The following is a 230,686-nucleotide window of genomic DNA, read 5'->3' as shown; positions in this document are numbered from 1 at the left end:
TTGTATTTCAAAAGCTTCATTTGTAGCCAATGATTTTCCCTTTGTGAAATACTCAACCGTGACTGTAAGGTCATCTGCACAATGATATATTTTTGTATAAACACTTTCTATTTCAATCAATTTAGTCAGTGGATTTTGCTGTACATTGTCAAAGTGCTTTTTTATATTTTCTTTTCCCTTTATTACAGCTCCTCCATTAACTGTAAACGGTATTTCAAAAATTGCATTCTCTGTAAAATAGCTAACAAACCTGTCATAGCTTCTTGTCTGTAAGGAATTTGACAGGTCCTGAATAATTGCATTTATTTTTAATTCGTTCATTTTATTGATTAAATGTGGTCTTACTTATTTTAAGTCAGATGACGTTAATGCAGCCAATCTTTTTTCAATAGATCCAAGTTAAACAAAAATATGGAATTGTAAAATATTGACAACTAAAGAAATAAAGCTGTTAACATCGGATTCAAACCCTGATTTCATCATTATCATGACCATCAACTGCTCCATTTCAATCTCAAGTACCACTGAGTACAACCCCCAATCTTAAATTTGACAATTTCACAATAAAATGGCATTTACAATACATTAAATTCTTAATCTGCGCACAAAAATATGGCCTTACTCCTATATTATTCACTTAGATCTTAAAAGCAATTTTCTATAAAATGCAGTATTTATACGTAATGATAAAACTGAAAATTGAAATAAGTTTGTGCATCTGATTTACCATATCTAATTGATTTTTTTATTTATCACAATCTAATGAAATATATTGATTATTTATTAAAATCACATCCATGAAAACGAAAACCAATAACCGAAACCATGAAAGGTAAGCAATTCTACTCCCTGATCGCTTTGTGTGCAACTGTAATATTAAATGCACAGGTAGGGATAAATACAGACACGCCCAATGCAACTTTAGATGTTGCAGGAACTACAAACCCTAATATGAAGGATGGCCTTTTACCACCAAGGGTTTCTAAGCAACAATTAGCCGCAAAAGACTCCGGAACTTACGGAAGTGACCAGATTGGAGCCATTGTTTATATTACAGACATTATTTCACCAACCGGATTAATCCCAAGTATAGCACAGGTGGGCAGTATTCATAATACCGGATATCACTATTTTACGGGATTGCAATGGGTAGCAATTTCAACAAATATTTACAATTCGGATGGAAGTCTCACGGGCAATAGAGTGGTAACTCAAGATGCCAATACTTTAGCATTTACCTCTACCTCTGTGAATGCTTTTTCTATTGACGGGACTACCCTTTCGGTAGATGCGGCTAATCACAGAACCGGATTGGGAACAGCTTCTCCTGAAACACGATTTCATGTAGTTTCTGCCATTCCATCTTCAAACCGATATAATTTGATTGATGCGACCGCCGGAACCAACTCATACGGAATTCTGGCTTTAAGAAATACTTCCGCTCTGGCCACAGGAAATTATTCATTACTTGGTTTTACCAATAGCGGACCTTCGTCAGGCGGGGCTAACTGGGCGTTGGGATCTGTTCGTACAGGATCCACATTAATCAACGGATCAGAAGAAGATTTCTATATTGGAAACTCTGTTGGTGGAGGTTTGATTGAAAGAATGAGAATCAATTCAATAACAGGAAATGTAGGCATTGGAACATCTACGGCAACAAATAAACTTCACATCAATGCGACCAACCCTATAAGGCTGGAAGGATTGCAGGGGGCATCAAGTCCGGTAGGAAGTTTAGCGGTAAACAGTACAGGCGTTGTACAATTGCGTAACTCATCCAATGTAAGTGCCGCAAGAGGAACCGGTGTAGTGGTAATCACATTAAACAATACATTTACAAATGCTACAACTTCCGCAAAGACTTTTGATAATCTGAATGAAATGACAGGAAATACTTTTACAGCAAATGCCACCGGATTATATAAGGTTGATTTTATGGTTAATTACCCTCAAAGAGATGCCACTGAAGACGATGGAGATGGATATACGGGATATGCTCAAATCAGTTTAAACGGAGTTCAGCAATCTTTTACAAGTAATAAAGTTACGCTCCCAGAAAAAAACGGAGCCCCTTCATTTGTTACATGCACAAACTCAACTCTCTTAAAAATGAATGCTGGTCAGATCCTTTCATTTCAGGCACTTTCTTTTGGATCAACTCCGGGTTCAACGAATATTGCAGCTCCTTTCATCATAAGTGTAGTTCGACTCGAATAGTCACTGAAATTAGATACAACAGGTCAAATTTCCCACTTACCTTTATCAGGCAAAATTCTATTAACACAAAAGACCACCACTTATTTAAAGTGGTGATTTTTTTGTTTCAACTGATAATTAGAAAATTCATACCCTTGCGAATATTTTTTTTTCACAACTCTTTCAAAATAATAGAATACATTTTATATGCCTGTAAGGAATGCTCTGGATAAATCTACTTCGTATTTTTTTGAAATTAAAACCCACGATGGAGCTATTTTTTATTTTCTGAATAAAGATACGGACTGGAAAGGTGAATCACCTATCATGAAGTTAGTAAGCAAACATCCTTTATTCTCTTTAAAGACAAAGGAAAGAGTGATTGTAGCAGGTAAAGCGAGAACCTATTCTATGGGATGTCTATGAATACAATAATCTTATTGTAAGCAAGCTATACGCATTATTCTTTCAAAAAAGAGTAAATATGAATAGCTGGTATAAATTATTATATGAATGGATTTTCACTGTTTGCCCATTTTTCAGTTGATGATAACTACTGTAATGATTGAAAGAAAATTTCGGATATTTTTTTTACTGCTATGCATTTCCGTAAATTTGACCTGTAAAAATAAAATAAATCTTAAATAAGATAAGAATGGAAAAGTATAATTACGGGGTCATCGGTCTCGGAGTAATGGGAAGAAACCTGCTTTATAATATTGCTGATAACGGTTTTTCAACAGCAGGATTCGATTTGGATGAGGAAAAAGTAAGAGAACTTCATCAAGGAGCAACTCCGGGAACTTCAGTTAAAGGAACAGCTTCTTTGGAAGAGTTTGTATCAGTTTTGGATAGTCCGAGAAAAATTATTTTAATGGTTCCCGCTGGAAAGCCTGTAGATGCTGTCCTGGAAAGCATTACACCCCTTCTCAGCCCAAAAGATATTGTAATTGATGCGGGAAATTCTTATTTCAAAGATACTGAAAGACGCATTGCTGATCTCGCTTCAAAAAACCTTCATTTTATGGGAATGGGCGTCTCAGGAGGAGAGCAAGGCGCAAGAAGAGGACCAAGTATTATGCCTGGTGGAGATTTGGAAGCTTTCAACCTGTTAAAACCTATGTTGGAATTAATTGCAGCAAAAGTTAATGGTGAACCTTGTACCGCTTACATGGGCAAAGGTTCTGCAGGAAACTACGTAAAGATGGTTCATAACGGTATCGAATATGCCATCATGCAGTTGATCAGCGAAGCTTACGATTTGTTGAGAAAAGGAGCCAATCTAAACAACAATCAGCTTTATGAGGTTTTCAAAACATGGAATGAAGGTGAAATGAATTCTTTCCTTATTGAAATCACAAGAGATATTTTCCAGCAAAAAGATGATTTAACAGATGGTTTTCTTGTTGACCAGATTCTGGATAAAGCCGGAGCAAAAGGAACAGGGAAATGGACTTCTGAGCAGGCTATGGAAATTGGTGTTTCTATTCCGACTATTGATATCGCGGTAACTTCAAGAATTTTATCCGCTTATAAAGATGAGCGAGTGAAAGCTTCTCAATTATATCCTAAAGGAGAAATAACAACTCCGGAAAATACAGATGTGTTCATCAAAGAAGTGGGTGAAGCCTTGTATTTGGCTACTTTAATCAGCTATGCTCAAGGGTTAGCATTATTGGTAAAAGCTTCTGAAGAATATCAGTTTGAAATTCCGTTAAAAGATGTTGTTAAAATATGGAGAGGTGGATGTATTATCCGTTCTGTTTTATTAGAAAAATTCTATTCGGCTTATTCTAAAGATCAGAATTTATCTAATATCCTATTGGATCAAGGGATTTCAGAAATCGTAAAAGATAAAATTTCTTCATTAAGAAAAGTCGCTTCCTTTGCTGCATCAAATGGAATTCCAAGCATAGGAATTCAGACAGCTTTAGGATATTTCGAAGCCTATACAACAGAATCTTTACCGATCAATCTGCTTCAGGCTCAGCGTGATTATTTTGGGGCGCACACTTACCAAAGAATTGACAGAGAAGGAGTTTTTCACACTTCATGGCAAAACGTAAATAACTAAATTCGGAAAATGAGCGACAACACAATCCTGCATCCAACAACCATTGTTATTTTTGGTGCAACAGGAGATTTGGCAAAAAGAAAGCTTTTTCCTGCATTTTATAATTTATATATCGATGGCAGAATGCCCAAAGGCTTTAATATTCTAGCCTTAGGAAGAGCCGAAAATACGGATGAAAAATTCAGAGCTTATATTAAAGAAAATCTGGAGAGTTTTTCCAGAAAAACTGTAACCAAGGAAGATTGGGCTGGTTTTCAGGCACACATCAGCTATTTTCAGCATCAGTTGGATGAAGAAGATTCTTACCAAAAACTGTATCATAAATTAGAAAATTTCGACAAAGTATACGGAACGAGAGGGAACAGGCTATTTTACCTTTCCATCGCTCCAAATTTCGTGTCGGTTATTTCAAATCATATTAAAAATACCTCTATCGCTTCAGATCCTGCAAAAGATCGAATTATTATAGAAAAACCTTTTGGTCACAATAAAGAGTCTGCTATAGAATTGAATAATCTTCTTTCCCAAACCTTTCAGGAAGAACAGATTTACCGTATCGACCATTATTTAGGGAAAGAAACCGTTCAGAATATTTTAGCCTTCAGATTCGGAAACTCAATTTTCGAGCCTTTATGGAATCACAGGCATATAGAATCGGTCCAGATTACTGTTGCAGAAGAAGTAGGAGTAGAGACAAGAGCCAGTTTTTATGAGCAGACGGGTGCTTTACGTGATATGATTCAGAATCATCTTTTACAAATTCTATGTATGGTTGCTATGGAGCCACCGGTTTCATTGGAGTCTGGTGAAATCAGGGATCGTAAAGTGGATGTTTTAAAATCAATTCGCAGAATTTCTTCAGATAAAGTAGATCATTATGCAGTTCGGGGTCAGTATGGAAGAGGAAAAGTAAATGGAGTCAAGGTAAACGGCTATCGTCAGGAAGAAGGAATTGCCGCTGATTCCAATACAGAAACATTTGCTGCCATTAAGTTTTATCTGGATAACGAAAGATGGGAAAACGTTCCTTTCTATGTTCGAACCGGAAAAAAAATGAAAGAAAAGCATTCTTATATTACCATTCAGTTTAAACCACTTCCCCATTCTACATTTTCAGAAAGCACATCACTTTTATCAGCTAATCGACTGATTATTAATATCCAGCCGCAAATGGATATCAGATTGCAGTTTATGTCAAAGAAACCGGGACTTTCATTAGAATTGAAACCGGTAGAAATGATTTTTGATAATTTTGCCTGCCAGACTGATACTCCTGAAGCCTATGAAACTCTTTTATTAGAAGCACTTGTAGGTGATCTTACATTATTTATGCGTTCTGATCAGGTAGAAGAAGCCTGGGATGTTGTAAAAACAATTCAGGAAACCTGGGAAACAACCAAGGATGCTTCTTTCCCAAATTACGATGCAGGAAGCTGGGGACCTGATGACAGCAATGCTTTGGTTGAAAGACAAGGGCATCAGTGGGTTTAACTATTTAATTAAGAAATAAAAATGGATATTACAATATTTAATACGCTCGATACTTTATATAAAAAAGCAGCAGATACTTTCGTTGACCTTTCCGAACAATCTATTCAAAAAAACGGAAAATTTGTAGTAGCGATAAGCGGTGGTTCTTCTCCGAAAGCCATTTTCAGCTTATTGGCGACTTCAGAATATGCAGATAAAATAGATTGGAACAAAGTTTATTTTTTCTGGGTAGATGAAAGATGGGTTGCTCTTGATGATGAAAAGAGTAATTTTAAAATGACTCTGGAAACACTTTTAAATAAAGTTCCTGTCAATAAAGATCAGATTTTCCCTATGTATAAGGGCGGAATTGATCCTGAAGATTATGCTAAAGAATATGAAGCGCAAATCAGAAATGTATTAGGTGAAGAAGGTGTTTTCGATTTTATCCTTTTAGGAATGGGTGATGATGGTCATACCGCTTCCTTATTTCCGGGAGAAGCAGTACTGGATGAAAAAGAAAAATGGGTTGCAGCTTATTATTTGAAACCTCAGGAAATGTTCAGGATTACTCTGACAGAACCTATTATCAATAAAGCCAACAACATTTTGATTGTTACATTCGGTACCTCTAAAAAGCATGCTCTGAACGAAGTTTTAAATGGAGAATACAATCCGAAATTATACCCGCTTCAGTTAATTAAAAAGAAAGACGGGGTTCAGATTTTTACCGACGAAGAGGCAGGAGCCTAATATTGTATTTTTTTCATTAAACGGATTAAGGCAATACTGTCTTCGTTAAAAAAATAAGATATCGCCACTTTAAACAAGTGGCGATATTTTGTGTATAAACCGATCATTAGAAAGAATTCATACCCTTTCAAAGCAGTTTCCCATCATTCTTTCAAAATAATATACAAAAGAGCTTAAACGATTTACAATACTGAAAAGCATCGGTATAAATATTAATATAAACTTTTGTATTTTTATACAACAAAATACATTTTCTGCCTGTATGGCAGGGAAAACCAAACACTATTATTCGTGAAAAAATTAAACCCCAGTTATTTCGAGTTCTTCTTTTACAGGTATGGAACAATTATTATTCTTGTTCATGTCGTAACAATAGTATGTTATTTTTTAAGTACACAAGAAGAAGATCCCATTACCTTAATTTTTCCTACCATTCTCTGTTTCACTTTTTTCCCACTTGTCTGTTTATCAGAATATCGGATGCTCGAAAAAAATCTTCCTCCAGCGAATGTCTTTCTTACTGATAGCAGCTTTATCATCAATGAACATCATTATTCTGCTGAGCAAATAGAAGAAATCACCTATATGCCTGTAAGAAATACTTTGAATAAATTTCCAAATTATTTTTTTGAAATTAAAATCAATGATGGTCGTATTTTTTATTTTCTGGATAAAAGTATGAACTGGAAATTTGAATCGCCTACCCTAAAATTACTGAATAAACACCCTCTTTTCTCTTTAAAAACAACAGAAAAAGAAGAATCTTCAGATGGCTTCACTGTGTTTAAAAAGCAAAAACAATAGTAAAGCTCAACATCCAACAAATATTATTATAAGACTCCATATTACAAACCTAAATTTTCTCAATCATGAAGTTAGAATTATATCAAATAGATGCGTTTACAGAAGAAATTTTCCATGGAAATCCTGCGTGTGTTGTCCCATTGAAAAATTGGCTGCCTAATGAAGTTCTTTTAAAAATAGCCCGTGAAAATGCTGTAGCAGAAACTGCTTTCTTCATTGATAATGGTGACACCATTCACCTAAGATGGTTTACTCCTGAAATAGAAATGGATTTATGTGGACATGCTACCCTTGCCACTGCTCATTGCTTAGCTTCCATTTTAAATTATCCAAACAACAGAATCGTTTTTGAAACTAAAAGTGGTGAATTAACAGTAGATGTAAAAGATGGATTCTATTATATGGATTTCCCGTCAAGAATGCCTGAACCCTCTACTCTTCCGGATACTATAGTAAAGTCTCTCAATATACAACCTACAGAAGTTTTCAAATCAAGAGACTATGTTTTGGTATATGAATCTGAGGAAGATATCAAAAAAATTATCGTTGAAAGATCTATTTTGGATCTTATTAATCTCGATCCGGGAGGCGTTGTTGTGACTGCTGCGGGTACAGACAGTGATTTTGTTTCAAGATATTTTACGCCACAGTCGTCTATTCTTGAAGATCCTGTTACCGGTTCTGCACACTGTTCACTGATCCCATTTTGGTCATCAAGGTTAGGAAAAGATCAACTTTTCGCCCGTCAACTTTCAGAAAGAGGAGGCCAGCTCTATTGCGAAAACAAAGGCGAAAGAGTGATTGTGGCAGGTAAAGCCAGAACCTATTCTATGGGAAATCTGTGGATAGAATAATGCTATTTTAATAGAGATAAAGCCCTCATCAGCAAAAAAGCACTAATGAATTTAAATTGGTGCTTTTATTTTCTAAATCATTTTTAATATCTTTAAAGAAAGGTGTAATGTTTCCATTAATGAGATCACAAAGGAAAAGCTAATCATAAAATTAAGTGAAATATGAGAATTGCGATATTCGGGGCTCACAATGTTGGCAAAACCACTTTGGCGGAAGAGCTTCTGGAACATCTGTCAGGTTATACCCTTGAGACAGAGCCTTATTACCAAATGGAATTATGTGGTTATGAATTCTCAGAAATTCCTGATGCCGAAGACTTCGTTGAACAATTTAATTATTCAGTAAAACTGATTCTGCAAAGTGGAGACAATGTGATATTTGACAGATGTGTTATTGATCTCTTAGCCTATCTTCATGTTCTTGATCCTCGTAGAAATATTCAATCTCTCTTTGAAAAGGCTCAGGCAATAATTGATGAAATTGACCTTTTTGTATTGGTTCCCATTGAAGAACCGGATGTGATCCCTGTACACCAGATTGAGCTTCCAAAACTCAGAAACCAGGTCAATGATTTACTCTATGATTGGATTAATGATTTTAGAATAAAAGTAATTAGAGTCAATGGTCCATTATCTGATCGCAGAGATCAGGTACTCAATGGAATTTTATCCACTCCTGACACATAGCTGTCAATGATACTGCTAATTTTGTTGTATTCAATCAACAACTTCATTCTATGTGAAATTTCTCTGTCATACAGGATTATAGGCCATAGATAACTGAATCAATCAAAAACAAAAGCAAAATAAAAATACAATGGAAACAGGGTTAGAAAAAAAGAGTATCGCTATCAACACCAAACAGGAATGGCGTGACTGGCTTATGCAAAACCATCGTTCAAGCCAAAGGATATGGATTATTTGCAACAATAAAAAATCCGGACTTCCCACAGTTAGCTGGAGCGAATTAGTGGATGAAGCCATTTGTTTTGGCTGGATCGACAGTACTAGAAAGACTGTAGATTCCAATTCATTTATGCAATTGTACACCCAACGCAAAACCAAAAGTAACTGGTCCAAAATCAATAAAGAAAAGGTTCAGAGGCTTATAGATACAGGTGTAATGCAGCCAGCCGGGCTTGAAAGTATTAAAGTGGCTAAAGAAAACGGCTCGTGGACTATTCTGGACAGTGTTGAAGAGCTTATCATCCCCAATGATCTGGAAAACGCCTTTACAGCACATGCCGGTTCAAAAGATTATTTTTTAGCGATGAGTAAAACCTTAAAAAAAATGATATTGCACTGGGTTACATTTGCCAAAAGGCCGGAAACCCGTCAAAAACGTATTAAGGAACTGGTAGAACAGGCAGCAAAACAACAAAGACCTGCGCAGTTCAGATAATCCGGTATGCTTTAGTGAAATTGGAGAAAGTCAAACCTCGATCCAATGAAGTCATTTTGTAAGATATCGTTTTCAAATACTCTTTTAAAAAATCATATTCGAAGAAATATTACCAATCTGCTGTATTTCTTTTAAAATAAGAGGATCAATATCCATTTTTGAAGTCTTTAAATGATTAAATTAGCACTGAATTAAAATGCGCTAAGATTTCTATGAAAAATATATTCGGTGTATTGCTTCTTTCTATGGTACAGCCCATAGTGGCCCAAACCAAATTGGAAAAAGCAATTACAAATCTTGAGAATAATTACGAACAGGAAAAAGTATATGTCCTTACAGATAAATCACAATATGCAGCTGGGGATAAAATCTGGTTTAAGAGCTTTGTATTTGATGGGTATAACCGCTCTGCACTCTCTACGACCCTCTTTGTAGAACTGTACAGTTCTGATAAAAAATTAATAGCCTGGAAGACCGTATTGCTTACCAATGGAGAAGGCAGCGGAGATTTTCAACTGAAAGAAGATCTTCCTGAGCAGGTTTATTTTGTGAGAGCTTATACGCCTTACATGACCAACTTTAACGAAGACTTTCAGATTGTGAAAACCATTCCGGTTTACAATCCAAACTCCCCAGAATCACTGATCATTTCTAAAAGTTCTGATTGGTCTGCAAAAGCTTTTCCGGAAGGCGGAACCTTCGTTAATGGTACTTCTACAAAATTTGCTGTAAGATTATCAAGCGGTACTTCTTTACCAGAAAACTGGACCGGAAAAGTAATTGATGCACAAAATCCCAATGTTCCTCTAACTACTTTTAAGTCTTTTGATAAAAATGTAGCCTCTTTTACCATAACGCCTGCTTCAGGAAAAAAATACCAGGCGATCATTCAGGATAATACAGGAAAAAGCAAAACAATAGACCTGCCACAAGTAGCAGATAGTGGTCTCCATTTAGAAGTTAACAGTGCTAAAGATGGAATTAAATACACGTTAAAAGGGGTTAACTTAAAACAACAGCTCCAAAATTATAAAATTGTAGGAACCATTAATAACCATCTTGCTTACAGGGCCAATATTAAACAGTTAACCAATGAAGCTTCCAGTCTTATTCCTATCAAAATAAGCAATGGAGCGAATGGAGTTTTACAGTTAGCCATCTTTGATGACCAAGACAATCTGGTAGCACAAAGACTTTGCTTTATAAGGCCCAATGATCTAAAACTTGAGAAAGCTGAAATTATAGGTCAGAGTATAAAACAAACGCCAAGATCTTTCAACAGCATTGACCTTTCCCCGGAGTCCTATTTTAAACATTATACGGTTTTGGTAAGTGAAAATGATGGCAGCAATAAGCCCGAAGAAGAAAACTTGCTGAGCAGCCTCTGGCTAACGGGAGATTTTACTACAAAAATAGACAGCCCGGCCCAATATTTTTCTAAAACGGCCAATAGTGAAGCATTGGATGCGCTGCTTATTTCTGAAAACTGGAAAAGGTTTGACTGGAATTCTGTACTTAGCGGATCTGTACCCACTATAAAGACCAAATCTCCAAAATTTCTTTCTTACAGGGTGAAACCTGTTAAAAATAACGCTTTGATAATCAATTCCAGTGTGGTTTTATTATTGAAAGCCGGCAAAAGTGAACCTGTTATCAGCCCGTTTCAGACCGATCAAAGCGGATATGTTTATTTAAATAATCTGAGCAATGATGAGCCTGTGAATGTTTCGTTATTTGCCAATTCAGGAAATGAGAAAGAATCCAATGCTGAGAATTTATTCGTAACAGTAGAGCCATTGGTAAACCCTACAGAATTTACGGGCAACTTTCCTCCAACACAATATAAACTAGTAAAAAATACCGGAAATAAAACCCTTCCTCCCACCATTTCCAGAGCTATTATTACTCAAAAAAACACTAAAAAAATAGAGGGTGTCGAGGTACAGGAAATTAAAGAAGTAGAATTAACAGGAAAGAAGAAAGATCCGAAAGAAGAATTAGACAAACAACTGTCCACAGGAATGTTCAGTTCTCAGAACTCTACCATATTCGATTTTGTGAATGAAGATCAGCATACCGACGGAATGCCCAATATATTAGACTGGTTACAAGGAAGAGCAGCCGGTTTAACCTTTCAAAGAAATAGCTCAGGAGCCAATGTACCTTATATTCGGGGGCAGCAAGCTAAGCTATACTTAGATGAAATCCTTACAGATCCTACGATGATTGCTACTATGCCTGTCAACAATATTGCAATGGTAAAAATTATTAAGGGCGGTGGATTAGTAGGTGATGCAGTAGCTGTCTATACAATGAGAGGCAATATGAAAACTAAGAATACCGGAAAAGAAGCCCCAAAGAATAACTCATCTGTTATCAAAGGATATGATAAGCCAGCGGAGTTCCTTGTTGAAATGCTGGATGAGGATGCAAAAATTGAAAATGACACGAGAGAAACCCTTTACTGGAATCCTAATTTATTCGACAGCGATTATGTTCCGCCAAGAATTAAATTTTTCAATAATGACAGCGCCAAACAGTATAAAGTTTTGATCATAAGTTTTGATGATGATGATAATCTTCTTTATCAGAACGAGATCTTTAAATAATATATTTCTCCAGATTACAAAGCCTTTCAGTTTTCCTGAGAGGCTTTTTTAGTTTTGAAATCGGAACCTGGAAGACATGCAATACCATAAGACTTTGAAAATAATTTAAAATTATCATACAAACAGACTCAGATATTAGCAGATGTAATATATTTGAGACTTCAATTTTTATATCAGCAACTAATAAACCTATTAATCATGAAAACCTCAATGGCATTCTTAGTTCTTCTTGTTTCAAATTACTTTTTTTCACAAACGATTCATTCTGAAAAATTAGATAATTATTTCAATTATATTGAGAATAATAATTTAGGAGTGGGACGTTTGTCAGTTTTTAAAAATGGGAAAGAAGTATATGCTAAAAGTTTTGGACAAAAAAATATATCTGAATTAATTGATGATAAAAATACCCGATATCAGGTGGGTTCTGTGACCAAAATGATGACCGCTGTTTTAATTTTTAAATTAATTGAAGAAAAAAAATTAGATTTAAATGATAAACTTTCAGCGTTTTATCCGGAAGTTCCAAATTCAGAGCTCATAACCCTTAAAAATTTATTAGAACATACCAGCGGATTGGGAAGTTATGTGGTAAAAGACGGAGAGGTTTGGGTAACGGAAAAGACCACTGACCGGGAAATCATGGAACTCATTGTCAAACAAGGGAAAAGCTTTGAACCTGGCGAAAAAACAGCATATTCAAACTCCGCTTATTACCTCCTGACTAAAATTCTTGAAAAAAAGCATAATAAACCGTTTTACCAAATACTCTATTCAGAAATTATACAGCCTCTGAGGCTCAAAAATCTGGCTTCTTTCAAACCTGATCAAAAAAATGTATTTCTGCCTTATCGATATGAAAACAATTCATGGACGATTCTGAAAAAGGAAATAAATTTACTCAATGTAATTGGCGTAGGCGATGTCTCAGCGACCCCTTATGATCTGAATATTTTCATCAATAGTTTATTCCATAATAAGATCCTAAAGAAAGAATCCATGGAGCTGATGGAGCCTAAACCAGGAAAAGAAAATTGGGGAAGAGGGATGGCAATCTGGGATTTTAACGATCTTATATTTTATGGACATGGTGGAGATACATTAGGATCACATGCCATTCTTATTTATAATAAAGAAGATGACCTCTCCATCGCTTATGTTACGAATGGAGAGCGAATTAAAAAAGAAAACTTCATGCAAAATGTTGTTGATCTGCTTTATAACAAAGAAATTAAGCTTCCGGAAATACAAGACAAACCATAACAGGTGGTAAGCAAAACAATAAACGGAAATCGAAACACTACAATTTTTTAACAGGTTTCTTCAAAAGAAAATACTAAATATTCCGTTTAATTCTTAAATTTAACCAATGCAAAAGAATCTTTATCTCATCATCATATTATTTTCTCTTACCAGTTGCTATACTTACCAGGTTAAAAAGCAAGTGACTACAGCACCAGACAATAAACAAGCATTTAAAAAGAATGCTATTCGTACGACTCCTGATGCTCCTCAAATGCAAAGTGCAGCTGCTGAATTCCAAAGCCCTACCACACAACAAGCACCTGTCCCAATCAATATTCAGGAGAAACTTACCCCCAATAAAAATGTTAAAATTGACGTTGACGGCAAGAGCTATAAAGTAATCGTTGACCGATGGGAAAGCGACAGCCTGGTAGCCCATCCGGTTAATAGTCCTAAAAAAATTCTGAAATTCCATAAGAACCAGATCAATGGTGATAAGATTGCGGAAAAACGTTTTTCAAAACCCATAGCTGATATTATTACAGTTCTGGCTTATGCCGGAATTGCTGTTGGAATATATTTTCTTGTCCGCTAATTTTTTTCACAAATCCTTTCGTATAAACTAAACCTTCTGACAACAGTATAATATTAATGAGTTTTGATGAAGATAGTCATCTTCTTTACCAGAATGAAATTTTTAAATAATAGATTTTCTAATTAAAAAGCCTTTCAATTCTCCTGAAAGGCTTTTTAGAAATACATTCAGCACTATCGATGCTTTAAGATTCTGTCTTATAACTCTGGACATGCCATTTGATTGTCATCAGGAATACACATATTCCCTCCAAATGGTAAAATACAGTCATTGGTTCCAGGAGGGCATTTTGAATCACCATTATTACCTTCACCACCCTTTACTTGCTTCATTTCTTTTCTTGAAACTTTTTTTAAATTTTTCATGTTTTTCGTTATTAACTTGTTAAGTATCAAATATAATAATAATTCCCAATATTAAGATTTATATTAAAATAAAAGTATCTCAACTTTCCTGAAAGGATTTTTTTAAGAATAAGAAAACTATAATGTTATTGACGAAACTGTATGGTTATTTATTATCAGAAGAAAAATCCCCACTACCGCACGAATCTTTCGTGGTTTTAATATAATATTACAAATCAGACATTCTAAAAAAAAAACAATATCATCTAAAAGCCCTTTTTCATCAGAATAATCTATTGCACTGCTGTATCTATAATCTTCTGCACGGAAAACCAAACCTGCTTTTACAGGATTTTGATGTACATAATTAATCTTCTGATTAATCACTCTATTGCTCCACAACTCAATGGGTTTATTATCATGTCTCCAAAATTGGTATTGGTTTACATTTGAAGCCTTTGAACCTTCTTTGAGAAAGAAATTTAATAAAAACTCCTTTCTGCTTTCTGTAGGATTTTCTTTGATAGCGGTCACAAGTGCTTTGCTTATAAATCTTTTTAAATCTCCTATCAGAGCTTCTGGTTTTTGCCCATTTATACTTCTGAACACTAAATGCACATGATTTGACATGATGCACCATGCATGTATTTCCATTCCTTTATTCTTTTGGCAAAATCTTAAACTTTCTACAAAAATTTCTTTGTATTCATTTCTAATAAAGACATCCAGCCAACCTACAACAGCAAAACTTATGAAATATAATCCTTCAGGATTATGGAATTTGTAATTACGACTCATCAATTATGTTTTTATAAAGATAAAAACTTTATGAGAATGGGATTGAGATAAAAAACCATAAACCACACGAAAGGATTCGTGCGGTAACTAAGGAGAAGAGGATTGAGGTAAAAAACCACACGCTACAATCGTGCGGTAACTAAGAGTAAAAATCAAAAAACCATTATAATATAAAAGACTGCCTCAAAAGACAGTCTCTTATTATTAATGGGATTTTATTTGTTTATGGCCAAACTGTTCCTTTTTGGCTAGGGCTTGTCCATGGTTTTCCGGAGCAGCTTGTTCCCGGATGGGCAGCAAGACATTTACTGACCCAAGCACTGCCCACATCGTGAGATTTCACTTTGCTTCCTGAACAATAGGTAGTTCCGGTGTTATCTTTATAGAGCTGATAATTGGGATAGGCACCTTTCTCAAGCATTTCCCTTTCACTATTTACCTGTGCAGGATAATCGACGATAGCACCAAGAACCCAGGCTATGGAATCTCTATTGTTACCAGCGATCAGACTTTGAGGAGGGGTTAAAGTGATCTTGATAGTTGATTTTGAACTGTCTACCTGAATAGACGAAGAATACGTAGACTCTGTAACACTGGCCAAAGGAATTCCTAAGAAGGAAAGTGTTGCAGAAGAAGATTGTTCAAAGGTTTTTTGAATACTTTTATAATCTTCACCAGTTACCGTAATCTCAACACTAGGGTAATTAGAAATTGCAACCCCGTTCAGCAGACCGAAAGGTCCGTCAGGTCCGAATTTTGTAGCAGGATTCGGAGAAAATTTATATCCGGAAATATGTTTTTCTTTCTCTTTGTCTGCACTGTTTACTTCCGCTTTACGGATAGGATCAAACCATGCCCAGTACATATTGCTTGCAATATTAAAATCTGTAGGACCAAAATTGACAAGCGTAACTCCGGTAAAAGACATCGATATTTTGATCGAGTTTTTGCTGATGGCGATATCTTCACTGAAATAATTAGCATTGCCCCCAATTCCTAAGGTAAAGAAGTCGAAGATAGGAATAGAAAAACCAGTCTTCCCTTGTACGGAAACCTGGAACCGGCTTTCGGATTCACGTTTAACTTCCATGTCTATCTGAGCCGCCTGAGAGGTATTTTTAAGTCCGTTTAAAATATCGCTAAGGGGTGTTGTCACCTGGAAGGCAGGTAAAACACTGTCGTCATTCAACTGCAGACCTCCGTTATCTTTTTTAGGCTGTTGTACATTCTTTAACACTCTGGATAAATAACCATTATTCATCGTCACATTGTTCTGTAAAGATATTGTGGCTCCCAGAGCATTCAGATAATTCGCTAAAACAGGAAGAATAGGTTGGCCACTTGCCGGAGTCTTATTCAGTAAAGCATCCAGGTTATCACTTTTCTGAATTTGGGATAAGGTAGTTGCCGGATTAGCCCATTCTGTAGCGATTTTATTCATAATGATATCAATAGGCTGCATTGTTTCTGTTGCAGGAGGAAGCGAACCATAAGCTCCTACCCATGCATTAAGTAAAGCCATCTGCTGATCTGTAGCATTTTTATGAGCATCATTTAATATCACTGTATCTTCTTCAGATAAAGAATAATTGACTTTTGAGAAAACATCAATAAAATAATTGGTAAATACCTGATCAAGCTGAACCGGCTCAGTATTGGCTTTAAGATTTGATGAGATCCAGTCGTACGTTTTTTTATTAAACTTAAGATTTGACGGATCCTGCCAGTAATAAGGGAAATTTCCTTTGCCGTTAATGGTTATAGAGGATAGCTCTGTGCTTAAAACACTTGATAGTATATCATTAGCCTTGTCTTTTAATTCTGTAATGAGTTCTGATGCTTCTACAAAAGGAGCAACATTTTCTGGATTTTTCATGATTAATAATTTTTGGTTTTTTTCCTACTCTTTTATCGGCTTTTCGGAGACTGCCATTTTTTGTTCAGGGTTTCGAAACATCTTTTGAACATGTCAAAGTAACGGCGAAAAATGAAGTGATGTTAGCGTATAAATCTCTAATTTTCATGTCAGGTATTTATACCGTAGTCAATAGGCGTTTATACTACCATATTTTAGTAAGTATTTATACCTGTATCAATTACAACGCCCATTTTTAGAAATTCTATTTCAGGAAAACCATAAAAAATAAAAGCATCATGTTGTAATGATGCTTTTATTTTCAATCTATGCTAGATATTTTCCCTTATTCATACTTAGAAAAATCTACCGCAAAAATACAACGGTTGACCTGGTTGCCATTCTGCGCTCCGGCATTGGGTTCATATTCCGTAAGGCTCCATAGATAGTTGTATTGAGATTCATAATAAAGAGACTCTGCTCCGTAGGGCCATCTATAACGTACCGTATCATCTGCTCCGTCGGTATATCTTGCCAGTCTGGCATTGGAACCGTAGGAATTGCTTGGAGATCCGGTACAGGAAAGCCATGTTTTGTTTCCTTTTCGGAATACGCCCTGGATACCATGGGCATGGTTATCTGTAAAAAGACTGTTTTTAGGAGCGACACTCACAATCCCTGAGTTTTGGATGGTTCCATTGGCATCAACAGGAAAACCAAAGACTTTAGGAACAATAGAAGCATCCGCACTGCCTGCATAATATTGTCCTGTCCAAAGCTGAGTTCCTTCATCATTCACCTGTATGGTGGAGAAAGGACTGGCATTATTAATCTTCTGATACCCGGTCTGAGGTAATATATACCGATAGTTGAAAGCGAATAAATTTCCGTTGGCATCTTTACCACATTTCTCATTGGTCGTATCTCCGGTACTTACTTCAATAATTTTATTCAGATCAAATATCCGAACCCCCAGATTGGTACTGCTGAGATATATTTTCCCTTTGAAATAGGCTATGCCACCAGCATGTACTTTCAATGGGGCGTAAGAGCCGTATTGGGTATAGGTAGTGGTATTGGTTGGGATATCAGGCTGTACCAGAAGGATATGCCGGTAGGTGAGATAGGTGCTTGAACTTGGGCTGATGTCGATCAGCGTAATGCGGGACCCTTTATATTCGGCGTCATCTTTTGCATACCAGCTCACCAACAGATAGCGAACACCATCTTTGGTAAATCCGGCAATTCCCTGTGGTCTCCAAATAGAAGTAGTTTCATCATCAGTGTTCCAGCGGATTCCCCTTACCCTGTTTTCTTCCGGGATATTGAATCCATAGACTTCGGTGTATGCATTTCCACCAATAGCCTGACGATTTTTATTAACCTGGGCCGGATTTAAAAAGCTAAAGCCTGAATTGATATAAGTACTGGTATCTACATAAGGATTAACACTCACCTCTGCATCTACTCTGCTGGTACTGGCTTTCGATGGAAGCTCCTCCTCCATTGCTGCTGAAGTTAATTGATTATTCTGACATCCGATGCCTGTTACAGCAAGCATAAACATCCATCCAAAGAATTGTTTTTGAATCATAATTATAGGTAATAAAGGGTAATACGTATTTATAATTTGTAAATCGCTCACGAAACTACCGGAATCTGTTTTCATGGAAATTACCTCTGCATTAAATGTGTATTACATTTATGTTTTCTACATTTCCGGTAAACACTACGTGCAATCATAGCTTTCTATGATGATGGAAGTCTATGGCTCGTATCTCAATGTGGCTCTTAAGCTCAATCATACATTTCATTTCAAACAACCCAATAAAAAATACATGAAAATATCGAAAAGAACAAAATCTTAATCTATTTATTAATATTGAACCGGGTTATGTATATTTGAGTATTAGTGAAAACTCCAGAACGCTGTAATCCTACCTTATGAAAACAACCCTTAGTTACCTGTTTATTGTACTGTATACTTTTGTAAGCTGCCAGGAGAAATCAGTCATTAATGATCTGCAATTTTCTAACTATTCAGGACATCCCAAAAAGGTCACAGAGTTCATCACGTTTTCAACTCAGAATACAAATAAAAGTATTTCTTATTTTGACAAAGAAGGTTTTCTGACAAAGATAGAATACTATAATGCAACCCAGAGTGAATCTCCCAATGAAAGATTCATAGATCAAATTATTACCTATAATTCAAAAGATAAGACCAAACGTTATTTCGAAACCGTTAATTCTAAAAATAAAAAGGTAGAAAGCAATGGCTATTTTGAAAAAATATCCGATTCTGTGTATCGGAGAATTTCAAATACTGTTGATCATAAGATGTCGCTTAATAAGTTGCTTTATTTTGACAAGAATAACCGCCTTATAAAAACGGGAGAAACGGGAACTTTTTATGGTACTCCAATTAATAACATCATTTTTTATACGTATATCAATGGTGAAGAGCATGAAATGCTTATTGAAGATGTAACCAATCATAAAAAATCTAAGCTTACTTCTAAAAATGTAAAACTGGACGCGAAATCTAATCCTGTTTATATAGAGCTAACAGATGAATATGGAACAGTTCAACAAAAAATAGAAAGAGAATTTGAATATTATTAATCTGAATAAAATGCTGTGTAAACAAGCATTATATTTGAATACCCACTAACTAATCACTCAAAATGAAAGATCGTAACTATAAAATAGAACTCAGACCTACAACAGTCGATGATTTAGGCACTCTTTTTCAATTTCAGCTTGATGCTGAAGCCAATCATCTGGCAGCATTTACTTCAAAAGATTTTGCCAATAAGGATGCATATTTGGTTAAATACACCAGATTACTGAATGACCCGACTGTCAATAACCAGACCATTATAGTAGGTACTGTTATCGCAGGAAGTATTGCAAAGTTTATTATGGAAGGCAATACAGAAATCACTTATTGGATTGATAAAGAGTTCTGGGGGAAAGGTGTTGCCACAAAAGCGTTAAAAGAGTTTCTTACCCTTGAACCGGCCAGACCTATTTTTGGACGGGTTGCCTTTGACAATTTTGGTTCACAGAAGGTACTGGAAAATTGTGGCTTTCTTAGAATCGGTACAGATAAAGGTTTTGCCAATGCAAGACAGATGGAGATTGAAGAGTTTATTTATAGGCTTGATGCTTAATTCAAAAAGCTCAAAACGGGAACCTTATAATTTTATAGCTGAAAATCACTTCCAGCCTGCTTCTTCTCTTTTCCTCTTTGTTTTATAAAATTCTCCTGAACTCTATTGGCTGGATATTTCAGGGGTAATCTTTTTTGCTTATTTTTACATAAAATAAATAAAAATAACATATGAAAAGAATCGTATTAGCAGGGCTAATAACTATGGGAGGGCTTCTAACGGTAAAAGCACAATGTAAAACAGAATCTGCCATCAACGAAAACTTTGATACATGGAAAGATATTGATAAATGCTGGACTGCCCAGCCGGGAGGAAAGGCAATGCTGTATGCGAGTGACAAAAAAATTATATTTTACTCAATGAACAGTCCTGGAGAAAATATGTTTTTAGTAACTCCGAAAATTAAAGCAGGAAACTATACTCTTAGCCTTGATATTTCAGATAACGGAGGGGAAACTACATTGGAGATTTTCTCAGTGAACAATACTTCCGATGCAAAATCATATGTTTCAATAGCTAAACCTTCCAAAATCACAGGAGATAAAAAGACCTATACTATTTCTATAAAAAAAGATACCCATTTAGGACTGAAGGTTTTACTGAACGGCATTCATCAGGCAGTTTATATGGATAACTTTTCATTGAAACAAAAATAAAATAGTTAATCTGCTGTAGATTAATTAAGGCTGAAGAAATAAGAATTCCGTAAAACGAAATCGTCTTCATCAAGTAAGCCTATACAGATAAATCTTTTAAAAGATATGTAAAGATAATCATATCAAGTTAGTTCATTTATTCTCCAAAGTTTCCTGGCTTTGGAGATTTTATTTTAATCAAATGAAAGAAATGTAGGCTAAGAGCATCCTAAAATTTCATATTCCAATGTAATACTATCTTTCTCTCAGGTGTTTTACTAATAGCCTAAGCAATACAATAACCATACAATAAAAGCTTTTGACAATTAATCAGCCTTTGCCTGCAAAAAATGAAAACAAAATGAAAAACAAATTGCTATTCTTATGGACAACTGTCTTCTTTATCAACAATTTTTCCGGACAAGAATTGAAAGAATTATTTTCAACACTTTATGAGAAAAAAATTTTCAATGGAAGTGTTGTAGCCTCCAAATCCGGAGAGTCGGTTTTTTCTAATCAGTATGGGTTTTCCAATATAGAACAGAAAGAAAAGATGGATGAGATGTCTCAATTTCCTATTGCTTCAATCACAAAAACGTTTACCTCAACAGCTGTTTTACAGCTTCAACAGAAAGGAAAACTTAAGATGGAAGACCCTGTTCAAAAATATCTGCCGGATTTTCCCTATTCTAATGTCAGCATCAGACATCTGCTCAATAATACATCAGGACTAGCACAAGAGTATCATTTATTTGATACGGTTATCGAAGAAAACCCGGAAAAATTAATTTCTAATCAGGATATTATTCCAACATTTCTTCGCTTCAAAACTCCCCTTTCATTTCTACCGGGAAGCAAATGGGAATACAACAATATTAACTTTTGTATAGCAGCAATGATTATAGAGAAGGTTTCCGGAATGAGCTATACCCGGTATCTGAATGAAAATATTTTTAAACCTGCCAAAATGAAAAATTCATTGGTACCCGTTAACAGGAAAATTAAAAGTCAAAATCAGGTAGAACGATACACTTATCCTAATTTATATTCAACCCGTCTTGTGAATATCAATACCCTTAAAGATCCTTTTCTAATACAGGAAAAAAGCAATTTTTACGGAAACGGAGGGATTGTAAGTACCGCATCAGATCTTAAAAAATATGAAAATGCACTGTTTACTCATCAAATAATAGGAAAGAAAGAACTGCAGGAAGCTTTAACTCCAACTACACTGAATGACGGAAAAAAAGTAACGTTTATGATAGACGGAAAAGAAGTCAGCTATGGCTTAGGATGGGCAATGTACACGGATGAAACTGATGGAAAAATAGTTTTTCATGACGGATCGATCAATGGACTCACCAGTATCTTACTTCATAATATCACTAAAAACCAAACCGTTATTCTTCTTTCCAATACAGGCAACGCTCCTGTTTTTGCAATATCGAAAGCCGTTTTAAATATAATGAATCACAAGCCTTCTGCCATTCCTATGCAAAATCTTTCAAGAATCTATGGAAGTTTACTTGACAATGAAAACAAAGAAAAAGCAGATCAGCTGATTCAGGAATATTTGAAAAATCCACACATTTATGAAGCATCTGAAAGTGATTTTAACAGATTGGGATACCAGTTTCTCAGACTTCAACACTGTGATCATGCCTTGAAGACCTTTCATTCAGCCACTTTATTATTTCCGATGAGTTGGAATGTGTATGACAGTTATGGAGAAGCATTGCTACAATGTGGTAAAAAGGAAGAAGGTGTTACAATGTATCAGAAATCCATTGAATTAAACCCTGATAATAACAATGCCAAAGAAATGCTTCTGAAAATCGGAAACTTATCAATCAAAAAATAAAACCCTCTACACCTCAATCGAAAATGAAGAAAGATAGCATTTAATTCTTCTGCTGTATTTTTCCTGCTTCTTCCATATTGTATACGATTCTATTATCCTGGCTTAGTAAAGAGCCAAAAATATCCACATATTTATTAAATGCATTTTTGTCATAATGAACCATAACCGGAAACAACTGACTAGCCTGATAGTACCTTTTATATTGTAAGGCACTTTGTATGGCCTGTTCTATTTCTTTTAAAAGAAAGCTGCAGTTTTTCTTTAACAGAAAATCCTTTAGATTGGACTCAAAGAACTTATCTCCATAGCTATTTAAAAACTGTCTGATGTAAGGATATAATTCCTGGTCGCTTTTTCCATTGAATGTTGCAATATACAATGCATTGGTAATTACATCGTATACATTGTCTTCATTATAGAGTCTATGGGGTTCAAAATTTTCTTTTTCATCCCATTTTTCATGGATGAACCGGTCAAGTATTTCAAACCCTTCCGGTATGGACCATGCGAGTAAAATAAGCATGGCCTGATATACAATATACTGATTGTCATCGTGAAGAAGCAATTTCAATTTTTCTATCCTGTCAACATCCTTTTTTTCAAGAAGCTGTACTTCACTTAAGTCATATCCTTCGTATCCTTCCTCGTTGTAATAATAAAGGAGTTCATGGAGTTCGTTATTCATTTCTATGAATCATTTGATTATGTTTTATGGTGCATTCTGGATAAGTCTCAGAATATATACATCCTCACCATCTGTTCGTTCTCCTGTAAATTCGAAACCTACCGAAGTATAAAGAGATACTGCACGGATGTTGTCGGGATCAAGCCCGATGTGAATCTGCTCTATATTTCCACTTCTTTTTATCTGTTCTATAAAAGTGTGGAATGCTTTTTTTCCGTACCCCTTACCTTGATATTGATGATCGATCATATATCTCAGCACCCAAAAGTTTCCATTATCCTTACAATAAGGCCCAGACATGATAAAACCGATCAGTAATTTATCATATAGCCTGTGGATTCAATAACGGATAATATTTGGATTCAGCAATAGATACTGAATTGCTGCATAAAAATTCCTCATCAAACGTAGGGATTCCACTTTTATTGGTGGTCAGCAGGCAGACATCATAAAAATTGTCTACAGTTATTTCTTGTAAGGTTATTTCCATATTGATCGTTCTTATCTTTATATCCTCAACATTTAAGTCAACTCTTTGGCAAATGTAAAAACAGCAGGCAGTCCTCCGGTATGCCAGAATAAGACATTAGAATGTGCCGGCATTTTTTTATTTTTCAAAAAATCCAGCATACCGTAGAACGCTCTTCCTGTATAAACGGGGTCTAAAAGAATGCCTTCATTTTTGGCCAGTTCATCAATAGCATATCTTTCATTAGCTGTTAAGACACCATATCCTGCACTGTCATAATCTCTATTGAGCATAATTTCTGAAAGTTCAATCTTTTTGTTAATGTTAAGCTTTGGTGTTAATTCCTGAACAATTCCAAAAACAACTTCTTCCAGGGAAACGCCATTGGTTTCGTCTTTATCTATACTAATGGGGATGAGCTCTGCTTTCAGATCATACAGCGCTTTACCGGCAGTTAATCCGGCCTGCATTCCCCCCGAACTTGAGGCAAAAAATATATAATCTATGGTGATCTCTTTTTCAGCAAGCTGCTCTTTCAACTCTTTCACAGCGTTTACAAATCCTAATGCTCCCGTAGAATTTGAACCACCATAGGGAATGATAAAACATTTATTTCCCTGATGTTCCAGTTTTTCTTTTAAGAGTTGTATGTCTTCTCCTTTCCTGTTTTCACCTGTAAAATGTATGGATGCTCCAAGTAATGAAGACAACAGCAGATTTCCATCATAGGTATCAGGTTTCTCACCCCCCAGAAGCAGATGACATTGCAGGCACATTTTAGCACATGCCGCCGCTGTCTGCCTGCAATGATTAGATTGTTGTGCTCCCGCAGTAATTACAGTATCACAGCCTTCGTCCAATGCCTGTTGGATTAAAAACTCTAATTTCCTGGTTTTATTTCCCCCTGATGCCAATCCGGTATTGTCGTCTCTTTTTATGTAGATATTGTAATCAGAATATATCTTTGACAAGTTTTCCAGCTTTTGTAATGGCGTTGGAAAAAAGCCCAAGTCTATCTTTTTGGTGTTCATATCTTTATTTTTTGGTGTTTTTATTTTTAGTTAAGCATAACAGAAAAAGTATCTGAAAAAGTATTTCCTCAATTAAAGATTCTTTTTTATAAGCGCTGGTCATTAATTTAGTTTAAAAAAGAAATACACTACTGCCACCCATTCTTTTTTTATACCCTTAGCATAGCCAATAGTACTACGGCTACTGTTTTCCACTGTTCCATCATCTTTAATATAACCAATCGTTGAACGACTGCTGTTTTCAACAGTACCGTCTTGTTTAACATAACCTACTGTAGAACGGCTGCTGTTTTCTATAGTCCCATCACTTTTAATGTAACCGATTGTTGAGCGGCTTTTATTTTCAATTGTTCCGTCAGACTTGATATATCCTACCGTGGATCGGTTACTATTTTCAATGGTGCCATCTGATTTTATATAGCCTGCCGTGCCACGACTTGCAGATTCTATAGTTTGTGCAATTGCCATGGAAACGCTGAACAGAAAAAAGCTAATAAATAGTGTTTTTTTCATGGTTTTAAAGTTTTAATTGGTTCTTATTTTTGGGCTCACTTAAGATATTCAAAAATATTGATTAGTAAAAAAAATATAGCGCCACTTATTTTTAAGTGACGCTATATTGAATGACTTCAAAAAGAAATCTTAATGATTACATTAAAATTTAATGTTTATCGTTTGATAACTTTTACTGTTTTTACAAAACCATTGGCTGCATTTACTTTCACCAGATAAAGCCCTGATACAAATCCGGAAACATCAATTGTTCCTTTAGTATCATCAATTGCTTTCGCAAGTATCAGCTGTCCTGCTGCATTGTAAATGGTTACAGAATGAATCTTTTGATCAAAAGAGATCGTCAGAATATCACTTACCGGATTGGGATACACTTTCAGCTGATCTGTCTTTGGTGTATTCTCTACAACAGCTAATACATCTTTAGGACAAGCAATAGGTGTAAAAATTGGCTTTGAAATATTGGTACCATCCCCTATTTCTCCGTCATCATTACGACCGGTTCCTGATAAGAATCCATTGGTATTGATTACAAGTGTGGTATAGTCTCCTGCGGCAACAATTTTTCTGTCAGTAGCTGTTCCTATTTGAGTTGGATTCAATCTGCGGACTGTAGTTCCATCCCCTAATTGCCCGTAAGTATTTCTACCCCATGCCCAAAGAGTACCATCTGTTTTAAGTCCTACTGAAGAACTATAATTGTTAGTGCTCACATTTTTCCAGTTTGTTCCAGTCCCGATTTGCGTTGGAGTACTTTTAGAAATGGTGGTTCCATCACCTAATTGCCCGTCTGAATTATTTCCCCAGCCCCATAACGTTCCATCTGTTTTCATCCCTAACGAATGAAGCCAACCAGCACTCACATTTTTCCAATCAGCAGCGGTTCCTATTTGAATAGGAGTTGATATGATTGTTGAAGTTGTAGTTCCTTCACCTACCCGTCCATTATTTGTATTTCCCCAACCCCATAGTGTTCCATTGGTTTTGATGGCAAGAGTATGCTCAGACCCTGCTGTGATCATTTTCCAATCATTTGCAGTCCCGATTTGCACAGGTACGTTTTTATTGATGGTAGTTCCATCACCTAATAATCCATAATCATTAAGTCCCCAACCCCATAATGTTCCATCTGACTTAATTCCGAATGTATGATTATACCCAACAGCAATGTTTACCCAGTCCGTAGCTGTCCCGATTTGCGTTGGATTATTATTTGAAGTTGTAGTTCCATCACCTAATTGCCCATGTTGATTACTTCCCCATGTCCATATTGTTCCATCTGCTTTGATGGCAACATTATGACTGTATCCAGCAGCAATTTTCAGCCAGGTACTAGTGCCTATTTGTACAGGAATGTTTTTTGAGGTGCTAGTGCCGTCACCTAGCTGGCCATTATTATTAGATCCCCATGCCCATAATGTACCGTCTGATCTGAGTGCTAATGAATGATAAGCGCCTGAGCTCACATTTTCCCAACAACCTGTTTCATTGGTAGGAAGTGTAGTAAAGGATCCTGCCGGTATCCAATTCGTCTGATTATATCCACAACTAGATGCTACCCACCAATAGTAAGTGGTGTTTGGCAATAAATTGGTCACATTATTACCCGCAGTAGAAGTAGTTTTCCCTTCTATTCCTCCAAACTCTGAATTTGTGCTATACATATATGAATATCCTCCACCAGGAGCCGGACTAGGTGTTGTCCAACCAAGAGTAGCCGAACTGGATGTAATATTAGAAGATATAAACTGTCCAGGAGGATTACAAGCCGGAGGACAAGCTACCGGTGTAAATATTCTCCTTTTAAGCCTTGTTCCGTCTCCTATTTCTCCCAACTGATTATCACCAGCTCCTGCTAAAAGCCCGTTGGTATTAATCACAAGTGTGTGGGAACTCCCAGCTGAAATGCTTTGCCAGTTAGCAGCAGTTCCGATAAGTATAGGGATATTTCTATTAGTTGCTGTTCCATCTCCTAACTGGCCATTGCTGTTACTTCCCCATGTCCAGAGAGTACCATCTGCTTTCAGAGCGATAGAAGAATTACCAAAACCAGCATCAACACTTCTCCAATTTGCTTCTGTTCCAATTTGTATTGGAGTATATGTATCCACTGTAGTTCCATCTCCCAGAGCTCCTCTGAAATTACTTCCCCAAGCCCATAGTGTTCCATCTGTTTTGATTCCTATCGACATGTCTCCTCCGCCATCAATACTTTTCCAATTTGTTGCGGTTCCTATTTTTATTGGAGTTAATTTATCTAACCTTGTACCGTCTCCTACTTGTCCACTATTATTATATCCCCAAGCCCATAGTGTTCCATCTGTTTTGAGAGCAAGGGTATGATTTTGTCCCGCGTTAATACTTGCCCAGTCTGTTGCGGTACCTATCTGTACAGGCACATTTTTCCTGATCTTTGTACCGTCTCCTAACTGTCCATAGTTATTTTCACCCCAAGCCCAAATTGTTCCATTTGATTTCAGAGCTACTGTATGCTCACTACCGGCTACAACACTTACCCAGTCTGTTGCAGTTCCTATTTGTGTTATAACATTTTTGTTAGTATTACTTCCGTCTCCTAATTGGCCTTCCTCATTACGTCCCCATGTCCATAGGGTACCATCTGTTTTGAGTGCCACAGAATGGTAATAACCTGCTGCTATTTTCAGCCAATTATTATCTGTTCCTACTGGGGTTGGTTTAGAATTGTTAGTATTGGTTCCATCTCCAAATTGCCCATAGGTATTATATCCCCAAGCCCATAGCGTTCCATCTGTTTTGATGGCTAATGAATGTAACCATCCGGCAGCGGCACTTTTCCAACAACTTGTATCCGTGGTAGAAGGTGTGGTAAAAGAACCTCCCGGCACCCAATTGCCCTGGCTTGATCCACAATACGATGCTACCCACCAGTAATATTTGGTACCTGGTAATAAGTTTGTCAGATCTGCAGTTGTAGAAGAAGTAGCTCCCTGTATTCCTCCAACTACTGTGTGGGTACTATAAAGATACAGATAACCTCCATTAGGTGCTGAATTTGATGCAGTCCACTTAATAGTAGCCGTTGTAGAAGTTACATTGGTTGATGAAAATTGTGTTGGCGGAAGACAATTTGAAGGGCAACTAATAGAAGTATAAGTAAATTTATGTTCATTCGTACCATCACCTAATCCTCCTCTGTTATTGAGTCCACATACTTTTAAAAAGCCATCGTTAGTTTTTACAAGAACAGAATTATCTCCGGCAAAAACCTGCATATTGTCTGAAGACGATCCTACTTTTACAGGTGATATAACATAGGTAGATCCTGATGTACCGTTCCCGAATGTTCCATAGTAATTGTTCCCCCATGCCCATAGCGTACCATCTGTTTTAGTGGCCATTGTAAACTGCATTCCTGCGGATGCATTTAACCAATTGTTTGCCGTTCCTACCTGTGTTGGGATTGATTTTGAAACTACTGTTCCATCTCCTAATTCTCCATAAGTATTTCTTCCCCATGACCATAGCGTACCATCGGTTTTGAGTGCTACAGAATGGCTATATCCGGCATCAACACGTTGCCAATTGTTCTCCGTTCCGATTTGAACCGGAAAATACTTATTGCCCGGAGTTCCATTTACTCGTCCATCAGAATTATTACCCCATCCCCATAGTGTTCCATTTGATTTTAAAGCCAATGTATGATAACTTCCCGCTGAGGTCATGGTCCAGTCTGTATCTGTTCCAATTTGTGTTGGGATTTTTTTGGCAATTGAAGTTCCGTCTCCTAATTCTCCTTCATTATTATATCCCCATCCCCAAAGTGTACCATCTGTTTTGACAGCTGATACATGATAAAGCCCGGCAGCTATACTTTGCCAGTTATTGGCTGTTCCAACCTGAGTAGGAATAAATCTGTCTATAGTAGTTCCGTCTCCCAATTGGCCATAGTTATTTTCACCCCACGCCCATAAGGTACCATCTGTTTTGATGGCAACAGTATAATCAGATCCGGCTTCTACTTTCAACCAATTATTGGCTGTGCCTATCTGGATAGCCATATTTCTATCGATCGTTGTTCCGTCTCCGAGCTGGCCATTGGAATTACTTCCCCACGTCCATAATGTTCCGTCTGTTTTTATACCTGCTGAATGGTCACCTTTTGTACTAAGAGTCTGCCAGCAACCTGAAGGTGTTGAAGCTTCGATATTAATAACATTTTTAAAAAGTGGCCCCCAAACCCCTGCATTGTCTCTGATACGAACATTAAATACGTGTAAACCAGCGGATGGCAAAGCAATTCCTGTTTTGGTCAGTTGCTCGTAAGTACTGTTAAAATTACCATCGGTAGCTAATACCGGAGTACCATTTCCTTTTCCCGGATCATTATCCCAGAAATATTCAGCCTGAGAAATGGCCAGGATGTTTGACACTGAATTTTGCTGAACATCAATGACATTGGTAAAAACAGGCCCCCAAACTCCCATATTGTCTTTGATACGAACAGAGAGTTTGTGTAAACCGATGCCTGGTGTTGCAATTCCTGTTTTGGTTAATTGCTCAAAAACACTGTTGAAACTTCCATCCGTAGCTAATACGGAAGTACCGTTTCCTTTTCCGGGATCGGTATCCCAGAAATACTCGGCCTGGCTCACGAACATCTGCGCCCAGCACAGCGTCGCCATAAACAAAGCGATTATACTATAGATATATTTATTCATATATTGTATGATTAAGATTATTTAGAAAAACCTGATCCGGTGATGGTTAACGTACCATTGTTGACTGTTCTTGGAGTTACCAAGTAATTCACCTGAGGTTTTCCTCCGTTATCTGCAGGCCAGTAATTTGCCCAGCTGTTAGAACCGCCATAATGCCCAACATCGTTTCTGGTAAGGTCTAAATCTGTGTATTTTACATCAGAATTTCCTGCATTAACATTCATACCGGTTACCGTATATGCCGTATTATCAAAATTCATATTAACTGACCCTGAATTGTTGCTTTGAGTCATATTCCCTTGTGTTATAAAAGGGTTCGTAGATAAATTATAACTAGCGGTCACATTTACATTACTACTTGCGTTTTGAATACAAACATTGGTTTGACCCACTACAAAAGAAACAGCATTATTCATAATGGCAATATTTCCAGCCGTTGTTCCATTGATGTTAATCGTAAACGGAGCCAAATCACCCGGATTAGGGTTGTAAACAGTATTGTTAACGATTTCGTTAGAGCTTCCTGATTTAAGGTTTGTAATATTAAACCCGGTACAGAAATTATTGTAGAATTTAAAGTTATAATTGATTTGTGAAGTCTGTATCCCTCCGTTTGATATATTACCATACACTTCAATATCAGATGAGGCAGGAATGGTATCCGGTGCCACAGAATAGATATTGATAAACCCTGTTTTATTGGCCGTACATATTCCGTGAGAAAATATCAGGTTTCCCTTCACCGTACTACCGGAAACGTTGGTAGTTGTATTGATCTGATATGAAAAAACATTATTCAGATCACAATTCAAAAGATTAACAGTAGTTCTTCCGCCTGATGTTCCTCCGTTTGTTTCTAAATTATAACTGCCAGAAGCCCCTGTACTCAGACTGCTGATGGTCACTACTCTTCCTGCTGCCGGATTGATAGTAATATTTCCCTGAATGATATATTTATTATAATTGGTTTCCGAAACAAAAGTAAGTGACTTGTTAATAGTCAGGTTTTCTATATACGCTGTCCCATTGGTTTTGGGCTGAATGATGATGCGGTCTCCGTCTGAAGCTGCTGTAATAGCCGCACTTACGGTAGAGTAAGCACCCCCTATTCCGCCATTTCTAACATACAGATCGGCTGCAAAAGCCATAGTCCCGGATAAGCCTGTGAAGGCCATGATGAGTAGTTTTTTTGTCATAATAGTATAAAAATTGGTTGGTTTAATATTAAATTTAGGTCCTTTGATTCCCAAAACCCTTCTGATAGCCAAACGTAAGAACTGTCACTTTCGGTTTTCTTTTTTAAAGCACAGAGCTTGCGGTATAGCAACTTCAATCAATGAATAAACATTGATTTTAAAGGTATTTTCGTTGATTAAATAAGGTAACATCATAACTCTTACCACATCAAACTTTTCAGACATTGCTTCAAGCTTTTGTGATTCTCAAACTGATATTACTGTTATGATTTTTAACAGTAAGGTATGATTTGAAAAAAGAATCATATCGATTCAATACAACTGCTTTAAAGAAATTTCAAAATTTTAATGCTGTTTTTAAATTGTTGGAAACAATTAGCTATGATGAATGGGCAAAATAAATATAGTGTAGTTCATGGTTTAATTAATTTTCACGCTTAGTTTATTAGTTTTTAGTTTTTTTTAATTAACAATATTATATATTATCATATATATTGTCAACTGCAAAAGTATATTTTTATTATGAATCATCAAATAGTAAATGAAGAATAATATTACTAAATATCAGGAATGTAGATTAAAAAATTAACAACAACATATTAAAATATAGCGCCACTTAAAGATAAGTGGCGCTATTTTGAAAGCTTTCAATTTTCAGAAAATCTTAGTTGTATTAAAATTTTAATATTTATCGTTTAATCACTTTCACTGTTTTTACAAAGTCATTAGCTGCATTTACTTTCACCATATACACTCCTGATGGTAAAGCAGAAAAATCAATCGTTCCTTTAGTATCATTGATTGCTTTTGTAAGGATCAACTGCCCTGCGGCATTGTAAACCGTTACCAAAAGAATCTTTTGATCAAGAGAGACTGTTAGAATATCCTGTACCGGATTCGGATAGACTTTCAGCTGATCTGCTTTTGTTGTAACTTCTGTAACGGATAAAGTACTTGTAGGACAAGCAAGAGGTGTAAATATTTTCTTGTGAGTATATGTACCATCACCTATCTGTCCCATCTGATTGGATCCACTGATTGTTAAAAATCCATCTGTACCTATAACAGCTATATTATTCATTCCTATTGCAATAACCTTTCTATTGGTAGGATTCCCCATAAGCATAGGTGTATATTGAGTGATTGTTGTTCCATCACCCAATTCCCCACTACTATTAGAACCCCATACCCAAAGTGTACCATCTGTTTTGAGAGCTACTGAAGATCCACCTTGACCGGCATTAATACTACTCCAATTGCTTGATACTCCTATCTGTGTTGGAACAAACTTATATATAGTGCTTCCATCTCCTAGCTGGCCACTGTTATTAGCACCCCAGCCCCAAATCGTTCCATCAGTTTTAATACCTAACGAATGACTTGATCCACCATCTACACTACTCCAATTCGTATCTGTTCCGATTTGCATTGGTGTACTTCTGTGATTGGTAGTTCCATCTCCCAGTTCTGCGCTGAAATTACTTCCCCAGGTCCAAAGCGTTCCATTTGTTTTTATGGCCAGAGTAGACCCTCGTCCTGATTCTACGCTTCGCCAGTCTGTTGCGCTTCCAACTTGGATTGGTATATTTTTATTTATGGTTGTACCATCACCTAACTGTCCATAAGAATTACTTCCCCAGGCCCAAAGTGTTCCATTAGATTTTAAAGCTAATGTATGACCATCACCAGCGGTCATACCTACCCAGTCTGTTGCGGTTCCTATTTGCGTTGGAGTGGTTTTGCTATTTGTAGTTCCATCACCAATTTGCCCATTAGTATTTTTTCCCCATGCCCAAAGTGTTCCATTAGATTTTAGAGCTAGTGAATAATTTTCTCCAGTGGTAATGCTTACCCAATCTGTTGCAGTTCCTATTTGTTTTGGAGTATTTCTGTTAGAAACAGTTCCGTCTCCTAATTGTCCATAAGAATTATATCCCCATGACCATAAAGTTCCGTCTGTTTTTATTCCTAACGAATGCAGGTTTCCAATAGCAACACTCTTCCAGCAATTTGTAACTGTTGTAGGAAGTGTTTTAAAAGAACCACCCAAAGTCCAGTTCCCCTGGCTGGATCCACAATTAGATGCCACCCACCAATAGTAAGTGGTATCAGGTAATAAGTTAGTTAAATCCACTGTTTTAGAAGAGGTAGCCCCTTGTACACCTCCAATAGGTGAATGCGTACTATAAAGATACAAATAGCCGCTATTTGGAGCCGGAGTAGATGCTGTCCAGTTAATAGTAGCCGATGAAGCAGTAATATTGGTTGTTGAAAACTGTACTGGCGGAGCACAATTTAAAGAACAACTAATAGAAGTATAAGTATTTTTATTGATATTAGTACCATCACCTAACTGCCCATCACCATTGAGACCACAGGCTTTCATAACACCGTCGGTATTTTTTACAAGAACATGATAGAATCCTGCGGAAACCGATACATTATCTGACGAGGAACCTACTTGTACAGGGGATGTAGCATCTGTAGATACATTTGTACCATTACCTAACACTCCAAAAAAATTGTTACCCCATGCCCAAAGTGTTCCATCTGTTCTGGTTGCAACAGTAAAATAAGAACCTAAAGATACATTAAGCCAGTTGGCAGCTGTTCCTATTTGTGTTGGAATAACTCTATTAGTCGTAGTTCCATCTCCTAGCTTACCATTATAATTACTGCCCCATGCCCATAGCGTTCCATCTGTTTTGACAGCTGCAGTGTGGGTATTTCCACCATCCACAGTTTTCCAATTTGTACCCGTTCCAATTTGTGTTGGAACATTTCTATTAGTTGTGGTTCCATCTCCTAATTGCCCATTGGCATTATAACCCCAGGCCCATAGCGTTCCATTTGATTTGATCGCAAATGTAAAAACATCTCCACTGCCAATAGTTACCCAGTTTGTGGCCGTGCCGATTTTTGTAGGAACATTTCTACCAATGGTCGTTCCATCTCCTAATTGCCCATATTGATTATTACCCCAAGCCCATAACGTTCCGTCTGTTTTGAGGGCTACCATATTAGCAGAACTAGAACCAGCACTAATACTTTTCCAATTCGTTGCCGTTCCGATTTGTATTGGACTCAATTTATCAATGGTAGTTCCATCGCCTAATTGCCCCCAAAAATTACTACCCCAAGCCCATAACGTTCCGTCTGTTTTGAGGGCAACAGTAAAACTATCTCCAGTTACTACTTTAGACCAATTATTTGCCGTTCCTATTTGCATAGGAGCAGTTCTGCCAATAGTAGTTCCATCTCCTAATTGCCCATATTGATTACTACCCCAAGTCCATAATGTTCCATCTGCTTTTATTCCTGCCGAAAAATAATACCCTACACTAAGTTCCTGCCAACATCCTGAAGGAGTTGTTGGAGTTTCTATATTAATCACATTTTTAAAAACAGGCCCCCAAACACCAGAATTGTCTTTAATACGGATATTAAATACGTGTAACCCATTAGCTGGTAAAGCAATTCCTGTTTTAACCAGTTGCTCATACGTACTATCAAAATTTCCATCAGCAGCTAATACCGATGTACCATTTCCGGCTCCCGGATCGGTATCCCAAAAATACTCAGCTTGAGAAAGTGCCAGAATGGTTGATGTTACGGGTTGTTCAACATTAATGACATTGGTAAAAACAGGTCCCCAAACCCCTGTATTGTCTTTGATACGGACAGAGAGTTTATGTAATCCATTACCGGGTGTAGTAATTCCTGTTCTGGTTAGTTGCTCGAAAGCACTGTCAAAACTCCCATCGGTAGCCAATACCGGAGTACCATTTCCGGCTCCAGGATCGGTATCCCAAAAATACTCAGCCTGAGAAAGTGCTAGTATTGTGGATGTTGTATTTTGCTGAACATTAATAACATTCGTAAAAACAGGACCCCAAACTCCGGTATTATCTTTGATACGGATAGAGAATTTATGTAAACCATTACCGGGTGTAGTAATTCCTGTTTTGGTCAGTTGTTCGAAAGCACTATTGAAGCTCCCGTCAGAAGCCAAAACAGCAATGCCGTTTCCGGTTCCCGGATCTGTGTCCCAAAAATATTCGGCTTGACTTACGAACACTTGTGCAGGACACAACATGACCATAAGCAAAGCGATTATACTATAGATATAATTCTTCATATTGTTATACCATTAGTCATTATTTAGAAAAACCAGATCCACTGATATTTAATGTACCATTACTGATTGTTCGCGGAGTTAGTAAATAGTTTACCTGAGGTTTAGCTCCGCTATCTGTTGGCCAATAATTAGTCCAACTGTTTGAACCACCGTAGTGACCTGCATCATTTCTTGTTAAATCTAAGTCAGTGTAGTTTATATCAGGATTTCCTGCATTTACATTCATTCCGGTTACCGTGTATGCTACATTGTCAAAGTTCATATTCACAGATCCTGAATTATTACTTTGGGTCATATTCCCTTGTGTCACAAATTGATTTGTAAATACATTGTAACTTGCAGTCACTGTAGCATTATTGTTGTTGCTAATGCAAACATTGGTTGCTCCTACCACAAAAGAAGCGGCATTATTCATAATAGATATATTCCCGGTGTTTCCATTATTTAAGTTGATGGAAAATGGCGCTATATCACCTCCATTAGGATCATAGATCGTATTATTAATAATTTCGTTAGTACTGCCTGTTTTAATACCATACACAAATACTCCACGGCAAAAATTATTATAGAGTTTAAAATTATAGTTTGATTGCATATGCGATATCCCAAAACTTGCAGCATTACCATAAATTTCAATATCTGAAGTGGCAAGACTGGTATCTACTGCCGTAGAATTAGCATAAATAGACTGTGCTTTATTGGCAGTAACTCTACCATGAGAAAAACTAATTTCGCCCAATACTGTAGAACCGGAAATATTGGTAGTCGTATTGGCTTGGTTGGTAATTACCTTATTTAAATAACAATTGTAAAGGTTTATCGTAGTTCTTCCACCAGTTGTAGGTCCGCTTGCCACTATATTGTAAATGGTAAAGTTTCCTGAACTTAAATTACTGATCGTTACCACTCTCCCAGCAGCGGGATTGATGGTAATCGTTCCCTGAATAAAATATTTGTTATAATTAGTTTCAGAAATAAAAGTTAATGATTTGTTGATGGTCAGGTTTTCTACATAGGCCGTTCCATTCGTTTTGGGTTGAATGATGATTCTATCCCCATCAGAAGCTGCAGTGATAGCCGCACTTACAGTAGAATAAGCTCCCCCTGTTCCTCCATTTCTCACATACAAATCAGCTGCATAAGCCATCGTACTGGATAAGCCCGCAAAGGCCATGATTAGTAGTTTTTTTGTCATAATAGTAAAAATTAATTGGTTTAATATTAAATTATATTTTTTTGATTTTTAAAATAATCCACTTGTCGCTCCCCGTCTTTCCTTCTGTTGGATAAAGGAGATATATGAATTTTAATCAATGTGTATTCATTGATTAAAAGGTATTTTCGTTGAATAAGGAGAAGTACATTATACCTGATACAACATAAACATCCCCAAACATTGATAGAACTTGAATTCTGAGGATTTACTGCTGATTTAAATTGTAGGAAATAAGTGTTGATGTATTTGTAAGGATAAATACAATATAGTCTTGTTCATTTTCATGATATAATTAGTTTTCAGGTTTTGTTTTTAGTTTTTATTGAAAGTAATAGAATGAGTTGCAATAACTTCATCTTATTGACTGCAAAAATATATTTTTATAATGATTCATCAAAATAGTCGGTAAAAAAATAATAGTAATTTAATCTATATGTGGATATAATAATGTTTTTATAAGCTTAATATGAATTTATTTTTGGAAACTAAATAATACCTTTCCCTATATTATTCAATGTTGATCACTTCATGAATACTCCCTCTATATCTATTACAAATTGCACGTTTAATATATAGGTAAGTTCTTGATTAATGATTAAATTTGTTGTAGACTCTAAACATTCTTTTTCAGATAAAAAAATTCAATGAAAAACGAAATCTTCATTTGCCACAACTGCCCCATGACCAGGACGATGGCCACCATTGGCACCAAATGGAAACCCATCATCATTTATACCATTGGTTTAAAGAAGAAAAGGTTTGGACAAATCTTTGCCCTGATGAGTATCATTTCTAAAAAAGTACTCACCGAGCAGCTTAAAGAACTTGTTGAAGATAAAATCGTCATTCGTGAAGAGTTTAATGAAATGCCACCAAGGGTCGAATATTCTTTAAGCGAAAAAGGAATAGAACTTCTCACCATACTTAATCAGTTAACGCTATGGAATCAGAAGCATCATGAACTGGAACAACAAAATGAACAGCTATAATAGCTGTTATAAACAAAAAACTCCTGTAGGTGCCTTTCATCTACAGGAGTTTTTTAAAGAGATTTGCCCCATACTGAAAGGACAAGAACAAACTCAGCACAAAATCTTACCCTCGTCATTATTGGTATCTTCCTGAAGTGCTATATGGAACGGGATACCAAATATATTTTTTCCCTTCTTTTTTCAGTCTTCCCAATCCGGGAAAGGAAATATGAGCCCCGGCAATCAGTAAATTTTTATCGGCTGCCTGTTTTAAAAAGGATTTTCTGGCTATATCAGAAGCATGATGATCTACATCAAAATGATCCAATATGTCAGGAGCAGATAACTGAATAGCAGCAACGTGTACTACATCCCCCCAAAAGAAGAGTTCTTCACCACCATCTTTCAATACATAAATCGTATGCCCCGGCGTATGTCCACCAACGGCATAACTATAAATATGAGGCAACACTTCAGTATTCACTCCTTCAAATGTTTTTACCTGATGATCATTAAGATAAGGGGTCAGCATATTCTTTGCATTATCAAATGTTTGTGGATTAGCTCCCATATGTTCTTTTGAAGCCTGTTGAGCATTAGTTTCATTCAGCCAAAAATCCAGTTCTTTTTTATTGACATGGATGGTGGCATCAGGGAAAACCTTTTTGTTATTTATCATAAGTCCTCCGGAATGATCTGCATGAATATGAGTTAGCAGGATATCCGTTATAGCTTCCGGTTTTATTCCTACAGAAGCAAGACTTTCCACGATATGTCCTCCGGTTGTTCCCAGCAATTCCCCGGAACCTGTATCTACCAGAATAAGTTTACGATCCGTTTTTACAAGAAAAACATTGATGCTGATCTCTACAGGATTATTAATAAACTGAGAGGCAAGTAAACGAGCAGGTTTTCCCGGCGTATGATCATTAAATAACTTTTCTGCATCCACTTCAATGGTGCCATCCAGCAGAGAGTAAACTTCTGTATTTCCTATTTTGATCCTGTAAGCATCATGAGTTTGCGAAAAGAGCAAATTATTGAATAAAAGACAGATTAACAGCAGAATGGTGGATTTAATGTTAGTATTCATTCTTGAAATATTTATTTAGTTACAAAAGTAAACTATAATAGTTACCAATAGAGACTAAAATAAAAATAGAGATTACAAAAAGGTAACCACTATTTCCCAATATTACATTTCTCCTCTCCTGTTGTCATCAGTTGTTACTTAAACAAACGGCAGGCATCTGAGATGCCTGCCGTTTGTTTATGGCTTACATTGTATTGATTATCAGAACTGATCTATGTATTTCTTAATTCACCCATTTCTTTTACCAATTGAGGGTACATCTTCTGAAGCTCAGCACCATTTTTCGGTTCACGGTTCATTTTACGATCCATACTGTCGTAATGATTCTCCGGATAAAGCTCATCAACTGTATCTCGTATTTCTGATTCATCTTCATTATCATGATTTTCAGAATAGGCTTCATCAGAGACATACAATAACCCTTCTGCCCAGCAATCCCCGATATTGAAACTATATTTTCCACTGACAAATACCTGAATATCTTTTTTAATATCTTCAAAAAACTCTTTACCTTTCAGCAATAGCCAGCAACGGAAATAAATGAATCCGTCATCAGAAAGGTAACCGTCAAAAATATAGCTCCCGTTCTCCGTTTTAAAATCATTCTCAAGGATGATGGAAAGTTCGGCAATTTCCGCAGTATAAAGTTCACTCAGCTTTTCCTGAAGGGTCTTTTCAAAAAGGACCAGTCTTTCTTTTCCAAACCGGGAAAGGTATAGGGTTAGATTCTCCAGATGTTCATCAATATCATATTCGCTCCAGTGGGCATTTTTATATTTATTTGATTTTTCTATAGCTTCCCAGAAATAAATATCTGCTTTTTCAGCTTCAGAAAGTTCCGCCTTCTGTGGGATTTCTTCATTTTCAAGAATTTCAGTGTATCCTTTCCTGATCTTTTGCCCGATTAGCTTTTCAGACTCTTTGGTACATTCTTCTTCATCTGTAAATTCTTTAATGGTTTCACGTCCTTGGGTTCCCGTTTTTCCAAATACTATTTTTTGTGTGTTTCCCCGATATTCAATATTCCAAAATTTGTCAGAGACTCCATTTTGATTGATTAAATTCCTTTTCATAAAGCTGGTAATATGTGATTGATCTATTTTCGGGGGTAAACTACGAAAAATAAAGAGATCCGGCTCCTTATACTGCTTTTATTTTCATCCTGTCTAAAGATTCATTTTATTACTCTTTAAAGTCTGTTGAAAAAGACAGATGTTCCCATTCTTTGAGCTGGGCTACCATGTGAGTCATTTTATTTTCTGCTCTTTGAAAAGCATCACTTCCCAGGAATAATAAAGCAGGAGGATTCCTGGCAGCAATTAATTCAATAAACGCATCTGCCAATTGATCAGGATCTCCTAATTGTTTTCCGTCCATTTCATCCATTTTTTGATAAGCTGTCCTCAAAAACTCATACTCTTTTATTTGATTCTGACTGAAAGCTATTGAATCCGGTTTGGCAAAATGAGTACGAAACCATCCGGGAAGAACCGCAGTTATATGGATTCCAAAGGGTTCTAAATCATTAGCTAATGCTTCAGACAAACCTGTTACGGCAAATTTAGCAGCAGAATAGATACTCCATCCTAATCCAGGAGCAAATCCAGCAATCGATGAAATATTAATGATATGTCCCGAACGTTGATTCCTTAAATAAGGTAATGCTTGCTGAATAACTCTTACTACGGCAAAGAAATTGATCTGAAAGTTCTCTTCAATCTCCTCAGCACTGAGTTCTTCAATTGCACCTCCTAATCCATACCCTGCATTATTGACCACCACATCCAGCTGACCAAACTTTTCTATTGTTCTCTCAATAGATCCGGCAATGGACTTTTCATCTTTTAAATCAACCTCTAACGGAAGAAAATTTTCCCCACCATTATTGAGCCCCTCAAAAGCAGCAAGTGTTCTTGAAGTAGCGGCAACCTTATAGCCTTTCTCTAAAAGTTTTTTTACTACCGAAAGCCCCATTCCTTTAGATGCTCCTGTGATGTACCATGTTTTTGTATGATTCATAAATTCTATTTTCATACAAAATTACCTTAAGCCTCAATCGATATTTTGTCATATAGAAACCAATACTTGTCAAATTCAAACCTATCTTAAATGGGTCGGGCTGGTCTTAGTTTGTTTCTTAAAAAAGTTATTGAAATGGGACTGGTCTTCAAAACCAAGGACATGACTGATCTCTGAAATGTTCCAATCTGTATATTTTAAAAGGATTTTGGCTTCTGAAATCAGCCGTTCAAAAATATGCTCAGAAGTCGTTCGACCTGTTTGTTTTTTTATGGCGCGATTAAGATAATTAACATGAATAGACAGTCGATCAGCAAATGCTTTGGGGGAGCGTAGTTCAAAACGTTGCGCAGTAGATTCAATGGGAAACTGCCGCTCTAAAAGTTCCATGAATACCGAAGTAATTCTGGCAGCAGCATTGGAAGATGCGGAGGAACAATTTACAGGCTGTAACTTCAATCCGCAATAAATTAATTCACTGACATAATTTTTAATAAGATCATATTTATAGCGAAAATCTGAATTCATTTCTTTGGACATCTTTTCAAATATTATCTTAATCTCCCTTGCTTCCTCCTCATTTAAAGTGAAAACAGGGTATGCATCTGCTGTAAATAGTGGAAGCTCAAATAGATTGAAACGAAAATTATCTTTCAGAAATTCGTCTTTAAAAACACAAAAATAGCCTTTAGAATCCGGAGTTAAAGGTTCGTAAGTATAAGGTACATAGGGATGAAAGAAAAGTAATGTATCTCCAGCTATAGGAATACTCCGGTCTCCATAATGAAATACATTATTCCCCTGAAACCACATGATCTTATGAAAATCTCTTCGGATAAAGGTAGGAGAAGTCATCCCTGAATGAATCCTGTCCTCAATCTTAAAGATATTAAATTGTCCTTCATTTTGAGAGAAATCTTCAGATAACATTCCGTATTTGTTCCGGTAGAATTGTTCAAGTGTTTCAGTAGCTTTTGCCATATTTTAATTTTTTAATAGGATACCATCTTTACGAATGCATATCAATAAAACACTGTAAAGCTTTAGATTGTGGTCCCTCCTTTCTGAAAACAAGAACTGTATTCATGGTTCCCAATTGTTTATTTAAACCATAAGTTTTAATGGCTCTTCCACCATAATATTTAGAAACAATTTCTTCCGGCAATATACTGATTCCTAAACCTGCTTCCACAAAATTAATAATGCCTTCAAAAGAATTCAAAACAGTACTTTTATACTTCATAACGCCTTTATGACTTAACCAGGATTCGAATCTTTCTCTAAAGATACAACCATCATCAAATACGACAATTTTTAAAGGTGATTTTTCAAGTAATGTCTGCAGTTGTGGACCTTTGGAAGAAGTTAAAATAACAAGCTGCTCTTCTTTAATATTAATTTTTTCCAACCCGTTGGCAATAATAGGAGCCGAAACAAATGCAGCATCCAAACTGTAATCCAAAACTCCTGCAATCAGAGAGTCTCTCGTATCTGATTTAAATTCCAGTTCAATACCAGGGTATTTTTCTTCAAAGATTTTGAGGATTTCCGGTGCTTTTAAAACCATCGTTGTTTCAATACAGCCAATTTTCAAACAGCCCCTTACATTTTCTCCACTTCGGATATTATATTTGGCTTCTTCCACCAAATGCTGAATCTGTTTACAATATTGCATCAGAATCATTCCCTCTGAGGTAAGTTCTACTTTTCGGGAAGTACGGGAGAACAGTTTTGTATCAAATTCCTCTTCAAGACTTTTAATTCTTGCGGTTACATTAGACTGAACCGTAAACATTAGGGAAGCCGCTTTTGTAAAACTGCCTGTCTCAGCAACGGCTTCAAATATCTTTAAATCATTTGTATTCATTCTTATTAATCATTAAAAGTGATTACAATTATTAAAATTAATCGTTTTTAATAATCAAATATCCGTATTAATTTTGGAATCACAAAAAGAATCCAATGGAAATAACATTCAGACAACTCATTAGAGGTCTGTCAATTGGTTTATTCACCAATACTCTAATGATGGCCCAATCTACTCAAAAATCAATTTTAAATCATCACATTATGGAAAACCATTCAATACACTATCGCAACACCCAGATCAACGGGTTAAACTTATTTTACAGAGAAGCAGGTCCTTCTGATGCACCTACCATTCTTCTGCTGCATGGATATCCGACATCATCCCATATGTTCAGAAACCTGATTCCCATATTGAGCACAAAATACCATGTCATAGCCCCTGATTTACCAGGATTTGGGTATTCAGATGCTCCGGATCACCAGCAGTTTAGTTATACATTTGATAACTTTGCCAATACAATGCAGGCATTCGTTGACAAGCTGGGGATGAAACGTTTTGCAGTCTATATTTTTGATTATGGCGCTCCGGTAGGTTTACGTCTGGCCATGAACAATCCGGAGAAAATAACCGGAATTATTTCTCAAAATGGAAATGCTTACGAAGAAGGCTTAAGCAAAGAATGGAATCCAATACAGAAATATTGGAAAGACCCATCAGAAAACAACCGACTTGCATTAAAAGACTTTGTGTCTAAAGAAGCTACCTACTTTCAATACCATCACGGAGTATCGGACGTTTCTTTAATTGCTCCTGAAGCATACACATTAGATCAAAAATTTTTGGACAGATCAGGCAATATAGAGATCCAGCTTGATCTGGTAAAAGATTACAGAACCAATGTAGCTTTATATCCCAAGTTTCATGAGTATTTCAGAAAGCATCAGCCTAAACTTTTATTGGTCTGGGGAAACAAAGATCCTTACTTTCTACCTGAAGGTGCGGAAGCTTATAAAAAAGATATTCCGAATGCCAGACTCAAGTTTTACGATACCGGGCATTTTGCATTGGAAACCCACTCCACAGAAATCGGTACCGAGATCCTTGAATTTATGAAAACACTCCCTCAATAAAAACTATTAAATAAATACCTTATTATGAAAGCTATTGTAATTAAAAATTATGGCGGGCCGGAAGTCCTTCAATTCGCAGAAGTCTCTACTCCATCTATAACAACTCCTTCGCAAGTGCTGGTAAAAGTAAAAGCCACATCTATGAATCCCTTGGATTATCAGATAAGACGAGGGGATTATGCTCCTTTATTTGATCTACCTATCATAACTGGCCATGATATTGCCGGTGATATTGTAGCAGTGGGTGATGCTGTTAAAAACTGGAAACCCGGTGATAAGGTTTATTATTCACCACGTTTTGGCGGTACCGGAAGCTATGCAGAGTATCATGTTACCAATGAATCCTTATTATCAAGAATGCCTGATAATATTACCTATGAGGAAGCGGCTTCTATTCCTCTTATTGGCGGAACGGTTTGGGAGATGCTTGTAGTACGGGCACAATTGAAAAAAGGAGAAACCATTCTTATTCTTGGTGGTGCCGGTGGAGTCGGAACATTAGCCATCCAGGTTGCTAAATCGCTTGGTGCTTTTGTCTATACAACCGGGCAAAGTATTTTACATGAAAAACTTCAGAATCTTGGAGCCGATGTTATCATTGACCATCATCAAAAGAACTATATTGAGGAAATACAAGCTCATACAAATGGAAAAGGGGTGGATGTGATTATTGATACTGTTGGAGGCAGTACATTATCAGACAGTCCGCTTGCTTTAGCTGATTATGGCAGAATTGTAACATTGGTTGATATTCCTCAGCCTCAAAATCTTATCCATGCCTGGGAAAAAAATGCTACCTATCATTTTGTTTTTACCAGACAAAGCAGGGATGAAGTTCATCATATTACGCAATTAATTGAAAGCGGCCATGTAAAACCGGTTATAGACAGTATCTTTCCTCTCGAAGACATTCAAAGTGCTCATGAAAGAATTGAAGATAAAAAACGGATCCAACCTTTGTTTGGTAAAATTATACTGTCATTATAACAATAGCAAAAGCATTCATTTATGAATTATTATTTCTAATTTCCTCAACATATGTAAACGTTTTGAAAAATGATTGAATCTACCTTTGCTTCATCAATTAAAATTTTACAAATCATGATTAACTTTAGAAATGTCATCTATAAAGAAACGCTTCTTCTCGCTTCACTCATTTTTATAGTAATGTTTTCAAGCTGTTCAGAAGTCAATAACGATAAAACCAACAAACAAAAAAATATGACAAGTATCGAGTCTAAAAATCCGGAAACTCTATTTGACCCGACTCCTTTTGCCTTTTCACATGCTACAAGCAGCGTGGGGAATGGAAAATATGTATTTATATCCGGGCAAAGTGGTGGTGAAGACTTACATCACAACCTTTCTGAAGATTTCAGACAACAAGTTCAATTCGCTTTGAAAAACCTGGAAACAGTGCTTAAAGAATATCATTTGAAGCCTGATGATGTCCTTAAAATCACAGTATTGATTGTGGATCACGATCAGGAGAAGCTCAAAATATGGACGGAAGAAATGCATAAAGTATGGAAAAACAATAAGTTTCCTGCCAGTACCTTAATTCCTGTTCCAAAATTAGCGCTGGATGGTATGATGATAGAAGTCGATGCAATAGCTTTTATGCCTTTATAAATAACAATCTCATAAAACGATTTAAAGCCTGTAAGTTGTTTGAATTTAAAACCATGTAATCACTTCTTTCATTGAGAAAACGACAATCCCTGCCCTCCTTAGTTTGGAGAGCAGGGATTGATTTATTAATTTATCTTATATGTTTTATACTTTAAAAGTGTAATTCAAAGCGAAATACAACATAAAAAGACAGATCAACGTATAAATTCCATTAACGATCATCAATACAGCTCCCAGTATCGTTTTTCTTGATGCAATGGCTAATATCAACGCTAAAATTACAACTCCGAAAATTAAAAGCATAACAGCATTTCCCCAATCATGAGTAAATAATACCTCATCATACTTCATGAATATTATGAGTAAAAGAATATGAGCTATGGTAGCAAAGAGGCTTAATTTAGATGTAGACATGTGTATATTTTATGGACAAAGAAATTTTCCTTCTTCATTATAAGAATATCAAATATAATACATTCTTCCGTAACTGTATTTTTAAAGAATATTACTTTCTTTACAGCAAACAAGCGTAATGATGGAAGAGATCATCAAAACAGTCAATACATAATGTGTCATTTTTATTCTAATATCATTTATATTCATTTTTAAACACCCTGAAGATCAATACATCAAATGATGAAGTTGTCCCTTAAAAGAAACTGCTCATAAAAAATTGAGCACTTAAAAAGTGCCCAATTGAAAATGTAATATATAGAGATCGTTATTAGTTCTGTTTTTTTAAACTCTGTTTAGCTTTTTTCTGAAAAAGATCAGGAGTGAGCCAAAGAATGTCAGATAAGCAATATTGAATATCGCTCCCCCAACCCATCCTGAGTAAGGCAGCGGTAAAAGACCCTTGATTGGAATGATAAATAAGGTCAAAACAAACGGTGTTAATAAAGCCATCCATCTCGGAAGCAATGTTTTATTCAAAAGAATACATACTGCAAATGAGATCCATCCAATGGCCAATACTCCAATAGCAGCTCCCCAGGCAATATTAAGCATCTTCATAAATCCACGTCCTGTTTCTAAAAGATAGGCATGAGCAACCGGATCAGTATGATAGACTGCTTTGTATATTTCTCCTACATAAAAGAATCCTGCATGACCTAAAGGAGACAAGACAGCTCCCGTTAATAAAATCCAGTACACCGCCACTGAATACCATGTTTTAGTATCTTTAAAAAACTGAAAAACCAACCAGGTTGCAGGAAGTAACAATGGTCCTGTGAGCGCTCCGATTAAAGCTCCAAACATCAATCGCGGAGTCGATCCCTCTAACATTAGGGTTGCAAATTCTACATCCACCTGGTTGGCATAAGTCTTTGAAAACAATGGATAGTCAGCAGGATTCGGGTCAAATCCGGCAACAAAAACATCTCCAATGATCCAGCATACAGATACGATGATAGCCGCTGCAAAAGACCAGTTTATTTTACTTGAATAATTCATATTTCGTTCTTTATTTTAATAATTTTTGATTCTAAAAAATCGGGGATTATAATATATTTTCAATTTTCAAATCAGAATTTATGAATTCTACAGTTTGTAACCCTTTTCCCTGTACAAGCTCTAAACCCTCCTGATTGATGAGCAATTGATTTAATACCTGAGTATTCAGAAGATCTGCTCCTACCTTAATACTTCTCACTCCCACAATTCCATTGGGATGACTAACTTCTTTAGGCCTGGGATCAGGAAGATAGGCGGACATTAAAAAAGGAAAATCAATATCATCCGGCATTAGAAGTTCCCACGTAAGCTTATTTCCATATACATCTTTTCTTTTAGCTTTATGAAACCTGAACCCGATATTTTCATTTTTGAAAAACTGTTTTTCTGAATTCAGGTTTTCTAATGTAGACTCCAAAGACCATTCACACCAGCCTTCCTTTACGTTTTCCCACTGCCTCATCCGTTCTAAAACGGACTGATAGCCAAAGATTTTCATCATCCATTTTATATAGCCAGGAAGTCCGGAATTATGGTAAATTTCTATAAAGACCCCTTTTTCAAACCAGATCAAAGCATTATAAGCCTTATCAGGATCTGTTCCATACTCTACAATAAAACCCACATCCTGAATCTTTTTTACAGCAGTATGTAAGTCCTGTACCCGGTACAATACATGACTTAATTGTACATTATTATTCATTTCTAACCTCATTTTCCTGATGTCTTTCCATTGCAGATTTATCTTCTGCAACTCCCGATTTCCAATAAGAATAAGCATATAATTCTCCCTGTTTCCATTGCTTTTCTTTACGGAGATAGTGACGAATTTCCTTTACTGAAGAAAACTCCGCTGCCACATATCCGGTTCTGGATGATTCCGGTAATATCTGCTGCTTTACAACTTCTGGAAGGCGGCTGCCTTTCTGAGGATATTCATTATGAATCCAAATAAAATTGATGTCTGCTAACGTCTGTAGCTCCTGTTCATCCACCTTACCATCTACTTCAAGGATACAGGTTCCTTTTGCAGAAGGGGGTAAATCTTCAAGAATAGCAGCAATCACCGGAATTCCTGTTGCATCGGCAACGAGTAAATAATTATCTGCCTCGGCATACAATTCTGTTTTCCCGTTCTTCATTAAAATTCCCAATAAATCTCCTTTTTTTGCATTAATCGCCCATGCTGAAGCCGGTCCTTCATCTCCATGAGCCACAAAATCAATCCAAATCTCATTTCGGACAAGATCAATGCCCCGATGCGTATACGTTCTGATAACGGGACGGGTCTCCTCAGGCTGAGGTTTCCATTCCGTTTTTTCATAATCAAATTCTGGGAAATAAATTCGATCAACTCCTTGAGGCGGAATAAGAATTTTATTATTCACTCCAATTGTCGTGTTGGCAATCAATGGGACGCTTTCCCCTGTAAGAAAGATCCGGATATAATGAGGTGTAATGTATTTTTTCCCGGTCACGGTGAATTCCCCTTGTATAGTCTCCGTTTTTTTCATGATATCTTCTTTTCTGTTATTTCCTATTTGATTTCAATTGATAAAACAAAACATATTATTAAGAATCATTCTAAATAATTATTATCTTTGTGCAAAACTAATAAGTAAAACGGAAGGATGAGGTATGCAAAAGGGAGTAAAAAGTCCGCAAAAAGGAAAATTTTAATCAAAACAAATAAGGATGGCATTAAGAGTCTACGATGATAAAATTGGAGGAACATTGGTGGAAAGAAAATATCCCAATGCCTATTTTATAAACGATGGTGATATCAGAGAGTATGTTACTCATTTGAAACCTCCTTATGGAGAAGGGTTTTATCATGAAATCTGCTTTGAAAATGTTCATATCGGTTTTGGAAATGTTTCTCTCAAAAACAAGGTATTATTATACTTTGAAGCTGACTTTGACAGTGTTGAGATGCACTTTTCACTGAAAGGCAGAAGCGCTGCTCTTTCAGATAATTTTGGTTATAAAGTATGTTTTGACAGCTACCAGCATAACATTATTTATGCTCATCAGATGTCCGGTCAGATGGAATTTGACGGTCATGAAATGCAGATCCTGGAAATCAATTTAGCCCCTGCTTTTTTTACAAAATTTCTTCCCGAAGACTCAGACGTATTCAATACATTCAGAAATGCCATTGAAAAACAGCATTCATGCCTTATCAATCCGCATCATAACCGGATCAGTCTGGAAATGTATCAGATTCTGAATGACATCATCCATTGTGAGCGTAAAGGTATTTTCAAAAGAATTTATCTTGAAGCAAAAGTGGCAGAACTTCTCCTTTTACAACTGGAACAGCTTTTTAAAAGTGAGTCCTCCTCCTCTCTTCTCAAAAAAGATGAAGAGAAAATATATGCAGTGAGAGATTTTATCATTAATAATCTTGACCAAAACTGTTCATTAGTAGATCTCGCTCATCAAGTAGGGACCAATGAATTTACATTAAAAAAAGGTTTTAAGGAACTGTTTGGAACTACCGTTTTCAATTTCTGGAATGATACAAAGATGGAACAGGCAAAAAAAATGCTTCTTGAAGGAGACTTAAACATCAATGAAATCTCTGATATTATCGGATATAAGAACCCAAGACATTTTTCAGCAGCATTTAAAAGAAAGTATAATTTAATTCCTAGTAAACTTAGGAATACCAATGGTATAACTCACTAAATTATTAAATGATTTCAACCGATATTTACCAATGATGACTTTCTCAAAATCTGTAGTTATTTTCTAATTTTCACCCTAGATTATTAGGCTTAATCGGTCTATTTTCAAATATAAAAATTACCCATAAAAACACATTCTTTATTTTATTTCATTTAACATTCAGGTGTATTTGTTAATGATTTGGTAATAAAAAAACACTACAAAAAGACTGATTTTTATCATACCACCAAAAAACAAAGATCCACAAAACAAACATTATCAATTCATTACCCAAAATTAATTATTGTTTACATAAAATATTTTGTCGTTCTTATAAAATGGCTATATTTACCACCAAGGAGTTCTTAACACCTTCTTTATCAACCGAAATTGGTTACACTTAGCTGTGTATTAAAAGGGAATCGTGTGCAAATCACGAACTGTCGCGCAACTGTAAGTAACAACTAAAGGTTTTTATCAAATCAATATCCACTGTATACTCCGGTCTATGGGAAGGATGATAAAAACTGTTACAAGTCAGGAGACCTGCCTATTTCGTAGTGACGATGCTTTCGCGATCTGAAGCTTATAGTCAGGTATGATACGGTATGGATAATTGTGTGATAAAATTGTTTATCAAGTTGTTTCATTTTTTGAGATAGATACTGGCAGAACAGCATGTGCTTATTTTGTGGGTCTGTACCTCATCCGTGTCCCCTTTCCATAATTTTTCTTTCTCACAAAACATCGTGAAGTTTATCTAGAACTTTTTATTGGGTTTAATCTATGTAAAAAGTTAAAAAATGTACCAAGCCAATCACGATTATGCATCTATGAATAACAGATCTATGACAGAGATCTTGTTCTATGGAGTTTCGAAAAAAATGCAGTCTCCATACCCATTAATAGCTCATCTGATTTCTTCAGATCATTTTCTTTTTACCGCACAACAGCAGCATAGCAACTCTTCTTTCTTATCGCACAAATTTCAACTAAACTATAAATATTAAATGACTAAAAATGAAAACTGGAAGTCGCCCGGTGCTCAGTTCCGGGAGGCCATGCACAAAGAAAGTCCTCTTCAGATTGTAGGAGCCATCAATGCCAATCATGCATTACTGGCCAAACAAGCTGGCTTCAATGCCATTTATCTTTCAGGAGGCGGGGTTGCTGCCGGATCTTTAGGAATTCCGGATCTGGGAATCACCACGCTGGAAGATGTATTAGTAGACATTCAGCGTATTACCAATGTTTGTGATTTGCCTTTATTGGTAGATGTAGATACAGGTTTTGGCCCATCAGCGTTTAATGTCGCCAGAACGGTAAAGTCATTGATCAAAGCAGGAGCTGCTGCTCTGCATATTGAAGATCAGGTAGGAGCAAAACGTTGTGGTCATCGTCCAGGAAAAGAAATTGTAAGCAAAGAAGAAATGGTAGACCGATTGAAGGCTGCTGCTGACGCGCGTACCGACGAAAACTTCGTAATCGGAGCCAGAACAGATGCCTTTGCCAATGAAGGATTGGAAAAAACCTTAGAAAGAGCAGCGGCTTATAAAGAAGCTGGTGCTGATTTCATTTTCGCAGAAGCAGTCCCCGATTTAAGCTTCTATCAAAAATTTGTAGATGCTACAGGAATCCCTGTATTGGCCAATATCACCGAGTTTGGAATGATCAATCTATACACGGTTGATGAATTGAAAAATGCAGGAGTAGGATTGATCCTCTACCCTCTTTCAGCCTTCCGTGCTGCCAATAAAGCCGCATTGAATGTCTATGAACACATTCGTAAAGATGGTACTCAGGCCCATGTATTAGACACGATGCAAACCAGAGAAGAACTCTACCAAAGCATTGGATACCATGACTATGAACAAAAATTAGATAACCTTTTTAAACAAAATATTAGTAATGTCAACGAATAGCGAACCAACATTCAAGCCTAAGAAAAGCGTAGCCCTTTCAGGAGTAGCAGCAGGTAATACCGCGCTTTGCAGCGTAGGGAAAAGTGGAAATGATCTTCATTACAGAGGATATGATATTCTGGATCTGGCAGAGAAAGCAGAATTTGAAGAAGTAGCTTATCTTTTGATCTATGGCCAGCTGCCTACAGGAGCTCAGTTGAAAAATTATAAAGCCAAATTAAAATCCCTTCGGGGACTTCCGCATTCTGTAAGAAATATTTTAAAGAGTATTCCGGCAGCGGCTCATCCTATGGATGTCATGCGTTCTATGGTATCCGCTATTGGAAGTATTCAGCCTGAAAAAGATGATCACAATGTAGCCGGAGCACGAGATATTGCGGATAAATTATTAGCTTCATTCAGTTCCGGACTTTTATACTGGTACCATTACACCCACAATGGTAAGGAAATCAATGTAGAAACAGACGATGATACGATTGGCGGGCATTTCCTTCACCTTTTACATGGTAAAAAAGCTCCGGATTCCTGGGTAAAAGCCATGGAAATATCGCTTAACCTTTATGCGGAACATGAATTTAATGCATCTACATTCACCGCTCGTGTTATTGCCGGAACTGCGTCAGATTTTTATTCATGTATCACAGGAGCCATCGGTGCGCTAAGAGGGCCAAAACACGGAGGTGCCAACGAAGTGGCCTTCGAAATCCAAAGCCGTTACAACTCACCGGACGAAGCTGAAGCAGATATCCGTCAGCGTATTGCTAACAAAGAGGTGATTATTGGATTTGGACATCCGGTTTACACGATTTCAGACCCTAGAAACGTGGTGATTAAAAAAGTAGCTAAAGAACTTTCAGAAGAAGCCGGAGATATGCTGTTGTATAATATAGCAGAAAGGTTAGAAACCGTAATGTGGGAAGAAAAGAAAATGTTTCCGAATCTGGATTGGTTCTCTGCGGTATCCTATCATTTAATGGGAGTACCAACCCTTATGTTTACTCCACTATTCGTTATTTCCAGAGTGACAGGATGGAGTGCTCACATTATTGAACAGAGACAGGATGGAAAAATCATCCGCCCAAGTGCCAATTATACAGGCCCGGAAAATAAAGAATACGTTTCTCTACAAGACAGAAAATAAACAAATTACCTAATAATAAAACTATAAAACAAAGATGTCATCACACATTTCAAATGAAAGACCACAACCGGATCAGGTATTAGTAGATATTGCAGATTATGTATTAAGCTACGAAATTAAAAACGATTTAGCCTGGAAGACTGCTCATTATTGTCTTCTGGATACGATCGGATGTGGTCTGGAAGCTTTAACCTATCCAGCCTGTACAAAACTTTTAGGCCCAATCGTGAAAGGAACCGTAGTTCCTCATGGTGCAAAGGTTCCGGGAACACAGTTTCAATTAGATCCTGTTCAGGCAGCATTTAATATCGGAGCTATTATCCGTTGGTTAGATTTTAATGATACATGGCTGGCTGCTGAATGGGGACATCCGTCAGATAACCTGGGTGGAATTTTAGCAACAGCAGACTGGTTATCAAGGACCAATATTGCGGAAGGAAAAGCGCCTTTAAAAATGAAGCAGGTATTGGAAGCGATGATCATGGCTCACGAGATTCAGGGCGTAATGGCACTGGAAAATTCTTTCAATAAAGTAGGTCTTGATCACGTATTATTGGTAAAACTGGCTTCTACAGCTGTTGTTGGAAAACTGATCGGTTTAACGCGTGATGAGATCATCAATGCAGTATCATTAGCGTTTGTAGACGGACAATCTTTAAGAACATACCGTCATGCTCCCAATACAGGTTCCCGTAAATCATGGGCTGCGGGTGATGCCACATCAAGAGCAGTACGTTTAGCATTAATCGCGAAAACAGGAGAAATGGGTTATCCATCTGTATTAACAGCTAAAACTTGGGGATTCTATGATGTTTCTTTCAAAGGAAATGAATTTAAATTCCAGAGAGAGTATGGTTCTTATGTCATGGAGAATGTATTATTCAAAATTTCATTCCCGGCTGAATTCCATTCTCAAACTGCTGTAGAAGCTGCAATGACACTGCATTCTACCTTGAAAAAGCTTGGAAAAACAACAGACGATATTAAAAAGGTTACGATCCGCACCCATGAAGCTGCCATTCGTATCATCGATAAAAAAGGGCCTTTGAACAACCCGGCAGACCGTGACCACTGTATCCAATACATGGTAGCGGTAACATTGATCCATGGAAGATTAACGGCTGCAGATTATGAAGATAATATTGCTTCAGATCCAAGAATTGATATTCTGCGTGATAAAATTGAATGCGTGGAAGACGTTCAGTTTACAGCAGATTATCATGATCCTGAAAAACGTTCTATTGCCAATGCGATGACCATAGAACTTAATGACGGAACTGTTTTGGATGAAATTGTGGTAGAATATCCTATCGGGCACAAGCGAAGAAGAGAGGAAGGAATTCCTGAACTTATCAAGAAATACAAAGTCAACTTAGCGCGTATTTTCCCTGAAAAACAGCAAAAAGTAGTCCTTGAAAACTCATTGGAATACGAAACATTGATCAATCTTAATGTCAATGAATTCGTTGACCTACTGGTAATATAACCCAATTAAAAGTTGAAAGTAAGCAACACCACTTACTTTCAACTTTCCTTCTCAACTTTTCAACTTATAAAACATGTCACAAAAAGTAAAAATATTAATCAATGGAGTGTTTACTGAGAGTAAAACTCAAGAACATCTTCCGGTAGAAAACCCTGCTTCCCAAGAAATTCTTGCTGAGGTGCCTTTAACATTAGTATCAGAAGTCGATCAAGCCATTGAAGCTGCTACAGAAGCTTTCAAAATCTGGAAAGAGGTTGCCACTCCGGAAAGGGCGAGGTTATTTTTAAAATACCAACACCTTTTAAAAGAACATCAAAAAGAAATCGCCGAAATCCTTTCCAAAGAAAACGGGAAAACCTTTGCAGATGCAATGGGAGATGTATGGCGCGGTATTGAAGTTGTGGAACATGCCTGCAATATTCCAACCCTGATGATGGGAGAAACGGTAGAAAATGTAGCCCGTGGCGTAGATACCTACAGTTATATTCAACCTCTTGGAGTTTGTGCAGGAATTACTCCTTTCAACTTCCCTGCGATGATTCCTTTATGGATGTTCCCAATGGCGATTGCCTGTGGAAATACCTTTATCTTAAAACCTTCTGAGCAAACGCCAATGACTTCCATGAAAATGGCAGAGCTATTCTTGGAAGCCGGCTTTCCAAAAGGAGTTTTAAATATTGTTCATGGCTCCAAAGATCAGGTGAATCATATCCTGAATCATCCTGAGATCAAAGCCATTTCATTTGTAGGTTCTGTTCCAGTAGCTGAACATGTTTACCGTACAGGAACAGATAATCTGAAAAGAGTTCAGGCTTTTGGTGGTGCAAAAAACCACATGGTCGTTATGCCTGATGCCAATAAAGGGCAGGTCATCAACAATCTGGTAGGTGCATCGTGTGGTGCAGCCGGGCAGCGTTGTATGGCTATCAGTGTTGCAGTTCTGGTAGGTGAAGCTCAAAATTGGGTAGAGGAGATCAAAACCGCTTTAAGCACGATCAAACCTGGAGTATGGTCTGATGAATCTGCTGCTTTTGGCCCATTAATCAATCAACAGTCTAAAGAAAAGGTACTGAGACTTATCAAGAGTGCTTATGACCAGGGCGCTGAAGTATTATTAGATGGAAGCAACTGTATCGTAGAAGGATATGAAAACGGATATTTTGTAGGTCCTACTCTGTTCAATAATGTATCTGTAGAAATGGATATTTACAAAGAGGAAATCTTTGGCCCTGCTTTACTTTTATTAAAAGCAGACACGCTGGATGAGGCTATTCAGATCATCAACAACAACCCTTATGGAAACGGAACTTCGATCTTTACCAATTCAGGAGCTGCTGCCAGAAAATTCCAGCACGAAATTGAAGTGGGACAAATTGGAGTCAACCTTCCGATTCCTGTTCCATTGCCATTTTTCTCATTTACAGGATGGAGAAAATCGTTCTTTGGCGACCTGCATTCTTACGGAAAACAGGGTGTAAAGTTCTATACAGAAACCAAAACCATTACTGCACGCTGGTTTGAAGAGGATGTTCCGGGAGGAAGTCTTAATATGACGATCAGTTTAAAATAGTACATGATGAAAGTGGGCAACTGAAAATAAGAGGCAAGTCCCCATTCACGATCTGAGCACTTTCAATTCAAATTTTAAACCCTAAAAATTATGGAATTTAACCTAAGTGATGAACAACTGGCATTTCAGGATGCCGCAAGAAAGTTTGCTGAAAAAGAGCTCACGCCTTATGCTTCAGAATGGGATGCCCAAAAGATATTTCCAAGAGATGCCATAACCAAAGCCGGTGAATTGGGATTTTGTGGAGTCTATACCAGTGAAGACGCAGGCGGTTTGGGACTATCACGGCTTGATGCTGCTATTATCTTTGAAGAATTAGCCGCAGCCTGTCCTTCCACCACCGCTTATATCACCATTCATAATATGGTTTCGTGGATGATTGACGAGTTTGGGAATGATGAAATCAGAAAAGAATTCTGTTCAAAACTGGCATCAGGAGCACTATTGGGTTCTTATTGCCTTACCGAACCAGGATCAGGATCTGATGCGGCAGGTCTGAAAACTACAGCTGTTAAAAAGGATAATAAATATCTCATTAATGGTACTAAAGCCTTTATTTCAGGAGCTGGCGAAAGCGATGTGCTCATTGTGATGGCTCGTACAGAGAACTCCGGTGCAAAAGGCATCAGTGCCTTTGTAGTACCTGCGAACAACCCGGGAATCAGCTTTGGAGAAAAGGAGAAAAAACTAGGTTGGAATACCCAGCCTACCCGTTTTGTATTTCTCGATCATGTAGAAGTAGATGAGAAATATCTTTTAGGTACCTTAGGGGAAGGCTTTAAAATTGCCCTGAAAGGATTGGACGGTGGCCGAATCAATATCGGAACCTGCTCTGTAGGAGCGGCTCAGGGAGCGATTAATCAGGCTCAGAAGTATATGCATGAAAGACAGCAATTTGGAAAATCACTGGCTCAGTTTCAATCTCTACAGTTTAAAATTGCAGATATGGCGACAGAATTAGTAGCTGCCCGACAAATGGTACAGCTGGCAGCTTTTAAGCTCGATTCTAAAGATCCGAATGCGACTACTTACTGTGCAATGGCCAAAAGACTGGCTACCGATATGTGTTTTAATATATGCAATGAAGCCCTTCAGATATTAGGTGGTTATGGATGTACACAGGATTTTCCTGTAGAACGTCTCATGCGTGATGCCAGAGTACATCAGGTCGTAGAAGGTACTAATGAGATTATGAAGCTCGTTATTTCAAGAAAGATCCTGGAAGAAGGAGCTACTTTACAGATTCGTTAATTTAAACTCTTAAAAAATGAATTTACTACTTACAGAAATAAAAAACAAAGTCGGAATCATTACCCTTAATTCTGAAAAAACACTGAATTCTCTTTCATTGCCTATGATTGAAGAATTAAAAACCGTGTTGGAAGACTGGAAAAATTCCGATGAAATAGCCTGCCTGTTTATTCAGGGGGCAGGTGAAAAAGCTTTGTGTGCAGGAGGTGATGTAAGACAATTGCATGATGCCATCGTTGCCCAGAGAGCTATTGACCCTACTCAGGTACCACAGGATTGCTTTGATTTCTTCTCAAAAGAATATCAGGTAGATTACACGATACATACTTATCCAAAACCTATCATCGTTTGGGGGCACGGAATTGTAATGGGCGGCGGCATCGGAATTATGGTCGGCGCATCCCACCGTATTGTAACGGAAAGAAGTAAACTCGCGATGCCTGAAATTACAATTGGATTATATCCTGATGTGGGTGCAACCTGGTTTTTAAATAAAATGCCACCCGCTTATGGATTGTATTTAGGATTAACAGGGGCCAGACTTGATGGAGCCGATTGCAAATTTTTAGGGCTGGCAGATTATTATGTAAAATCTTCTTCAAAAGAAATCATCCTCAACGAATTAGAACGTACAGAGTGGAATGACAATCATCACAAGACCGTTTCTGAAATATTAAAAAACGTTTCCAAGGAGGTTTCTGTTCCGGAATCACAGGCAGCCCTTCATCAAGACTTTGTAGAAAGGTTTGAAAAAGCTGAAACATTGGAACAATTCAGGGAAATACTAATCAATTCTCCCGAAAAAGACGAATGGATTAATGCCGGAATTAAAAGTTTTGAGGCAGGTTCTCCCAGTTCAGCTCACATTATTTTCAGACAATTGAAACAAGGTAAGGATTTAAGCCTGGAAGAAGTTTTCCAATCCGAACTGAATCTATCTTGTCAATGCTGCATTCATCCTGATTTTGCAGAAGGAGTACGGGCATTATTAATCGATAAAGATCAATCTCCAAAATGGCATCCTGCCACCTTAGATGAGGTCACTCAGGAATGGATAAACTCTTATTTTGAATGGATCATCGGAGAATGGAAAGTGAATAAAGAAGTAGTGATCAGATCTTAAACGCTCAGCATTCGCTTTCAATCCAAATTCAATCATTTTTTAACCCTCAAAGAAATAATTATGTCCAATATAGCATTCATAGGATTAGGAAATATGGGCGGACCTATGGCCGCAAACTTAGTAAAAAATGGTCATTCTGTAAAGGGATTTGACCTTTCAAAAACGGCCTTAGAAGCTTTGGTTTCAGCAGGCGGACAAGCTTCTGGTTCAGCGTTAGAAGCAATCAAAGATGCAGAGGTAGTCATCACGATGCTTCCTTCCGGGAAACACGTTGCCGAATTGTACTCTGAAGAATTTGTCAACAGTTTACAACCTAATACATTATTAATCGACAGCAGTACCATAGATGCTGTAACAGCCCGTTCTGTTGCTAAACTTGCTGTATCTAAAGGCTGTAAAATGATAGATGCTCCTGTTTCCGGAGGTACAGCCGGAGCAAAAGCCGGAACATTAACGTTTATCGTAGGTGGTAAAACCGAAGACTACGAAAAAGCAAGACCTATTTTAAAATGTATGGGACAGAATATATTCCATGCAGGAGATTCCGGAGCCGGTCAGGTGGCAAAAATCTGTAATAATATGTTATTGGCCATCCACATGATCGGAACTTCTGAAGCTATTAATTTAGGAATCCGACATGGATTAGATCCTAAAACATTAAGTGAAATAATGCAGAAAAGTTCCGGTAAAAACTGGTCTTTAGAAGTATACAATCCATATCCTGGCGTGATGGAAAATGCTCCTGCATCAAGGGAATATTCAGGAGGATTTGCTGTAGATCTGATGACCAAAGACCTGGGACTGGCAGCAGAAGCAGGATTGGAAACCAAAACCTCTACTCCACTGGGAAATGCCGCTTTAAATTTATATAGAATGTGGAGTGAATCCGGAAACGGAGCCATAGATTTTTCAAGCATTATCCAATTTTTAAATGGGAAATTAAACGTAGAAAACGGAAACTGATCTTTTTTCACCACAAAATTTCCATCCCCAAAAACTAGATACAATGAATTTTGAAACCTTATTATACAAACAACAGGGACATGTCGGAACACTGACTATTAATCGTCCACAAGCCTTAAATGCTTTGAATGAAGTTGTTTTAAAAGAACTTAAAATATTTGCCGATCAGATAAAAACAAACTCAGATATTCGGGTCCTGATCATTACAGGCTCCGGAGAAAAAGCTTTTGTTGCCGGTGCGGACATCAAAGCCATGCAGGGAATGACTCCTCAGGAAGCTGAAGCGTTTTCCATCATGGCGCAAACCGCTTTCAATGCTATCGAAGAATTGCCTTTTGCAGTCATTGCGGCAGTTAACGGTTTCGCATTAGGCGGTGGCTGTGAGCTGGCATTATCATGCGATATTATTCTGGCCAGTGAGAAAGCTAAATTCGGATTGCCGGAAGTTACCTTAGGCTTATTACCTTGTTTTGGCGGAACACAGCGTCTTCCAAGAGCGATTGGCTTATACAAAGCAAGAGAAATGGTTTTCTCAGGCGAATTTTATTCAGCAGCTGCCTGTAAAGAATTTGGTTTTGTCAACAGGGTCATTGCACCTGAAGAACTATTGAGGGAGGCTCAAAAACTGGCAGAAACCATTGCCTTAAGAGGACCAATAGCTGTAGCAAAAGCAAAACAATCATTAAATACAGGCTTTGAACTGCATATTGCAGACGGGCTGAAACAAGAAGCCGCCTTATTTGGTGAGTTGTTTACAACCCAAGACCATAACGAAGGCATAGGTGCATTTATAGAAAAAAGAAATCCTGATTTTACAGGGAAATAATAATGAAAATGAATTTTGAAAGAGAGAAATTAGTATTGCCGGAAGGAGGTAAAAAACTGTTGTTGCACTCTTGTTGCGCTCCATGTTCCGGAGAAGTAATGGAAGCAATTATTGCATCGGGGATAGATTTTACCATCTTTTTTCATAATCCCAATATTCATCCAAAGAAAGAATATGATTTAAGAAAAGAAGAAAATATCCGTTTTGCTGAGAAACACAATATTTCTTTCGTTGATGCTGATTATGATGTGGATGACTGGTTCGCCAGAGCAAAAGGCATGGAATGGGAACCCGAAAGAGGAATCCGTTGTACCATGTGTTTTGATATGCGCTTTGAGCGGACGGCATTGTACGCGTATGAAAACGGATTCGATATCATTTCCAGCTCACTGGGTATTTCCCGTTGGAAAAACATGGAACAGATCAATGATTGTGGAATTCGTGCAGCCGGTCATTATGAAGGAATTACTTACTGGACTTACAACTGGCGAAAGAAAGGCGGCTCAAAGCGTATGCTTGATATCAGTAAAGAAGAACAGTTTTATATGCAGGAATATTGCGGCTGTGCCTATTCTTTAAGAGACACCAATAAATGGCGGGTGGAAACAGGAAGAGAGAAAATAAAATTGGGCGAAAAATATTATGGTAAAGACTGAAAATATATTTTTCTTGATCTCATTTAGAGGAAATGATTTCATCTTATCACCATCAGTTTTCAATAAATAGGATGCCCATTTCCAATAAAATGGGCATATTTTATAATAATATAAGATTCTGAAAGCCTAAGATAAAAAAATGAATAATGTTTTCAAACAATACTCTTAAAAAGAATGCAAAATCGCTATTGGCATCAGATATATTCTTCATGGATAAAAGGATTTCATGGAAAATGCAATGATGCTAAGATTTTATCTACGGTAAAATTATATACTGTTAACAATATATTTTTATCATTACCTCCACTCATTTTATTTGTAAAAATCTATGGGTCTATGGGTTCAAAAAAAATTAACCACATAGGCACATAGAATATTGTCATGTAAAAGATGATTTGAAAATATTTCTGAAAATCTCTGATTTTCTTTCATCTTAAAAGCAGTATCATTCTTAGATTTCTTTACAATTTTCCAACAAGTATCTATTTAAAAAGGCTCATTAAAAATCATTTTTAATCATTTGATTAAATCAAAAGAATAAGTTTGTATATTTGTCCCTGAAAAGAACTTTGATGCAACATGGCAAAAACTAAAGAAGTCAATAATCTGGATAATTCAACAGAAGAAAAAATTAAGGAAGCAGCCCGTTCAGTATTCCATCAAAAGGGTTTTGCAGCTACCCGTACAAGGGATATTGCTGAAGAAGCAGGAATCAATCTCGCTTTACTCAACTATTACTTCCGAAGTAAACAGAAGTTATTTGATATTATCATGCTGGAAACCTTGTCCGGCTTTATCCATCATCTTACCACTATCTTGAATGACGGCAAAACCAGTTTGGAAAAGAAAATAGAACTTATTGCGTCCAATTACATTAATTTCCTTTCCGGCGAACCGGGTGTACCGCTTTTTATCATGAGTGAACTGAGAAACAACCCTACCGGCCTGATGGGTAAATTACCTATTAAAGATGTTGTGTTGAATTCTGAATTTATTAAGCAATATCAGACAGCAGTTGAGAACGAAGAAGTAACCGAACCTAATCCTCTGCAATTCTTAATGAATGTAATGGGATTAGTTATTTTTCCATTTATTGCTCAGCCGTTGATCACATCCATCAGCAAAATAGACAACCAACAATTCAGCCAGATGATGCAGGAGCGTAAAAAACTCATTCCGGTTTGGATAAAAGCAATGATGAAGGCGAAATAATTTTTTTTGCCACCAAATTAATCAAATGATTAAAACAAAATAATAAAATGATATACAAAACACTTTTGACTATTGGCTTGGGGTTATTAGCTGTTTCAGTCAATGCACAGTCACTCACGTTGGAGGAATGTTACCTTCTGGCAAGAGAAAACTACCCTGCTGTCAAAAAAATGAATCTGGTCGCTCAATCGGCAGACTATACCATTAAGAATGCCAACAAAAAGTTTTTGCCTCAGTTCAATATTTCGGGTCAGGCAACATATCAATCTCAGGTAGTTGATTATGGTGCCTTACTTGGTGGTGCCTCTCCTATGGGATTTTCTCCCCCCACATTCAGTAAAGACCAATACAGGATTTCCGGAGAAGTAGAGCAATTGTTATTTGATGGAGGCAGTACACAGTATCAAAACGAGATTACAAAAGCCAATGCCGGATTACAAAAGCAAAATGTAGAAATAGAATTATATACCATTAATGACCGTATCAACTCCATCTTCTTTTCTATTTTTTTGCTGGATGCTCAGTTGAAACTCAATGAACTTAAAGTTGCCAATCTGCAGACTCAATTGGATAAAGCGGAAGCAGCCTATAAATATGGTACTGCTTACGCAAGCGATGTCAATGAACTAAAAGCCGAGATTGAGAATACAAAATCAGTAAATATTGATTACGAGGGAAACCGCTCTGCTTTTTTAAAAATGCTTTCTATTTTTACCGGTAAGGAAATTACCTCATCCTCCGAGTTAGTAAAACCTGAACCTATTCTATCATCAGAGGAAATCAACAGGCCGGAGCTTAAAATGTTCGATTTACAGAAAGAGATCTATGAAGCACAGACAAAACAGTTGAAATCAAGTTACATGCCTACCTTCAAAGCCTTTTTTCAGGGAGCTTACGGACGACCTACTCTTAATCCTATTTCTAATGATTTTGGAGCGTGGTACATCACCGGTATTCGACTGAACTGGTCACTGGGAAGTCTTTATACCTTAAAAAATCAACGTTCAATCTATGATCTCAGCAGTCAGTCAGCAGATGCTGATAAAGAAACTTTCATCCGAAATGTAAAAATTGATATTGCTCAACAGGATGAAAATATAAAAAAATACGCAGAAATGATCGGCCAGGATCAAAAAACAATAGAACTGAGGGAAGCAGTCACAAGGTCTGCCTCAGCTCAGCTCACTAATGGGGTTATTACCACCCACGAATACATTCAGAAAATCAATAATGAAAACGCAGCAAAGCAAAACCTTATTCTTCATCAGATACAGCTGCTTCAGTCACAATATAATTTAAAATTCAAATCAGGCCATTAATCATAAATGTAACAACATGAAAAAATATATAGTAATTGTTTCAGCAGCATTATTTCTGAATGCCTGTACGCAAAAAAACGAATATGATGCTTCGGGGAATTTTGAAGCTGATGAAGTGATTGTATCCGCACAACAAAACGGTTTGCTCCTTTCGTACAATGTAAAAGAAGGAGCACAGTTGAAATCAGGTGATCCGGTAGGACAGATTGATGTAAAGGTTGCAGAACTTCAGAAGCAACAAACTGAAGCCAGTATTGCTGCCTTAAATGAAAAAACAATCGCTCCTGGTGACCAGACGGAACTGGTACGCAGGCAGCTCGAAGTACAGAAATCACAGTTAGTACAACAATTAAGAGAAAAAAGCCGTACTGAAAACCTGGTAAAAGCAGATGCTGCCACCCGTAAACAGCTGGATGATATCAATGCCTCCATAGATCAACTTAAAAAACAGATTGCTGTTACGGAACAACAGCTTAAACTGAATACTTACAACACCAATACACAGAACCGAAGTATATTGAGTGAAAAAGCACCTATGGAGAAAGCTGCCGCACAAATCCAGGAACAAATTAATAAAGGGCAGATCATTAACCCAATCAAAGGAACAGTATTAACAAATTATGCTTTGCAGGGCGAGCTTCAGGTCATTGGAAAGCCATTGTATAAAATTGCCAATACGGAAAATCTTGATTTAAAAGCGTATGTAACAGGTATACAACTATCACAAATTAAGATAGGGCAACAGGTAAAAGTTAGGATTGATAATGGTAAAGACAGTTACAAAGAATATCCGGGAACCATTACCTGGATTTCCTCTAAATCTGAATTTTCGCCGAAAACCATTCAAACCAAAGATGAAAGAGCCAATCTGGTGTATGCCATGAAAGTAAATGTGAAAAATGACGGTTATCTGAAGATCGGAATGTATGGAGAAGTAATCTTTTAATGGATCATTGATATGAGTTCAATAACAGTAAAAAATATCGTCAAAACCTATAATAAAGGGGAAGTAAAAGCAGTCAATGATGTTTCTTTCGAAGTACAGAAGGGAGAATTATTTGGTCTGATCGGCCCTGACGGAGCCGGCAAAACTTCTTTGTTCCGTATTCTCACGACCTTATTGCTTGCAGACAGTGGAACAGCGACTGTAGAAGGGTTTGATGTCATCAAAGACTACAGGAAAATCCGGAATATCGTTGGATATATGCCCGGAAAATTCTCTCTGTATCAGGATCTGACTATAGAGGAAAATCTGAACTTCTTTGCTACGGTTTTTGGAACTACCATTGAAGACAATTATGACCTTATCAAAGACATTTACGAACAGATTAAACCCTTTAATAAACGAAGAGCCGGGAAGCTTTCCGGTGGGATGAAGCAGAAACTGGCTTTATGCTGTGCTCTAATCCATAAACCTGAAGTTTTGTTTCTGGATGAACCTACAACAGGGGTAGATGTGGTTTCAAGAAAAGAATTTTGGGATATGCTTGGTCAACTGAAAGCACAAGGTATTACGATTGTTGTTTCAACGCCTTATATGGATGAAGCCACTCTTTGTGACCGGATTGCTTTGATGCAAAATGGCAATATTATGTCCATTGATACCCCGGAAAATATTATCAAAAGCTTTCCAAAAACCCTGTTTGCGGCCAAAGCTAATAATATTTATCAGCTTTTACAAGATGTACGTTCCACTGAAGAAGTAGAAAGCTGCTACACATTCGGGGAATATATGCACCTTACTCTGAAATCCGATGAAACAGATGTTATGGGTGTCATGCGGGTTATAGGTCAAAATCATCCTGACGGACTGGAGGTGAAAATTGTAGCCCCAACGATTGAAGACAGTTTTATCCGCCTCATGAATGAACACCATAATGAACCCGTGAAATAGCAAACTGATGGAAAATAAAGCAATTGTCTGTAAAAATTTAACCAAGAAATTTGGGGATTTCAATGCGGTTGACGAAATTACCTTTGATGTGAGTCAGGGGGAAATTTTCGGGTTTCTGGGAGCTAACGGAGCTGGAAAAACTACTGCTATGCGAATTCTTTGCGGACTTTCCTATCCTACTTCAGGAGAAGCTTCCGTGGCGGGCTATGATGTGTATAAACAACAGGAGCAGATTAAAAAAAACATAGGCTATATGAGCCAGAAGTTTTCCCTGTATGATAATCTTACCATATTGGAAAACATTGAGTTTTATGGCGGTGTATATGGTGTTTCAAGACCGGAAATAAAAACACGCAGTAACGAACTGATTACTACACTGGGGCTTGAAAAAGAAGCCAAAAAATTAGTCGGTGAACTGCCTTTGGGATGGAAGCAGAAACTGGCTTTCTCAGTTGCTATTTTCCATCGTCCTAAAATTGTTTTCTTAGATGAACCCACCGGAGGTGTTGATCCCGTAACCAGACGGCAGTTTTGGGATATGATCTATGAGGCTGCAGGAAATGGAATCACTGTTTTTGTAACGACACACTATATGGATGAAGCAGAATATTGTAACCGCATCAGTGTAATGGTGGATGGCCGTGTAGAAGCATTAGACAGTCCTTCTAGTCTGAAAAAACAGTTCAATACTGATACTATGGATGATGTTTTTTATCAACTGGCAAGAGGAGCAAAAAGAAAATCAGATTAAGATGAAACAACTATTAGCTTTCATACGCAAAGAATTTTATCATGTATTCCGGGACAGGCGTACCCTGCTGATCCTTTTTGGGTTACCCATTGCTCAGATCGTTCTTTTCGGTTTTGCATTGAGCAGTGAGGTGAAAAATATTGGTCTTGCCATACAGGATAATGCTCAGGATGTACAATCTGAGCAGATTATCTCTAAAATAGAATCCAGTTCTTATTTTAAAATTAAAGAACCTATACTCCATTATAAAGATATCGAAAAACGCTTCAGAGAAGGTAAAATAAAATGTGCTGTTATCTTTCCTGCCAATTTCGGTTCAGATCTGTATAAAGCAGAAGGAGCACAAATTCAGGTTATTGCTGATGCTTCAGATCCTAATAATGCCACCATTGTGACCAATTATCTGAATACCATTATTGGTAATTACCAGCAGGAACTCAATCCTACGGTAAAACCATCTTATCAGATCGTTCCTGAAATACGACAGTTGTATAATGAAGAACAAAATGGTTCTCTCAATTTTATTCCGGGTGTTATTGCCTTGATCTTTATGATTGTCAGTACTGCATTAACCTCTGTAGCAGTAGTACGTGAAAAGGAACTTGGAACCATGGAAATCCTGTTGGTTTCTCCTTTCAAGCCCATCATGGTGCTGATTGCAAAAGCAATTCCTTATTTGGTCTTATCACTCATCGATTTCATTATCATTTTACTGCTTTCTGTATTCTTTCTTCATATAGAAATAAGGGGCAGTCTGGTATTGATCTTCGCAGAAAGCATTCTGTTCATTATCACCTGTCTTTCACTGGGATTATTGATTTCAAATATCACGGCATCACAACAAACCGCTATGCTGATTTCAATGATGGGTATGATGATGCCCACCATGATATTGACAGGTTTTATGTTTCCTCTGGAAAATATGCCGAAGGTCTTTCAATGGATCTCCCATATTGTACCATCGAGATATTATTACAGTATCATTAAATCCGTCATGCTGAAAGGGCTTGGCTTTAAATACGTCTGGAAAGAAACACTTATTCTTGCCGTCATGGCAACAGGCCTGTTAACACTTGCATTAAGAAACTTTAAAATCCGGTTATAGTGAAGATATTACGTTTTATATTACAAAAAGAATTCCGTCAGATTCTGAGGGACAAAACGATCTTGTCTATGATGCTTTTTGCTCCCATTATGCAGCTTATTATTTTACCTATGGCAGCCAATTTTGAGGTAAAAAATGTAAATGTAGCCTTTGTTGACCAGGATCACAGCAGCTATTCTCAAAAGCTGGCTCATAAAATAGCTTCATCAGGATATTTCAAGATGGCAGGTCATCCCAATTCTTACAAAGAAGGCCTGGAATTGATTGAATATGGAGATGCAGATCTGGTGCTGGAAATTCCCTCTGGATTTGAAAGAAATCTTGTTCGGGAAGGAAGTCAGAAAGTCAATCTATCGGTAGATGCTATTAATGGAACAAAAGCATCTCTGGGAGCAGCTTATCTGCTACAGGTTCTGGCAGATTTCAATACGAATCTTGATATTAATATTAAATTACCCAACGGTCAAATTGCCCCCAACACAAAACTGTCTGTCATAAGTTCTAACTGGTACAATCCAAAAGCGGAATACAAATACTATATGGTTCCGGGAATTCTGGTATTATTACTTACATTGATCGGAGGCTTTATCACAGCTTTAAATATTGTAAAGGAAAAAGAGATCGGGACAATTGAACAAATCAACGTAACCCCTATTCAGAAATGGCAATTTATCCTTGGCAAACTCATTCCGTTCTGGGTAATGGGAATCACAGTCTTTACCCTCGGGCTCCTTGTGATGTATCTGTTTTATGGTATTTTCCCAAAAGACAGCTTATGGGTACTTTACCTCTTTGCGTCTGTTTACCTGGTGGCTTTACTTGGCTTCGGACTGTTGATTTCAACGTTTGCAGACACACAGCTTCAGGCGATGTTCATTGCCTTTTTCTTTATGATGGTATTTATGCTGATGAGTGGTTTTTTCACCAGTATAGACAGTATGCCGGACTGGGCAATCACAGTTTCCAATTTCACTCCGGTAACCCATTTTATCAAAGTTGTCCGGTTAATTGTCCTGAAAGGATCTGGATTGGCAGATGTAGGAACAGAACTCGGTTATCTGGCTTTATTTGCTGTAGTTTTAAATAGTTTTGCCATTTGGAATTATAGAAAAACGAGCTAATAGAAAAATAATCTACGAGAAGGCTATGTGCCTATGCGGTCTAATAAAATTTTAACCACATAGGCACATGGATTTTTTCATATGGATACCGCTTCTTTATAAATAAAAAGATATTATTACAAAGCTTTTGTTACTTTTGGGGTTCAAATAATTTAGTTAAACGAAGCTCTAAATTCCAAGGGTGAAAAAGAGGTACGATTTTTAAATAAACGGTGAAAAGACTGTGGATGCTCAAATCCTAATTGATAAGCAATTTCTGAAACCGACATTTCCGTTGTGGAAAGTAGTTCTTTAGCTTTTTCAATCAAACGATTTTGAATATGTTGTTGCGTAGTCTGCCCTGTCTGCACCCGAAGCATATCACTGAGATAATTGGCACTCAGATTCAGTTTTTCCGCAACAAAGTGAACCGTAGGAATTCCATCAATGATCAGCTTATCATTTTTAAAACATTCATCCAAAAGGGTTTCCAGCTTTGAAAGCAGATCATTATTCACTTTTTTACGGGTTAAAAACTGTCGGTTATAAAAGCGATCACAATATTTTAATAACAAATCCAGGTTCGATACCAGCAGATCCTGTGTAAAAGAATCCATATTAGCATGAATCTCCTGGCTTATATTATCAATAATATCCATAATAGATTTTTCTTCTTTCTCAGCAAGAAACAGAGCTTCATTGGCGGTATAGGAGAAAAATCCATAGTCCTTAATTTTTGAAGCCAGAGGATAGCTTTGAAGAAAATCAGGATGTACAACCAATACAAAACCTTCCACTTCATTCAGAAGAACATCTTCAAATTGTAAGACCTGTTGTGGAGCGGTAAAATACATAATCCCTTCATCAAAATCATAATACTGCTGTCCATATTTAAATTTTCCACCGGCACAATCCTTTTTCAGCGCTACAGCATAAAAATCTGTTATTACAGCATTGAGAATCGTCTCTGATTTTAATTTCACATCATTAAAACTAAATACACTGATCAATGGATTTGATGGTTTTTTCAATCCCAGGGCCTGATGCATTGCATTGATTGATGAAATTTTTATGGGTGTTTTCATAATTGTTTTATTTTTACTTCTTCTGTACATCGGCTACACTCTGTCATTCCGACGAAGGAGGAATCTCATCTTTACCTAAACACTTTAACTTTACTAAACCTTACCCTATTTAATACCAGATTCTTCATCTTGTTTATCTCCATTAAAAATTCCTTTTTTTTCTTACCTCTCGCTGATTGAGCAGATCCTGTAGATTTTCCCCACAGATAAGACAGATTTTCACAGATGATTATGCATAAAAATCTGCATTATCCGTGCATTCTAAGACATTATTTTTGAGATTCTTCATTACGCGTTGCTTCATTCAGAATGACATAACCACTATCAGGTATCATAAGATTAATGTATAACTCACACTAAGTTACTATTTTATTATTTTCCAGAAAACTGTTCACTTTTAATCTGGCTGATCCCTTGTTTATAAGTAGTCACCTGAAATTCAGGAAATCGTGTTCTAAACTTTGCATCATCAAAGATATTATCATGTTCATATCTTGGAAGCAGCTCCAATAATTCCTTTACTTGTTTATTGAATAAAGAACCAATCTTAAATATAAACTTAGGTACAGCTGAATACTTCAGATCTTTACCATAAATCCCAGATGCTATTCTGATAAATTCGTTATAGGTTGGATGGCTTTTATCCACTGGTAAATGCCAGGTTTGCCAAAATGCATCCGGTGTATTTCCAATTAAAGCTGTTGCGCGGCTCGCATCTGGTGTCCAGATCAGACTTCTTTTTTTACTTGTACTCAATGGAACTTTCAGCTTTTTTCCTTCTTTGATATTATTAAAAACCAATGTATTGGTAATACTCTGCGTTTTTCCAGGCCCATAAAATTCAGGAGCGCGGCAGATTACTGCTTCCAGCTCACCGGATTCTATTTCTCTTAATACCATTTCCGCCATTTTCCGTCTTACTCGTCCTTTTCTTCCCACTGGATCAAATACTGTATTTTCATTCAAAACGCGGCCATCTTGTGAATACATATAGGTATTATCAAAAAACACCAGCTTTGTTCCGTTAATCTTGCAGGCATCAATTACATTTTGAAGAATTAATGGAAATTGTTTTTCCCAAAGATCTGAACTTATCGGAAGACCTAGTGTAAAGTAAGCGATCTCACTTCCTTTTACTGCTTCAATAGCCTTCTCACGAATAGATAAGTCCGCCGAAAATACCTCATCGGTATCATTTACTTTTTTAGCATTTCTGCTGACAATGCGAATCTCTGAAGTAAAGTTTCTTTTTAATTCTCTTGCCAGCTCTTCACCAATCTGTCCATTGGCTCCTAATATTGTTTGCATATTGTTTCAATTTTCTGATTAATAATATACTCTGTTGTTTGGTAGGACAAAGTTCAGAAAAGCGTAACATATTAGAGTATCTGGATCAGGGAAAGTTGTAACAGAATCTCTGTTTTGAATAATTCTCTGGCTTTCAATTAATTTATACATTTTGACAAAATTTGTTTTTTTGTCAGAAATGTTTTAAATTTGTTATCGCAAAATCTAAACTTATGTTTTCATCCATACAAAATGAACAGGATCAACTTTCAGAACAGATACTTACAGCTGCCTCTGAACTTTACCTGAAGTATGGATTCAAAAAAGTAACGATGGATGATATTTCCAAGGCCATCGGAAAAAGCAGAACTTCTATTTATTATTATTTCAAAAACCGTGAAGAGGTCTTCCACGCTGTCTTGAATTCTTTAGTAAAAGAAGTCATTTTCGAAATCGGAAATGCAGTAGATCAACAGGAAACACTGGAAGAAAAAATAAGGGCATTTTGTCTGACAAAGATTAAAACATCTGAAAGCAAGACTCCTTTTTTTACAGCTGTAGAGGCTGGAATGAATGCTGAAGAAAAATCAAGACACTCTCAGGTCATGGAAGTTGTACACCAACATTTGATGGCTGGAGAAAAGATTATTCTTGAAAAAGCCATTTCCAAAAGTTTTCATACAAAAGAAATCCGTCCTTTACCATCAGAGGAACTGGATACTATTATTTTTATTTTACAGAGCAGCATTCGAGGAATTAAACGTGAAATGCTTTTAAAAAATAGTTTTGACGGATTAAATACAACCGTAGAGGTCTTGACTGCTATGACTTTTAAATGGCTCGTATAAAATTTTTTACCCCAATTTTGACATTTTTACAATTTATGTCAAATAGTTTATTTTAAATATGAAGAAATTAAGTAATATCAGTACGTTTAGAGCTTTTCAGAGTAATAATTATACTTTATATTTTTTTGGACGTTCTGTCTCTCAGTTTGGTACATGGATGCAGCGTACAGCGGTGGTTTGGGTGGTTTACAGTATGACCCATTCTGCATTTATGCTGGGGCTGACCATTTTTGCAGAACAGTTCCCTTCCTTTCTATTTTCTGCACTTGGAGGTGTAGCCGCAGACCGTTACAACCGATATAAAATCATTCAGATCACTCAGATTGCTTCCTTGATACAATCAGTTTTATTGGCTGTGTTGGTGATGACAGGCCATCAGAATGTATGGCCTATCTTAGGATTAAGTGTCTTACTTGGGATTATCAATGCTTATGATGTCCCTGCAAGACAATCTTTGATTAATGAAGTGGTACATGATCCGGCAGATCTGCAAAGTGCTCTTTCCTTAACGGCTGCTATGGCTAGTCTTGCAAAACTACTTGGACCAGCGTTATCAGGGATTATTTTACATCAGTTTGGAGCGGGAGTTTGTTTTATCTTAAATGCAGCAAGCTTTGCGGCCGTCATGATTTCTATTTCAATGATGAAAATTCCGAAGACAACACCTATTCCCAATAAAGCAAAACAAGGTGTGCTTAAAGAACTTGTGGAGGGTTTTACCTATATTAAAAGAGAATCTTCTATCGGCTGGATTATCGTCATGCTCAGCATTACAGGATTATTTATTCTTCCTTATGATACGCTTATTCCTGTCTATGCCAAAGAAATTTTCAATGGGGATGCCCAGACATTCGGTTATATATCCAGCTTCATTGGTGCAGGAGCGGTATTGGGAACCATTATTTTAGCTTCTTTAAAGGAAACCGTTTCAATGAGAAGAATATTAATTGGAAGTACTCTTGTGTTAAGTGTTGGACTTATTGGCTTCTCCTACACCACCAATTTCATGCTCTCCATGTTCTTTGCAGCGGTTACCGGTTTTGGCGGTGTTGCTCAGTTTACGACCTGTAATATCATTGTACAATCTGAGGCCGCACCGGAAATGCGTTCCCGAGTGATCAGTATTTTGCTGACTGCGATATTTGGAATGCTGCCGCTAGGAAGCCTGCTGATTGGAATTATTTCTGAAAAAATAGGAGCTCCCAAAACACTACTTTTCGAAGGAATTGCAGGAGTGATTATCGCATTTGCATTTCGAAATATTTTAATTAAAAAGAAGAAAAACAGCCCACCGGATCAACAACTTCTGGAGGAATCTGAAGAACTATTCATCAATAAAACATAATACTCTAAAAATGGAAAAAGTAAAAAAAGCATTACTGGTTATGGACATGCAGTCATCAATTCTAAGCTCATTACCTGACACAGCAGTATTGATTTCTAATATGGCACAGGCGATTAAAACTGCGCATGAAAACCAAATTCCTGTTATCTATATCGTTGTAGGATTCCGACAGGGAATGCCTGAAGTAAGTAAAAACAACAAAGTTTTCTCAGCAATAAAACAGCAGATGGCTAACGTTAATATGCAGAAGTGGATGACTATTCATCCTGACCTTTCTCCCCAGGAACTGGATGTTGTCATTACTAAAAAACGATTTAGTGCTTTTGCAGGAAGTGATCTGGAAGTTGTGCTCAGAAGTCATGATATAGAACATCTGGTACTGGCAGGAATATCAACCAGCGGCGTGGTCCTCTCCACTTTAAGAGAAGCTGCTGACAAAGATTATAAGCTAACGGTCATAGAAGATTGTTGTGCAGATGGCGATCTGGAGGTTCATCAGGTTTTGATGAATAAGGTATTTCCCAGACAGGCGGAGGTTGTTTCTTTACAGCAATGGACTTTGTAAAAAACAAAAAACCTTGCTTTTGCAAGGTTTTTTTATGTATGAGTATAAAAGTTGTTGATGATTTTTGCCATCTTACTATCTGAATACTTTTTAGATATTTAATTCAGAAAGAAACTGTTGAGCCTTTATTTATTATTTTATTCAGTCTAATGTCCAAAACCAAAATATACACTAAGACAAATGATTAATATGACAACTGTCGTGATACCTACATATAATTTATCCTTTTCCAACGCGAAACTAATTAAAGATAGTATTACTCTTAAAAACGGGGTACAAAACAGGACCAATATGCCAATATAGATAATACTTGATCCATCAAGATTAACAGCTCCTGAAAAAATATCGCCTATAACTTTAAATATATTTTCCTCTTTTTCGGTAAAATGAGAATAATCTACCTTTTCAGTCTCATGGTTGGAAAGAAAAATCCCACCCCCGATAATTCCGATACATAAAACGGATCTTACACCGTACTTCAAGACATTTCCGACAAGATTTCTAATTGTTTTATCTGTGACTTCCATACTTTTAAATTTTTCCTTTAATTCCACTATAGATCATATTTGCCGCTAAAAAGAAGATGATAACGGCAAAAAAGGTTCTTAATTTTTTAGGATCTGTTGACATTAATATTTTGGAGCCGATAATCGCCCCTAAAAGAACACCAATCATCACTGGCAAACAGATATCAGGAACTATATAGCCTTTTTGGATATAAATAACACAACTTGCCAAGGCAGTAACTCCCATCATAAAGTTGCTCGTAGTGGTTGAAACTTTAAAAGGAATCTTCATAATAGTATCCATAGCAATTACTTTGAATGCCCCTGATCCAATTCCGAGCATTCCTGATAACATTCCTGCAAGCCCCATCATTCCAAATCCACCTACAACATTCTTAGTACCATAATTAATTTTTTCTCCTCTATTATTGGGGTAATCAGAAGGCAATTTTAAAGAGATTGCTAGCGGGCTGGACTGTTCCACTACTTGCTCTTCTTTTTTTCTCAAAGAGTTTCCAGCTGAAAAAATAAGTGCAAGACCAAATAGTATGGCAATAAAAGAACTTGGCGCAGCACTGGAAATAAGTGCTCCGGCAACCGCTCCTGCAGTGGTTGCAATTTCCAGAAACATTCCTAAACGCATATTGGCAATTCCTTCTTTCACGTAGGCTGCAGCAGATCCTGATGAAGTAGCAATTACAGAAACCAATGCGGCACCAATGGCGTAATGGATATCAACACCTAATACTATCGATAATAAAGGAATAACTACAATTCCACCGCCTAAACCCGATAAGGAACCGATAATTCCTGCTGCTACCGAACCTAATAATACACAAATAGTAAATACTAGTACTGTCATAATTTTTTAAAATATATTTCAACTAACTTATAATCAATATACAAATTTTTAGCAACCTAGTCATCAAATAGCTATTGCTAAACTTAAATCAACTAATATGAATAATTATTTTTTCTTTCCTTAAAGCATAATGAAATATGATAGAAAGTATTGTAAATGATAGAACTATACAGATCATAAAACCGTCAGCAATCATTATTGAAAAAGGTACTGAGCCTTTTTGTGGATTCAACTGAGTAAAAATCAGTTTTTTCAAGGTTTTAATTTTAACATCACAAAGTTATGATCCCAATATTAGAGGGAGATTAGAGTTTGATTAGAATCAAATTACTGTTTTTTTTTGATTGCGATTTTTATTTGATTCCTAATCCCTGAAAATCAAACAGCTTAACAAAATATACTGTTTAAACATAAGAAAACAAATAGCACCATTCGAAAATGGTGCTATGCTATATTTACAAAACTGCTTATTAATTCAACTCCTGATTCGCTTTCTGAACAAAATCATTCCATTGGGTATTCAGGGCTTCTACCGCTTGCTCTTTCTCATTTTTATTCAAAGAAGAGTAATTAATAGAATTGAAAACCAGTTTTTTCAAAGCTTTTACATCCAATTCCCAATATACATAGGCCATCCAAAAATCATAACTTAATCCTTCATAGCCATATACGGCAGGGTCATCGCTATTAATAGAACATTGTACTCCATTGCTCAGTAAAACTCTTGCCGGATGATTTCTCATATCACTTACATATCCAAGGATTTGGTTACTGATCGGACTTACTTCCACTAATTTATTCTGTTTTTTAATTAGCTCCATAGATTTCGGGAAGTAGATCAGATTAAGACCATGCCCAATTCTCTGGTTGTTCAATAAAGTAATATCCAGTATATTTTTATTGAAAATGGAAGTGCTTTCCCCTGCATGAAGGAACAGAGGCATTTCTATTCCTATTTTTTTTGTGATTTCGTTTAATTTTGTCCAGTTTTTCTGGTAGAAATTAATGCTGTTGCCCGCTGCTTCATCAGCAACAAGGTCAAAGCCGGAAATCATGTCCGGAAATTGCTTCTTTAATTTAAATGCGATTTCAAGTTGTTTTTCAATACTGTCGGAATCTAAAAATTTAAAACTTGAATAGATCAACTTCAGACTGAACTGAGGGTTCGACTGATGCATTTGCTTTACAATATCCTGTAAATCTGTAATGGATTTTTCCAATGGATATTTTCCGTGCTCAAAATCATACAATTCATCAAATACATATCTTATTTCAACATGCTGCACTTTATCTTTTGCAAGGTCTTGGAAACCTTTCAGATAATATTCTTTAAAGAAGGGACGATAAGGCAATAACAAGTTGATGCGTTGGAAACGTTTTTCAAACTCAATCCAATAATCTGTATAAGAGCAAAGATTATCCCTCTTTAAAAGGAGAAGATCATACAATTCCTTTTCAAAACCTGGATTTGAATTTAGCTTTTGATCGAGGTTAACAAATCCATTGGGAACTTTTCCGTTTTCAAAGAACCCCAACTGACCGAAAATAAATTTATCATTGTCTTTTTGCTCATATACATAGCATTCTTTATATTTTCTCGCTGTTGCTATCAACCAATCAGCATTGGCCAAACCACCACTATGGGTGTGTAGCAATCCTCCTTTAGGCATTGTCTGAATAACTTTAAACAGCTCACTGGACTCTATTAATGGTTTTATTTCATTAAAAGAGCGGTTGTATAAAGGAATATGCTGTTTTTCTGTTTCGGCAAGGAACTGCTTCCTGATCTGGAATAATTTTTTATCCAAAGCGATCTCGGCATCAGATAATTTTACATCTGCATCAAAGGCCATTGCTGCATTTTCTGTATCCAGCAACGTCCATTTTTCCTGATAAGTGGATTTTTCAACCACTTTAGTTTGGGCTCCCAACAGAGGAAATCCCAACATTAATATATAGGTAAGGTATTTTCTCATAATAATAGTAACCTGTTACTGACAAAAATACTTTGCCAATACAGTATTCAAAAATATAATTATTTTTTTGGTAAAAGAATTTCAATCTGAAAAAAAACAAATGATAAACCTTTTAACGACACATTTTTCATTATCCTTTCCTAGCCCCGATAGAAACGGTTACCCCGCAACATGCTATGTCTTAGCCTCGGCGTGAGGAGTATGAGTGGATAGCGGGATAAAGCTCCCTAAAAAGAAATGGGACGCAAAGTACATAAAAAGTCTACAAAAACAATAGACTTATAGTATTAAATTTTATTCATCTCTTAAAATGATTTTTTTTTTAAAATCCTAAAACTCAACAACCAAAATAATAATACATTGTTTTACAGTCATTTACATTATAAAAACAATTATTCAAAGTTTATTTTTTCAATTACCCCACTAGATTAGTAGACTAATATGATTTTTCTCATATCACTTTTTAACAAAGTTTTATGAATTATTAAATAATTTTGACCCAGTTAAAAAAATAAAACTCTATTCTCATGAATAAGAATGACTTTAATTCTTACCTATACACAATCATGTCTGCCGTTACTGTTCAACATACAGGTTGTACAATGCAGAGCTTTTCACAGCATACTATCACTTCTAAGAATATGTGCTTTGAATCTATGATGTGTAAAATGATGATGCTATAGATCCCCAAAGAAATAGGCACATTATTGTAGGAATTAAAGCCCGATAAGCTCAAGGCCTATGTAATCCGGGTACTCCTCCTCTATTTTAACATTTTCTTTCTGACACCTCCTTACCAAAGGGAGGCAGGGATTTATTTTTTCCTAATCGGGAAGATAAAACGTACTACAAATATTCAATTTTTTAAAACCTAAGATTAATATAATGAGAAAAAAACAATGCAAACTTGGTGTATTGGCCGTGCTCTTATTCGCAGAATATGGCTTTGCCCAAAAAAAAGACAGCCTTTCACAGGAGACTGCCATCAAAGAAGTGGTGGTGGTAGCCTTCGGAAAGCAAAAAAAAGAAGAAATTACAGGATCTGTACAGTCATTAAAGGCTAAAGATCTTGGTAATCTTCAAAATGGAAATGTTCTTCAGGGAATTGGAGGTAAAGTAGCAGGGGTACAAGTAATCTCTTCCGGGCAACCCGGTTCCCAACCTACGATAAGAATGAGAGGAATTGGTTCTATTAATGCTTCCAGTGATCCTTTAATTGTATTGGACGGAATTCCTTACAGTGGCGACCTGAACAGTATTTCTTCAGCTGATATTGAGAGTATTTCTTTTCTGGAAGATGCGTCTTCCAACGCCTTATATGGTTCCAGAGGAGCCAATGGAGTTATTATCGTAAATACTAAAAGAGGTAAAAACAAGAAACTAAGTGTGGATCTTGATGTAAAGACCGGGGTTAACTTCAGATCTATTGAGGATTATTCGGTCTACACTTCACCGCAGGACTATTATACAGCGTACTATAACAGGGGAAGAATCGGAGAAATTGCAAGACAGAAGCAGCCGGGTGCTGTTCCCTCCACCACTACTCCCCATGCTGCAGGACTTTCAGGATTGAACGGGCTTGGATATAATGCTTACAATGTACCGTTTAGTCAACTGATTGCTCCGGACGGTTCTTTTAACCAAAATGCGAAGCTGCTATATCAGGATAACTGGAAAAAACTTCTTTTCAGACCTGCTTTAAGAAGGGAAGCTACAGTTGGAATCAATGCCAGCGGTGACCAGGTAAAATCATATACGTCTTTAAACTATCTGGACGATAAGGGATATCTTATTTCTTCTGGTTTTGAAAGGTTTGGGATAAGATCCAACGTAGACTACTCTATCACCCCAAAGTTAAGATTAACCACTGCGCTTTCTTATACTTACAGCAAGCAGAATTTCGGAGAAACGGGTGGATTTTCCAATCCGTTCCAGTTTGCGAGAAATATAGCTCCTTTCTACCCGGTTTTTCTTAGAAATGATAATTACCAGCAACTGTATGACAACCACGGAAATGCTTTGTATGATTATGGAGACGGACAGGGGCCAAACGGTGCTACAAGATCTTATGCTGTTTTTGAAAATCCGGTAGGAAATCTTCAGCAGGATAAATCTCAAAGAGTCAGCAATATCAGCAATATCAATCTGGGATTGAACTATGAAATCATCAAAGGCCTGGATTTCACTTACAGTTTTGGGGCTTATCTTGAAAATTTGAGAAACCTTCAGTTTGGAAATACATTTGGAGGAACTTCTTCCTCTGTAGGGGGTAATATTTCTCAGGAATCTATATTCAACTATACCCTCAATCATCAGCAATTGCTTACCTATCAAAAGAAATTCGATAAACATAACTTCAATATTCTTGTGGGTCATGAATTGAATAAAACAAAGAACGAAGGGTTTTCCGGAACGAAACAACAACTTTTATTACCTGAATCATGGGCTTTTGATAATGCCGTAAAAATCACAGATCTGTCTGGAAACGGTTATGAATATGCGGTAGAAGGTTATTTCTCCAGATTATTATATAACTATGATGGTAAATATTTTTTTAATGCAAATGTACGTAGAGACGGTTCTTCAGTCTTCGCTCCGGAAAGCAGATGGGGGACATTTTATGGATTAGGAGCCGCATGGAATGTGGCCAAAGAAGACTTCCTTAAAGACAACAAGGTGATTAATGCATTGAAACTAAAAGTCTCTTATGGACAACAGGGAAATGACAATATCCTTCTGAACAGCACTACCAGAGATTATTATGCTTATCAGGACATCTATGGAATTAATGATTTTGGAGATGGAAAACCTGTACTTACTTTAAAAAAACAAGGAAACAGGGACTTAAAATGGGAAACTTCCAAAAACCTGAATGCTGGTTTTGAGCTCTCTCTACTCGACAATAGAATAAATCTAAATGCTGATTACTTTGAGAGAAAGGTATCTGATATGATCTATACGCTTCCTTTAGCAATATCCAACTCAGGTTCGTATGTGAAGTATGGAAATATTGGAGACATGTACAACAAAGGGATACAGGCCAATATCAGTGTAGATATTCTCCGAACAGAAGATCTTCAGTGGAATTTTTATGCTAACGCCACTCATTATAAAAACAAGATCACCAAGTTACCGGAACAGCAAAGAGCTACAGGTCTGGTTTCAGGATTGTTTGTTCTTGCGGAGGGTGGTGACCGGTATACCTATTATTTAAAAGAATTTGCCGGAGTAAACCCTGAAAACGGAGATGCATTATGGTATAAAAACACCATAAACCCAACCACTCAGCAGGTAGAAAAAACGGTTACCAATAATTATAAGGAAGCCAGTGACTACAATACCGGAAAATCAGCAATTCCAAAGGTAAATGGTGGATTTGGAACGGATATTACCTATAAAAGGGTAAATCTTTCTGTTAATTTCGCTTATCAGTTTGGCGGATACGGATATGATGACATTTACAGATCTTTATTCCATTCTGACACTTACGGCTCTAACTACACTACTGATCTTGATAAAACATGGACTTCGGAAAACCCGACGGCAGCCCTGCCACGTGTAGACCTTACTTCTACCAACCAGAACGGACATTCTACGTTGTACCTGGTTAAGTCTGATTATATCAGTCTTCAGGATGTAACATTATCATACCAGTTATCTGATGATTTTACAAAGCAGATCGGGTTATCAGCATTAAAAATCTATGCTACCGGAAACAACCTGTATCTATGGTCCAAGAGAAAAGGATATGATCCGAGAGCCTCATTAACAGGAGTTTCCGATGCTTACAAATACTCTTTATTATCCAGTGTTTCACTAGGTTTTAAACTAACATTTTAAAAGAAATTATGAAAACAATAAAATACTTTATATCAGCTTTAGCCGTAACTTTCATTACGACGGGCTGTGCTAATGATCTCAATACTTTACCGGAGGGCGATATTTCCGGTGAGCAACTGAATGAGGATCAGTCAAAGCCTGAAAAGATCCTTGGCGGAATCTATCTTGACCTTCGCAGTAATGGTGCAGGAGGAAACATTGGATCTCACTCAGACTTCGGAATCATGGGAATAAAAGCCGGTGCAGATTTAATGTCAAATGATGTGATACAGGCAAAAAATCAGCATTTGGGAATGTTTTATAATTATGAAGCTACCAATGCCAGTAATTTGGCTTCAGAAATTGTATGGACCACTTTTTATGCAAGAATATTCATTATCAATAAACTTCTTAGTGATTTAAAAGCAGATACAAGTCCTAAAAATCAAGCGATTAAAGGACAACTGCTTGCTTTAAGAGCTTATTCTTACTTTCATCTGATCCGTTTTTATGCCAATGATTATAAAGGGCATCAGTCTGATCCGGGGCTTCCATTGGTACTTACTACGGATAATCCCAGCCAGGGACGTCCAAGATCAACGGTAGAACAAGTATATTCACAGATTGGTCAGGATATTGAAGAATCTATTGTTCTTTTGGAGAGCTTTGCCCGTCCATCCAGAGCCCAGATTGATCAGAGAACAGCTAAAGCTATTGCTGCCGATATATTCCTACAAATTGGAGATTACGCCAAAGCCGTAAAATATGCCGCAGATGGTAAACAAGGGATTGCCCTGATGACAGAAAACGATTATACTACTACCGGGTTTTCCAATATCAGCAATCCTGAGGTGATCTGGGGATTCCATAATACAATTTCTACCATGAGTATCGGAAATTATTATGCTTCTTTCTTCTCTATGTTTGATAATACCAATGAAGGATATGCAGGAGCTGCCCAGATTTATAAACTTATTGACAAACGTTTGTACGATGCTATTCCGGATACTGATTACCGTAAAAAAGTATTTAATGGAAGCCAGCCTGCCAAGTATACCTTTAACGGAAAGACTAAAAACTATCCTGCCTATGTAAGCTGGAAATTTAAAGATCCAAGCATGTTTGAAGGTGATTATATCTACATCAGAGCCTCTTCTTTATATTATATTGAGGCGGAAGCTCTTGCAAGGCAAGGAAGAGAAGCGGAAGCAAAGCAAGTATTATTTGAAATTGCATCCAAAAGAGACAAAGCCTATACGCTGTCTACCAAAACAGGAGCCGATCTGATTAATGAAATTATCCTTCAAAAAAGAATTGAACTTTGGGGTGAAGGCTACGCCTGGTTTGATATGAAGAGATTGAATACTCCTTTAGAAAGAATATACACAGGAACCAACCATACTTTTGGAAGGTTTAACCTCACACCGGATAAATTTAAATTCCAAATCCCGAATAAAGAGATTAATAATAACCCTCAAATCAAACAAAATGACTAGATAAGGAACAAAACAATTTTAATATATTTCAAGTAAGACACCATTTTCAGTCAATGGTGTCTTTTTATTATAAAGCTCTATAATACCCTATAAACAGATCTCTTAGACAAGAGATTAAAATTATAAGAGTGTTCGAAAATTTACACTGATTTAAAAACAAAAAAATAGCACCATTAATGTTAACGATGCTATTCATACAAGTTGATAATCAATAGAAATAAATCTTTTCTTCTTATTTATTTTTGCTAATTTCTTATACTTTTGGGTTCAATCACTCTATCTTTTTGCTGCTTATTTTCCATGACAAGATCTTTGACACCTCTGATCTCTGACTGTAATTATGATAAATCTTATATCATAAAAATATAAACATTTGTTTAATGGATTTATGGTTTCAATCATCATCCTTATCAAGGTAACGGCTAATATCTCTAAAAATTATGTAAACAGGAATGAATATTTTAATAAATTTAAAATAAAAACAATGAAACAACTTTTGACATCAATAGCCATTGCAATGGTATTTACTTCTTTTCATTCCTATACCATAAATGAATTGAGAAATATTTTACAAACAGATCCGCCTCCCAAAGATAAAGATCAATGGAGAACAAACACCCCAAATCAGTGCAGCAAAACAGATCCGCCTCCCAAAAATGGTGGTCAGTGGTAATTTTTTAATACAACAGGAGTATCAAAATAAAAAATCTCAGAATTACTATTCCGGAATTACTGTTACATTCATTTTAGGTTCCCCTTTTTAAAGGGATTTCTGATGAATAAAAATATTGATATCAAACGGAGAAAGAGATACAGGAAATACATATATTTGGGAATCAAAGACCCATTCAAATAAACACCATCTAATGAAATTAAAAAAAATTATTCCTACTCTGTTTATCGTATTGTTAAGTCTTCCGCTTTTTTCACAGAACCATACAAATTCTGAATTAAAAAAAGCAATTGAAACCATTCTTGCCCATAAAAAAGCGGACGTAGGAGTTTCTATTGTCACAGCAGGAACCCCAAAAAAGGAAGTAATCCAAATCAATGGCAATAAGCCACTTCCCATGCTAAGCACCTTCAAATTTCCTGTAGCTTTAGCTGTTCTTCATAAAGTGGAAAAAGGTGAACTTTCTTTACAACAGAAAATTTACATCAAAAAAGAAGAGCTTTTGGAGGATACTTATAGTCCATTTAAAGACAAATATCCGGACGGAAATATAGAGCTTAGTCTGGAAGACTGCATACAATGGATGGTGGTCTACAGCGATAATAATTTGACAGATATTCTGCTAAGACTAATCGGAGGTCCTGATTATGTTCAGCAATTCATTAACAGCAAGAATATTGTCATCAAAAATGATGAAGAAGGTATGCATAAGGACTGGGATTCCCAATTCATCAATACCATCACTCCTAACGAAGCTACCCAACTTCTGGAACAATTCTACACCGGGAAAATATTAAATAAAGAACATACAAAATGGCTGTATACAGCCATGCTGAATAATGCGACAGGAGCCAAAAGGCTTAAAGGGAAGTTACCCAAGGATGTTAAAGTAGCCCACCGCACCGGAACCTCATTCACCAATAAAGCAGGAATGACAGGTGCCGTTAATGATTATGGAATTATTGAACTCTCAGATAAAAAGAGAATATATATTGCTGTTCTTGTACATGATACTTATGAGACATTTGAAAACTCAGAGGCGATTATTGCCGATATTGCCAAAGCAGCCTATAATCACTACAAAAAATAAATCCATGACCAAGACAAAATTATTTATCACTCTTGCGGTTTCCGTACTGCTGTCTGTTAATGCAAAGGCACAGAAAACAACTTCCTATTCAAAAAAAATTGACAGTATCATGACGACTTCTGCTCCATTGAAATTCAATGGAGTGGCTTTGGTTTCTCAAAATGGTAAAACAAAATATTTGAAGGCCCATGGATATAAAGATTTCGAAAAAAAAATTGCTTTAAAGGTTGATGACCAGTTTGAAATCATGTCAAATTCAAAACAAGTCACTGCTGTTCTGATTTTGCAAGCTGCTGAACAGGGAAAGCTTGATCTTCAGACTCCCATAAAAAAATATCTTCCAACCCTTACACAATCCTGGGCAGATACCGTCACGATACACCATCTTTTGAATCATACTCATGGTATTATAGACAGGGAAAAACCAACTGCATTTAAAGCCGGATCACAGTTTAAATATGGGAATCTATCTTATATGCTTCTTGGAGAAATTCTTCAAAACACCACCGGAAAAAGCTTTACAGAACAAGCAAACTCTCTTTTCAAAAAGCTGAAGATGGACAAAACGTTTGTGTATAACAGTAAAAACAATCAGGCCTTGGTTCCTGGCTATAGAAGTGAAAATAATCAATTTGAAAAAGTAGAAAAATCATTTTTAAATGATGAAATTGCTCCCGCAGCAGGAATTGTTTCTACTGTAGAGGATCTTGCAAAATGGGATCAGGCATTATTTAAAGGAAAACTTCTTTCCCCAAAATTTCAAAAACTGATCCTCACTCCTTCTACTTCTTCTCAACATAATGTTTTTGGAAAAGAAAGTATGGGATTTGGCTATAATATCAGGTTCATCAAAGAGGCTGGGCTTAATTATTATGCAGTGACGGGACTTGGTGATGGCTTTACATGTCTGAATGTATACTTTCCGTCTACAGATACAAGTCTGGTTATTCTTGAAAACCAAATGCCTCAAAACAGTGAACATTGGAGTTTTAAGGAAGCCGCTATTAAAAATGCTGTACTAAAAAGCATTCCTTCAAAATAAGCATTTGAAAATAGCACAGACACATTATAAAAGGCAGCATCAAAAATAAAAGCTGCCTTTTATTTATCCTCTTAAATATTTTGGAGTCTGGATGAAGACTATCAATCTTGCTTTTTGTATTTTTTCAAAATATACCACTATAAATGGGAATATTTCGCCTTTATATCCAGGGATTTGAAAGCGGGAGCCTCCAAGCCTTTAATAGAAGAACTCCACCAATCAATAAGATAAGTGCACCGATTATTTCTCTTTGTTTAAAACCCTGTATTTAACACCTGCAAAAGGTTTTTCAATGAAGAATCTGTACACTAAACCACCCGAAAGACATCCCAATACACAAACCAATAGGCATACATTATCCGAAGTTTTGAGATCGAAATGTTCAAAAAGAACCTGAACCAAATGAATAATTCCCTTATGAGAAAGGTAAACTGCATATGACAAAGCTGCCAGTTCCGCAGTAATATAGGATTTCCTATTTGAAAAGAATGACGATGCTGAAACAGCTGATAAAACAATAAAACCATAGCTTATGGCCACCAGAGTAAACCCAAACACTGACGCTTCTTTTGAGGCCTGTTCATTACATATCCAAAATGAAATTCCCAACAACCCAATCCCAATAAGAAATAGCCTGTTCCCATTTTGGTGAACCATCCTTTTAAAACCGGAAAAATACTGCATACAATAGCCAATAAGAACTCCGGTTCCAAGACCATCTAACCTTGTATGGCTTGGGTAATATATTTTCATATACCAGGAACGCCAGAATTCCAGAGAATCAGGATCCGTATCGGCTATATATACATTCCAGGTTACCAGTCTCATGATGAGAGAAAACATGATAAAAAGAATAATTAAAACAGTAAAATATTTAAATAATTTTGAGGGCATTATAACCAAAAGAAACAAGGGAAGAATAAGGTAAAACTGTTCTTCAATACATAAAGACCATGCATGAGAAAATGTCCCCTGGCTGATTACATCCAATCTATAATTCTGGGTGAAGGTTACAAACTTCCATAAAGGAGGTAAAGCTTCCCGTTCCCTGAAAAAAGGGATGGTAAAATACAGAAAAAGAGTAAAAAAATAAGCCGGAACAATCCTAAAAAAACGTTTAATATAAAAGGTCTTTAAGCTTATTGTTCCTTTTTCATTCATTTCTTTAAACAATTGTCCTGAAATCAGGAAACCACTCAACACAAAGAAGAGATCAACTCCGGTCCAGCCAAATCTTCCTATAGTATCAATCCATTCCGGATGCTTAAATGCCCTATAGTGAAACAGTAAAACCATTACAATAGCTAATGCTCTCAGATGATCTAATCCGTAAAGCCTTTCTGATCGTTCTCTTGTCATATTTTTTGATGCAAATCTTGCTAAAAACAAGACTCATTTTAAACACAAGGTTCAGAAAACAGGAATTTCAATGCCAATAGCAAAATAAGTCGTCTGAATTTTAAATAATGCTGTTGATCTTTATTTTATGGGATTTGACATCAATTCGGCAAACCATGTCTTAAGATTTTTTATTTTTGATGATGATGAAAACCAGAGCAACCGTGTATAACCTACAAAATATATACTTCCAGTTATTTTTCTGGATTGCTTTGTTTTTGTTTGGGATAGCAAGAGCCTATGACGATTACAACGGAGAAATGTTTAAACAATTGGTGATTTATAATTTTTGTCATTGGATCTTTCAGATTCTGGCAGCCAATTTTATCTATTATATCCTGATCCGCCATTTCTTTGACCGAAAAAAATATATTGAATTCACATTCTGCCTGATCCTGAGTTTATACTTTATTTCAGTAGCCAACAGAATCTTTATTGTGGATATTGCTGAGCCTTTTTTCACCAATGAACCCAAAGACAGTCTGAGCAGCATTTTTACTGATATCCGGTATCTTTTGTTCCATTATACATTTCCTATCATCAGTGGAGCATTTATCTTTATTTCCATCATGTTTTTTATGCGGTATAAAGATGAAAAAGAAAATACCATCCAACTGGAAAAGGAAAAAACCGAACTGGAATTGAAATCCTTGAAATCCCAGCTTAACCCTCATTTTCTGTTTAACACACTGAATAATATTTATTCTCTTTCTATCAGTAATTCAGATAAAACATCCCAATCCATCAGCCAGCTCTCAGATATTCTGGATTATCTTCTGTACAAAGGACAGAAAAAATGGGTTTCTGTTGCTGATGAACTGAATATTATTGACAATTATATTGCACTGGAAAGCCTGCGCTATGCTGACGAAAGATTAAAAATAACTAAGAAAATAGCATTAACATCGGTCAATTTCATTCCACCATTACTCTATTTAACCTTAGTAGAAAATGCCTTTAAACACGGTGCCGGAAAAAGCTCTGAACAAACGGAAATCAAAATAGAATTGGAAACAAATACCCAACATTCTGTTTTCAGAATTGAAAATACCTATGATGGCATTTCAGATTCTAATGAAAAAGGAATCGGGATTCAGAATATTAAGCAACAGTTGGAGCTTCACTATCAGAAACATTTCACCTTCCGTATTTCCCGGGAAAACAATATTTTTAACGTTGAAATAATCACTCCTTCACGATATGATTAACTGTATCATTGTAGATGACGAACCTTTAGCTGCCAGGTTGCTGGAAAATCATATTTCCAAAATCGATCATTTGAAACTGGCAGGCAAGGCAGAGAATGCCCTTGAAGCTTATAAACTTCTTCAAAATCAGGCTATAGACCTGATGTTTCTTGATATTCAGATGCCTCACTTCAACGGAATTGATTTTTTAAAATCCCTTTCACAAAAGCCTAAAACAATTTTTACAACCGCATACCGGGACTTTGCCATTGAAGGATTTGAACTGGAAGCCGTAGACTATCTGTTGAAGCCTATCACTTTTGAACGTTTTTTCAAATCTGTAGAACGGGTGTTGAGGAATATCAATGATTCAAAAGACGATTTTATCATTCTTAAAACAGAAGGAATGCATCGAAAGTTATCCCTTGCAGACATTATTTATATTGAAAGCCAGGGAAATGACATCAAAATAACTTTATCTGCAAACGAATCCCTGATCTCAAAAAATAAAATAACGGATCTGGAACTTCTTTTAGCATCAAAAGGATTTATAAGAATTCACCGGTCATTTATTATCAATACTCACTTCGTCACTGCTTTTAACAATCATGAACTTCATCTTGGAACCTATCAGATTCCTATAGGAAGAAGCTACAGACAGGAATTTGATAATTTCATGTTAACATTCTCAAAAAACAGACTTTTATAACTGTTTATTAATAACTTATAGATTGATTCTTTATACATTCTTTTCATTTTCCTATGCCCCAATTAGCATTTTAACATTTATTTCAAATATTTTTTAAGACCACTCCTTTAGAACACCTATTTCCACGCTGTTTTTCAACCTATTACATGTTTCTGATTCTTCAAATTGAAGATAAGTATTTTGTGGATATATTTTTTATAATAAAGAAACAAAATACTGTATTACAAAAAGTTACACACAACCAAAAGCTCCCGTCCCTATCTGTCCATTTCTTATGGATATTAAAAAAAAGTATTACTTTTGCCTGAGCGAATAAAATTGCTTTTTAGCCGTTTTATTTGTAAATTTATGTGCACCAATTTATAAAACATTAAAATTCATTCCATGAGAAAAATAATTCTACTTATTACATGTATGTTCGGTATTTCAGTTTTCTCTCAGATTAAAGTGTTGAAAAATGAAAGTTTGGTGGAAATTGGCAAAGACAATTCTGTTGGTTTATATAAAAAAGAAGACAAGTATACTGTCAATTATCAGGACCTGAATACCAGCAACCTGAATACAATCCGAGCTTTTTCATTCCAGAATCTGAATGGAGACGTTTCTGGACTCTATAAACTCATTATAGACGGCTTTATCTCTTCCCCGGAAGAAAATATCGTCCTGGAACTTCCTAACGATATTATAGAACTTCATTATGAGAGAAACTATGGCCAACCCACTGTACAGTTTATCCAATACATCAATAAAAACAGGAAGTATGTGGGGAAATCTCAGTTTTTAACTCAAAAACAGGTTGATAAGGTTTTTGGAAGAACAAACGGCAAATACGCGATGTATGATAAGGTTTCTACCCTCAATCATGAAGGTGCTAAAAAAGGAGGTGCAAGTGCCGCTTCTACGGCAACTCCGGCTTCCGGAGCTAAGAAAAAAGCAAAAAAATAATTATAATTTATAAATATTGCGAAACTCATTCCATTGAATGAGTTTTTTTATTTTATTTTTGCAGAAAGACATTAAAAATTATGCCGCTTCAGATAAACAATTTAACCAAAAAATTTGGTGAACAGACTGCCTTAAATACTATCAACATTTCTATTGATAAAAATGAAATCATCGGTCTTCTCGGTCCTAACGGTGCTGGAAAATCCACCCTGATGAAATCTATTGTAGGGGCACTGAAAATTGATGAAGGGGAAATTATCTTTAATGGCCAGAACATTACCCAGCACGAGATTGAAAGCAAGAAGAAAATAGGCTTTCTCCCGGAAAACAATCCATTATATCTGGAAATGTATGTGAAAGAATATCTTCAATTCGTAGCCAACATCCACAAAATCCCTGAATCTAAGGTAGATGAAGTTATAGAACTGGTAGGAATTACCCCGGAAAAATCCAAAAGAATCGGGCAGCTTTCCAAAGGTTATAAGCAGCGTGTAGGATTAGCTCAGGCAATTATTCATCAACCGGATTTATTAATTTTGGATGAGCCTACCAATGGACTTGATCCTAATCAGATTCTGGAAATCAGAAATGTGATAAAAGAAATTGGGCAACAAAAAACGGTTTTACTTTCTACACACATCATGCAGGAGGTAGAAGCGCTTTGTTCAAGAGTGATTCTTATTCATAAAGGAAATATTCTTCAGGATTGCCCTATTGACGAATTTAAAGGGAAATTTGACAGCCTGGAAGAGGCTTTTGCGAGCTATACTGCGGTTCAGAAAAATTAAGATTTGCTTGATATGGATTAATTCAAATCTCAAATTAAAAATATATTGTTGAGATTCCTATGAAATGGCAAAGATGGTAAGTAAAAACCATGTTTGTCATTCCTTAGGAATCTTATTTTTTTAATAATATATTGGAAGATTTCTTTCTTCATTGAGGTGTATACCCTATTAAAAAGCATACACAATGGCTTCATATTTGATGATGTTTGAACAGTTAACCAATAACCATTATAATATGATTAAGTACTTCTTATTAGGAGCTTTTTCTTTAGCTCAGTTCTCTTTTGTTTCTGCTAAAGAAACTCCTGAATTTTCAAAAAGCAATACCCTTACCTATCATGCTTTCCAACAGGTTCCAAAAACCGTGATTATTAAAACTAAAAAATTTAAGATCAGAATTGATAAGCAGCCTAATGGTAAATACTTGTACCAATCCTGGAATGCCAGTGCAAAAATTACTGCTAAACCCAGCATGATTATTAGTGATGGTGAGCTGATTCCTGATGGTAGTGGAGGAAATTATTATTTCAATTTTAGTAATGATGGACACAGCTATCAGGTTTGGAGAAACTACCTGACCAACTCTGCCAAAAAAGCTCCTTATACCTTAGTAGTTTACGATTCCAATGACCAGGAAATTGTACGTCAGGATGCCCAGATAGTTAAGAATTAAATTCGATAATTATATATCATTTTAAGGAAGGACCTCTCGTATAACTAGATTCTTCCTTCACTTTGTTATATTCAGAATGACATCACCAATAAACAGATTATAAAATGGGTGTAAAATTGTATGTAATTACCAAGAATTAATATTAAGTTGAGTTCCGGCAGGAATCTGGAAGAGAGAAGTTAGAAATTTTTATAATAGTAACTTCCGAAATATTAAATCAACGAAATTTTGCACAAGGCCGAATTTACGTTGCTTCAAGTTTAAAACATCCCTCTTCCGGTACTCCTGCTTTTTTTATTATAGAATTTATGTTCCGGCTTGTCTTAATTCTGTAAGAAAACGGCTATCATCGTAGCTTTCTTTGGCTGCTTTATAGCCAATATTAAAAATCTGCTCCAAACGGTCTTTTCCGCGTTCAAAAGTTCCGTAAGTAGATAGCTTTTGAGAAGAAATAAACCAATCACAGTAGTCAAATTTCACTTTTTCGATTCTATAGGAAAGAAGATCATAAGAACGGGAAACAATGGCTTTAATTGAGTTCAGATCTTTAATTTTAGCATCATTGGGTGGTGAAACAAATACTCCAATCAGTTTATCACAATCATCTCTGATGATATCTGCCGGAAAATTGTTCAACACTCCCCCATCACAATACATTTCGTCACCAATAATATAAGGTGTAGTAATTCCGGGAATAGAACATGAGGCAATAATGGCATCCACTACTTCAAAATCCTTATCAAAAATCTTCTGGGTACCGGAAACCAATTCTGTGGCTACAATTTTCACTTCAATATCAAGATCCCCTAATTTCATATCATGAAAAATAGGCTTAAGATAGTTTCTGAAAATAATAGAGGAAACCAATCCTGGTTGATTGAATGCAAAGTGTTTCCAGTTAAAAAAATAAACGGAATTGAAAAATTCCAGAATTTCTTCAGGCGTCTTTCCTACCGCATGAAGGCATCCCACAATAGATCCTGCACTGCAACAGGAAAGAATATCTATGTCTACGTTTTTTTCCTTCAAGAATTTTAATACCCCCGCATGGGCGATGCCTTTGGTACCGCCTCCTGACAAAACAAGTCCTACTTTCTCAAAATTCATAGAATAAATGTAAGAAAACACCTTGATATAATATGATTAATTTTTATAAATATGCGATTTTAAAATTATTTTAACACATAATTCAGTCATTGATTCATTTTTTTCTTTTTTCTTTCAATTAAATAGATTCAGCTTGAAAATTATGACGGCTCATTCATTTAAGGCCCATTTCCAAATGACAATCATACATTTACAATTAAAAATAAAACAAAGTTATCTATTGATGGCATCTTAAAAGAGGTTGAGATGATGATGAAGTAAATACGAAATACCTTTATTCTAATGGGTAAATAAAAACCTCACAGGTTTCAGAAACCTGTGAGGTTTGATGTATGCTCAATGTAAGCTTACAAACCCAAGATGATCTTTACAGAACAAATTGAGCAATGTCTTTAGTATATTGGAAAATAAAAAACCACAGCAAAATTTCTGTAGTTTTTAGTAGCTAAATTAATTTCAACGTATTAGTATTCTATTGGTTGTTATATAACTCCAGCACTTTTATAATATCTTCTTCCTTCTTAGATTTATCAACTAACCTCACAAGATCCTGATGATCTTGTAATTTTTCTTTGAGATTATTTTTAATACCAGGGTTAAAAAAGCCTGATTCATTAATCACCTTTCCATCAGCCTTATTAATGAGAAAGTCTGTTTTATTCATTTTATAACCCGTTAATCCTATATAAAAGTAATCTCTATACCAACTTAGTTTCCCTTGAAATAATATTTCTATAAGACCAAAATCATATTTAGTAAGACGAAGTGACGTTGAAGAAGTGAACTTTCTCACTACATTCTGAGGGTCTGTAACTTCCATATAGTCGATATCAAATTCACTTATTACAGTCTTGTTCCCTAAAGAATCCAACATATTTACCTGTTTGATATAAGTAGCAGGAGAAAATTTTTTATTTGTAAAAATACCAATATTCTGAACTCTTGTTTTAATAGTATCAGTAGAGTTTTTCAACACATATTTTACGGGAAAATGATTTTCTTTATACTGAAACTGATTCTGAGAAAACACAGAAATAAAACAGAATAAAGAAAATAAAAATGTAATTTTTTTCATTTAGAATCCATTAAAAAAGCTCAGAAAAATCTGAGCTTTTATTATATAAATTTCTGTATTTCAGATTAGATATGGATCACTTCTCCATAAGCTGCTGCAGCTGCTTCCATAATTGCTTCAGAAACGGTTGGGTGTGGGTGGATCGATTTGATGATCTCGTGACCTGTAGTTTCTAATTTTCTAGCAACTACTGCTTCAGCAACCATATCAGTTACTCCTTCACCAATCATGTGACATCCTAACCACTCACCATATTTAGCATCAAAGATTACTTTGATAAATCCGTCTGTATTTCCGTTAGCTGTAGCTTTACCACTTGCGGAAAGAGGGAATTTACCAACTTTGATTTCATATCCTTTTTCTTTAGCCTGCTTTTCAGTAAGACCTACAGAAGCTACTTCAGGGTGACAGTAAGTACATCCAGGGATATTGCCATAGTCAATTTTCTCAACGTGCATCCCTTTGATTTTCTCTACACAAGTGATTCCTTCTGCAGAAGCAACGTGAGCCAATGCCTGAGTTGGGATGATATCACCGATTGCATAGTAGCCTGGTGCTGAAGTTTCATACCATTCGTTTACTAAAACTCTCCCTTTATCTGTCTGGATACCTACTTCTTCTAAACCGATGTTTTCGATATTAGCAGCAATACCTACAGCAGATAATAACACATCAGCTTCAAGGGTAATGTTTCCATTAGCCGTTTTAACATTCGCTTTTACGCCTTCTCCTGTTGTATCTACGCTCTCTACAGAAGCGTTGGTCATAATTTCGATTCCTGATTTTTTCAGAGATTTCTCTAAGTGTTTAGAGATTTCTTCATCTTCTACAGGAACAATGTTTGGCATAAATTCAACAACCGTTACTTTAGTTCCCATTGTATTATAGAAGTCAGCAAATTCTACCCCAATAGCTCCAGAACCTACAACGATCATAGATTTTGGCTGCTCAGGAAGAGATAATGCCTGTCTGTATCCAATTACTTTTTTACCATCTTGCGGTAAGTTTGGTAATTCTCTTGAACGAGCTCCTGTAGCAATGATAATGTGGTTACCAGTATATTCTACTACTTTACCGTCTTTATCTGTTACAGAAACTTTTTTACCTTTCTGTACTTTTGCAGTACCAAGAATTACGTCAATCTTATTCTTTTTCATTAAGAATTCGATTCCTTTGCTCATTTTGCTGGCAACACCACGGCTTCTCTGAATCACATTCGGGAATTCGAAGCTTGCTTCTACTTTATTTAATCCGTAATCTTCAGCATGGTTGATATAATGAAAAACCTGAGCAGATTTCAATAAAGCTTTGGTTGGAATACATCCCCAGTTAAGGCAAATTCCTCCTAAGTTTTCTTTCTCGATAATTGCGGTTTTGAAACCCAATTGCGCTGCTCTGATCGCAGTAACATATCCACCAGGACCACTTCCAATGACAATAATATCGTAATTCATTACTTTAAAAATTTTTATGCGAATTTAAGGAAAAATATTGGATGTTTCACGTTTCTTCAAATTGATCTTAAAATCCATCAATAAGCCATTTTCATTCAATTTTAAATAAAAAAAGAGAACACAAAAAGCATTCTCTTTCAACAAAAATTATTGTTACATGTAAACTTCGTAAAATTTCCTTTATAGAATTTTACTCATCAAATTTTAATAAGTGCAAGAAATTCGTATTATTTCGCTTGTCTAAGCAATCGTTTTTCAGCCTCGTATCTTTTATTTAAAGCCTTCATCTGATCTCTCTTCATCTGTTTGGTAGCCAATGGATGGTTCAGGATCAGTTTCTTTTCTGTATTATATTTTTTATCCAATTCCTGTCTCTTAAGATTGACTAATTCACTCTTTGAGGGATGTGGAGGAACGGGCGGATGTTTTTGTCCAAAAACATTCATAGATAAGCCTAATAAGAACAGGGTTGAGATCAATAACTTTTTCATGATGTTTATATTTTTAAATGAATTAATACATATTAAATTCATTCAGGTTTATACTATAAAACTGCATATATCGTACCAATATTTTATTTTAAATGCATTATACCTAAATACCAACCTGCTTCCAAGCAATTATATATATCACAAGCAAACCAATCATATTTTAACATTTCGTTAAAAAAAATAAAACCTCAACAAATACCACAAGATATATTATTTTCATAGCAAAAAACAATAACACACACTAATCATGCAAGTTGCCATTAAAAATAATCCATTATTTCACAATTTAAAAATATCACCTAAAAGAGATTTGTATTAAAATAATCTTAAAATTCATTAAAAAAGCACCCAATAATAATTATTTTTCTATATTTTTGCCAAAACATTTAAAAAAAGCAACATGAGAAAATATATTTTATTTTTTTTATTCTGTGCAGTAACCCTAAACGCACAGGTTGGTATTAACACCACAACTCCCAATAGTACTTTAGCGATTAACGGATCTTTAAGAGCCGGCTATAAGGAAGTATCAACAACTACTTACTCTGTTTTAGCTACTGACCATTATATTACTTACAATGGAACAGCCAATACTACATTTACCCTACCGGTTATTGGAACCGGAACGACAAGTTATACGGGAAGAATTTACAAGATCAAGAATATCTCCTCTTCTTCTATTACTTTACAGGCATCAAGTGGTAACACCCTAAGAATTGATAATACACCGGTTACTTCTTTTGTCATTCCTTTAGGAGCCTATGCTGAAGTGGTAAACAATGGCAATTCCACAGGTGGAACCTGGGATTTATCTTTCACCGTACTCCCTAAACCAAGTAATGTGGAAATTTATGGAGCACAGTTATCTATTCCTCCTCATGGAGGTGGAAGTGGGGCCATTGCTGACTGGACTAACCATACCGTTACGACGTATGATACAGGGACTGGAACTGACAGATGGTGGGTAATCAGTAAAACTTCAATAAACAATGCCCATACTGCTGCATATTCCAATGCAAGTAGAATGACCATTGTTTATGAATATCAGGGAACACCATTTAATGTAACAAATATGTATCCTACTTTAACAGCAGGAAATAATTCAAGTTTTCCCGATGTATTTACAGCATCATTTGTAAGTCTTGCCAATGATGGTACTGCTGGGAGAACAAGATTGACCGTATCTGTTGCCCGTATTGACTTTATTGGAACCAATGGAGCTAACAACAGTAACTGGACCGGTACTTTCCTACTGAACTTACTATTAGCAAGAAAATATTAAAAATACGGTAAAGACACTCTCGTAAAACCTGAGAGGTTGTCACCCGAAATCTATATATACTCTTTCAATGCTACTATTGAAGGAGTTTTTATTTTTGAAAATGGACAATGAAATTTTTAAATTAAAACGAAAGACATCATAGGAGAAAAATCAGGATTTTAATGTTTTTATGATGATTTCATCTATGCTACGATTCTGATTATGGAGTATTTTTTATACCTTTAAGTATCATTTAACCCTATTCAAAAACAATAATGAAAAAAAATACGCTAACCAAAGACAATCTCTGGATGAAAGAACCGGAAGACCACGATTTTCCTGCTGCACTTGATTATCTAGAGCTGCTCTTTACTCCTGATGAAGCACAGAAAATTGTTGAAAGTTTAAAAGAGGCAAAAACGATTACTAAAAAATCTAAGGATATTCTTCGTGCCAGTAAGCTAGCTTTGCTTCCAGATACCAATATTCATGTTAAAGAGAATCTGAAAAAGGTAGAAAAGAATAAAAAACTGTCTCCCATTCTGCTGGTAAGAGGCCAGCACGAACTTATTATTGCTGATGGTTATCATCGTTTGTGTTGCAGTTATTACCTTACAGAAGATCTGGAAGTTCCGTGCAGGTTGGTATAGCATATATTGTGATAGAGGTTAAGCTTTTAGTAATTTAAGAATAGCCTCATCAAAAGTTGGGTAAGAAAACTGAAAACCGCTTTCAATGAGTTTTTCAGGGTAAACATTACGGCTTTTCAACAAGAGTTCAGTTTCAGTTTTCAGAAATATGGAGGCGATCTCTAACTGCCATACCGGAGCATTTAACCCAAATGGAGCTCTGATCTCTTTTCTTAGTTTTTTCATCATGGCTTCATTAGATAATGGAGCGGGAGCTGTTATATTTATAGAACCTTCCACATTCTTATGTTGAATAACCCAGTCTATAGCCCTGCAGAAATCATCAATATGAATCCAGCTTACCATCTGATTTCCTCTTCCCTGTTTTCCACCCATTCCTAATTTTGTTATCATTTTCAGTTTTGGAAATGCTCCCCCGTTATTTCCCAATACAATGGAAGTACGAAGTGCAACTTTTCTTATACCTTCATTTTGGATTCTAAAAAATTCGCTTTCCCAGCTTTTACAGATATTCATTGAAAAGTCATCACCGATAATTCCGTTGTCCTCTGTATTCAAGTGTTTTTCTGAATGCACATAAATGGTGGCAGAACTTGCATTCAGCCAAATTTTTGGAGAAACAGAACAACGATTAACAGCTTCTTGTAATATTCTTGTACTGTCAATTCTTGATTCATAAATTTCTGCTTTATTCTTTTCATCATAACGGCAATCCACGGATTTCCCTGTAAGATTGATGAGTACATCTGCTTCTTCAAGAATATTCTTCCATTCTCCTATTGTTTTCGCATTCCAATAAATTTCATTTTTACGAGTAGGCTTGCGCGTCAGAATGTAGACTTGATCTCCTTTTCCTGTAAAATATTTTTCTAAGTTTTTACCAAGAAATCCGGTTCCGGCGGCGATAATTATTTTCATTTTTTTGAAGTTTAGGAAAGTGAGTTATTTGAAGTTTGAGTTTTGGGGTGTGGGTTGTGATCTGGAGTATTTTAGATGATGTATTTTTTTGTTTTCACTTCTATTTCTGAACCTTCAGCCAGCATTACCGAAATAGGCTCCTGATGATTAAGACATTGAAAGTCTTTTCCGTAAATCTTTTGAAAATCGATTTCCAATTGATAATCTTTTACCTGATAACAGTCCCATTTTGGGTGACAAACTTCATATTCTGAGGTTTTATCTTCTTTTTTGGTAAAACCATAATAATGTTCCGTAATGAACTCAAATTCTGAATTTGCTTCCATGGGTTGTGCCTTATTTTCTGCTGTAATCTGAATAGAATTCCACTTTTTGTCTTTCCATGAATACCGGATCAGCAGTTCATCTTCTTGTTGATGAATTTCGTTTTTCATTGGCATTGTATGGTAGTTTTCTTTATAAATAGAATTGGCTACAAAACTTAAAGCCGGCTTAGGAACAATTTCTTTGATAAAAACTACTCCTCTTTTCCATTCTCCATTTTCATATTTCCTGACATAAAATCTAAGGTTTACTTCTTCAAAATTACGATGAAAAGGAATAGGTAAACCCAATAATTTCGTATTTAAAAACATAAAGCCAACTAGGCTTACATAACATTTGCCTTTATAGAAATCGAGTTCTGTACCTTCCGGCAGGTATTTTAATAATACCTCTGGATTGATTTCGTAATTGATGATGGCTAATTTTCGCCATTCTGCTTTTAAAAAATTCATGATGTGGGTGGTTTATGGGTTGTTGTTTGTTGTATGGTTGATCGAATTTTATTCTATCCTGGGGTTAAATCTAAATCGCCACTTCGTGGTTGGATTGTTGTTGTTAATGTTCTGATTGTGGGTGTGAGTTTATTGATTCTGCAGTTATTTTTATTAATTGGTTTCTTTCCAGAAGGAATTTTTTGAGATAATTTTTAAGAAATAACTTATTGAACATTTTTCCTATTATTCCTAATGGAGATTCGAAATCAAAAATATCAGTCATCCGTGTTTTTCCATCTACTGTTTTAAAAATATGCTGGTGGTGCAATGATTTAAAGGCTCCCTTCTGCATTTTATCAGTAAACTGATTAGGCTTTTCCATGCTGATAATTTTTGTGGTGAGGGTTTGATATATCCCTAAATGTTTTGCTCTCCAGGTTACAGTTTCGTTTTCCTCAATCAAACCGGATGTACGTCCTGCGATAGCTTTTTCATAGGTTCGCGAAGTTGACTCTTGGTGCAGATCTATATTTCTTGCTAAATCAAAAACGGTTTCAATATCAGCGTCGATCAGAGTTTCTAAATAAATTCTAGACATATCAAAAGGGGTTATTTTATAATTTTTAAAGAGTAGTCAAAATGATGATGACGAGTGCTGTTACCCTAAACAGTATCCAGGAAATACTAGAAATGTAGTTTAGTTTTAAGATCCTGCATCTTCTCAAATGCTCCAAAAACATGATGATTACAACAATTCCGAAATAAATGAGGTGAAAAACCGGGGTAATGTTCACAAATAAAACTGGAATCAAGAGAAGTGTCCCTATTAAAGAAACGGTCATCATATTGCCTAGGTAATCCCAAATCTTATCTTTTAAATACCTCTTTAGAAATAGGGTTTGCCAAAGGACCTGTCCTAAACATACAGCTAATTCTCTTAAGAAATTGGGCGTTAAATTACCCCCAAACTTTCCTGAATATAAACTTAAAACATAAGCTGAAAAGAACATTACAAAAGCGATATAAATCAGTCTATATTTCAGATTAAAATCAGGTACACAAGATTGTTCTGTATTATCTTTTTTAGATGGAATAATCTGTTTTCGGTTATAAGAAACAAAGGAATATACTTTTTTAAAGAACCAATACAAAGGTTGTATTCTGGCTATTCTTTCTAATAATGGAAATGAGCTTCCAATGATTAGCAACAAACTATCTAAGCCATAAACTACTCTATTCTTATCATGATCTACCAAAGCAATTTCGTTTTTTGCCCGGTGAAAATCCACAAGATCTTTATTTCTGACTGATATTTCCGTAAAGGCTTCTCTTCCGTTTTCATCCAGCATACCATATTTTGTAAAGCCTTTGGAATACATTGCACACATAGGACATTCATTATCGTAAATCAGGGTGTGGTTTTTGAGCGTTTTCATGACATTTATTTTAAAGGTTGAGAAAATCTCCTCGGGTTCGTTTGTGTTTTGATCTGAAAGTAAGATACATCCAGATCTTAAATATCAATGTTTTCATTTTTGATATGGTTTTCTTTATTCAATGCATGTTTACGTCCTTTCAGGAATAATAATAGATTTAAAAGCATCATTATTCCAAGATAAATGGAAAAGCCGCCAATCTTTTTACTCAGCGCTACAACCAATCTTTCAATACTTTCAATTTGAAAAAACTCGATAATACACAACGCAAATCCGATATTCAGAAGGTAAAACCCGATCTTAAAAAGGGAGTTGGTTGCCATAGCGATGTCTTTTTTCTGGTGGAAAATATCAACCATAAATGCCTTAGAATTCTTGAACAGAAACTGAGATACCAAAACTGTAAGGGTAATTACAATAGGTAAATAGATCATGTAAGCGGAAAAATTATACGAGGTGGTTAAAACAGTAAGTATCATAATAATATTATTTAAAGGTTAGTTTTTTTCTCAAAAAATAAAGGGTAAAAATGTTCATATAGTGCAATCCACATAATATCAAGACAATACTTCCAATGCGTATCGCTGTTATTCTTATCATCTCATCTATATTCTCTATCTTTTCCCAACTGGTAAGGCTTACAGCGACGTATCCTAAATTCAATAAATAATAGCACCCAAGAAGAATTCTATTGATAGTCAGACAGAGAGCTTCATCATGAAGCAAATATTTCAGATAGGCTTTTCCTGCCTGATAACATCTTCTTCCTACGTCAATTGTAATGTAGAAACTGATGCTAAGGAAAACCAGATATGAAATAATATTGAACATTTTAAAAATATTATATTTTCAATAATTATTGAAAGTTTATCTGAAATAAAAAAGGACCTTCATCCCTTTCTATTTTATTTCAACAGGTTGGTAATTTTACCTACCAACCAGTGATCATCACTTTTAATTGCCAGATCCATGATATTGTTGATTTTCCCGGTTACAGAGCTGAAATCATCCATCAACTTAATGAATTCTTTTGCTTCCTCCGAATCATTATCTTCAATATTCCTTAACTCTTCAAGAAAGGAGATTACCGGCTCAATTTCTCTTTTCCTACGTTCTTTGGTAATTTGTTTAAAAAGATACCATACGTCTTTTTCTGCTACGAAGTATTCTTTACGATCTCCTTTAATAAATTCTTTCCTTACAATACCCCAATCAATTAAAGCACGAAGATTCATATTGGCATTTCCTCTCGAAATTTCCAGCTGTTCCATCACCTCATCTGTAGACAATGGTTTACCACTCGCCAAAAGCAATGCATGGACCTGTGCCATCGTACGGTTGATTCCCCAATTGGTAGCAAAAGTTCCCCAGGTCTGAATGTATTTTTCTTTAGCTTCTGAAAGTTGCATTTTGTTTGTACCTTAAGTTTCTGATACAAATGTAATTATATTTTTTGAATTTTCAATAATTTCTGAAAATTAATTTTAAAATAAAACAGATATCCGTTTGAATGCCTGTTTTACTGTAATTATTTAATTTTTAATAATTTTAAAAGTATCCCATTGTTCACCATATCTGCATCTCATTAAATAAGCACTTTGCGGATAAGGCGTAATATCAATTTTATTTGTCCCTTTAGGCAATTTTTCTTGTCTTATTAAAATTTTACCACTGAAGTCATATAAATACAACTCATCAATTTGTTTATTTGATTGTATATTAATCACTCCTTTTGTAGGATTCGGATAAATTTTAATCTTGGGGTTTTCTTCATTTTCTAATTCTATTTCAATCTTTTTATTGATATATTCGTTCTTAGAAGGTGCTTGGCAGGAAGGTATTGTTGAACGCTGTAAAATTAATCTTAATAACAGTTCATTTAATTTTTCTACTTCATAAGAGTCTGTTGTTGGTTCAATATGATTATTTCCAATCCCACTGTGATTGGTAAGAAATGTATAAGTCCCATTTGTAAGCAGGGCAAAAGTCCTCATCAGATATTCTGTCTGCTTATCTGTATCACTTGCAGCCAGTGGAATTATTGTAATCCCTTTCTGTGCTGCCAGCTTTATCTTATCGTACAATTTATTAATATTCTCTGCTGAATAGTGGGGCGGGGCATCCAGAATTAAAAACATAATTTTAGTAGAATTTCCTTTGCTCCAGCTCAATTTATCTATTGAAGAATCTAATGCTTCTACCACGGCTTCAGGAAAATCTCCACCACCTCCTGCTCTTTGTTTTTTTATAAAGTTAACCAGGTTTACAGCTTTATCAGAAAAATCAAATTCTCTTGTTACATATTCATCACCTTGATCCCTGTAAAAAACGGATCCGTATCGAACATCTGTAGTATTGGCTAATTTTTTCTCAACTTTTTTCAATACATCCAATAATTCAGATTGTAAATAAGTGATTTCATCTCCCATAGAACCTGTAGCATCCACTATAAAAGCTAAATCCAGATTTCTTTTTTCAAGGCAAGGGACATCAAGACTAATTACATTTTGTCCTTTCTTAAATAAAGTCACATTACTTGATAATATTTTCCCTTTATCATCTGTAATAAAATACTTTTTTGATGAAGATTTATCATCGATTCTCGGAGCAATCCACAGTTCAGCACTTCCTTTATTATCAGAAACAGCTTGCCATACTATTTCTTTCTTGTCATTCAACAATCTTAATTTCTTACCAATGACTGGTTTTTTATTTTTATTAACTAGCTGAACTGAAACTCTTCTATCTGGAAATAGTTTCCATTCTTCTTTATATTGAGATAAAGCAGGAACAGCCATATCTTGCCAATAATCCCATTTTGAAAAGTCATTCACCTCTCCTGCAGTTAATTTCCCTGCTTCAGGAAATTCATCCTTCTCTTTTTTTGAGCCTTTTGATTTTTTTACTACCGAAACTTTTGAAGAAGCTGCTCCACTTCTTACAGTACTTGAAATTTCTGAAGCGACCATCGCTTTCGGTTTTGGACAACCATTATATTCTGGTCCTCCCGGAACAGTAGGACAGGCATCATCTTTATCCAGAACTCCATCTCCATCGGTATCAGGCCATGGACAGCCATTATTCTCAGGAGGTCCAATTACAGTTGGGCATGCATCGTCTTTATCAATGACTCCATCCCCATCAGTATCAGGCCACGGACAGCCATTATTTTCTAACGGTCCTGCAACAGTTGGACAGGCATCATCTTTATCTGCCATACCATCTCCATCGGTATCAGGACAACCACTAAATTCAGGAAGTCCTGCTATTTCAGGGCAATGATCGTCTTTATTAGGAACACCGTCCTGATCTTTATCTTTTCTTATACTGTATGTTTTGTTTTCATTTGACGAATCTGAAGTATTTTGAGTTTTACAGCTCACTAATAAAGCAAGCCCTAATATGGTTATAATCGTTTTTTTCATGCGTTATAAATTTCTGTGGGAAATTATTAAAATTAATTTAAATGAAATTGATAAAATTTTCAACCATAAAAACCGCTCCATAACTGATGAGGCGGTTTTTAGGTTTGACTTATACTTAATAAATACTATGGAGTAATAGTAGTATTTATACCTTGGTTCCAATACTTTGACTCCGGCATATAATAAAGATAAACATTGCTTGATTTTCCTGTATAGGTTCCTGCAAATTCTACTTTCAGATCAAGGTTGATGGTTTTTGTTTCTTCAGCATCAAAATGTTCCCAGTACAAAACCAGATAATTGTCAAATATCTCATAATAAGAAATTTGTTTTTTATCTATTAGATTTTTTAGTAAAGACGTTTGCAGAGTCAGTCCTGCAGGAATACCAATTTTAGCAACTGTCATAGGCAACTGATTATTCACTTTGTTTTTAAGGGTGACTGTCATTCTGTTGGTTTCTCCTACTCTGGAATTTTCGGACATTAATTTCGTCTCCATGGTTAAAGGAATATTCGAACTTTCCGGCGCCTTCAGAGTATAATATTGATACTCTAACTTATAAAGAAGCCCTGTCTGTGAAGGGTAATCTATATTAATGGTATTGTTCCCGGTTTTGTAAGCAGATGCAATATTTAAACCAGATGATACTAAAGCGTTGTTTATTTTAATAACAGGTCTATCAGTTCTAAATAGCTTTTCATTTTTAAGAAAAAACTGAGACAACGCCTGTAAAGCCAAACTTGTTGCCTGAGTTGATCCAAATCCATAGCCTCCATTGTAACTTAAAAGCTGATCTGCTGCTTTTGCGATAGTTTGCTGATTGAGCTTTTCATCTTTCTGAAGTGCCATCATATACAATGAAAGTGCTTCTGCATTGGCTGAATATCCTCCGGAACCCGTAAAGGTAGTTGCAACGTTAAATTTTTGATTTTCAAACTGATTACTTAAAACAAACATTAAGTTATCATATTCCTGATGTTTTCCAAGATTCGCTGCTGCATTAGCCAATAAAGCCAGTTGATAAGAATCTTTTTTCAACAAGGCTCTTTTCAGCATTACTTGATAAGAATCTTCAATTTCAGTTTTAAAGCCTAACTGAGATAATGCATAGAGTACATACATATTTCTTGACCAATCGTATTCTGAGTATGATCCTGTTTGGGATTCATAATATCTTCGTACTCCAAAAAGTCCATTCCCTGATTTTTTTGACAAAATAAATGATGATAATCCTTGAATAATCTTTGGATCAATCACAATATGCCTTTTCAGATCTGTAAACTCGAGTAAAGCAAATGCAGAAAGAGAGACATCTGACTCAGTTGTATTAAAGTATCCAACACCGCCGTCTTTATTTTTATAGCTTAACATTTTCTGGAAGCCTTTTTTCAGATTTTTGATCACAAGGCTTTCTGTGGAACTATCAATTTTCTTGCTTAATTTTAAATAATCCAGAATAAAAATATTAGGATATACTGTTGATGACAGCTGCTCAAAACATCCATGCGGTTCTCTCTTCAACCTTTCAAGATCATCAAGCATTTTCAAAGCGGCATTTTCAAATACATAATAAGATGAAAACAGGCTTCCATTGATATATTCAGGAATTGTAAACTGAATTTTCTCCGCCTTGTTATCTATTAAAGAAAACTGATGTAAAAATCCTTTCTCTTCAACCTTAAAAGGAAGAATCATTGTTTCCCTGAAATCTCCAGATCTTATAATAAACTGAATATTAGAATTTACTACTTCATCTGTCTGTATTTTAACAAATAATCTTCCTGATTCCAAAGGTTTTAAAGTAATCAGGCTATCTGATGACATCAACTTTACATGATTGGGAACAATAACGTCCATTACCATTTTTCTGGTTTCTCTGGAATTATTTTTGATCACTACAGGAATAAGCATTTCGTCCGTTCTTGTCAAATACTGTGGAATCTTAGCATCAATAGATATAAGGCTTTGTGCTGCATAAGTGGTTTCTTCTCTGCCTATCAATCCGGACGCTGAAATTCCTTCTGTCATCGCTCTGAAGGTGGAATTGGCATCTGAATTATAGAATTCTACTTTTGCTTTACCTTCTTTATCAGTTTCCACTACAGGGTTCCAATAAATAGCTTCTCTGTAATCAAATCTATAAGAAGTATTAGTTGTTTTATATTCGGGATAGACAAATTCTTTATTTACCGAATATTTGATAAGTTCATCTGTAGGAATAGATAGAACTGCAAAATAAGATTTAGGGGTGATATCCAGCTTATTCTGAGCCAAACTATTAGAAAATGAATTAATAATGACAACTCCATTAACGGCTCTGCTCCCGTAAATGGCTGTTGCCGCCGCATCCTTCAAAACTGTAACACTGTTAATATCATTGGGATTGATGGCTGTATTAAAATTTTCTACCGGAGCTCCATCTACCACAAATAATGGACTTTTGTTTGATATTGATGAAGTCCCTCTGACCACAAAATTTCCTTTTTGCTGTTCTCCAGCCGGAGTTACAGTGACTCCTGCAACTTTTCCCTGTAATAATGACCCATAATTAGAATCTTTAATTTCAGAATTGCCAATAATGCTTACCGAAGAGGTACTTGTTTTTTTATTCATCAAAGTTCCGTATCCTACCACCACAACTTCCTCAATATTTTTTCCAGAAATAGTATCCTTCTTTGTATTATTTATTTTTGGTGGTATTTGTTTCAGTTTTTCTTTGATTTCAGCTTCTTTTATAATTTCTTCTACATTTATGTTATTTAGCTTTTGCTTAACAAGCGGATTTATCTCCAATTTATATGACAAAACTCTTATTTTTACTTTATGTTTAGGCTGAATGGATTTAGCAATCAATTTGTAAGAATTACTACCTTCCATCCCTGAGAAATAAAACTGACCATTTTCTGTTGTTGCTTGTTTAAGAATCTGGCCTCCATACGATTCTACAAGAAAAACATTGGCTTTTACCGGTTTCTTATTCTCATCTTCTACGACTCCATATACTGTCCCTCTTTTTTCCGGCAGAAATTTGTATTTACCTGTTTTAACAATCTCCGGAATCAGTTCAAAATACCTGTATCCATTGGTGAGCATCACAAGATCCAGACTTTTTTCTGCTTTTTCTTCTTTTTTATCAAAATAAAACTGAGGCTTTTCAATCTTTCCTTTCAGTTCAGAATCCATCAGGAACCATGAACTGATATGATTCTGTTTATCGTCAGCATAAGTCCAAAGCTTATCATCCACTACACTTATGGCAAGATTTGCTGGTATTGGTTGGTTATTTTTATCAGTAGTCTCAATATTCAGCACTACTTTTTCTCTTGGCTGATAATAATCTTTTACAGGCTTTACCTTGATATTCAGTTGCTGATCTTTATTGGTAAAGACAATACGTTCTGCAAGAGGAATATTATTTTCAAATAACGTAAAACGACAAATTCCAACCGGCAGATCTTTTTCTGGCAGCTCCAATGAGTTGATCCCGTTTTGTAAAGAAATCTCTTTGCTGTAAATTTCTTTATCACGGAAAAATCCTTTTAAAACGATATTCTTTTCCTGTGTAGTCACCGTTTTCAATAAAAGTATTCCATTTTCTTTTTTGATATTCAACATCAAGCCATTATTTTTAGACTCAGGAAGATGATAAATCTGTGTAATATTTTCAGGTTTTACAACTTTTGCATAATATGTTTCTCCTATTTTCGGAGTAAGAAAGAAGCTTCCCATCCCGAAATTATAAGTGGAAACTTCAGATATTTTTTCATGGTTCTGATTATAAATACCCAAAACTGCGTCTACCGGTTTTTCATATTCATCCAATATTTTGAATGCAATATTCTGTTCTGTTCCGTTGATAAAAGTTCCTCCTTCAGGTAAAAATTTCACATCCAGATTGTTCAGTACAATAGGAATATTTCTTGAAATAGATTCTGTAAATCCATCAAAATTAACTTTAATATTTAAAAGTGCATCTGAGGATTTTAAGGATTTGGGAAGTCTGAACTGCAATAGTTTTTTTCCTTCCTTGTCTGTAATAAGCTTGCCTTCAGTAACAATTTCCCCATTATAAGTTACCACATAATCCGCTTCGTAAAAAGGAATGGGTAGATTACCCAGACTTCGCATTGAAAAGTCTGCGGTGACTTCATCACCGGAGCTATATCCTTTCTTTGGAAAATCCAGCTTCATTAAAATCCTTGGAGATACTATTTTCTGCAAGGTAATTTCTTTTTCAAAAGCATTTTTTCCTTCCTCATTCTGCATCCAGTTGGTATAGGCTCTAATCTTGTAAACACCACCCTTCATATCATCAGCGAAAGAGAAGTATCCGTTGGCATAGCCATTGTTAATTTTATATTTGGACTTTGTTAAAACACTTCCGGAAGGGTCAATGATTTCAAAATTGACCACCCTGCTGTCACTTGCCGGAAGATTATTCTTTCCCTGCACTACATATATTTTAAAATACATGTCCTCTCCCGGTTTATAGAAAACATGATTGGTCTGAATATATGTTTTTTCTTTTTCAAAATCCTTAAATGAATCCTGTGCCTTTAGAAATACTGATGAAAACAATAGGCTCAGTGATATGATATATGATATAAATTTGAAATTCATGGGTTAAAATTTGAATGAAACAATGCAGCCAAATGTTTTAAAAGAGGGAAGATTAAAGAAATCCAGTCCTCTTCCATTGTCTGTATCATAGAAATTCTGGTTGGGATCTACTCCTTTATTCGCCTGCCAGAGCATGATATTATCTACATACAACGTAATTTTCATAGATCGCTGGCTATTATTCAGAGGAAAAAAAGTGGATAATGAAATATTATTAATCCTTATATGATCTGCCTTCTGAATATAGGTTTCTGCCACCCCAAGATATCCATATCTGGACCATCTGTTTTCATGAACGTTTTGATGAGGATCATAAAAATCCACCGGAGTCTGGTTATGATTACCATTAGCCAATACTCCCTGAAAAACATAATTTTTGATGTTTCTTTCTTCTCCGGAATCATAGGAACGTCCATAATAATCCATAACAGCCTGAGTTCCATCCCAGATCTGGCCTCCTTTTTTCCATTCCCAGTTGATATCTAAAATCCATCTTTTATAGACTAAATTATGATTGAATTTCATTACAAAATCAGGAGTTGGATCTGCAATAATCTTCATTCCGGCAGCCTTTTTCGGGAATCCGGAATCGTCAATAATGAGCTGTCCTTCAGAATTCCTTTCAAAATAACTTCCCTTGACAGCTCCCAACACCTCTCCTTCCGCAAGAGTTTTATAAATATCCTGAAATCCTGAAATAGAAGTATTGTTATAACCGGATATCACACGACCTACAATATCTTTATATTTGAAAAATGAAATTTTGTTTGTTGCAAAAAAATCATTTGCCAGAAAAAGTCTATCATAAGCAAAATTAAATTCATACCCGCTATACGTATGATCTGCCATATTTTTTAGCCTTAACTGATTGTTGTCAAATACCGGAAAAACATCGCCTTCAGTTTTTCTGTTAAAATATTCCCCTTCAAGGCTAATACTATATCCGAAATTGATCTTTCCGCCTATTTTCCATTCTTTTGTATTGATATTAGATAGCCCTTTGAAACTTTCCACTTCGTGTACGGGAAAATAACGGTAATAACTTTCTGCTTTCAGTAAAGTAGAAGCATAGGAGGCGTATGACCGAGTAATTTCAGGCTCTGAGCTGAGATGGCTATAGTTTCCTGAAATTTTAAATTCATAGTTATACCAGTCAAATATATCTTTAAACCGCAAATATCCAGCTGCCTTTGGAAGCCAGTAATTGTTTTTATCTGATGTATTGGAGACATAAAAGGAATTTCCAAGATTAAAATCAGCTTCAAAGTCACCGGACTTGATTTCCATATTATAATTAAAAATATAGTCCTGAGAGGTTCTTTGATAGTTATATTTTTTATTGGTCAGACTATTGTAAACGTCAGATTTGATACCATTCAGAATAAAATTAAGATTAAAAACATTCTTAAAATTATAATTACCCAATTCATATCTCCCTTGTATATTAGAGTGATATAACCTGTTATTTTGTTCTCTTTTACTGGTTATTCCATTATTGAATCCATAAGTAGATGGTTGATATTGATCCAGATTCCAAATGAAATTACTTTCGTAAGACTGAACGATATTTAATTTAAAATTTCCAAAGGTTTTATCTGCATTAAGGCTAAACTGCCGCTGCCGGTTTTGATAACAGTATTTTTGATCCTGTACAAAAAGGAATTCCGGATTATCGGCATTTTGGCTGTAGCTTCGTTGCTTTCCATTATCCAAAAAGGTCTGCTGAGCATTTGAGAACGAAACGGGAGTCAGTAAAGAATTTTGAAATGCTCTATTGAAAAGCCCTATCCTATTGGTATTTGTTGCTTTATTCTCTTCATAATTAAAGAAAAACTTCACCAAATACCCTCCTAAATCCATATTCAGTCTTGTTTTAATAGAATTGTTCAGATTAAACTGATCAATAAAGTATAATTGATTTTTCTGCTGCCTCAAGTCCAATGAAAACCGAAATACCTCCTTATATCCTTGTTTTATAATCGTATTGATATTAAGCTGGTTATTATATCCAACCATCGTTTTAAACAGGTTATTATTATAGAGTACAGCCTGCTTATTTCCGTCAGCTAAAGGAACCAATCTGCCGTTCTGATCGTATTGATAAGGGATTCCATCAAAAGCTAATGTAGAAATATCAGGTCCAAAGCTAAACACTTCATTGGTGCCAGGATCATTCCAGATAAGGGTTCCATTACCGGATCTTCCTTGTACATATTTATTCTGAGTTGCAGGAAGGGCATTATGGCTTTTGACATCCAGAGAAGAGGTAAACCCGCCATTCAATAATAACGTCCACTTCTTTTGCTCTTTCAGAACATACAGACTATCTCTTCTCTGCTTGAGCTTTCTTACACTGCTAAAATTTCTATCGGAATTATTATTTAGAATTGTTGAGGCATTCTCAGTACTGAACTTATCATGGTTCTTTTGTGAAACCAGACTGTCATATATTTTACTGTAAATCTCCTCTACATCTTTTTTCTCTACCTGACTTTCAAGAATGTTTTTCAATTCCCTTAACTGATAAGAAACAACAACCTGAGTACTTTTTCCTTGATTCCAGACTAAGGTATCATAAGGTTTGGCTGCAATGATTGCAAATCCTTCTTCATCAGTTAGTTCATATACACCACTGTTTTTATTATAGACTTTTAAAAAGTTTTGTGGTTTATCTTTATGATTTAAAAATTTTCCTGAATAATATAAGGTTGAATTTTGCGCCTGCAATACCGTAACAGTAAACGGCAGCAGTAACAGTAAATAGTTTTTTCTCATCTTCATGGTAATGTGTACTAAAATAAAGAAAAAGAAATTTCCGGGGAAATTTCTTTTTCTCAAATTTTTATTTTTGTGTTGTTTTATAAGACTCTATCAATCGTATAAACTCTGATCGATAACCTTGTTCATCTTTATTCTTGCCCTGCTTGGCCAGGTTTTCAATATCAGAAAGGTCTTTTTTTGTAATCAGCTCGGAGTTTCTTAGCACCAAACCAAACCATGCTACTGAGGAAGCGAATTTAAAGTCCAAACTGGCAGAAGCCATTCTTTTATCAATGTTTTTAACAATCTGAGTGATTTCACGACTGGTATCTCCATCAGGCTCTTTATATCTGAATTTTATAGTCGCCAGCTCATCTCCGAACTCTTTCGAGGAAGCATTCAGAGTATATTTCAGGTTGCTATCTTTGGGAATGAAGTCTGATTTTATATCTGTAGGAATGACTTCATACAAAGCAGTTACAGTATGTCCGCTTCCCAATTCTCCAGCATCTATTTTGTCATTGACAAAGTCTTCATTTCTCAGTTTTCTGTTTTCGTAGCCAATTAAACGATAAGATTTTACATATTCCGGGTTAAATTCAATCTGAATCTTTACATCTTTAGCAATAGCATACATATTTCCTGCAAATTCTTTCCCAAGGAACTTATTAGCTTCCTGCATATTATCAATATAGGCATAGTTTCCATTTCCTTTATTGGCCAATGTTTCCAAAGTATTATCCTTATAATTACCCATTCCAAAACCTAAACAGGTTAGAAATACTCCAGATTTTCTTTTATTCTCAATAAGAGTTTGAAGGTCTGATCCTGAAGATGCACCTACATTAAAATCTCCATCCGTAGCAATAATAACACGGTTATTCCCTTCCTTTACAAAGTTTTCCTGTGCCATTTTATAAGCCAACTCTATTCCTTCTCCTCCCGCAGTACTTCCTCCTGCCTGAAGACGATCTAAAGCCTGAATAATTTTATCCTTATCACCTGCAAATGTAGATGGCAGGACCATCCCTGCATTTCCAGCATAGACTACAATTCCCACTTTATCTTTAGGCCGGAGCTGGCTCAATAATACCTTGAAAGAAGACTTCAATAATGGCAGTTTATTTTGTTCATTCATGGAGCCAGATACATCAATAAGAAAAATAAGATTAGAGACTGGTAAAAGATTCATCGGAATATTTTTCCCCTGCAATCCTATCTTCAACAGTTTATGATTGGAATTCCAGGGAGCGTCATTGTACTCCGTGTTGATGGAAAACGGATCATTGTTTTTTGGCTGCGGATAATCATATTTAAAGTAATTAATCATTTCTTCAATCCTTACCGCATTCTTATTTATGGTTTCTCCATTGTTAATCATTCTTCTGATATTAGAATAAGATGAATTATCCACGTCTATAGAAAATGTTGACAAAGGTTGATTTTGTGTCAGTTCAAATGGGTTTTCAACAAATGCATCATAACTTTCCTCATTAGGTGTAGATAAAATCTGTTTATGTTTACTAATCTCTTCCTGAAGCTTCTCCATTCTTTTTCTTTCTCTTTTTGAAAGCTTTTTAGTGGTTGCTATGATTACCCCATGTGAGGCTTTACTTCCATATATTGCAGTAGCAGAAGCTCCTTTCAGAATATTCAAACTTCCAATTTTATCAGGATTTAAGCTTCTGAAGTAATCCGCTCCTTCTACTTTTCCATTGATAATATACAAAGGAGTATTTTCTGCACTGATAGAAACAGCACCTCTGATCATTACCGGTTTATTGTCAAGATAACCGGAATTGATATTGTTAAAAGTATTTTTAATCTCATTGTTTCTTTGGAGTCTGCTATCTGATGATGTTATTTGTATCCCTGCCACTCTCCCTTGTAATGTGTTAACAGCAGAATATTGAGGGGAAATATTTGTTGTAGTGACAACAGTTGAGCTTGATGTTGTTGATTCTACCTTTTTTTTAATACCATATCCAGTCATTACAACTTCATCAATACTCTTTACTGCATCAGAAGTTTCTATGTATGTTGGTGGGGAAGCTGTAGACACATGATTAGGCATTCTTAATGACTTCGGAACATAATTACTATATACTATTGCCTTTTCTACTTTAGGATACACTTTATTCTTCTCTTTCTGAAGATTCTCTTTTGTTGTATGGTCTATTTCCACAATATGCGTATCAGTTATAGGTTCCTGTAATATTTTGTGTTCTGCCATTTCCGGTTTTACAGGCTGCTCTTTTTCTTTTTTATTCAGGAAATATAAAGCACCTATTCCTATCATTAGGCTTGCTGCTATCCCGTAAGGGAACCAGACAGGAATGATTTTCTTTTTTTCTTTTTTTTGATCTAATTTTTCTTCCACTTTGTCCCAAACTTTATCAAAACCAGTAAAAACGGTTGGTTCTTCTGAAAGTTTAGAAGCTTCATTGAATTGTTGATCGATATGATTATTTTCCATTGTTGTAAAAGTTTAAATGTTTTGATTCACCAAAAGTTCCTGAAGTTTTTTTCGCGCAAAATTGAGCTGGGATTTTGAAGTTCCCTCACTAATGGAAAGCATGGAAGCTATTTCCTTATGTGGATATCCTTCAATGGCAAAAAGATTAAAAATGGCTCTGCATCCTTCAGGAAGAAAGTTGAGCAGACTCAGAATATCTTTTTCAAAGGAAATATGCTCTGAAGATCTTTCTGAAGGTTCATTCAGACTTTCTTCCAGGGAAATAAATAAGGTTTTATTATTTCTTAATTTCTGGAGACATTCATTTACTGCAATCTTTTTTGCCCAAGCTTCGAAAGTATCCGGATTCTGAAGCTGGCTTATTCTTGTAAAAATCTTATAGAAGGTATCGGCTAATACTTCTTCTATATCTTCATCGTTTTTCAAATAACGTTTGCAAACTGAATACAGCTTACCCGCCATTTTATCGTAGACTTTCCGCTGTGCTTTGCGATCGTTACGCTGGCATTCTATTAATAATTCTCTTTCCATTGTCAGAAGTTATACTATAATAGATGCAGGAACTTTAGCTGGGGTTGGAAACATGGTCAACTTTTTTAGAACAAAAGATTATTTTTAAAATTAGCTTATTTGTTTTTTTCAACAATATTTTAATTTCAAATTTAACTTTTCCCTTTGTAACAAATCTCTATTATCAACGACTATTAATACAAATAATCTTTTTATAGTAATGAAAAATGCGAAAATTGCATCATTACTTTTTGTTTTGTCTGCAGGAAGTATGATGTTTGCCCAAGATGACTTAATCAATAAGTTAAAAAACAACCACTCACAAAATGCTAATTTTCAGTTCACAACGTTAAAAGACGTTGGTGCTACTTCTGTAAAGAACCAGGGTTCATCCGGAACTTGCTGGAGCTACTCAGGAAACTCTTTCCTTGAATCTGAAATGCAGAGAATGGGCAAAAGACCTGTAGATCTTGCTGAAATATTTACCGCAAGAAATTCTTATCATGATAAAGCGAAGTTATATGTTTTAAATAACGGTGCTATCAGCTGGGGTGACGGTGGAGAACTTCACGATGTCATCAACATGTACAAAAAGTATGGGGCAGTTCCACAAGATGTGTATTCAGGATTAAAAGCTGGACAAACGACCAACAACTTCAAAGAAATGCAAGGGAAGTTAAAGCCGGTTCTTGACAGCCTTGTTCAGGCTTCTTCTAAAGGAAAACTTACTGACAACTGGATGGATTCTGTAGATGCTATTCTTGATGAATATTTAGGAAAAGTGCCTGCTAACTTCACGTATGAAGGGAAAAACTACACGCCAAAGACTTTTGCTAAAGAAGTAGTAGGAATCAACCCTGAAGATTATGTAGAATTATCTTCTTACAAAGATTATGCTTACTACCAGAAATTTGTAGTTCCAATTCCTGATAACTGGAGCCACGATTCTGACTGGAATGTTCCAATGAAAGACCTTACAGCCATCATTGACAATGCAGTAACTAAAGGATATTCTGTAGGTTGGGCTACTGACGTTTCTGAGCCTTATTTCTCTTATAAAAATGGTGTGGCGTATGTTCCGGATATGGATTTAGATCAGATCAATGCAGAGAACAAACAGACTTTGTTTACAGAGCCTAAAAAAGATAAGACGATCACTGAAGATATGCGTCAAAAAGGGCTAAACAACCTTTCTACAACGGATGACCACGGGATGCACATCGTAGGATTGGCAAAAGATCAGACTGGTAAGGAATATTATATGGTTAAAAACTCCTGGGGAGTAACCAATGACTTCGCAGGGTATCTTTATGTAACAAGACCGTATGTTGAATATAAGTCGACTGCTATTTTAGTTCACAAAAATGCGATTCCAAAGAATATCTTAAAGCAGTTGAAACCAACTAAAAACATTGGTTTATAAGAAAATCACTTCTGTCATTTTAACGTGGCAGTTTTAGATATTTAAATCTGTTAAAAAACGCGCTCCCATCATGATGGGAGCGCGTTTATATTGATCTATATAGAGATTATTTTTCGGTTATATGACGATAATAATCTACTAAAGAGTATATTGTAGGTTTTGAACCTGGTTTATAATCAATGACCAGCCATTTATTTTCGGAGCGGCTTTTATCAAAGACATAGTTTTCTTTTGGAAAGTCAATAATTCGATACCCTGTAAAAATAGTTGCAGGTACAATTTCAAATATTTCTGCTGAATAATAGTTAGCGTCATCAGCAATCGTATAGAAATTATCTTCTCCCTGTTTCTTTTTGATTTCCTCTACCTCTTTATCATCAGGACCTAACAGTAATATCGTTGATTTTGTGATGATGGTATCGGCTTTTATTTTTTGACTCTCAATATTATATTCTTCTTTTTTCTGTTCCGGAATATTTTTTTCTACAGCCTGAAACTCTGTTTTCTTTACCTCTTGTTGACAGGACATCAAGAGAAATAGTAATGTAAGTAATAAACATTTATCTGCCATTTTATTAAATTCTTCAATTTGAAAATTAACTGATAGGCAAATAAAGCAAAAAACGTTTCTATCCGCAAATTTTAAATCCTTCGCACTATTTCAAACAAAGTATTGCAAGATTAATAAAAAATATTACATTTGTAACCTCAAACAAATCACTACAATATGAAAAACAGTAAAAAATTAGCAAAATCAGAATTAAAGAAAATCAATGGTGGAAATGCTCCGGAATGCCCAACAGGAACTCAGGCATGCTACTACACCGGCAAAGACGGATCTCAACGATGGAGATGTATTTCTGAGACTGCAGAGTGTCCTTAATCCGTTAAAAGGATCAAATCAATACTTATAATACCAATCTACAAATTATTACACATGAAAAATTTAAAAAAAATTGCAAAATCAAATCTAAAGAAAATTTATGGAGGAAATGCTCCTGTATGTGAATATGGACAAATAGCATGTCGCTATCCTGCTGCAGACGGTTATCCTGCCTATTGGGACTGTGTGCCGGTAGAATACGGATGCAGACGTTAAAGACAGCTTTCAGATTCTCTAAATCAGTTTATTTATCCTTCAAGAAAACTGAAAACTTTTTTTATTGAGTAAATAGGCCAAATGATTTAGAAAATATAATATTTTCAACCTATACAAACCTTAAACATGAAAAATCTAAAAAAATTAGCAAAATCAGAACTAAAGAAAATCAATGGCGGAAATGCTCCTGTCTGTGAACCTGGAGCAAGACCTTGCCGTTATAAAGCAGAAAATGGGCAACCAGCCTACTGGAATTGTGTAGCAAACGAATACGCCTGCTAATAAAAACAAAAACCCGACTTCAGGAAATCTGAAAGCGGGTTTCTTTAATAAATAGGTGAAAATTAAATATAAAATAAAGTGAATTATGATAATTAATATGAATCGTGAATGATTAATTTGCTTCGCAAGAATAAAATATGCTGTAAAAAAATTGACAGCGAAACTCATTAACTATTCATCATTCCTATTAAAATAATACGCCCATACTTTCTGCTGTAAAGTCCAGAATTTCTCCTGTATTCCCTTCTTTGATCTTTTTTACCCACTGATAGTCCTGCAAAATAGCACGCCCTACCGCAACAAGATCAAATTCTTCATTGTCTAGTCTTCTTATCAATTCTGTAAGATCCGTTTTTTCCGTTCCTTGTCCCGCAAATGCATTCAGGAAATCTCCGTTTAATCCTACAGAACCTACTGTAATGGTTGGCTGTCCTGTAATCTTTTTTACCCAACCTGCAAAGTTTAAATCAGAACCATCAAATTCAGGTTCCCAGAAACGACGCTGTGAACAATGGAAAATATCAACGCCTGCTTCTTTTAAGGGTAACAGCCAATCTTCCATTTCATTGGGAGTAAAAGCGAGCTTCGTTTTATAATCTTGCTGTTTCCATTGAGAAAGACGGATAATAATAGTAAAGTCCTCTCCTACTGTTGCTCTGATGGCTTTCACTACATCAACAGCAAAACGGCTTCTTTCCTTTAATGTTTTACCTCCATACTCATCTGTTCTAGTATTGGTCACTTCCCAAAAAAACTGATCGATAAGATAACCATGTGCACCATGAATTTCAAGACAGTCGAAACCAAGATCTTTCGCTGCTTTTGCTGAAGCAGCAAACTGTGCAATTGTATCCTGAATATCTTCAATCGTCATTGTGAAAGCTTTTTCCATCGGTAATAACGGATAGTCTTCTGACATTCTGGTATCTCCAACATGCCAGATCTGAGGTCCCATTTTCCCACCATTCTGATGTACGGTATCAATTACGTTTTTCCAGCCGTTTAAAGCTTCATTTCCATAGAAATCCGGGATATTCTGCAGATTTTTTGAACCTGGTCTGTTGATAACAGTTCCTTCTGAAAGTATTAATCCTACTTCTGAAGCAGCTCTTCTTCCATAATAATCAGCTATGTTCTGTGTAGGAACTCCATTGTCAGATTGAGCTCTGGTCATAGGAGCCATTACGATTCTATTTTTAAGCTGTAGATTCTTATATTGAAACGGTTTAAATAATGATGATGTGTTCATATTTAAAATAACATTTTATAATTGTTACACAAAGTAACTAATAATAGTTCGTTTTTGTATCTTTTATTAAAAAAATAGTGGTAACTTCGCAGTAACTTACATTAGTAACATCAAAGTAACGTATGAAAAAGAACGAATTAATGCAATACAGCTGTCCTTTAGGCAAAGCAATGGCCGCCTTGGGAAGCAAATGGAAACCAATTATTGTATTGGTGATTAAAGACCGAAAGTTACGTTTTGGAGAACTTGCTGTGCGTATTAATGTGATCTCCAGAAAGGTATTGACTGATCAGCTGCGTGAAATGGAGGCTGATGGTTTAGTAATTCGTGAAGAATTTAAGGAACTTCCTCCAAGAGTAGAATATTCTCTTACAGAAAAAGGATTAGCCTTATTACCTATTTTATATCTTCTGGAGGAATGGGAAGCGAAATATCAGGTGAAAGGAACCTATTCGGAAGAGTGTATCGAATTGATAAAGAAAAAGGCCATTAAAATTTAAAATTATATACAAATTCATATATAATATTGTATATCCTTACCTTTTTTAATTATTATTAATAATCTCCTTTAGTCTTTCAATAGACATATCTTTAATATTCCTATGGAGCATCCTATGGCAATTTGAACATACCAAAGCCAAGTCTTCCAATGTGGTTTTCTGTTTAGATTCATAAGTCGACAATGGTCTTATATGATGACATTCAATAAATTTATATCCAAGTTCTCCATAGATATCATAGAAATTGAAACTGCAAACTTCACATTCTAGCTTACCCATCTCCTTTAGTACTTTTTGTTTTTTCTTATTTATCAGTCCACTATCTCGCTCTCTTAATTTGTGAAGCTTATATAAAACACCCCCCTCAGAGCCTTCCATAACATGATCAGATTCATTTTCTATACTGTAAAGTTGAATCAATACTTCTTTCTCCTGAATTGAATTCAAAATTAAGTTAGCAATCTGCTTTAATTCATTTATTCTCCCATAAAATTCATTGAAAATTTCTTCATCTTTTTTAGAGTAACTTGATAATCCTCTATTCGTATTATCTATATCAATAGCCATAAAATTACTTAATTTCATAGCCACACCATTGGCATTTCTGAAATTCAAATTTCTCTCTTCTTGTGAATATATGGGAAGGCTATTTAATTGTTTAGACAACTCAATAATCTTAGAATTAGTATTCGTAAATAACTTAGAATCAAGATTATAATACAAATTCAACGTTAAGATCAATTCATCTCTCTGCCACTTAGGGTTTCTCATAAAATATTTTAAAGTAAAATTAACACATATTACTTCAAAAATGTCATTTTGATTAAAATATTAAACACACATTCAAAAACTACATAAGTAATTTAAAATAAATCACTAAATATTAATTATATATTCCTTGATCAATTAAACCATCATAGATAACCTACTTTCAAAAAGGTTAGTATAACACGAAAAAGTAAGGATAGAGTTTCACAACTGTTTCTGGCGCAAATTTGTAGAAAAAATTGTCATTATGAATTACAAAGAAATTGCGAAAGAAACCATTGGTCATCTGTATAAAGCCCATTCCAGCATCAGAAAGTCTGGCATTGATGAAAAACTGATTGCATTGGCAGAACTTCGCGTATCACAAATCAACGGATGTGCTTACTGCTGCAGTTATCACGCCAAAGAACTTCTTAATTTTGGTATTGAACAGGATGTCATTAACAGATTACCCGGGTGGAAACACACCAATGCCTTTGATGTAAAACAGAAGCTTGTTTTGAGCTGGACAGAAGCTATAACTTACCACAATGATAATATACAGGAAATCAGGGAAAGGTTGTTACAGTATTTTACAGAACGGGAATTCGTGGAATTGAATGCAAGTATAACTTTGATGAGTACTTTAAATAAACTGCGGATTACTCTAGCTGAAGAGGATTAATATTAAATGGGCTGTTGCATCAGACAGCCCGTTATCCTAACCTGATATAAGTTATTCCAGTTCTATAGGGTTTAAATACTTTCTGTTCAGATCTAATTCTTTCTGCCTTTGATTGATCTTTTCCTGGCCCCCTAAGATAGTAGTTCCAGAACTAGCCAATACGGCTGCAATATTTTCATTATGGGCTTTTAGTGCCTGTTGAAATTTCGGTTGGGTAGTTTCAATAGCCTCAGTATATCGTGTTTTCTTTATATTAATGAATTTTCCTTCCAATTCAGAAGTAGGTACAGATTTTACGAGTTCAAAATCATATTCATTTTTTTCATCTGCTATTTTGATGATTAATCCTGGTAATCCACTGAATTTGTAAGGACCATAAGGAAGTGGAATTTCGGTCGAATACCATGCAATCCAGTTTCTTCCTTTATAGGTAACTGTTGCTTTTTTACAGGTAATTGTATTAATCGTTTTTGTTTCATCAATGAGTTTCCAATTCCCTATTATTGGCTCTTTATAAGTAAGTACTGCCATCCCCACCGGTTGAAAGTACTGTATTTTTTCATTAGATTGTATAATGGTATAAGGAAATTTTGTTTTTGGCAGTGATGTACCGTTTTTGAGACTCATGACTATACTTCCATCAGGGTTTTTGGTGGATACAATAGAGTTTGCCATCACTGTATCTTTTTTAAGAGATTGGGCACTCGCAAAAAAACTACGATTTTCACCTATGTATAATGAGAAAAGTTCTTCGTGTATATAATCAGGAGTCTGTATATTTATTTTAGCTTTTAACAGATAGGTAAAATTCCCATGCAAAACCTCTTTTTTGTCGGATTGAGAATAGAATAAAACACTTAAAAATAAGAGTGATAATTGAAATAATTTTTTATTGTAATCCATGGAAAGCGTTTTCACTATAAAAATGCATATATTTTTTATCATGACAAAAGCAAAACTGAATAACTACTGATAAAAAAACAATTTCTACCTGATAATCCCGGCATTATAATCAAAAAAACCGCTTCCTTTTGAAAGCGGTTCATATTTATCTTTAATCCTAATTAGAATATCGCTGGATATTTCTGAGGATTGGTTTCATTAAACATAGCGTAGATCTTTTCTACCATATCATCTGCAGACGGCTTACTGAAATAGTCACCATCACTTGCATACGCTGGCCTGTGATCGTTAGCAGAGATCGTTAACGGATCTGAATCCAGATATCTGAAAGCTTTCTGTTTTTCTAAGATCTGCTGTAAGATAAATCCAGTAGTTCCACCTTCTACATCTTCGTCAATCACTACTAATCTATTCGTTTTCTTAACGCTTTCAGCAATTTCGTGAGATAAATCGAAAGGAATTAATGACTGGATATCGATTACTTCTGCAGAAATTCCTAATTTTTCTAGTTCATTAGCAGCTTCTGTTACAATTCTCCAAGTAGAACCGTAAGTTACCAGAGTAACATCTTTTCCTTCTTTTGTCACTTCAATTTTACCTACAGGAACAGTGAATTCTCCTAGGTTATCAGGTTGCTTTTCTTTTAATCTGTATCCGTTCAGACATTCTACGATGATTGCAGGTTCGTCTGCCTGAAGCATTGTGTTATAGAATCCGGCAGCTTTCGTAAGATTTCTTGGTACCAATACTAAAATACCTTTTGAAAGGTTAAGAATTCCCGCCATTGGAGAACCTGAATGCCAGATTCCTTCCAATCTGTGGCCTCTTGTTCTGATAATTAATGGAGCTTTCTGTCCTCCTTTGGTTCTATAATGTACTGTTGCCAGATCATCACTCATTCCCTGTAGACAGTAAAGAACATAGTCTAAATACTGGATCTCAGCAATTGGTCTCAACCCTCTCATGGCCATACCAATTCCCTGTCCAAGAATTGTCGCTTCACGAATTCCGGTATCAGCAATACGCAATGCTCCGTATTTCTCCTGCATACCTTCTAATCCCTGGTTTACGTCACCGATGTTTCCGGTATCTTCTCCAAAGATTAATGTTTCAGGATATTTTTCAAAGATTTTATCAAAATTATTTCTGATCACGACTCTTCCATCTACATCTTCAGAGTTGTCTGAGTAAACAGGTTTAATTTCCTGAATGTTTTCAGCTTTCCACTCAGATTCAGAATATAAGTGAGATGAATAATTATCTTTTTCAACTTCAGAGGCTTCATTGTACTTCTGCATCAACTGATTTCTTTCTGCAGAATTGGTACCTCTTGTTGCCAATAAAGCTTTTCTCGCCAAATGGAATACATCTTTCTTCGCTTTTGAAACCAATTTGTTGAAGTGAGTAAGCGCTGTTTCTACTTCCGTATTCTGACCTTTAAGGTTTTCTACTAAAGGAACAATAGACTGAATTAATTCCTTGATAGCAGCCTGATAGTTATCCCAAGCTGTTTTTTGTCCAGCCTTAGCAACTTTTTTAGCTTCTTCATCAATAGCATCCAATTCTTCAGCCGTAGCAATTACCTCTTCTTTTCCATCAATTTCAATAGAATAGTTTAGAATCCACTCTTTGAATTTCACCAACCCGTCAAACTCAGCTTCCCAAGCTAAACGCGCTTCATTTTTATATCTTTCGTGAGATCCTGATGTAGAGTGCCCTTGAGGTTGAGTAACATCTACCACATGTACTACTACAGGAACACTTTCTGTTCTTGCAAAATGCTCTGCTTTCGCATAAGCATCCAATAATGCTGCATAATCCCAAGCTTTCACCTGAATGATCTCACATCCTTGGTTCTCTCCTTCTTTTCTTTGGAAACCGCTTAGCATTTCGCTGATATCAGCTTTTGCTCTCTGGTTTTTAGTAGGAACAGAAATTCCGTATCCGTCATCCCAGATTGAAACGATCATAGGAACCTGAAGCGCACATGCTGCGTTCAATGTTTCCCAAAAATGACCTTCTGCTGTAGAAGCATCACCAATTGTTCCGAAAGCAATTTCATTTCCTTCTCTTGAAAACTTCTCAGAACCGTCAAATTTTACATTTTTATATATAGTAGAAGCCTGAGCCAATCCCAATAATCTTGGCATTTGTCCTGCGGTAGGAGAAATATCGGAAGAAATATTTTTCTGTGCCGTTAAATCTTTCCAGCTTCCGTCTTCATTTAAGCTTCTTGTGGCAAAGTGCCCATTCATCTGTCTTCCTGCTGAAGCCGGTTCTCTTTCCACACTGGTATCAGCATACATCTGTGCAAAGAAACTTTCTGCCGTTAAAGCATTAATGGCCAATGCAAAAGTCTGATCTCTGTAATACCCTGAACGGAAGTCTCCATTTCTGAAAACCTTCGCCATTGCAAGCTGAGGAAGTTCTTTACCATCCCCAAAAATTCCAAATTTAGCTTTTCCAGTCAGTACTTCTCTCCTTCCGAGATAAGACATTTCACGAGAAACTCTTCCTAACCTGTAATCATCAAGTATCTGATTTTTAAAGTCCTGGAAGGATATTTGCTGTGTTTCAATATAGGTTGTTTGCATAGCTAAGTAAAAAAGTTTTTGTTCTTCAAGTATTCCGCTAATATACACTTTTTAAATTAATTTTAATTTTTAATAATCTTTTTTAAAAATTTGATAATAAAAAAAATTGTGCTTTATTTTGAAAAAATTTGTAAAAGATGGAAAAAAAATCACCTCATATCCTGAATGCATCAAGCAATCTTTTAGGGTTTTCATTGATAATCATTACCTCTCTGAAGATCGCTAAAATCAGCCAAAATACGTATTTAGATGAATTTGCAGGATTTGCCTGTATCCTTTTTGCATGCAGTTGTTTCTTTTCCTTTCTGGCAATCAGAACAGGGAATAAAAAGCGGGAATACTCGTTTGAGAGTATTGCGGATTATTTATTTTTAATTGCTTTATTTTGTATAGTTCTAGCCGTTATTATTGTAACCCTGAAAATTATTTAATTTAAAATTTTCGCTCAATTACATAATCCAGCATAATGTGTAAAGACGTTCTTGCTTCAGATTCCGGGAATTCATTCAGAATATCTTTTGCCTTCTGCTGGAAATCTTTCATTACGGTGATGGCGTACTCTAATCCACCCGAGTTTTTAACGAACTCAATCAGTTCTTTTACTCTTTTAGGATTGTTATTATAACGCTTGATGGTATCAAAATAGTATTTTCTGTCTTTTTCACCGGCTATTTTCAGCGTATGAATCAAAGGCAAAGTCATTTTCTTTTCTTTAATATCAATTCCAACCGGCTTACCAATGACATTAGAGCTTAAATAATCAAAAAGGTCATCTTTGATCTGGAAAGCCATTCCCGTGAAAGTTCCGAAGTTCTGCATCTTTTTGGCAAGCACTTCATCCGTACTGTTAGACAATACTCCAATTTCACAACAGGCAGCAATCAAAGTTGCTGTTTTCTGACGGATAATTTCATAATAAACATCTTCTGTAATATCCAGCTTTCTGGCTTTTTCCAATTGAAGAAGCTCGCCTTCAGACATTTCACGAATTGTTCTTGAAATAACCCCCAATAAATCGTAATCTTTATGATCTGTAGATAACAATACTGATTTTGATAATAGATAATCTCCTACCAAAACAGCAATTTTGTTCTTCCATAATGCATTAATAGAGAAAAAATTACGACGCTTAAAACTTTCATCCACCACATCATCATGTACCAGAGTAGCTGTGTGAATCAGCTCAATCATGGAGGCACCACGATACGTTTTTTCAGTAACACTTCCTACCAGCTTGGCACAAAGAAAGACAAACATAGGACGCATTTGCTTTCCTTTGGTAGTAACAATAAAACGGGTTACTTTATCCAATAAAGCTACTTTACTCTGCATTGACTCATAAAACTTCTGTTCAAAAAGTTTCATTTCATCGTTGATCGGTCGTTTAATTTCTTCTACTGTATTTGCCAAAATCTGCGAATGCTGGGTGAATAATCATTAATTCTCACAAAGATAATTTTTTTCGCTCAATTTTAAGAGAAAATTAATCTTTGAGTTGTTCTTTGGGGATAAAATAAAGTGAGGGCTTTGTCTTTCCTAATGGAGACTTAAACTTTTCTCCTGAAATAGAAATGCCTGTTTCATCTACCGCTATCCCCTCAATTTGCCCTATGGACAAAGCACTTCCTAAATAATAATGCTTTGGTTTTTCTTTAAAAAATATTCCCGGTTCAGTTTCAGAAAATACATCCATAAAAACCTCTGTTTTCTTGCTATATCCTACCAGATAAAGTTTCTTATCAAAATAAGCGGCATCAGTCACCATGAAGTTTGTCTTATAGGTTTCTGCCTTTAAAGCATCCTGCTTTTCATTCTTTTCAGGATCAATTATATAATGTACCGTTGATTTTGAAACCCATTCTTTGGTAAACAAATGAAGTTTTCCATGAGCATATACCATGGCTTCTGCATCATAATCGGTATTAAAATAGCTGGATTTATAGTCAGTCTGTTCCGGATAATGAAATTTTATCTCCTTTACCTGGCTGTTTTGCAGACTATCTCCCTGAAAAGGAACTTTATAAATGGTAAGATGCCTTCTACTGCCATCGTTATTTCCGAAATCCCCAATATAGAAATTGCTGCCATCATTTGTTAATGCTTCCCAGTCGGTATTTCTGGCATTTACTTTTAAGGTTTTCACCACTTCTCCTGAGGTTTTATTGATTTCAAACAATTCCGGAGCGTTTCCGCTATCATTGAAGGTATATAGCTTTCCATTAAAGAAATTGAGTCCAGATGTCTCCTGGATCTTATCATCCAAATGATTGATTCTGTATTTTTTTATTTTCAGGAAATCTGTTTGTTGAGAAAATGCTGTTTGAAAGGCAAGAAAAGCCAGTAGAAGAAATGTTCTTTTCATAGTGCAAAAATAGGACTTTTAGTTTAAATAGAGGATTTCGGGATAAGAGAGTTTTAGAGTTTGCAGGATGGGAATGAGTAAAATAATCCAAAAAATACGCAGAACTGTTTGGGTATTTTTTCGTTTTTTAATCAAATCCTTTGTGAACACTACGCTGAAATACTATGCAGGGTTTAGGTTATTTATTTAAATACTTTACTGTTTATCTATAGATTTTAAGCTTCAAAAAAATAAAAAGGTGAGCCAAAAGCCCACCTTTCTTTATAGATTCTTATTGATTTTCTTTTTGAAATTAAGCAGTTTTCTGTTGCTTCTGATTCTTTTCTTGCTCTTTTCTAGCCTGTTTTGCAAAATATTCTTTCTGATATTGTCTTACTGTTTTTCCGGTTCCGTCATGCCTCCATCCCGGTGAATTGAAAATATAATTAATTCTATCAGTAAATTTTAGACCTGGCTGTTTAAGATCTTTCCAGATTTTTCTCCATTCATAGAAGAGCACCGTATCAGGTCTGTTGTCTGGCATTTTTGGATAAATTCCATATTTCACGGGAATATTCGGATCTTCTTTCTGAAAGGTCCCAAATATTTTATCCCAGATAATAAGGCACATTCCCATATTTTTATCCAGATACTTGATGTTACAAGCATGATGTACACGGTGGTGAGAAGGGGTTACCAGAATATGTTCTAAAACGCCCATACTTTTTACCGTCTGTGTGTGTACCCATGTTCCATATACCTGTCCAATAGCATAGGCCACCATGATATGCCACGGATTAAATCCTAAAAATGCTAATGGGGAAAAGTATAAATATCTGTAAAGTGGCTGTAAAACCGGGCTTCTGAAGCCTGTTGTAAGGTTAAAGAACTCTGAACTATGATGCGTAATATGAACAGCCCAGAATGCTCTGGAACGGTGATCCACATAATGCAACACATAGTAGGCAAAATCCGTGATTACAAAACAAGCCAGTAAATACCAGATGCTAAGATCCCATGAAAAAAGTCTGTGGTGGTAAAAGAAAAACATGACCCCCATTGCAAACGCCTTCATAATCAGGTCAAGACCAAAGTTCATCAAAGCAAGATAAACATTTGTAGCAAGGTCTTTTCCACTGTATAACTTCGCCTCAGAAACGTGGCTGTAAATCATCTCAGCTAAAATAACCGTAGCATGCAATGGAATGGACCATGCATATACGTTTTCTAGCCCGTTCTCGCTCATAAAATACTCCATCATCACAAAATAATTTTGTGCAAAGGTAGGGTTTTAAGCGATGCTTTAAGAGAATTTTAAGGTTTTTTTAAGGAAATTTTAATCTGCATTTTTGTTGGCTAATTGCCCACAGGCAGCATCAATATCTCCTCCCCGGCTTCTCCTGACCATTACGGTAATACCTGCATTTTCAAGCTGACGGATATAGTTTTCTTCAGCCTGCTTGTTGCATTGGTCATATTTTCCGTCCCCGATCGGGTTGTATTGAATAAGGTTTACCTTTGAAGGAACCTGCTTACAGTATTTAATTAAAGCTTTAATATCTTCATCTCCATCATTAATTCCTTTCCATACACAGTATTCAAAAGTGATTACGGAACCTGTTTTCTGATACCAATACTGAAGTGCCTCCATAATATCTGTCAATGGGAATTTATCTGAGAAAGGCATAATTTCATTACGCTTTACTTCAATGGCTGAGTGAAGGGACAATGCCAGTTTCACACGCAATTCATCATCAGCAAGCATTTTGATCATTTTTGGAATTCCTGAAGTAGAAACAGTAATTCTTCTTGGAGACATTCCCAATCCTTCCGGCTGAGTAATTTTTCTGATGGCTTCCACTACATTTTTGTAGTTCATCATCGGTTCTCCCATTCCCATGAATACAATATTGCTAAGCGGTCTGTCAAAATACATTCTGCTTTGGCTGTCAATCAGGGCAACCTGGTCTACAATTTCCGCTACTTCAAGATTTCGCATTCTTTTCAGTTTTGCGGTAGCACAAAATTCGCAGTTCAATGAACAGCCTACCTGTGAAGATACACAGGCTGTAGTTCTTGTTTCTGTTGGAATAAGAACAGATTCTACCAATAATCCGTCGTGAAGTTTTACTCCGTTTTTGATAGTTCCGTCGGTACTTTTCTGAAGAAGATCTACGGAAACAGGATTAATGGTATATTCTTCGGAAATTTTTTCACGAAGAGATTTCGAAAGATTCGTCATTTCATCAATCGAATGGAGGTTTTTACTCCATAGCCAATCATAAACCTGCTTCGCACGAAACGGTTTTTCTCCTAAAGATACAAAGTAGTCTTTAAGCTGATTTAATGATAATATACGGATATCTTTCATTGTAAGGTTGTAGATTGTAGGCTTGAGGTTGCAGGTAATTACTTCCCTGCAACCTGTACCTAATATCTTTTTTTATAGAATTAACATTGCGTCACCGTAAGAATAAAACTTATATTTTTCTCTTACTGCTTCTTCATAAGCCTGCATTACAAAATCTCTTCCAGCAAATGCTGCAATCATCATCAATAATGTAGATTTCGGCGTATGGAAATTCGTGATCATTGAAGTCGCTACTCCAAAATCGTGAGGCGGATAAATAAATTTATTCGTCCAACCGTTGAAAGCAGAGATTTTTTTGTTTGAAGAAACAGAAGTTTCCAATGCTCTCATCGTTGTAGTTCCTACCGCACAAACTCTTCTGTGAGAATCTACAGCTCTGTTAATGATATCAGCGTTTTTCTCATCAATAATGATTTCTTCTGATTCCATTTTGTGCTTAGAAAGATCTTCTACCTCAATTGGGTTGAAAGTTCCTAATCCTACGTGAAGGGTAACTTCAGCAAAATTGATTCCTTTGATCTCTAATCTCTTTAGCAAATGTTTAGAGAAGTGAAGACCTGCTGTAGGGGCAGCTACTGCTCCTTCTACTTTAGCATAAATAGTCTGATATCTTTCTGCATCTTCCGGTTCTACTGCTCTTTTGATATATTTTGGAAGTGGAGTTTCTCCTAATTCCTTCAGTTTTGTTCTGAATTCATCATAAGAACCGTCGAATAAGAATCTTAATGTTCTTCCTCTTGATGTAGTGTTATCGATAACCTCAGCTACCAAAGACTCATCTTCAGTGAAGAATAATTTGTTACCAATTCTGATTTTTCTTGCAGGATCTACCAAAACATCCCAAACTCTTGTTTCCTTATCAAGCTCTCTTAAAAGGAAAACTTCGATTTTAGCACCCGTTTTTTCTTTATTTCCATAAAGACGTGCAGGGAAAACTTTAGTATTGTTGAAGATGAACAAATCGTCCTCGTCAAAATAATCCACTACATCTTTGAATAATTTGTGCTCGATAGTTTGTGTTTTTCTATCAAGAACCATTAATCTAGCCTCATCTCTATGCTCTGATGGGTGTTCTGCCAATAATTCCGCAGGAAGATCAAAATTAAAATCTGATGTTTTCATTTTTTAAATTACGGTTTAAAAATTATTGAAATTACAAGGTGTAATTTTCGGAGTGCAAATATACGACATTGAATACCCCTTTGTCAAGTATTATTTTCAATCAAATGTAAAACAGTGATTAGATGGGAGTTTTTATGTTAAAAAAGTTTATTTTAGTCAAAAAATAAAATAGATTGATGGAATCAGTTAGCAAAATTCACTTTCTAAACGGTTCGCATCTTATTTCTATAATAAAAAAAATAAACAAAGAGAGGTTTACAAGAGCTTCCCTTCCATTTAAAACATTATAACAACTCTAAAACTACGAATTAATATGAGCAAATATTCAATTGAAGCATTTATCAACGAAACGAAGGAGAACCCGCAACAAAGGGATTATTTTGAACTGGAAACCAAACATCTTTTAGAAATTAACCTGAATAATCAGGCAGTGTGGACTAAAAAAGGCAGTATGGTAAGCTATGTGGGAAATATCAACTTTGAACGACAGGGAATGCTGGCAGGGGGTATTGGGAATCTTCTAAAGAAAGCCATCAGCGGAGAAGGAAGTAAACTGATGAAAGCTGAAGGGACAGGAAAATTGTACGTTGCCGACTCTGGTAAGAAAGTTCGTATTCTTTACCTGAATAATGAATCTGTTTGTGTGAATGGGAATGACGTTCTAGCTCATGAACAAAGTGTAAAAAGTGATATTACCATGCTGAAAAGTATTGCAGGAATGATGTCTGGGGGGCTTTTCCAGGTAAAATTATCTGGAACCGGTCATATTGCGATTACCACCCATGGAGATCCTTTAACTTTACTTGTGACTCCGGACGCTCCGGTTTTCACTGATCCGAATGCTACTGTTGCCTGGTCCGGAAACCTCAGCCCGGAACTGAAAACCAATGTTTCCTTTAAAAGCCTTATCGGAAGAGGAAGCGGCGAAGAATTTCAAATGAAGTTCTCAGGACACGGCTGGGTATTGATTCAACCTTATGAAGAAGTGTACTTTATGGAAAAATAAATTCAACTCAACTTGGGCAATTTTTGTATTTTCGTACTAACTAAAACAAAGCGTATGAATACCCTGATCAAGTTAGTTTTCGTACTGATGATCTTTCCTACTACACTTATTGCCCAATCCCAATTATCAAAGAAAAATTACAATTACAATATAGACCTACTTCATATGTCTAATGATGAAGTCACGGTTTCTTTTGCTCCCCCTAAGAACAATCTTAAACAGGGGAAATTTATTATTCCCAAGCTGGTTCCCGGGTTTTATCAGGCTATGAATTTTGGACAGTATGTCTCTAATCTGGTTGCTACGGATAAAAATGGAAAAAAAATTTCTACCGAACGTTTGGATCAAAATAGCTGGATCGTACATGATCTTCAACATGTCAAGAAAATATCATATAAGGTAGCTGATGGGTGGGATTCTTTAGAAAAGGATACTCATGAAGCTAAATCTGCCGGCAGTATGTTTATTAAAGATAGTGTTTTTGTGATTAATTATAACTCTCTCGTAGGATATTTTGAAGAAATAAAAGATGTTCCTTATCAGATTAATGTTACAAAAAATAAAGATTTTTATGCTTCGTCTGCTTTGGATTATAAACAGAAAGATAAAAACACAGATATCGTTTGGGCAAAAAATTACCGACAATTGGTAGACTCTCCCGTTTTATATTGTGTTCCCGATACAACCTGGCTGAAAATAGGTCATACCGAGGTGCTTGTCTCTTTTTATAATAAAAAAGAACGACAGTATTCAAAAAAAATAGCACATGAGATAGAGAATATTTTGAAAAACCAGCAAGCCTACCTGGGAGGAACTTTACCCGTAAATAAATATGCTTTCTTAATTTATTATGAATCTTCAAATGAACAGGGATTCATGGGAGACGGGCTAGAACATTCTCAATCTACTGTATGCCTCTACCGTTCGGGAAGCATGAAGTTTCTTCCTAATGCTTTAAACAGAGTGGCTTCTCATGAGTTCTTCCACATAGTGACTCCACTTAACATCCATTCTGGAGAAATTCAACATTATGACTTTCTGAATCCTGTTATGTCTAAACATCTTTGGTTATACGAAGGAATGACGGAATATGCAACCATTCATATGCCTATAAAACAAAGAATGGTCAGTTTGGAAGATTTTGAAAAGACTCTGGAAGAGAAGATAAAAGGGATGAAAGAATTTGATGACCAACTATCTTTCACAGAAATCAGTAAAAATGCCATGGCCAGACAGGATCAATACATGAATTTTTACGAAAAGGGGCCATTATTAGGATTATGCCTGGATATAAGGTTACGGGAACTCTCAGGAGGAAAAATGGGCACTCAAGATCTGATGCTGCAGTTGATGAAAAAATATGGAGAAGGCAAATACTTTAATGATGATGATTTATTTGATGAAATTACAAAAATGACTTATCCTGAAATCCGTACATTTTTCAATAATTTTATAGAAGGCACTCAGCCTGTTCCTATTAAAGAATATCTGGCGAAAGTCGGTTTTACTTATGATGAAAATACCGGAAAAGTAAATCTTATTTCAAGCCCTGATTCAAAACAACTGGCTTTAAGAAAAGCTTGGATAAATCAGTAATCTTTAAATTCCTTCATCTATTTACTGTATTAAAAACTGCTATTATGAAAAAACAACTTTCAGGATTCTTATTGATTATAATTCATTTTGCTTATCCACAAATACAGAAAGTAGAGCAAGTAATCGATTCCTGTGTAAAAAAAGATAATTTCAATGGTTCTGTTTTATTAGCTCAGAATGGAAAGACTGAATTACTTAGTTATAAAGGTTTATCCAACAGACATTATAATATCCCTTTTTCTGATGAAACCAGATTTCATATTTTTTCACTTACTAAGACTTTTACGGCTGCATTAATAATGCAGCTTTATGAAAAAGGAAAAATTAATCTGGACGCTCCTATTTCCACTTATTATCCGGAATACAAAGGTGAGGCAGCAAAGAAAGCAACCATAAGAAACCTTCTTACCTACAGCAGTGGCCGGGAAAATAAGGATATCAGTTCACCGGACCTCATTCATCAGGCTTACGACAATACCCTTTGGAACCTTGACGATTTTATCACAACTTTCCTTTCTGAAAAATTAGCAGACCAACCCGGAACCAAGTTCAGTTATAACAATGGGGATTTTATCCTTCTAGGCAAAATTATTGAGAAAATCTACAACAAGCCTTTTGAAGAGGTGCTCAAAGAACAAATTTTAGTTCCTCTCAAAATGAAAAATACCGGTTTTCTTCATCACAATGACATCATCAAAAATATAGATGAAGGCTACTCAGCAGATCCATCAGATCCATTTGCTCTGCATACTCCTACCAATACTTATATTGATAATTTTTATTCTGCAGGAGCTATGTACTCCACTCCTAAAGATTTATTGATCTTTGACCAGGCAATATTTAACGCTGTGCTGTTTTCAAAAAAAACTTTAGAGATAATGCTTACGGCAGACAAGAAACTAGAGGATACAGCATTAGGTTTTTGGGTATATCCTAAAAAATTCGGCGCTGTCAACACCCTATTTGCAGAACGTCAGGGAGAAGGCTATGGTCATAGTGCGAATTGGGTACACTTAATTGATAAAAACCTCAGCATCATCATATTATCCAACACCAAAGATATCAAGTATCTGAATAAAATGAGAGAAAGGTTAATTAAAGCTTACTATGGACAATAATTTTTTCAATATTTCAACTTTTTTAATTATTTAAAAACATTCCTAATCACTCCGTCAAAAATCCTTCGAATTTTCGCTCCCCCTCCAAAGAATGGAAATGGATATCCTTTGGGATGATAGATTTTGTAGAATTAGCGAGATCTTATGCAATTTACAATCATCCTTTAAAACGGTCATACTCTCAAACCCTGAACTCCCACCCCATCGCCGTTTGCAAAAGTTTTAATATATTTAGGAAAAAAATAAATGGACAATAGCACTTCCCGCAGAAATTTTATCAAAACAGCAGCTTTGGCAGGTTTTGGTGCATTGGTTGTACCCAATTCTTTATTTGCCTATTCAAATGATTTTAAAACAGATAAAAAAGTCCGTGTGGGCTTTATTGGTGTAGGACTTCGTGGTCAGGAACATGTAAAGCTATTGGCGAAACGTAGTGATGTAGAGATTGTGGCTTTTGCTGATCCGGATAAAAGAATGCTGGCCGCTTCTCAAAAAATATTAAAAGACAACAATAAACCGGTTGCTCAGGAGTTTTCAAACGGTGAATATGACTATCGAAACCTTTTAAAATTGAAAACGATAGATGCTGTAGTCATTGCTACTCCATGGGAATGGCATCTTCCTCAGGGTGTAGAAGCTTTGCGTGCTAAAAAAATTGTCGGGATGGAAGTTTCCGGAGCCATAAAACTTCGGGATTGCTGGGAATTCGTAAAAGTATATGAAGAAACTAAGGTGCCCATTTTCATGATGGAAAATGTATGCTACCGAAGAGATGTTATGGCCATTCTGAATATGGTCCGTAAAGGAATGTTTGGAGAATTGGTTCATGGAAGAGGCGGTTATCAGCATGATCTGAGAGGTGTACTTTTCAATGATGGAGTTACCCCTTATAATTCAGGAGCTGAATTTGGAGAAAAAGGCTTCAGTGAGGCTAAATGGAGAACTGAACATTATGTAAAACGCAATGGAGAGCTTTATCCTACCCATGGACTAGGTCCTATTGCCATGATGATGGATATTAACCGTGGAAACCGTTTAACAAGACTTTCTTCATTCTCATCCAAATCTGTGGGATTGCATAAATATATTACAGAACATGCAAAAGGTGGGGAAAATCATCCTAATGCCAAAGTAAAATTTAATCAGGGAGATATTGTTACCACACAAATTGCCTGTGAAAATGGGGAAACTATTCTTTTAACTCATGATACCAGCTTACAGAGGCCTTACGATCTTGGATTCCGTGTACAGGGAACAGAGGGATTATGGCAGGACTTCGGGTGGGGAGACTTCAACCAGGGGCATATTTATTTTGAAAAAACAATGAATCACACGCACCGTTGGGACAATACGGAAAAATGGATGAAAGAACATGACCATCCGATGTGGAAGAAGTTCGAAAGCACCGCTGCAGGAGCAGGGCATGGTGGAATGGACTTCTTTGTAATGAATACCTTCATTGAATGCATCAAACGAAATATCGAATTCCCTATGGATGTTTATGATCTGGCTTTATGGTATTCGATCACGCCATTGAGTGAAGAGTCTATTGCCAAGGGAGGCCAGGTCGTTGAAATTCCTGACTTCACGAACGGTAAATGGAAAACCCGTAAACCTGTATTTGGAATGACTGATGAATTCTAAAAAAACATTACTCATTCTGGCAGGTGGATTAGGCAGCCGGTACAAAGGCCTTAAGCAAGTGGATGGAATACTCGATAATGGTTCACCTATTCTGGAGTATTCCATCTATGATGCTCTGCAAGCCGGTTTTTCTAAAGTGGTTATTATCGTTAATACATTGATTCCTCAAAGCTATATTGAACGCCTCGATGCTATTTCTAAAACTAAAGGTTTTGAGCTTCATTGGGTATACCAGGAGCTGAATAGTATTCCTCTACAGGGTTTTGATTATCCTGAACGTGAAAAACCGTGGGGAACCGCACATGCTGTTTTATGTGCAAAATATGCAATACAGGAGCCATTCATTATGATTAATGCAGATGATTTCTATGGAAAAGAAGCCTATTTACTCGCTGCTGATGAAATTAATCACCATCATATTTCCGACTCTCAATTGGGCATGATTGCTTATCCTGTAAGTACAACATTGAGTGGTCATGGGACTGTAGCCAGAGGAATATGTACTTTGGATTCTGAAAATAACCTGATCCGTGTAGAGGAACAAACCTCTATTCAAAAGCTTAATGGCTCAATCATTTATAGGGAAAACGGACAGAATATCAAACTGAATCCCGATACATTGGTATCCATGAATTTTTTTATCTTTCATCCTCATATTTTCTGCTCTCTGGAAGCCTATTTTTATGATTTCATAGAGTCTGATCCAACGTCAAAACAGGAATTCTACATTCCCAGCGCAGTGCAAAGAATGATAGATGAAAAGAAAGTAAAAGTAATGGTAAAGGCTTCTCCTTCTCAATGGATGGGCGTAACTTATGCTGATGATAAACAAAATATTAAGGATTTTCTGATATCAGAAATTCAGAATAACAGATACCCGACAGATCTATGGAAATAAATAATATTGTAACACAGTTTATCAATACTGGCAATTATACTCTTTCTCCTATCAATGACGGCCTAATTAATACGACTTATCTTTTAGAAGATCTGGATCAGCAGAAAAAATTTATTCTGCAAAAGATCAATCACTCTGTTTTTAAGCAGCCGGAAGTGATTGTCAGCAATCATTTAATGGTTAATGAACTTCTTAGATCGAATAATTATGAATTTCAAATCATAGAGCCTATCCCTTCTCTTACGGGCCAACTTCTGGTAAAAGATGCCAATGATGAACCATGGCGAATGTTAAGCTTTGTAGAAAACAGCATTACCTTTCTTACCGTTCCTTCTTTACAAACCGCTTTTGAGGCCGCTAAAGCCTTCAGCTATTTCCTGAATATCGTAAATACTGAAAAGCTGCCCGCTATTGAAGATACCCTTCCTAATTTCCTCAATTTCAAAAAAAGAATTGAAGACTACAAAAAGGCACTAGAAAACGCTGTTCCTCATTTAAAAGAGAGTGCAAAGGCTGAAATAGAAATCACCAACCAGCTTATTTCCTTACCTGAGGAATGGATAGAAATGGAGAAAAGCAATCTGATCCCTAAAAGAATCATCCATGCTGATGTAAAAATCAGTAATATCCTCTTCGATCAAAATCATCAGCCATTAGCGGTAATCGATCTGGACACCATGATGATTTCTACTCTTTTATATGATTTCGGAACAATGATTCAGTCTTACACCAATACCACTCATGAAGATGACGGAAGTGCTAAAAACAATTTCAATCCTGAAATGTATGAAGCTGTAAAAAAAGGATTTCTTTTCTATTTAAAGGAAAAACTGACTCCGGAAGAGTATGCCCACCTTGATTATGCTGCACAAGTCGCCATTTATATTCAAGAGGTTCGTTTTTTAACTGATTATCTGAATGGAAGCGTTTATTATTCTACAAAATATCCGGAACATAATCTGGACAGGACAAGAAATCAACTGGAATTATTGAAAGGACTGAGAGCCTATTTAAGCTACTAACTTTTTATTCTTATCAAAATACAATATTGGGATTCCTACAGAATGACAAACAGAGCGTTTAGACTATCCGCACACTTTGTCATTCTGTAGGAATCTATACTTTTATAATTCAGGATAGATATTAAAACTTAAAATCGCACTCTAATACTCTCAAACCTTCAAAAACCCCAACACCTTCTTCCATTCTTCAAATTTTCTTTCAAATGAAATGGTATGAAGCGGACTTGTTGATGGCATGAGGAAAATAGGAAGCTTATAGTTTTTCCCTAAAATCTTTTGTAAATTCTTATATGATTTTCCGCCGTTACAGAAGATTGCTTTTACATTTGGATGTCTCTCCAGCAGTTCTTCAATCTGATTGGCTTCTTCGTTTTTAATCTCGGAATCCAGACTTCCTTTTCTTTCGCAGGAATCAATGACATCCCAAAGAGCAATGTGATGTTTCTTTAAGGTTTCCATTCTTTTGGAATAATCTTCGGTAAATTCTTCATTCAGTAGTTCAAGAATAATTCTCCAGAATTTGTTTTGGGGATGGGCATAATATTGCTGCATTTCCAATGATTTTACTCCGGGAATAGAACCCAGAATTAAAATTTCAGACTGTTCATCGATGAGAGGGGGAAATGATGAAATACGGTTTTGCATAATCAAATATATAACTATTTTATTTCCTTGGGTGAAGGAAATTTAAATCATTGGTTTTTAGGTTTCGGCTAAAGCCATTGGAATTTATTGATGATAAACAGAGCGGGCTAAAGCCCGCTCCTATTGATTTTTTGATATTTCTCTACCTTATTAATTAAGAACTATTACATTCTAAAACCATTAGACTTTTCATCATAAAAAAAGCGGGCTAAAGCCCGCTTCTATTGATATCTATTATAAAGTTTCTTTTAACCAGTCAAAGAATTCTCTCTGCCATACCAATCCGTTTTGTGGATGAAGTACCCAGTGATTTTCATTCGGGAAATAAACCAATTTAGATTTTAATCCTCTTAGTTTTGCCGCCTGGAAAGCTTCCTGCCCCTGCTCGTAAGGTACACGGAAATCAATTCCTCCCTGAACGATCATAATTGGCTTGTTCCATTTTTCTACAAAATTGCTTGGGTTAAACTCTGTATAAGCTTTTGGTTGTGGTTTTTCCCATGGTGAACCAAGATCCCAGTTTGCAAACCAAAGTTCTTCAGTCGTCAGGTACCATGATTTCATATCGAATAATCCATCATGAGCGATGAATGTTTTGAATCTGTTTTCATGGATTCCAGCCAACATAAATACGCTGTATCCTCCATAACTTGCTCCAACAGCAGCTACTCTGTCACCATCTACATACGGTAATGTTTTAGCATAATCTGTGGCTGCAAGATAATCTCTCATTGGCTGTCCACCCCAGTCTCTTGAGATGTCTTCATTCCATTTTGTTCCCCAGCCCGGCATACCTCTTCTGTTTGGAGCCACTACGATATAATCGTTTGCTGTCATTAGGGCAAAATTCCATCTTACACTGAAATATTGTGTTAATGCAGACTGTGGTCCTCCCTGGCAATATACTAATGTTGGGTATTTTTTATTAGGATCAAAGTTCGGTGGATAGTGGAACCATACGCCCATTTCTTTACCATCCGAAGTTTTTACCATTTTAAGCTCAGATTTTCCTTGTGCTAACTTCGCATAAGTATCTTTATTCGCTTCAGTAACCTGCTTCATTTCTCCGTTTTTAAGGTTTACAGAGAATAATTCTGTAGCATGGTTTACATCTGTTCTTCCTACTATTACTGAAGTTTTGTTGTCTGTGAAAATTTCATTTACATCAAAATCTCCTTTGGTGATCTGCTGTACTTTTGCAGACTTTGAATCTAAAGAAAACAGTTGTTTTGTTCCTCTGTAAGCTGCCGTGAAATAGATCGTTTTTGAATCAGCACCCCAAAGTACATCTCCTGAAACACTATCATCCCAACCTGCTGTAAGATTGGTAGTTTTCCCTGTTTTCCAGTCTAAAATCTTTACATCATTCTTATCCGCTTCATACCCATCTCTGGCCATACTCTGCCAGATCAAAGATTTTCCATCCGGACTGAATTTTGGATTGACATCGTATCCTTTATTTGATTCTGTAAGGTTTTTAGTAGTTCCTGTAGCTAAGTCATAAGCAAAAATATCTGTATTTGTACTTGTAGCATATTCTTTACCGCTTTTTGGTTTGGTAACATATAAAAGCTGTGCAGAATCCGGGCTCCATACAAAGTCTTCAGCACCACCAAAAGGTCTTTGAGGAGAATCCCATGTTTTTCCTTCCAATAAATCTTTAGCTGCTTCTACTTTATCTGAGGTATTTACTACAAATACGTGATTATATTTTCCTTCATTGAAATAATCCCAGTGTCTGTGGTTAAGGTCTGTATATACCTGAGCGGTAGTTTTAGGGGTATCGCTATACTTGTCTTTCCCCATTAATTTTTCTACCAATACTTGCTTACTGAAAGCAATTCTTTTTCCATCCGGAGAAACAACAATATTGTCAGCCTCACCAATCGTATAAAATTCTGCCCATGTTTTTCCGGCATCTTTTGAAAGATAGATTTTATCTCCTTCCTGAGCATAGATCCCATTTCTATCCCACTGGATCAAAGCTTTTTTTCCAAAATCGATCTTAGAAGCCTGGTGATTAAGAACATTCAGAAAGTAGTTCTCATTTTTTGTTTTTTCTGTTTTCAGATCTACCTGTCCTACTTTATAAATAAGGGATGCCTGATCGGGAGAAACAGCCTGTACTCCTACTTTTTTCAAAGTCCAAAGAATTTCAGGTGTCATTAATTGTTGTGCATTCATTAAGAGCGGAGCTGCCAGAGCCAGCAGACTGTACTTAAGTTTCATATGTTCATTCATTTTTAGCGGATCTGTAAAACCCTACTGATTTCATCAAATCCTTTCATTAAATTCAAAGATTGCCAAAGTTAGTATTTAAAATAAAAATTACCGAAAGAATTAACAATAAAATTGATGGTCTGAAACAAATATTGAAAAATAAAGATAACCAATGAATAAAATAAAAGGGTGAATACTGAAGTTTACTTCCTCTATTCCTATTTATCCCTTATTTTCAGACACAAAAAAAGTCCGTTGGTAAAAACACCAACGGACTTTTCAATTTCTATTTTCATCTGTTAATCCCCATCTGAGAACATTGAATTCGCCAGAGAAGTCACGATTGATAATAATATACTGAAGACAAATGCCCACCAGAAACCATCTACCACCATACTGTCTATGAAATAGTCAGCAATCAGGATAATACCTGCATTAATAACCAATGCAAAGAATCCTAAGGTTAGAATGGTAAGCGGAAGCCCAAACAGGCTTAAAATAGGCTTTACAAATATGTTTAAAACCCCAAGTACAATGGCAAAAATAATTGCTGATGAAAAACCTTCAAAGTGTACTCCCGGTAAAATTTTAGTTAAAAGGTACGCCACGATTGCTGTGACGAACAAACGGATAATTAAGTTCATTTCGTAATTTTTTAATAGTTATGGGGTGTATGGAGCAAAAGCCATTCCATTTCAGTGAAAAAAATTTCTTTAAATCCTTTATTTAAGGAAGATTTTGTTCAAAACAATTCAAAAATCGGGTTATTTTATCTTCATCATGGTGACTAATGAAGTCGCTGCATGACTTTCTGATCCGGAGTCTTCATTCTGAACATAAATTTCCGTTCTGATGACACTGATTTTAGAACCACCTTTAATGACATAAGATTTTGAAACCAAAGCATCTCCAATAGCCGGACGCAGATAGTTTACCTTTAATTCTACTGTTACCACGTAGCAGTCTTCCGGATAATGGCTTACTGCGGCATATCCTGATGAAACGTCCACCAGGGAAGCAATCATCGCCCCATTAAACATGCCTGCTTTTCTGGTCATCATTTCCATTTTGGGTATTTTAATAGAAACGAAATCAGTTTCTACTTCCAATAGTTCAGCATTATAGAATTTCAGGGTTTCTGAACGGCCGAAGCTGTCTGTCATAAGTTTCTTTTTCTCTGGGGTCATTGTTTTTTTAAATTTTAATGTAAATGTAAAAAATTAATATTCATGCGGGTAACGATGAAATAGAAAAACTTCTACTATGCTTAACTGGCAGTCAAAGGTCACGGGTTCGAATCCCGTATTCACTTATTAATGTTTTCGAAAAATATATTTTGTTTATTGCCGATAGTTATTCTTGTACCTTGTCATTCTGACGAAGGAAGAATCTCATTAATCTTTGAAAATGAATAATGGTAATTGGAAGATATATTGTTTTTGAGGGACTGTAAACTCCTCCTATCTTAAAAACTTTTCATTTTTTTGAATTCATCCCTTCTAAGGAAGTGAGTTATTACGTCTCCAATTGTGATATTGGCAAAATAATTAGGTAAGCTGTACCTGGAAATCATCTGTTAAAGAAAGTACTCCTTCTGTCAACCCTTCCTGGTGAGCACTGAACCCTTTCAGTTTAGAAGTTTTTCCTTTTAAAACAAGATCTAAAAGCTGTTTATCAGATAACTTTTTCCCAAAGATTTCAAACGTGATTTTAAACCCGCAGTTTTTAAAATCTGAACATCCAACAGCAGCTTTACCTTTAATCAGATTATGTTCCTTGCATTTCGGGCATTTTGTTTCTTCCCAGGACTGAAGCTCTTTTTTCTGTGCAGGTTCTCTTTTTTTCTTTTCCTTCACTTCTTCTTTCTCTTCGTCCTGCAGGGTAATGACTTTACCTTTTCCGTATACTACTTTATCGGTAAGCTCTGTTACCATCTGAATCAGTTCTTCTTTGAAAAGGTTGGCTTCATACTCCCCTTTTTCAATCTTACGAAGTTTAGATTCCCATTCTCCAGTTAGTTCCGGGCTCTTTAAAAGTTCATCTTCAATGGTATCAATCAGCTGAATGCCTGTTTGAGTGGCAATCAGATTTTTTCGTTTCTTTTCAATATATTTTCTTTTGAATAACGTTTCGATAATGTTGGCACGGGTAGATGGTCTTCCGATCCCATTATTCTTCAACATCTCACGCAATTCTTCATCTTCAACCTGTTTTCCGGCGGTTTCCATTGCTCTCAGTAAGGTTGCTTCCGTGTAAGGTTTTGGTGGAGTCGTTTTTCCCTGGTGAATCATAGGGTCGTGAGGTCCGGTTTCTCCTACGATAAATTCAGGAATAGTTTGTTCTTCTTCTTTTTCTTTTTCTTTATCTGTAGACTCTTCTTTAGGTTCTTTCGCATAAACAGCTCTCCATCCCGGTTCCAGAATCTGTCTTCCACTGGTTTTGAAAGGAATAGTTCCTACTTTTCCTTCTACCAACGTATTTGAAATTTTACATTCGGGATAAAAAACCGCAATGAAACGTTTCGCGATCAGGTCATAAATCAGTTTTTCTTCTCTGCTCAGATTTTGGGAAGGAGGAACTTCCGTAGGAATGATCGCATGGTGATCGGTAACTTTGGTATCATCAAACACCGCTTTTGACTTTGGAATCGGAGCTTCCAATAAAGGCGCAATCAACTCCTGGTATGGATACATCTTTCGAAGAATTCCTTCTATTTTCGGATATAAACTATCTGATAAGTATGTAGTATCAACACGCGGATAGGTGACATGCTTCTTTTCGTAAAGACTCTGAACATAATTCAATGTATTCTCTGCTGAATATCCGTATTTTTTGTTGGCTTCAACCTGCAATCCGGTCAAATCAAAAAGCCGTGGATTTTTTTCTTTTCCTTCTTTAATTTCAAACGAAACGATTTCAAAAGGATTTACTTTAAGATATTCTAACCCTTTTTCTGCACGCTCTAACGTTTTAAGACGATCAATCGCAGCATTGAAAACCACCTCACGATATTTGGTTTTCAGTTCCCAATATTCTTCGGTAGTAAAAGCATCAATTTCTTTCTGACGCTGAACCAGCATAGCTAATGTAGGAGTCTGTACCCTTCCAATGGAAAGAACAGCTTTATTTCCCCCAAACTTTTTGGTAAAAAGCCTTGTTGCGTTGATCCCCAATAGCCAATCTCCTATTGCTCTGGCATTTCCAGCCAGATATAGGTTTTTATAATCTTCTGCCGGTTTCAGGCTGGCAAAACCTTCTTTGATAGCGTCTTCCGTCAATGAAGAAATCCATAAACGCTGAACAGGTTTGTTGCATTTTGCTTTCTGCAGTACCCAACGCTGGATCAATTCTCCCTCTTGCCCGGCATCCCCACAATTAATGACCTCATCACATTCTTCGACTAGCCTTTCAATCACTTTAAACTGATTTTCTACTCCTTTATTCTGAATTAGTTTTATTCCAAAACTGCTGGGAATAATAGGCAGTGAAAATAAATTCCAGGATTTGAATTGCGGACCGTAATCGTGAGGTTCCTTTAGGGTACAAAGATGTCCGAACGTCCATGTCACGCAATAGCCGTTTCCTTCCATATAGCCTTGTTTAGATGCGGTAGCACCTAATACTTTGGCAATATCTCTGGCAACACTTGGTTTTTCGGCAATACATAATTTCATGAACTCAGGTTTATTGAAGGAGGCAAAAATCGGGATTTTTTTTGACTTTAGCTAATTTAGATTCAGAGTCATTGAATGTCAAAGCTTTTGAAAATGTTCTTAGCTTCGGAAATGGATAAATGTATCAAAATCATCGGAAAGATTGTCTATTTTATTCGAAAACACAGATTTATTTCATGAGCATTGCAGAAGCCTATCCATTTCCAATCCTCCTTATTACACTTTTTTTCCCATATAACTTTCCATGTTATGAATTTTCTTTAAAACTCATTTTTTCATTGTTGATTACTCCTTTTCTCGACAGGTATTCCATACAGTTCCCTGAATTTTTTTGGAGTAATTCCTGTATGTTTTTTAACAAAACCTGAAAAATGCCCATAGTTTTGAAAGCTAAAGTCAAAGGCAATATCTTTCAAAGGATCAGCTGTCATCATCAGCTTATATTTTATCTTTTCTATGGTTTGATTGTGTATTATTTCGATGGCTGTTCGTCCCAAATATTTTTTGCAGAGAATATTCAGATAATTAGCATTGATCCTTAATTGGTCTGCATAATATTTTTTGGTTCTCTCCTGTCTGAAGTTTTTATTCAAAAGGTTCATAAAATCAAAAAGAACTGGATGGCTTTCATACACATTAAGGTATTCTGTATTTTTCTGTACTTCTTTAGCAATATTTCTGACGATAATTTTCATTTTGGAGTAAATAATTTCGCTCATCACCGGAGAGGGAATTTGAAGTTCATCCCGAATATCCTTGAACTCATGCATGAATCTGTTAAAATCCTCATCATCCAGATCAATAACCGGCTTTTTTTTGTACATAAAAATCGGAAACGGCATCAATCGTTCCATTCTTTCAAATATATTCTCGCTTATAAATAGCTGGCAGATCTCATGTTGGCTTTCACAATTCCAATAATGGATCTGACCTGGAAATACCAGATGAAGCAGCTTCCCTTGTATGAGATATGCTTTCCCCTCAATGATATGCTTTCCCTCTGCGCTTTCAAACAATATCAGTGAAAGAAAATCATGACGAATAGGGTTATACCAATAATAAGATCCCTTGGATTGGCAAAAAATAATATCATGATATATTTTCAATCTTTCCTGAACCTCCCGGATCCGCTGAATTGGAATGTTTCTCTCATTCATATTCATCAATACATTTAAATGTTGCTTATTTTTATAAGTATCATACCACTTTGAAATAAAGCGACAGGAATACTTTCTTATCTTAATCGGATAAGAATTCTTTTCTCATAATCGGAGATTTAATGGAAATTATAGTTTTTGAAAATTATAGATCTTCCGGTATTCTATTCAGTACGTTTATGCCTGTATATTGATTTTGAAACTCTTTGGGTGTCATTCCCGTGTACTTTTTAAAAAAAGCATAAAAACTGGTGATTGAACTGAAATTCATCAGAATAGCTAATTCTTTAATTGATACATTGGAAGCCGCCAGATATTGTTTGATTTCTGCTAATAATTCTCGGCTTATGATTCCGGTTGCTGTTTTTCCTAGGTGCTTATTGCACAGAATATTCAGATAATTGGTTGTAACAGACAATTTATCGGCATAAAAACTGACTGTTCTTTGTTCTCGAAAATGTTCAAATACCAATGTAATAAATTTAGAAAGAAGACAGGCAGAATCCATTCTTTTTTCATAATGAAGCCTGTAGATTTCTTTGCTCAGCATCAACATGATGACTTTAAGCCTGAATTCAGAAGTTAATTGTCCTTCCGGCCCACTTTTCACCTCAGCTCCAATATTGATAAATTCATATTGAAATTTTTCAAAACTTTCTGCTGATAAACTAATGTTTCCCAACTTCATATAATGAGTGAAAGGGTATTTTAGATAACTGCCGAAAGTTTCAAATATTTTCCCAGAGATCATTATACGATCTATTTCATAACCAAATCCCAGATCCCATTGGTTGATCTGCCCTGAAAATACAAAATGCAGCTGTCTGTTCTGAACTTCTTTTACTTCTCCGTCTACTGTGTGAGTTCCATGACCTTTTTTTATTAAAAATAATGAAAAGGCCTCTTCTGTTCCTGCAATACCATCCATAGCTTCATTCCGGAAGTTCTGATATGAAATCATATCAGGAACATCCGGAATGAAGTGGTATTTTTGATTTTGTTTATTTTCAAGAGGCTTGATATGTGTACTCATGTAGAAAAGAATCTTATGAAATTTAATAACCGAATATATTTTCCACTAAAAAACCGCAGCATCTATTTTTTCTACCTTCCTTTTAGTTTAATGAAAACAAAATTATTTTTTTCAAAACAAAAAAAACATCACAAATGATTTAAAAAATTATTCAATTCATTTCTTTTCAGATCCTGTATTTGAGATTAAATTTTTCTCATTTTTTCCAAAAGGCGGATCAGAGTTTCTGTTTCTTCATCTGTCAATGCATTGTACACATCATCTACCCCCGCTAGATGGTCAGTCACTTTTTTATATAAAGAATTTCCTTTTTTCGTAAGTGCAACATCTATCAGGCGTTTATCTTCTGTATTCACACTTTTTTCAACCAATTCTTTTAGAATCAATCGGTCTACCAGTCTGGATACTCCTGCGTTTTTCTCTAACATCTTTTTCAAAATGGCAGAAGTAGATAATGGCTGGCCCGCATCATGCAGGATCGAAAGCACATTATACTGCTGGGAAGTAAGCCCATAACCGGCAAAAAACTCTTGCGATTTTTCATATACATGATGATATGTTTCCACCATGGTAATTCCCAGCTGTCTTCGAAGTGGAAGATCTCCCGCTTTTATTTTTTTCATTTCTTTATTTTAATTATTGTATCAGATAACCTCCATCTACCGGAAGATAAGCTCCTGTACAGAAACTTGCGTCATCTGATGCCAAAAATAATACAGCTTTTGCAATTTCCTCGGGTTTTCCCAATCTTTTCATCGCATGTTTAGATTCCATATAAGATCTGTACTCTGTACTTTGTGCTGCATTGTCCATTAACAAAGGGGTTTCTATATATCCCGGACCAATCGCATTAACACGAATATTATGAGTTCCGTTTTCCAACGCAGCTACTTTGGTAAGGCCTACCAACCCATGTTTTGATGAAGCATACGAAGCAATTCCGAATTCAGCAACCTGGCTCATGATAGAGCCCATATTCACAACAGCCCCACCTGTTGACTGTTTTCTCATCTGGGCAATCTGATATTTCATTCCATAAAACACCCCGCTCAGATTGATATTAAGAACTTTCTGCCATTCTTCTATTGTCTTTTCATGAACAGGAGATGCGTCTACAATTCCTGCATTATTAACCGCTATATCCAAACTTCCGAACGCCTCTATCGTTTCATTAACTTTCCACTTCTTCATGATTCGATACATCACATGCAATAAATTTTGCGTCGGTTCCTTCTTTCAGAATTTCTTCCAGGGTTTCCCGGTTCTCTTTAAGGTCGGCAATAACAACCTTCGCTCCCTCTCTTGCCATTAAAACAGCCACAGCTTTCCCAATTCCTGAATTTCCTCCTGTAATAAAAGCAACTTTGTTTTCAAAACGTTTCATATTGATTCTTTTTAAAATTAATAAAATTGATATTTCAAATTTAATGACTAGTCATTAATGTCTAATCATAAATATTGTTAAAAATGAAAACTATTTTAAAATTTACAGGAATCATAGGAGTTGAGAGCCAACTCTTTTTATCATGAAGATAAAGTGTTATGCTGAAATCCCATTTTATACAATTCTTAAAAATTTTAATTTATTTTATTTTTCTTACAACGTAAAAAACCGGAAATCTCAATGGAAAATGAATTTAAAATGAAAAAGCCATATTCAAAACAGCTTAAAATAGAAAAAAACAAAAAGACTAAACAATTTAAAAACAGCAAGTTAAACAGTTAATAATAATTTAATATTCAAAAACCCTACATTTTTAGTAGACTAATAGAAATTATATTATATATTTGCAGACGTATTCAGGAAATAAAATAAAATGAGCACAATAACAAAGAATAATGCAACTCATAAATACATCATTAAAAACATGATGAAGGATATGTGTATGCCTGTGCATCAAGAATACTGTGGGTGACCTTACTTTTAATATGACATACTTTTGAAGGCCCTACCAAGTTGTAGGGCCTTTTTTATTTAAAACCAAAACATTAAAAAAAATAAAAATGAGCAATTCTAAAAACAAATGGCTGGTTCCATTGGCATTTACAAACATTTATGTAATATGGGGGATTACGTTTTTAGCTATTTCATTTGGCTTGAAAGGTTTTCCTCCGTTCATTCTTTCGGGATTGAGATTTCTGGTAGCAGGGGTTTTGATGATGGGGTATTTATTGTCTAAAGGGGAAAAAGCAAATTCTCTGGTCAACTGGAAGAAAAATGCCATTACCGGAGTTCTTATCCTTACCGGAGGAACAGGTCTTGTAGCCTGGGGCGAACAGTATGTAACAGCTTCAGAAGCTGCAATCTCTATTGCCACCGGACCCTTCTGGTTCATTGCCATCGATAGAAAAAACTGGAAATACTATTTTTCAGATAAGTTTATTCCGATAGGTCTGATGATTGGATTCGTAGGATTGATATTCTTCTTAAAAGGAAGTGTAAACTCTACTGCGGCACATGCTTCTGCTGATCCTCAATTACGGATTACTGCTTTTGTAGTATTGGGATTCAGTTCTATTGCATGGGTTTTAGGTTCTCTATATTCCAAGAAAAATCCAGCCTCACATTCTACCTTTATGAATATTGCCCAGCAGCTTATTGTAGCAGGAGTAGCGGCTTTTCTTATTGCCTTATTCAGAGGAGAATGGACTCATTTTTCCGCTTCAAACGTGCCTGTATCAGCATGGGCAGGTGTTCTGTTTTTGATCTTCTTTGGATCGATAGTCGCTTATTTGTCGTACATTTGGCTGTTGTCCGTGAAACCCGCTGCATTGGTAAGTACCCATACCTACATTAACCCTATTGTTACGGTTATTGCAGGATGGATTGTGGCTAATCAAAGTATCAATGGAGGCCAGTTATATGGTTTGACAATCATATTGCTGGGAGTATTGCTGACCAATGTCACCAAGTATTTCAAGCTTTCCAAACGGTCTAAGGTCAAAATCAGAAGAGTTAGAAGATTTTTTAACAGGGCAGGCAAAAGATATCAGCCTATTTAAATAGTATAAAACATCAGAATGATAGAAATCAGAAACATATCAAAAACATTCCATCAGAAGAAGCAGGCATTTAAGGCATTGGACCAGGTGAGCCTCAACATTGATAAAGGAGATATTGTAGGTATCATAGGCTTCTCCGGTGCCGGAAAAAGTACCCTGATCCGTACCGTTAATCTGTTGGAAAGACCGGATGAAGGGCAGATCATTATTAATGGAAAGGATTTCACCCAATTAAGTTCAAAGCAGCTTGCTGAAGAACGTAAAAAAATAGGAATGATCTTCCAGCACTTTAACCTTCTTTCTTCAAGAACTGTTTTTGATAATGTAGCACTTCCTCTGGAGCTGGACCACATCAGCAAAGATCAAATCAATAAAAAGGTCAACGAATTACTGAAGATTGTTGGCCTTGAAGATAAAGCCCATGATTACCCAAGAAACCTTTCCGGAGGACAGAAACAAAGAGTGGCCATCGCAAGGGCTTTAGCCAATGATCCTCACCTGTTGCTTTGTGATGAAGCCACCAGTGCACTGGATCCGGTTACCACCCAATCTATTTTACAGCTCCTAAAGGATATTAATGTGAGATTAGGAATTACTATTCTTCTGATTACCCATGAAATGGAAGTCATTAAAGCTGTTTGTAATCACGTTGCCGTGATAGACAAAGGAAAACTATTAGCTAAAGGAACATTAAGTGAGATCATTTCAAACCGGGAAAATCCGGTGATCCAACAATTTATAAATTCAGACATCATGACCCTGCCACAGGAACTCAATACCAGGCTACAGAAAGAACCTCAGGAAGGTCTATTTCCATTGGTCGAAATAGAACTTAACGAAAACATAAGTGTTGAACAGATTCTTTCAGCCTTATACAATGAACATAAAATCCCTTACAAACTTTTGAAAGCAGATGTAGAATATTTTGGGAATTCTAATTTTGGTAAACTACTTTTGCAACTTCAAGGAGAGGCTGAGGAAAACCAGAAGGCCATCTATTATTTTAATCAGAACAAAATTCAAAATACAGTAAAAGGATATGCTTAGTGATGCAGTACTTGCCCTTTTGGCAAAAGGAACCTGGGAAACAATTTATATGACATTCGTATCCGGATTTTTTGGATTTGTTTTAGGGCTCCCCGTTGGAATTCTCTTATTTTTAACAAGAAAAGGACAGTTGTTAGAAAATGTGATCTACTACAGAGCATTATCCATTATTGTCAATATTTTCAGAGCGATCCCGTTCATCATTTTAATTGTGTGGATGATCCCTTTTACAAGGGTTTTAGCGGGAACCTCCATTGGAGTCAATGCAGCATTGGTTCCATTAAGTGTGGGAGCAGCCCCTTTTATTGCAAGATTGGTTGAAAACAGCCTTATCGAAGTTCCTCACGGATTAATAGAAACAGCGAGAGCCTTAGGCGCTTCCCCTTTTCAGATCATCAGAAAGGTTTTACTTCCGGAAGCACTTCCTTCATTGATTAATAATGCAACCATTACATTAATCACATTAGTAGGGTATTCTGCGATGGGTGGTGCTGTAGGTGCCGGTGGATTAGGACAGGTTGGATACCAGTATGGATATATCGGTTATGATATTGTGATTATGAATACGGTATTGATCTTACTAGTACTTTTGGTTTTTATCATCCAGTTTATGGGAGATAGACTTTCTAAGAGGTTTGACCATAGATAAGTTGAAGTAATAGAGTTTTTGAGTAAAGGAGAATAAATAAACGAACGCTGCTTTTGTGATTTTACTATTTTAACTTCTTTACAAATTAAAAAGAATAGAATGAAAAAAATAAAAATTTTAGGTTTAATCGCTGCTGGAGTACTTCTTTTCAGTGCCTGTTCAGGAAGAAAAGATGATCCGAACTTTATCCGAGTGGGAATTACTTATGGACCAGAGCAGGAAGTGGCTGAAGTAGCTAAAAAAGTAGCAAAGGAAAAATACAACCTTGAAGTGGAGCTGATTCCTTTCAATGATTATGTTGTTCCCAATGAAGCTTTGATGAATGGAGATATTGATGTGAATGCTTTTCAGCATGCTCCTTATTTAACCGAACAATCAAAACAAAGAGGATATAATCTTGCTATTGTAGGAAATACGTTTGTCTACCCTATTATAGCTTATTCAAAGAAAATTAACAATCTTAACCAGTTACAAAATGGGAGCACTATTGTTATTCCCAATGACCCTACCAATGGTGGACGTTCCTTACTTCTATTGCAGAAAAACGGTTTACTGAAACTAAGAGCAGGGGTTGGATTGCTTCCAAAGGTTACCGATATTACTGAAAATCCAAAACAGCTGAAAATTATGGAAATTGAAGGAGCACAGATCCCAAGGGTTTTGGATGACAGAGATGTTGTAGTAGGAATCATCAACAATAATTTTGCTGCACAAGCCGGATTGGATTCAGAAAAGCAGGGTATATTTAAAGAAGATAAAGACTCTCCTTATGTTAACCTTGTCGTGGCAAGACAGGATAATAAGAACAGCCAGAAGGTAAAAAACTTTGTTAAAGCTTACCAATCTGATGAAGTGGAAAAGAAAGCCCTGGAAGTTTTCAAAGGAGGAGCTGTGAAAGGATGGTAATGAGCCTGAAGATTGAGAAGTAGAGTGCGAGGTTTAAAGTTCAAGATCGTTATCCCTTCACTCCTAATTAACGATTCACTTGCGAAGCAAAATTGACTATTGACATCAAATATTGCATCTCTCAGTCTATTATCTACAAATCTCTCCCAACAGATTTCTACCTTCCAATAAATAACAAGCTGCCAGCAATTTTGTAGGCAGTTTTTTTATGTTTCAAAATTTATTTTCTCAATTTGAGATAATATAAAAATTTTGTTTATTTTTGCTTCAATCCATTAAAAAGGCAATATGTTAAAGAAAACCGCCATTGTAAGTCTATTCACCTTTATTTCTGTTTCTTATATGGCCCAGAACACTACTCCCATTTATTTAGATGAATCAAAACCTGTAGAACAGCGTATTCAGGATGCCCTTTCCAGAATGACCCTGGAAGAAAAAGTAGCTATGCTGCATGCGCAGTCAAAATTCAGTTCTCCCGGTGTTCCAAGATTAGGAATTCCTGAATTCTGGACGACTGACGGCCCTCATGGGGTACGTCCTGAAGTCATGTGGGACGAATGGGATCAAGCCGGATGGACCAACGACTCCATTATCGCCTACCCTGCCCTTACCGCCTTATCAGCTACCTGGAATAAAAAAATGTCCTGGAACTACGGTAAAGCATTGGGAGAAGAAGCCCGTTACAGAAAGAAAGATATTCTATTGGGCCCAGGTGTCAATATTTACAGAACTCCTCTAAATGGCAGAAACTTTGAATATATGGGTGAAGATCCTTATCTGACCTCAAAAATGGTAGTTCCTTATATCAAAGGGGTACAATCTAATGGGGTAGCCACTTCTGTTAAACACTTTGCCCTGAACAATCAGGAAATGTTCCGCCATACCAGCAATGTAAATGTAGATGACAGAACATTATATGAAATTTACCTGCCTCCATTCAAAGCAGCAGTGACAGAAGGAGATTCGTGGACGATTATGGGCGCTTATGATATGTATAAAGGTCAGTATGCCAGCCAGAATCAATACCTTTTAAATGATATTCTGAAAAAAGAATGGAATTATAAAGGTGTAGTGGTTTCCGACTGGGGTGCTGTTAACAATACTGAGCAGGCTATCCATAACGGATTGGATCTTGAATTCGGATCATGGACGAATGGTCTTTCTGCCGGAACCAAAAATGCCTATGATAATTATTATCTGGCAAAACCATATCTTGACCTGATTAAAGCAGGAAAAGTAGGAACTAAAGAACTTGATGATAAGGTAACCCGACTGCTTCGTCTTGCCTACAAAACGACAATGAACCGAAATAAACCTTTCGGAAATATCGCTTCTGAAGAACATAAAGCTGTAGCTAAAGAAATCGGGGAAGAAGGAATTGTTCTGTTAAAAAATCAGGGAAATATACTTCCAATCGATGTTAATAAGGCTAAAAGAATTGCTGTTGTTGGTGAGAATGCCATCAAGATTATGACTGTGGGCGGTGGTTCTTCATCCTTAAAAGTAAAATATGAAACTCTTCCTTTAGACGGAATCAAAAATAGATTTGGAAAACAAGCTGATGTGCAATATGCCAGAGGGTATGTAGGTGACATTGGTGGAGAGTACAACGGGGTAAAATCCGGACAGGACCTGAAAGACACCCGTTCTGAAGCGGAACTAATCAATGAAGCTGTAGAATTAGCAAAAAAATCCGATTACGTAATTTTCGTTGGCGGATTAAACAAAGCAGACTTCCAGGACAGTGAAGGAAATGACAGAAAGAGCTATGGATTACCTTACAACCAGGATAATGTGATTACAGCATTAGCTAAAGCTAACAAAAATCTGGCTGTAGTTTTAGTTTCAGGAAATGCAGTAGCCATGCCTTGGATTAAAGAGGTACCAACAGTTTTACAGGCATGGTATCTGGGTTCTGAGGCTGGAAATTCTATTGCTTCTATTGTAGCAGGTGATGCCAACCCATCAGGAAAACTTCCGTTTACTTTCCCTGTAAAGCTTGAAGATAATTCAGCTCATCAACTTGGAGAATATCCTGGTCAGAAAGATGAATTGGCTGCAGGAAAAGGAAAAGATCAGAAAAACCCGATCAATATCACTTACAACGAAGGTGTATTTGTAGGATACCGCTGGCATGATACCAAAAACATTAAACCTCTTTTCAGCTTCGGACATGGATTAAGCTATACCACATTTGAATTTGGAAAAGCAAAAGCAGATAAAACAAGTTTATCACAGAACGATACTATTACTTTTACGGTAACCGTTAAAAATACAGGAAAAAAAGCCGGAGCCGAAGTTGCGCAGCTTTACATCAGCGATTTGAAATCATCTGTTCCACGCCCTGCCAAAGAATTAAAAGGCTTTGAAAAGGTTTATTTAAACCCTGGAGAACAAAAAGAAGTGACTTTCACCATCGATAAATCTGCATTAAGTTTCTTTGATGCTCAAAAACACGATTGGGTAGCAGAACCGGGAGACTTTGAAGCTTTAATGGGTAATTCTTCGGATGCCATCAAAACAAAAATAAAGTTTACGTTGAAATAGTAATGGATAGAAGATGGAAATTACTATTTGACGACTAACTTATCTATCTAATTAATTTTGTAGAATTTATGAAGCAGGTTTCAGTTTTGAAGCCTGCTTTTTTATTTCTCGCAGATTCCTGTGCCTAAGTAGACGTTCTCATCTATCTGTGAGATCCGCGGGAACTTAAATAATTTTTAACCATCAAGAAAAATAAAAACTTTAAAGAAGCCAGCTTCCCATCGTTGATGAATAAAAAAGGTTCCTTTATCAATAGCGCCGGCTATAATTTTAGTGATTCAAATCTTCAGAAAACTTCCCGCAGATCATACGGATTACACAGATTTTTTTAACTTATCTGCCTATAAAAAATACAGCATTGAAATAAAAAATAAAGGTTTCAATATGAAACCTTTATTTTTTATTGAACTAACTTTTTATTTTGCTCCTCCAGCATTTTTCTCAACATCCGTTTTGGTATTTTCTTTCACTTTCTGGTTCCCGAAACGCTTTACAAAAGTGACATTCACCCCATACCAATCCCATAATTCATATCTTCTGACTGTTCCTCCCTGATTGTAAGTAATATCATCAGAATAAGGTCGTTTAAAGATATTCATCAGCTGTATACTGGCCTCCATCTGTGTTTTAGGAAATATTTTTGTGATGGAAATATTGTGGAACACGTTGGTATTATTGGCTTGAGTATTTCCATTGTTCTGATTGGAGATTTCCATCCAGGCACTCAGGTTAATATTTTTATTGAAAAGGTTCGTATAAGAAAGATTGGCAGAACCACCCCAATAATTGATATATGCTCTCCCTCCGATATCATTCTTCAAATTGAAATCATGATTATCAATATAGTACCAGCCGAAGCCAACATTCAGATTCAGCTTATTTTTAAGAAAATTCTGATTGGTATTGGCAAAAATGTAATATTTCTCAACTTTCCCATTAAAGTTTCCGGGGAAAGATACATTTCTTCCTCCTTCACTGGAATAAGTAGTCCAGTAATCCTGATTGGTATACATATATCTTGCAGAAATAAAATACTTTTTCAGGATTCCAAACTTCAGATAAAGCCTGTCGTTAGGGTTTGGATTCAGATCCATATTTCCTCTGGAATACGTTCCGTCAATGGATGGAGTTAAAAAAGGATTGAATTCCGAATACCAGGGTCTCCAGATTCTACGGTCATAAGTAAGGCTCAAATCATATTTATCTGAAAAATTATATTTCAGCAATAAGTTAGGGAGAAAAGTACCATAGCCGTCTTTTCTTTCGGTTCCTGCAACGTCCTGTCTTACCTTGAAATCAATATATTCATATCGAAGACCTATCCTGGTTTCCAGTTTCTTGAAAAACGTTTTGCTATAGTTGGCATATACAGAAGTTATATTATCCTCATAATGGAATTTATCCCTTGTTGAAAGCCCTGCATATTCAGAAGTCCCCAAGCTGTATCCATAAAGATTATTAGGAATTACATGATTGTTGAGTTCTGTTTTTCCTCCTACTTCAATTGTTCCCCAGGATTTGCCTAATGGCTGGGTATAATCTACTTTCAGATAATAATTACGCATCTGCCCATTATTTACTGATCCTATTTCTTTAATATTTGGATCATTTAATATTGTTTTATTGATGAGCTCATTATTATCATTTCCGGAGTAATTGGTTCCTAGATTAATATCCAGGATCCTGTTTTTTTCTTTATCGTAATATTTATAAAAAGCATTCGTTCCCAGATTACGGTAAAAGGTATTCGCGTTTTGAGCCTGATGATAATCAATAAAATCTTTTTTCAGATAATCATATTCTCTCCCGTCTGTATCTGATGAAGATAAACCACGGCTTTGATAATACTCCAGGACAACTCCTATATTATTTTTATCATTAAGCTCAAATTCGGAAGTAGAGGAAAGTGATGGCGTTTCACTTCTGGATATGGTTTGATAGCTCAAATCCCTATTGAGGGTATTGTCAGCATAAAACACAATATTACTGGAACCTTTTTGTACATAATTATTATTAGAATAACTTCCTATAAAGGTTTGCGTAAATTTCTTTTTGTGGTAATTCAGGTTGAAGTTGGAATACTGTGTATTTTTTGTACTCTGCCTGTTACTGAGTGAAATACTTCCTTTTAATCCTTCATCATCGCGTTTTTTCAAAACAATATTGATTACAGAACCGGAAGCTTCATATCGTGAAGACGGGCTTGTAATCACCTCGATCTTCAGTAGATTATCTGCCGGAATCGTTTTAAGGTATTCTTTTAATTCTTTTCCTGTAAAAACTGATTTTCTATCATTGATATATACTGTGACCGATTGCCCTTCCGCTTTTATAGCGTCACTATTGTCAATACTTACCAGTGGGGTCATTCTCAGTACATCCCATGTAGTATTTCCAGCTACGATAGCACTGTTTGCCACATTAAAAACAGTTCGGTCTACTTTAGACTCTACTGTTGGTTTTCTCGCTACAATGGTAACCGCTTCTATCTCTTTTGCATTTCCCTTTACAGTATCCTTAGCAACTGGATCTGGAGCCTGAGTCTGGGCCAGAACCAAAGAACCCGTTAATGCTGCTATAGAAAATAATATTCTTTTCATGTGAAATCTTAGTTTTATCTATAAGACCACTATACGCTAACATTTGTTACATCAAAAAAATTAAAGAACGAAATAAACTTCTAGGTTTTAACAGTTTACTAAATTCATTTTTAAAAATAATTTAAAAAAATAACAATTATTAAGATAAAACAAACAATTAAAAACCCTTATTCCCAACATATATACAATAAATCCATCATGATAATAATTTCTATTAACCAAACTTTAACATTATTTATTTTCATTTTACCCATAAAAAAGCCCGGATCTCACCCCGGGCCGCTAGCAATAGCAAATTTACAAGGATTAAAAAATAAAAAATATGCTAGTTTACATTTTCAAAATAATGGATCATACCTACTTCTGGCAGATGATGCTGATCTTCATTAAAATCAGCTTCCTGATTACTCGTACTTTCTAAAAAAGAATTACTGAATAAAGCATATGAAGGTTGCTGTGCCCATCCGTTTTTCAATAACTGATGCGCCTCTACAATCGGTTTCCCGTACAATTTTCTGAAACTTCCAATATTATACTGTGAAAATGCCCCATAATGGACAATAAATTTCAAAGATAAATCTATGGTAGTACTTAAGCTTTTACTCAATTCTTTTATTTTTCTGTTGAATGCATTGCGCATTTTCCAAAGCATTCCTGAAATATTCTGATACGATGGATGTTCATCATACCGATAAAACAAAATAGCATCACCTTCAATTTCAGAAATTTCAAAATACTGATTATTCACATCAATCAGTGTAGAAAGTAGTTGTCTTACAATATATTCTCCTGTATAAAGTTTGGTATTGAACACAAATTCGGTAAATCCGCTAAAATCCGGAATTAAAATAATTCCCTCCTGTATATTTGTATCCTTCATAATAATTTTGGATTAAAAACCTGCTGCATCTAAAGACGAAGCAGGTTTAATTTTACTTTATTGCCATCCGCCACCTACGGAGCGATACAGTGCAGTGATTGCGTTCAATCGCTGAGCTTTCAGAGAAGCCAGTTCCAATTCAGCATTAAGCTTATTGGTCTGTGTCATAATGACCTCTACATAGGTTGCAGAGTTATATTTGAATAACAAATCCGCTTTCTTTACAGCTTCATTAGACTTCACAACCAATCCTTCAGCAATTTTCTGTTGTTCTTCCAGTTTCTGAATCTGTACCAGTGCATCAGAAACCTCTCCTACTGCCTTCAATACAGCTTGTTTAAAACCTATTTCAGCCTGATCTGCCAATACTTTAGACTGTTCATACTGCGTTTTCAGCTGTTTTCCATTCAAAATAGGCTGGGCAATGGCTCCGGCAGCCATTCCGAAAAGAGATCCCGGAATACTAAACCAATGACTGACCTGAAAGGCATTTACTCCGCCCTGAGCCGTAATATTCAATGACGGATACATGCTCATTTTGGCCACATGAATTGCTGCGGCACTCTTCCTCACTTCCAACTCAGCAGTTTTTATATCTGGCCTATAGCTTAATAATTCTAAGGGAACTCCCGCAGAAATATGGTCCGGAGACTGAATAGTATTCAGACTTGCACTTCTTTCGATTTTCTCAGGCATAGAACCCGTTAATAGACTCAAAGCATTTTCCTGTGTAGCCACAGAACTTTCAATCGCCGGAATTGTTTTCAGGATCTGATCTTTTACAATTTCCTGTTGTTGTACCGCTAAAGCTGTTGTTAATCCAAGCTCCTGCTGTTTTACCAAAAATTTCAGGGTAGTATCCGCATAGGTAAGATTGGATTTTGTAATTTCCAATTGAGTATCCAGCATCAAAAGATTGTAATAGCCCTGAACGACTGCTGCCACCACTTGTGTTTTTACCGCTTTCGCTGCTTCCTGGGTTTTTAGATAGTCTGCTAATGCCTGCTCCTTTCTTCCTTTAATTTTTCCCCAGATGTCAGCTTCCCACGAAAAATTGAGCCCTGTCGTATAATCTTCTGTATACCTCTTTCCCATAAACTGCCTCCCCATCATTCCGTTCATACTGTTATCTGAAGCACGGTTGATAGTGGCATTCGCAGTGGCATTGATTGTAGGAATATTTCCCCATTTGCTTTGCGTATACGCTAATGAAGCAAATTCTATTTGTTTTAAAGCTACCTGCAAATCATTATTCTGCACCATTGCTTTATCAATCAATTGTACCAAAACCGGATCTTTGAAAAAGTCTTTGTAACCGATCTTCGCAATATTGTCATTCTGCTCAACCACAACACTGTCACTTCTGAAAGCTTCAGGCATTTTCACTTCAGACTGTTCATACTTCTGGACTCCGCAAGAAACAGCCGTTCCCGAAATGAATGCGATATATGCTATATTTTTAATTTTCATTGTTAAAATCATTTGAATTAATATTCCCAATCTGCATCAGTTACTACTCTTCCGTTGATTTTCTCATGCAAAGCCTGGAACATCACAAAAAGTACCGGAACTACAAAAATCCCTAAGATGGTTCCAAAAAGCATCCCTGAAATTGCCGCATATCCAATAGAATGATTACCCATTGCTGACGGTCCTACTACAAAAATCAATGGAAGCAATCCTGTAATGAATGCCAAAGAGGTCATCAAAATCGGACGTAATCTTGCCTTTGCTCCTTCCACCGCTGAAGCAATAAGACTTTTTCCAGCTCTTCGTCTCTGGATAGCAAATTCCACGATCAAAATACCGTTCTTCGCCAAAAGCCCGATCAACATTACAAGAGCAATCTGAACGTAAATATTATTAGATAACTCTGCGAAAGTAATTCCCACAAAAACGCCTGATAATCCTACAGGAATAGCGATCAATACAGCGAATGGGAGAATATAACTTTCATATTGTGCTGATAAAAGGAAGAATACAAATACAATACACAACCCAAAAATCATTACTGACTGCGAACTGGAACCTGCCTCTTCACGGCTCATCCCTTTATAATCATAAGTATATCCAGGAGGAAGAACCTGCTTGCTTACTTCTTCTACAGCCGCCATAGCTTGTCCTGTACTGTAACCCGGCGCAGCCATTACTGTTAAATTGGATGAATTGAAAAGGTTGAAACGGTCTACCACCTCAGCTCCTGTTGTCTGCTTTAAACTCACCAAAGTATTAATAGGAACCATTTGTCCCAGGTTATTTTTAACAAAAAGTCCATTCAGAGATTCTTTATCCTGTCTCGTTTCTGGAGTAGACTGTACTAAAACTCTGTAATATTTCCCAAATCTATTGAAATCTGAAGCCTGAATACTTCCGTAGTATCCCTGCATCACTCCCAATACATCAGAAACATTCACTCCAAGCTGAGCGGATTTCACCTCATCTACAAGCACTTCAAACTGAGGATAGGTAACATCAAAAGTGGTAAATGCGACCGCCACTTCGGGTCTCTGCATCAAAGCACCCATCATTCCGTAGGAAATATTTCCAAGGTTCTGAAGTTCTCCATTGGTACGATCCTGAAGCACAAGCTCCATTCCACTCGTATTTCCGAAACCATCAACCGTTGGCGTATTGATTACAAGGAAATTCGCTCTTTTATCTTTGGAAAGCATTCCCTGCGTCTGCCCGATAATATCATTGATATTGCTGACAGCTCCTCTTTCTCCTGAATTTTTTAATTTAACGAAAATAGAAGCTGCTGAGGAAGACATTGATCCACTGAATAAGTTCAGCCCATCTACAGAAATCACTTTATCTACCGCAGGATTTTTCATCAAAAGATCTTCCGTATCAGATACTACTTTGGATGTTCTGTCTTTAGACGCTCCAGGTGCCAGGTTAGCCGTTACAATAATAAAACTCTGATCTTCGTCAGGAATAAATCCTTTTGGAGTGGTCATAGACATCCAGGCAAACAATCCTCCAAACGCTACAATCATGGCCACTGCAATCCACTTTTTCTTCAAAAGAAACAGTACCGCTTTTCCGTAACGGAATGTCAGCTTATTAAAACTCGCATTAAATCCAGCAAAGAAACGGTCTTTAAAGTTCATTTTTTCATGAGTTCCCCCATGATGCTGTTTAAGGAATAATGCACATAAAGCTGGGCTTAAAGTCAATGCATTGATAGCAGAAATTATAATAGCAATTGCTAATGTTAAAGCAAACTGTTGATAGAACAGCCCTGTGGACCCACTCATAAATGCTACCGGAACGAATACCGCAGACATAATTAAAGTAATGGAAACAATAGCTCCTGTAATCTCACTCATCGCAGACATGGTGGCTGCTCTTGGATTCAGTTTTTTATGCTCCATTTTAGCATGAACGGCTTCTACCACTACAATGGCATCATCCACCACGATACCAATCGCGAGCACCAGGGCAAACAATGTAAGAATGTTGATAGAGAATCCAAAAATCTTCATAAAGAAGAACGTTCCTACAATCGAAACCGGTACTGCAATGGCTGGAATTAAAGTAGATCGGAAATCCTGTAAGAAAATATACACTACAATGAATACAAGAATAAATGCTTCAATCAAGGTATGAATTACCTGTTCAATTGATTGGTCTAATGCCTCTTTAGTCGCATATGGAATTTCATAATCCATTCCTGCCGGGAAAGATTTTTCCAATTCCTTCATTCTTTCCTGTAGTGCAATCTGAACCTCGTTCGCATTGGAACCCGCCATCTGGAAGATCGCCATCGTTACAGAAGCCTTTTTATTAAAGTTAGAGGAAACCGTATAACTGTAAGCTCCAAACTCTACTCTGGCAACATCTTTTAATTTCAAAACAGACCCGTCGCTTAATGCTTTAATGGTAATATTTTCGTATTGTTCAGGCTCGGTAAATTTTCCTTTATACCGGAGAACATATTCCATTACTTCTTTACTTCTTTCCCCTAATCTTCCGGGTGCTGCTTCGAGATTTTGGGTCTGAATCGCACGGGAAACATCAGATGGAGTAAGATTATAGGAAGCCAGTTTATTCGGATCAAGCCATACTCGCATAGAATAATCTTTGTTACCGTACACCATAGCATCACCTACTCCTTTCACCCTTTTCAGTTCCGGAACAATATTGATTTTTGCATAGTTTTCAAGGAAAAGATCACTCATTGAACCATCTTTACTCGTTAAGGAAACCATCGCAATCATACTATTCTGTCTCTTTACCGTAGTAATTCCGGCCTGGATCACCTCAGCAGGAAGCTGGTTGGTTACCTGTGCTACCCTGTTCTGAACGTTAATCGCAGCCTGATCCGGATCTGTACCCAGTTTAAAGATCACAGTAATACTCAATGTTCCATCATTACTCGCTGTAGAAGTAATGTAATCCATATTTTCTACTCCATTGATGGCGTTTTCCAATGGTGGAGCCACAGATCTTGCAATTGTTTCAGCATTAGCTCCGGGATAGGCAGCCGTTACCATCACGGTAGGCGGTGCAATATCCGGGAATTTTGTAATCGGCAGGCTGACCATACCGACAATCCCGAGAATAACAAGCAACACGGAAATAACCGTGGCCAGTACGGGTCTTTTTATAATTTTCTTTAACATGATTTCTTCTTACGATTTTTTCTGTTGAGCATTTTTCTTTTGTGCCACTACAGGAGTTCCCGGCTGTAATCTGTCGAAACCGGAAACGATATACTGATCTCCAGCTTTCAACCCTTTGGAAACAATGAAATTATCACCCGTTTTTCCACTGACTTCTACAGGAAGCATTTCTGCTTTTCCATTCTTGATCGTAAACACAAAAACTTTATCCTGAATGGTTCTGGTAGATGCAATCGGAAGCAACACAACATTGCTATAGAACTGATCCAATAAGATCTTTCCTGTATTTCCGCTTCTCAGGATATTATTCGGGTTGTTGAATTTTGCTCTTAAAGTAATAGAACCCGTAGTTTTATTAAACTGCCCTTCAACAGCATCAATCCTTCCTGTCTCAGCATACTTTTCACCACCGGAAAGCAATAGAGATACTGCCGGAGTGTTTTTAATAACCTCATCAATACTGCTTCCTACATATTGTTTCCGGAAGTTATTAAAGTCATTTTCACTTAAGCTGAAATAGGCATACACCTGATGAATATCTGACAGTAGGGTAATCGCTTCCTGGTTTCCTGGTGTCATCAAGCTTCCTAAACGATAATTGAATCTTCCGATAAATCCACTTACCGGAGCTTTAATCGTAGAAAAATTAAGATTGATCTTTGCCGATTCAATGGAAGATGTTGATTGGCTTACTGCTCCTCTAGCTGCATTATAAGCCGCTTCAGCCTCCTTCACCTGTATTTCGGAAACCATTTTATTTTTTAAAAGTTCCTTTTTTCTGTCCAGATCAATTTTAGACGTCGAAAGATTAGCCTGCGCTGTAATCAATGCAGCCTGCGCACTTTTCATCTGTTCAGCAAATATTCTGTCTTCAATTTTAAAAAGTGGTTGCCCGGCTCTCACATAATCTCCTTCATCTACAAAAATTTTACTTAGGTATCCTGTTACCTGAGGTCTGATTTCTACATTAGAGATTCCTTCAACCGATGCTGCATATTCTCTGGAAACTGAAGCGTCTCCTTGTTGTACTATTTCTACAGGAAGTTCTGGTGCCTGTTGCTGATAAGCCTGGTTTTGATTCCCTTTCTTACATCCCGCCAATGCAATGAGTGCAAGAAAAAGTAGTGTTGATTTTTGAACAAAAAATCTTTGCATAACTCTAGTCATTTAAATTTTCGCCACAAAATTCGAACGAAAAAAATTCAATAGAATTATTCAAAAAACCCCTTGTTTTGTCAAAAAGACTCCTTATTTTAAAAAACATGAGAAATATCATTCATAGATAAATTGAATGATATATTTCTAAAATTTAAATCAAAAATAAGTCAATTTTTTATCAAAAAGACACCTTAAATACAACTCATTGATTATCAATACAAATCATCTTTCCTATACTCCAGAGGAGCTCTCCCTGTATGTTTTTTGAAAAATTTACTAAAGGACGCCTGATCTGAGAATTTAAGCTTTGAAGCTACTTCATTGACATTAAGATTCGGATTTCTGAGCAATAATCTTGCTTCTACTGCCAATACCTGATGAATAATATCCCTAGGTGTTTTGAACATTGTTTTATTGATCACTTTGGTAAGATATTTCCGGCTAATAAATAACTTGTCCGCATAGAATTGTACATTGTGTTCGTCTTTAAAATATTGCTGAACAAGTATAAAGAAACTGGTGGTCAGTTCGTCTTCCCTAGGGGTCACCGAATGCGGCTTTTCAATTTTTTTGAAATAATTATCGATTTCATAGATAACCAACGAGAAGTGGTGCCAGATCATTTCGTTAAAATAATAATTATCTTTCTCCTTGTTATTCAACATCTTCAATTCATCAAGGTAGAATTGTAACCTTTTATAAAGTTCCGGTTCATTCCTTACAATATGAGTAGGGTCTGATGACAAACTCTTCAGAACATTATTAGATTTATAATTAAAACCAGCCTGGGAAATAAAATCTACCGAAAAGAAAATATATTTGGCATTATAATCATCCGCAATATCATCTACCCAAAAAGTCTCTGCCATAGGACAAAAGACAATATCTCCTTTATAGACCATATATTTTTTATCATCCAATCTAAACCCCACACTCCCCTCCTGAACCAAAAAAATACAGAAATAATCTGAGCGATAGGGCATATTAGGTTTGATAATATAATTTGCTCTGTCAATTTCCATTACCACAAACTCTTTGATCCTGAGATCAAATTCTACTTGCTGTAACACTTCATCAAAAGCCAGCTGTGAAACAAAATCGGGTTCCTGGAGAGATTCTTTAGGGGACTTTTTAGCCATAGGAAATGGATTGTAGGGCACGAAGGTAGTGAAAAAGAGGAAACCGGGAAAAGACAAAAGAGGCACATAGTAAAGCAAAAACGACACATTAACCACTTCGTCAAAGGAAAGGAATAGCAGAAGTTACTTATCACCAATAATAGCAAACCTTTTAAGCCAAACTAATTCTTCCTATATTTCAACAATCAATTCGTTCTCATATCCATTATACTTTTCATCGATATATCCATGGGGATTACAAATGATTTCGGTCTTTCCAATATGATACCTGCACGGTGTATGAATATGCCCATGAATCCAGTATAATGGTTGATGCTCAAGAATCATATGCTCCAGATTGGATGCATAAGCAGAGGTCAATGGATCTTCCTTATAATGTTCCGGTACAGATTGAATGCTTGGTGCATGATGGGTAACGACTATATTTTTAAGTTCTTTTGAAACTTCAAGACTCTCCTGCAACCATACTTTTGAAAGCTGATGAATTTTGAACGTGTCTATGGTTCTCATTTTTGAGTAAGACGGATCACGCCTGATCTTTTTATAATCGTTCATCTTCGGTTGACAGATCATTCCGTATTTCACAGGATTTCCAAAGATTGAAAAATCGGTCCATAAAGTAGTTCCATGAAAACGAATATCTTCAATGTCTACAAAAGAGTTTTCAAGCACTAAAACATTGGAATCTTTGGCCACTTCTTTTATTTTATGAAGTGTTTTCGGATATGCTCCTTTATAATATTCATGATTCCCCAATACATATATTACCGGTTTATCAGGAATAATTTCCTTGATCCATTTAATTCCTTTAGTTCCCAGATTAATATCACCAGCCAGCACAATAACATCTGCATTATCAAAACATAATTCAGTTCTTCCAAATTCATGATGAAGGTCACTAATGATTTGTATTCTCATGCTACAAAGGTAGTAAAGAAGGGCGATACTGTGAAAAGCAAAAAAAAGGAACCGGTGCCTAAACACCAATTCCTTGCTCATATAGTTTGTGTAATTTTAAGGTCGCTTATCATGAAACAGCCACTTCTGTCTGCTTCATTTTTAAGCTTTTTAATATAAAATAGAATAACATTCCAAGGGCTAAAAGAGCATAACTAATCAGTACGATCAGATTCAGGCTTCCCACTGCAAATTCTGAAGGAAAGACCTGACTCATTAAAGTCATGAATGAAAGCCCGATTCCAGCTCCCAGGAAGTAACTTGTAGAACTCAAACTTGATGCCAATCCGTAATTGGAAGGTTCAACATCCTGAATTCCCATCACTGAAAGTGCAGTAAAGCAGAACGTCATCCCTATTCCCGAAATACAAGCAGATCCTAATAAAACCATAGTTAGCGGATGACCTGTATACACTGAAATCAACAACAACAATCCCCCAGCCAGCATAAATGACCATCCTAATACTCCCATTTGAGATGAACTCAATCGTTTTGAAACATGAGGCAGTATAAATTTAGCTGTTAAAGCTGAAAGAACACTAAATGGTACGAGCATCAATCCTGCTGAAGCTGCGCTATATCCCATATCCCTCTGAAGCATTAAAGAGATCAGGAATAAAAACCCGATGAAAAATGCTCCCAGCGTGAAAAAAGCCGCATTGGAAACCACCAGGGAACCATGTCTGAATAACTTCAAATCAAATAAAGGTTCTGCAACAGTTCTCAACCTGAAGAATACCATCACTAAAAACAGTACAGCAACCACTAATGAACCTATCACAAGAAAAGGCTGCTCTTTGATATGAACCAGCTCATGTGTCCCATAGGTAAGGCTTAAAAGTCCAACGACCATTAATATTCCGGAAATAATATCTGCTTTTTGTGCCTTTTCATTTTTCTCATCTTTTGGTAAGTAATAATAAGACAAAATCAATGTGATGAGAAGAATCGGAACATTAATAAGGAAAACCCAGTGCCAGCTTAGGTATGTACTGATAATCCCACCTACAGAAAGGCCACTTCCCGAACCAATAGCAGCAAAAGAACTGAAGATTCCAATCGCCCGGTTTCTTTCTTGTTCTTCCCTGAAAGTATTGGTTACAATAGACAAGGCTGCAGGCATCACCAATGCAGCCCCCAATCCCTGCAAAGCACGGAATATGGCTAATATATTAAAGCTTTCGGAAAGACCGGCTCCTAATGAAGTGAGCATAAAAATCAGAGCTCCCAATAAGAACATTTTCTTTCTTCCTATCTGATCGGAAAGTTTTCCGCCAATAATCAGAAAACCTCCAAAAAACAATACATACAGCGTTTGCAACCACTGAACAGTTCCTGCTCCGATGTGAAACTGCTCCTGAATAGAAGGAATGGTTAAATTAATAATGGCAATATCCAAAGCCTCCACAAAAGTTCCCACCGATGCTAAAATTAATATTACATTTTTCCTTGTATCCATATATTCAAATTTCCTGCAAAATTAAAATTAACAGAACGTAAGTAAAAATTTTACATTAAATTTGGAACAATAAAACTAAATAAGATCAATTAAAAGAACAAAACAACTAAAATCATAAAATTAATCCTATAAAACAGAACAAATGCCAACAGAAAATTACACTCCCGACGAAAAAGACCTTTCTATCCTGCGGCTCCTCCAAAAAGATGCAAAGATGAGCGTTCGTGATATTTCAGCAAGAATCAACCTAAGCCCTACTCCTACCCATGAACGCATTAAGCGTATGGAAAAACAGGGAATTATCAAAGAATATACTGCTGTAGTAGACCGAAAAAAAGTGAATAAAGGGATGATGGTTATCTGTATGATCGCCTTGAATGTTCATAATAAAAAAACGGCAGGAAAATTCATTGAAGAAGTCAGCAAATTGAAAGAAGTGGTTGAATTTTATAATATCAGCGGAGATTTTGACTTTATGCTAAAGATCCTGGCTCCTAACATGGATGAATTTCATGAATTTTTCATTAATAAGCTATCAGAGATTGAAGGAATTGGCCAGACTAAAAGTATTTTTGTGATGAGCAGCATTAAAGAAAGTGCCCAAATTGTATAAGTAAAAAATAACACTGTAAATCAATACATCAAACCCTAAAACTTACCATAAACCTACTCTTCAAGAGCAGGTTTTTTCACGCTGCTTAAGGCGATAAAAAAGCTGATTATATATTAAAATTCCCGCTCTTTTTAATCGTATCTATTCCATAATATAGGGTATAAAATTTACATCGTAAGGAGTATTTTCATTAAAAAAACAACTCATATTAAAGCTAAAAAATGATTCTTCTAAGAAGGGTTATCTATTTTCATTTTACAAAAAGCAATTTTGCCATTCTTACCAATAAAAACATAACAATATAAAAACCAATCAATTACAGGCAAAGTAGTATCTATAGTGTAGCTATGTCGTATGTTGTTTTTTGGAAAAATTTATCATTATTGAATATGTTTGTGATGTGAAAAATATAAACCATTACCATAATAAAAAAAACACTTCTAAAAGAATAAACATCAAATATAAAATTTACCCCGCTACAAACTACTCTCATTTTATTTAATCTAACAAAAGTATTACGAATACAAAAAAAAACAAACGGTAGAAATCAAAAGGGATGAGATTTATTTAATAATCTAAACAAATAATATCAATTAAAAACACAAATAAAAAAGAGGCCTATTTAACACGATATTCTATGATGAAATAATATCTCAGCATTATGATACACGTCCTTTCATAGAAAACTGAGAATATTATAATTTATATTATTTGTTTAACTGAGAGATTACAGCTTTTCAAGTGTAGTCTCTCTTTTTATCATAATAACCATAAAAAAAACAGTGATATATATTCATATACCACTGCTTCAATACACATTATAAACTTATACACTTCTGGTTTCCCCGGAAATTATTTCATTTCAGGTTTATTTCCAGTAATTCCATACTGATCCGTCAAATATTGCCAATGTTTTACTGGTTGTATCATAACACATCATTCCTGGATATGGGTTTTTCACATTAATATGAGGAGTTGCAATCTGCGGAAGGATCATTGCTTTATCCGGAGACTCCAATACCAATACTCCATCTGCAGTACTGGATGATGCCCCGATAACTACACCTTTCCCTACTTCTGCGGAATTGTTAGCAATAACAGCACTTGAATTCCCTGCATCAGATAAAGATTTCCATACATCATTTTCATAAACCTTTACTTTATTATCTGTTACATCAAAAACAAATGTTCCGTTCACTAAAGACCCTGTTGGTAGTCCAGAGGTTGCAGGAAGAATCAATCCATTTGTATTTCCGGATACATTATTGAAATCCAACACTGTACTGTTTCCATCTACCACTTGTTTCCCAATTGCTACCTGAGCAATAGAGGTATTAAAAATAAAAAAGGCAATTGCTATGCTTATATTTTTTATGCTTTTCATTCTTTTCCTAATTTTTAGATTAATTATTACAGCTTCGTTCTACACACTTCCATGCTGTTCCGTTGTACAATTTCACGCATTTATCCTGAAGATCATACAAAAGCATTCCTTCTTTCGGGTCGGCAATCGCATCTCCCGGCTGTGGAGTCTGGCTTACATGCTGAACTCTGGTAATCACGAAACCTTTATCTTTTGCTTCCATCGCAACAAATCCGTTGGGAACATTTTCTGGCCATGCATTGTTTTTCTGTTGTATTGTAATTCCAAACTTGGTAAATCCATCAGGAGTTCCCGTAGTACCTGCTTTTGTACAAAAGGCATCCATATCATCAATAATTGTAGGCGCATTACCACAACTAGTTTTATCATTAGATAATCCTGCCGGCCAAAGTGATGGACATGTAGCGGATGTAGCATTAGGACCACAGAAACTTGCATTTCCCATACCAAGGCCTGTCACACTTCCCATAGCAATAGCCACAATCTGGCTATCATCACTGATGATAGAAGCTCCGCCACCACCACTTACATCAGCTTTCGCAATACAATAGGCTTTACCGGTAGGAATCCCAACATATTCAACAGATGGATAAGTTGTTGACTGTTGGGTAAATGTTCCACATATCTCCACTACACTGCTGGTTCCCATTTCAATAACTGCGGTAGTTCCAGGATAAAGTCCACCAAAAGTTGGATCTCCTTGAGTAACCGACCCTGTAAGAGAAAGAAAAGATTTTGTCCCTAGCTTAACTTTTGAATTCTGTTGAGAACCAAATGTTCCAATCTGAATAGAACCGTTAGACTTAACGCTTGCTCCATCTCCAATTTCCAGATCGCCCATTACCTGAATACCGGAAACCTGAAACTGTCCGGATTTTACAATAAGCGTTGCTCCATTCGGAATCGTAACACCACTCACTGTAGTATAGTTACCATCAATACAATACGTATTTCCGCTTACCATTGCCTGCCCTGTATAAGGCGTACAGGTCTGGGCACTTACAACCCCATAGAAGGCAATCATTAATAAAAAAATCATTTTTTTATTAAAATCGAAAAAAAATAAGTTATTCATATATTTTTATGCTAAATTAACGGATTATTCATATTTTAATTATAAATATGTGCTTTTTTCACATCTTCGAATCCCTACCCAACAATTAATATACCAAACTTCATTACTATTTTAAATAACAATGCAACGCTACTCCAAAATTCATTTTCAACAAAAATATTTTTTTTACAGTGTTAGAATTTTAAACAAAAACAACTTATTGATAAACAATATTCTATATAAATCAAAACTACATATATTTCATATTTTTTTTCATATTATTTAAAAATTCAATATTATTATATGTTTATATTGATCTTTCATCCCAAAAAGAGCAAATCAATAAAAGCATAAAGCAATATGTATCAACATTCTACGATTTATAAAAAATTTACTCATTCAGTCCATAAATCCTTCTGAAATCCGGTATAATCCATAAATAATTCCACGTTTTCGTCCTTCAATGTCTTATTACTCATATAATAAAATTTATCTATTGGAATATGCTCATTTGCACAAAAAGAGGGCTTCTTTTTATCCGATATTATGAAAATATTAATATAATTTAACCTGTTTTTCTGTTTAAGAGATAATTTCAGCATCTAAATAATTCCGGAAACTTCTTCATGATAAGAAGTATAGACAATCCAAATTGTAACCTCTGTAAAATTTGCATTAAAAAGCGTAAATTTGCAGCATGAATAACGATACTATTTGTGCACTGGCTACCGCTAATGGAATAGGTGCTTTAGGCATTATCAGAGTTTCCGGAAATGATGTTTTACCTATAGTTCAGAAGAGTTTTCCTGCAAAAAAGCTGGAGAAACAGAAATCTCATACGATCCACTATGGGTATTTTATGGATGGCGAGGAAGCGATTGATGAAATTATGCTTTCCATTTTCCTGGCACCGAAAAGTTTCACTACAGAAAACTCTGTAGAAATTGCTTTTCACGGTTCACCACACATCGGAAAACGTATTCTTGAAACTCTTATTAAAAATGGGGCGAGAATGGCTAAAGCGGGAGAATTTACACTTCGCGCTTTTATCAATGGAAGAATTGACCTTTCTCAGGCAGAAGCGATTGCTGATGTGATTGCCTCTGAGAATGAAGCATCCAGAAAAGTAGCCATCAACCAATTAAAAGGTGGAATTACTAACGAAATATCATTATTAAGAACTGACCTTCTGAATTTTGTTTCCCTTATAGAATTGGAACTTGATTTTGCAGAAGAAGATGTGGAATTTGCTGACAGAACTGCTTTAAGCGGACTATTAGATAAAATTGACCTTAAATTAAATTCTCTTATTGAGAGCTTCCAGTATGGAAACGCTATTAAAAACGGTACTGCTGTTGCGATTATCGGGAAGCCTAATGCAGGGAAATCTACCTTACTCAATGCTTTACTGAAAGAAGAGAGAGCTATTGTAAGTAATATTGCCGGAACCACAAGAGACACTATTGAAGAGGTTCTTCACATTAAAGGTCATGCTTTCCGTTTGATTGATACTGCCGGACTGCGTGAAACTGTAGATGAAATTGAAGCCATTGGAGTAAAAAAAGCGAAGGAAAAGGTAGAAAATGCCAATATTTTAGTGTATCTGGCTGATGCTGCTACTGAAGATTTCTCAGAAGATATTGAAATGATCCAGTCATTATTAAGAGAGGATCTGAAATTAATCATCTGTGCCACAAAAATTGACGAAGTTATTCCTACCAAATATGAAACCGTAGAAGATGTCTTCAGAAATGCTATTTCTCATGAACTTGATTTCATTAAGATATCGGCTGTTGAGAATCAAAATATCCAGGATCTTAAAAATGAATTATCTTCTTACGTAGAACAATTAAAATCACAAGAGAATAATGTGGTTATTACTAACCAACGTCACTTCGAAGCTTTACAAAAATCTTTGGATGCTGTAAACAAAGTAAAAGAAGCTATTTCTTTTAAGATTTCTACGGAATTATTGGCTTATGAGCTGAGAAATGCATTGGAGCACCTAGGTGAGATTTCAGGTGAAGTTACCAATGATGAAGTGTTAGGGAATATTTTCTCTAAGTTTTGTATCGGGAAGTAGAATACATAACCAACTGATATACAGCCAATTGCTCTTTTTACCAACATTTCAATAACACCTTGATTTTGTGCAACTTATGTGATTTCGCAATTTTTAAGGTTAGAATTTTTGTCCCTTTTCTTGTCCCTTTGGCATAAAATCACAAAAATTCGAGCAAAAGAAAATAGAATGGTTATAGAATTCCTTGGTCTAAAATAGTCTAATGGTTATTAAATGATCTTTAAAGAGGGCTAATGGATTCTATATACCCTTAAATTGGAGAAATTATTGTTTTTATAAACTCCATCGCTTGACTATTTTTAAAAATTGTAATCAACCGAAAAACCTATTTAATTTGAATACCCCCTTAAAAAACTAAATTTTAGAATTATTTTTCAAAGATTAACCTAATCTTTGGGCTGAATTTTGTATCCATTTAATTGAGTTGCCCTGAATAAAGGAGTATAATGACATCCCTAATGCCATTATTGAAGCCTATGGCCTGAATTAGTATTTTTTTGGACTTAAAAAATCTGATTATGAGCTCAAATATCAGAATTGAAAGAGTCTGCCAATATTGCGGTACAAAATTCATTGCTAAAACTATAGTTACCAGATACTGTAGTCACACTTGCAATAGAAAAGCCTATAAACTCGAACAAAGAAATAAAAAAATAGATTACACAAGGTATGCGGTTCGAAATATTGAAGAACTAAAGTACCAATCTATAAGTCCGCCGATATACCTTACGGTCAAAGAAACTTCTGCAATATTAAAATGCAGTACAAAAATGGTGTATTTCTTAATTACTACAGGCCGCCTAAAAGCCATCAACCTATCTGTGAGAAAAACAAGAATTAATGTATTAGATCTGGCACTAATTTATTAGAATCAATAGCCTCCAAAATAGAGTAAAATTGACTTCCTGATATTTTAGAGGACTTCAATAGCGTTTGCTATGGGTCAGTTTGACTAACCCCAAATCTACCCTAATCCCTAATACCAAGATCATGGCAAAAGTAACCTTGCGCCATAAGCCGATAGGTAAAGGAAGAAAAAGCTTGTATTTAGACATTTATCCCCCTATCCAAAGTGAAACAACCGGCAAGCTGCTTAGAAAATTTTATCTCAAACTATACATTTACAATCGGCCGAAATCCGAATTTGAAAAACTTCATAATAAAAAAACCGCTTCATTGGCTCAGCATATACGTGCTCAGCGGCAAATTGACCTTGATAATGCTGACTATGGATTTCTGATTAAAACAAAATTGAATGCTGATTTTGTAGAGTTTTTTCAAAAAGAAGCAGATAAAAGACCAGGATCCATGCACTGGAGTATGGCAGTTACCTATTTTAAAAAATTTGTGGGCAAAGTATTTCTATTTAAACATCTTAATGAAACACTCTGTGAGGCGTATAAGAATTATCTACTATCTTCTCCTGCGCTTGGACGCTCAAAAAGAAAAATTCAAAAGAATACGGCTTCCACTTATTTTTCAAGGTTTAAATCCGTTCTTAAAAAAGCCTATAGAAACAGATACATTTCGGCAGATCTCGGAAATGCCATTTATAATATCAAAATAAATGATACCCATAGACCTTACCTTTTTAGGGATGAATTACAAAAAATGGCCAATTCCGAATGCAGCTCCCCTCTTGTTAAGAAAGCAGGCCTGTTTTCTGCACTAACCGGGCTTCGCTTCTGCGATATTGAAAATCTAAAGTGGGGCGATATACAGGGAACATCCGGAAATTATTATATACTATATAAGCAGAATAAAACGGGAAAGGCAGAATACTACCCTATTTCAGATGATACCCTTTCACTACTGAATCCTCATGGTGAATATGATGCAAAAATTTTCGAGGGTCTAACCTATTCTGACGTAATCAAATTCCTCCCTGAATGGCTTAAAAATGCTGGAATAAAAAAACATTTTACATTCCATGGTTTTCGTCACACATTCGCTACTTTACAGCTGACATCGGGTACGCATATCTACACGGTCTCAAAATTATTAGGGCATAAGGATGTTAAAACCACAGAGGTTTATCTGAGGATTGTAGATGAACTAACAAAAGTGGCCTCGGAAAAAATTAAATTGGATTTGAATAGTAAAAATTCATTAAATTAAAACACTAGCTTCTTTTTCACAAAATATTTTAGGAAGCTGCAAAATTTGAGTTACATAGAATATACTCTCTCTCCTATCATCCGGCTATCTTAATACAGTGGAGCTGTTTCAACAATGCTAAATTGACTTCAATGTTCCGCAGGAGAATGTTAGAGTCCTTTTTATTGGTTCTATTCAACTCCTTTGTTTATTGGTAATAGCAATTGAAATATAATTTATAATTATTTGGCAGAATCGTGGTAATAAATTGAGAATGATTAAAACAGTGATTCTACACTATTTGAAAAGGAATAGTTCGAATCTGTGTAGAGATCCGAACCTTAAAAAAGATTTCCAACGTTTATGCATAGCAATATTGTCATACCCCTTATAATCTGTAAAGATTCTATAAGGGGTATCTTTTAAACTTTATTCTTATGATACAAAAATCCGAAGCCAATGCTATTGGCCCCGGATTACGCTATCTGCTATATTTTTCTTGTTATAGTCTGCCAAACTATGAATTCTCTTAAAATTTTGCAGTAAATTTTAATAAAGTTCAATGTGATCATTTTGATAACTTATCATGACATCATCACTTGATATTTTGTTCAAAACTTGCCGCTCAAGAATCTCTATGATTTTTTTTAATAAAGCAATAACTTCACCATATTCATCTGGATTTGACGTAGTAATATGAAATTCGCTTTCTTTGTTGTGAACAATACTATTTCTTATTCTATAGATCAGATTAACAACATTCGTGGCATCGGTACAATTCAACCGGTTGGTAGCGTCAACATTGATCCCCCAGTAAGTTCTTAAGAAACTAGCTGCTTGCACTGTAAGCGGATTAATATCAAATCCATTGGCAGCGATTTCAGCGTCAAATATTTTCTTAAAATTTTTTTTGAGAACATTTAACTCGCTATCTGACTGAGATTTGCCTGTAAAGCTGTGGATTTCTCTGATGAAAGTGCGATTGGTACGTGCCTTTTGCTCAAGTTCGACCAACTCCCTTCTATAAACTAAGTACTCTATTATATGATAAAGTTTAAGAAATCTTGTTATTATATCCTTTGCTAAATTGAGTTCATTGATAATATCATATAACTCAAAATATTGCTCATATCTTGTAGTAGGTCTCAAAGTAGCTGTAGCACCATGAATACCTGAATACATTAAATCAGAATCCAATTCAATTTCTCCGCCTTGTAACAGTTCTTTGTAATATAAATACGAATAGGTACTTAAGTCACTATTAGTAGGAACGATTTTATGAACTAATAATCCGCTATTTACATCAGAATTTTCAATCAGGTCCAATAAGGACGTTACTTTAATATCTTCACCTTTTTCGATTGCTGTAGAAATGAAGTCTATTAATGTTCGGTATTCCGTGGAAGTTGAAGAAATACTTGATAACGGAGAAATCTTGGACAACTTTACCAACGACAGGTAACCAAACTCGGTATCCGAATAGCTAAATGCACGATTTCTTTTTTGAAATTCTGCTAAGGAAAAATCTATTATCTTAACATCTTCCAGGACATCAAACTCATCGTCTAAATAATCTGCACCAATTTTACTTTCCTTAAAAACATTCAGAAAATCATGGATTTTCGGCTTTGCCACTATTGTTGGAGTTGCCCTCATATTATCGACAATGACATCATTGGAATCAACTAATAACTGGTCGTCAAAATCAGGAATTGCCAATGTATAATGGTCGTGTACTAACTTATAAAATCTTAAAAGTATCTCTCTACCAGTCATACATTAGGCTTTTTTATAATTTGAACTAAATACCTCGCTCCACGTTGGATTATTACCTGATAAAAGCTTCACAGTATAGTCCTTTATCACATTTCTGATAAAATATCCAATATTAACAGATCGACTGGATAACATATTATACTCAGCGGTAAATTGTTCAAGATTCAATCCAAATGTATACACCTTATCAATTAGTCTTTTGATATTTTCTACATAAGAGTCAATAAGCATATTTGTTGAAAATTCGTCATGGATTTCAGCAAAACTCCCGATACCGGCCAACAATCCCGACAGCGTAGTATCTTTTACGAACCATTTGCTACCCTCTTCACCATACTTTTCAACTACTGCAGCATCCAGATCTTTAAGATATCTGAGGTAAATTGCTATAAAATCAGGATTAAAAATATTTTCGTTTAGTGGAAACTCACTCGACTCATTTAAAAGTTCCGTCACATCTAGATCGTCAACACTTACCCTTACAGGTTTTTTTTCAATGAAAGATCTTAAACCAACGATAATTGAACTAAATAAATAGTCACCAACCTCTCTCTTACCTCTTTTAATAGCAAATGCCTCTTTATCTTTTTCCCTGAAAAGCCGAATTTCACCCTTCAATTCTTTTTGAAGATCTTCCCACAGATATAAAAATAACAGTTCGAATTGATGTGTAATAGTTACGCTCTTTTGTCCTGCATTCAAAACAAGCATTTTATGAATTACTCTCTTCGGACTTAAATTCAACCAGACAATAAAATAAACTTCGAAGTTGCTATATGCATTTCTGATCGTTTCAAATTCATTATTCTCAAATAAATTCTTGATCTTACCGTAGGTCACAATTCCTGTATCAAAGAAAATCGGATATTTCTCTTTGATCACTTTTGCAAATGTACCAGGGTCATCAATTCCAGAATGGTAAAACTCTTTAACAAGCTGATTATGGGCCCAAAGCCTAAAAGTACGCTGTAAACCATCTAAAATTTCAACATGGTGCATATCTAACAATATGTCCCCTCCGATTTGAATATTTAATCTTGGAGAATTATGGGTTAATGTTATCATCGGTAATGGATCGCCATCTTTGACCGTGGAAACCAATGTATCCAAATATTGATTCTCAATGATTTTCCTTTGAATAGAAAAATTGTAAAATTCAGGTTTTAAACTATTCAAATAATCATTTAAATTCCCTTTACAGAGAACCCATTCCCTATCATTCAGGTCTTTATGATCCAATACTTTTAAACTATACATGTAATCGATTTTGAAATTATTGTCTAAGTGAACTTACACCTAAGGTTATGCTATTTCCAAATATACGAATAAATAAAATCAAGAATCTAAGTTCTTTAAAAAGCAGTTAGAATGCACATTAATTCAGATCAGCGTAAAAATTCCTATCCACATTATACGTATGGTTGATGTCGTCCTTTTCACATCTTCCAATAAAGGTGTTCACTTCCGTATTATACAGATAAACTTTCCCCGAACAGCCCTTTTTGATACAGTCTGCAGATCTATGCCGGATCGAAAAATTCCACCCCTGATCCCAGCTTACTGTCAAATGGAAGTTTTCGTTAAGAATAGTCTCCCCTCCTCTTCGAAGTCTGTCTGTTAGTATCAGGAAAACTATTTTGTGGGCATATTTAAAATTTTTTAGGCTCTTCTTACCTAATTTATAGTAAACAAACAACAGTGCTAATGAACCTACAAAAGCTAACAGCATGGCACTTTCAGTCATGTAATGGAGGGAGATTCCACAGAATAATCCACATACAACTGCCACAGCAATATATACAGGAACGGAATCTTTTGCCGACTCCCAAAGGGTAAAAGAAACTCTTTTTTCCCGTTCTTCGTGAAAATAGATTATGTTCGGATCTAAAAAAGGCAAGGGCTTTCCAAGAACCGCCAATACGTCCCTTTTTGAAAAGTGAACCATTTCCTTCGCAATATACCTGGCGTTCATCGTTTCAAACTTTATATCCGGGTGATTCAACTGCAACTGGTCAAGAACATCGCACTCCCTGGGACCTATTTTTTGATAGCTTACAAAAATGAATTTATTCACAAGGAGGTTCTTATTAACGCAGCTAATAAAATCCCGTCTTATTTTCCGCGGCAGGTCATCCTCTTGCGAGGATATTGCAAAATATTCCCTGGTACTCCGTATATACCCATCCTTCCCACCGTCCCCCAGCCTGCCTTTTGAATCCACCTGCTGAAACTCGCCGACATACTTTTTCCGAAGGAAATTTTCCACGTATTTCTGAAATTCAAGCCCTTTTTTATCTTTTAGCACCGTTTCTATATACTCGGTATCCATCCAGTCCATTTCCACAATAATAAATCTTTTTTGGGTTTAATATAGAAATTTTAAATTAGGTACTAAATTCCTAACAAAATGTGCGAGTTCTTTCTTTTTATAGTATGACTGTACAATGTATCAATATTTTTATCGGACCATTGCTAAAGGTTCGGGTATTTCAAAACTCTTGGCTTTCTACCACTATAGTTAAATTGACATAGCAAACCTTACGATATATGTATATGGTCTCCATAAACAATACTAAAAAACATGATTAAAATGCCTCTTTTATCCTCCAAGTCATCTCCATAGCTTCCTGCCAGCCTGAATTTGAAAAATAGTCCAATATTGAAATCAGATTGTTGAAATTCTCCTTTTGATCAAGCAATTCACGATAATCTGTTAAAATAGCTTCCGTCATTTTTATGATTTCCTTGAGCATTGAATAATCATTTGTAAATCCAGATATGGAAGACGAACAGACGATTGACTCTGTAAAAGACAGCATGTTCTGAGGATCCAGTTCAAAAAGGCTGTTTATCATTTGCATCAGATAAAAGCCCGCACGAGCAGTTGCATTGCCACTTTGCTCGAGAACCAATTGCTCTACAATATAGGTTATCACCGGTTTTATTTTATGGTAGAAAGCCAGCTTTTCAATTCTGCCAATAGAATTATTCTTATTTTCACCTTTGCCTCTATCAACGGTGAAATAAAGATGCATAATTAAGTGGTAGACTACTTCGTACGCATCAGATTTCTTTCCATTGGAAACTGCTGGATCTTGGATCATTTCAAACTGGTATTCGGCAATACTCATAACCAAACCCAACAGATCCTCATATTTCGCAGGTTCTTCAATATAATTGTTCTTTTCTGAGTGCGGATCAATTGTTTTCATTATCTCAAAGATCAATCCATTGACAAAGGGTTTCACTCCTAGGTTTTCTCTAATGATTTCACCCATACGTACGCTCTTTTGGAATACAACCATTTTTAGCATGATGACAACCAAAACACGCCAATATTCCTGAGCAGGATCGATCAATGAATCGCTCATTTTTTGTAAAACTGAAGCCACAAAATCTTCAACTTTTAGAGGATCTGCATCCATAATGTCATTATGGCAAACCGCAAGCATCAATTTGTTTAAACTCATACCATCACCTTCTATCCTAGATCGTTCTTCAACAATTTTCCAGAAAAGCCCTTTATCATGTCTCCAAAAGTAAGGTAACCCAGCAAGTGCAAAATATCTAGTAATCTTTTCATTGTCTGCCATTAAATCTGCTACCATTCCCTGGATCTCCTTGTCACCGAATGCATGCAGCAATTTTAACAGTATCCTTACTGAAATATTTCTTGCCGTTGGGCCATAAACTCCCCACTTATCTTTCAGATCCCCTTCCTCATATGCTTCCTTCTGATAGCAAGGATCATTAATATAATGCATAGCAATTCTCTTTGCTAACCCTTGTTTCTTGGCATTCAGCAATTTACCCTGCTCCGAAAAAATGGAAAGAAATCTTGCTATTTCCAGCTCAAAGCTAATTTTCTGCATTTCTGGCCACTGCTGGCATACCAGAAATAAAGACTCAAGATAAGACATAATATTTTGATAGTCTGACCTTACAGGCTTCACATGCTTATCAGCAAAACGGTTATTAAATGCTTCCAGCTCTTCAATTTTTTCGAAATTAAGCATATCCTTCATACTATCAAGTGAAAATCCAAGTCTAATTATTTTCTCCTCCCTGGTCGCAAAAGATACATCAGCAAGCAGATTACCGTGCTGTATTAAAGGCTGATTTGGAATTTTTTCTTGGTTATCCAGAATTTCCTTTGCTGCATCACTAATAACGTTTCCAAATGGAATACAATTCAGCAACTGGTTCACCCTGCTCTCTGCCATTCCCGGGTAAAGGTCGAATTCAGTGGCTTTCAACAGCGCAATAATTACATTTTCAACGTTTTGCTTTTTTGCTTTCGAAAAATATGGCCATACTTTATTGAGCAGCTCACCGCACTCAAATAAAGTTTCGTCAAAAATATAGAACTGCCTTTCAATAAGAACCTGATAAGCAATCCCTTCTATAGCCTCCGGGTATTTTACCATATTTTTGATTAATCGCCGCCATAGCATAGCCGAAACGATTTCAGGTATAACACTCTCAATATGTCCAACACCGGTATTAAAATTTTTCTTTTCATTGAAATTTTCAAACACAAATTGAAGAATTCTGTCTGCGTAAGAAGATGGGCCCTTATCCTCATCGAAGTCATATCTGGAATAATCCGACCTTATTTTGGATTTTAATTTTCCAACTTTCAGTTCCGCCGAGCGATAACGGTATCCTTCATAGCCATTATCGGCAAGCTCATAAATCGAAAATCCAAGCCTCATTGCTTCATCAAAGTCAATTTCCAGAAGCTCATTAAACTTTTCCTCCAATATATAATGGATCATACTAAAATCTTGTTTCCGATTGCTCCGAAGCACTAATGCACTGGTTCCAAAGTTTGTCACCCGATCGCTGTTCTCAACATGAAAATATAGAGTTTTATATATCTTGACCGCTAATCCCCTTTTAAATAAAAAAATAGTTGTGATATTTTCAGCAAGTTCATTGAAATAGGTGATCGGAAAGTCTTCTTCTTTTAACAGCAGTAGAATACGTTTAAAATACTTTTCGACTTTAGCTGAATTACAAGGCAGGGTCCTGCATAGGTTATGAATTATTCTCCATCCTCCATTGCGATCTACATAGTTTTTATATCGCAGCTCCTTTCTCTTTTCTAGGATAAAATCAAAGCAAAGAAAGCTGGCAGCCGAAAGCTTTGCAATCATTTTACTATTTTTAGTCCCCGAAAACTGCTCAATGCCGTTCTGAATCAAAATTCCTATTTCCCACAGGTGGCTGATGTGGAGATCTGATGAAACCCTTAAAAGAAGATCTACATCTTTTTCCCGCAAGTTACCTTTGGTTATAAATCTGATGACCTCCAAAACCTTTTTAATAATACTTGCTCTTTTCTGTGTGTCTTGCTCCAAATAGATAATATCGATATCCTCCGCTTTCCTGTACAAATTTACCAGGACGTAGATAAGGGAAGTTTGATGAAACAGACGAAATATAGGACTGTCCTGCTCAGCAATTTTGAAATAATGCTGCCAGAAAGTAGCATTTTCATCCCGGTATAACTTGCTGTAAAAGTAGATAAAAGCCTGCCTAAAGATAAAAGGCATCTTTTCGTTTTTCTGGACATAGTTTACCTGCTCCTTTATCTGCTCCTGCAAAAGAAATTTTGCGATGGCAAAATCAAGTAGGATATTGTGTGTGAACGCTATTTTTTGTTTGGTGATCGAAACTTCCTCCACAATCCCGGAACTGATTAACTCATGTAATACTGCGGTGTTCTGTTCATTGACAATTAGACTGAGATCACAGGATAAACTTTGCTTTTCAGCCATGTGAGCTGTCATCTTTTTTAGAAATATTATTTTTTCGAGACTATCATCAATTTTGTTAGTCCAGAATTTATTGAGAAGCTCCTCTTCGCTCTGCACGTCGATGAATGTTTTGACTTTGAATCTATCCCCATTCAGGATCAAATAGAAAATATTGAGAAAATAGGGTATCCTTAGTAGCTTACGTAACTCCTCGTTACATTTTTTTAGAATATTCTTAAATTCTGGGATAGCATCCAGCGCAGCTTCTACATCCGTATCCAAAAGCTGCGGAATGTCGAAATAACGGCAGGAAAACTGACGATTAATGTTGCCATTAGGAAACATTTCTAAAAGTTTTATTGACTTTGTAGCATCATAAGTCCTGACACTGACTAAAACCCGCCAATCATCACCCAGGTCCGACAGCGATTTTTTAATAGCTTTCATGATATTCGCCTTCAGAGTTCCATCCTTTGCCGTATCATAGGCGTCAAAAATAAGTATCGACCGATGCTCTGAATGTTTTAATTGACCAAGAACACCGAGCCAGTCTCTATTGACTTTAAGCTCTTCACCTATTTCTTCATATGTCCCGGTTGTAAGATCATTTATCCTGATCAGATAACAATTAACAGAGCGCTCAACACAATATCGCTGAAGCTCTTCAAGAATATAGCTCTTCCCATATCCGGGACCACCGATCAATAAACCATTATCATTCTGTACAAAGGAAAATAAATCCTCTACCAATCTGCTTCTATCTACATAAATCCCATTGGAAAGGGGCATAATTTTCTGCTCCGGTAATTTTATTGGAATGTGCTTTTTAGATCCAACCATCGTTGGCTGTAGCATTTCCTCCAGGATTTCATTGATCTCCTGAAACTTCCCCGGTGTCGAGCAATTCTCAAATATATAATCCAATAATTTAGGGACGTCAAATGCCTCATAAGTTATTCCATTTTCCTTCACTGATTCAAGCAGTTGTTTATTGAGCCCCATTCGGATAAAGAGAACAATAAATCGGTTCGCTCTTACATTCAACTTTTTAAAAGATTGAATACTGCTGTCATACTTCTGCTTATGCTTCTTATTGGAAGTAACCTGAACAAAAACGCCATTTTTTTCACACAGAAGATCATAGCTACTTTGATTTTTTTTGATAAAATTTGCATTGACAAGATTCCAGCCAAAAATCTTATTTAAAATATCTTTAAATGAATGTTCAGCAAATATCGTATAGTCACTCAATCCCAATGAGTTATTGTACTCAAGGTAAGCAACATAATTAATAAGGTATTTTGTAATATTCTGAAAATATTCAGGTTTACTCATAAATATATTTCGCTTGGTCTAACGGGAAAATATGGACATTACTACTAGCTTAGTAGGCGTAACCTAACAAAAATACACTTTATTTAGCAATAGTTTCTTCAGATTATTTGATATAACTATAGCTCATTAACCAAACATGGACGAGTGTTTCTTCGACACCTATAAAAGCCACTGTTCTCGTATGCTTACGTTAAAATGAAAGCCAATTAACATATCTTATATGCAAACCGTCTGGCGTAAATTCAGGCAATTTTACAATCTCATCAACAATTACCGAGTCCTTGATAATAGAGTGTTTATAGATTCGCTGAAAACTATATGCTTCACAGACTTTTCTGCCAACTTCCTTGCACTTTAGTAATTCCTCAGTATAAAATTTCAGATACTCTTCCTTTTCTAACTTGCAGACACTTTCAAGAATTACCCTGGAAAGAGTTGACAGATAACGGTAATGTATATTTATATCTTCTTCGTCGGTACTGTCAAAATCCGGAATCCATATCTTAAACTCATTTTCTCCTATCAATTCATGTTGAAAATGCCCTTCCGAAATATGTACAACAATAGATTCGCCTGTCTTGAAGTATGATGCATATGACTGCGCAATTTCACAAAGATGGATCTGTAGATTTGCAATGAATTCCTCCGAAATACCCGTCATCATTTCTGAATTTTCAAATATAAAATTCCATTCATTGCCAAGTGCTACAAATCTGATTTTTCGTGTCCTACCAATATCATTCCATGGCATATCAGACAGTTTGGATTGAAGAACAGTATTAAGTTTATCGGGATCTGCTAACTCCGTGGTGACAATATCGGATAAAGGGTCAATATGATCGGTCCAAAAACCATCAAATCTGGATTTAATATTTTCCAGAATACCATTTACGCAAGGATGTATTATTTTTCCTGTCGCCGCAATAAATGTAATTTCACTAATTGCATCAAGAAAATACTTACTACTGTAATCAATACCTTTTTCATCAAATTCTATCTTGGTTTTTAAAAAGATTTCAAACTCTGAAAGACAGGCAGCCCATGCCCCGTGAAGAAAATCAATATGCAAAATAAAAAATATTGCTCTAGGAAGGTATTTTCTCAGACTATCATCTTTTGCTTGCCAAATATTCCAGCTCGCAATCATAGCATAATATTTTGCAGCATATCTCATACCCATTGCTTCGTACACCTTCGATAGTTCCAGTAGTGACAATATATATCCTTTATTGGTGTATTCGAGGCGCCATTTTTCCTTTGCCTTATGCAGAAGTTCCAGGGCTTTGAGCATACTGGGAAGATCATGTTTATTTATGTATGCATCAGCTCTTTCAACGAGATTTTTCGCCGCGTAATGCCGGTGACCACTTTTTATTGCATGATCCTCTATTTCACCCATAAACTCATCAATTGCTTCCGCAATTTCATCGTTACCTCCTAACTCTGCTAAATTCTTGGTCATTTCCTGCATCTGTGCATAGAGCTGGGAAAGCGAATAAAAGTTAGCTTTCTCCAAAAGGGGAAGAATTTTGCGATAAAAGCTAAAAGCTTCCCGGCTTCCTTCAAGAAAATCAGGGTTTTTTACCTGTGCCAAGTGCCCCTGTAGTTCATAGATCTCGCAAAGCATGTCGGCATTAGATTCGTTTTCTTACTGCCTATTAAGAAAATGTAATATATCCAATTCCCACCGTTTAAGTACGTCCATTGGAAATTTCAGTCCAAATCCTTTAATTTGTGCTTTAACCAGTTGAAGGAAAACAATATCCAATTCCAGATATCTAAGATCAGGCTCTCGCTCCCAGCTTTCGATATATTCCATAATTAGGGACTGATCTCCTGAAATAGGAGAAATACTTCGGTCCTGCTTAAAATTATGCCCAATCTTTAAAAAAGTATATTCATAAATAGCCTTTCTCCTGCTAATCAAAGGGATGTCAGCAGAGCCAATATAGTACATAAGAAGATTAAGCCAGATTTCCCGATGCCCATCAAAGATATTTTTCCACCTGCAATAACTAGCGGCACTGACTACTGCCTGGAATTCACCTGCTAAAAATATTTCCGGAGCATAACCGTTAAACTGCTGAAAAATTTCAACATACCACTTATCATCATCCTCACCTGCGCTTAAAAGCACTAAATCTAACTGATCCTTGGTAAGTTTACGGGCCTCAGGTTCATCCTGAATGGATTTATGCATTACTTCTTGCAACAGAAGTGCAAAATAAACATCTATCCTATCTTCCTCCAACGGTAATGGAAGCTTGGTAATATTCGCTTTGATATTTGCAACAACGTTTTCGACCGCTACATTGGGTTCTTCCCGATGAAATATCCACTTGATGCAATTAATAAATTGGTCGATATCCTGATCTGAAAGGCTATCATACACGATTTTCGCCTTCTCTGCTTCTTCCCTCGTCGCTTCTTTTCCGGAAAGCTCTGTGAGTCTCTCTTTAACATAATTATCAAGGATCTTTCGCATACGCACTCTGATCTTGCCTAATAGTTCTTCGGACAGTAATCCCTGGTTCTTATTCCAATCGGACAATAATTTAGCGTCATTATCTCCAACATTTCTTCCTGCTACAGAAACATTAGTTTCGAAAACAAACTCAACTTCATTCAAGCTATATTCGCCCTTCACATATAGGGAAAAGAAATTTTCCAGAGCATTAACAAGACTCTCAGAGGTAAAGGAAAAATTAGTGCTATATAACTTGATCTGCTTAAATGTAAGCTTGCCCGAAACACTGTCCTGCGTAAATATATCGTCTTCATATTCACAGTATATATCTTCATCCCCATTATTGATCCGATTGCTGACCCAGTCCTCCAGGGTTTTTAACTGTTGATAGGTAAATCCTTTCTGTGTTGCTACTGCGTCACGGTTTTTTCCGATGATATGAAGTTTATGTAAGCTCATTTGATTAATTAAGGCTATTAGTTATTAAGATAAATTACAAATAAACTTTATTTTTTTGTTCTACTTGTAATCATTTCGCTAAATTTATAAAAAACAAAACTAATGTCAAAAACTACCCTGACTGAACAGGATCTTTCCACTTTTCAATATGACGGGCTATCTATCCAGCCCATGACCAATGGTAAATACCTTCTTATCCTAATGTTAAAAAACAGATCTGAAAGTAAAAAGCTTATGGATATATTGCACGAAAACCTGTTTGATTTAGCAATCACGGTCAATGAAGAAACCGGTATTTACAATCTGATTTTTCATTTTACTGATTCCGACTTGAATATGGAGATCAATACAGGAAAAACAGAAACTTCTTACCCAAACATAAAAAATTTACAAAATAATACTTTACATTCAATTACTACCGGTTTTTGGAATCATCCAGAACAGCCGGGGAGTTTCGAATGGAACCAAAATTTCAAGAAAATAAGTACCATGTCAACACAAGAATCCTTTGGTCTTGCAGAGGGAGTACAGTTTACAGCAAGTACCTCTGATAACCAGCCACCTGTGGTAATATTAGCCTTTCCAGACCAAGAACGGCTTTTATCATCAGAAGCTATAAATGCACTTCGCAAACTTGCCAAAATGAAAGAATGTCGTCCTGTACTTGAAATAAAGATCATCGACCAAGAACATCTTAATTTGCGGCTATGGGACATCTTCTTTGAACTTGATATACATATCAATAAACTGAAATACAACCCTGATGAAATTAAATCTTTTATCGAAAAAACCGATAAAAATGATCATTTTATATTTGTTCTTGGCCTTTACACTCCAGATAAAAAGCAAATTACCCTTGTAGCCACAAAAGACACCGGTCCGGAATTCGTCATGATTTACGGATATAAATACATCGCCTAATTTTATGATTTTTTATTGAGAACTAAATAACATATACTGAGATAATTGAGCCATGCGTAAGTATGGCTTTTTTTTGGCGTGTACCTTATGCACCGCGCTTTCCGCGTCTATCCAGAAAAAGCAGATCAAGCTTATGATCTGCTTTTATTGTTCCTTTAGTCACAGAAATTTTCCTGATAAATTAGCCTTTCAAAATAAATAATAGCAGCTTTCAAAGAAATATTTCTAATTTTTTGCTTTCTTCGTTATATCCTTTCCAAATACATTTTCTACGAAATTTTTATCAGGTAAATTTTTCCAACAATCAAAATCAGGAGTAAAATTAGCTTTCCTATATATATTATTATTATTATTTAAATCTTTTTCCAATAAATAATCTAAATCAGAATCTGAAACAATTGATTTTATTATTTTAATTGTCGTTTTTAAAATGTCTTTTGCTATTTGTTCTTCAACAGCTATTCCTTCGTGGACAAGTTTGTTTCTTATCTTCCTAGCTTTAGATAAGTAAAATAATGTTTCTTCATCTATTAATTTACTTTGGAATAATATTTCTTGTTTTATTGAAGCTGACCAAGTTCGAGAATCTTCCTTCATTGATTTTTTACGATTTGGTATTTCAACATCCGGATGATTATCATTATTTAGGAGGAACTTATTATTCCATATATAATCAATTAACTGTTCTACTGTGATCCATAAATTTGATAAAACTAGATCCCAGTTTTTATATCGAAATTCAGTTATACCTCTTAAAAGAAATTTTGCATTTAAATTTGGTATTTGCTGTAATATCTTTCCTCCGAGTTCTATTTTATTTAGAATTTCTTGAACATATATTATTCTTGGATTCGAAAGTTGTATTGTGTCCATATTACTTGCAACGAGCATTCTGATTTTTGAATGCGTTTGAGATATAGAACTATTGCCTAAATCTGTTGGCCAAATCGACCAGTTCTCATTTAAATTACCATTAACTATATCTTTATGATCAATGCCTTCAACATAAAAATCTGTTAGTAATAATTTTGTGAAAAATATGCTAAAATAATTTAAAGCCGATTCTTTTGTTTTAAAGTTTTCATTTTTTGGAATAGCCAAAGCACCATCATAACAAATTAATCCAGGCAAATCTGATTTTTCAATATCGAATTTAGTAACGATTCTTATCAAATTTCCATTACTATATGAAATATTATTAATATCCTCAAGTTTTACTTCCCATGGTTTTTCATCATCAGGAACAACAAAAGTAAATGGATGTAAAAATGCTACCCAACAAGGGTTATTACGGGAATTAATAAAAATTTGATAATTATTTTTCATTTATCACATTATTTTGAGAGAGAGATAAAACCCAAAGAACCGAAAAGTATCGACGGAGTACGGGGCTTCGAAGAAAAATATATTCAATAAAGGACAAACTTAGCGAAGACTTTTTCTCTTCTACTAACTTAGAAAAATTTGCAGAATTGAAAAGGGTTTATCGGAATATTTTTTTAGCTTTTCAATTCACCCCTAACCTATCATTTTGCTATTACAATGCAAATTGTAGTTTTATCACAACATCCATAATAGATTTGACTCCTCGATTATCTATAAATACTTTCTATTAGAAAAATGAAAATAACTATATTTGTAATATATAAGAATTAAACTGCTCTTTGTCAAATCATTATAGATTAAAACATATGCTGGCGTTTATATTGCTTTTTAGGGATGATAATTAAATGGCAGAATCATGGCAGCTATTGTAAAAAGTACTTAAAATATAGGTTGATTTTGAATTGATAGGGTTAGTTCGAATCCCTCCCTTTCCGCCAAGACATAAAAAATGCAGTTTGGAGTGCATAAACGAAGGTTGTGGCAGAATCGTGGCAAAGCGATTATACAACAGTCGGAAAACAGCACTAACAGGGCTAAAAATGAAAAAATTTCGAATCCCTCCCTCTCCTAAACCAATGAAAACTAGAGTTTTCAAAAAGCCTCAAAAAATATTTAAATCCTACAAAATAATGATTTGCAGGAGTTTTTTGTTTGTGATAATTGCTAAGATTCTAAAATCACATATAATTTCGTGACAAAATCATAACAAACTGATGTACAAAATGTAAATCAAATTAAAGCAAGGATAAAAAAAGCCATTACTAAATTACAATCGAAAATCAATAATAATTTAAATTTGACTTGGTTCGAACTAAAAAATATAACTATCTTTGAAACAGTTTATTACGGTTAAATTTATCGTGTGACCCATTTGTCCCTCGAAAATGATAACAAACTAATAAACAATGGTTTAAAATGAGCTCTAAGTTCTGTATCGGGAAATAATTGACATTATGAACCCATCAGTAAATTTATAGTTATTCTTCTCTTAGAATTTAGAACATAAAAGTTTATTATAAAATTAAAGCGAGTTATTTACTCGCTTTTTTTGTGTCTACGCTTTACTATATAATGAGCAACGAGCGATACGCTCGCGCCAGCATGGGGAAGCTAAAATACTCTTTAGATAATAGTTAGATTTTTGCCGATTCACATAACAAGATAGCAAGCGAAATTTAATTTTAAGTATTTTTTATTTTTTTAATCTTTTTTCTAGTTCAGTGATTCTATTTTCAAGATTTTGATTTTTTTGATGTAATGCTCTTATAGCTTCCACAAGTATGGCATCATAGTCTCCATAAACTGTTTGAAGATAACCATTCGAATCTGTAGTTACTTTATCTGGAAAAATCTCTTGTATATTTTGAGCTATAAATCCCATTTGCTTTTCTTTCGGACGACTAATTCCCGTATTATTATCGTTCCAATAATAATATACCCCTTTCAATTTTAATAATTTATCTAAAGCTTCATTACTGGAAATTTGTTGAACATCCTTCTTAAGACGTGCATCAGAGTTGGCAACCCATGAGCCTGCAGTATTCTTAGATGCTTCTCCCGCTATTTCCAAAATGTTTGTAGCAGGCACTCTTCCTATTCCTACTTTCCCATCATTAGCAATTGTCATTCTCACCGCATTTGTTGTCGTTCCATTAGTCGTGGTCAGGAATCTAAGCTCAGCTCCCTGTGCTGTGGCAGAAAAATTTTGTGTTGCGTAGGCTATGATCATAGGATACATGTTAATGAAAGCTCCTGTTTCATTATAGCCATCTCCTGAATTTCCGGAAAAAAGAACCGCACCTAAAGCTTGCGCTGATACTACTGCTCCATTAACAGAAGGATTCGTAGAATTATTTCGCCTCAATATTAAGTAGGAAGGAGCACCGGTTGTGCTATTAGATGATCTTTCACTGATAATTCCCATAACGTCGGTTGTGGCCAGTTGAAGGGAGCCTGCCGGATTTACTTTTCCAATACCTACTCTTCCTGCATCTGTCACCGTTATCATCTCGGTATTGTTTGAGTTGTTGATTCTGACAGCTTTGGTTGAAGCTGTATTCCCTTTACTTAATATATCTAATGTTGCTTCTGGTGTATTTGTGTTAATCCCAACCTGACTGTGTAATTGAGCACTGATAAGCAAAATCAGATAAAAATAATTTTTGAAAATAATTTTTGGTTTCATAGTTTTATGTTTTGTAATTTAGGTTTCTTATTAATAAAAAAGATATTGATATACTTAAAGTACCATTGTCTATTAAATTCCAGACTCACTTTTTGACATATTGTGATTTAGCTGGTGCATTTAAATATATCATTATCTTATTCTATATAAATTTTATATAAATCTTCTTTTCCATTTAGTAACCGTATTTCTACTGAGGTTAAAATGAATGGCCAATTGAGTATTATTCAATCTGTTTTTTTTCTGATAATCTAACATCCTGATAATGGTTTCTTTATCATAGGCTTTTAGTTTCTGATTATGTTGCTGATCACCAAACAAACTGATATTCAACCGTATCAAGTCGTAGTCTGTAAGCTTTTCTTTGTCTAATATTTCACAAAGCTCTTTTCTTTTATCCGGATATTTAAAATGAATGAGATCTTCATAGATCCTTTTAAAGTTGGGTCTACTCTTTTCATTTTTAACAGTCCTGTCAATCAAAATTTTCATCCTTTTGTTCTGGTATTAATTAGTGCTTGTTTATTATATTTTTCAAACCATTTATAAAGTGTTGTTTTAGGAATTTTATACTCTTCCATTATTTGAGCTCTTGTCTTTTTCCCATCATTCACCATTTCAATCATAAATTCTATAATCTCTTTGGTATATATATTTTTCCTGAATATGGGAAGCAAAGGTGACTGTTTTGTTTTATGTTCAGAATCGCGACATTTAGGCGGAGCATACAGAATTAAATGTTGAGAATAGATTCTGAAGAAATCATACTCAAGAACTTTAGACCATTTCAGCAGCATATTGGTGGTAATTTCTGCTTCTTTGTACATTTTTAGTATTTCTTCTTCTGAGACATCAAGGAAACGCATAAGGCGATCCATGTCAATATCCTCCTGTTTTACTTTCTCCTCTATGCATTCGCCAATATGTATTTGTTTATATAGCATTATAAAAATGTTTTGAATATGAAATAGCTGTATTTCCGGAATTTTCACTGATGTATTGCCATTTAGAGATGGCGGGACATCCGATTGAATTCCTTTCTGTAATCATTACAAGATTCAGCGAAGTTTCTCGGATCACTGAGGAAGTACTTCTGGCATCTAAATTAATTGGGGGATCAAGTTGTACAGCATTACCTCCCACTTGAGCAAAGGTCAAACCGGAGAAATACAACCCAATCAAAAGGACAATCATTCGTTTCATTTGTAGAATATATTTTAATTAAAATTTATATAACAAATATATTCTCAACCGAAAACAGCACCTAAAATCAGCCTACTCTATTTCTACTCTTTAATAAAAACATTGTTGCAATAATTTGATTATCAAATAAATACAAACAGACCAAAGTGTACTCTATTAGATAACTCTAATAGAGTATGTTTAGAAATCTCTTAAAAATGTATTTAAATCAATTGAAGAATCTAAGTTGAGTTTTTTACGAATTCGATATTTTCTATTTTCAATAGTTCGGATAGAAGAATGGGTATAACCGGCAATCTCTTTAGCAGAAAAATTCAAATGCATCATCGCACAACACTTAAGGTCATCTGTGGTAAGACTTGGAGATAATGCCGTAAGTTTTTCAAAAAAAACCGAATAAGCTTCCTGATATTTTCTAAGAAAAGGAGGATCATTTTCCACAGCACTTCGAAGGAGCTCCTCCAATGATTCCCGTTGGTTTTCTTCTTGAAGCTGATTTATTTCCTGTTGTTTTTCATTAATGATATCCTCTTTTTCTTTTGTGGTAAAACTTAATTTCCTAAAACGTTTATAGTATTTCGCCAGGAAAAAGAGAGCAACAGACAGCAATACAGAAGCAATGATTAGAATAACAATATAATTTTTGGTCTTTTTCTGTTGAGCATCCTTTGCTCTTTTTTCCAAAGAATTTAAGACTACTTCCTGCTGTTTCAGATTAAGAGTTTGTAGAGTATCATTCAACTCCTTAGAGTTTTCATCAGCAATCTGGTAATCTTTGATATTATTTTCTGCTTTATATGTTTTTTTTAAATCATCATAAATCTGAATGAGAAGGTGTTTCTCTCCGATAGCCATTGCCGATTTTAAAGCATTCAACTGAAAGGATGTGGCAGTATCATATTTCTTTTGTTGGTAATACAGTTCTCCAAAAATAAGGTTGATGTGGGCATTTTGATAATTATCTTTAGGATCGGAAAGCCGCAATGCTTCTTTAAAATCAATCTCTGCCTGACTAAAATTCAATAGATCAAGTTCAATTTCACCTTTTGCAATATGAGCGATTCTCAATCTATTTTTTTCACCGGATAATTTGGCTTCATTCAGATTAAGGATGGAATATTTGTGCATGTTTTTTTTATCATCTGCATACAAAGAAATCTGGAATCCCATACCATATAAAAGAGACTTATTTAAGTGATCATTTGGTTTAATTAAAGCCAATGCGTCCTCTAAGGTTTCAAAAGCACGGTTTGTAAAACCTTTTCGGGAATATTCTAATGCTAAAACCCCCATTCCTTTTGCTTTTATATAGTCTAAATGATTTTCCTCAGCCTCTTCAATAGCTTTTTGGGAATTGATAATAGAACTGTCACTTTTATTGACATAATAAAAACAACAGGCTTTATAAAACAAACAGTCTGCAGCAACATCCCATACATGACTTTTGATTGATTTTTCTCGGAGCTTATTAAATTTACTGATGTACGTTTTAGGATCGTGCATCATCTTTTGCGTATATAGTTTTAGCTCCTCTTTATATAGTAAGGCCTTGTCATTATTTTTTGCTTTTACAGGCGAACATAAAATATAAAAAAGGATAAGCACTGTTTTAAGTAGAATACGGTTCATTTTCGGCTTAATCTTTTATAATAAAACGGCACAAAATTATAATTTGTATATAAATTACAAATTAAAAAAATTTAAACTCTAAATAAACAAAACCTTTTTACTACAGAGATAAGCCTGAATTAAGGAGTTATGAAAACAATAAAATCTTTATGAAACCCAGTTTGAAACAGCTCATTCAATATTAGAAAAATACATATTCATCCTTCTCATCAATTCCCAAAATTCACAAAATGAGGCACCTCCGTAGCAAAACTGTTCATTGGGAGAAGATTGTTTCGGTTGCTGTTAAAATCAAAAACAGAGTTATTATCAAATGGAACACGAGGATAATAGGTAAAAGAAACCTGAATCCTGTTGAACACCAAAAACGGATTATTAATCAAAACTCCCACTCCTATTTTAGTATTTGTACGGGTATTGAACAGCTTTTCATTGGGCATACCCAGCCATCCTACTGCCATCGTTAAATAAGGGCTGAAATGGAAGTTTTTCCAGGTTTTATTAACAAACATCTGAAGCTGATACCTTAAGACCATTTTTTTAGTTCCAATGTAATCAGCATTATAAACAGGAAATTCATCTGGCGAAGTGAGATTGATTCTATCTTTATAAGAATAATTATGTTGTGGATTCCCCAAAGCTAAAGTTGGAGAAAAGAAGTGTCTTACTTTCGCAAACTTCCAGTCCATAAGATTCGTAAAATACGTTCCATCTATACGGAAAGACTCTCTGTTTTGGCTGTCTTCATTAAAAAATCTTCCAAACTGTGCTTTCAAGGTAAAATATCCCAACTTTGTAAAGCTGCCGTAAGATGCAGAAACTCCTGCATAAGGATTTACTTCTTTATTTCTGGATAAGCCACCTGCAATAATGTTCACAGAATTCCCATAAGCGATATCCTCCGGTAAATCATACTGAAAAATATTCTTCTGCACTGAAAACCGTCTGTTAATAAGCCCCACAGACATCAAAAAACTGTTGTAGGAACTAAAATATTTATACTGATCGATTCCAGGACTGTCTTTATACTGATAGTTTTGGAATCTTCCTATAACAGCAATATTACTGCTAACTTTTTCACTGGGATCTGATGACACCGGGATCTGATACCCACCCCACAAATCCTGGCTGTATACTTTGATCTGAACTTCGGGAAATGCAGTATCCGTTTCTAAGGGAAGTAAAACATTCCGCATAAAATATTCAAAAGTAAAACCACCCGCCCATTTTGTTAAAGGGGAGAAAAAATCTCTTCTGACATTAAAATTGATTCTTTCATTTCTCAAAAAATCCCGTTCTCCGAGGATTTGAGCACTAATGTAAGATCCAAAAAGATTGTAGGTGGTATAACTTCCTAAAACATAATCCTGCTTTTCTTTAGAGTCATTTCTGTAAAGGAAATCAAAGGTGTGGCCTAGTCCCAATACATTTTCTTCAGTAACTCCAAGGCCAATCTTACTTCCTGAGTAACTGATTCTTGGCTTTAAGCTCCAGGAATCAAGAACTTTTACCACCACATCAATAGAATCTTTATTGGAAGTATCGTCGGCAACACTGATATTCACTCTGTTTATAAAAGGCATTGTTCTCAACAAACGTTCAGATTCGTAGAGTTTCTGGGCATTATACTCTTCCCCTTCTTTAAAAAGCAAATAATTATTAACAGTAGAAGTTCTTGTTGTGGAATGAAGGTGGTCTGTAAACCAATCGTACCATTTCAATTTTTCTTTCTGATCTTTAGAATCATATCCAAAAGGGTCAATGGTTTCGATCCTGATGTTTCGGATATATTTTTTATTATAGGCTTCCTGTGGAAGTTTTTCAGTTCTGGACTTCACGGAAGTAGAATCTGCTTCCCTACGAAATATGAAACGATGAAGGAATTTAGTGACTTTTCTTTTATCCGAAAATTCTTCTATTTTGTAATAAAGTGAATCTTTCTTTTCCTGGGCACTTAACAATAAAAAACCACTTAAAAAGAAAATTAAAGTTACAATTGATCTAGTCATTAGTCATCAAAATTCAATACAGTTTGTAGTATCAATTTACAAGCCAACAGACCGTAAATAAAGGATAATTTATTTTAAAGGTACTACTTTTGAATGAGAAATCCCAACTACAATAAAACAGCATTACCTAATCAAAGTGATTTAACAGATCAAAAGCAGACGATATTCACCTTCATTTTCAACAGGAGCCCTATGCACACAAGGTAACACTTTCTGTGCAGGATGATCTACCGCCAGTCGCCAGAGATGCCCTATTCCAAGGTTTGTAGGTTGTGCATTAGGCTGAGCCTGATAATGCAGATCGAAGAAACAGTCCTTCAAAAAACCGTCAAATTCTTCTTCCGGCCCATCATGTAATTCCTTGAGTTTTTTCCGGATTTCAGGAACCTGTATTTTTTGTAGCGCCTGTTCATTAGGCAAAATATCACTCGCCGCACCATGATAGGTACATAAAAAAGTATCTGTTCCAATAGGTGAACGATCCACGTGATACGAATAAACATCCGTTGAAATAAAATCGAACTCCTCGTCCCGTTCGTAATTTTTAAGCAGATTAAGGGAAGGCAATGCTCCGAAATCCGTTAATAACTGTAAATCATTCAGGATTATTTCTCTGGCGGTATTTCCTTTCTCCGATAACTCCAATGCTAAAAGATCTCCCGCAGAAATTTCGGTAATATTCTCTTTCAAAGAAAGCTTAGATACAATTTCTTTAAAATCACCGTCTAAATTCCTGTACCAGCACATCGCATTAATCTCTCCCTGAAAATGAGTATTTATAAGTTCAGAAAATGTAGAAACAACTCCTATTTGATGATTGTCAGAGAATGTATTGTTCATATGTTGAAATAAACAGTTTAGTCGCGTATGCTCTGCAAAAATAAGAAATAGGCTGGAAGATAACACTAAGATTAAGTTTCCTTTTTAGACTATGATTTAGTAAATAATATACTCAAAATCAAACGTCATCTTTCAATTTTCATCATGAAAAAAGGCTGTCTTAAAAATCAATTAGCCTGACTTTTGAGACAATCTTCCTTTTTTCTAATTTCTATCGAATGTTTTCGGGATTAAATTCTGGTCGGTTTCCCCACTGAATATCCAAGCAATGATATACCATCGGTTATTTTCAAAAATGAGTTGAATACTGTTGATTCCTCTTCTTGCCACTTTACCATTTTTTTCCAGTCTTGTCTCGTAAGTACTCCAAACCTGGGCGATATTACCAAAAATTCTGACTTCTCTGTTAATTTCGTTCTCATAAAATGCAGTGCTAAAAACCATATCATCCGTTGCCTGATGAAACTCTTGTAATGTCAAAGTTACCTGCTCTTGCTTTACCTTGTCAAAATAAGAATATACCGCTTTGGGATGATGCAAATAGTGATCTCTTTCCCATTGTCTTTTCGCTCCTTTTTCACCTGACACCACCTCATAACTTGCTTTCATGATAGCATCAATGGTTTTTGCATCGTTTTCAAATATTTTGTTCTGTGCCTTTAAATTTCCTGTTGTCATAAAAAATATAGTTATCGTTAATCCGTAAAATAAAAATTGTTTCATGTTTTTTTTTGACAAAGCAACACCTATAAATTCTTTCAAAAAAATAAATTATTTACCTTATTCCAGTTTTTATGTAATCCGTTTAGTTTCTTATTTAAAGTATTTATTGGGTATGATATACTTAAGGGTCCTAAGGCAGTATCAGATAATGTCAGAGTGCTTTTTAGAAATATTATTCCAGGCCTGATGCTAAAAAGATATCAGTTTTTTATGCTTTCCCGTAAAGCAAACAATAAAAAGAAACGTAAATTTGGCGCCTAAAGTACAATATCAGGCTTAGTCTGCGTTTTTGGATCTGATCTTGTTAAAAAACAGAGACATCCGAAAACATATAATTTCAATACCATTTAAGAACAACAAACGTGTATTATAAGGAAAACAAAAAATATTATTTTAAAATTGATACTGAAAACAGTGAAGGCGTTGAAGTATTTGTCGGGCAAAACGCAGGCAATCAATTGAATAAAGATATCCTGAATGCAAAAGCAGAAGTCCTTATCGTTTCCCCTTATATTGATGAAGTAAAATTGGATGATCTTCTTATGCTGAAGAACAGAAATATCAACGTGAGACTGGCATTCAGTGATCTCCGACCTGAACAATATGGAAATATATTACGAAAACTTATCCATCAGAACCGGGTGACAGATGTAAAGAAAAAAGAGAAAAGGGAAAGTCTGAAGAGCCTTTTCTTTTTATCCTCTATTGGACTTTTCTGCCTGGGAATCTTTTCGCTCATTTACTTCGGAATACATCTTGTTGATGACCTTACCAATTCTAATAATTTCATTGCTCTTATAGTTGCTGTTGCCTCTCTATACGGATTCTTCAGATGCTGGGAAAAGAAAACCGAAATAGGAAAAATGGAGATCTACACTTACCATTACTCCGAGAAATTAAATTTCAAGTATGTCAGAAACAATCGTTATGACAACAAGTTCCTGCATTCAAAAATTTATATAATCGACAGAAAAGTTGCCTATCTCGGATCATTAAACTACACTAAGAGTGGCTTTACTTCTAATTTTGAATCCCGGATAAGAATTACCCAAAGGGAAAAGGTAAACGAATTGGTTCGCTTTGTTCATGATATTTTTGAGGATAATGTGAATCTCAAGAAGCATGAACTTTTCTACCTTGGAAAACAGGTATATAGTGAAGAAACATATTAATTGATCTCGTCTGTAAAAATTAAAAACTGCTATTATCATTATGGAGACAAAAGTTCTCCTTTAATTATAAAAAAAACAGTGTTCTCTTCCGAGAACACTGCTTATTAAAATGAAGTATGGATTAATTTTTAATCAATTTGCCTTGCAATGATTTTTCTCCTGCCTGCACAATAACGATATACGTACTCTGCAACCAGTTGGAGACATCTACATTCACTTCTCCTGAAGATGACTTCAGTTCTTTATGGAATTTAACATTCCCCATAGTATCAAAAACTTTGATCTGTGTTGCCGGCAATTTCTCATTACCGGTATTATATGAAACCTTCACGATATCCTTTGCTGGATTTGGCATCAATTTCAGAGAAGACGCTGTCGTAAGACTTGGTTTTCCTGCATTGGCAATACTAGGTTTACCTATAATCTGTGGCTCAGCAACAAATTTACAGTCTTCCTGACCCATGAATAGGATTGCATCAGTCCCTCCAGGGAAGTTTGCATTTGGATAGAACATCAATGGATTGCTATTCATATCATAAGTACCTCCTGCCGGAATGGTAATCATAGATGGTAAATAAGTTCCGTATCCATTAAGACTTGAAATGTTAAGCATGATCGGCATTCCACCGTTATTGTATATCATTCCATGAACATTATAATGATCTCCATCCCATTTGAAGGCTTCGATCTTAACGTCAACGTCACATTGTGTCTCTACTCCACAGTCTTTGCCTGGATAATAGTTCAATGGTCCTGAATAGAATTCACATTTTTGCCCTGATGGCATGTTCTGTTCAATTTTCAGTCTATAAGTTCCTGCACTGCTTACATAATAGAACGGATAAATGATATCATTGGTTCCATTTTGAAGCGATGTTCCAAAAAGTTCCCATTGATGATAATCGAAAGTACCTTTTGGTCCCAGTACATAACGTTGTTTATCTCTACAGTAATCATAACAACCTGTAGGGAACACCCACATAAGGCTTTCAATGCTTAATGGTACAGCTATTTCATTATCTGTTTTACATCCAGTCGGAGCTGTATATATCACTTTATACACGCCTCCTTCTCCTACAACAATGCTTTGTCCTGTCATTCCATTGCTCCAGTTATACTCTCCATTCGCCGGTCCAGATGCTGTTAATTTCACCTTATACGGCGTACATTCTATTTGAGTATACGTTATTGTTGGCTGTGCTGGCGGATTGCTTACAGTTACGATAAAGTCTTTGGATGAAGTACAATCTGTTGTTCCAGGGCTACGTACTTCTAACGTAAAGGTATAAGTACCTGCAGACAACGCTCCTGTATTGAAAACAATTGGGAAGGTATTAGACCATAGTGTACCAATTGGAGCACCATTTTTCTTCCATCTGTACTCTAAGTTATTAGCTGTCACAATACCATTAAGTATTGCTGAACTTCCTGAACAAATATTTGTTTGTCCTGAAATACTAACATACGGAGGTTTTTTGATCGTAATAGGCACCGCTTTTTCGCTCATGATATTAGATCTACATCCTTCCGGTGATATTAATATTGGCCAATAGCTTCCTGATTGCGTAGGAACAAAGCTCATTGAATTAGGAGCTCCAGGTACTTGCTGAGAGCCATTCATCCAAATATAACCTGACGGTGCTGTACCTATCGGCGAAAAGGACACTACCGGAGCACTTCCTTCACATGCAACAGCACTTAATGGAAGAATATTTCCAGTAAAATTAGCATCTTTTACCATAATATTAACGGTAGCAGAGGTATAAACACATCCCTGTGGAGTCCTAACTTCCAGTTTTACAGTTTTTGTTCCGGTAGTATTAAATGTAACCACCGAACCTGGCTGTGAAGTAATAAAAGCTGTTCCATCAAAATACCATGTGTAAGTATTTCCAGAAGTATATGACACAGGCGAAAGATTAATCGCTTCTCCTTTACATGCAATAGCCGGAAGTAAGAAATCCGTACTAGGAGTCGGTGCCAAAGTAATTGTTTTTGTAATCGTACAAGGAGGATAAAGATATGATGGCGCAAACATTGACATTGTAAAGGTGTATGTTCCTGGTGGCAGATTATTATAAGTTGCTGTCTGTCCTGTCTGTGTAGGAAGTCCTGGTGAACTAAATTTATACACAATAGCATTCGGGTTAATATCGAATATCGTAGAGGTATTGTAAAGAGTTACATTATATCCGTTACCATTACAAGTCTGAGAAATCTCAAATTTAGGTTCATAATGTTTTCGAACCTCAATGCTTGTTGAATACCAGCATGTACCATATCTTAAACGAACACTCACAATGTGTGCTCCTGCAAGATTGGTTTGGAACTCAGGTGAAGTTGTCCCTTGCCCGTTAATTATAGTAAGGATATTATTAGACACCCACTCAATCTGATCCGGCGTATTATTTACGCTGAAAGAATTCACAGTAATTTTGTTACAATCAGTCCATTCTGCGGCAAAATAAACCGTAGGTGGTGTTGTACAGTTATTGCCTGTAGGACAAGCATTGGTTACTTTAATCTCTTGTGAGTACACATAACATCCATTGATATCTTTAGCTCTTACCTGATAAGTTCCTGCAAGGCCAACTCCTGACAATGTATATGAATTTGTAGTAAATCCATTCAATGGTAAACCATCTTTATACCATTGCCACTCTAAAATATTGGTAAGCCCTGTTGAACTGTTAGCAGTAAGAGTGTAAGGTGCTAAAGGCTGGCTATCACAAACCTGAAGATTATATACTGGTGAAACCGTAATAATTGTTTCCGGAAGGATAATAAAATTAGCACTTGCCGTTGGTTTGTATGAACATGAATTAGCCCCGTTAATAGTTACTGTAACGACTTGCGAAACATTACCTCCGGTATTATTCTGAATATATCCGTTATTCGGAAAACTATAAGTTCCGAACTGATTAAAGTTTTCTGTATGACTGCCATTAGCAAAAGTAAACGTTACACTTGTTGCTGTAGTAATTCCCCCTTGATTAATAGTGAAATTAAGATCTGAACCTGGACAAATTTTTCCAACATTGGTAAAGTTTATCACTGGAAGAGCCATCTTTTTTATCGGCATAGAAATAATCTTCACCTGACCACATTTTACAATTTTCAAATTCAGATTAGTATCATATACCCCGCCTGAAACTTCGTTAATATTTACCACAATATTAGCCGTTCCCTGCCCAGATGAAAAACTTCCGAAATTAGGTTGATCAAAACTCCATTCCATAGAATCCGGAACAATATTTCCTAAAACCGCACTGAAGTTCTGCGTGCTGCTTGGGCAGAAAGGTCCCATATTCTGAACAATAGAAACCTTATTAAGATCTACTGCTTTTATGTTTTTTGTAATCGCACTGGAAAGACAACCAGCCTGACCTAGTGTTCTATAACGAACAGACACTGAGAATGTAGGGAACCCGGTATCAAATACAACTGAGATAGAATTTCCTGCATTACTCCCGATAATTGTACCATTTGTTACAGTCCATACCGGAATCACATTTGCTGGAGTTAAACCAATTGAATAAACATAAGGTCTTCCCGTACATACCACATCATCCCCAATAATTGGTCCTTTCGGAGGTTTTGGTGGTGCTACTACATTAACAAGTATTCCCTGGCTTTCACAGCCTCCACCTGCTTTAACTGCTGTTACAATATAAGTACCCGGTGTTGCAAAATTATAACTAAAAGGTACACTGATTGGTTGTGGCGAAGTATACACTACCCCACCATCTAAAGTTACATTCCAAATAACAGGAACATTAGGACTAGCTGTAAATGTTTGAGATGTGCCTACACAAATTTCAGGTGTTCCACCTGATATGGTTACCGGCTGTTCTACAACAATTTTTTTTGCTGCTTCTCCACCGCATAACATTAAAGTATTGAAATATTTACTTGTCAAAGTATAAGTACCTGGTACTGTTGCCTTGAAAAGAATTTCATTTCTTTGTTGGTTATAAGTCAGTTCACCTAGTCCAGGACCTGTTACATCCCAGTCAACACTGGTAGTAGGCCACTGTGGAAGTGAATATGTATATTGTCTGCCAGTACATACTACACTTTGCCCTTTAATCTTTGCGGCTTTCAAAATTACAGGAATTTTAACCGTAGTCCACTCTGGACATCCACACTCTGATTTATACATTACGTATCCAAAGCCGTCCTCCGGATCTACCTGATCCCATCTAACTTCGATTTCGTTTCCATAATTATTTAAAAGTGTTCCACCAATTACTTTCCAGTCACCCTTGCATCCATTCAGTACACTGTACTTTTCAACACTTCCTTCACACACTACCGAGGCACAGTTGATCTGTACAGGTGGTGATTCCAGAATTTCCAGTTTTTGAGAAACAGTTTCTGAACAACCACATTTATTGGTTACAGTCAGACTAACAGTAAGCCCTGCTGCTGAAGTATATGTGTGATTAGGTTCAAAGGCTGTGGAAGTTGTTCCGTCTCCAAAATCCCAAAAGTAATTGACAATATCACTTCCTCCATTTGCCTGAGAAAGGTTTTGAAAATGAACCTCCGTATTCTTACAAACTCTATCCTTCATATTAAGGACCGTAAAATTGGGAATCGGCTTGTTTATTTTCTCGATGCAAATATTTTGGGTCTCAGTTGTTCCATCAAAAAATTGAATAACTGCATGTACAAAGCCGCCTCCAGCAGCCCCCCAAGCTATAATAGCTTGTGTATTGGAAGCACCTGAAACACTTTGCACAGTTCCTCCCGCAGAAGTCCATTGCACATTTAAAATATTAGATCCGTGGACCGTATAAGTCACATTGGAATTCTCACAGACACGGATACATGTACCAGTCTCGACGCTTGCAGCAGCAACAGAATTGTCGCCATTGCCTTTTTCGCCCCGATGGACTTGGCATCCGACCTGAGAGTCCCAGGTAACATGAGTTGATGATTGTGCTTGCAGACCCCAAGGTACCAGGAGCCAACATAGCAGGAGCCATCTGAAGACGTGCTGCCTACTAAGATAAGTGATGTTTTTCATGGTTAATAAAAATGTATTAATTTTCATTTGGAAATTAATGAAAATTTTAACAACAAAATCATTTATAAGTGAAAAAAATTGTATTATAAAACATTTAACATCAATAAAACACCATCATTACTGACTATACCTCAATTAACATACCCCAAAATAATTTACAAAAAAATCAAATTATCACCTTTTTATACCACAAAAACAGAATTTAATACTATTAAAATACACTTTTTAAAGAAAAAAATTAACCAAAAACACAACAGGTAATCTTATTTTTTATTTTTTAATAATATTTTAAACCTAAAATGATCTTTATTACTATTAATCACAGCATATTTGAATAGCAACAGAATTATCTAATACAACACCTTGATTACAGATTATTTTGCCTAAGAATTTATATGTATTATTGTTATTACAAATTCACAACCATGAAAAGAATTTTCACCTCCCCACTGTTTATTCTCTTTTCCTTTTTCTGCCACGCTCAGAGCAACCAATCCCGGTTTTTATCCGATACTCTATATGAATCTAAAAGACCTCAAAAAGACATTGTAGATATTTTTCATAACGTCTTTCATAAAAAAAATAACGGTGACACCATTCGTGCTGAGAAGAAATTCAACTGGTCTATGATTCCAGCTGCAGGATATACTCTACAAACAGGATTTGCTGGGGTTATAAGTGGTAATATTGGGTTCTATCAGCAAAGATCCAAAGACCAGAAAATTTCTAATATTTCTACCAGCTACACCTATTCACAATATAAACAGACGATCTTTCCCCTCTATGCCAATATCTGGACAAAGGGTAACAAAATCAATTTTATCAGTGATTTCAAATACCTTAATTACCCCTCAGAAGTATATGGACTGGGAGGAAAAAGAATTTCAATAGAAGCAAACTCAAACACCGCTTATACAGTTAACTTTAAATATATAAAATTGCATCAATCCATTATGTTTAATGTATTAAAAGACTTTTACGTGGGCGGAGGAATTTATTATGATCAATTTTGGAGTATTAAGGTCACAGATTCACTGGGAACAAGAATCAGCCGCCTTCTCACCCGGGATTTAAAAACATCCGAGAGAGCATCAGGATTGGCAATAAAAGCTCTATACGATAATAGAATCAACCAGATCAACCCTCAGAACGGTGAATACTTAAGCATTACTTATCGTCCTAACTTTACCTTCATGGGAAGCCAGTCCAATTGGTCTTCGCTTCAGATAGACGCAAGAAAATACGTTCACTTCCCGGCTAATTCAAAAAATATTCTCGCATTTTGGGGATTCGCCTGGCTAACTACAAGTAAAACAACACCACCCTATCTTATGCTTCCCAGTACAGGTTGGGATGACCAGAACAACACAGGAAGAGGATACATACAAAGCAGGTTTCGTGGAAAAAACATGTATTATTATGAAAATGAATACCGTTTTGGGATTACCAGAAACGGTTTGTTGGGAGGGGTCGTTTTTGCAAATGTTCAGTCTTTCTCCGCAGATCTTTCCGATGAATACAAAAAACTCCTCTTTGGATACGGAGTGGGATTACGCATCAAACTTAACAAACACAGCAACACCAACCTATGTATAGATTATGGTTTCGGCCAAAATAATTCACACGGTTTTTTCGCCAACATTGGAGAAGTTTTTTAACTCACTATATTCTCAGGATAAATTGCAGGAAAAGGCGAAATACTTTATTTTATCTATAGATAAGCCTCAGATCATCCTTTTATTAAGTAAAAAAGAACTTATTTTGTGTCAGAAAACAATTAACAGGTAAAATGAAAAAATATGGTAAGGAAATAATGATAGTTTTAATAGTATTACTGTCACGGTTACCTTTTATTTTTAATAGTTTAGGTACTGATTTGGATGCCTGGAGAGAAGTATATACGGGAAAAGTACTCTATGAAAATCATATTTATAATGTTTCCCGTTTTCCCGGATATCCATTACCGGAATTTTTATATTCATTAGTATATCATTATCCTTATTGGGTAATCAATTTACTGTCAGTTTTATTTACAGCCGGTTGCTGCCTATATCTTTTTAAGATTTTGAACTTTCTTAATATCAAACTTTCCTTTCTTATCACCATCGTATTCCCATTTGTACCCATTATCTACCTCAACAGTACAACAGCAATGGAATACAATTGGTCTTTATTCTTTTTACTGGCGGGCGTTTATCATCTCCTCAATAAAAAGATCTGGCTTTCCGCTTTATTATTGGGACTTATGATAAGCACGAGGTTCAACAATATTATTTTTCTTCCGGCCTTTCTTTTTCTTGCATACATTTACCTTGAAAAGGATATAAAAAAAATCTTACAATTCTCCGTTTTAACCGGTATTTTCACCTGTATTTTCTTTTCACCTGTTATTTTAAAATATGGCATTAATTTCCTTCAAAGTTATGGAGACTCAGAAGTTAATCTTGCAAGTATATTAAGTCTGGGTACAATATACATCTATGGAACTTTAGGAATACTGGCTATTATTCTAGGCTTAATCATCCAATTGTTTAGGGGAGGCTATCAAAGGCTAAAAGATGTATCTAAAAATCATTTTGCCCTATTCAGCATTATGATGATTATTTCCAATCTGATATTCTTTATCAGGTACCCATTGGAACCAGGCTATTTAATTCCATCAGTCCCTTTTATCCTTATCCTTCTTCAATACATAATGAATGAAAAAGTAATGAAACCTGTACTATTTGCATTATTCCTATCCCCATTTTTGATTCACGTAACCGCAAAGAAAGTTCAGTTTACAGGTAGCGTATTTATTAATGAAGAGTATGAAGATCAGGAATTGGCCTATTGTAAAAAGGTTATACAGGAAATTAAAAAACGTTCCGAAAATCAACCTGCCATCTTCCACTTAGGTAATTTTTCCGAACAAATTTCACTGATGGGAAATTTTGACCAAAACAGCAATATAAAGATCGTTAAAAACCTTAGCCCGAAAGATCAGGAAGACATTATTAACAAAAAGTTCCCTCTCTATTATATTGATACTGGAAATGCAAAGGAAGAAAATAGCAAAACCCATATGCTTGATCAATATGGAATATTATTCCACAAAGATTTTGAACTAAAAAGATAAATCAGCGTTTGGAATTAAAATTAATTTTTGCCCATACCCCAAGGATTAAAACACAAGAGTCATTCACTGCAACTCATATCACAATTGAAAATGTAATATTTCCCTATTTCTGAGGAATAATTAATCCTTCATGCCATCTTCCCTCCATCTTCCCAGTATACCTACACCCAATCTTGCACAAAAAATGAAATACCTTATCTTTGTTTTTTCGAGGCTTATTATAAACTTTTATTCGAAAATATTTACATGAAAAAAAATAGCTTTTTATTTTCCGCCAAAGGAATTCTTATTGCAGGATTTTTGTCCTTAAATACAGTGATGTACGCTCAGAAAACGGCAGACCTTTCTACCATTTCAGAAAAAACCTTAAGCAGCATCCTGGAAAAGAACAGAAATTATTACACACAGGGTAAAGTAGCAGATTATATTCCTGAATTGGGTAAAATGGACGCTAAAGCAATTGCTTTTTCAGTAGTAGATAAGAACGGTAAAATATTGAATACGGGTGACGTTAGCAAAAAATTCACTATGCAGAGCATTTCCAAGATCATTGCTTTAATGGTTGCCGTCAATGAAAGAGGAGAAGCCCATGTTTTTGACAAAATGGGATATTTCGGATCAGACAGACCTTTTAACCATTTTGCCAATCTAGAAACAACAGGAAAGCCACTCAATCCAATGATGAATGCAGGAGCCATCCTTACGACTTCTTTAATTCCCGGTGAAGGCGAAAAACCATTCCTTAAAGTATTGGATATGGTTCGATACATCACCAAAAACACTACTATTGATTACAGCAAATCTGTTTATGAATCCGAAAAATCTACCGGGCACCGTAACCGTGGAATGTTCTATATCATGAAAAATAGCGGATTGATTTCAGGAAATGAAGACCAATTAGACAACTATTTCAAACAATGTTCTATTGAACTTACGGCTGAAGATCTGGCGAAGATCGGCTATTTCTTCGCCAATCAGTGTGTACGTTTTGATGGAGATTCCCAATATAAAAACGCTGACCTTGCTAAACTGATTGAATCCCAAATGCTAACTGCCGGGATGTACGAATTCAGTGGGGAATATTCCCGCATGGTAGGATTACCAAGCAAATCCGGCGTAGGAGGCGGAATTACCGTAAGCGTTCCCGGAAAAATGGGTATTGGTGTATTCAGTCCTGCATTGGATCAACATGGAAATTCATTGGCTGGATACCATATTATTCTAGATCTGGCAAAACAGTACAACCTGAGTATATTTTAATTTAAAGTATTCTTTTCTAATGTAAATTTAAAATAAATTAAAAAAACTGTCTTATATATTATTTAAAAGGTGACTGGCTAGTTACCTTTTTTCATTCAATAATCAGATCTCAGTATATTAATACTACTATAACAAGTATTTGGGAATTGTTTAAAGATATATTATATTTACAGATATCAAACTAACCATAACTCATCATTAAACAATCTTGTCATGATTCCAATTAATATAATTCTGGAAAATAGCACACATGCTCAAAATTATTCCACAAATAGTGATAAACAAAATTACAGCACCCTTATTCATAATAAAGAATTTGACAAAGTAATCCAGATCATTAAAGACAGCATTCCAATTGATCAAGCTAGTGCTGCCAACAAAAACCTACATAATACAATAACAATATTAGGCTCAAGAGGCAGCGGAAAAACCTCCTTCTTATTAAGTATAAAATTTTATTTAGAATCTTCTGAACGATACTCTATCGGTAAAGACATACAGGTTCTCAACATTATTGATCCAACCTTGATTGAAGAGAAAGGACATGTCTTTTTGAATGTCATTTCAAGAATCACAGATCTTATTGAAAAGAAATTGGATCAAGATGAATGCAATATAAGTAATGAAAATTTATTTGCTTCTAGAAAAACCTGGCGGCAGGCACTAAATAAACTTGCCGCAGGGCTTCCCTCAATAGATGGAATTGGCAATAATTCCAATGAAGGATGGCAGGATCCCGAATTCGTCATGGAAAACGGTTTAAAAGCAGTTGACTCATCCCTTAAATTAGGTGATAATTTTAATTTCTTCCTTAAAGAAGCCCTTAAAATATTAAACAAAAAAGCTTTTATTTTAATGTTTGATGATATTGATGTAGACTCACGAAAAGGCTGGGCTGTTCTGGAAACGATCCGCAAATATTTTACAGGTGCCCAGCTAATTACAATAATAAGCGGTGATCTTAAATTATACTCATCTGTTGTCCGACAAAAAAAATGGCAGAATTTCGGAAATGAAATCCTGAAGTATGAAGCAGAAGGACTCAACAAAATTTCGGTTTTTAATGATGTGGTAACACAATTGGAATCTCAATATTTACAAAAGATTTTACAGCCTAAATTTAGGATTCATTTACCTACCATTTATGATATTTGCCAAAAGCGGGATAGGAGTATATTTATTTACAAGAACGAAAATGAAGGTATTTTAATTGATCAAGCTTATGGAAATATTTTAGGACTTTTAGGGATTAAGAATGAATATCAGGCGAGTGCTTATTTAAATTTTCTACTAGCATTACCAATAAGAACGCAGATCCAGATCCTTTCAATTTTCTACTTAGACCAGGATAATCGTACCGTTTCCAATGAACAAATATTATTATTAATTGATGTATTTATAAGTGATTTGTATGATAAAGAAATAGATCCAGAATCGTTAAAACTGAATAGCAATCTCAATAGAATTGTTTTACAGTTTCTATTAAAAGAGCAGCGATTGGAAGAATTATATCAACTACAACCTATTACGACTGATTCTTCATTAAATTCAGTTCTTTTAAGCCTAAACTTCAGTCTGACTAATAAAATACAAAATGATCCTTTTGTAATTTTTGATTATTTTATCAGAATAGGATATATCAGAAATTTAGTTCCAATATTAGGTTATTCTAATGAAAATCGAGCAGTTTTTGATCCTTCTTTTAAAGAATTATGTGAAAAGGATATCATACTAAGTGATAGAGTATTAAAAGATATCATTGGTAAAGTCACCGCATATATAAGAGGATATACAGATAAAAACCCTAATAGTGAAAACATATCCATAGCTGGAACCATTCCCATATTTGGAATGGCAGATAAAGCAAAAAGAAATAGACAAGCTACTTCTGACAGGATAGATAGTGTATTAAAAGCTGAAAATGCAACTTTTATAGAAAAACTTTTAGTATACATACCCCTCAGTTCGAATCAATATACCTACAAACAGACTTCACTACTTACTTATTCTCCATATTTACTTTTTGGTGCAATTGGTGAGCTTTGTCGCAAATTCGACTTAGAAGATCTTAAAAATGGATTCTCAGAACTTTCTCAACTTAGAGCTTACATGATGCCTGATTTTAAAAGGGGAAACAATGAGGATTACGATATCTCCGAGGAAACTAACTTCGAATTCCCTGAAAGAACAGATACAGATACAAAGATTGAAGAGCTCTTTGAAAAATGGGCAAGAAACTATCCTAAAAACAATAGCGTTTCAGTTCATCTACTTGGTAAAATCGTAACTCGATATTTTTACGCCTTATCCAATATAGAAAATAAAATGAATAAAAAAAGTCTTGGGGAAATATTCCATGCACAGTTAATTGCATTTATGAACGCCGTCTTGATTGAAGACTGTAGAGAAAACAGTAATTTCGCCAGCGAATTAAATATTAACAATACAAATTATAGCAATAAAATATTTATAAATAATTTAAAAACAATATTAAAAAAAGACTTTTCAGAGTTAACATTTTCTAAATGGATACTATCATGTCCTTTATTATTAGTTTACTTAAAGAATGACGATAACCAATCAAGTAATTATAATACTTCAGAAAACACACTAAATAACGAAGACACAAAACAACAGGGAACAGAAATAATAAAAGAAAGCTCTAACAGTGATGATAACCAAAATATCACTAGTAATTTGAGTGACTCTACGATACTAGAAGGCAAAAAACAAGAGAAAAACAATGAAAATAATCTCACTTCTCTTATAGTCAAATATTGCACACCTTTTACTGATGAAAGTATTTTCAAATTAAAAATCTACAATATTCTACATAAAATTAAAACTAGAACCAATGAAGAGTCTTCCAAAATAAATTTAGTTAAGTTCGATCGTAATAATTATGAAGAAGTCTCAAAAATATTGCAAGAAAATAATATATCCCTCGACTCTTTAAAAACACTAAGTCTTAAAGATCTTAAAAAGCAACTTAAAGAAGTTGGAATAGAGATTACAACCAGGTCTAGCTTAAATGCATACAGTAATAAATATAAATAAATCAAATGCTTCAATTCCTACTATCAGATAACGAATCCCTGCTTCAGTATCTCAATGAAGAATATGTAAGTATTGAGGAAATAAAAATGCGCCTTTTTTTAAAAAAAAGGGCACAAAATTTCTTACTGCCTGACCATTTATACAGACTTGAGCAAACCATAGTTTTTGATACAACCAAGAGTTTATCAGTTTTATTTACTGCCACTATGCCCGATTTCGTGTCTTCTTATTTAGAATTGGAAAATAACAGAATTTACATCAGGCAGGAAAAGCATAATGACTGGCAAGAAATCCTCACTTTCATCCCACCTTTGTGGCTGCAAAGCCTTTTGCTATTCAAGAAAACAAATGACAAATTCAGCTTAGAAGATAGAGTAAAGTATTTCAATACTTATATTGTACCTAATACACAATACACCTCTATTCCAAGTGCAAAAATACCACACCTCAATTATTTCATTGCTGAAAATAAAGGGCTTCACGATTTGCATATGCATTTAAATGGTGCACTGGAAACAGATCAGGTTTGGCAGGATTATTTATTCAACCCTAAAGAAGTATATTATCATCTAAAAAAAGGTTATAAAAGTACAAAAGTAAAAGAGCAGCTGGAACAGGAATCTGTACAATTCACTCCTTTAAATTATTATAAGCTCTTAAAAATAGCCCAAAGACTTCGGGAATTATTTTATGTTTTTCTATTTCCCGATGAAGCTGCTATTTATAAAGAGAAAAATAAAATGGTCCTCTTACAAAAACTGGTTAATGATTTTTCCAGTTATCCAGGCAACTATCAACATCCCTTTAGAGCACTTGTTTGTACTAGTATACAAAGACATCCTAATGAGATGTCTATTGAAGCATTGATGCATATTATGATTCTCGACCGTTTACAAAACAATCCCAATGAAATACTTGCAGGGCTACTTCACTTTTACTTACTTATATTAGGATTAACCAATCGGTTATTGGTTCAGCAGACTCACCAAAACGGATTTGAACAGTTCCAAAAACATACCCTCAATGAATTAAGAGAAGGTAGCGAAAAAGAATATATGCGGCGCTATCATCAAATGCATGGAAACAATATGTCCAACCTCCATTTTCTTGAAGGTCGCTTTTCTCCAAAAGCTACCCAACAGGATATGATTTCTTTTATCAGTAAAATCTACAAAGGCTGGAATAAACTACTTAAAGACATTTATGATAAGAACAATAATTCTCCTATTCCACAGTTGTGCTTAATTGCCCATTTCATCAAAAGACCTGAAAAAAGAATAGATAAAACAATCCGCCACAAAGAATTGCGCTATGACCTCATAAAACGAGGCAAAGTATTGGCATACCTTTTAAAAAATCATTCGCAATATAGAAGAAAGATAACAGGAATTGATGCCGCATCCAGTGAATTCGATGCTCCTCCCGAAGTCTTTGCCCCCCTATTCAGAATGATGAGGCGAGCAGGTATTCAACATTTTACCTATCATGCAGGAGAAGATTTCTATCATGTATTGGACGGACTTAGAGCTATATATGAAGCTATTCACTTCTGCGATTTAAGAACAGGAGATCGTATAGGCCACGCTACAGCTTCCGGATTATCCGTCCATCTTTGGTCCAAAGTGATTGGAAACAGCCTCCGAATAAAAAAAGGAGATCATATGGATAATTTGATATTTTGTTACCATCTTATCATGAAATACCGAATAATACCTCTGCAAGGAACGATTCCTTATATTAGTAATGAAGTAAGTAATTTATGTTTTACTCTTTATAATGAATACTTTTCGATGGAGGTACTTGAAAGAGCATGGCTAATGAGACAGTGCTGTCCTGTTCACACCCTAGAATCTAATAAGGAGAACATTCGTTCTGTTTCAGTTTTTGACAATAACGAATGGAACTTTGTGGTCGAAAAAAATTGGATAAAAGAAAGAAAACTACTAACAGATAACCCTGCATGGAGAGCATTTGAAGCTTATCATAGAAAACAGAATAGAGAAAAGTTTAACGAAATCATTACCATTGATCCATTTGAAATTCTAAAAAAAGAACAAGTAGAGCAAATACAGCTTACACTACTACAATTAATGAGTGAAAAAGAAATTGTGATTGAGACACTTCCTACTAGCAATGTAAGGATTGGCTTTCATAAAGATTTCGATACTTATCATTTAGCCAATTGGATCCGATGGAAAAAAGAAGGAAAAAATATCCCTGCTATTGTAGTAGGAACTGATGATACTGGTATTTTTTCAACCAATATTTATAATGAATATGCCAACATCTATTCCAGTTTTATCAATACACACAACACTCCTCATTCAGAAACCATGGCTATTATCAAACAGCTTGATGAAAGTAGCAAAATCTACAGATTTGAGTTCACAGACTAATTCACTTCTAATGATAACAAAAACTTACCGATTAATACATTTACAAACAAGAAGTATATCAAAAGTTTCACATACAAAAAATGCAGACACAGCCAAAATAGTAGAGCCACAAATACTAAGCTGCGGAATTACCGTAAGCGTTCCCGGAAAAATGGGTATTGGTGTATTCAGTCCTGCATTGGATCAACATGGAAATTCATTGGCTGGATACCATATTATTCTAGATCTGGCAAAACAGTACAACCTGAGTATATTTTAAAACTTACTGATTATAGAAAAAGCGGAAAGCATTTTAAGCGTGAATAAATCCTTATAAAATTCAATTAAATTTCTACTTTTTGACCTTTTTATAAAAACTAAAGCAGCATTTCGCTGCTTTTTTTCATTTATATTTCATATTTCCGTAATATGTTTACTCTATAACATAAAATTATCCTTCTTTTCAAAATCCCAATCTGGATAAAATAACTCACAAAAAGCAATTCTCCAATACGTCAATAATATGATATAAATCAATTTCATACAAAATCAACTCAAAATTTCATGCTTTTCAAACATCCGGTTTTGCTGATTTTATGCGGTAATTATTTATGTTATCTTTTTGTAATATACAAAAAAACAAATCTCTTATTTTTGAAATATTTTATTTTTTATTTCTATATTTGCTTAACATTTCTTTAACTATAATTATTTATTTTTATGGTTACGCAGATTGTGCCGGCTTGTTTATAACGAATAAGAAAATAAACCGTATACTTTTATAACATTTGAACAATTAACATTTGTTTGTTAAAAAATTATTATCGAATTTTATTTATGATTAACAACATATCATAAATTTATTATTTTTATTCATGCATCACAAACAATCAGTCTTTATTACCATTAGATTGATGTTTTAATGCAAAATCGCATATTATTATTTTAATACTAAATGCAATGAAAAACTTGACCATTATTAGGCTAATGCCTTTTGAAAAGCCGGACACAAATCACAATCCTAATCACTTTAGGACCCATCACGTGTTGTTGAAAAATCTTCAACAAATAAGCTTTACCAGTGAAAATATAATAAAAACCAATTTTATGGTTTTGTAATAAGACATTCTTCTTTGTCTCAAAGACTTATGTGTTTTTTGCAAAATCTTTACTAACATATCACGCCATGAAAAACTTAACCATCATTGGACTAACGCCATTTGAAAAGCCGGATGTCAACCTTATACCTAAATTGCATCAGGCGGGTATATTTCCTGTCCTCAGCTTAGGCCAAGAGTTAACGAATGCCCAGGCAGCACTTAGCCAACTGGAAGAAACAGACCTACCCTCTTATGGTATTTATGTTTCTAATGAAAAACTATCAGCGCTTCAACTTCCTGAAAGTGTAAGATTTGCGATCTTACCATTCGGAATGAAAGTTCCTCAAAACCCAGAACTGGATATTATCTATCAGGTAACCAGTTTAGAAGAAGCAAGACAGGCTGAACAATCAGGAGTTAAAGGAATTATCATCAAAGGAAATGAAGCAGGAGGTCAAATCGGCTACGAATCTACATTTGTATTATTCCAGCGCATTATCAAGGAAATCACAAGCATTCCAGTTTGGGTACAAGGAGGAATAGGACTCCATACCGCTGCAGCTGTGAAAGCGTTGGGGGCAGCAGGTATTGTACTGGACAGTCAGCTTGCTTTATTCCCTGAAAGTTCAGTTCCAAAAGACATTAAGGATTTATCCTCAAAACTGAACGGAACCGAAACCAAAATCATTGCTAATCACCGTGTATTGGTAAGGCCTAATTCGCCTTCACTACCGGATGATATCAATGCTGAAGATCTTAAACAATATTTTACTGATCTCGATATCAGCAAAAGCTATATCCCAATGGGACAAGACATTTCGCTGGCTACAGACCTTTATGAAGAGTTCAGAACATTGAAAAAAATGGCTTTTGGATTCAAAGAAGCCATGTATGGTCATCTGAAGCAGGCAAAAGCACTTCAGGTTATTGACCAAAATAATCCATTAGCTCAGGAGCTTGGTCTTACCTATCCCATTGCACAGGGGCCAATGACCCGTGTAAGTGATGTAGCAGGATTTGCCAATGCCGTGGCCGAAGCAGGTGCTTTACCATTTATTGCCCTATCATTATTGAAAGGAAACTCTGCCAAATCTTTGGTGATGGAAACAAAAGAATTGGCTGGTAATAAAACCTGGGGTATAGGTATTTTAGGGTTTGCGCCTCAGGAATTAAGAGACGAACAAACTTCTTATATCCTTGAAGCACAACCTCCTGCAGTGTTGATCGCCGGAGGAAGACCGGCACAGGCTAAAGTATTTGAAAAAGCAGGCATAAAGACATTCCTGCATGTTCCATCTCCTGCCTTGTTGGATATTTTCCTTAAAAAAGGTGCAAAAAATTTCATTTTCGAAGGTCGTGAATGCGGTGGTCACGTAGGTCCATTATCCAGTACGGTTCTTTGGGAAAAACAGATTGAACGTATATTAAAAGAAGACCATCCGGAAAATATCAGTGTATTTTTTGCCGGTGGAATCCATGATGATTTCTCAACAGCATTTGTTTCTATCATGGCCGCTCCATTAGCTGCCAGAGGAGTGAAAGTGGGTGTATTGATGGGAACTGCTTATCTGTATACTCAGGAAGCTGTACAAACAGGAGCTATTCAGGAAGAATTCCAGTTACAGGCAATGCAGGCTAAAGATACCGTCTTATTAGAAACAGCTCCGGGACATGAAACCCGTTGTTTAAATACTGCATTTGCCAACCACTTCAATACTGAAAAAGCTAAACTTTTAGCTGCCGGAACAGATAAAAAAGATGTATGGGAAAAACTGGAAAAATTAAACGTAGGCCGCTTAAGAATTGCTGCTAAAGGAATAGAACGTCAGGGAGATCAGCTAGTAAACATTCCTAAAGACGACCAGTTGGACCTTGGAATGTACATGATCGGCCAGATTGCCACAATGCAAAACAAAGTGCTTACTCTTGAGGAACTTCATCAAAACGTAAGTATTGGCAATTACGAATACATTCAGAATGCTGAGTTGGCAGAACAACCAACATCCAGCGAAAAACCATTAGACATTGCCATTGTCGGAATGGAATGTATTTTTCCGGGTGCTAAAAACCTGGATGAATTCTGGAGAAACATCATCTTAGGAAAAGACAGCGTTACCGAAGTTCCGGACGAAAGATGGAATAAAGATCTTTATTACAAGCCGGATTCAGATGAAGCAGATGTATCCCATTCAAAATGGGGTGGTTTCATTCCGAAAATTGATTTTGACCCACTTGCATTCGGAATTCCGCCACAATCTCTAGCTGCTATTGAACCTACACAATTACTTACGTTATTGGTAGCAAAACGTGCGATGGAAGATGCAGGATATGGTGAAAAACATACTAATAGAGAAAACATTTCTGTAATTATTGGAGCTGAGGGAGGGAATGACCTTGCCAACAGCTATAGTTTCAGAGGATATTATAAACAAGTATTCGGAGAGCTTCACGAAGAAGTAAAAGAGGCTTTCCCTCATACTACAGAGGATTCTTTCCCTGGTATTCTGGCCAATGTGATCGCAGGTAGGATTACCAATCGTCTGGATCTTGGTGGTAGAAACTTCACGGTAGATGCAGCGTGTGCTTCATCTTTGGCAGCTATTGACCTAGCATGTCAGGAGCTTGTATTGGGTAAATCTGATATGGTTCTTGCCGGAGGTGCAGATTTACACAACGGAATCAACGATTACCTGATGTTCTCCAGTACTCACGCTCTTTCCAGAAAAGGAAGATGTGCTACCTTCGATAGTGAAGCAGACGGAATTGCCCTTGGAGAAGGAATCGCTATTCTTGTTTTAAAACGATATGAAGATGCCATCAACGATGGTGACCGTATTTATTCGGTAATCAAAGGAGTTGGCGGATCTAGTGATGGCAAAGCCCTTGGTCTCACTGCTCCTAGAAAAGTTGGTCAGGTAAGAGCCTTAGAACGTGCTTATACTCAAGCCGGAATCAGTGCCGCCTCTGTAGGATTGGTAGAAGCTCACGGTACAGGAACTGTTGTTGGAGATAAAACAGAATTAAGTGCTTTAACGAATCTATTCAGTCGTTCGGGAGCATTACCGGGACAGACGCATTTAGGTTCTGTAAAAACACAGATCGGACATACTAAGTGTGCTGCAGGATTAGCAGGTTTAATCAAAGCTTCTTTGGCCGTTTATCATGGAGTAAAACCTCCTACCCTTCACCTTAAACAGCCGAATGCTTATTATAACGCTGAAACCAGCCCGTTCTCTTTCCATGCGGAAACGGGATTATGGACGGAGAAAAATCGTTATGCAGGAATCAGTGCTTTTGGATTTGGAGGAACTAATTTCCACACCGTAATTGCCAACCATCCGAAACAGGATGACTCTATCGCTATGCAGTCATGGCCTTCAGAATTATTTGTATTCCGGGGGGATACGTATGAAGAAGCAAAAGGACAGTCAAGTCAGATCAAAACGTTATTAGAAATCAATGATGAGATTCCATTAAAAGATATTGCTTACAGTTTAAGCATTTCTTCAGAGAAGCCAATTCAATTCAGTGTCGTAGCGGATAACGCTGTAGACCTGATGATGAAGCTTGAACTGGTATTGCTAGGGATTGAAACCAAAGACACTTTCACTGTTAATAAAAAAGAAGGTAAAGTAGCGTTCACATTCCCTGGACAAGGAAGTCAGAGAATCAATATGGCTCGTGATCTGTTCGTAGTTTTCCCGACTATGCGTAAAGTGATCGATAACTATCCTGAGCTTGAAAAAGTAGTATTCCCTTCAACAACATTCAATGAAGCGGATTTAAAACAACAGAAAGAAACCATTAAAGACACCCGTTTAGCACAACCGCTTCTAGGAATCGTTGATCTTGCATTGGCCAAATTCTTAGAATCATTAGGAATTATTCCTGATATGCTTGCTGGCCATAGCTATGGTGAATTACCTGCTCTATGTTTCTCAGGAGTATTTGGTGAGGATAAACTGGTTGATTTAAGTATTCAAAGAGCGCAGTCAATTTTAGATTCAGTAGAAGGTGGAGATCCAGGTTCAATGTTAGCAGCAAGTGCTACTCACGAACGTTTACAGCCGATCATTGCTAAAGTGGAAGGATGCTATCCTGTTAACTTCAATGCTCCTACTCAATGTGTCATTGCAGGAAGTACACCAGCGATCAATACTTTATTGGAAGTCCTTAAACAGGAAGGAATTTCTGCTAAAAAATTAGAAGTGGCATGTGCATTCCACAGCCCATTATTGGCAAAATCAAAAGATTTATACGCTGATGTATTAAAAGATGTTCCTTTTGAGGAAATGCAGATTCCTGTATGGTCTAATACAACAGCACAAGTATATCCGTCGAATCCTTCAGATATCAAAGAAAGATTAACTGACCACCTGGTACAGCCAGTAAGATTCGTGGAGCAGATGCAAGCGATGTATAACGATGGAGCAAGAATCTTCATCGAGGTAGGACCTGGAAAAGTCCTTACAGGATTGGCAAAATCATGTATTGAAAAAGATCAGTTGACTTTATATGTTGAAGACAGCAGCCGTAATAAATTCACTCATTTATTATGCATGTTAGCTCAGTATTTAGGAACCGGACGCAACTTCAATATTGAGAAACTTTTCGATGGCCGCTTCGTTCAGCTTGTTGACATCAACCAGCCTGAATTGTATAAGAAAAGCCCTGCCATCTGGCGCGTTAACGGACAAGCTGCACATCCGACAACAGGCTCATTACCTGCTAATGGTGCACTCCCTATCATAAATCCTATTCCTATGAACAATTTTACGACTCATAATACGCAAGCTCCTGCACCGGAAAGCCTATCTACGGCAGAACGTATGCTGCAGGAATATTTAAACAGCATGAAATTAATGATACAGGCACAACGTGATGTGATGCTTTCCTTTATGGGACAGAATCCTCAGGTGAATCCAATGCCTGTTTACAATACTCCAATGCCGGCTCCTTCTCCGGAACGTACAATCCCTGTACAGCAGGTTCAACAAGCAACAACAGTTGCCGTTACAGCTGCTGCCGTTGCAGTAAAAGCCGCTCCAACAAGAGATATCAAAGCTTTATTACTACAGGTTGTAAGTGATAAAACAGGATATCCTCAGGAAATGCTGGGTATGGAAATGGACCTTGAAGCAGACTTAAGTATCGACTCTATCAAAAGAGTGGAAATCATCGGAACACTTCGTAACGAATTGGGAACTTTAGCAAAAGGCAACACCAATGAAGATATGGTGATGGAACAATTGGCAGGAATCAAAACCCTGAGCGGATTAGTTTCATGGCTTACTGAATTCTCAGGAGCAGATGCAGCACCGGCAACTCCTGAAAAAAACGGAACTTCAGCTGAAGCAACTTCAACGCCACAAGCAAAAGCGACTTTATCATTAGAAGACCTTCAAAATGCAATCCTGAATATCGTAAGTGAAAAAACAGGATATCCAAAAGAAATGCTAGGTCTAGACTTAGATTTGGAAGCAGATCTTAGTATCGATTCTATCAAGCGTATGGAAATCATTGCTGATCTTAAAAACAAAATCGGTTTCGGTAAAAACCTTGAACAGGCCGATGATGTAATGGAAAAACTAGCGGCTATTAAAACCCTTCGTGGATTGGCAAGCTGGATCAGTGAAATGAGCGGAGACAACAGTGAAGTAAAAAACGAAGTAAAGGAAGAAACAACTTCTGAAGCTACAAACAATGTATTATCACGTCTTCGTTTTGATATCACTCCTACAGATGCTTCATCAGTACAAAACACAGAGGTTCTGCAAGGAAAACGTTTCGCCATCACTCAGGATGACAGCCAACAAACCTCAGCGATTAAAGCTGAATTGGAAAAACATGGAGCTATCGTAGAATTGGTAGAGGCAGACAAAGATCTTTCAAATGTTGATGGATTGATTATGCTAGACTTATTCTCAGCTACAGATAAACCAAGTATTATCGATCACGTTGATTTAATTAAAAAACTTGATTTTGATAAAGCAAAATGGGTATACTTAATCTCTGATATTGCAGCTCACATTCAGGAAGTAACCGATGTAAGTGTTTTACGTCATCACCAAGGTTATCCTGGACTTTTCAAAAGCTTGGCGAGAGAATTCGATCATACAACCTGCAGATTAATCAGCTTGAGTACTCCTCAGGAAGTAGATCAGATCGCTGAAATTACTTTAAAGGAAATTCTTACCAATGATAAACCTGCTGAAGTGATTTATAAAAACGAAAAAAGACATAAGGTAGATATTATCCCTTCCCCATTGTCAACGAGTTTAAATGAAGCACACATTCAGCTAGATCAGAAATCTGTAGTATTGGTATTAGGCGGAGCACAGGGAATCACTGCAGAATTAGTGAAACACATGTCTCAGGCTTACCCATGTACTTATATTTTAGTAGGAAGATCAGCAGATCCAAGAAATGAAGTTTCTGCTAAAGAATTCGAAGGAATGAAGACGAAAGAGGAAATCAGAGCATTCCTGATCAAATCCGGAAAATTCACTTCCCCTGCTGAGATCGAAAAAGAAACCACAAAAGTTTTCAAAAATAATCAGATCCTACGCACCATCCGTGATATGGAAGCGCTTGGAAACACGATTATTTATCAATCATTAGACCTTTGTGACGAAGAAGGATTAAGCAATCTGATCAGCGGTATTTATGAAAAATACAACCGTTTAGATGGTGTAATTCATGGAGCAGGTCTTTTAGAAGATAAATTATTCAAACAAAAAACCACTTCATCTTTTGGGCGCGTATTTGATACCAAAGTAAAACCACTTCGTGTATTGGCTGAACAACTTCGTACAGACTGTCAGTTTGTGGTATTATTCTCAAGTATCGCATCAGTATATGGTAACAAAGGCCAGACAGATTATGCTGCTGCCAACAGTGTACTGGATGATTACGCTAACGCTCTGAATAAAAGATTAAAAGGAAAAGTAATTTCCATCAACTGGGGACCTTGGAAAGGAGCCGGAATGGTTTCTTCTACCCTTGAATCTGAATACGAACGTAGAGGTATTTCTATGATCCCATTGGATGAAGGAAAGGAAATCTTCCTTAATGAAATAAAATACGGAACTGAAAGCCAAGTGCTTATCATGTCAGGAAATAATTGGTAATCCTCTGTATACACTAACCATGAAAAAAACAGATGTTGCTGTAGTTGGACTATCCTGCGTCTTTCCCGGGGCGCAGGATGCCCATACTTTTTGGCAGAATATTGTCAATAAAGTAGACTCTACCCAATCGGCTCCGGCTGATCGGATAGATCCGGTACACTTTAGTGATGCCACGAACCCTGTCGATCGTTTCTATTGCCAACGAGGCGGGTTTATTCCTGATTATGAGTTTAATCCTACCAGCTTTGGAATTTTACCCCTTGCTGTGGAAGGAACTGAACCCGATCATTTACTAACCCTAGATTTAGTTCAAAAAGCTTTGGAAGATGCCGGAGTATTTCAAAAGAATACTTCCCTTGAAAAAGCAGGAATTATCATTGGGAAAGGAAATTATACCGGGCCGGGAGCTACCCGTGCCATTGAAATTGTAAGAACCGGAGAACAGATTTCCTCTTTATTGCAGGAATTGCTGCCTCAGGTATCTTCTGCTGATATTGAAAAAGTAAAACATGCTTTCCAGGAAAGAAAAGGACGTTTCGCTGCTGATACTGCCATGGGACTGATTCCCAATCTGGTAGCTTCATTGGTCGCCAACCGTTTTGATCTTGGAGGCGTTGCTTTTACTGTGGATGCCGCTTGTGCCAGCGCTTTAATCGCTGTAGATCATGCTGTACAGGAACTTCAGAGAGGTCGTTCTGATATGATGATTGCCGGAGGTGTTCACACCGGACAAAATGCTGCTTTCTGGAGTATTTTTGCTCAATTAGGAGCGATGTCCCGTCAACAGCAAATCAAGCCCTTCAGTATGGATGCTGATGGATTGCTGATTGGTGAAGGTTGTGGTTTCGTCGTTTTAAAACGATTAGAAGACGCTGTTCGCGATCAGGATAAAATCTATGCGGTGATCAAAGGGGTGGGTGTCAGCAGTGATGGTAACGGAACCAGCGTGATGAGCCCATCCGTAAAAGGTCAGCTGAAAGCTTTAGAACAAGCCTGGATCAATGCGGATCTGGATAAAAATAAAGTAGGTTACCTTGAAGCTCATGGTACCGGAACTCCGCTTGGAGATAAAACAGAACTTCAGACCTTAGCACAGTTCTTTGGGAAAGAAGAAGCGGTTCCGGCAGCAGGAATCGGATCGGTAAAGTCCAATATTGGGCATGCTATGCCGGCTGCAGGAATCGCAGGACTGATCAAAACCTGTCTTGCCTTGCACCACGACACATTACCACCAACCTTATACTGTGAAAATCCTACTGCAGAAATGCAGAACACAAGATTTGAGCCTGTACAGGAAGCTAAAAACTGGTCAAAAACAGGGCTGCCAAAAGTAGCAGCAGTCAACGCTTTCGGATTTGGAGGAATCAATGCTCACGTTGTTCTTGAAGGCTATGATATGCCGAAAAAAGACACCGTATTGCTATTGGCAAGACCTACCCACGCAGAGCTGGTTTCTGCCTTAAAAAATAACGAAACAACAACAGGTGAAGGAGATTTCAGAGTAGCGATATTCGATCCTACGCCTGCGAGAATAGAAAAATCCCTTAAAATCGTTTCTAAAAACCTGATCTGGAAAAACAAACAGGACATCTGGTATACTTCTACTCCATTATTAAAAGATGGCGGAAAAGTAGCCTTTGTATTCCCTGGATTGGATGGACTGGCAAAAGGTGAGGTGGAAAGCGTAAGCCGTTATTTCGGATTAACAGCTCCTATAGAAACCGAAGGTGAAGGGCTTTTAACCGATGCTTTAAATATCTTCAACAATTGCAGTATCATTGACAATTCATTGAAAAAGCTCGGAATCATCCCGGATATGAATGCGGGACACAGTTTAGGAGAATGGCTGGCAGGATATTCATCTGAGCTGGCAGAAGCCAATTCCGTAAAAGCGTTAATCGATGTATTGAATCCGGAAACTTTTGAATTAAAAGATTCCAAGTTCATTGCCATTGGAGCAGGAATTGATGTCGTACAGCCTTTTATTACTGAAATTTCAGACCTGTATGTCTCGAATGACAATTGTCCTAATCAGGTGATTCTTTGTGGAAGCAATGCTGCATTGGATGAATTGGTTCCGCAATTAAAATCAAAACAGATCTTCCATCAGGTATTACCATTCCAATCCGGATTCCACTCTCCTTTTATCGCAGATAAACTGGATGTGATCCTTGCCGGAATGGAAAAAGCACAGTTCCAGAAAACGAAGATCCCGTTATGGTCAGCCACTACATTAGAACCTTATCCAGCAGATCAGGCAGCGATCAGAAAATTGAGTGCTGAGCACTTGGTAGAACCTGTTCGTTTCCGTGAACTGACAGATAAATTATATGAAGAAGGTGTAAGAGTTTTCATTCAGGTGGGCACAGGAGGTCTGATCGGATTTATTGATGATACTTTAAAAGGAAAAGCATTCAGCACGATTGCTTCAAGTGTTCCTGCCCGTTCTGCATTAGCACAGTTACAACGTGTGGTTGCGTCCTTATTTGTAGAAGGCAAAACGGTTGCTCTTGACTTTCTAGAGCTTCAGCATCAATCAAAAAAATCATCAGGTAAAGGAATTAAACTGGAATTAGGATCCCCTATTATCAGAAATTTTAAAGAAGTAAAAGCATTAGCTCAAGCCTTTGAAACCCCAAAACAATATACTGCTTCCGCTTCAGCCATGACTGCCAAAAGTGGTCACCCGCTGGTACAAGCATTTCAGGACAATGTTACGGATATGATCCGTATGCAGGAAGAAGTCTTGACTTTATTCCAGAACCGTCCGGAAATCACCATTCCACGTCCGGCTCCTGTAGTACAACAAGCAGCTCCCAAAGCTCCAAGAAGCACAACTTTCTCAAAAGATCTGTATGTGACGCTTGAAAGTCATCCTTATCTGATCGACCACAGCTTATTGAGACAGCCCAAAGGATGGGCTCATGTAGCAGATATGGAACCGGTAATCCCGATGACCATGATCTTTGAGCAGCTTGCAGAAATTGCAGAAGCGGAAATTCCGGGAACACAGGTTCATAAAATCATGAACGTAAGTGTATTCCAGTGGATGAATGTAGCACAACCTTTTGAGAAAACCGTAAAAGGACAATGGCGTGGCGAAAACCATGCGTATCTGGATATTGAAAACTTTGCCAATGCTGAAGTGATCTTAAAATCTTCACCTGTCCCTACTCCAACATTCAACCTTTCTGTCGGTGACCTTTTACCAATTGAAAGAACCCCTGAAGAAATCTATGATGCCCACATGTTCCATGGCGATAAATACCAGGGAATTACGGAAGTTTCAGCGGTTGGAAACAAAGGAATTGTAGGAAAAATTAAAGGAAATGGCGGAAAAGGATCTCTGCTAGACAATGCCGGACAGTTATTCGGGCTTTGGTTACAGCTTACACTGGTGAAAGACCGTATTGCATTCCCTGTGAAGATCAGAGATATTGAATTCTTTGGCGATATGCACGATCAGGAAGGTATTTTTGAATGCACCTGTATGCTGACTGAGCTTAACGATGAATTTGCCATTGCAGATATTATCCTGAAAAGAGACGGAAAAGTATGGTGCGCGATCACCGGATGGCAGAACAGAAGACTGGAAATTGATGCCGCTTTATGGAATGTTTCCATGTCGCCATTGCATAACCGACTTTCTGAAGAAATTGCTCCTGAAGTATTTTTCTTCCATCAGGCCTATACCAGAGTAGCTTCATGGGATTTTATCCTGAAAAGATATTTCAACCAAACGGAAAAACAGCATCATCTGCAATTATTACCGAACAAGAAGAAAAACTGGATGGTAAGCCGTGTTGCCGTAAAAGATGCCGTTAGAAACCTTCTTCGTCAGGAAAAAAATCATGCCTGCTTCCCGATTACTTTCGAGATCCGATCCGATGAAGTGGGGAAACCTTACCTCATCAGTGATTTTACAGAAAACATTCATATTTCATTGGCTCACAAAGGAAAAGAAGCTGTGGGTATTGCGAGATATGGCAAATCTGTAGGAATCGATATGGAACTCATGGAAGAACGCAACGAAGGATTCTATGATCTGGTATTTACCGACAATGAATTAGCCTTGTTAAAAGGAAAAGATCAGGCAGAATGGACCACCCGCTTCTGGGTAGCGAAAGAAGCCTACGGAAAATTCTTAGGAACCGGACTGAAAGGGAACCCAAAAGCCTTCGAAGTCGAACTTATAAAAGATGATCACTTGTGGATCAACAATATTGAAATCAAAACTATTAAACATAAAAATTATATTATCGGATGGACACTGTAAACGCAACATTAAAAATGAACCACGAAGAACTTTTTACTTTATTAAAAGGTTTTATTACTGAAGTGATAGGTGCTGAATTTGTAGAGGAGATGGACATTACTCCGGAAAGTTCATTCACCAAAGATCTTGAAATGGACAGCATCGAGATTGTCTCTTTCTCTGAAAAGATCAAGGCGCATTTTGGCGATCAGATCGACTTTACAGGTTGGTTATCTTCTATGGATCTTGACCAGCTTATTAATCTTGACCTTAGTATGATCATCAATTATATCTACGAATGCCAATAATCACTGTCAATAATAAACAAGTTCACATACAGGAACTCAACAAAGGAGCCGAACAAACCGTGGTACTGATCCACGGTATGTTCAGTAACCTGTCCATTTATTATTTTAATATTGCCCCTATTCTGGCAAAACATTTCCATGTGGTGATGTACGATCTGAAAAGTCACGGTATGAGTGAACGCTTTTTGGATGGGTACGACCTTGATAACATGTCATCCGATCTGATTGGTTTAATGGATCACCTTCAACTGGAAAAAGTACATCTTACAGGCTATAGCTTCGGCGGTCTTATTGCTTTGAAAACAGCATTAACATATCCTGAACGCGTCAATCAACTGGTGGTGATGGAAGCTCCTGATCCTCAGGATGAAAAAGCAAGGAATATCATTGATGAATACAGCAAGGAATTCCTTGAGCATTATGTAGCCAATTTTACAGATACCACCAAAGTCCAGATGGGCAAAAGACAAATGGAAAAGAACCATCGTATGTATGAGTTTCTGTTTAATCAAACCAGCATCAAAGCAGATATGATCAGGGAAAAACATTTCCTTGATGAAGCGGATTTCAGTCAACTGAAAGCTTCTACGTTATTGCTTTACGGTGCGGATTCCAACTGCAGACCTACAGGAGAATGGCTGCAATCTCAAATCAATGAATCCGAACTTGAATTAATTTCCGGCGATCACAATATTCCGATTCAGGAACCTCAGCTCATTGCAGAGACGATCGCTCAGTTTTTATCTAATATCTTAACGAAGAACCATGGCTAAATTTGCATTTATAGTTCCACCCTTGACAGGACATGTCAACCCTACTCTAAGCATCGGTGCTACGCTGTTGGAAAGAGGGCATGAAGTAGCATGGATCAGCCTTGACCCGACTTTAGAGGCTAAACTTCCGGAGGGAGGAAAATTATTACTGATCCAATACGATCAGACCGACGAAGAAAAGAAAGAAAGCGAACAATATCTCGATATTATTTCCAAAAAAGTAGTGTATGGAATCGACAGTGTGAAGTTCCTTTACGAGGAAGTTCTTATTCCACTGAACAGACATTGCTATAATGGAATTGTTGCTTTATTAAAGATATATCAACCTGATTTGATTATTGGTGACCACCAATTATTTGCCGCTCCGATAGCAGCAAAAGCATTAGGGATTCCTTATGCGACTTCCGTTACGGCTCCGGCTGCCATTAAAATCATGAATGAGCTGCCAAAAGTACACGAATGGGAAGTGAATCAAATCATCGACTTACAAAAAGAGCTAGGCTTCAATGAAGAGCGTTCTCTGGCCACTTCAGATTTGTTGACCCTTGTTTTAACTTCAACCTATTTCTTTGGGGATATGGAAGATCTAGCACCTCAATATCAATTCACGGGACCAGTTCTTACTGAAAGACGTATCTCCTGTGAATTTGATTGGGACCGATTAAAAAGTGCCACCAATAAAAAGATTTTAGTAAGCATCGGAACGACTTTCGATCACGATCATAAAAAAGCATTCTTCCAAAAGGTAGTCGATGCTTTCAAAGACGAAGATTTAACAGTGGTAGTAGTTTCTGATCCACAACTTTTCGAGCAGTGGCCGGACAACTTTATGGTGTATCAGCAGGTTCCGCAATTGGATCTGTTACCTCATCTTGACGGCGTAGTTTGCCATGGCGGTCACAATACCGTTTCTGAAACCTTATCCAACGGGATTCCTTTGGTAGTGATTCCAATTGCTTATGACCAGTCACACGTTGCAGGGCGTGTAGTACGTACAGAAGCGGGTGAACGATTGAACTTTAACAGATTTAAAGCCTATCACCTGAGAGAAACAGTACAACAAATTTTAAATAACCCGAGCTACCGTGAGGCCGCTCAAAAAGTAGGACAATCTTTTATGGAAGCAGGAGGAGCATCTACAGCAGCTAATTTATTGGAGACGGCGATTACAAAAGCCTCAAAACACGAAAAACCATCTAAATTTTTATTCGTTGTTCCGCCATTTTTCGGACATGTGAGCCCTACATTAAGTGTGGGAGCAAGTCTTATTGCCCGTGGGCACGAAGTAAAATGGTTTGGAATTACCCCACTAGACAGTAAACATATTCCTGAAGGAGGTTCTTACTACTATCCTGAAGAAGATCTTATTCCTTACCAAGAAGAAATCGCCCGCATTTTAAAAAGACAGGATGATGGCCCGGCTTGTTCAGGCCCTGAAGTGATGAAACTGGCATTAGAAGAAACGTATGTTCCTTTTGCTAAAATGATGATGCCCGGATTAACCCGATTAACAGAAAGCTGGATGCCTGACGTGATCGTGAACGACTGTATCACTTTCGGAGGTGCACTTTTCGCTCATAAACATAATATTCCTTGTGTAACGACAACACCTGTTCCACCAGATGTCATGGGAGACACTGAAAAAAGTGCCCCAAAAATCTGGGAATGGCAGCAAAACCTCATCAAAGACCTGCAAAAAGAAGTAGGCATTCATGAGGAAGGTATTTACATCCATTCTCATAAACTGAATATGGTATTTACGTCACAAGCCTTTGCCGGTTTTGATACTGTACCATCTCACATGAAATTTGTAGGCCCGGTAAAAGGCCGTCCGAACGATGCTCCATTTGACTGGGATAAATTAAATGCTTCTACTGCTCCAAAGATCTTCGTATCATTGGGAACTTTATTGGTAGACATCAGAAAAGCATTCTTTGAAAAGATCATCGCTGCATTCAAAGATCAACCCGTTACTGTGATTGCCGCTACTCCACCGGAAATCTTTGAAGAATGGCCGGAAAACTTTATCGTGAACAGCTTCGTGCCTCAATCTGCAGTAATGCAAAGAATGGATATGGTAATTTGCCACGGTGGTTTCAATACCGTAAATGATACTTTCCGTAATGGTTTACCAATGTTGATCACGCCTATCGCTTACGATCATTTCCATATTGCGAAATTAATTGAGCAGGCAGGTTGTGGAATCAGCATCCGATACAAAAGGCTTCGTGTAGATGCCCTTCGTGAAACTGTTTTTGAATTACTGGAAAATCCTAAATACAGAGCTGCAGCCCAAGAGGTTCAGAATACCTTTAATCTTGCCGGAGGTAACGATAAAGCGGTAGAATTACTGGAAAACTTTGTAGAGGAACATTCCACATTAGCTTCAGTATAACAAATTTATAAATCTATCTATGAAAAGAAGATTGTTATTTGGCGAACGAATGTTACTGGGAGACGGAACAGAACCGTTCAATGCGGTGATCCCTTTCAGACTAAGAGGTACCTTTGCATTAAAGGATATCCAGCAGGCTTTGGCTCAAATCCAGAAAAAGCATCCGTGGTTAAAAGCGTTGATCGCTCACGATGAGAAAAACATTCCCTGGTTTGATGTTCCTGAAAACCCGATCTCCATTCCGGTTCGTATTGTTGCCCGAAAAAGCGACGATCACTGGCAGGAAGAATCCAGAAGAGAATGGAATACCTTATTTGATCCTAAAAAATTACCTCTTATCCGGTTTGTCTGGATCAAGGGGGAAGACGTTTCTGACATGTTATTTGCGTTCCACCATTGTTTATGCGATGGTGGTTCTGCAATGGCTTTTCTTTACGAATTTTTAAAAGTGCTGGATAATCCCAATGCAGATATTGGAATAGAACATCCAATTTTAGGCATCCAGGATGTGGTTCCGGCAAATATTTTAAACAGCCGAAAGCAAAAATTAAAGGCCAAATTCATTGGAAGATTAGCGGCCACAGCCATCAAGGTTATTCCTACCGGTAAAAAATCTATTGACCGCCAAAATGACTATTTAATCAGTTGGAAAGTAGATGAAACCGCAAGCCAGCAACTGATTTCCTATTGCAAAGCCAATGGTGCTACCGTGAACACGTTCTTAAGTGCTGCTTTACTTCAGGCATTCAGGAAAATAAAAGGAACCGGAGCTTTCAATAAAGTGTCCTGTCCTGTAGATATCAGACGTTTTGCTACCCAGGTGAAGAACGATCATATTTTTGCTTTTGGATTGATGATTGTAGTTTCTGCTAACGAAAAGCTGAGCTTTATAGAAAATTTACGTGCCATGCAGGCTTCTGTAGAGCGTAAAACCTCTAAGCTTGATCCTTATATTACCATGATGGTGATGGAATCCGGGCATGATGCGCTGAATAATTTCACCAAACTTCTAAAGAACGGAAAATCCTCTAACGACTGTATGTTTTCCAACCTGGGACGTATTCAGATTCCTCATGAGTATAAGGAATTCTCGGTGGATGCTATTTTCAGTCCGTCTGTGATTGGTCCGCTGGGGAATACCACTACACTGGTAGTTTCTACCTACCGTGGGAAAATGGATTTTTCTTTTGTAGGAAGTGAAGGCTATTTACCTTATACCGATGCTCTGGCCATCCGTGATGAAGTGATGAGGATCATTAAAACTCAACTGGAATATATCGCTGTATCATGATCAAAAGAAAACTAATGATGGTGGAAAGGATCATGTATGTAGATCCCGAAACGCCCGTAAACTGTGTATTTGCAGCCAAAATAAAAGGAGAAATTCCGGAGCAGAATTTTAAAACTGCTCTGGAAAAAATCCAGCAGAAACATGCATTACTAAGAGTGGTTATCGACTCTAAGAGTGAGAAATACCCTTTTTTTATAGAAGAAAAAGAGATTGCTCCTATCCCACTCCGCATCGTAGAAAGAAAAACAGATCAGGACTGGCTGACAGAATCTCAAAAAGAATGGAAAATCTTATTTGAGGAAGAAAAAACACCGCTTGCCCGTGTAGTATGGGTAAGAGGACAGGATGTTTCTGAAGTCTTTTGGGCCATCCCGCACTGCATTTCAGATGGGACAACCGGAGTAACATTAATGAAGGAACTTCTTCAGCTTTTAGATAACCCAGCTTTAGAATTAGAACCTTACGAGCCTTTCACTTCCGTAGATGAATTTCTCCCTTCCAACTTTAATGTAAAAAGTAAGAAATTTAAAGCCAAACTTTATCTGACCTTTGCCAGGTTCTTCTTTATGCTGCAACAGAAAAGCAAAAAGAGAAACCTTGGAAAAGACTATGTTCTTCACCAAAAGCTGGATCCGGCAGCCACAGCCCAAATTACGGAGCGATGCAAAGCTAACGGAGTTTCCGTACATGCTTTATTGTGTTCTGCATTTATGCAGGCATTCCAGGAAATAAAAGGAAAAGACGCCAAAGGAAAAGTCATCAGTCCGGTGGATGTCCGTCATTTTATTCCGGAGATCAAAGAGGATCATTTATTTGCCTTTGCCCCAACGGTTGACCTTGCGATTAAAAAAGGAAGTTCCGATCTGTTGAACAATGCCAGGCAGATTAAAGAAGACCTTGTTCAGAAAATAGGAAAAATGGAAGCCCGCGAACTGCTGTGGATGGGTGAACAGATGCACCCGATTGTAGACCGTATGATCTCCATGCTTAAATCCAGCAATGGCAGCCATGATGTAACCCTCTCCAATATGGGCAGGATCAACATCCCGAACGAGTACAAAAACTTCAGCATTGAAACCATTTTCAGTCCTACGGTAGCCTTCCCGTGGCTGAACTCAAATACTCTGACGACAAGTACCTACAATCATCAGATGGATTTTATATTTTTGTCCAACGAAGATTTCCTTCCCAAAACGGAAGCCGCGAAAATAAAAGAGAAAGCCATAGCGCTAATGACCACCTCATGAAATTGAAATTTAAGCCGAAGCCGCCTAAAAAGCTCAAAAAAACTACCCTTAAACGCTTTCTCATCAAGCGTACAATTTATTATGTCCTTCCGAATGTATTTTTCAATTTCATCATTGCCTATGCCAGCTTCAAAGAACTAGGCTATACCCATTTTTTCTCCGGTGAACAGAATCTGGCCCGCCTTACCTTGCCCATGGCCCTGTTTCTCCCGGTTGTCCTCACCATAGACATCATCAAAAGAGTCACCGATGCCGCCGGACAAGGCGCCATTGAGTTTACCGTAGATGAAGCGTTGAATAGTAAAAAATTAATGACCAAGCTGAGTATTCTGCATGGTGTGATTACCTGTTCTTTGGTATTAGCTATGCTTTTTTTGGGGCAGTATAATTTTTCTAAGGATTATAAGCTGGATGCTACGGCGATGGCTGTTGTTGTGGGGATATTGGCAGGAGTGTTGTCTGTTGTGTTTGTGTATTTGCCAGTGTGGAGGTTGAGGAGGTGGATGTGTAGGAGGAAGCAGGCAGTCATAGCAGAAGAATATTAAAACTTAACTACCATTCATTTATACCACAATACGTTACAATTACGACATCAATATTATACAAAATTTTCAGTTCTACTCTTTCTTTTTAATCTAAAATAAAATATCTTTAAAGTTTTTAATTAAGGATAAAATGTCAGAAGAACAGAAACGTCAGTTGCAGCAGCAACTTTGGAATATAGCTAATACTTTACGCGGTAAAATGGATGCTGATGAATTCAGAGATTATATTTTAGGATTTATCTTTTATAAATATCTTTCTGAGAAAATTCATTTTACAGCAAGCAAAATTTTATTAGATTCTGGAGAAGATATTGATTACAATGATGTTGATGAAAATTCTGAATCTGGAAAGGAAATTGTTGAAGCTATTTATGAAGAAGTTGTTGAAGATCTGGGTTATTTTCTAAAACCTTCTGAACTTTTTAGTAATATTGCTAAAAAA

183 protein-coding genes, 1 pseudogene and 1 riboswitch (2 of these 185 running past the window's edge) are annotated in these 230,686 nt (G+C 36.1%); of the genes and pseudogenes, 92 read left to right on the top strand and 92 right to left on the bottom strand.

Going from position 1 to position 230,686, the window contains the following annotated elements; genetic code table 11:
• A protein-coding gene (locus EG344_RS19160; protein WP_123910965.1) for a nuclear transport factor 2 family protein crosses the window boundary here: on the bottom strand, window positions 1–321 show its 5' portion. The gene continues 81 nt to the left of window position 1, outside the view; 321 of the gene's 402 nt are visible here — the first part of the coding sequence; its start codon is at window positions 319–321; its stop codon lies beyond the left edge, outside the window.
• A 504-nt stretch (window positions 322–825) separates the two neighbouring features.
• Between EG344_RS19160 and EG344_RS19155 the strand changes: the two genes are divergently transcribed.
• From EG344_RS19155 to EG344_RS19100, 12 genes are all read left to right on the top strand, one after another.
• Window positions 826–2,220: a hypothetical protein gene (locus tag EG344_RS19155; RefSeq protein ID WP_123910964.1), complete on the top strand. Its 1,395-nt coding sequence runs from the start codon at window positions 826–828 to the stop codon at window positions 2,218–2,220.
• A 186-nt stretch (window positions 2,221–2,406) separates the two neighbouring features.
• Window positions 2,407–2,625 (top strand): hypothetical protein, encoded by a 219-nt coding sequence (locus EG344_RS19150; protein ID WP_123910963.1) that lies wholly within the window; start codon window positions 2,407–2,409, stop codon window positions 2,623–2,625.
• A 229-nt stretch (window positions 2,626–2,854) separates the two neighbouring features.
• Window positions 2,855–4,273: an NADP-dependent phosphogluconate dehydrogenase gene (gene gndA / locus EG344_RS19145; protein WP_123910962.1), complete on the top strand. Its 1,419-nt coding sequence runs from the start codon at window positions 2,855–2,857 to the stop codon at window positions 4,271–4,273.
• 9 nt (window positions 4,274–4,282) lie between these two features.
• A complete protein-coding gene (gene zwf / locus EG344_RS19140; protein WP_123910961.1) occupies window positions 4,283–5,764 on the top strand; it encodes a glucose-6-phosphate dehydrogenase in 1,482 nt (493 codons plus the stop codon).
• A 21-nt stretch (window positions 5,765–5,785) separates the two neighbouring features.
• Window positions 5,786–6,496, top strand: coding sequence for a 6-phosphogluconolactonase (gene pgl, locus EG344_RS19135; RefSeq protein WP_123910960.1), 711 nt, complete (start codon window positions 5,786–5,788; stop codon window positions 6,494–6,496).
• A 291-nt stretch (window positions 6,497–6,787) separates the two neighbouring features.
• The gene (locus tag EG344_RS19130) at window positions 6,788–7,300 is read left to right on the top strand and encodes a hypothetical protein (RefSeq protein WP_123910959.1); all 513 of its coding nucleotides are present in this window, start codon (window positions 6,788–6,790) and stop codon (window positions 7,298–7,300) included.
• 65 nt (window positions 7,301–7,365) lie between these two features.
• Window positions 7,366–8,154, top strand: a complete 789-nt coding sequence (locus EG344_RS19125; RefSeq protein WP_123910958.1) for a PhzF family phenazine biosynthesis protein — start codon at window positions 7,366–7,368, stop codon at window positions 8,152–8,154.
• A 162-nt stretch (window positions 8,155–8,316) separates the two neighbouring features.
• Window positions 8,317–8,841 carry an ATP-binding protein gene (locus EG344_RS19120; RefSeq protein WP_123910957.1) on the top strand — a complete coding sequence of 175 codons (525 nt, stop codon included), beginning with the start codon at window positions 8,317–8,319 and terminating at the stop codon, window positions 8,839–8,841.
• Between the two features lie 130 nt (window positions 8,842–8,971).
• On the top strand, window positions 8,972–9,556 hold the full coding sequence (locus EG344_RS19115; protein WP_123910956.1) for a YdeI/OmpD-associated family protein: 585 nt from the start codon (window positions 8,972–8,974) through the stop codon (window positions 9,554–9,556).
• A gap of 212 nt (window positions 9,557–9,768) precedes the next feature.
• A complete protein-coding gene (locus EG344_RS19110) occupies window positions 9,769–12,165 on the top strand; it encodes a hypothetical protein (RefSeq protein WP_123910955.1) in 2,397 nt (798 codons plus the stop codon).
• 198 nt (window positions 12,166–12,363) lie between these two features.
• The gene (locus EG344_RS19105) at window positions 12,364–13,428 is read left to right on the top strand and encodes a serine hydrolase domain-containing protein (protein WP_123910954.1); all 1,065 of its coding nucleotides are present in this window, start codon (window positions 12,364–12,366) and stop codon (window positions 13,426–13,428) included.
• Between the two features lie 106 nt (window positions 13,429–13,534).
• A complete protein-coding gene (locus tag EG344_RS19100) occupies window positions 13,535–14,005 on the top strand; it encodes a hypothetical protein (protein ID WP_123910953.1) in 471 nt (156 codons plus the stop codon).
• Window positions 14,006–14,202: 197 nt separating this feature from the next.
• On the opposite strand, the gene EG344_RS24065 is transcribed toward EG344_RS19100, so the two are convergent.
• The 4 genes from EG344_RS24065 to EG344_RS19085 form a co-directional block, all read right to left on the bottom strand.
• Window positions 14,203–14,370 carry a bacteriocin-like protein gene (locus EG344_RS24065; RefSeq protein ID WP_164464473.1) on the bottom strand — a complete coding sequence of 56 codons (168 nt, stop codon included), beginning with the start codon at window positions 14,368–14,370 and terminating at the stop codon, window positions 14,203–14,205.
• 117 nt (window positions 14,371–14,487) lie between these two features.
• Window positions 14,488–15,147: an REP-associated tyrosine transposase gene (locus EG344_RS19095; protein ID WP_317126495.1), complete on the bottom strand. Its 660-nt coding sequence runs from the start codon at window positions 15,145–15,147 to the stop codon at window positions 14,488–14,490.
• A 223-nt stretch (window positions 15,148–15,370) separates the two neighbouring features.
• Entirely contained in the window at window positions 15,371–17,023 is a 1,653-nt protein-coding gene (locus EG344_RS19090; RefSeq protein WP_123910952.1) for a lamin tail domain-containing protein, read from the bottom strand.
• A gap of 325 nt (window positions 17,024–17,348) precedes the next feature.
• Window positions 17,349–18,596 (bottom strand): hypothetical protein, encoded by a 1,248-nt coding sequence (locus tag EG344_RS19085; RefSeq protein ID WP_123910951.1) that lies wholly within the window; start codon window positions 18,594–18,596, stop codon window positions 17,349–17,351.
• A 350-nt stretch (window positions 18,597–18,946) separates the two neighbouring features.
• On the opposite strand from EG344_RS19085, the gene EG344_RS19080 reads away from it, so the two are divergent.
• The 4 genes from EG344_RS19080 (at window position 18,947) to EG344_RS19065 (ending at window position 22,674) form a co-directional block, all read left to right on the top strand.
• A complete protein-coding gene (locus EG344_RS19080; RefSeq protein ID WP_123910950.1) occupies window positions 18,947–19,627 on the top strand; it encodes a hypothetical protein in 681 nt (226 codons plus the stop codon).
• A gap of 62 nt (window positions 19,628–19,689) precedes the next feature.
• Window positions 19,690–20,178, top strand: a complete 489-nt coding sequence (locus EG344_RS19075; RefSeq protein WP_123910949.1) for a GNAT family N-acetyltransferase — start codon at window positions 19,690–19,692, stop codon at window positions 20,176–20,178.
• Window positions 20,179–20,348: 170 nt separating this feature from the next.
• Complete coding sequence (locus EG344_RS19070; RefSeq protein WP_123910948.1) at window positions 20,349–20,834, top strand: hypothetical protein; 486 nt, start codon at window positions 20,349–20,351, stop codon at window positions 20,832–20,834.
• Window positions 20,835–21,174: 340 nt separating this feature from the next.
• Complete coding sequence (locus EG344_RS19065; RefSeq protein ID WP_123910947.1) at window positions 21,175–22,674, top strand: serine hydrolase; 1,500 nt, start codon at window positions 21,175–21,177, stop codon at window positions 22,672–22,674.
• A gap of 40 nt (window positions 22,675–22,714) precedes the next feature.
• On the opposite strand, the gene EG344_RS19060 is transcribed toward EG344_RS19065, so the two are convergent.
• From EG344_RS19060 to EG344_RS19025, 9 genes are all read right to left on the bottom strand, one after another.
• Window positions 22,715–23,359 (bottom strand): hypothetical protein, encoded by a 645-nt coding sequence (locus EG344_RS19060; RefSeq protein WP_123910946.1) that lies wholly within the window; start codon window positions 23,357–23,359, stop codon window positions 22,715–22,717.
• Window positions 23,360–23,383: 24 nt separating this feature from the next.
• Complete coding sequence (locus EG344_RS24310; protein ID WP_262697354.1) at window positions 23,384–23,659, bottom strand: GNAT family N-acetyltransferase; 276 nt, start codon at window positions 23,657–23,659, stop codon at window positions 23,384–23,386.
• A gap of 22 nt (window positions 23,660–23,681) precedes the next feature.
• Window positions 23,682–23,849, bottom strand: coding sequence for a hypothetical protein (locus tag EG344_RS24305; RefSeq protein WP_228412770.1), 168 nt, complete (start codon window positions 23,847–23,849; stop codon window positions 23,682–23,684).
• Window positions 23,850–23,881: 32 nt separating this feature from the next.
• Complete coding sequence (locus EG344_RS19050; RefSeq protein ID WP_123910945.1) at window positions 23,882–24,859, bottom strand: D-cysteine desulfhydrase family protein; 978 nt, start codon at window positions 24,857–24,859, stop codon at window positions 23,882–23,884.
• 102 nt (window positions 24,860–24,961) lie between these two features.
• Entirely contained in the window at window positions 24,962–25,372 is a 411-nt protein-coding gene (locus EG344_RS19045; RefSeq protein WP_123910944.1) for a 5-fold beta-flower protein, read from the bottom strand.
• A gap of 155 nt (window positions 25,373–25,527) precedes the next feature.
• Window positions 25,528–30,072, bottom strand: coding sequence for a fibronectin type III domain-containing protein (locus EG344_RS19040; RefSeq protein ID WP_123910943.1), 4,545 nt, complete (start codon window positions 30,070–30,072; stop codon window positions 25,528–25,530).
• 17 nt (window positions 30,073–30,089) lie between these two features.
• Complete coding sequence (locus tag EG344_RS19035) at window positions 30,090–31,268, bottom strand: hypothetical protein (protein ID WP_123910942.1); 1,179 nt, start codon at window positions 31,266–31,268, stop codon at window positions 30,090–30,092.
• 688 nt (window positions 31,269–31,956) lie between these two features.
• On the bottom strand, window positions 31,957–35,406 hold the full coding sequence (locus EG344_RS19030) for a T9SS type A sorting domain-containing protein (RefSeq protein WP_123910941.1): 3,450 nt from the start codon (window positions 35,404–35,406) through the stop codon (window positions 31,957–31,959).
• A gap of 19 nt (window positions 35,407–35,425) precedes the next feature.
• A complete protein-coding gene (locus EG344_RS19025; RefSeq protein WP_123910940.1) occupies window positions 35,426–36,601 on the bottom strand; it encodes a hypothetical protein in 1,176 nt (391 codons plus the stop codon).
• A 665-nt stretch (window positions 36,602–37,266) separates the two neighbouring features.
• Here EG344_RS19025 and EG344_RS19020 point away from each other — a divergent pair.
• Complete coding sequence (locus EG344_RS19020) at window positions 37,267–37,611, top strand: winged helix-turn-helix transcriptional regulator (RefSeq protein WP_228412769.1); 345 nt, start codon at window positions 37,267–37,269, stop codon at window positions 37,609–37,611.
• 118 nt (window positions 37,612–37,729) lie between these two features.
• Here the strand turns inward: EG344_RS19020 and EG344_RS19015 are convergent, their stop codons facing one another.
• The 5 genes from EG344_RS19015 to EG344_RS18995 all read right to left on the bottom strand — a co-directional run bounded on the left by EG344_RS19015 (window position 37,730) and on the right by EG344_RS18995 (window position 42,572).
• The gene (locus EG344_RS19015) at window positions 37,730–38,686 is read right to left on the bottom strand and encodes an MBL fold metallo-hydrolase (protein WP_123910939.1); all 957 of its coding nucleotides are present in this window, start codon (window positions 38,684–38,686) and stop codon (window positions 37,730–37,732) included.
• 212 nt (window positions 38,687–38,898) lie between these two features.
• Window positions 38,899–39,759 (bottom strand): DUF4240 domain-containing protein, encoded by an 861-nt coding sequence (locus EG344_RS19010; protein WP_123910938.1) that lies wholly within the window; start codon window positions 39,757–39,759, stop codon window positions 38,899–38,901.
• Between the two features lie 109 nt (window positions 39,760–39,868).
• Window positions 39,869–40,705, bottom strand: coding sequence for an SDR family NAD(P)-dependent oxidoreductase (locus tag EG344_RS19005; protein WP_123910937.1), 837 nt, complete (start codon window positions 40,703–40,705; stop codon window positions 39,869–39,871).
• 81 nt (window positions 40,706–40,786) lie between these two features.
• Window positions 40,787–41,686, bottom strand: coding sequence for a helix-turn-helix domain-containing protein (locus EG344_RS19000; protein WP_123910936.1), 900 nt, complete (start codon window positions 41,684–41,686; stop codon window positions 40,787–40,789).
• 28 nt (window positions 41,687–41,714) lie between these two features.
• Window positions 41,715–42,572: a LysR family transcriptional regulator gene (locus tag EG344_RS18995; protein WP_123910935.1), complete on the bottom strand. Its 858-nt coding sequence runs from the start codon at window positions 42,570–42,572 to the stop codon at window positions 41,715–41,717.
• A gap of 95 nt (window positions 42,573–42,667) precedes the next feature.
• Between EG344_RS18995 and EG344_RS18990 the strand changes: the two genes are divergently transcribed.
• The 3 genes from EG344_RS18990 to EG344_RS18980 all read left to right on the top strand — a co-directional run bounded on the left by EG344_RS18990 (window position 42,668) and on the right by EG344_RS18980 (window position 45,277).
• Window positions 42,668–43,645 (top strand): alpha/beta fold hydrolase, encoded by a 978-nt coding sequence (locus EG344_RS18990; RefSeq protein WP_228412768.1) that lies wholly within the window; start codon window positions 42,668–42,670, stop codon window positions 43,643–43,645.
• A gap of 24 nt (window positions 43,646–43,669) precedes the next feature.
• On the top strand, window positions 43,670–44,632 hold the full coding sequence (locus EG344_RS18985) for a zinc-binding dehydrogenase (RefSeq protein WP_123910934.1): 963 nt from the start codon (window positions 43,670–43,672) through the stop codon (window positions 44,630–44,632).
• Between the two features lie 114 nt (window positions 44,633–44,746).
• A complete protein-coding gene (locus EG344_RS18980) occupies window positions 44,747–45,277 on the top strand; it encodes a RidA family protein (protein WP_228412767.1) in 531 nt (176 codons plus the stop codon).
• 144 nt (window positions 45,278–45,421) lie between these two features.
• On the opposite strand, the gene EG344_RS18975 is transcribed toward EG344_RS18980, so the two are convergent.
• The 4 genes from EG344_RS18975 to EG344_RS18960 all read right to left on the bottom strand — a co-directional run bounded on the left by EG344_RS18975 (window position 45,422) and on the right by EG344_RS18960 (window position 48,246).
• Entirely contained in the window at window positions 45,422–45,691 is a 270-nt protein-coding gene (locus EG344_RS18975) for a hypothetical protein (protein ID WP_123910933.1), read from the bottom strand.
• A 324-nt stretch (window positions 45,692–46,015) separates the two neighbouring features.
• On the bottom strand, window positions 46,016–46,732 hold the full coding sequence (locus EG344_RS18970) for a DUF6796 family protein (RefSeq protein ID WP_123910932.1): 717 nt from the start codon (window positions 46,730–46,732) through the stop codon (window positions 46,016–46,018).
• Between the two features lie 46 nt (window positions 46,733–46,778).
• Window positions 46,779–47,435, bottom strand: a complete 657-nt coding sequence (locus tag EG344_RS18965; RefSeq protein WP_164464472.1) for a VOC family protein — start codon at window positions 47,433–47,435, stop codon at window positions 46,779–46,781.
• Complete coding sequence (locus EG344_RS18960; protein WP_123910930.1) at window positions 47,428–48,246, bottom strand: siderophore-interacting protein; 819 nt, start codon at window positions 48,244–48,246, stop codon at window positions 47,428–47,430. Before EG344_RS18960 ends, EG344_RS18965 begins: the two co-directional genes overlap by 8 nt.
• Window positions 48,247–48,427: 181 nt before the next feature.
• On the opposite strand from EG344_RS18960, the gene EG344_RS18955 reads away from it, so the two are divergent.
• The 18 genes from EG344_RS18955 to EG344_RS18870 all read left to right on the top strand — a co-directional run bounded on the left by EG344_RS18955 (window position 48,428) and on the right by EG344_RS18870 (window position 67,742).
• Complete coding sequence (locus EG344_RS18955; RefSeq protein WP_123910929.1) at window positions 48,428–49,423, top strand: helix-turn-helix transcriptional regulator; 996 nt, start codon at window positions 48,428–48,430, stop codon at window positions 49,421–49,423.
• Window positions 49,424–49,776: 353 nt separating this feature from the next.
• Window positions 49,777–49,971, top strand: a riboswitch (cobalamin riboswitch).
• 234 nt (window positions 49,972–50,205) lie between these two features.
• On the top strand, window positions 50,206–50,412 hold the full coding sequence (locus EG344_RS18950; protein WP_123910928.1) for a hypothetical protein: 207 nt from the start codon (window positions 50,206–50,208) through the stop codon (window positions 50,410–50,412).
• Window positions 50,413–51,324, top strand: a complete 912-nt coding sequence (prpB, locus tag EG344_RS18945; RefSeq protein WP_123910927.1) for a methylisocitrate lyase — start codon at window positions 50,413–50,415, stop codon at window positions 51,322–51,324.
• Window positions 51,311–52,465 (top strand): 2-methylcitrate synthase, encoded by a 1,155-nt coding sequence (gene prpC, locus EG344_RS18940; RefSeq protein WP_123856693.1) that lies wholly within the window; start codon window positions 51,311–51,313, stop codon window positions 52,463–52,465. The genes prpB and prpC overlap by 14 nt, the downstream gene beginning before the upstream one ends.
• Before the next feature lie 34 nt (window positions 52,466–52,499).
• Window positions 52,500–53,951: a bifunctional 2-methylcitrate dehydratase/aconitate hydratase gene (locus EG344_RS18935; protein WP_123910926.1), complete on the top strand. Its 1,452-nt coding sequence runs from the start codon at window positions 52,500–52,502 to the stop codon at window positions 53,949–53,951.
• Between the two features lie 73 nt (window positions 53,952–54,024).
• Window positions 54,025–55,521, top strand: coding sequence for a CoA-acylating methylmalonate-semialdehyde dehydrogenase (locus EG344_RS18930; protein ID WP_123910925.1), 1,497 nt, complete (start codon window positions 54,025–54,027; stop codon window positions 55,519–55,521).
• Between the two features lie 90 nt (window positions 55,522–55,611).
• Window positions 55,612–56,772, top strand: coding sequence for an acyl-CoA dehydrogenase family protein (locus tag EG344_RS18925; RefSeq protein ID WP_123910924.1), 1,161 nt, complete (start codon window positions 55,612–55,614; stop codon window positions 56,770–56,772).
• 16 nt (window positions 56,773–56,788) lie between these two features.
• Complete coding sequence (locus EG344_RS18920; protein WP_123910923.1) at window positions 56,789–57,895, top strand: enoyl-CoA hydratase/isomerase family protein; 1,107 nt, start codon at window positions 56,789–56,791, stop codon at window positions 57,893–57,895.
• A gap of 60 nt (window positions 57,896–57,955) precedes the next feature.
• Window positions 57,956–58,858 (top strand): 3-hydroxyisobutyrate dehydrogenase, encoded by a 903-nt coding sequence (mmsB, locus tag EG344_RS18915; RefSeq protein ID WP_123910922.1) that lies wholly within the window; start codon window positions 57,956–57,958, stop codon window positions 58,856–58,858.
• A gap of 43 nt (window positions 58,859–58,901) precedes the next feature.
• Window positions 58,902–59,684 carry an enoyl-CoA hydratase/isomerase family protein gene (locus tag EG344_RS18910; RefSeq protein ID WP_123910921.1) on the top strand — a complete coding sequence of 261 codons (783 nt, stop codon included), beginning with the start codon at window positions 58,902–58,904 and terminating at the stop codon, window positions 59,682–59,684.
• Window positions 59,685–59,692: 8 nt separating this feature from the next.
• Window positions 59,693–60,340: an epoxyqueuosine reductase QueH gene (locus tag EG344_RS18905; protein WP_123910920.1), complete on the top strand. Its 648-nt coding sequence runs from the start codon at window positions 59,693–59,695 to the stop codon at window positions 60,338–60,340.
• 579 nt (window positions 60,341–60,919) lie between these two features.
• Window positions 60,920–61,552: a TetR/AcrR family transcriptional regulator gene (locus EG344_RS18900; RefSeq protein WP_123910919.1), complete on the top strand. Its 633-nt coding sequence runs from the start codon at window positions 60,920–60,922 to the stop codon at window positions 61,550–61,552.
• Between the two features lie 47 nt (window positions 61,553–61,599).
• A complete protein-coding gene (locus tag EG344_RS18895) occupies window positions 61,600–62,871 on the top strand; it encodes a TolC family protein (protein ID WP_123910918.1) in 1,272 nt (423 codons plus the stop codon).
• A gap of 16 nt (window positions 62,872–62,887) precedes the next feature.
• Window positions 62,888–63,817, top strand: coding sequence for an HlyD family secretion protein (locus tag EG344_RS18890; RefSeq protein ID WP_123910917.1), 930 nt, complete (start codon window positions 62,888–62,890; stop codon window positions 63,815–63,817).
• A gap of 12 nt (window positions 63,818–63,829) precedes the next feature.
• Complete coding sequence (locus EG344_RS18885; RefSeq protein ID WP_123910916.1) at window positions 63,830–64,765, top strand: ABC transporter ATP-binding protein; 936 nt, start codon at window positions 63,830–63,832, stop codon at window positions 64,763–64,765.
• Between the two features lie 7 nt (window positions 64,766–64,772).
• Entirely contained in the window at window positions 64,773–65,516 is a 744-nt protein-coding gene (locus EG344_RS18880; RefSeq protein WP_123910915.1) for an ABC transporter ATP-binding protein, read from the top strand.
• Window position 65,517: 1 nt separating this feature from the next.
• The gene (locus EG344_RS18875; RefSeq protein ID WP_123910914.1) at window positions 65,518–66,621 is read left to right on the top strand and encodes an ABC transporter permease; all 1,104 of its coding nucleotides are present in this window, start codon (window positions 65,518–65,520) and stop codon (window positions 66,619–66,621) included.
• The gene (locus EG344_RS18870) at window positions 66,621–67,742 is read left to right on the top strand and encodes an ABC transporter permease (protein WP_123910913.1); all 1,122 of its coding nucleotides are present in this window, start codon (window positions 66,621–66,623) and stop codon (window positions 67,740–67,742) included. The genes EG344_RS18875 and EG344_RS18870 overlap by 1 nt, the downstream gene beginning before the upstream one ends.
• 152 nt (window positions 67,743–67,894) lie before the next feature.
• Here the strand turns inward: EG344_RS18870 and EG344_RS18865 are convergent, their stop codons facing one another.
• Complete coding sequence (locus tag EG344_RS18865; protein WP_123856723.1) at window positions 67,895–68,806, bottom strand: helix-turn-helix domain-containing protein; 912 nt, start codon at window positions 68,804–68,806, stop codon at window positions 67,895–67,897.
• Window positions 68,807–69,178: 372 nt separating this feature from the next.
• Complete coding sequence (locus EG344_RS18860) at window positions 69,179–70,114, bottom strand: NAD-dependent epimerase/dehydratase family protein (RefSeq protein WP_123910911.1); 936 nt, start codon at window positions 70,112–70,114, stop codon at window positions 69,179–69,181.
• Window positions 70,115–70,326: 212 nt separating this feature from the next.
• On the opposite strand from EG344_RS18860, the gene EG344_RS18855 reads away from it, so the two are divergent.
• From EG344_RS18855 to EG344_RS18845, 3 genes are read left to right on the top strand one after another with little or no spacing between them, the layout of a single operon-like run.
• Complete coding sequence (locus EG344_RS18855; protein WP_123910910.1) at window positions 70,327–70,941, top strand: TetR/AcrR family transcriptional regulator; 615 nt, start codon at window positions 70,327–70,329, stop codon at window positions 70,939–70,941.
• Between the two features lie 58 nt (window positions 70,942–70,999).
• Window positions 71,000–72,286: an MFS transporter gene (locus tag EG344_RS18850; RefSeq protein WP_123910909.1), complete on the top strand. Its 1,287-nt coding sequence runs from the start codon at window positions 71,000–71,002 to the stop codon at window positions 72,284–72,286.
• A gap of 10 nt (window positions 72,287–72,296) precedes the next feature.
• On the top strand, window positions 72,297–72,851 hold the full coding sequence (locus tag EG344_RS18845) for a cysteine hydrolase family protein (RefSeq protein ID WP_123910908.1): 555 nt from the start codon (window positions 72,297–72,299) through the stop codon (window positions 72,849–72,851).
• A gap of 146 nt (window positions 72,852–72,997) precedes the next feature.
• Here the strand turns inward: EG344_RS18845 and EG344_RS18840 are convergent, their stop codons facing one another.
• From EG344_RS18840 to EG344_RS18830, 3 genes are all read right to left on the bottom strand, one after another.
• On the bottom strand, window positions 72,998–73,378 hold the full coding sequence (locus EG344_RS18840) for a DUF1634 domain-containing protein (protein WP_123910907.1): 381 nt from the start codon (window positions 73,376–73,378) through the stop codon (window positions 72,998–73,000).
• A gap of 4 nt (window positions 73,379–73,382) precedes the next feature.
• A complete protein-coding gene (locus tag EG344_RS18835) occupies window positions 73,383–74,219 on the bottom strand; it encodes a sulfite exporter TauE/SafE family protein (RefSeq protein WP_123910906.1) in 837 nt (278 codons plus the stop codon).
• A 470-nt stretch (window positions 74,220–74,689) separates the two neighbouring features.
• Window positions 74,690–76,195, bottom strand: coding sequence for an adenosine kinase (locus EG344_RS18830; RefSeq protein WP_228412766.1), 1,506 nt, complete (start codon window positions 76,193–76,195; stop codon window positions 74,690–74,692).
• 885 nt (window positions 76,196–77,080) lie between these two features.
• Between EG344_RS18830 and EG344_RS18825 the strand changes: the two genes are divergently transcribed.
• From EG344_RS18825 to EG344_RS18805, 5 genes are all read left to right on the top strand, one after another.
• Entirely contained in the window at window positions 77,081–80,035 is a 2,955-nt protein-coding gene (locus EG344_RS18825; RefSeq protein WP_123910904.1) for a SusC/RagA family TonB-linked outer membrane protein, read from the top strand.
• A gap of 8 nt (window positions 80,036–80,043) precedes the next feature.
• Window positions 80,044–81,510: a RagB/SusD family nutrient uptake outer membrane protein gene (locus tag EG344_RS18820; RefSeq protein ID WP_123910903.1), complete on the top strand. Its 1,467-nt coding sequence runs from the start codon at window positions 80,044–80,046 to the stop codon at window positions 81,508–81,510.
• A gap of 484 nt (window positions 81,511–81,994) precedes the next feature.
• Window positions 81,995–82,183, top strand: a complete 189-nt coding sequence (locus EG344_RS18815) for a hypothetical protein (protein ID WP_123910902.1) — start codon at window positions 81,995–81,997, stop codon at window positions 82,181–82,183.
• Between the two features lie 193 nt (window positions 82,184–82,376).
• Complete coding sequence (gene bla, locus EG344_RS18810; RefSeq protein WP_123910901.1) at window positions 82,377–83,273, top strand: class A beta-lactamase; 897 nt, start codon at window positions 82,377–82,379, stop codon at window positions 83,271–83,273.
• Between the two features lie 4 nt (window positions 83,274–83,277).
• On the top strand, window positions 83,278–84,315 hold the full coding sequence (locus EG344_RS18805) for a serine hydrolase domain-containing protein (protein WP_123910900.1): 1,038 nt from the start codon (window positions 83,278–83,280) through the stop codon (window positions 84,313–84,315).
• Between the two features lie 240 nt (window positions 84,316–84,555).
• Here EG344_RS18805 and EG344_RS18800 read toward each other — a convergent pair whose 3' ends face one another.
• Entirely contained in the window at window positions 84,556–85,674 is a 1,119-nt protein-coding gene (locus EG344_RS18800) for an acyltransferase family protein (protein ID WP_123910899.1), read from the bottom strand.
• A gap of 179 nt (window positions 85,675–85,853) precedes the next feature.
• On the opposite strand from EG344_RS18800, the gene EG344_RS18795 reads away from it, so the two are divergent.
• The 5 genes from EG344_RS18795 to EG344_RS18775 all read left to right on the top strand — a co-directional run bounded on the left by EG344_RS18795 (window position 85,854) and on the right by EG344_RS18775 (window position 90,015).
• On the top strand, window positions 85,854–86,921 hold the full coding sequence (locus EG344_RS18795; protein WP_228412765.1) for a sensor histidine kinase: 1,068 nt from the start codon (window positions 85,854–85,856) through the stop codon (window positions 86,919–86,921).
• Window positions 86,914–87,609: a LytR/AlgR family response regulator transcription factor gene (locus EG344_RS18790; protein ID WP_123910898.1), complete on the top strand. Its 696-nt coding sequence runs from the start codon at window positions 86,914–86,916 to the stop codon at window positions 87,607–87,609. Before EG344_RS18795 ends, EG344_RS18790 begins: the two co-directional genes overlap by 8 nt.
• A 384-nt stretch (window positions 87,610–87,993) precedes the next feature.
• Entirely contained in the window at window positions 87,994–88,554 is a 561-nt protein-coding gene (locus tag EG344_RS18785; protein WP_123910897.1) for a hypothetical protein, read from the top strand.
• A gap of 80 nt (window positions 88,555–88,634) precedes the next feature.
• Window positions 88,635–89,342, top strand: a complete 708-nt coding sequence (locus EG344_RS18780; protein ID WP_123910896.1) for an ABC transporter ATP-binding protein — start codon at window positions 88,635–88,637, stop codon at window positions 89,340–89,342.
• Between the two features lie 184 nt (window positions 89,343–89,526).
• Window positions 89,527–90,015 carry a hypothetical protein gene (locus EG344_RS18775; RefSeq protein ID WP_123910895.1) on the top strand — a complete coding sequence of 163 codons (489 nt, stop codon included), beginning with the start codon at window positions 89,527–89,529 and terminating at the stop codon, window positions 90,013–90,015.
• Window positions 90,016–90,321: 306 nt separating this feature from the next.
• Here the strand turns inward: EG344_RS18775 and EG344_RS18770 are convergent, their stop codons facing one another.
• From EG344_RS18770 to EG344_RS18755, 4 genes are all read right to left on the bottom strand, one after another.
• Window positions 90,322–91,122: a patatin-like phospholipase family protein gene (locus EG344_RS18770; RefSeq protein WP_123910894.1), complete on the bottom strand. Its 801-nt coding sequence runs from the start codon at window positions 91,120–91,122 to the stop codon at window positions 90,322–90,324.
• 472 nt (window positions 91,123–91,594) lie between these two features.
• Window positions 91,595–92,197, bottom strand: coding sequence for a hypothetical protein (locus EG344_RS18765; RefSeq protein ID WP_123910893.1), 603 nt, complete (start codon window positions 92,195–92,197; stop codon window positions 91,595–91,597).
• A 65-nt stretch (window positions 92,198–92,262) separates the two neighbouring features.
• Entirely contained in the window at window positions 92,263–93,651 is a 1,389-nt protein-coding gene (gene lpdA, locus EG344_RS18760) for a dihydrolipoyl dehydrogenase (RefSeq protein WP_123910892.1), read from the bottom strand.
• Between the two features lie 227 nt (window positions 93,652–93,878).
• Complete coding sequence (locus EG344_RS18755; RefSeq protein ID WP_228412764.1) at window positions 93,879–94,142, bottom strand: hypothetical protein; 264 nt, start codon at window positions 94,140–94,142, stop codon at window positions 93,879–93,881.
• A gap of 400 nt (window positions 94,143–94,542) precedes the next feature.
• Here EG344_RS18755 and EG344_RS18750 point away from each other — a divergent pair, with 400 nt between their 5' ends.
• The gene (locus tag EG344_RS18750) at window positions 94,543–95,424 is read left to right on the top strand and encodes a hypothetical protein (protein WP_123910891.1); all 882 of its coding nucleotides are present in this window, start codon (window positions 94,543–94,545) and stop codon (window positions 95,422–95,424) included.
• 254 nt (window positions 95,425–95,678) lie between these two features.
• On the top strand, window positions 95,679–96,053 hold the full coding sequence (locus tag EG344_RS18745) for a hypothetical protein (RefSeq protein WP_123856765.1): 375 nt from the start codon (window positions 95,679–95,681) through the stop codon (window positions 96,051–96,053).
• An 18-nt stretch (window positions 96,054–96,071) separates the two neighbouring features.
• On the opposite strand, the gene EG344_RS18740 is transcribed toward EG344_RS18745, so the two are convergent.
• From EG344_RS18740 to EG344_RS18685, 13 genes and pseudogenes are all read right to left on the bottom strand, one after another.
• Window positions 96,072–96,971 (bottom strand): TIGR01777 family oxidoreductase, encoded by a 900-nt coding sequence (locus EG344_RS18740; protein ID WP_123910890.1) that lies wholly within the window; start codon window positions 96,969–96,971, stop codon window positions 96,072–96,074.
• Between the two features lie 71 nt (window positions 96,972–97,042).
• Complete coding sequence (locus EG344_RS18735; RefSeq protein WP_123910889.1) at window positions 97,043–97,747, bottom strand: YqjF family protein; 705 nt, start codon at window positions 97,745–97,747, stop codon at window positions 97,043–97,045.
• Window positions 97,748–97,850: 103 nt separating this feature from the next.
• Window positions 97,851–98,327 carry an SRPBCC family protein gene (locus EG344_RS18730; protein WP_123910888.1) on the bottom strand — a complete coding sequence of 159 codons (477 nt, stop codon included), beginning with the start codon at window positions 98,325–98,327 and terminating at the stop codon, window positions 97,851–97,853.
• A 25-nt stretch (window positions 98,328–98,352) separates the two neighbouring features.
• A complete protein-coding gene (locus tag EG344_RS18725) occupies window positions 98,353–99,165 on the bottom strand; it encodes a DCC1-like thiol-disulfide oxidoreductase family protein (RefSeq protein WP_123910887.1) in 813 nt (270 codons plus the stop codon).
• A gap of 77 nt (window positions 99,166–99,242) precedes the next feature.
• Window positions 99,243–99,644, bottom strand: a complete 402-nt coding sequence (locus EG344_RS18720) for a hypothetical protein (RefSeq protein ID WP_123910886.1) — start codon at window positions 99,642–99,644, stop codon at window positions 99,243–99,245.
• A 7-nt stretch (window positions 99,645–99,651) separates the two neighbouring features.
• Entirely contained in the window at window positions 99,652–99,996 is a 345-nt protein-coding gene (locus tag EG344_RS18715; protein ID WP_123910885.1) for a hypothetical protein, read from the bottom strand.
• 74 nt (window positions 99,997–100,070) lie between these two features.
• Entirely contained in the window at window positions 100,071–100,574 is a 504-nt protein-coding gene (locus EG344_RS18710) for a GbsR/MarR family transcriptional regulator (protein ID WP_123910884.1), read from the bottom strand.
• Window positions 100,575–100,697: 123 nt separating this feature from the next.
• A complete protein-coding gene (locus EG344_RS24535; RefSeq protein ID WP_410494004.1) occupies window positions 100,698–102,119 on the bottom strand; it encodes a VWA domain-containing protein in 1,422 nt (473 codons plus the stop codon).
• Window positions 102,102–102,485, bottom strand: a pseudogene (locus EG344_RS24300) (thrombospondin type 3 repeat-containing protein); the annotation flags it as partial. The gene EG344_RS24535 and the pseudogene EG344_RS24300, both read right to left, overlap by 18 nt.
• A 230-nt stretch (window positions 102,486–102,715) precedes the next feature.
• The gene (locus EG344_RS18700; protein WP_123910882.1) at window positions 102,716–107,212 is read right to left on the bottom strand and encodes a TonB-dependent receptor plug domain-containing protein; all 4,497 of its coding nucleotides are present in this window, start codon (window positions 107,210–107,212) and stop codon (window positions 102,716–102,718) included.
• Between the two features lie 3 nt (window positions 107,213–107,215).
• Window positions 107,216–110,050 (bottom strand): hypothetical protein, encoded by a 2,835-nt coding sequence (locus tag EG344_RS18695; RefSeq protein ID WP_123910881.1) that lies wholly within the window; start codon window positions 110,048–110,050, stop codon window positions 107,216–107,218.
• A 4-nt stretch (window positions 110,051–110,054) separates the two neighbouring features.
• Window positions 110,055–112,448, bottom strand: a complete 2,394-nt coding sequence (locus tag EG344_RS18690; protein WP_123910880.1) for a vWA domain-containing protein — start codon at window positions 112,446–112,448, stop codon at window positions 110,055–110,057.
• 12 nt (window positions 112,449–112,460) lie between these two features.
• Entirely contained in the window at window positions 112,461–112,979 is a 519-nt protein-coding gene (locus tag EG344_RS18685) for an RNA polymerase sigma factor (protein WP_123910879.1), read from the bottom strand.
• A gap of 199 nt (window positions 112,980–113,178) precedes the next feature.
• Here EG344_RS18685 and EG344_RS18680 point away from each other — a divergent pair, with 199 nt between their 5' ends.
• Window positions 113,179–114,381 carry an aminopeptidase C gene (locus EG344_RS18680; protein WP_123910878.1) on the top strand — a complete coding sequence of 401 codons (1,203 nt, stop codon included), beginning with the start codon at window positions 113,179–113,181 and terminating at the stop codon, window positions 114,379–114,381.
• 106 nt (window positions 114,382–114,487) lie between these two features.
• Here the strand turns inward: EG344_RS18680 and EG344_RS18675 are convergent, their stop codons facing one another.
• Complete coding sequence (locus EG344_RS18675) at window positions 114,488–114,910, bottom strand: hypothetical protein (RefSeq protein WP_123910877.1); 423 nt, start codon at window positions 114,908–114,910, stop codon at window positions 114,488–114,490.
• Between the two features lie 198 nt (window positions 114,911–115,108).
• On the opposite strand from EG344_RS18675, the gene EG344_RS24060 reads away from it, so the two are divergent.
• The 3 genes from EG344_RS24060 to EG344_RS24050 all read left to right on the top strand — a co-directional run bounded on the left by EG344_RS24060 (window position 115,109) and on the right by EG344_RS24050 (window position 115,762).
• Window positions 115,109–115,264 (top strand): bacteriocin-like protein, encoded by a 156-nt coding sequence (locus EG344_RS24060; protein WP_164464471.1) that lies wholly within the window; start codon window positions 115,109–115,111, stop codon window positions 115,262–115,264.
• 54 nt (window positions 115,265–115,318) lie between these two features.
• Entirely contained in the window at window positions 115,319–115,480 is a 162-nt protein-coding gene (locus EG344_RS24055) for a bacteriocin-like protein (protein ID WP_164464470.1), read from the top strand.
• Window positions 115,481–115,606: 126 nt separating this feature from the next.
• Window positions 115,607–115,762: a bacteriocin-like protein gene (locus EG344_RS24050; RefSeq protein WP_164464469.1), complete on the top strand. Its 156-nt coding sequence runs from the start codon at window positions 115,607–115,609 to the stop codon at window positions 115,760–115,762.
• A gap of 187 nt (window positions 115,763–115,949) precedes the next feature.
• Here the strand turns inward: EG344_RS24050 and EG344_RS18670 are convergent, their stop codons facing one another.
• Complete coding sequence (locus EG344_RS18670; RefSeq protein ID WP_123910876.1) at window positions 115,950–117,011, bottom strand: NADH:flavin oxidoreductase; 1,062 nt, start codon at window positions 117,009–117,011, stop codon at window positions 115,950–115,952.
• 122 nt (window positions 117,012–117,133) lie between these two features.
• Here EG344_RS18670 and EG344_RS18665 point away from each other — a divergent pair, with 122 nt between their 5' ends.
• On the top strand, window positions 117,134–117,511 hold the full coding sequence (locus EG344_RS18665; protein ID WP_123910875.1) for a winged helix-turn-helix transcriptional regulator: 378 nt from the start codon (window positions 117,134–117,136) through the stop codon (window positions 117,509–117,511).
• Window positions 117,512–117,556: 45 nt separating this feature from the next.
• Here EG344_RS18665 and EG344_RS18660 read toward each other — a convergent pair whose 3' ends face one another.
• Window positions 117,557–118,282, bottom strand: a complete 726-nt coding sequence (locus EG344_RS18660) for an HNH endonuclease (RefSeq protein ID WP_123910874.1) — start codon at window positions 118,280–118,282, stop codon at window positions 117,557–117,559.
• Between the two features lie 244 nt (window positions 118,283–118,526).
• On the opposite strand from EG344_RS18660, the gene EG344_RS18655 reads away from it, so the two are divergent.
• Entirely contained in the window at window positions 118,527–118,943 is a 417-nt protein-coding gene (locus EG344_RS18655; protein WP_123910873.1) for a carboxymuconolactone decarboxylase family protein, read from the top strand.
• Between the two features lie 51 nt (window positions 118,944–118,994).
• Here EG344_RS18655 and EG344_RS18650 read toward each other — a convergent pair whose 3' ends face one another.
• Window positions 118,995–119,846, bottom strand: a complete 852-nt coding sequence (locus EG344_RS18650; RefSeq protein WP_123910872.1) for a GLPGLI family protein — start codon at window positions 119,844–119,846, stop codon at window positions 118,995–118,997.
• A 161-nt stretch (window positions 119,847–120,007) separates the two neighbouring features.
• A complete protein-coding gene (locus EG344_RS18645; RefSeq protein WP_123910871.1) occupies window positions 120,008–122,440 on the bottom strand; it encodes a transketolase C-terminal domain-containing protein in 2,433 nt (810 codons plus the stop codon).
• Between the two features lie 137 nt (window positions 122,441–122,577).
• Here EG344_RS18645 and EG344_RS18640 point away from each other — a divergent pair, with 137 nt between their 5' ends.
• Window positions 122,578–122,871, top strand: coding sequence for a hypothetical protein (locus EG344_RS18640; RefSeq protein ID WP_123910870.1), 294 nt, complete (start codon window positions 122,578–122,580; stop codon window positions 122,869–122,871).
• A 1-nt stretch (window position 122,872) separates the two neighbouring features.
• Here the strand turns inward: EG344_RS18640 and EG344_RS18635 are convergent, their stop codons facing one another.
• From EG344_RS18635 to queA, 5 genes are all read right to left on the bottom strand, one after another.
• Window positions 122,873–123,850: a polyprenyl synthetase family protein gene (locus EG344_RS18635; protein ID WP_123910869.1), complete on the bottom strand. Its 978-nt coding sequence runs from the start codon at window positions 123,848–123,850 to the stop codon at window positions 122,873–122,875.
• Between the two features lie 73 nt (window positions 123,851–123,923).
• Window positions 123,924–124,802 carry a hypothetical protein gene (locus EG344_RS18630; RefSeq protein WP_123910868.1) on the bottom strand — a complete coding sequence of 293 codons (879 nt, stop codon included), beginning with the start codon at window positions 124,800–124,802 and terminating at the stop codon, window positions 123,924–123,926.
• 292 nt (window positions 124,803–125,094) lie between these two features.
• The gene (locus tag EG344_RS18625; RefSeq protein WP_123910867.1) at window positions 125,095–126,042 is read right to left on the bottom strand and encodes a sterol desaturase family protein; all 948 of its coding nucleotides are present in this window, start codon (window positions 126,040–126,042) and stop codon (window positions 125,095–125,097) included.
• 75 nt (window positions 126,043–126,117) lie between these two features.
• On the bottom strand, window positions 126,118–127,152 hold the full coding sequence (gene rlmN / locus EG344_RS18620; RefSeq protein ID WP_123910866.1) for a 23S rRNA (adenine(2503)-C(2))-methyltransferase RlmN: 1,035 nt from the start codon (window positions 127,150–127,152) through the stop codon (window positions 126,118–126,120).
• 72 nt (window positions 127,153–127,224) lie between these two features.
• Window positions 127,225–128,274, bottom strand: coding sequence for a tRNA preQ1(34) S-adenosylmethionine ribosyltransferase-isomerase QueA (queA, locus tag EG344_RS18615; protein WP_123910865.1), 1,050 nt, complete (start codon window positions 128,272–128,274; stop codon window positions 127,225–127,227).
• 313 nt (window positions 128,275–128,587) lie between these two features.
• Here queA and EG344_RS18610 point away from each other — a divergent pair, with 313 nt between their 5' ends.
• The 6 genes from EG344_RS18610 to EG344_RS18585 all read left to right on the top strand — a co-directional run bounded on the left by EG344_RS18610 (window position 128,588) and on the right by EG344_RS18585 (window position 135,558).
• The gene (locus EG344_RS18610; RefSeq protein ID WP_123910864.1) at window positions 128,588–129,280 is read left to right on the top strand and encodes an AIM24 family protein; all 693 of its coding nucleotides are present in this window, start codon (window positions 128,588–128,590) and stop codon (window positions 129,278–129,280) included.
• Window positions 129,281–129,334: 54 nt separating this feature from the next.
• Complete coding sequence (locus EG344_RS18605) at window positions 129,335–130,876, top strand: peptidase M61 (RefSeq protein WP_123910863.1); 1,542 nt, start codon at window positions 129,335–129,337, stop codon at window positions 130,874–130,876.
• A 44-nt stretch (window positions 130,877–130,920) separates the two neighbouring features.
• Window positions 130,921–131,994: a serine hydrolase domain-containing protein gene (locus EG344_RS18600; RefSeq protein WP_185145569.1), complete on the top strand. Its 1,074-nt coding sequence runs from the start codon at window positions 130,921–130,923 to the stop codon at window positions 131,992–131,994.
• Between the two features lie 246 nt (window positions 131,995–132,240).
• Window positions 132,241–133,638: a Gfo/Idh/MocA family protein gene (locus EG344_RS18595; protein WP_123910862.1), complete on the top strand. Its 1,398-nt coding sequence runs from the start codon at window positions 132,241–132,243 to the stop codon at window positions 133,636–133,638.
• Window positions 133,628–134,536: a sugar phosphate nucleotidyltransferase gene (locus EG344_RS18590; protein ID WP_123910861.1), complete on the top strand. Its 909-nt coding sequence runs from the start codon at window positions 133,628–133,630 to the stop codon at window positions 134,534–134,536. The genes EG344_RS18595 and EG344_RS18590 overlap by 11 nt, the downstream gene beginning before the upstream one ends.
• A complete protein-coding gene (locus tag EG344_RS18585) occupies window positions 134,527–135,558 on the top strand; it encodes a phosphotransferase enzyme family protein (RefSeq protein ID WP_123910860.1) in 1,032 nt (343 codons plus the stop codon). Before EG344_RS18590 ends, EG344_RS18585 begins: the two co-directional genes overlap by 10 nt.
• A gap of 150 nt (window positions 135,559–135,708) precedes the next feature.
• On the opposite strand, the gene EG344_RS18580 is transcribed toward EG344_RS18585, so the two are convergent.
• The 10 genes from EG344_RS18580 to EG344_RS24405 form a co-directional block, all read right to left on the bottom strand.
• Entirely contained in the window at window positions 135,709–136,203 is a 495-nt protein-coding gene (locus EG344_RS18580) for a DNA-deoxyinosine glycosylase (protein ID WP_123910859.1), read from the bottom strand.
• A 234-nt stretch (window positions 136,204–136,437) separates the two neighbouring features.
• On the bottom strand, window positions 136,438–138,432 hold the full coding sequence (locus tag EG344_RS18575) for a S9 family peptidase (RefSeq protein WP_123910858.1): 1,995 nt from the start codon (window positions 138,430–138,432) through the stop codon (window positions 136,438–136,440).
• A gap of 290 nt (window positions 138,433–138,722) precedes the next feature.
• Window positions 138,723–139,067 (bottom strand): phage holin family protein, encoded by a 345-nt coding sequence (locus EG344_RS18570; RefSeq protein WP_123910857.1) that lies wholly within the window; start codon window positions 139,065–139,067, stop codon window positions 138,723–138,725.
• A gap of 120 nt (window positions 139,068–139,187) precedes the next feature.
• A complete protein-coding gene (locus EG344_RS18565) occupies window positions 139,188–139,586 on the bottom strand; it encodes a PaaI family thioesterase (protein WP_228412763.1) in 399 nt (132 codons plus the stop codon).
• Between the two features lie 384 nt (window positions 139,587–139,970).
• A complete protein-coding gene (locus EG344_RS18560; RefSeq protein ID WP_123910855.1) occupies window positions 139,971–142,097 on the bottom strand; it encodes a type IA DNA topoisomerase in 2,127 nt (708 codons plus the stop codon).
• Between the two features lie 275 nt (window positions 142,098–142,372).
• Window positions 142,373–143,254 (bottom strand): AraC family transcriptional regulator, encoded by an 882-nt coding sequence (locus EG344_RS18555; protein ID WP_164464468.1) that lies wholly within the window; start codon window positions 143,252–143,254, stop codon window positions 142,373–142,375.
• A 145-nt stretch (window positions 143,255–143,399) separates the two neighbouring features.
• Entirely contained in the window at window positions 143,400–144,287 is an 888-nt protein-coding gene (locus tag EG344_RS18550; protein ID WP_123910853.1) for a helix-turn-helix domain-containing protein, read from the bottom strand.
• A gap of 185 nt (window positions 144,288–144,472) precedes the next feature.
• Window positions 144,473–144,910: a MarR family winged helix-turn-helix transcriptional regulator gene (locus tag EG344_RS18545; RefSeq protein ID WP_123910852.1), complete on the bottom strand. Its 438-nt coding sequence runs from the start codon at window positions 144,908–144,910 to the stop codon at window positions 144,473–144,475.
• Between the two features lie 13 nt (window positions 144,911–144,923).
• Window positions 144,924–145,478 carry an SDR family NAD(P)-dependent oxidoreductase gene (locus EG344_RS18540; protein WP_262697353.1) on the bottom strand — a complete coding sequence of 185 codons (555 nt, stop codon included), beginning with the start codon at window positions 145,476–145,478 and terminating at the stop codon, window positions 144,924–144,926.
• Window positions 145,459–145,671, bottom strand: coding sequence for an SDR family NAD(P)-dependent oxidoreductase (locus tag EG344_RS24405; RefSeq protein WP_262697352.1), 213 nt, complete (start codon window positions 145,669–145,671; stop codon window positions 145,459–145,461). Before EG344_RS24405 ends, EG344_RS18540 begins: the two co-directional genes overlap by 20 nt.
• Before the next feature lie 620 nt (window positions 145,672–146,291).
• On the opposite strand from EG344_RS24405, the gene EG344_RS18535 reads away from it, so the two are divergent.
• The 5 genes from EG344_RS18535 (at window position 146,292) to EG344_RS18515 (ending at window position 152,439) form a co-directional block, all read left to right on the top strand.
• Window positions 146,292–147,290 (top strand): EamA family transporter, encoded by a 999-nt coding sequence (locus EG344_RS18535; protein ID WP_123910851.1) that lies wholly within the window; start codon window positions 146,292–146,294, stop codon window positions 147,288–147,290.
• An 18-nt stretch (window positions 147,291–147,308) separates the two neighbouring features.
• Complete coding sequence (locus EG344_RS18530) at window positions 147,309–148,337, top strand: methionine ABC transporter ATP-binding protein (RefSeq protein ID WP_123910850.1); 1,029 nt, start codon at window positions 147,309–147,311, stop codon at window positions 148,335–148,337.
• On the top strand, window positions 148,330–148,986 hold the full coding sequence (metI, locus tag EG344_RS18525; RefSeq protein WP_123910849.1) for a methionine ABC transporter permease MetI: 657 nt from the start codon (window positions 148,330–148,332) through the stop codon (window positions 148,984–148,986). The genes EG344_RS18530 and metI overlap by 8 nt, the downstream gene beginning before the upstream one ends.
• Window positions 148,987–149,085: 99 nt before the next feature.
• On the top strand, window positions 149,086–149,892 hold the full coding sequence (metQ, locus tag EG344_RS18520; RefSeq protein WP_123910848.1) for a methionine ABC transporter substrate-binding lipoprotein MetQ: 807 nt from the start codon (window positions 149,086–149,088) through the stop codon (window positions 149,890–149,892).
• A gap of 288 nt (window positions 149,893–150,180) precedes the next feature.
• Window positions 150,181–152,439, top strand: a complete 2,259-nt coding sequence (locus EG344_RS18515) for a glycoside hydrolase family 3 C-terminal domain-containing protein (protein ID WP_123910847.1) — start codon at window positions 150,181–150,183, stop codon at window positions 152,437–152,439.
• A gap of 416 nt (window positions 152,440–152,855) precedes the next feature.
• Here the strand turns inward: EG344_RS18515 and EG344_RS18510 are convergent, their stop codons facing one another.
• The 8 genes from EG344_RS18510 to EG344_RS18475 all read right to left on the bottom strand — a co-directional run bounded on the left by EG344_RS18510 (window position 152,856) and on the right by EG344_RS18475 (window position 165,260).
• Window positions 152,856–155,039, bottom strand: coding sequence for an outer membrane beta-barrel family protein (locus EG344_RS18510; RefSeq protein WP_123910846.1), 2,184 nt, complete (start codon window positions 155,037–155,039; stop codon window positions 152,856–152,858).
• Between the two features lie 325 nt (window positions 155,040–155,364).
• Window positions 155,365–155,919, bottom strand: coding sequence for a DUF2652 domain-containing protein (locus EG344_RS18505; RefSeq protein ID WP_123910845.1), 555 nt, complete (start codon window positions 155,917–155,919; stop codon window positions 155,365–155,367).
• 57 nt (window positions 155,920–155,976) lie between these two features.
• Entirely contained in the window at window positions 155,977–157,389 is a 1,413-nt protein-coding gene (locus EG344_RS18500) for an efflux transporter outer membrane subunit (RefSeq protein WP_228412762.1), read from the bottom strand.
• 17 nt (window positions 157,390–157,406) lie between these two features.
• Complete coding sequence (locus tag EG344_RS18495; protein WP_123910843.1) at window positions 157,407–160,547, bottom strand: efflux RND transporter permease subunit; 3,141 nt, start codon at window positions 160,545–160,547, stop codon at window positions 157,407–157,409.
• Window positions 160,548–160,556: 9 nt separating this feature from the next.
• On the bottom strand, window positions 160,557–161,702 hold the full coding sequence (locus EG344_RS18490; protein ID WP_123910842.1) for an efflux RND transporter periplasmic adaptor subunit: 1,146 nt from the start codon (window positions 161,700–161,702) through the stop codon (window positions 160,557–160,559).
• Window positions 161,703–161,917: 215 nt separating this feature from the next.
• On the bottom strand, window positions 161,918–162,844 hold the full coding sequence (locus EG344_RS18485; protein WP_123910841.1) for a helix-turn-helix domain-containing protein: 927 nt from the start codon (window positions 162,842–162,844) through the stop codon (window positions 161,918–161,920).
• Between the two features lie 171 nt (window positions 162,845–163,015).
• Complete coding sequence (locus tag EG344_RS18480) at window positions 163,016–163,762, bottom strand: metallophosphoesterase (RefSeq protein ID WP_123910840.1); 747 nt, start codon at window positions 163,760–163,762, stop codon at window positions 163,016–163,018.
• A gap of 109 nt (window positions 163,763–163,871) precedes the next feature.
• Window positions 163,872–165,260 (bottom strand): MFS transporter, encoded by a 1,389-nt coding sequence (locus tag EG344_RS18475; protein ID WP_123910839.1) that lies wholly within the window; start codon window positions 165,258–165,260, stop codon window positions 163,872–163,874.
• A gap of 142 nt (window positions 165,261–165,402) precedes the next feature.
• On the opposite strand from EG344_RS18475, the gene EG344_RS18470 reads away from it, so the two are divergent.
• The gene (locus EG344_RS18470) at window positions 165,403–165,873 is read left to right on the top strand and encodes an Lrp/AsnC family transcriptional regulator (RefSeq protein ID WP_123910838.1); all 471 of its coding nucleotides are present in this window, start codon (window positions 165,403–165,405) and stop codon (window positions 165,871–165,873) included.
• Between the two features lie 868 nt (window positions 165,874–166,741).
• On the opposite strand, the gene EG344_RS18465 is transcribed toward EG344_RS18470, so the two are convergent.
• Both EG344_RS18465 and EG344_RS18460 read right to left on the bottom strand, forming a co-directional pair.
• A complete protein-coding gene (locus EG344_RS18465) occupies window positions 166,742–167,257 on the bottom strand; it encodes a hypothetical protein (RefSeq protein ID WP_228412761.1) in 516 nt (171 codons plus the stop codon).
• 19 nt (window positions 167,258–167,276) lie between these two features.
• Window positions 167,277–168,296 carry a hypothetical protein gene (locus EG344_RS18460; RefSeq protein ID WP_123910836.1) on the bottom strand — a complete coding sequence of 340 codons (1,020 nt, stop codon included), beginning with the start codon at window positions 168,294–168,296 and terminating at the stop codon, window positions 167,277–167,279.
• Window positions 168,297–169,008: 712 nt separating this feature from the next.
• Between EG344_RS18460 and mnmE the strand changes: the two genes are divergently transcribed.
• The 3 genes from mnmE (at window position 169,009) to EG344_RS18445 (ending at window position 172,512) form a co-directional block, all read left to right on the top strand.
• Window positions 169,009–170,394, top strand: a complete 1,386-nt coding sequence (mnmE, locus tag EG344_RS18455; RefSeq protein ID WP_123910835.1) for a tRNA uridine-5-carboxymethylaminomethyl(34) synthesis GTPase MnmE — start codon at window positions 169,009–169,011, stop codon at window positions 170,392–170,394.
• Between the two features lie 518 nt (window positions 170,395–170,912).
• Window positions 170,913–171,263, top strand: a complete 351-nt coding sequence (locus tag EG344_RS18450; RefSeq protein WP_123910834.1) for a helix-turn-helix domain-containing protein — start codon at window positions 170,913–170,915, stop codon at window positions 171,261–171,263.
• Window positions 171,264–171,384: 121 nt separating this feature from the next.
• Window positions 171,385–172,512 carry a site-specific integrase gene (locus EG344_RS18445; RefSeq protein ID WP_123910833.1) on the top strand — a complete coding sequence of 376 codons (1,128 nt, stop codon included), beginning with the start codon at window positions 171,385–171,387 and terminating at the stop codon, window positions 172,510–172,512.
• 528 nt (window positions 172,513–173,040) lie between these two features.
• Here the strand turns inward: EG344_RS18445 and EG344_RS18440 are convergent.
• From EG344_RS18440 to EG344_RS18415, 6 genes are all read right to left on the bottom strand, one after another.
• Complete coding sequence (locus EG344_RS18440; RefSeq protein ID WP_123910832.1) at window positions 173,041–174,267, bottom strand: hypothetical protein; 1,227 nt, start codon at window positions 174,265–174,267, stop codon at window positions 173,041–173,043.
• A gap of 3 nt (window positions 174,268–174,270) precedes the next feature.
• A complete protein-coding gene (locus EG344_RS18435) occupies window positions 174,271–175,506 on the bottom strand; it encodes a hypothetical protein (protein ID WP_123910831.1) in 1,236 nt (411 codons plus the stop codon).
• Between the two features lie 136 nt (window positions 175,507–175,642).
• Complete coding sequence (locus EG344_RS18430) at window positions 175,643–176,605, bottom strand: hypothetical protein (RefSeq protein WP_123910830.1); 963 nt, start codon at window positions 176,603–176,605, stop codon at window positions 175,643–175,645.
• Window positions 176,606–176,852: 247 nt separating this feature from the next.
• The gene (locus tag EG344_RS18425) at window positions 176,853–181,364 is read right to left on the bottom strand and encodes an SMEK domain-containing protein (RefSeq protein ID WP_123910829.1); all 4,512 of its coding nucleotides are present in this window, start codon (window positions 181,362–181,364) and stop codon (window positions 176,853–176,855) included.
• Between the two features lie 190 nt (window positions 181,365–181,554).
• Entirely contained in the window at window positions 181,555–182,991 is a 1,437-nt protein-coding gene (locus EG344_RS18420) for a hypothetical protein (protein ID WP_123910828.1), read from the bottom strand.
• Window positions 182,992–183,012: 21 nt separating this feature from the next.
• Window positions 183,013–184,290 (bottom strand): dsDNA nuclease domain-containing protein, encoded by a 1,278-nt coding sequence (locus tag EG344_RS18415; protein ID WP_123910827.1) that lies wholly within the window; start codon window positions 184,288–184,290, stop codon window positions 183,013–183,015.
• A gap of 102 nt (window positions 184,291–184,392) precedes the next feature.
• On the opposite strand from EG344_RS18415, the gene EG344_RS18410 reads away from it, so the two are divergent.
• The gene (locus EG344_RS18410; protein ID WP_123910826.1) at window positions 184,393–185,211 is read left to right on the top strand and encodes a hypothetical protein; all 819 of its coding nucleotides are present in this window, start codon (window positions 184,393–184,395) and stop codon (window positions 185,209–185,211) included.
• Between the two features lie 225 nt (window positions 185,212–185,436).
• Here EG344_RS18410 and EG344_RS18405 read toward each other — a convergent pair whose 3' ends face one another.
• From EG344_RS18405 to EG344_RS18365, 9 genes are all read right to left on the bottom strand, one after another.
• Entirely contained in the window at window positions 185,437–186,537 is a 1,101-nt protein-coding gene (locus tag EG344_RS18405; protein ID WP_123910825.1) for a hypothetical protein, read from the bottom strand.
• Window positions 186,538–187,789: 1,252 nt separating this feature from the next.
• On the bottom strand, window positions 187,790–188,782 hold the full coding sequence (locus EG344_RS18400) for a tail fiber domain-containing protein (RefSeq protein WP_123910824.1): 993 nt from the start codon (window positions 188,780–188,782) through the stop codon (window positions 187,790–187,792).
• A gap of 153 nt (window positions 188,783–188,935) precedes the next feature.
• Entirely contained in the window at window positions 188,936–189,274 is a 339-nt protein-coding gene (locus EG344_RS18395) for a helix-turn-helix domain-containing protein (RefSeq protein ID WP_123910823.1), read from the bottom strand.
• Window positions 189,271–189,726: a helix-turn-helix domain-containing protein gene (locus tag EG344_RS18390; RefSeq protein WP_123910822.1), complete on the bottom strand. Its 456-nt coding sequence runs from the start codon at window positions 189,724–189,726 to the stop codon at window positions 189,271–189,273. Before EG344_RS18390 ends, EG344_RS18395 begins: the two co-directional genes overlap by 4 nt.
• Window positions 189,716–189,985 carry a hypothetical protein gene (locus EG344_RS18385; RefSeq protein ID WP_123910821.1) on the bottom strand — a complete coding sequence of 90 codons (270 nt, stop codon included), beginning with the start codon at window positions 189,983–189,985 and terminating at the stop codon, window positions 189,716–189,718. The genes EG344_RS18390 and EG344_RS18385 overlap by 11 nt, the downstream gene beginning before the upstream one ends.
• Before the next feature lie 180 nt (window positions 189,986–190,165).
• Window positions 190,166–191,614, bottom strand: a complete 1,449-nt coding sequence (locus EG344_RS18380) for a hypothetical protein (protein ID WP_123910820.1) — start codon at window positions 191,612–191,614, stop codon at window positions 190,166–190,168.
• 209 nt (window positions 191,615–191,823) lie between these two features.
• Complete coding sequence (locus EG344_RS18375; RefSeq protein ID WP_123910819.1) at window positions 191,824–193,623, bottom strand: POTRA domain-containing protein; 1,800 nt, start codon at window positions 193,621–193,623, stop codon at window positions 191,824–191,826.
• A gap of 141 nt (window positions 193,624–193,764) precedes the next feature.
• On the bottom strand, window positions 193,765–194,463 hold the full coding sequence (locus EG344_RS18370) for a DUF1826 domain-containing protein (RefSeq protein WP_123910818.1): 699 nt from the start codon (window positions 194,461–194,463) through the stop codon (window positions 193,765–193,767).
• A 204-nt stretch (window positions 194,464–194,667) separates the two neighbouring features.
• Window positions 194,668–195,141 (bottom strand): hypothetical protein, encoded by a 474-nt coding sequence (locus EG344_RS18365; protein WP_123910817.1) that lies wholly within the window; start codon window positions 195,139–195,141, stop codon window positions 194,668–194,670.
• A gap of 407 nt (window positions 195,142–195,548) precedes the next feature.
• On the opposite strand from EG344_RS18365, the gene EG344_RS18360 reads away from it, so the two are divergent.
• A complete protein-coding gene (locus tag EG344_RS18360) occupies window positions 195,549–196,358 on the top strand; it encodes a phospholipase D-like domain-containing protein (RefSeq protein ID WP_123910816.1) in 810 nt (269 codons plus the stop codon).
• Window positions 196,359–196,479: 121 nt separating this feature from the next.
• Here the strand turns inward: EG344_RS18360 and EG344_RS18355 are convergent, their stop codons facing one another.
• The gene (locus tag EG344_RS18355) at window positions 196,480–201,417 is read right to left on the bottom strand and encodes a PKD domain-containing protein (protein WP_123910815.1); all 4,938 of its coding nucleotides are present in this window, start codon (window positions 201,415–201,417) and stop codon (window positions 196,480–196,482) included.
• Between the two features lie 398 nt (window positions 201,418–201,815).
• Between EG344_RS18355 and EG344_RS18350 the strand changes: the two genes are divergently transcribed.
• The 15 genes from EG344_RS18350 to EG344_RS18280 form a co-directional block, all read left to right on the top strand.
• Window positions 201,816–203,048 (top strand): BamA/TamA family outer membrane protein, encoded by a 1,233-nt coding sequence (locus EG344_RS18350; protein WP_164464467.1) that lies wholly within the window; start codon window positions 201,816–201,818, stop codon window positions 203,046–203,048.
• Window positions 203,049–203,203: 155 nt separating this feature from the next.
• On the top strand, window positions 203,204–204,508 hold the full coding sequence (locus tag EG344_RS18345; RefSeq protein WP_123910813.1) for an ArnT family glycosyltransferase: 1,305 nt from the start codon (window positions 203,204–203,206) through the stop codon (window positions 204,506–204,508).
• 246 nt (window positions 204,509–204,754) lie between these two features.
• The gene (gene glsA, locus EG344_RS18340; RefSeq protein WP_123910812.1) at window positions 204,755–205,768 is read left to right on the top strand and encodes a glutaminase A; all 1,014 of its coding nucleotides are present in this window, start codon (window positions 204,755–204,757) and stop codon (window positions 205,766–205,768) included.
• Between the two features lie 213 nt (window positions 205,769–205,981).
• A complete protein-coding gene (locus EG344_RS18335; RefSeq protein ID WP_123910811.1) occupies window positions 205,982–208,825 on the top strand; it encodes a hypothetical protein in 2,844 nt (947 codons plus the stop codon).
• A 5-nt stretch (window positions 208,826–208,830) separates the two neighbouring features.
• The gene (locus EG344_RS18330; protein ID WP_123910810.1) at window positions 208,831–211,221 is read left to right on the top strand and encodes a hypothetical protein; all 2,391 of its coding nucleotides are present in this window, start codon (window positions 208,831–208,833) and stop codon (window positions 211,219–211,221) included.
• Between the two features lie 10 nt (window positions 211,222–211,231).
• Window positions 211,232–211,480: a glutaminase gene (locus EG344_RS18325; protein WP_228412760.1), complete on the top strand. Its 249-nt coding sequence runs from the start codon at window positions 211,232–211,234 to the stop codon at window positions 211,478–211,480.
• A 906-nt stretch (window positions 211,481–212,386) separates the two neighbouring features.
• Window positions 212,387–219,430: a type I polyketide synthase gene (locus EG344_RS18320; protein ID WP_123910809.1), complete on the top strand. Its 7,044-nt coding sequence runs from the start codon at window positions 212,387–212,389 to the stop codon at window positions 219,428–219,430.
• Between the two features lie 19 nt (window positions 219,431–219,449).
• Window positions 219,450–223,706, top strand: a complete 4,257-nt coding sequence (locus EG344_RS18315) for a type I polyketide synthase (RefSeq protein ID WP_123910808.1) — start codon at window positions 219,450–219,452, stop codon at window positions 223,704–223,706.
• On the top strand, window positions 223,694–223,993 hold the full coding sequence (locus EG344_RS18310; RefSeq protein ID WP_002977699.1) for an acyl carrier protein: 300 nt from the start codon (window positions 223,694–223,696) through the stop codon (window positions 223,991–223,993). The genes EG344_RS18315 and EG344_RS18310 overlap by 13 nt, the downstream gene beginning before the upstream one ends.
• Window positions 223,984–224,766 carry an alpha/beta fold hydrolase gene (locus tag EG344_RS18305; protein WP_123910807.1) on the top strand — a complete coding sequence of 261 codons (783 nt, stop codon included), beginning with the start codon at window positions 223,984–223,986 and terminating at the stop codon, window positions 224,764–224,766. Before EG344_RS18310 ends, EG344_RS18305 begins: the two co-directional genes overlap by 10 nt.
• Window positions 224,759–227,161 carry a glycosyltransferase gene (locus EG344_RS18300; protein WP_123910806.1) on the top strand — a complete coding sequence of 801 codons (2,403 nt, stop codon included), beginning with the start codon at window positions 224,759–224,761 and terminating at the stop codon, window positions 227,159–227,161. Before EG344_RS18305 ends, EG344_RS18300 begins: the two co-directional genes overlap by 8 nt.
• 19 nt (window positions 227,162–227,180) lie before the next feature.
• A complete protein-coding gene (locus tag EG344_RS18295) occupies window positions 227,181–228,452 on the top strand; it encodes a condensation domain-containing protein (RefSeq protein WP_164464466.1) in 1,272 nt (423 codons plus the stop codon).
• The gene (locus EG344_RS18290; protein ID WP_123910804.1) at window positions 228,449–229,699 is read left to right on the top strand and encodes a condensation domain-containing protein; all 1,251 of its coding nucleotides are present in this window, start codon (window positions 228,449–228,451) and stop codon (window positions 229,697–229,699) included. Before EG344_RS18295 ends, EG344_RS18290 begins: the two co-directional genes overlap by 4 nt.
• On the top strand, window positions 229,696–230,244 hold the full coding sequence (locus EG344_RS18285) for a hypothetical protein (RefSeq protein ID WP_123910803.1): 549 nt from the start codon (window positions 229,696–229,698) through the stop codon (window positions 230,242–230,244). The genes EG344_RS18290 and EG344_RS18285 overlap by 4 nt, the downstream gene beginning before the upstream one ends.
• A 130-nt stretch (window positions 230,245–230,374) precedes the next feature.
• Window positions 230,375–230,686: the start of a type I restriction-modification system subunit M gene (locus tag EG344_RS18280; protein WP_123910802.1), read on the top strand. The gene runs 1,257 nt beyond the window's last position; only the first 312 of its 1,569 coding nucleotides appear in the window; its start codon is at window positions 230,375–230,377; the stop codon falls past the right edge of the window.

This window comes from Chryseobacterium sp. G0162, from assembly GCF_003815715.1.
In the GTDB taxonomy this organism is placed as follows: Bacteria; Bacteroidota; Bacteroidia; order Flavobacteriales; family Weeksellaceae; genus Chryseobacterium.
The sequence above is the reverse complement of the archived record's forward strand: the minus strand, read 5'-3'. Positions and strand labels throughout refer to the sequence as shown.

Bases quoted from the DNA above. Each gene is read 5' to 3' on its own strand.
- EG344_RS18600 (WP_185145569.1), top strand. From the start codon at position 130,921: ATGAAAAAACAACTTTCAGGATTCTTATTGATTATAATTCATTTTGCT.
- EG344_RS18885 (WP_123910916.1), top strand. From the start codon at position 63,830: ATGAGTTCAATAACAGTAAAAAATATCGTCAAAACCTATAATAAAGGG.
- EG344_RS18680 (WP_123910878.1), top strand. From the start codon at position 113,179: ATGAAAAATGCGAAAATTGCATCATTACTTTTTGTTTTGTCTGCAGGA.
- EG344_RS18745 (WP_123856765.1), top strand. From the start codon at position 95,679: ATGAAAAAAAATACGCTAACCAAAGACAATCTCTGGATGAAAGAACCG.
- EG344_RS18905 (WP_123910920.1), top strand. From the start codon at position 59,693: ATGAATTTTGAAAGAGAGAAATTAGTATTGCCGGAAGGAGGTAAAAAA.
- EG344_RS18665 (WP_123910875.1), top strand. From the start codon at position 117,134: ATGAAAAAGAACGAATTAATGCAATACAGCTGTCCTTTAGGCAAAGCA.
- EG344_RS19080 (WP_123910950.1), top strand. From the start codon at position 18,947: ATGAAAACAACCCTTAGTTACCTGTTTATTGTACTGTATACTTTTGTA.
- EG344_RS18895 (WP_123910918.1), top strand. From the start codon at position 61,600: ATGATATACAAAACACTTTTGACTATTGGCTTGGGGTTATTAGCTGTT.
- queA (WP_123910865.1), bottom strand. From the start codon at position 128,274: ATGAAAACATCAGATTTTAATTTTGATCTTCCTGCGGAATTATTGGCA.
- EG344_RS18425 (WP_123910829.1), bottom strand. From the start codon at position 181,364: ATGAGTAAACCTGAATATTTTCAGAATATTACAAAATACCTTATTAAT.
- EG344_RS18365 (WP_123910817.1), bottom strand. From the start codon at position 195,141: ATGACAACAGGAAATTTAAAGGCACAGAACAAAATATTTGAAAACGAT.
- EG344_RS18660 (WP_123910874.1), bottom strand. From the start codon at position 118,282: ATGAGAAACCCTAAGTGGCAGAGAGATGAATTGATCTTAACGTTGAAT.
- EG344_RS18480 (WP_123910840.1), bottom strand. From the start codon at position 163,762: ATGAGAATACAAATCATTAGTGACCTTCATCATGAATTTGGAAGAACT.
- EG344_RS18430 (WP_123910830.1), bottom strand. From the start codon at position 176,605: ATGGACTGGATGGATACCGAGTATATAGAAACGGTGCTAAAAGATAAA.
- EG344_RS24055 (WP_164464470.1), top strand. From the start codon at position 115,319: ATGAAAAATTTAAAAAAAATTGCAAAATCAAATCTAAAGAAAATTTAT.
- EG344_RS18765 (WP_123910893.1), bottom strand. From the start codon at position 92,197: ATGAAAAAAATTACATTTTTATTTTCTTTATTCTGTTTTATTTCTGTG.
- EG344_RS19015 (WP_123910939.1), bottom strand. From the start codon at position 38,686: ATGAATACTAACATTAAATCCACCATTCTGCTGTTAATCTGTCTTTTA.
- glsA (WP_123910812.1), top strand. From the start codon at position 204,755: ATGAAAAAAAATAGCTTTTTATTTTCCGCCAAAGGAATTCTTATTGCA.
- EG344_RS18405 (WP_123910825.1), bottom strand. From the start codon at position 186,537: ATGAAAAATAATTATCAAATTTTTATTAATTCCCGTAATAACCCTTGT.
- EG344_RS18700 (WP_123910882.1), bottom strand. From the start codon at position 107,212: ATGAATTTCAAATTTATATCATATATCATATCACTGAGCCTATTGTTT.
- EG344_RS19045 (WP_123910944.1), bottom strand. From the start codon at position 25,372: ATGAAAAAAACACTATTTATTAGCTTTTTTCTGTTCAGCGTTTCCATG.
- EG344_RS19065 (WP_123910947.1), top strand. From the start codon at position 21,175: ATGAAAAACAAATTGCTATTCTTATGGACAACTGTCTTCTTTATCAAC.
- EG344_RS18395 (WP_123910823.1), bottom strand. From the start codon at position 189,274: ATGAAAATTTTGATTGACAGGACTGTTAAAAATGAAAAGAGTAGACCC.
- EG344_RS18380 (WP_123910820.1), bottom strand. From the start codon at position 191,614: ATGAACCGTATTCTACTTAAAACAGTGCTTATCCTTTTTTATATTTTA.
- EG344_RS18845 (WP_123910908.1), top strand. From the start codon at position 72,297: ATGGAAAAAGTAAAAAAAGCATTACTGGTTATGGACATGCAGTCATCA.
- EG344_RS18825 (WP_123910904.1), top strand. From the start codon at position 77,081: ATGAGAAAAAAACAATGCAAACTTGGTGTATTGGCCGTGCTCTTATTC.
- EG344_RS18970 (WP_123910932.1), bottom strand. From the start codon at position 46,732: ATGAATTATTCAAGTAAAATAAACTGGTCTTTTGCAGCGGCTATCATC.
- EG344_RS18925 (WP_123910924.1), top strand. From the start codon at position 55,612: ATGGAATTTAACCTAAGTGATGAACAACTGGCATTTCAGGATGCCGCA.
- EG344_RS19000 (WP_123910936.1), bottom strand. From the start codon at position 41,686: ATGGCAAAAGCTACTGAAACACTTGAACAATTCTACCGGAACAAATAC.
- EG344_RS18755 (WP_228412764.1), bottom strand. From the start codon at position 94,142: ATGAAAAAGTTATTGATCTCAACCCTGTTCTTATTAGGCTTATCTATG.
- EG344_RS19155 (WP_123910964.1), top strand. From the start codon at position 826: ATGAAAGGTAAGCAATTCTACTCCCTGATCGCTTTGTGTGCAACTGTA.
- EG344_RS18790 (WP_123910898.1), top strand. From the start codon at position 86,914: ATGATTAACTGTATCATTGTAGATGACGAACCTTTAGCTGCCAGGTTG.
- EG344_RS18545 (WP_123910852.1), bottom strand. From the start codon at position 144,910: ATGAAAAAAATAAAAGCGGGAGATCTTCCACTTCGAAGACAGCTGGGA.
- EG344_RS19060 (WP_123910946.1), bottom strand. From the start codon at position 23,359: ATGAATAACGAACTCCATGAACTCCTTTATTATTACAACGAGGAAGGA.
- EG344_RS19070 (WP_123910948.1), top strand. From the start codon at position 20,349: ATGAAAAGAATCGTATTAGCAGGGCTAATAACTATGGGAGGGCTTCTA.
- EG344_RS18800 (WP_123910899.1), bottom strand. From the start codon at position 85,674: ATGACAAGAGAACGATCAGAAAGGCTTTACGGATTAGATCATCTGAGA.
- EG344_RS18640 (WP_123910870.1), top strand. From the start codon at position 122,578: ATGGAAAAAAAATCACCTCATATCCTGAATGCATCAAGCAATCTTTTA.
- EG344_RS18750 (WP_123910891.1), top strand. From the start codon at position 94,543: ATGAGAAAATATATTTTATTTTTTTTATTCTGTGCAGTAACCCTAAAC.
- EG344_RS24065 (WP_164464473.1), bottom strand. From the start codon at position 14,370: ATGAAAAATTTAAAAAAAGTTTCAAGAAAAGAAATGAAGCAAGTAAAG.
- EG344_RS18295 (WP_164464466.1), top strand. From the start codon at position 227,181: ATGAAAAGAAGATTGTTATTTGGCGAACGAATGTTACTGGGAGACGGA.
- EG344_RS18530 (WP_123910850.1), top strand. From the start codon at position 147,309: ATGATAGAAATCAGAAACATATCAAAAACATTCCATCAGAAGAAGCAG.
- EG344_RS18610 (WP_123910864.1), top strand. From the start codon at position 128,588: ATGAGCAAATATTCAATTGAAGCATTTATCAACGAAACGAAGGAGAAC.
- EG344_RS18650 (WP_123910872.1), bottom strand. From the start codon at position 119,846: ATGGATTACAATAAAAAATTATTTCAATTATCACTCTTATTTTTAAGT.
- EG344_RS18505 (WP_123910845.1), bottom strand. From the start codon at position 155,919: ATGAAGGATACAAATATACAGGAGGGAATTATTTTAATTCCGGATTTT.
- metQ (WP_123910848.1), top strand. From the start codon at position 149,086: ATGAAAAAAATAAAAATTTTAGGTTTAATCGCTGCTGGAGTACTTCTT.
- EG344_RS19025 (WP_123910940.1), bottom strand. From the start codon at position 36,601: ATGACAAAAAAACTACTAATCATGGCCTTTGCGGGCTTATCCAGTACG.
- EG344_RS19050 (WP_123910945.1), bottom strand. From the start codon at position 24,859: ATGAACACCAAAAAGATAGACTTGGGCTTTTTTCCAACGCCATTACAA.
- EG344_RS18590 (WP_123910861.1), top strand. From the start codon at position 133,628: ATGAATTCTAAAAAAACATTACTCATTCTGGCAGGTGGATTAGGCAGC.
- EG344_RS18950 (WP_123910928.1), top strand. From the start codon at position 50,206: ATGTACCAAGCCAATCACGATTATGCATCTATGAATAACAGATCTATG.
- mnmE (WP_123910835.1), top strand. From the start codon at position 169,009: ATGAATAACGATACTATTTGTGCACTGGCTACCGCTAATGGAATAGGT.
- EG344_RS18850 (WP_123910909.1), top strand. From the start codon at position 71,000: ATGAAGAAATTAAGTAATATCAGTACGTTTAGAGCTTTTCAGAGTAAT.
- EG344_RS18495 (WP_123910843.1), bottom strand. From the start codon at position 160,547: ATGTTAAAGAAAATTATAAAAAGACCCGTACTGGCCACGGTTATTTCC.
- EG344_RS18440 (WP_123910832.1), bottom strand. From the start codon at position 174,267: ATGACTGGTAGAGAGATACTTTTAAGATTTTATAAGTTAGTACACGAC.
- EG344_RS18725 (WP_123910887.1), bottom strand. From the start codon at position 99,165: ATGAAAACGCTCAAAAACCACACCCTGATTTACGATAATGAATGTCCT.
- EG344_RS19150 (WP_123910963.1), top strand. From the start codon at position 2,407: ATGCCTGTAAGGAATGCTCTGGATAAATCTACTTCGTATTTTTTTGAA.
- lpdA (WP_123910892.1), bottom strand. From the start codon at position 93,651: ATGAATTACGATATTATTGTCATTGGAAGTGGTCCTGGTGGATATGTT.
- EG344_RS18715 (WP_123910885.1), bottom strand. From the start codon at position 99,996: ATGTTCAATATTATTTCATATCTGGTTTTCCTTAGCATCAGTTTCTAC.
- EG344_RS18580 (WP_123910859.1), bottom strand. From the start codon at position 136,203: ATGCAAAACCGTATTTCATCATTTCCCCCTCTCATCGATGAACAGTCT.
- EG344_RS18535 (WP_123910851.1), top strand. From the start codon at position 146,292: ATGAGCAATTCTAAAAACAAATGGCTGGTTCCATTGGCATTTACAAAC.
- EG344_RS18710 (WP_123910884.1), bottom strand. From the start codon at position 100,574: ATGCAACTTTCAGAAGCTAAAGAAAAATACATTCAGACCTGGGGAACT.
- EG344_RS19075 (WP_123910949.1), top strand. From the start codon at position 19,690: ATGAAAGATCGTAACTATAAAATAGAACTCAGACCTACAACAGTCGAT.
- EG344_RS18655 (WP_123910873.1), top strand. From the start codon at position 118,527: ATGAATTACAAAGAAATTGCGAAAGAAACCATTGGTCATCTGTATAAA.
- EG344_RS18820 (WP_123910903.1), top strand. From the start codon at position 80,044: ATGAAAACAATAAAATACTTTATATCAGCTTTAGCCGTAACTTTCATT.
- EG344_RS18550 (WP_123910853.1), bottom strand. From the start codon at position 144,287: ATGAGTACACATATCAAGCCTCTTGAAAATAAACAAAATCAAAAATAC.
- EG344_RS19120 (WP_123910957.1), top strand. From the start codon at position 8,317: ATGAGAATTGCGATATTCGGGGCTCACAATGTTGGCAAAACCACTTTG.
- EG344_RS18470 (WP_123910838.1), top strand. From the start codon at position 165,403: ATGCCAACAGAAAATTACACTCCCGACGAAAAAGACCTTTCTATCCTG.
- EG344_RS24310 (WP_262697354.1), bottom strand. From the start codon at position 23,659: ATGTCTGGGCCTTATTGTAAGGATAATGGAAACTTTTGGGTGCTGAGA.
- EG344_RS18740 (WP_123910890.1), bottom strand. From the start codon at position 96,971: ATGAAAATAATTATCGCCGCCGGAACCGGATTTCTTGGTAAAAACTTA.
- EG344_RS18910 (WP_123910921.1), top strand. From the start codon at position 58,902: ATGAATTTTGAAACCTTATTATACAAACAACAGGGACATGTCGGAACA.
- EG344_RS18900 (WP_123910919.1), top strand. From the start codon at position 60,920: ATGGCAAAAACTAAAGAAGTCAATAATCTGGATAATTCAACAGAAGAA.
- EG344_RS18490 (WP_123910842.1), bottom strand. From the start codon at position 161,702: ATGCAAAGATTTTTTGTTCAAAAATCAACACTACTTTTTCTTGCACTC.
- EG344_RS18965 (WP_164464472.1), bottom strand. From the start codon at position 47,435: ATGAATAATAATGTACAATTAAGTCATGTATTGTACCGGGTACAGGAC.
- EG344_RS18375 (WP_123910819.1), bottom strand. From the start codon at position 193,623: ATGACTAGATCAATTGTAACTTTAATTTTCTTTTTAAGTGGTTTTTTA.
- EG344_RS18415 (WP_123910827.1), bottom strand. From the start codon at position 184,290: ATGAGCTTACATAAACTTCATATCATCGGAAAAAACCGTGACGCAGTA.
- EG344_RS18385 (WP_123910821.1), bottom strand. From the start codon at position 189,985: ATGAAACGAATGATTGTCCTTTTGATTGGGTTGTATTTCTCCGGTTTG.
- EG344_RS18685 (WP_123910879.1), bottom strand. From the start codon at position 112,979: ATGGAAAGAGAATTATTAATAGAATGCCAGCGTAACGATCGCAAAGCA.
- mmsB (WP_123910922.1), top strand. From the start codon at position 57,956: ATGTCCAATATAGCATTCATAGGATTAGGAAATATGGGCGGACCTATG.
- EG344_RS18485 (WP_123910841.1), bottom strand. From the start codon at position 162,844: ATGGCTAAAAAGTCCCCTAAAGAATCTCTCCAGGAACCCGATTTTGTT.
- EG344_RS18310 (WP_002977699.1), top strand. From the start codon at position 223,694: ATGGACACTGTAAACGCAACATTAAAAATGAACCACGAAGAACTTTTT.
- metI (WP_123910849.1), top strand. From the start codon at position 148,330: ATGCTTAGTGATGCAGTACTTGCCCTTTTGGCAAAAGGAACCTGGGAA.
- EG344_RS18625 (WP_123910867.1), bottom strand. From the start codon at position 126,042: ATGATGGAGTATTTTATGAGCGAGAACGGGCTAGAAAACGTATATGCA.
- EG344_RS18410 (WP_123910826.1), top strand. From the start codon at position 184,393: ATGTCAAAAACTACCCTGACTGAACAGGATCTTTCCACTTTTCAATAT.
- EG344_RS18460 (WP_123910836.1), bottom strand. From the start codon at position 168,296: ATGATTTTTTTATTAATGATTGCCTTCTATGGGGTTGTAAGTGCCCAG.
- EG344_RS18445 (WP_123910833.1), top strand. From the start codon at position 171,385: ATGGCAAAAGTAACCTTGCGCCATAAGCCGATAGGTAAAGGAAGAAAA.
- EG344_RS18290 (WP_123910804.1), top strand. From the start codon at position 228,449: ATGATCAAAAGAAAACTAATGATGGTGGAAAGGATCATGTATGTAGAT.
- EG344_RS24060 (WP_164464471.1), top strand. From the start codon at position 115,109: ATGAAAAACAGTAAAAAATTAGCAAAATCAGAATTAAAGAAAATCAAT.
- EG344_RS18585 (WP_123910860.1), top strand. From the start codon at position 134,527: ATGGAAATAAATAATATTGTAACACAGTTTATCAATACTGGCAATTAT.
- EG344_RS18805 (WP_123910900.1), top strand. From the start codon at position 83,278: ATGACCAAGACAAAATTATTTATCACTCTTGCGGTTTCCGTACTGCTG.
- EG344_RS18890 (WP_123910917.1), top strand. From the start codon at position 62,888: ATGAAAAAATATATAGTAATTGTTTCAGCAGCATTATTTCTGAATGCC.
- EG344_RS19035 (WP_123910942.1), bottom strand. From the start codon at position 31,268: ATGACAAAAAAACTACTCATCATGGCCTTCACAGGCTTATCCGGGACT.
- EG344_RS24050 (WP_164464469.1), top strand. From the start codon at position 115,607: ATGAAAAATCTAAAAAAATTAGCAAAATCAGAACTAAAGAAAATCAAT.
- EG344_RS18990 (WP_228412768.1), top strand. From the start codon at position 42,668: ATGGAAATAACATTCAGACAACTCATTAGAGGTCTGTCAATTGGTTTA.
- EG344_RS18370 (WP_123910818.1), bottom strand. From the start codon at position 194,463: ATGAACAATACATTCTCTGACAATCATCAAATAGGAGTTGTTTCTACA.
- EG344_RS19100 (WP_123910953.1), top strand. From the start codon at position 13,535: ATGCAAAAGAATCTTTATCTCATCATCATATTATTTTCTCTTACCAGT.
- EG344_RS18305 (WP_123910807.1), top strand. From the start codon at position 223,984: ATGCCAATAATCACTGTCAATAATAAACAAGTTCACATACAGGAACTC.
- bla (WP_123910901.1), top strand. From the start codon at position 82,377: ATGAAATTAAAAAAAATTATTCCTACTCTGTTTATCGTATTGTTAAGT.
- EG344_RS18350 (WP_164464467.1), top strand. From the start codon at position 201,816: ATGAAAAGAATTTTCACCTCCCCACTGTTTATTCTCTTTTCCTTTTTC.
- EG344_RS19105 (WP_123910954.1), top strand. From the start codon at position 12,364: ATGAAAACCTCAATGGCATTCTTAGTTCTTCTTGTTTCAAATTACTTT.
- EG344_RS18690 (WP_123910880.1), bottom strand. From the start codon at position 112,448: ATGGAAAATAATCATATCGATCAACAATTCAATGAAGCTTCTAAACTT.
- EG344_RS18865 (WP_123856723.1), bottom strand. From the start codon at position 68,806: ATGAAAACACCCATAAAAATTTCATCAATCAATGCAATGCATCAGGCC.
- EG344_RS18475 (WP_123910839.1), bottom strand. From the start codon at position 165,260: ATGGATACAAGGAAAAATGTAATATTAATTTTAGCATCGGTGGGAACT.
- EG344_RS18955 (WP_123910929.1), top strand. From the start codon at position 48,428: ATGGCATTAAGAGTCTACGATGATAAAATTGGAGGAACATTGGTGGAA.
- EG344_RS18720 (WP_123910886.1), bottom strand. From the start codon at position 99,644: ATGATACTTACTGTTTTAACCACCTCGTATAATTTTTCCGCTTACATG.
- EG344_RS18325 (WP_228412760.1), top strand. From the start codon at position 211,232: ATGATAACAAAAACTTACCGATTAATACATTTACAAACAAGAAGTATA.
- EG344_RS18570 (WP_123910857.1), bottom strand. From the start codon at position 139,067: ATGAACTTAATTATCCGTTTGTTCGTCACAGCAATCGTGGCGTACCTT.
- EG344_RS18560 (WP_123910855.1), bottom strand. From the start codon at position 142,097: ATGAAATTATGTATTGCCGAAAAACCAAGTGTTGCCAGAGATATTGCC.
- EG344_RS18735 (WP_123910889.1), bottom strand. From the start codon at position 97,747: ATGAATTTTTTAAAAGCAGAATGGCGAAAATTAGCCATCATCAATTAC.
- EG344_RS18320 (WP_123910809.1), top strand. From the start codon at position 212,387: ATGAAAAACTTAACCATCATTGGACTAACGCCATTTGAAAAGCCGGAT.
- EG344_RS18980 (WP_228412767.1), top strand. From the start codon at position 44,747: ATGATTAACTTTAGAAATGTCATCTATAAAGAAACGCTTCTTCTCGCT.
- EG344_RS19005 (WP_123910937.1), bottom strand. From the start codon at position 40,705: ATGAATCATACAAAAACATGGTACATCACAGGAGCATCTAAAGGAATG.
- EG344_RS18920 (WP_123910923.1), top strand. From the start codon at position 56,789: ATGAATTTACTACTTACAGAAATAAAAAACAAAGTCGGAATCATTACC.
- EG344_RS18515 (WP_123910847.1), top strand. From the start codon at position 150,181: ATGTTAAAGAAAACCGCCATTGTAAGTCTATTCACCTTTATTTCTGTT.
- pgl (WP_123910960.1), top strand. From the start codon at position 5,786: ATGGATATTACAATATTTAATACGCTCGATACTTTATATAAAAAAGCA.
- EG344_RS18730 (WP_123910888.1), bottom strand. From the start codon at position 98,327: ATGTCTAGAATTTATTTAGAAACTCTGATCGACGCTGATATTGAAACC.
- EG344_RS18785 (WP_123910897.1), top strand. From the start codon at position 87,994: ATGAGAAAAATAATTCTACTTATTACATGTATGTTCGGTATTTCAGTT.
- EG344_RS18795 (WP_228412765.1), top strand. From the start codon at position 85,854: ATGATGATGAAAACCAGAGCAACCGTGTATAACCTACAAAATATATAC.
- EG344_RS18330 (WP_123910810.1), top strand. From the start codon at position 208,831: ATGCTTCAATTCCTACTATCAGATAACGAATCCCTGCTTCAGTATCTC.
- EG344_RS18420 (WP_123910828.1), bottom strand. From the start codon at position 182,991: ATGCTTTGCGAGATCTATGAACTACAGGGGCACTTGGCACAGGTAAAA.
- EG344_RS18675 (WP_123910877.1), bottom strand. From the start codon at position 114,910: ATGTCCTGTCAACAAGAGGTAAAGAAAACAGAGTTTCAGGCTGTAGAA.
- EG344_RS18860 (WP_123910911.1), bottom strand. From the start codon at position 70,114: ATGCAAACAATATTAGGAGCCAATGGACAGATTGGTGAAGAGCTGGCA.
- EG344_RS18510 (WP_123910846.1), bottom strand. From the start codon at position 155,039: ATGAAAAGAATATTATTTTCTATAGCAGCATTAACGGGTTCTTTGGTT.
- EG344_RS18450 (WP_123910834.1), top strand. From the start codon at position 170,913: ATGAGCTCAAATATCAGAATTGAAAGAGTCTGCCAATATTGCGGTACA.
- prpC (WP_123856693.1), top strand. From the start codon at position 51,311: ATGTCAACGAATAGCGAACCAACATTCAAGCCTAAGAAAAGCGTAGCC.
- EG344_RS18390 (WP_123910822.1), bottom strand. From the start codon at position 189,726: ATGCTATATAAACAAATACATATTGGCGAATGCATAGAGGAGAAAGTA.
- EG344_RS19040 (WP_123910943.1), bottom strand. From the start codon at position 30,072: ATGAATAAATATATCTATAGTATAATCGCTTTGTTTATGGCGACGCTG.
- EG344_RS18840 (WP_123910907.1), bottom strand. From the start codon at position 73,378: ATGGAAGTCACAGATAAAACAATTAGAAATCTTGTCGGAAATGTCTTG.
- EG344_RS18355 (WP_123910815.1), bottom strand. From the start codon at position 201,417: ATGAAAATTAATACATTTTTATTAACCATGAAAAACATCACTTATCTT.
- EG344_RS18565 (WP_228412763.1), bottom strand. From the start codon at position 139,586: ATGACAGACAGCTTCGGCCGTTCAGAAACCCTGAAATTCTATAATGCT.
- EG344_RS18830 (WP_228412766.1), bottom strand. From the start codon at position 76,195: ATGAGAAAATACCTTACCTATATATTAATGTTGGGATTTCCTCTGTTG.
- EG344_RS18815 (WP_123910902.1), top strand. From the start codon at position 81,995: ATGAAACAACTTTTGACATCAATAGCCATTGCAATGGTATTTACTTCT.
- EG344_RS19125 (WP_123910958.1), top strand. From the start codon at position 7,366: ATGAAGTTAGAATTATATCAAATAGATGCGTTTACAGAAGAAATTTTC.
- EG344_RS18670 (WP_123910876.1), bottom strand. From the start codon at position 117,011: ATGAACACATCATCATTATTTAAACCGTTTCAATATAAGAATCTACAG.
- EG344_RS19010 (WP_123910938.1), bottom strand. From the start codon at position 39,759: ATGAAAAGGAATTTAATCAATCAAAATGGAGTCTCTGACAAATTTTGG.
- EG344_RS24305 (WP_228412770.1), bottom strand. From the start codon at position 23,849: ATGGAAATAACCTTACAAGAAATAACTGTAGACAATTTTTATGATGTC.
- EG344_RS18880 (WP_123910915.1), top strand. From the start codon at position 64,773: ATGGAAAATAAAGCAATTGTCTGTAAAAATTTAACCAAGAAATTTGGG.
- EG344_RS18930 (WP_123910925.1), top strand. From the start codon at position 54,025: ATGTCACAAAAAGTAAAAATATTAATCAATGGAGTGTTTACTGAGAGT.
- EG344_RS18285 (WP_123910803.1), top strand. From the start codon at position 229,696: ATGAAATTGAAATTTAAGCCGAAGCCGCCTAAAAAGCTCAAAAAAACT.
- EG344_RS18595 (WP_123910862.1), top strand. From the start codon at position 132,241: ATGGACAATAGCACTTCCCGCAGAAATTTTATCAAAACAGCAGCTTTG.
- EG344_RS18335 (WP_123910811.1), top strand. From the start codon at position 205,982: ATGATTCCAATTAATATAATTCTGGAAAATAGCACACATGCTCAAAAT.
- EG344_RS18540 (WP_262697353.1), bottom strand. From the start codon at position 145,478: ATGAAGAAGTGGAAAGTTAATGAAACGATAGAGGCGTTCGGAAGTTTG.
- zwf (WP_123910961.1), top strand. From the start codon at position 4,283: ATGAGCGACAACACAATCCTGCATCCAACAACCATTGTTATTTTTGGT.
- EG344_RS18770 (WP_123910894.1), bottom strand. From the start codon at position 91,122: ATGAATTTTGAGAAAGTAGGACTTGTTTTGTCAGGAGGCGGTACCAAA.
- EG344_RS19085 (WP_123910951.1), bottom strand. From the start codon at position 18,596: ATGATTCAAAAACAATTCTTTGGATGGATGTTTATGCTTGCTGTAACA.
- EG344_RS18780 (WP_123910896.1), top strand. From the start codon at position 88,635: ATGCCGCTTCAGATAAACAATTTAACCAAAAAATTTGGTGAACAGACT.
- EG344_RS18835 (WP_123910906.1), bottom strand. From the start codon at position 74,219: ATGACAGTACTAGTATTTACTATTTGTGTATTATTAGGTTCGGTAGCA.
- EG344_RS18935 (WP_123910926.1), top strand. From the start codon at position 52,500: ATGTCATCACACATTTCAAATGAAAGACCACAACCGGATCAGGTATTA.
- EG344_RS19115 (WP_123910956.1), top strand. From the start codon at position 8,972: ATGGAAACAGGGTTAGAAAAAAAGAGTATCGCTATCAACACCAAACAG.
- EG344_RS24405 (WP_262697352.1), bottom strand. From the start codon at position 145,671: ATGAAACGTTTTGAAAACAAAGTTGCTTTTATTACAGGAGGAAATTCA.
- EG344_RS19020 (WP_228412769.1), top strand. From the start codon at position 37,267: ATGAAAAACGAAATCTTCATTTGCCACAACTGCCCCATGACCAGGACG.
- EG344_RS18775 (WP_123910895.1), top strand. From the start codon at position 89,527: ATGGCTTCATATTTGATGATGTTTGAACAGTTAACCAATAACCATTAT.
- EG344_RS18465 (WP_228412761.1), bottom strand. From the start codon at position 167,257: ATGAAAAGCATAAAAAATATAAGCATAGCAATTGCCTTTTTTATTTTT.
- EG344_RS18315 (WP_123910808.1), top strand. From the start codon at position 219,450: ATGAAAAAAACAGATGTTGCTGTAGTTGGACTATCCTGCGTCTTTCCC.
- gndA (WP_123910962.1), top strand. From the start codon at position 2,855: ATGGAAAAGTATAATTACGGGGTCATCGGTCTCGGAGTAATGGGAAGA.
- EG344_RS18345 (WP_123910813.1), top strand. From the start codon at position 203,204: ATGATAGTTTTAATAGTATTACTGTCACGGTTACCTTTTATTTTTAAT.
- prpB (WP_123910927.1), top strand. From the start codon at position 50,413: ATGACTAAAAATGAAAACTGGAAGTCGCCCGGTGCTCAGTTCCGGGAG.
- EG344_RS18605 (WP_123910863.1), top strand. From the start codon at position 129,335: ATGAATACCCTGATCAAGTTAGTTTTCGTACTGATGATCTTTCCTACT.
- EG344_RS18995 (WP_123910935.1), bottom strand. From the start codon at position 42,572: ATGAATACAAATGATTTAAAGATATTTGAAGCCGTTGCTGAGACAGGC.
- EG344_RS18300 (WP_123910806.1), top strand. From the start codon at position 224,759: ATGGCTAAATTTGCATTTATAGTTCCACCCTTGACAGGACATGTCAAC.
- EG344_RS18645 (WP_123910871.1), bottom strand. From the start codon at position 122,440: ATGCAAACAACCTATATTGAAACACAGCAAATATCCTTCCAGGACTTT.
- rlmN (WP_123910866.1), bottom strand. From the start codon at position 127,152: ATGAAAGATATCCGTATATTATCATTAAATCAGCTTAAAGACTACTTT.
- EG344_RS19110 (WP_123910955.1), top strand. From the start codon at position 9,769: ATGAAAAATATATTCGGTGTATTGCTTCTTTCTATGGTACAGCCCATA.
- EG344_RS18960 (WP_123910930.1), bottom strand. From the start codon at position 48,246: ATGAAAAAAACGGAGACTATACAAGGGGAATTCACCGTGACCGGGAAA.
- EG344_RS18975 (WP_123910933.1), bottom strand. From the start codon at position 45,691: ATGTCTACATCTAAATTAAGCCTCTTTGCTACCATAGCTCATATTCTT.
- EG344_RS19095 (WP_317126495.1), bottom strand. From the start codon at position 15,147: ATGAGTCGTAATTACAAATTCCATAATCCTGAAGGATTATATTTCATA.
- EG344_RS19030 (WP_123910941.1), bottom strand. From the start codon at position 35,406: ATGAAGAATTATATCTATAGTATAATCGCTTTGCTTATGGTCATGTTG.
- EG344_RS19090 (WP_123910952.1), bottom strand. From the start codon at position 17,023: ATGAAAAATCCAGAAAATGTTGCTCCTTTTGTAGAAGCATCAGAACTC.
- EG344_RS18985 (WP_123910934.1), top strand. From the start codon at position 43,670: ATGAAAGCTATTGTAATTAAAAATTATGGCGGGCCGGAAGTCCTTCAA.
- EG344_RS18855 (WP_123910910.1), top strand. From the start codon at position 70,327: ATGTTTTCATCCATACAAAATGAACAGGATCAACTTTCAGAACAGATA.
- EG344_RS18400 (WP_123910824.1), bottom strand. From the start codon at position 188,782: ATGAAACCAAAAATTATTTTCAAAAATTATTTTTATCTGATTTTGCTT.
- EG344_RS18630 (WP_123910868.1), bottom strand. From the start codon at position 124,802: ATGAAAAGAACATTTCTTCTACTGGCTTTTCTTGCCTTTCAAACAGCA.
- EG344_RS18875 (WP_123910914.1), top strand. From the start codon at position 65,518: ATGAAACAACTATTAGCTTTCATACGCAAAGAATTTTATCATGTATTC.
- EG344_RS18500 (WP_228412762.1), bottom strand. From the start codon at position 157,389: ATGAAAATTAAAAATATAGCATATATCGCATTCATTTCGGGAACGGCT.
- EG344_RS18575 (WP_123910858.1), bottom strand. From the start codon at position 138,432: ATGAAACTTAAGTACAGTCTGCTGGCTCTGGCAGCTCCGCTCTTAATG.
- EG344_RS18555 (WP_164464468.1), bottom strand. From the start codon at position 143,254: ATGAATGAGAGAAACATTCCAATTCAGCGGATCCGGGAGGTTCAGGAA.